The sequence below is a fragment of the Sphingobium naphthae genome, assembly GCF_043589935.1.
GTDB lineage: Bacteria > Pseudomonadota > Alphaproteobacteria > Sphingomonadales > Sphingomonadaceae > Sphingobium > Sphingobium naphthae_A.
The window spans coordinates 1,839,777-2,061,823 of the sequence record NZ_CP171454.1 but is presented as its reverse complement, the minus strand read 5'-3'; the positions used below and the strand labels follow the sequence as shown (position 1 = coordinate 2,061,823).

Here is a 222,047-nt window from a genome sequence, read left to right as displayed (position 1 = left end):
CGGCACCAGCGCCGCGAAGTCGTAGCTTTGCAGCCCCGATTCGATGACGATGTCGAGGAAGCCCGAGGCGAGCAGCCCGTAATTATAACAGTCCCCGCCATAGACCGGCCCCTGGCGCGGCGACCCGCCCGACACGGCGGCCACCAGCGCCATATAATGGGGCACATCGCCGTCGGCGAAGAGATGCGGGCTGGTGGTGGCTATCCCCGCGCCCTCCAGCGCCTTGCACGCGCGCGTGCGTACCGGCTTGCCGTTGAAGGTGGTCGGCTGCCCGCTCATCCCCGCCCAGCGTTCGCGCGCGATCGGCTGGTCGATGATGCCGATCGTCGGCCAGCCGCCTTGCGTCAGCGCGATCAGCGTGCCGAAGATCGGCCGTCCGGCGATGAAGCTGCGCGTGCCGTCGATCGGGTCGAGAATCCACACGCGCTCGGCGTCGGTGCGGACCGATCCATATTCCTCGCCGATGATGCCGTCGCCGGGCCGCTCCTGTTCCAGGATCGCGCGGATCGCAGCTTCGGCGGCGCGGTCGGCCTCCGTCACCGGCGACTTGTCCGCCTTGATCTCCAGATCGTAGCGCGCACGGAAAAAGGGGCGGATGGCCTCTCCGGCGGCATCGGCTAGGCGGTGGGCAAGGGCCAGGTCATCGCGGGTCGTCATGCCCGGACGCCTAGCGGCTGGTCAGGCTTTGCGCTACCCTTTGCGCGCTTCAGCCAAGGAGAGGATCATGCCCGGTTCCCCCGTCATTCCGTGCCTGCGCTATGCCGATGCGCCCGCCGCCATCGCTTTCCTGTGCGACGCCTTCGGTTTCGAACGTCACGCCGTCTACGCCGATGATCTCGACAGCAGCATCATCCACCATGCGCAACTGGTGCTGGGCACAGAGAAGGGACGCGGCATGGTGATGCTCGGCAGCGTCAAGGACATGGAGGGCGAATCGCTCTACACCTGGTCGACGGTGCGGGACCTGGGCGGCACCACCGCCTGCGTCTACATGGTCGTGCCGGATGTCGACGCCCACTGCCTGCACGCGCGCAACGAAGGGGCGGTGGTGGTCGACGAACCGCATGACAATCCGGGCTATCCCGGGCGCGGCTATACCGCGCTCGATCCGGAAGGAAATGTCTGGAGCTTCGGCAGCTATGATCCCTGGGCGCCGATCCCGGACGAAGCGGATTAAGTTTATCGCAACCCCGCCGTCCTAGCCTTGGACCATCCAAGGGGGAATGCATGGCGCTTGTCGGCTGGATATTGAGCTTCGTCTTCCTGTTCGCGGGCCTCGCCCTGCGTCAGGATATGCCGATCGGCGGATCGGACACCATTGCGAACCTTCTGATCGTCTTTGCCCTGCTCGCCTGCCCCATGGTCTGGCGGGAGCTGCCGATCGGCGTATCGCGCGGCCAGCGGATCGTCGCTGGCGTCGCGCTGGTCTTCGCCCTGCCGATCATCCTGTTCCCGGCGCACTGATCCCGCGCGCCGGGCAGGCCGTCAGTCGAACAGGCTGGATACCGAACTTTCGTCCGCGATGCGCTTGATCGCCTCGCCCAGCAGCGGGGCGATGGGCAAGTGGCGAACACGCTGGGCGTTGCATACCGCGTCCGTGCCCTGGATCGAATCGGTGATGACCAGTTCCAGCAGCTCCGACGCTTCGACACGCGCGACCGCGCCGCCCGACAGCACGCCATGGCTGACATAGGCGATCACGTCCTCGGCTCCTTCGGCCTTCAGCGCGGCGGCGGCGTTGCACAGCGTGCCGGCCGAATCGACGATGTCGTCGATCAGGATGCAGAATCGGCCCTTCACGTCGCCGATGATGTTCATGACTTCCGATTCGCCAGCGCGCTCGCGGCGCTTGTCGACAATGGCGAGCGGCGCATTGTCCAGCCGCTTGGCGAGCGCGCGGGCGCGCACCACGCCACCCACGTCGGGCGACACCACGGTGATGTTGCGATCCGCGAAACGGGCCTGGATGTCGGCCGACATGACCGGCGCGCCGAACAGATTGTCGGTCGGGATGTCGAAGAAGCCCTGGATCTGCCCGGCATGCAGATCGACCGATAGGACGCGGTTGGCGCCCGCCGTGGTGATGAGGTTGGCGACCAGCTTGGCGCTGATCGGCGTGCGGGGGCCGGGCTTGCGATCCTGGCGGGCATAGCCGAAATAGGGGATGACCGCGGTGATGCGTTTGGCCGATGCGCGTTTCAGCGCATCGATCATGATCAGCAATTCCATCAGATTGTCGTTGGTCGGATAGGCCGTCGACTGGATGACGAACACATCCTCGCCCCGCACATTTTCGTGAATTTCCACGAACACCTCTTCGTCGGCGAAACGCCGGACGCTGGCGTCGGTCAGCGGGATTTCGATATAGTCGGCGATGGCGGCCGCAAGTGGCTTGTTGGAATTGCCGGTCATGAGCTTCATGGCCAAAACCCCCAGACGATTAGGTGACGTGACGAATTGATGACGATGCGCGAGACGCGGCCCCTTTAGCGGCGGGAGCCCATGGTGGAAAGGGCGCTTTTGCGCGTGTCGGCAAAATGCACTAGGGCGCGCGCCATGACCGACAAACTCGTGATCGCGCTCGCGCAGATGACCCAGTCCGTGGGCGACCTCAAGGCCAATGCCGACGCGATGCTGGAATGGCGGGCGCGGGCCAGCGCGGCGGACCTGATCGTCTATCCCGAGCTGCAGCTGATCGGCTATCCGCCGGAGGATCTGGTGCTCAAGCCCGCTCTGGTGACTGAGGCCAATTACCAGCTCGACCGCCTGGCGCAGGAAACCGCCGATGGCGGCCCGGCGATGCTGGTCGGTACCGCGGTCGCCGCGCAGGGCGTGCTGTTCAACGTCGTCGCGCTGCTGGATCAGGGCGCGGTGACGGCGGTGCGCGCGAAGCGCGAGCTGCCCAATTATGGCACGTTCGACGAAAAGCGCCTGTTCGCGCCCGGTCCGCTGCCCGCGCCGATCGACTTTCGCGGCGTGAAGATCGGCGTACCCATTTGCGAGGATATCTGGTTCCCCTTCGTCACCGCGCATCTGCGCAGCGAAGGCGCGGACATCCTGATCAGCCCCAATGGCAGTCCGTTCGAAGTCGACAAGGACGATCGGCGCCAGAATGCCGTCGCTGGCACGCGGGTGCGCGAAACCGGCCTGCCGCTTGCCTATCTCAACCGTGTCGGCGGGCAGGACGAGCTGGTGTTCGATGGCGCTTCCTTCGTGATGAACGCGGACCTGTCGATCGCCCAGCAGCTGCCGGACTGGGAAGAGGCGCTGGTGCTGACGCAGTGGGAGAAATGGGACGGGCAGTGGGTCTGCCTGCCCGGCGATCCGCACCCGCTCGATGAACGCCCGGCCGACATCTACAATGCGATGGTGCTGGGCCTGCGCGACTATGTGGACCGCAACCGCTTTCCCGGCGTCGTGCTCGGCCTGTCGGGCGGGATCGATTCGGCGTTGTCGGCTGCCGTGGCGGTCGATGCGCTGGGCCCCGATCGCGTCTGGTGCGTGATGATGCCCTCGCGCTTCACCAGCCAGGACAGCCTGGACGACGCGGTCGAATGCGCGCGGCTGCTGGGCGTGCGCTACGACGTCATCCCGATCGAACCGGCGGTCGGCGCATTCGACATCATGCTGGCGCCGGCCTTCGGCGGACGCGCCCGCGACCTGACGGAGGAGAATATCCAGTCGCGCATCCGCGGTGTCACGCTGATGAGCCTTTCCAATAAATTCGGACATATGCTGCTCACCACCGGCAACAAGAGCGAGATGTCGGTGGGCTATGCCACCATCTATGGCGACATGGCGGGCGGCTATTCCGTGCTGAAGGACGCTTACAAGACCACGGTGTTCGACCTCAGCCGCTGGCGCAACGCGCACGTCCCCTCGCTGGGGTCGGGCCTTGGCCCGACCGGTCCGGTGATGCCCGAACGGATCATCACCAAGCCGCCCAGCGCGGAACTGCGCGCGGACCAGCGTGACGACGACAGCCTGCCGCCCTATGACGTGCTGGACCCGATCCTCTATGGCCTGGTGGAGGAGGAATTGTCGGTCGACGATCTTGTCGGCCGCGGGTTCGACAAGGATCTGGTCGCCCGGATCGAGCGGCTGCTTTACGTCGCCGAATATAAGCGGCGCCAGTCGCCGCCGGGCGTCAAGCTCGGCATCCGCAATTTTGGCCGGGATCGCCGCTATCCCATCACCAACGCCTTCCGAACGATATAAGCACTGGGAAAGGCCGTTCGCGCTGCGTAGGGGCTGAGCGTGCCAAAGGTCGATACGGCGTTTCGGCCTTGCTCAATGACTTCTCAGCACGAACGGGTTGCACATATGACCGTCATCACGCGCTTCGCCCCGTCGCCGACCGGCCATCTCCATGTCGGCAATATCCGCGCCGCGCTGCACAATTGGCTATGGGCGCGCAAGAGCGGCGGCCGCTTCCTGCTGCGGCTGGACGACACGGATGTGGAACGCTCGCGCGCTGAATATGCCGAGTCGATCCGCGCCGACCTGCACTGGCTTGGCCTGGGCTGGGACGCGGAGGCGAAGCAGTCCGATCGCTTCGCCCTGTATGAGGAGAAGTTCCAGGCGCTGAAGGCTTCGGGCCATGTCTATCCCGCCTATGAAACGCAGCAGGAGCTGGAGCTGCGGCGCAAGATCCTGCTGGGGCGCGGGCTGCCGCCGGTCTATGATCGCGCCGCGCTCGCGCTGACCGCGGACCAGATCGCCGCCTATGAGGCCGAAGGGCGCACGCCCCATTGGCGGTTCAAGCTGGATCATGACCAGCCGATCGCCTGGACCGACCTCATCCGCGGCGAGCAGCGTTTTGATCCCAAATTGCTGTCGGACCCGGTGATTCGCCGCGCCGACGGCAGCTGGCTCTACATGCTGCCGTCGGTCATCGACGATGTGAACATGGGCGTCACGCATGTGCTGCGCGGCGAGGACCATGTCTCCAACACGGCGACCCAGATTCAGATGTTCGTCGCGTTGGGCGCCCCGCTGCCCGCCTTCGCGCATGAAGCGCTGCTGACCGGCAGCGAGGGCAAGCTGTCGAAGCGGCTGGGGTCGCTGGGCGTCGCGCATTTTCGCGAAATCGGGCTGGAGCCGATGGCGATCGCCTCGCTGCTGGCGCGGCTCGGCTCCTCGCAGCCGATCGAGCCCTTCACCAGACTGGCGCCGCTGGTCGACAGTTTCGACTTCGCTCATTTCGGGCGCGCGCCCGCCCGGTTCGACGAGGCCGAACTGGCCGCGCTCAACCAGAAGATCGTGCATCGGCTCGGCTATGTGGAGGTCGCCGACCGCCTGCCCGATGGCATGGACGCCGCCGCCTGGGACGCAATCCGCCCCAATCTGGAGACCGTCGCGGGCGCGGCCGACTGGTGGCGCATCGTCACCGGCCCGGTCGTGGCGCCGGGTGCGGCGCAAGAGGATCGCGATGTCCTCGCCGCCGCGCATCGCATCCTGGCGGAGGCGCGATTCGACGCCGACATCTGGCGGACCCTGACCGGCGCGCTCAAGGACGAGACGGGCCGCAAGGGCAAGGCGCTGTTCCTGCCCCTGCGCCGCGCCCTGACGGGGCTGGACCATGGCCCGGACATGGGCCTGCTTCTACCGCTCATCGGCCGGGATCAAGCCTTGGCGCGGCTGACGTCCGTCGTCCAGGCGAGCGCTTAGCCCAAGCGGATCAGCGCGGCTGCGTCAGGCCCGCATAATTCCAGCGCGCGGCCGACTGCGGCGATGCCTTCCGGGGATGCGGCGAAGCCCATATGGGTGCAGTCGACCTCGATCGCCTGATCGCGCTCGCCGGCGCCACCGCGCGCGCATTCCGGCAGGATCACGCCATCGCGGCGTGACCACAGGGCAACCGTCGGCACCGGCGGCTTTTCCTCGCGCGTGCAGGGGAAGGGCGGACGATCGACAGGGAAGCCCGACACCAGCTGATAAATGCGCCAGGCATGGTTGGCGCGCGGATCGCCGGAAAAAGGCGTACCCATCGTCACCACGCCGCCAACCTTGTCGGTCGCGAACTTGGCATATTCGCGGGCGTAAAGGCCGCCCAGACTCCAGCCGACCAGCGTGACCTTGGCGCCGCATTGTTTGCGGATCGCGTCCACGCGGCGGTCGATCTGCTCCAGGCTGTCGGGACGGGGGCCGAAATTACGACCCATACCCCAGTCGTGCGCGCGATAGCCGCCCGCAGTCAGGATATGGCGCAGCCACCCCATGCGCCGTTCCGACGCCATCAGGCCGGGGATTAGCAATAAATGTCGCCCGTCGCCCTTGACCTGGTCTGCCAGCGCCACCGCCTGCGCCCGGGTGCGTGACAGGTCGAACGGCAACGACAAATTGCCGAGCAGATGGTTCAGCGACGGCAGCTCAGCGGGACGAGGGCCGTCCGCGAGGCGATCCTTCCAGAAATTGCTGACGGCATTGACGTAAGGCGGCACGACGATGAAAATCCCTAACCCCGACTGGGCGAAAGATGACATTATCGTGACAAACGCGTCGCACGTCCATGGGTTTCGCCGCATGCGACGAACGGTTGGACGCTCAGGGGGCGAGCAGCGAAATCTGCGTGACGGACGCGCCATCGCTGCTGCGCAATGTGCGTGGCTCCAGGATAGCCGCCGTCTCGATCAGATCCAGCGCCCGACGCGCTTCCATATAGCGACGCGCCATCTGTACCCATTTCTCGGCCACGGCCCGGCCTGGCAAATGTTCCACTTCGGCCAGCGCGGCGCTGACGCGACCGCCGTCGATATAGCGCATGGCGCGGTCATAGGCGGCTTCCGGCCGGGGGGAGGGCGTGCTGGCCTTGCGGATGGTGATGAGTTCGCGCGCCTCATGCTCCAGCGCGTCCCACCAGCTCGCGCCGGCCGGCGGGGTGATCACGACATCGCCGATCTCCGCCAGCCCCGCCCGCAGGTCGGCCAGCGTCACCGGCTCGCGCGCAGCGTTGATGATGGTCGCGACGGCGCGCGGCTGGGCCTGGCCGAAGCGCAGCCGCAGCTGCCCCTCGACATAGCCGAGCGGCCCGCCATTATCCAGCGCGCGCCGCGCGGCGAAGGCGACCAGCAGCCCTTCGGCGCGCGCCGCATTGGCCGACGCCGCCTGCGCCTCGACGGTGATGCGGGTCAGCCGCTCTTCCAGCTGCGCCACGCGTCCATCCAGCATCTGCGCCGTATCCGCGGTCAGCGGGCGCGGCGTGGCGGCCGGCAGGTCGCGGCGCGGCGCGGGCAGCGCCGTCTTCTGCCCCTGGGTTACGCCCCAGCGCCGCTCGATCTGCGGCCAGGCCCAGACGGTCAGCGCCACGCCCAGAACGAAGGCCAGCAGGACCAGAATGAGCAAGGGCAGGATGCTGCGCCGGCGTGCGGTCGCGATCGTCGGAGCGCCTGCATCCACTCCGCCGTCCTCATTCATGCTGACCCGTTTCTCTGTCATTGCGCCTGTCCTTCGCACAAAGCGCGGGCGAGGGCCAGCATCTCGTCATCCTGGGGGTGCGCCGGCGCGGATGCGCTCGCCCATCCCCCGCCGCAAGCGCTGAGCGCCGCCGGGCTGATCGCGATCAGGTGCAGCGTCGCGCGGCTGGACGATGGCATCTGCGCCGCCAACTGCTCGCCGGCGCGGGCGGAATGGACCAGCATCACCGAACCGGGCGTCGCCGCCGCCGGTAGCGCCGGATCAGCCGGCAAGGCAACCATGCGATAGACGGGGATGCGCGTGATCGTCAGCGTCCCGCTGTCGATCGGCGCGACCGTCGCGCCGGCCAGGTGCAGCGCGTGGCGGTGTCCGTCCTGCGCCATGCGCGCCGCGATCGCGCTGCCATCGCCGGCTCCGGCGATCACATCGCCAAAGCCTTCCGACGCGAGCGCCTGCGCGCTCGCCGCGCCCACGGCATAGGCCGGCAGCGCCCGGTAGCGCGCCAGCGCCGGCCCGGCGCAGCGCGCGCCATTGGCGCTGGTCAGCAGCAAGGCGTCGAAATCCTGGACCGGTGGCGGGCTCCACGCAATGGCCTCGGGCGCAAACAGCGGATGCACGCGCGCATCCAGGCCCATTGCCGCGGCCTTTGCCGCCGTGCGCGCCGCGGCCGGCTGGGGGCGCAGGACGAAGAGGCGGCTCATGCCTCGAACAGGGCGCGCAGGGCCGGGCTGGCGCCACGCAGCAGCCGCTCTCCCAGCGCCTCGCCAGCGGCCAGGTCGCCGCGCGCGAGCCGCGCTTCCTCGCGCACCGTCTCCTGCCCGTCGGGACTGATGATCTCGGCGCGCAGGAACAACTGGTCGCCCTCGACCAGCGCCAGCGCCGCGATCGGCGAATGGCAGGTGCCGCCCAGGCCGCGCAGCACCGCGCGCTCCATCAGTACAGCATCGCTCGTGTCGCCATGATTGACTGCGCGCAGCGCCGCGATCACCGGCTGATTGTCGGCCAGCGCCTCGATCCCGACGGCGCCCTGCGACGGAGCGGGCAGCATCGTGTCGACCGGGACCAGCGTGCCCACGTCGCTCTGTTCCAGCCGGTCGAGCCCGGCCGCCGCCAGCAGCGTCGCATGCACCTCGCCCGCCGCCAGCTTGGCGAGCCTGGTCGCGACATTGCCGCGGAACAGCGTGATGGTGGCGTCTGGACGCAGCCTTTTCACCTGCGCGCCACGCCGGGGCGAGCTGGTGCCGACCAGCGGATTGGCCGGCAGCGCGTCGAAATCCGCGGCGCCCACCAGCTTGTCGCGCACATCCGCGCGCGGCAGCATGGCGGCGATGTGGAAAATGTCCGGTCGCAGCGTTTCCACGTCCTTCATGCTGTGGACCGACAGGTCGGTTTCCCCCGCGACCAGCGCGCGATCCAGTTCCTTCGTCCACAGCGCCTTGCCGCCAATATCTGCCAGGGCGCGGTCCTGGATCCGGTCGCCGCTGGTCTGGACGGTGATGATCTCGATCGCGTCCGCGCTCCAGCCATGAGCGGCGATCAGCGCCTGCGCGGTCATGCGCGCCTGCGCCAGCGCAAGCGGCGAACCCCTGGTGCCCAGGCGCAACGGTCGATCGGTGAAAAGCATATCCGGCTTGCTCTAATGACCAGCGGCATTAGATGGAAGCGGCAATGACCATCATTCTCGGCCTGGAATCGAGCTGCGATGAAACCGCGGCGGCGCTGGTGACGGCCGACGGGCGGATCCTCGCGCACAGGCTGGCGACGCAGGAGGATGCGCATCGTCCCTATGGCGGCGTGGTGCCCGAAATTGCCGCGCGCGCCCATGTCGAGGCGCTCAGCCCGCTGGTCGAAGCGGCCCTCGCCGACGCGAAGATGACGCTGACGGATGTGGATGTCATCGCCGCCACCGCCGGGCCGGGCCTGATCGGCGGCGTCATGGTCGGCCTCGTCACCGGCAAGGCGCTGGCCCATGCCGCGGGCAAGCCGCTGGTGGCGGTCAATCATCTGGAGGGACATGCGCTCTCGCCGCGCCTTGCCGATCCGACGCTGCAATTCCCCTATCTGCTGCTGCTCGTGTCGGGCGGGCATTGCCAGCTGCTGCATGTGAAGGGGCCGGGCGACTATGCCCGGCTCGCCACCACCATTGACGATGCCGCGGGCGAGGCGTTCGACAAGACCGCCAAGCTGCTGGGCCTTGGCTATCCCGGCGGGCCGCAGGTGGAAAAGGCCGCGGCCGGGGGCGATCCCCGAGCAGTGCCGCTGCCGCGTCCGCTGGTCGGCACGGCCGAGCCGCATTTTTCTTTCGCTGGCCTTAAGAGCGCGGTGATGCGCGCGGTTCAGTCCGGCCAATATGCGACGCAGGATATCGCCGCGAGCTTCCAGCAAGCGGTGATCGACTGCCTGGTGGATCGCACCCGGCGCGCGCTGGGCGACAGCGCGGGCGTGACCGCGCTGGTCGTGGCGGGCGGCGTCGCGGCCAACCAGGCGATCCGGGCGGCGTTGGAAGAGCTGGCCGCCGCGCATGACCTGCCCTTCGTCGCGCCGCCGCTGTGGCTGTGCACCGACAATGCGGCGATGATCGCCTGGGCGGGCGCAGAGCGCTACAAGGCCGGGCTGATCGATGATCTGACCGTCCCCGCCCGTCCGCGCTGGCCGCTCGACCCGGCGGCGGAAAAGGCGCGCGGCGCAGGAGTGAAGGCATGAAGGCGGGAGTCATTGGCGCGGGCGCATGGGGCACGGCGCTGGCCCAGTTGCTGGCCAGCGATGGGCAGGATGTCGCGCTGTGGGCGCTTGAGCCGGACGTGGTCGACGCCATCAACGCCGGCCACGAAAATCCGCTCTATCTGGCCAATATCCCGCTCTCTCCTTCAATCCGCGCCACCGGCGCCATGGCCGACCTTGCGGGATGCGAGATGCTGCTGGTGGTCAGTCCGGCCCAGCATCTGCGCCGCGTCGTCGCGCAGGCGCCGGCCGGCGTGCCGCTCGTCCTCTGCTCCAAGGGGATTGAGGCGGGCACCAGCCTGCTGATGTCGGAAGTGGCGCAGCAGGCCCGGCCCGGTTCGCCCATTGCGGTCCTGTCCGGCCCGACCTTCGCGCATGAAGTCGCCCGGGGCCTGCCGACCGCGATCACATTGGCGTGCGAGGATCGCGACCTAGGCCAGCGCCTCGCCGCGCGCATCGCGCGGGCGTCCTTCCGCCCCTATCTCTCGGACGATGTGATCGGCGCGGAAATCGGCGGCGCGGTCAAGAATGTGCTCGCCATCGCCTGCGGCGTGGCGGAAGGAGCAGGGCTGGGGCTCAACGCCCGCGCCGCGCTCATCTCGCGCGGTTTTGCGGAAATGACGCGGTTCGGCCTTGCGCGCGGGGCACGCGCGGAGACGCTGGGCGGCCTGTCGGGCCTGGGCGACCTCGTCCTCACCTGCTCCTCGACCAATTCGCGCAACTTCTCGCTGGGCAAGGGACTGGGCGAAGGGGCGCGCGCGGCCGACCTTCTGTCCAATCGCCGCACCGTGGCGGAGGGCGCGCATACCGCGCCGGTGCTGCGCGATGCGGCGCGCGCCGCGGGCGTCGAAATGCCGGTGGTGGAGGCGGTCTGCGCTCTGCTCGCCGACGCAGCGCCGCTGGCCGACGTGATCGACGCGCTGCTCGCGCGCCCGCTGCGGCCCGAATGACGGCGCGCCGCCTTTCCCCGTGCCTATAACCGCCTCTTCTTCATGACGCAGGTCGAACCGCCACTGACCGCGACCGACATGTCGCTGCCCGAGGATCGGGACGATATCGCCGCTCTGGCGAAGGGCGGGCGCACCAATATCTTCGGCTTCCTGCTGCGGCTGGCCGCGCGCTTGCCCTTCCTCTTCATCGCCGGCCGCTGGTATGGCGCCGATGCGCTGGGCCGCTTCGCCTATGCGGTGCTGGTGGTGGAATTCATCGCCCAGATCGCGACGCTGGGCCTCAAGCGGGGCCTGGCCGGCGCGCTCGCCCAGACCGAACGGCCGCACAATCATGTCGTCGCCGACGCGATGCTGGTGACGTTCCTTGCATCCCTGCTGGGCGCCGCCATCCTGATCGCGGTGCCGCAGGCGATGTTCCCCAACAGCAGCATCAACGGGCTCGACCGGCTGCTGGCGCTGGTCGTGATCGGCGTCGCCGGGTCAGACGTTGCGCTCGCCGCCTGCGCCTACCGCTTCGACATCGGCGCGACGGTGCGCGCGCGCTCGATCATCGAACCCTGGACGATCAGCATTGGTGCTTTCGCCTTCGCTTTCTATTCGACGCGCGACGGCCTCATCCTCTCCTATGCCGTGTCGATGATCGCCGCGCTCGTCGCCTCGCTCATCCCGCTGGTCCGCCATTATGGCGTCCCGCGCGGCTGGCGGCCCGATGGCTGCCGGCTGTGGCGTCTGGCGCGGCGCAACCTGCCGCTGGCGGCGGCCGATGGCGTCGAATGGGGCTCGCGCCGGCTCGACATGGCGATCCTGGGCCTGTTCGTCAGCCCGGCGGTGATCGGCATCTATTATGTGGCGCAGCAGGTCGCGTCGCTGCCGCAGAAGCTCAAGACCAGCTTCGACCCGATCATGGGCCCGGTCATCACCCGCAACCTGGCTGAAAACAACCTGGCCGCCATCGCCAAGCAGGTGAGCCAGGTCGGTTTCTGGATCATCGCGGCGCAGGCGGGCATCGCCCTGGCGCTCGGCATTCCGGGCGAAGCGGTGATGGGCCTGGTGGGGCCGCATTTCGTCGGCGGCACCGGCGCGCTCGCCTTCCTGCTGCTGGCCGAAGTGGTGGCGGCGACGGCGGTGGTCAGCGAATCGGCGCTGGTCTATATCGCGCGGCACCGCAACCTGATGATCTCGCTGGTCATGATCGGGTGCCAGGCGGCGTTCAGCTTCGCGCTCATCCTGCTGGCGCGGCAGCTGAAGCTGCCCGGCCTCTGGGTCGCCGCCGCGCCCGCGCTGGCGCTCTGCCTTGCCCTGGCGCTGGGCGCGCTGGTGAAGGCGCGGTTGCTCTCGCGGCTGCTGGGCGCGCCGATCAACGCCTGGCGCTGGCCGCTGCTGAGCGCGGCGGGCGTCGCGTGCATCGTCGGCGCGGGCTTCGTCGCCCTGCCGCCGAGGCTGGAATGGGTGGAGCTGGCGGTCGGCGTCTGGGCGATCCTGGGCGCCTATGCGCTGGTCATCTGGCGCTGGGGCTTCGGCCCCGACGACCGCGCCCTGTTCCGCCGGCAGAAGGGCGACTGAGCCGCAGCCCGGCCGCGCCGTCCGCCGCGCAGGATCAGGCGAACAGCTGGTCGCGGATCACCACCAGATCGGCCTCGGGCCGTGCGCCCCAGTGCGAAATCACCTCGGCCGCCGCCGCCGCGCCCAGCTTCAGGCAGTCGGCGACGTCGCGCCCGTCGATATGGGCAGCCAGGAAGCCGGCGGCGAACAGGTCGCCGGCACCCGTCGTGTCGATGATCTGGCTGACCGGCGCGGCGGGCGCTTCGTGGCGCATGCCGTCGACCACGGCGACCGCGCCCTTTTCGCTGCGGGTCGACACCAGCACCGGAACCTTGGCCGCGAAGACGCCGAGCGCCTCGTCGAAATCATCCATCTGCGCCAGCGACTGGATCTCGCCTTCATTGGAAAAGAGGATGTCGATCAACCCCTGGTCGATCAAATCGACGAAGTCGGCGCGATGGCGCTCGATGACAAAATTGTCGGACAGGGTGAAGGCGACCTTGCGGCCCGCTTCGCGCGCCGCGTCGATCGCTGCCCGCATCGCCGCGCGCGGCTGCTCGGGATCCCACAAATAGCCTTCCAGATAGAGGATGCCGGCCGAACGGATCATGTCGAGGTCCAGGGCCGTCTCCGGCAGGAACTGCGACGCACCCAGGAAGGTGTTCATCGTGCGCTGGGCGTCGGGCGTCACCAGGATGAGGCAGCGGGCGGTCGGCACGTCGCCCTGCATCGCCGGCGTGTCGAACCGAATGCCGAGCGCATGGACGTCATGCGCGAAAACCTCGCCCAGCTGGTCGTCATTGACCTGGCCGATGAAGCCGCACTTCTTGCCCAACGCCGCCAGGCCCGCCAGCGTATTGGCCGCCGACCCGCCGCTGATCTCCTTGGCCTGGGGCATGTCGGCATAAAGGGTTTCGGCCATCTCCGCGTCGATCAGCTGCATGCCGCCCTTGGTCAGCGCATGCTGCGCTAGAAAGGCGTCGTCGCTGCGGGCGAGAACATCGACAATGGCGTTGCCGATGGCGACGACGTCGAGCGTGGGAGCGGATGCGGTCACGCAATATCCTTGTGCTGGTAAGAAAATTTCGTCGTCTCTACCGGCCCGGCGGGCCCCATGCAACGGCGCTGATTGACGACGCGGCCGGGCGGTAGGATAGCTGGGCCATGGTCCTTACCGCCGTCCTGCGCGCCGTGCCCTCCATCTTCCAGCGCGTGACGCTGCGCCTGATGGGCAAGACGCTGATCCTCAGCTTGCTGCTCTTCGGCGTGCTGGCGGCGGCGTTGTGGGCGGGGTTCCATGGGCTGCGGCTGTGGCTGGGCTGGGGTGGCGGCGGATATGCCGAAGCCACCGCGACGGCGCTGGCCTTGATCGCGGCGGGCTGGCTGCTGTTCCGCGCGACGGCGATGGCGGTGATGGGCCTTTTCGCCGACGACATCATCGAAGCGGTCGAGCGCGCCGATTATCCCCATGTCGTCGCCCGGCCGGTCGGATGGGGGCGCAGCCTGCGCTTGGCGCTCGCATCGCTGGTCCGCACGATCGGCTGGAACCTGCTGGCGCTGCCGGCCTATCTGGCGCTGCTGGTGACGGGGGTGGGCACGATCGGCCTGTTCCTGGCGCTCAACGCCTATCTGCTGGGCCGCGACATGGCCGACATGGTGCAGCCCCGCCATCCCGCGCTGCCGCCGCTCCCGCGCGGCGGCCGGTGGCTCATGGGGCTCGTGTCGGCGCTTCTCTTCCTGGTGCCGCTGGTCAACCTGCTTGCGCCGATCTTCAGCGCGGCTATGGCGGTTCATATGCTGCTCGGCCGGAAGACCAGATCATGACTGCCCCCCGTTTCCTGTCGTTTCTGCTGCTGGCGCCGCTCGCGGCCTGTGGCGGATCGGTCGTGCCCAGGGGCAGCTACGCCCCGCCGCCCGCCGGCCCACCGGCCAGCGCCTTCCAGAAACAGGGGCCGTTGATGGGATCGGACGCACGCCGCCTGACCCAGTTGTTCGGCGCGCCCCGGCTCGACATTCGCGAGACCACGGTGCGCAAGCTGCAATTCGCCAATGGCCGCTGCGTGCTCGACGCCTATCTCTACGCGCCCGCGCGCGGCAAGGAGCCGGTGGTGACGCATATCGACGCGCGCAATCCGGCCGGCGCGGACGTCGATCCCGGCGCCTGCGTGACCGCGCTGCAGACGAAATAGCCGTCGCTGTTCGGTCCGGCCGAAGTTCACAGTGTCGTCGGGCTTTTCGGGCCCGAAGCGCCCGCTTCGCGCCCGGTAGGCGACAGCGAAGCGACATGGACGCGACACGAACATGACGCGCGGCGACGAGCAGGAGCGGTGCTGATCCATCGCCAAGGCTAGACCAGAGCAAATCCTATTTTGGAAGCAAATAGGATGGCGAGGCTTGCCCATAGTCTTGCCTCCCGACGCCCGCGATCCCTGCCCGCTCGGGGATGACGAGGGGGAGGCGGAGCGCGACATCTTCGGACGACGGTGATGCGGATCGGCTAGGTCGACAGCTTTCCGATCGCCCAGGCCGCGGCTTCGGCGACCACCGGATCTTCGTCGCCGACCAGCGCCTGCAGGCGCGCCAGCAAGCGCGGGTCGCCGCTGTTGCCCGCGGCGATGGCGGCGTTGCGGACCAGGCGATTGCGGCCGATGCGCTTGATAGGCGAGCCGGAGAAAATCTCGCGAAAGGTCGCGTCATCGAGGTCGAGCAGATCGCCGATCGCTGGCGCGGCCAGTTCGGCGCGGCCGATGAACGCCTTGTTCGCGGCGGCATGGTCGGCGAACTTGTTCCAGGGGCAGACCGCCAGGCAATCGTCGCAGCCATAGACGCGGTTGCCGATCCCTTCGCGCAGCGCTTCCGGGATCGGGCCCTTATGCTCGATGGTGAGGTAGGAGATGCAGCGCCGCGCGTCGACGACATAGGGGGCGGGGAAGGCGTCGGTCGGGCAGGCGGCCTGGCAAGCGGTGCAGCTGCCGCAATGGTCGCGCTCCGGTCCGTCGGGCGTCAGTGCCCTTTCGGTATAGATGGCCCCCAGGAACAGCCAGCTGCCATGATCGCGGCTGACCAGATTGCTGTGCTTGCCCTGCCAGCCGAGCCCCGCACCCTGCGCCAGCGGCTTTTCCATCACCGGGGCTGTATCGACGAAAACCTTGAGGCCGCCGGCCTCGCCCTCGCGCGCCTGCTGCTCCACCAGCCAGCGGGCCAGCGCCTTCAGCGCCTTCTTGACGACGTCGTGATAATCCTTGCCCTGCGCATAGACCGAAAAGCGCGCCCGGTCCGGCGCGTCGGCCAGCGCCAGCGGATCGCGCCCGGGGGCATAGCTCATCCCCAGCATGATGACGCTGCGCACGTCGGGCCACAGGCCGCGCGGCGACCCGCGCTGGTGCGCGCGCTCCTCCATCCACAGCATGTCGCCATGATGGCCCGCATCCAGCCAGGCGCGCAGCCGCGCGGCGCTTTTGGGCGCGGCGTCGGCGTCGGCGATGCGGCAGGCGGCGAAGCCCAGCCGCTCCGCCTCCGCCTTCAGGCGCTGCTCCAAGGTTTCTATAGGCACGGGCACGGGTCCAGACTATCAGGACGGGATGATCGGCGACACTCCGGCCTTTTCTTCCGTCCAGGCGCCCGCCTATGCCGTCGAAGGCCATGGGCTTGTCAAGAGTTTCGGCAGCTTTCGCGCGGTCGACGGCGTCGACATCGCCGTGCCCGCCGGCGCCATCTACGGCATATTGGGGCCCAATGGCGCGGGCAAGACGACGCTGCTGCGCACCTTGCTGGGGATCATCGACCCCGATGCGGGCGAACGCAGCCTGCTGGGCGCGGCCCAGCCTTTGCGCATGGCGCGGCAGGTCGGCTATCTGCCGGAAGAGCGCGGCCTCTATCCGTCGATGAAGGCCTATGAGGCGATCGCCTTCATGGGCGCGCTGCGCGGGCTGCCGCTGGCGGAAGGCCGCCGGCGGGCCAAGGCGCTGCTGGAAGGCCATGGCATGAGCGCGGCCATCGCCAAGCCGATCCGCCAGCTGTCCAAGGGCATGGCGCAGACGGTGCAGCTGTTCGGCACCATCGTCCACGAACCGCGCCTGATCGTGCTGGACGAACCCTTTTCCGGGCTGGACGCGATCAACCAGGAAAAGCTGGAGGCGTTGATCCGCGAACAGGCGCGGCGCGGCGTCACCATCCTCTTTTCCACCCATGTCATCGCCCATGCCGAAAGGCTGTGCGAGCGCATCGCGATCATCGCGGGCGGACGCATCCGGTTCGAAGGCACGGTCAGCGACGCGCGCGACCGGCTGCGCCCGCAGGTGCGGCTGCGCACCCGGTCGGTCGATGGCGCCTGGCGCCGCGCGCTGCCGCCCGACACGATGGCGCAGGAGGGCGGCTGGCATTTCGCTTTGCCCCAGGAAGGGATCGAGCCGCTGCTGCGCGCGCTGATCGACGACCGGGCGGGCATCGAAAGCCTGTCGATCGAGCGGCCGGGCCTGCACGACGCCTTCGTCGCGATCGCGGGCGCGGCGGCGGCGCGGCAGATGCAGGACGATGCGGACGAAGAGGCGCAGCCATGATGCAGCTCTGGCGCGCCGCCTTCGTCATTGCGCGGCGGGACTTCACCGCCGTCGTGCTGTCGCGCACCTTCATCCTCTTCCTGCTGGGGCCGCTGCTGCCGATCGTCATCGGCTTCGCCTTTGGCGGGCTGGGCGAGCGGATTTCCAGCACCGACCTGCGCCCGGTTGTGGGCGTCGCGCTCGCGCCCGCGGACAGCGCGGCGCTGCTGCGCGCCCATGGCCGGCTGACCGCGCGCATGGGCGCGGAATCGCTGCCGCGCCTGCGGACGGCGCCGCTCGCCCCGGACCCGCGCGCCCAGCTGGCGCGGCCGGGATCGGAGGTGGTGGCGATCATCTCGGGCACGCTCGCCCGGCCGGTGCTGACCGGCAAGCCCGTCGATCTCGACCGGCTGCAGGGCGATGTCAGCCTGCTCTCGACCGCGGCGCTCGCCGAACGGACCTTGCGCTTCGTCGCGGTGGAACGGCAGGAAGTCGCCACCAGCCGCGGCGCGCAGGCGCAGGCGCGGCTGCTGATCGGCCGGGCGGCGCAGGTGGTGATCTTCTTCCTCACCATCCTGCTCGCCGGCATGATCCTGTCCAACCTGGTCGAGGAAAAGACGAACAAGATCATTGAGATACTGGCGGCCGCCGTGCCGATCGACGCGATCTTCCTGGGCAAGCTGATGGCGATGCTGGCGATGAGCCTGGTCGGCATCGCCTTCTGGGGCGGCACCGCCTTCGCCATTTTCCTGGCGGCGGGCGGCCAGCCATCGACCCTGCCAGTGCCGGCGGTGGGCTGGCCGATCTTCCTGGGGCTGGCGCTGCTCTATTTCACCATGGCCTATACGCTGCTGGGATCGCTGTTCCTGGGGATCGGCGCGCAGGCCGCGACGGTGCGCGAAGTGCAGACGCTCAACATGCCGATCACCATGGGGCAGATGCTGATCTTCTTCTTCGCCAGCTATGCCGTCGACCATATGGGATCGCCCGCGGAGATCGCCGCCTGCATCTTTCCCTTCAGCTCGCCCTTCGCAATGATCGCGCGCGCGGGGCAAGAAGGCGCGCTGTGGCCGCATCTGCTCGCCTTGCTGTGGCAGGCGGCGTTCGTGGCGCTCATCATCCGCGTGGGCGTGCTGCTGTTCCGCCGCCATGTGATGCAATCGGGCGGGCGCTGGTGGAAGGGGCTGTTCAGGCCGGCGACAGGCTGATCGCGCTACAAGGCGCGACATGGACCGACGGCATTTTCTGGGCGGCATCGCCAGCGGCGCGGGCGCGATCGCGCTGTGGCAATGGCTGCCGGGCAGCGCGCAGGCGGCCTATCCTTACAGGCTGACCGACGCGCAATGGCGAAGGAAGCTCAGCCCCTGGGCCTACAAGGTGCTGCGGCAGGAAGCGACCGAGCATCCCTATAGCAGCCCGCTCAACAAGGAGCATCGCGCGGGTGTATTTGCGTGCGCGGGATGCGGCCAGCAGCTTTTCAGTTCCAGGACGAAGTTCGACAGCGGCACCGGCTGGCCCAGCTTCTGGGCGCCGCTGCCCCGCGCGGTCGGGACCAACCGCGACGTCGCGCTCGGCTATCCGCGCACCGAAGTGCATTGCGCGCGCTGTGGCGGGCATCTGGGCCATGTGTTTGACGATGGCCCCAGACCCACGGGCAAGCGCTATTGCATAAACGGCGTCGCGCTCAGCTTCCAGCCCGCCTGATCCGCAAGATGCGCAGCCGGCCTTTGCCTGCAATCCCATGACAAAGGGCCGTCCCGGGTGATGCGGAACGGCCCCATGGTCCCCTTCGTGCGGGGAAGGCGAAAAAGCGGAAGCGTCAGCCCTGGCGCTGCGCCAGGGCGTTGAGGTCGCTGCGCGCGCCATCCAGCGCGGCGCCGTAGCAGTTGCGATAATCCTCGGTCACCGGGATGATCGATCCGTTGACGAAGCCGCACACCTGCTTGGACGCGCGAATCAGCCGGTAATCGGCGCGGCGGATGCCGCTGGCGCTGGCGAGGTTGAGGTCGGCGACAGACACGGCCACCGATCGCGTTTCCGCGCCGCTATTGCCGTCGACGATCACATCCATATTGTCGGTGCCGGCGCTCGCCGCGGCGGGCAGCGCAAGGGCCATCGTGGCGGCCAGGGCCGCCAGCGTCTTCATGCTCATCCTTGTCTCCTGTCGAACATGTTTTGGTCTTCCGCCCCACGTCTGACGTGGAAGTAGGGTCGCGCCTTAGATAGGCGTCGCCGGCGGGGTTGAAAAGAGGCCAGTTGAGAGAAAGTGGCGGATTTCCGCGATTTTGCGGCTGCGAAGATCATCCTTCGCAACCGCATCAGGGCGATCCCTCTGCCTGTTCCAGTCCGTTGACCGCGATATCGTCGATGCGACCGGCTCAGTGCCGGAAATGGCGCATGCCGGTGAAGACCATGGCAAGGCCGGCGTCGTCGGCGGCGGCGATCACTTCCTCGTCGCGGATCGATCCGCCCGGCTGGATCACCGCCGTGGCGCCCGCCTCCACCGCCGCCAGCAGCCCGTCGGCGAAGGGGAAGAAGGCGTCGGAGGCGACGGCCGATCCGATCGTCCGCGGCTGGGCCCAGCCTGCCTTCTCCGCTGCGTCCTTCGCCTTCCACGCGGCGATGCGCGCGGATTCGAGGCGGTTCATCTGGCCCGCGCCCACGCCCGCGGTGCTGCCGTCCTTGGCATAGACGATGGCGTTGGACTTGACATGCTTGGCGACGGTCCAGGCGAACAGACAGTCCTTGAGCTCCTGTTCGCTGGGCGCGCGCTTCGTCACGGTCTTGAGCATGTCCTGCGTCACGCGGCCATTGTCGCGGCCCTGGACCAGCATGCCCCCGGCGATGCTCTTGACCTGCAGCCCCGGACGCGCCGGGTCGGGCAGGTCGCCGGTCAGCAGCAGGCGCAGATTCTTCTTCTTCGCGAAGATCGCCTTGGCGTCGTCATCGGCGTCGGGCGCGGCCACGACTTCGGTGAAGATGCCGCTGATCGCTTCGGCGGTGGGGCCATCGAGCGGGCGGTTGACCGCGATGATGCCGCCAAAGGCCGACACGCTGTCGCAGGCGAGCGCGGCTTCATAGGCTTCGATCAGCGTGTCGCCGGTGGCGACGCCGCACGGATTGGCGTGCTTGACGATGACGACGGTCGGCGGGCCGTCGCGAAACTCGCTGACCAGCTCCAGCGCGGCGTCGGCATCATTGTAATTATTGTAGCTCAGTTCCTTGCCCTGGATCTGGCGCGCCTGGGCGATGCCGTTGGCGCTCGGCCCGACGGGCAAATAGAGGGCGGCGGACTGGTGCGGATTTTCGCCATAGCGCAGCGTCGCGCCCAGCTTGCTCGCCAGGCTGAGCGTTTCGGGGAGTGCGACGCCCTGATCTGCGAAGGCGAACCAGCTGGCGATCATCGAATCATAGGCGGCCGTCGCCGCATAGGCCTTGGCCGCCAGCATCCGGCGGAAATTATAGCTGGTCGCGCCGCCCTTTTCGCTCATTTCCGCGATCAGCCGGGCATAGTCGGCGGGATCGGTGACGATCGCCACGCTTTCGTGGTTCTTCGCGGCGGAACGGACCATCGACGGGCCGCCAATGTCGATATTTTCGATGATCTCCTCGCGCTCCGCGCCCTTGGCGACGGTGGCGGCGAAGGGGTAGAGATTGACGACGACCAGGTCGATCGCGCCGATGGCATGCGCGTCCATCGACGCGACATGCTCGGGGTTGCCCCGCACGGCCAGCAGGCCGCCATGCACCTTGGGGTGCAGCGTCTTGACGCGGCCGTCCATCATTTCGGGAAAGCCGGTGAGGTCGGAAATATCCTTCACTTGGCACCCTGCGTCGCGCAGCGCCTTGGCGGTGCCGCCGGTCGACACCAGTTCGACGCCATGGGCCTGCAGCGCCTGGCCCAATTCGATCAGTCCGGCCTTGTCGGACACGGACAGGAGGGCGCGCTTGATGGTGACGTCGGACATGGGAGAGGCTTTCCTGAGGCAAAAGGCGGATGCGTTCGGCGCCGCCCTTACGCGCATGCGCGTGGAAAATACACCCCTGCCGCAGCGATCACTCCGCAGCGATCACTCCGCAGCGATCACTCCGCCGCGATGGCGCGCGTCTCCGCCAGCACGACGCGATTGCGGCCCTCGCGCTTGGCGCGATAGAGGGCGGCGTCGGCGGCATGGATCAGCGCCGATCCCTCGCGCGACATGCTCTCGTCCCAGCTGGCGATGCCGAAGGACATGGTCATCGACCCCAGCGCCTTGCCATTCTGGCTGACCTTCAGCTCGGCAATGGCCTGCCGCACGATTTCGACGCGCTGCGCCAGTGTGACGGCGGTCGAACCCGGCGCGATGATGGTGAATTCCTCGCCGCCATAACGGCACACCACATCGCCGTCGCGGAAACGCTGGCGCATCTCTGCCGCCACCGCCTGCAGCACCGCGTCGCCCGCATCATGCCCGAATTCGTCGTTGAAGCGCTTGAAATGATCGACGTCGCACATCACCACGCTGAGCGTCGTGCGCGACCGCGAAGCCCGCGCGATCTCCAGCGCCAGCGCCTCTTCCATGTAACGGCGGTTGAACAGGCCGGTCAGCGGATCGCGGATCGTCTGTTCGCGCAAGCCCCGCTGCAGGCGATGATTCACCAGAGCGGACGCGATATTTTCGCCCAGCAGGGTCAGCCGGAACTGGCTTTCCGCGTCGATCAGCCGGTTGAGATAGAGGACGCCGATGACTTCGCCGCCCGCCAGCAACGGCTCGCAATGATAGGGCAGGCCTTCGGGCGCGACATGGCCGCACACAATGTCCCGGTCCGCATCGTCCACCGAATGGCTGCGCCCGCGCCGCAGGGCCCAGCATTGGTCGGGCGGGAAGCCGGTGGGGTCGATCTCCATCCCCTCCCACGCCGCGATCGGCACCAGCAGGTTGCGCGAATTATTATGCGCATAGAGCGCGCCGGGTATGCCGGGCAGGACGCGCGGCACGAAGGCGTGGATGATTGCCGCCAGTTCCTCGTCGGTGCGGGCCGCCTGCATCCGGTGCGCCATCCCGCCCAGCAGCTCGATCACTTCGCCGCGCGCCTGAAGGATGGTTGCGTTGCGGCTGAGTTCCAGATTGGCGATGCGCAGCTGTTCCTCACTGCGCACCTGGTCGGCGACGGCGGTCTCCAGCTCGCTCGCCATCGCGTTATAGCCTTCGGCCAGCCTCTCGAATTCGCGCGACTGCATCGCCGCCTCGATCCGCGCGCTGCGGTCGCCCGATCCCAGGTCGCCCATCACCTGCACCATCGCGCGCACCGGCCCCTTGATGCGGCGGACGAGCGCGATCGCCATGATCGCAATGAAGAGGAGCGCGATCGGCGTGCCGCCCAGCACTGCCAGCCGGATGAAGTTGAGCCGCCGGTCGACCGTTTCCATGCGCGACGTCGCGAGCGCGCGCTCCTCGGTCAGAAACATGTCGATGCGCGCGCCGATCAGCGCCATGATCGCCCGGCCGCGGCCGCTTGCCGTGGACGCGCGCGCGCCGTCGAAATCGCCCGTGCGCGCGAGCCGGGCGGTCGTGCGCAGATTGTCGATCCGCTCGCCGGTCAGCGTCTGGATGGCTCTGGCGTTGCTGTTCTGCACCGGATTGTCGGCGGTCAGCCTGACGAGCTGGGCGGCGCTGGCCTGGGCGCTGACGACATGCGCGTCAAAGCCGGCGGCGAATTCCGGATTGCGCGTCAGGGTGAAGCCCCGCTGCCCCGATTCCGCCGCTTGCAGTTCGGTCAGCGCCTGCGTCGCGGTCTGCAGCACCTGCGAGGAATGCGTCACCCAGCGCAGGCTGCGGTTCATCTGATAGGATGCGTCGAGCAGCAGCGCGGCCAGCGCCACCAGCAGGAGGCACAGGATCAGGCACAGGGTCCTGACTCGGCTGGAAAGGGACGCGACCATGTCGAAAGGTTAACGGGATAAGGTAAATGAATCCTGACCGGCCTGATGCCGATGGCAGGCGTTCATCCCATTCGCTTGAACAGCCAGCCGATGCTCGACCCGCCGGGCAGCGCTTCGCCGGTCACGACCAGCTGGCGCGTGGGGTGGGGATAGCCATGACCGTCCACCCACAGGCTGTCCTCGACGCTGAGCACGCCCGCGCCGGTCCGGAACTGCCAGAGCGCGCCATGGTCGATGCGCAGCACGGCGGCCTGGCTGTCGGCGGTCAGCGTGGGTTCGACGCCGGGCGCGAGGTGGAAGCGCAGCTGCACCGGCTGGCGCACCGGGCGGCGGCGGCGCTCGGCCGGGGTCAGCATGTCCTCGCCGCGCACTTCGCGACCGTCGCCGCTCACCATCAGCAGCCGGCGGTGGATATAGCCCATGCGCCGCACATAGCCGTCATGGCTCAGCTCCAGCCGGCTGCCATTGTCCATTTCCTGGCGGTTGAGCTCCACCTCGGTCACGCCCTTGCCCAGCGTCCCGTCGGGCAGCAGCGCGGTGGAATTGCTGTCGTTCAGCACCAGCGTGCTGTGCGCCGCCGTGGTGCGCAGCCCCTGCGCCAGGTCGGCGGGGATCCACGCGCCCTCCAGCGCCGCGCCGCCGCAATTGACGATCAGCCGCTGCGGCCCGTCGCTGATTTCGATCGCGCCGGTGGAGGCGCAGCCCGCATCGGCCAGCCGTGCGACCGGCGGCGGCGCCGCGTCGATCTGCACCACAGTCGCGCCGGCGGCAATCCGCTGATAGCCCCAGTCGCGCGCCTGGCGCAGCGGGCGGGTGCGCACGCGGCTCGCCTGCACCACCGCCTCGACGCTGTGCGGGTCGAACGCGCCGGCGCCCTGCCAGCTGCCAAGGCCGCCATCCCCATGGGTGAGGCCCAGCAGCGCCGGCACCGCCCGCGACAGCACATCGGCAAGGCACAGCGGCGGCTTTTCCCGGCGCACATCATAGACGGCGCGCAGCATGGACAGCGCCATGATCGCCTCCATCTGCGCCAGGGGCGATCGCGACACGATGCCGCCATCGGCATGGATGCCGCTGTCGATCGCGCGCTTCAATCCCGCTTCGCCGAACTGCCGCCGCGCCTCGCCACCCGGGATCAGCAGGCCCGCGGCGATGATCGCGCACCAGGCGACGATGCGTGGCAAGCCGATCGGCGCCTTGTCGGCGCCGCGGTCCAGATGGCGGGCTGTGCGCGCGATGCAGTTGAGCACCAGCGACCGATAGACGAGGTCGCTCGATGACAGGATCAGCGGCGCATGGGCGGTCCAGAACAGCAGCCGCCAGCCGGCATTGTCCGCTCGCCAGGCCGGCTCGCTGGGCGTTTCGGCATGGGCGTCCAGCCATTTGCGCATCACCGTCTCGGCGATCGGCGCGCCCTGTTCGCGCGATGCGCTGGCCGCCAGGTCCCGCAACCAGCGAAAGCCGTGCAGATAATCGGAAAAGGCCGGACCCACGCCCGGCCGCGCAAAGTCCAGCCGGTCGATCGGCAGCTTCTGCCCGCGAAACAGGAAATAGCCCGCCCGCATCGCCGCGCCGGCGCGCCCGTCGCCCGGCACGTCGTCATCGGGCACGGCCAGAAGCTTGAGCGGATATTTGCCCTTCAGCCGGCGGCCATGGATCGGCGTCTTCCAGCTGAGCAGATAGAAATGATGGGCGATCTTCTGCGTCAGCGACAGGCCCTTGTCATCCGCGACGCGGATGAGGCGCTTGCCCTGCTCGATGCCGTCCTCGCCCTCCTCGGGCGGCAGGTCCTGGCCGCGGCGGACCGACAGGCGGCGCGGCTCGCTCACCCGCCCCGCAGCTGGCGGATATTGTCGGCATAGGCGCTCGGGCCCCCGCGGAAGGTCGCGGTGCCGGCCACCAGCACGTCCGCGCCCGCCGCGATCGCCCCGGGCGCGGTGTTGAGATCGATGCCGCCATCGACCTGCAGGCGGATGTCGCGGCCCGACTTCTCGATCATCTTCGCGCACGCCTCGATCTTGCGCAGCTGGTTTTCGATGAAGCTCTGGCCGCCAAATCCGGGATTGACGCTCATCACCAGAATGAGGTCGATGTCGTCGATCAGATAGTCCAGCATCTTCGCCGGCGTGCCGGGATTGAGCACCACGCCCGCCTTCACGCCCAGCGACTTGATATGCTGCACGGTGCGGTGGATATGCGGCCCCGCCTCGGGATGGACGGTGATGATGTCCGCGCCCGCCTGTGCGAAGGCGTCAAGATACTGGTCCACCGGAGAGATCATCAGATGGACGTCGAAGGGCTTTTGGCTGTGCGGGCGCAGCGCCTTCACCACCGCCGGGCCGATCGTGATATTGGGCACGAAATGGCCATCCATCACGTCGATATGGATCCAGTCGCAGCCCGCTTCGTCGATGGCGCGCACCTCCTCGCCCAGGCGGGCGAAGTCGGCGGACAGGATGGAGGGCGAGATGAGGATGGGACGGGTCATTAACCGCTCGCCTTAGTGGTGCGCGCGGCGCGAGGCAACGGGGATTTTCCCCCGAGTCGGCACGGCCCGGCCGGGCTTCGCCAAGCCGTTCAAAGCATGACGAAAATGGTCGGATCCAGTTGCCGCGACGGGCGCGCGCCGCGGGGCAGCATCTGCTTGACGCCATGCAGCCCGACGACATGGCTCCCCGCGTCCAGCACGGGCGCCGCGATCAATCGCATCGCGCAGCGGCCAGCGCCGTCGGCCTGATCGATGTCCACGTCCAGCGTGAAGCCGCGCTTGTGGCGGATCGCATAGGCGCGCAGCCGCTCCATCGGCCCGCGCGACTCCGGCGCATAGAGCGACACCGCCAGCGACCGGGACACTTCCAGATCGCGCTCCAGGCCGAATATGTCGTAAACGCCCGCGGTCCAGCACAGCCGGTCGTCGCGCAGGTCGCAATGCCACAGCCCCAGACCGCGCTCGGCCAGCGCGGCGTCGTTGCGAGCGATCTCCGGGTCCAGCAGCACGGGGGCGAGATGCGCGCGCAGTTCGTAAAGCGGCCAGCTATGATGCAGCGGTAATGGCTCGATCGGACGCATGCGGCGCTCTTTCGTTACGGTCGGCGTATCGTCGGCCTAGCACCATATGGTTAACGCGCCCTGTTACTGCCTGGCAAGGCGCGCGATGAAGAAGCCGTCGGCGCCGCCCTGCTCGGCCAGCATGTCGGGCAGCGTGCGCAGCCATCCCGGCGCGGTCGCGGTCATGCCCTGGGGCAGCTCCCCGCTCTCGATCGGCAACAGCGCGAAGTCCGGTCGCGCGGCCAGGAAGCGCGCAATCTGTTCCTCGCCCTCGGCTTGCTCCAGCGAGCAGGTGGCATAGACCATGCGCCCGCCCGGCGCCAGCCAGTCGGCCGCCCGCGCCAGCAACTGCGCCTGCAATTCCGCCAGTTCCGCGATCTGGCGCGGGCCGATGCGGTGCAGCACGTCGGGGTGGCGGCGATAGATGCCGGTGGCCGAACAGGGCGCGTCGAGCAGGATGGCCCCGACCGGCGCTGGCGGCGACCATTGGCGCAGGTCGGCCGTGACCGTTTGGGCATTAAGGCCGGTGCGCGCCAGATTGTCCGACAGCCGCTCCAGCCTTTTCTTCGACTGGTCGACCGCCGTGACGCGCCAGCCGGCCGCCGCCAGCTGCATCGTCTTGCCGCCCGGCGCGGCGCACAGGTCGAGCGCGCTGCGGCCCGCGCCGTCCCCCAGCAGCCGCGCCGCGCAGGATGCGGCGATGTCCTGCACCCACCAGGCGCCCTCGGCAAAGCCGGGCAAATCGGGGATGGCCACGCCCCCTTCAGCGGGATTGGCGGGCAAGCGGACATGGCCCGGCGCGAAGGATGCGCCGCCCAGCGCATCTGTCCATTTCGCTGTCTCGTTCGCGTCGCGGAGGCTGACATCCACCGGCGGCCGCACGCCATAGGCGCGCGCCGCGGCCTGCGGCATCTCCGCGCCCCATTGTTCGGTCCAGCGCGTCACCACCGGCTGGGGAAGGGTGGGCGGTTCGGGAAGTGTCGGTTCGCTGCGCGTCACCGTGCCGAACACGCCATGGACCAGCTTGCGCGGGCCGCCATCGACCAGCGGCAGCGCGGTGGCGATCGCGGCATGGGGCGGCGTGTCCATTCGCAATGCCTGGGCCAGCGCGATGCGCAGCACCATGCGCGCCTTGGCATCGTCCGGCAGGGTCTGGCGCGTGGCGCCGTCGATCAGCGCGTCGAGATCGGGCAAGTGGCGCAGCACTTCGGCCGCGATGGCATGAGTCAGCGCGCGGTCCTCGCGCGGCAGGCCCTGGGCCGCGCCGTGCAGCGCCAACTCCAGCGGCTCGCCCCGCCGCAACACTGCGTCCAGTAGCCGGAGCGCGGCGCGGCGCGCGGGCAGGCCGGGGACATCGTCGGGGCGGGGACGGGACGGGCGCGATGGAGAACGAGGGGGCATCTGCGGCCCCTACGCCTTTTCGCCTTCAAAGAAAATAAGAGAGCCCGAGCCCGGCGGCGAGGAACAGGGCGATCCAGAAGAGGATGCCGGTCCAGAGCGCCAGCCAGTCCGATCGGCGCGGCCGCGCGCTCACCCCTTTCGGCACGGATTGGAGCGACGAGGGGATGCGCTTGCCGCCCAGGGTGACAACAGCAATGACCCGGCGTCCCACGCCGTGAAAGAAGCGAGCGCTGTGCCGGGAAAAAATCTGGTCTACGGTCAGATCGACGGCGAAGCCGCCCACCTGCCGCACGAGAAAGCCGGCGGCGTCGGCAGCGATGTCATCGATCATCCGCGGCCATGCGGGTCGAGCGCGCTGCGGCGGCGGGGCGCGCTGGCGGGCGGTGCGGCGATCGGCGACAGAGCGGACGCGCGGGAGCGGGCGGGCATCGCCGACGCGCCGGCGTCCGCCTTACCCTCCACAGCGCCTATTGCGCCCGCCATTTCCTGCAGCGCGGCGATGCGCTTCTCGGTCGCGGGATGGGTGGAGAACAGCTCGCTGACATGCGTGGGCACGATATAGAGCTGCGCCGCGGCGGGATTGCGCTGCGCCACCGGATTGGGAATGGCCTGCGCCCGGCCGGAAATTTTGGCGAGGGCGGAGGCGAGCGCATGGGGATTGCCGCTGATTTCCGCGCCCGCGCGGTCGGCGCCATATTCGCGCGTCCGGCTGATCGCCATCTGCACGATCATCGCGGCGAAGGGGGCGACGATCATCGCCAGCAGGCTGGCCAGCATATTGCCATGGCCATCGTCCCGCCCACCGCGAAAGAAGAGGCCGAACTGCGCCAGCATGGAAATGGCGCCGGCGATGGTCGCGACCATGGTCATGATGAGCGTGTCGCGATTCTTCACATGACCCAGCTCATGCGCCATCACGCCCGCCACTTCGTCGCGGCTGAGCATCGCCAGCAGCCCGGTCGTGGCGGCGACGGCGGCATGATCGGCGTCGCGCCCGGTGGCGAAGGCGTTGGGCGCATCCTGGTCGATCAGATAGACGCGCGGCATCGGCAGGCCCGCGCGCTGCGCCAGCTGCTGCACCAGCCGGTAGAAATCGGGGGCGCTGCGCTCGTCGACTTCCTGCGCATTGTGCATCGACAGGACGATCTTGTCGGCGTTCCAGAAGGTGAAGAGGTTCATGCCTGCCGCCACCAGCAGCGCGATCACCGCGCCGCCGCTGCCGCCCAGCGTATAGCCGAGCGCCATGAACAGCGCCGTCAGCGCCGCCAGCAACATGGTCGTCTTCATGCCGTTCACTTGCTTTATGCTCCTTGCCCGCCCAGATAGCAGGTCGGACATGAATATGGGGTGGATCGCCCCCGCCCGCAATCGAAAGGCCGCGACTTATGGGAACCTTCAACGGCAAGCGTCCCGCGCATGTGACCCCCCCTGCGCATCTGTCGAAAAGCCCGCCGGTGCCGCAGCCCGACCCGATCGACAATCCCACGCCCCATGACGAGGCCATGAGCCCCGTCCGCTATGGCGACTGGGAGCGCAAGGGCATCGCCATCGATTTCTGACGGCGGGACGCGCGGCGCGCCTTCACGCTTCGCCGCCCTTCCTGCACGGCTGCCGGTGATCCGTGCCCCAGCCGCGAGGAGCGCGCATGCGCGGCACTGGCCTAGCCCCCGTTCCCGGGTGCAGGACTCGACGCCATAGAGGAGACTTCGGGGCGTGGGTGTGCATCTGGTATCTGACGTTAATGTGAAACCTGTTTCGGAATATGCGCCGGAGGATGCGGCGCTGCTCTGTTCGGTCGGGCGGCTGATCTGCGCCTGGACCATGCTGGAACAGAGCCTGGAGGCGAAGGTCGGCCTGATGCGCGAGGGCATGGGCGACGTGCGCACCGTGGGCGCGCGCACTCGGCCCAGCATGACCAAGCTGATGACCGAATTGCGCACGATGGTCGCCATGCGCGACCGGCGCAACGCCAGCGCGCTGACGGAAATTTCGGCGATCGAGCGGGACATGCAGCGGATCGACCGGTTCCGCGCGCTCATCATCCAGGGGTTCCAGCAGCCCGAGCCCGGCGGCTTTGCCTGCCGCGACCCGCGCAACAACCAGGTCCATGTGTCGCTGGACCAGCTGGAAGGCGAAATTTCCGCCCTGGAGGAGGTAGCGCGGCGACTTCTGGCCGTGTGACGCGTTACGGCATGCGCAAACGCTTGACCTTTGCGGCTTTCGCCGTGATTTCAGGCACGTCTTTCCGCGTTGCAGCGAGAATGGAGCAGCATGTCCCACAAGCCTATTCGCAAAGTCATCTTCCCGGTTGCCGGTCTTGGCACCCGGTTCCTGCCCGCCACCAAGGCGGTGCCCAAGGAATTGCTGCCCGTCGTCGACCGGCCGCTCATCCAATATGCGGTGGACGAAGCCCGGGAAGCGGGCATCGAGCAGATGATCTTCGTCACCGGTCGCGGCAAGGGCGCGATCGAGGATTATTTCGACATCGCCTTTGAAACCGAGATCACCCAGCGCGAGCGCGGCAAGGATCTGGGCGCGCTGGAAGGGACGCGGCTGATGCCCGGCAATGCCGTCTTCATCCGCCAGCAGGAGCCGCTTGGCCTGGGCCATGCCATCTGGGTCGCGCGGGAAATCGTGGGCGACGAACCCTTCGCCATCCTGCTGCCCGACGAATTCATGAAGGGCGCGAAGGGCAATGGCTGCCTCAAGCAGATGGTCGACGCCTATGACAAGGTCGGCGGCAATCTGGTCTGCGCGCTGGAAATCCCGATGGACGAAACGCCCAGCTACGGCGTCATCGATCCGGGCGCGCGCGACGGCGTGCTGACGGAAGTGAAGGGGCTGGTCGAGAAGCCCAAGCTGGGCACCGCGCCGTCCAACCTGATCGTGCCGGGCCGCTATATCCTGCAGCCCGAAGTCATGAAGATTCTCGAAACGCAGGAAAAGGGCGCGGGCGGCGAGATCCAGCTGACCGACGCGATGGCGGCGATGATCGGCACCCAGGCCTTTCACGGCGTCACCTTTGAAGGGCGTCGCTTCGATTGCGGGTCGAAGGCCGGTTATATCGAGGCGAATTTGGCGCTGGCGCTGGAGCGCGACGACCTCAAGGACCATATCCGCGCCTTCGCGCAGGAGGAACTGGCGCGCTGAAGGGCGGCGCGTCAAAGGGTCGCCGGCTCCGTCCCGCAATAGCGTGACGGCATGAAAAAAGGCGGCGTCCCGATGGGAAGCCGCCTTTTTTCGTCGAACGATCCGCGCCGATCAGAACGGCACTTCGTCGTCCAGGTCGTTGTCGAAATTGGGGCTGCCCGCGCCGCCGCGGCTGCCGCCCTGCGACCGGCCGCCGCCAAAGCCGCCACCCTGGTTGCCACCGGACCCGCCGCCAAAATCATCATAGTCGCCGCCGCCAAAGCCGCTCGATCCGCTCTGCCAGTCGCTCACCCCCTGCGACCGGCCGCCACCGCCGCCATAGCCGCCGCCCTGACCGCCACCGCCGCCGGGCGCGCCGTCCAGCATGGTGAGGACCGAGCCCAGGCCCTGTAGCACGACTTCGGTCGTGTAGCGATCATTGCCCGACTGATCCTGCCATTTGCGGGTGCGCAGCTGGCCTTCGATATAGACTTTGGACCCTTTGCGCAGGAAGCGTTCGGCGACGCCGACCAGCCCTTCGGAAAAGATGGCGACGCTGTGCCATTCGGTGCGCTCCTTGCGCTCCCCGGTCATGCGGTCCTTCCAGCTTTCGGACGTGGCGATGCGCAGATTGCACACCTTGCCGCCATTCTGGAAGCTCTTGACCTCCGGGTCGGCGCCCAGATTGCCGACCAGAATGACCTTGTTGACCGAGCCTGCCATGATTCCTCCGATAGATTGATCGGCCGTTATAGAGCGCGGCTCCAGCCCTTCAAGCGCTAAGCCAAGCCTAAGGCCGTCGCCGTCCAGTAGGTGAGGCCCGCCGCGACATAGGCCAGGGCGAAGAGATAGACGGTCATGAAGATCGGCCATTTCCACCCGTTGGTTTCGCGCCGCGTCACCGCGATGGTGGAAATGCATTGCGGGGCGAAGATGAACCAGGCGAGGAAGGCGAGGGCCGTGGGCAGCGGCCATTGCCCCTTCAGCCGGTCGCCCAGGCTTTGCTCCAGCGCCGCTTCGTCATCGCCCGCGTCGATCGAATAGACGGTGGCGAGCGCCGACACCGCGACTTCGCGCGCCGCCATGGCGGGGATCAGTGCGAGCGAGATGTCGCGGTTGAAGCCGATCGGTTCCAGCACGACGTTGAGGCCGCTGGCGATCCGGCCGGCGATCGAATGATCGACCTGGCTCGCGGGATCGCCTTCGGGCACGCGCGGGAAGCTCAGCAGCACCCACAGGATGACGGTCGAGGTGAAGATGATCGTGCCGGCGCGCTTGAGGAAGATGACCGCGCGCTGCCACAGGCCCAGCAAGATGTCCTGGGGGTGGGGCCACTGATATTTGGGCATTTCCATGAGGAAGCTGCCGCTCGCGCCCCTGGTGACGGTCAGCCGCAGGACCAGCGCCACCAGCATCGCGCCGATGATCCCCGCCAGATAGAGGCAGAAGAGGACGAAGCCCTGCAGGCCGATGCCATATCCGATGTCACGGGCCGGGATGAAGGCGCCGATGATCACGGCATAGACCGGGAGCCGCGCCGAGCAGGTCATCAGCGGCGCGATCAGGATCGTCGTCAGCCGGTCCTTGGGATCAGAAATGGTGCGGGTCGCCATGATGCCGGGGATGGCGCAGGCGAAGGAGGAGAGGAGCGGGATGAAGGCGCGGCCCGACAGTCCCACCTTGGCCATGATGCCATCCATCAGGAAGGCGGCGCGGACCATGTAGCCGGTCGCTTCCAGCATCAGGATGAAGAAGAAAAGGATCAGGATCTGCGGCAGGAAGACGACCACCGAGCCGACGCCGTTGATGACGCCATCGACCAGGAAGGAGCGCAGGATGCCGTCGGGCAGGCTGTCGCGCGCCAGGCCGGCGGCCGCCTCGGCCACGCCCTCGATCATCGCGATCGGCGTTTCCGACCAGGCATAGACCGCCTGAAACATGACGAACAGCAGGGCCAGCAGCAAGGCGAGGCCGAAGACGGGATGCAGCGCCACCCGGTCGACCGCGGCGGTCAGCCGGCGGGACGGCGTTTCGCGTATGATCGCCGCGCGGGCGATCCGCCGCGCTTCCTGGCGCGTGGCGTCGAAGTCGCGCGCGGGCGCTGCGGCGGCGGGATAGGCGGACGGCGCGCCGTTCAGCAAGCCTTCCAGTTCGGCGCGCAGATGATCGAGGCCGCGCTTGCGCACCGCAACGGTCGCCACCACCGGCACGCCCAGTTCGCGCGACAGGGCGCCGGCGTCCAGCTCTAGCCCGTCGCGAGTGGCGAGATCGACCATGTTGAGCGCGACGATCGTCGGCAGGCCCAGCGCGATCAGTTCCAGGGCGAAGCGCAGATGATTGTCCAGATTGGCGGCGTCGACGACGATGACCAGCGCGTCGGGCCGCTTTTCGCCCGCCTGCCGGCCCATGACGACGTCGCGCGTCACTTGTTCGTCCGGGCTGGCGGGGTCCAGGCTGTAGGTGCCGGGCAGGTCGACCAGTTCGACCGGGCGGCCGTCGGCCCGCGCCAGGCGGCCCGCCTTGCGCTCCACGGTGACGCCCGGATAATTGCCCAGCTTCTGCCGCGCGCCGGTCAGCGCGTTGAACAGCGCGCTCTTGCCGGCATTGGGATTGCCGACCAGCGCCACCAGCGGCAGCGCGCTCATGCCTGCGGCTCCGGCCCGGTGTCCAGGCCCGTGCGCACGGTGACCGCGGCGGCATGAGCGCGCCGCATCGCGATGATCATGCGCCCGACGCGGCAGGCGATCGGCCCGCGCCCCAGCAGCCCGCCATGATGCAGCGCCTCCACGCTCGCGCCTTCGCACAACCCGAATTCCCGCAAGCGTTGCGCATCAATGGCGGACAGGCTGGTCCAGTCGATCAGGTCGACATAGGCGGGTTGCCGCAAGGGCAGGTCGGTCAGGCGCAAAGGAAAGTCACTCACAGGCTATATGCTGCGAGTGACTATCAATACCCCTGCGCCATGGCCAGCGGGAATCGCGCGGGGCCTTGGCTCAGATCGCGGGGTAGCGCAGCCGACCAATGAAGCGCGACAGGCTCAGATGCTCGCCCCCGCCGGCGTTGCGGAATTTCGCCTTGGCCTTTTCGAAGCGCATCACATCCTCGACCCGGCGGGCGAGGAAGGCGCGGCTGTCGGCATGGCCTTCGCTATCGTCATTGACGAAGACCAGCAGCGTCGACCCATAAATGGCCGACAGCGTCATGCGCTTGCTATAATGGTTGAAGTCGCTGGCCGTGTCGCCGGCCGCGCGCCACATGATGTCGGCCGCGCGCCAGCCCAGCTTCCCCGCGCGCACCACATGGCCGGGCTGCGCCAGCACCGCCAGCGCCCGGCGCAGCGCTTCCCGATCAGGGGCCAGCAGCGCCAGCCGCGCTTCCACCAGGGCGATGATCTTCTTGCGGATCGACAGGGCGCCGAGTTGGTCTGCCGGCAGCGCCTCCAACATGCGCGCGTCGATGCTGGCGAACCAGGCGTCGATCATGCCGATCGCTCCGTCGGTGAAGGCAAGCTGCGCCACATCGGCGTCGACGCCCTTTTCCTGCGCCGCCATCGCCACCGCCTGGGGGCGCCAGCCGTCGAACGCGGCATGGCGCGGCAGGATCGGCGCCAGCAGCGCGCGGATTTCGTCGAGGGTCAGGTCCTGGGTCTCGCTCATGGCGACAATCTAGGCCCGGCCGCCGCTTCGCACAACTATTTGCCGCCGCGTTCGTTGGGACGAATGTCCGCGCCAGGGTGGGAAGGGGGGTTGAACCCGGCGGGGTCGCTCCCTAGTTGCCAAGGCGCATCCCCGTTGCAATATGCAACGCATGATGGCGAAGGGAGATTATTGAGTGACGACCCTGTTCGATCCGATCCAGCTGGGCGCGATCGCAGCGCCCAACCGCATCCTGATGGCGCCGCTGACCCGCGCCCGCGCGACCCGCGACCATGTGCCCACCGCGCTGATGGTGGATTATTACCGCCAGCGCGCCTCTGCCGGCCTCATCATCAGCGAAGCGACCGGCATTTCGCGCCAGGGCCTGGGCTGGCCCTATGCGCCCGGCCTGTGGAGCGAGGAACAGGTGGAGGCGTGGAAGCCGATCACCGCCGCGGTCCATGATGCGGGCGGCCGCATCGTCGCCCAGCTCTGGCATATGGGGCGGCTGGTCCATCCTGCCGTGACGGGAGAGGACCCGGTGTCGTCGAGCGCGATCGCGGCGCCCGGCCATGCCCATACCTATGAAGGGAACAAGGATTATCCGACGCCCCGCCCGCTGGAAGTCTCGGAAATTCCCCAGCTGCTCGAAACCTACGCGCACGCCGCGCGCAACGCGCGGGCGGCGGGCTTCGACGGCGTGCAGATCCATGCCGCCAACGGCTATCTGATCGACGAATTCCTGCGCAACGGCGTCAACCAGCGCACCGACGACTATGGCGGCAGCCCGGAAAACCGCGTGCGCCTGTTGCGCGAAGTCACCGGCGCGGTGGTGGACGCGATCGGCGCGGATCGCACGTCCGTGCGCCTGTCGCCCAATGGCGTCACGCAGGGCACCGACGACAGCGATCCCGCCACCCTCTTCCCGGTGGCGGCGCAGGCGCTCGATGCGCTCGGCATCGCCTTTCTGGAACTGCGCGAGCTGACGCCGACCGGCACTTATGGCAGCAGCGACGTACCGCGCCAGTCGCCGCTCATCCGCCAGCATTTCAAGGGGCCGCTGATCCTCAACAGCGACTATACGAAGGAAAGCGCGCAGGCGGCGCTCGACAGCGGCGTGGCCGACGGCATCGCCTTTGGCCGGCCCTTCATCGCCAATCCTGACCTTGTCGAGCGGCTGCGCACCGACGCGCCGCTCAATGACTGGGATCCCAAGACCTTCTATACCCAGGGCGCCGAAGGCTATACCGACTATCCGGCGCTGGAAACCGTCGCCTAACCCGCTGCCCTATTGTCGAGAAGCGGCTGGCGACGCGCCGCCCGCTTCTCGACAGACTTCAGAGGCGCGGATGCCCCCGGATCAGGCGACGCCGAAACGCCCGCGCAGCGCCAGCATGGCGATGGCCGCCTTGGCCGCTTCGCCCCCCTTGTTCTTCTGGTCCGGGCGCGCGCGCACCAGCGCCTGTTCCTCATTCTCGACCGTCAATATGCCGTTGCCGATCGCGATGCCGTCCATGCTGAGCGCCATCAGGCCGCGCGCGCTTTCGTTCGACACGACTTCGAAATGATAGGTTTCGCCGCGGATCACCACGCCGATCGCGACGAAGCCGTCATAGCGGCCGGTTTCCGCCGCCATCGCCACCGCGCCGGGAATTTCCAGCGCGCCGGGCACCGTCACCACCTCATAGCGGTGGCCGTCCTCGTCCAGCGCGGCCTTCGCGCCTTCGATCAGCAGGTCGTTGAGATGGTCGTAGAAGCGCGCTTCGACGATCAGGAATTTGGCCATGTCGATGTTCCTTACAGCTCGATCGGGCGCTGCCCAACCACGGACAGGTCGTAACCGTCAAGCGCGATCAGGCTGTGATGGCTGTTGGTCAGCAGCACCATGTCATGCACGCCCAGCTCCGCCAGGATCTGCGCGCCCACGCCATAGTCGCGCAGCTCGTCCATGCCCGCGCCGGACTTGTCGACGGCCCGCAGCAAGCGGGTGAGCATGTCGGGCGCGTCGTAGCGCAGGGCGACGATGATGCCCGCGCCTTCCTGCGCGATGATCTCCATGCAGCGCTCCAGCGTGCCCGATCGCGGCCCTTCGCGGCCGAACATGTCGCTGAGCGGCGCGATCTGATGCATGCGCACCAGGGTCGGCCGATCGGGATCGACATGGCCCTTCTGCAGCACCAGCTGCTCGCTCTGTGTCGCCTTGTTGTAGAAGCTGATCGCCTTCCACTCGCCGCCCCACCGGCTGTGGAACAGCGTTTCGGCGCGGCGTTCGACCATATGGTCGTGGCGGCGGCGATAGGCGATCAAGTCGCGGATCGTGCCGATCTTCATCTTGTGCTTGCGCGCGAACGGGATGAGGTCGTCGAGCCGGGCCATCGTCCCGTCCTCCTTCATCACCTCGCAAATGACGCCCGAGGGATTGAGCCCGGCGAGCCGCGCGACGTCCACTGCCGCTTCGGTATGGCCGGTGCGCACCAGCACGCCGCCATCCTTGGCGATCAGCGGGAAGACATGGCCGGGGCTGACGATGTCGGCCGCGCCCTTGGACCCGTCGATCGCGACCGATATGGTGCGCGCGCGGTCGGCGGCGCTGATCCCGGTGGTGACGCCCTCGCGCGCCTCGATCGACACGGTGAAGGCGGTTTCATGCCGGGTGCCATTGTTGCGGCTCATCAGCTCCAGGCCCAGATGCTCGACCCGCTCGCGCGTCAGCGCCAGGCAGATGAGGCCGCGGCCATGTGTCGCCATGAAGTTGATCGCGTCGGGCGTCGCCATCTGCGCAGGGATGACCAGGTCGCCTTCATTTTCGCGATCCTCGTCATCGACCAGAATGAACATGCGCCCGTTGCGCGCTTCGTTGATGATCTCTTCGGGACTGGCGAGGGCGGTGCCGCCCTCGCGCTTCAACAGATAGGCCTCCAGCTTGCCCAGCGTTTCGGCGGTGGGGTTCCAGTCCGCCTCGCCCAGCTTGCGCAGCGAATTGGCGTGCAGACCCGCGGCGCGCGCCAGGCCGGAACGGGACATGCCGCCGTCGGTGACGAGGCTGCGGACGGTATCGAGAAGCGCGGACGACATGAAAACGACTCCTTTCCCGGTCGGGATCGGCTCATATCACATCGCAATGTGATTACTTCAAGAGTTAAATCACACCGAGCGGTTGCGCAGCGCCTGCATCCGATCGAGATAGCGCGCCAGCACGTCGATTTCCAGGTTGAAGGCGCGGCCTTCCTCCAGCCGGTCCAGGGTGGTGGCGGCGGCGGTGTGCGGGATGATGTTGAGTCCGAAATCGACGCTGCCGTCGGGCCGGTCCTCGACGCTGTTGACCGTCAGCGAAATACCGTCGACCGTGATCGACCCCTTGGCCGCCAGCGCAGCGGCAAGTTCCGCCGGCGCGCGGATCACCAGCCGTGTCGAATCGCCCTCGGCCTCCGCCGAAACCAACTGGCCGATGCCATCGACATGGCCGGTGACGATATGCCCGCCCAGTTCGTCGCCGACCTTGAGCGCGCGTTCCAGGTTGAGCCGGCCGCCCTGCGCCCACAGGCCGGGCGCGGTGCGCGCCACCGTTTCGGCAGACAGGTCGACGGCGAACCAGTCGTCGCCCTTTTCCACCACCGTCAGGCAAGCGCCCGAACAGGCGATGGACGCGCCGATCGCGACCCCGTCCATCGCGTAGGCGCAGCCGATAACGAGGCGCAGGTCGCCGCGCTGCTCGCGCGTGCGGATCGTGCCGATGTCGGTGATGATGCCGGTGAACATTGCCGTTTGCCCTGATTTGGCCCTGTATGGTTTGGCCCTGTCTGGACGACCGAAGGGAGGAATGGGGGGAGAGGCTTAGGCGCTCCGGATCGCCTCGTAAACCTCCAGCCGGTCGACGCCCAGCATGCGGCTGTCGCACAGGCGCCAGCGGCCATGGGCGTCGGCCAGATCCTCCAGGCCGATGTCGCCCACGCCAGCCAGGCCCGATCCCACCAGGATCGGCGCGCGGTAGAGCAGCAGCCGGTCGACAAGGTCGGCGCGCAGGAAGGCGGCCGCCGTTTCCGCGCCGCCCTCGACCAGCAGATGATCGACCCGCTCCAGCGCCGCGATCTCCTCGGGCGCGCCGATCCGTTCCCAATCCGCCGGCGCGTCCCCCCGCGTCAGCAGCAGCCGGCGCGGCGAACGATCGGCAAGGCCGGGCAGTCGCACGTCGAGGCGCGGCGCATCGGCGCGCAGCGTGCCGCCGCCCACCAGGATCGCGTCATGGCGGGCGCGCTCCACATGCGCATGGGCACGCGCTTCGGGACCGGTGATCCAGCGGCTCGATCCATTGGCGAGCGCGATCCGCCCGTCGAGCGAGAGGCCGAGCTTCAGCGTGACATGCGGTCGCCCGCGCGTCTGGCGCAGCACGAAACCCGCCATAGCCGCCGCCGCTTCCTGCGCCATCAGCCCCATGTCGACGGTGACGCCCCGGTCGCGCAGCCAGGCCGCGCCCTGTCCATCGGTGCGCGGATCGGGATCGCGCAGCGCGATGACCACGCGGCTGACACCGGCGCGCGCCATCAGATCGGCGCAGCGCGGCCCGCGCGGGCTGAGGTGGAAACAGGGTTCCAGCGTCACATAGGCTGTCGCGCCCCGGGCGCGATCCATCGCCTGGTCCAGCGCCTGCGCCTCGGCATGGGGACGGCCGCCCTTCTGGGTCCAGCCGCGCCCGACGACGCGGCCGTCCTGCACGATCAGGCAACCGACATTGGGATTGGGGGTGGACAGGCCGCGTCCGCGCGCCGACAGGGCGATGGCCGCGGCCATGTAGCGCCGATCATCAGCGGGCACGGGCGCGCTCAGGGTCTGGCGACCCCCGCCGCATCCGCGCCGGGCGCGGCCTTTTGCGCGGTCTCCGCCTTCACCAGCCGATCATCGAGCATCCGGTTGATCGCCTTCACCGCTTCCTTCCGCTCGGCGGTGTTGCGCTTTTCCTCATCGCGCCATTCGATCCCGAAGGCGTCGGCATAGCCCTGCATGCGCTTCTGCTGCTTCACCAGAGCGGCCTCCCGCTTGGCGAAATCGATCTTCTGCTGGAGGATGATCGCCGCGTCGGACCGGTTCGCGTCCCAGCTTTCGACGTAGATGATCTTGTTGCGGGTCGGCATCGTGTTCGTGTTCGCGTCGATGACGAAGGTCCACACGATCACCCAGGTGAGCGCGACCGACAGGCCGAGCAGCGGCCATTTATGCTGCCGCTGCTGGCGGAAATAGCCCCAGAAGTCGCCAAGCGCGCTTTTGGGGGAAACGGGACGGGGAAAGATCGCCATGCCGTTCCTATAAGCCAAGGCGAGCGCGGATGCAAAAGAGTCGATCCTGGCGAAGCCCTGCGCGGGTGGCGCAGGGCTTCCGACGCTCAGCGATCGCTGAGCGTGAAGCGCACCGTCAGCACCTTCGTCGATGCCACCGCCACGCCGTCGCGGGTCGCGGGACGGAAACGCCATTTGCGCAGCGCGTGGCGCTGGGCCGGCGGTGGGCGGCGGAGGTGGAACATGGAATGGCGCGGGCGTCAGCGTGTCACCCGGCCGGAAGTCTGCGGTCAGTGTCGACACGTTGCAATATTCCGGCTGCATCGGGACATATGGCGGCAAAGCCCCCGTGCGACGCCGTGGCGCGACACGCCCCATCGTCAGGAGCCTTCATGCGTTTGCCAGCCCTTCTTCTTGCCGCCAGCCTGCTCGCCCCATCCGTCGCGGCCGCGCAGCCGCAGCCGCAGCCGCAGGGGGAGGCGGGCGGCCCCTGGGCGGCGGATGCCGACCGGGACGGCCGCATCACGCGCGACGAGATGCGCGTTTATATGGAGCGCCGCTTCGGCCTGATGGACCCGGATGGCGACGGGTTGGTGCCGGTGCAGACGATGCAGCGCATGCTGGGCCATGAGCGCCGGGCAGCGGCTGCGGGCGGAATCGGCGATCACGGCTCCCGCGGTGAGGGCCGGGGTCGCGGCGGGCTAGGTGGGCGCGGGCCGGGCGGCGCGGGCGGCCCGCCCCTCGGCAGTCCGCCGCCCGGGGATCGCGCCGATGCCGGCGCGCCGCCGCCCCCGCCGCCCGGCCGGTCGATGCCCTGGCCGGAAGATGGCAATGACGATGGCCAGATCGGCCGCGACGAATTTCTCGCCCCCGCGCTCGTCATGTTCGATGATCAGGATCGCAATGACGACGGCGTGCTGAGCGCCAAAGAGCTGCCGCCGCCGCATGGCGATGCGCCTCGCCCGGAGGAGGCGCCGCCCGCCAGCTGACCGGTTCCATCAGGGGCTGCCGCCGACTCTCTCCTCTGCGCGGCCAGTCCCGCCGGGGCGCACCGATTGGCCCGGTGCGCCCCGGCTTCGCGTCACAGCAGCGTGTCGATGGCGTGGATGGCGAGACCGACCAGGCCGCCCACCAGCGTCCCGTTGACGCGGATATATTGCAGGTCGCGGCCTACCGCATGTTCCAGGCGGCTGGTGACCGTGCCCGCATCCCATCCGCGCACCGTGTCGCTGACCAAACGCACGATCGCGTCGCCATAGCTGGCGGTGGCGCCGACCGCGGCGCGGCGCACGAAGCGATTGATCACCAGCCGCAGCCGCGCTTCCTGCTGCAACGTCCCGCCCAGCGCGCGCAGCGCCTCGCCCAGCCGCCCCGCCATGGCGCGGCCGGGATCGCGCACCGCGCGCAGCAGCCCCGCGCGGGCCTGTTCCCACAGGCCGTCGATCCAGCGCTGCATCGCCGGATTGTCGAGTATCTCGTCGCGGATCCCTGCGACCTTTGCCTGCATCTCCAGGTCGAACTGCAGGTCGAAGGCGAGCTTGGCCATGCCTTCTTCCGCCTTCAGCCGCAGCGGGTGGCCAGGATCCTGCGCCATGTCGCCGAGCAGCTTGCGCAGACCCGACAATATCGCGTCGGCCAGATTTTCGTCGAGCCCCGTCCAGCGCAGCACCTTGCCCGCACGCTCATGCACCATCTGCCGGATCAGATGCTCGTTCGCCTCCAGCGTGCGGTCGGCCCAATGCACGATGCTGTCCATCACCGGCCCGTGCCGCCCGTCGCGCATCGCGGCTTCGATCGCTTGGCCGGCCAGCGGCGCGATGTTGATGGCGCGCAGCCGCTGGCCGATCGCCCCCTTCACCATGCCGCCCAGCCGTTCCTGGTCCAGCGCCTCCAATATGTCGGCGATCAGCCGCGACGCGCCTTCGCGCAGGCGTCCGTCGCCGCCAGACGGGCTCGCCAGGAAACGCCCCGCCGCAGCCGCCACATCCATGTGCCGCATGCGCCGCGCGACGACCGCGGGGGTCAGGAAATTGTCGCGCAGGAAGATGGCGAGCGTGTCGCCGATCCGATCCTTGTTGCGCGGAATGATCGCGGTGTGCGGGATGGGCAGGCCCAGCGGATGGCGGAACAGCGCGGTCACCGCGAACCAGTCGGCCAGGCCGCCGACCATCGCCGCTTCGGCAAAGGCCTGGACGAAGCCGATGGCGGGATGAATGTGGATGGTGGTGCGGGCGATGACGAACAGCAGCGCCATCGCCACCAGCATGCCCGTGGCCACAATCCGCATGCGCCGCGCGGGATGGGGCGACGGGGCAAGGGGCGACCGGGGCGCGGACAGCAGCTTCATGGGCAGGAAACGGTTACGCGCCCGTTTCGTTCAGGCAAGGCGTTCTTTTGGGCAAGCGCGCTCTCGATGGCGGGGCGGCCCGGCCGGACCGCCCGCGATCATTCGGCGGGCGCATGGCCCGGCACCGGGCGGCCATTGTCCCCCGGCTTGTAGGTCAGCAGGCCACGGCCCAGCCGCGGCCCGACCCAGCTTTCGAGGCCAATCGCCAGGCTGAACACGGCCGGCACGATCACCAGCGTCAGCAGAGTGGACAGGATGAGGCCGCCGATCACGGTGATGCCCATCGGCGCGCGCCACGCCGCGTCGCCCGACAGCGACAGGACCGTGGGCACCATGCCCGCCACCATGGCGACGGTGGTCATGACGATGGGCTGGGCGCGCTTGTGCCCGGCGTCGATGATCGCTTCCTTCTTGGGCACCCCCTTTTCCATCTCCTCCAGCGCGAAGTCGATGACGAGGATCGAATTTTTGGCGACGATGCCGAGCAGCATCAGCAACCCGATGAAGACCGGCATCGACAGAGGCTGGCCGGCGACATGCAGCGCCAGCGCGCCGCCAAGCGGCGCCAGAAGCAAGGAACCCAGATTGACGAAGGGCGGCATGATCCTCTTGTAGAGCAACACCAGCACCGCCAGCACCAGCAGCACGCCCGAGAAGACGGCGATGGCGAAATTCTGGAGCATTTCCTGCTGGAACTTGCTGTCGCCGACATTGAGCTTCTGCACGCCCTGAATGCGCCCCTCGTTGATCGCCTTCATCGTGGGCAGGGCGTTGAGCTTGCCCATCGCCTGACTGGTGACGAGGCCCGGCGCGAGGTCGGCGCCCACGACGATACGCCGGATCTGGTTGAAGCGGCGGATCTGCGTCGGCCCCGCGCCGAAATGAATGTCGGCCACGACCTTGAGCGGCACCGATCCGCCGCTCACCGTCGACACGGGCATATTGGCGATGGTGTCAAGGTCCTTGCGGCTTTCCTCCGCCAGCGACACGCGGATCGGGATCTGCCGGTCCGACAGCGAGAATTTGGCGCTGTTCTGGTCGATGTCGCCGATCGTGGCGATGCGGATCGCGTTGCTGAGCGCAGCGGTGGTGACGCCCATGCTGGCTGCAAGGTCCAGCCGCGGGGTGATGATGATCTCGGGGCGCTGCATGTCGCCCTGCACGCGCGGCGCGCGCAGTTCGGGCAGCGTCGCCATCTCCTTGACCAACTGGTTGGCGGTATTTTCCAGCAGTTCCGGGTCGTCGGAGCCGAACATCATGATGATGTCACGGCCAAAGCCGCCGCCTGACTGGGATTGGAAATTGACGCGCGCATCGGCGATCGACTGGAATTTGGGCGCGACCTTGCGCTCCCATTCGACCGAACTGATCGGCCGATCCTTTTTCAGCGTCAGGAAGATGTCGGCGCTGGTCGGCTCGATGTCGGCGAAGGCGGCCTCCACCACGTCGGTGTCGGCGGACAGCATATCGGCGACCTTGCGCGAGACTGCCGTCGTCTGCGCCAGGGTGCTGCCGGGCACGGTCTCGATCTTCACCTGGCTGAAATCGGTATTGATGGTCGGCTGGAACGTCATGGGCAGGGTGGCGAAGGCGACGATCGTCGCGACGAAAGCCAGGATGCCCGCACCCAGCGTCCAGACGCGATGATCGGTGAAGAAGCCGGCCATTCGGTTGCGCAGCCCCCCGCGCGCACGCCGCGCCTTGGCCTTGCGATCGTCCAGCGACCAGCGCAACACGCCCATATAGCGGTCCATCAGCCAGCCCTCGCCATGGCTTTCCTCGCCATGGGCCTTGAGGAAATAGGCCGCGACCATCGGCGTGATCAGGCGCGCCACGGCCAGGCTCATCAGCACCGATACGACGACGGTCATGCCAAACTGGATGAAGAACTGCCCGGCCAGCCCCGGCATCAGCGCCACCGGCAGGAACACGGCAACGATCGCCATCGTCGTCGCCAGGACTGCCAGGCCGATCTCGTCCGCGGCATCGATCGACGCCTGATAGGCGGATTTGCCCATGCGCATATGGCGCACGATATTCTCGATCTCCACGATCGCGTCATCGACCAGCACGCCCGCGACCAGGCTGAGCGCCAGCAGCGAAATGCCGTTCAGCGTGAAGCCCATCATGTCCATGAACCAGAAGGACGGGATGGCGGACAGGGGAATGGCGAGCGCGGAAATCATCGTCGCGCGCCAGTCGCGCAGGAACAGGAAGACGATGACGACCGCCAGCACCGCGCCCTCGATCATCGCCGACATGGCGCTGTGATACTGGCCACGGGTATATTCGACGCTGGTGTAGAGCTGCTTGAACTGGACCTTGGGATTTTCCTTCTTCAGCTTGTCGAGGACCTTCAGCGCCTCGTCATAGACGGTGACGTCCGACGATCCCTTGGCCTTCTCCATGCTGAAACTGGTCACCTGCCGCCCGTTCATCAGGGCGAGGCTGCGCTGTTCGGCATACATGTCGCGCACCGTCGCGAGATCGGCCAGTTTCACCGTCCGGCCGCCCGATATGGCGATCTGGGTCGCCCCCAGGTCGCGTGCGCTTTCGGCATTGCCCAGCACCCGGATCGACTGTTCGGCGCCGGCGATTTCCGTGCGGCCGCCCGCTGCGTTCAAATTGACCTGCTGCAACTGGGCGTTCACCTGCGCGGCGGTGACGCCATAGGCCTGCAGCTTGGCCGGATCCAGGATGACGCGGATTTCGCGGCTCACGCCGCCGCCGCGATTGACCGCCGCCATGCCGCTGATCGACAGCAACCGCTTGGCCACCGTGTTGTCGACATACCAGGACAGTTCCTCCAGCGTCATGTCGGTCGCTTCGGCGCTGAAATAGGCGATCGGCCCGCCATCCACGTCGATGCGCTGCACCTGCGGCTCCAATATGCCGTCTGGCAGGTCGCTGCGGATCTGGTCCACGGCATTTTTCACATCATTGACCGCGCGATCGACCGGCGTGCCGATTTCGAACTGGACGTTGGTGAGGGACTGCCCCTCCATCGCGATCGAGGTGATTTCGTCCACCCCGCGCACGCCGCGTACCGCCGCCTCGACACGCTGGGTGATCTGCGTCTCCAGCTCGCTGGGCGCTGCGCCCGGCTGCGAAATGGTGACGCTGACGAAGGGGAAGCTGACGTCGGGATTATTGTTGACGTCCATCCGCATGAAGCTGACGAGCCCCGCCAGCACCAGGGCGGCGAACAGCACCAGCGGCGTCACCGGGTTGCGGATCGACCATGCGGATATGTTGCGAAAATTCATCACGCGCTTCCTTCACCGGACGCCCACAGGCTGCCCGCTATCCTGTCCTGTTTCGCACCGGGCCTGCGCCCGCCTGCGTCAGCGTCCCTTGGCCGGTTCCGGCCTGACCTTCTGTCCCGGCGTCAGGAAGGCGCCGGCCGAAGTGACGATCTTCTCGGTGCCGGTGATGCCGCCGGTGATGGCGACGCCCGCTTCGGACACCTGGCCGACCGACACGTCGCGCCGCTCCACCTGGTTCTTGCCGTTCACGATATAGACGAAGCTGCCCTTGGGGTCGCTCTGCACCGCCGATTCCGGCAGCAGCGGGGCGCTGCCCGATCCGCTGGTGATCGTAGCCGAAGCAAAGCCGCCGGGGCGGATCGCCTTGTTATAGGGGACGGCGATGCGTGCGATGCCCTGGCGCGTCTGCGGATCGACCACGGGCGACACCTGCCAGACGCGGCCGGCGACCTGCATGTCGCTGCCGATCGGCGTCACCGTCGCGCTGTTGCCGGGGCGCAGGGTCGCAAGATCGCCTTCGGCCACCTGCGCCTGCATCTCCATTTCGCCATCCTTGGCCATGCGGAACAGCACGCCGCTGCCCGCCTGGACGATCTGGCCCGGTTCGACCGATCGGGTCAGCACCAGCCCGGCGGCCGGCGCCTTGATGTCGAGCCGTCCGGTGCGGGCGCGCTGTTCGGCCAGTTGCGCCTGGGCGACGCGCACCCGCGCTTCGGCCTGGTCCCGGGTGGCGGTGCGCTGGTCGATGTCCGCCGCGCTGATGAAGCCGCGGCCGACCAGCGCCTTGGCGCGATCGAGCTGCGCTTGGGCGAGCTTGGCCTCGGCGCGCGCGACCTCGACCTGGGCGGCGAGCGAGCGCACCTGCTCGCTCTGCACCGACCGCTCGATCGTCGCCAGCGTCTGCCCGGCGCGGACCCAGTCGCCCGGCTGCACCAGGACGCGCGTCACCATGCCGCCTTCGCCGACCACGCCCACTGGCATGTCGACCCGCGCCGCGAGCGAACCCGTCGCGCTCACCGTGCGCGCCACCGTCGATTGCCCGGGGCTGGTCACGGTCACCACCGGCGCGACCGCGCCCGGCGCTGGCGCCGCGGCGGTGTCGCCGCCGCCGCGCATCGAAATGGCGACGGCCGCCGCGACCAGCGCCACGGCGACGCCCGCGCCGATGATCAGCTTCTTCCTGCTCCGGCGCCGATCATCCCCATCCATGACGATCGTCGAGTCGCCCAGCACCTGGGTTTCGTAGTTCATGCCGATTCCATCTCTCCGGCGCTTCGCCCCTGTTAGCGACTGTATTATATGAATATAGCACCTGCCTCAAGCCCATTTATCATGCGGTGAGGGGACAGATCAAAGCGATAATGCGAGCAGGCGACGCGCGACGGTGCCGCCCATCATCGCGGCGAAGCAAAAGCACCGCACATGCCGTTTCGGGATCGAACCGACTTGCCAAAACCGCGGCGTTGTGGCGCTATGGCGGCGGTCGCATATCGAATAATGGAGAGTCCATCATGGACTTGCTAGGCTGGATTTTCGTCGGCCTGCTGGCGGGTGCGCTGGCGAAACTGGTGATGCCCGGGCGCGACCCGGGCGGATGCGTGGTGACGATCCTGCTGGGGATCGCCGGCGCGCTGCTCGCCGGGTTCGTCGGGCGTCTGGCGGGCTTCTACGCTCCGGAGGAGGGCGCGGGCTTCGTCGCGGCCGTGCTGGGGTCGGTGGCCGTGCTGGCGCTGTATCGCTGGTTCGCGGTGCGCCGGTAAGGACCAACGAAAAAAGGCCGCGCCTTTGCAGGCGCGGCCTTTTAGTGATGACGTGTCTGGCGCTTAACGTACGGACCCGCGACGCACCAGATTGACGATCGCCAGCAGGATGATCGCGCCGACCAGCGAAACCAGGAAGCTGTAGACGGTCAGGCCGTCGTTGATCGAACCGCCGCTGAAGATCAGCCCGCCGATGAAGGCGCCGACGATGCCGACCACAATATTGAGCAGGATGCCCTGCTGCGCATCGGTGCGCATGACCATGCTGGCAAGCCAGCCGATGATGCCGCCGACGATAAGCCACAAGATGATTCCCATGTTACTCTCCTTGACCAGGCCCCCATCGGGTTGGGTGCTTGTTCAACGGAGCAAGGGGCATCGCGTTCCATCGGATGAAAAATGATTCCGGGGTGGAAACCATCTTGGCTTTGCGCCCGTTCCAGCATGTTTTTTGCCGCCTGCCGGAACGGCAAGGGGCCGCCGGGCATATGCCGGCGGCCCCATGAGAACGCGCCCGGCGCAGGGCCGGACGGCGATCAGCCCGCAGTCAGTATTTCTGCTGCCGCTCGTAGAGCGACTTGTAATATTGGATGCGCGTGACGCGCAGGCCGTGCATGCCCGACCGATCGACCGCGCGCTGCCAGCCGGCAAATTCCTCCAGCGTCAGATTGTAGCGGGCACAGGCTTCGTCCACGCTCAGCAGCCCGCCATTGACGGCGGCGACGACTTCTGCCTTGCGCCGCACCACCCAGCGGGTGGTATCCCGGGGCGGCAGGCTGTCCAGCGTCAGGGGCTCCCCGAGGGGGCCCACGACCTGGGCGGGCCTGATTTTCTGGTTCTCGATCATTCTTACCTCAATTTGCGGCACTGGCCTTTGCCGAACTCGGCCGTGAAACCCTTTATCTGGATCAGCCCTGAACAGGGGCTAAAGCGCGAAGGTAAACACTGGCTTCATTCTCCCTGCCCCCTGACGACACGACTTGCGATCAGCGGGTTGAAGCTGCCCGCAAGTCGAACGGCCTCGATCGTGCCGTTGGAACGTGGCGCGAAAATATCCGCCAGTTCCTGAACCCAGTCATCGCCTCCGTCCTGCCCCCGCAGGCTGCCGGCAACAGCTCGCGCGGTGGGGCTGGCCGCCTGGGCCGCGGCAGTCGCGGCGCGCAGGAAGGGCCAGACCGGCACGCGCGGCCAGCCGGTCACTCTGGCGTTGGCGGGGGTCAGCCCGCCTGCCCGGAGGAAACTCAAGTCCATGGGTCTGCTTCTAGCGTCGAATGGATAACCGACGGTAAACCGGTCAAACGGCTCAACCCGGAATGCGAGTCATTTGGACGGCAAATCGGCTGGAGGCGGTCATAAATCGTTAACTTTTGCGCCCCCGGCCGCTTCGCACTATATGCGCGCCCATGCAGCCCGCCTTTCAGCCTCCCCAGTTCCAGCTTTCCGAGCCGCTCGCCCAGCGGCGCATCGTCGTCGCCATGTCGGGCGGCGTGGATTCGAGCGTCGTCGCCGCGCTGGCGGCGAAGACCGGCGCGGAAGTGATCGGCGTCACGCTCCAGCTCTATGATCATGGCGCGGCGGTGGGCCGCACCGGCAGCTGCTGCGCGGGCCAGGATATACGCGACGCGCGCGCGGTCGCCGATCGCATCGGCATCGCCCATTATGTGTTCGATTATGAAAGCGCCTTTCGCGACTCCGTGATCGCCGACTTCGCCGATGAATATATGGCCGGCCGCACCCCCATACCGTGCGTGAAGTGCAATATGGGCGTGAAGTTCACCGATCTGTTCCAGATCGCGCGCGATCTGGGCGCCGATTGCCTCGCCACCGGCCATTATGTGCAGCGGGTCGAAGGCGCGCAGGGCGCGGAGTTGCACCGCGCCGCCGATCCCGCTCGCGACCAGAGCTATTTTCTCTTCGCCACGACGCAGGCGCAGCTCGACTATCTGCGCTTTCCTCTGGGCGGCTTGCCCAAGCCGCAGGTGCGCGAGATCGCGGCCGAACTGGGCCTGTCGGTGGCGCTGAAGCCCGACAGTCAGGACATCTGCTTCGTGCCCGATGGCGATTATGCCAAGATCGTGCGCAAGCTGCGCCCCGACGCGGATGAAGGCGGCGACATCGTCCATGTCGATGGCCGGGTGATGGGCCGGCACCGGGGGCTGATCCATTATACGGTCGGCCAGCGCAAGGGGCTGGAGATTGGCGGGCAGCCCGACCCGCTCTATGTCGTGCGGCTGGATGCCGAGGGCCGCCGCGTGATCGTGGGGCCCAAGGCGGCGTTGGCGGTGTCGGGTGCGACCCTTTCCGACATCAACTGGCTGGGCGGCGACTTCACCGGCCCGCTGACCGCCAAGGTCCGTTCCATGGCCAAGCCCGTGCCCGCGCGGCTGGAGGGCGACCAACTGCTCTTCGACGCCCCCGAATATGGCGTCGCGCCGGGCCAGGCCGCAGTCCTCTACGCCGGCGAACGCGTGCTGGGCGGCGGCTGGATCGCCAGCACGCAGGCGGCGATGGCGGAGGCGGCGTAATTGATCCCGTCCTGTCATGCCGGGCTTGACCCAGCATCCCGCTTTTCGAGGGGTTAGGAAGAGGAAGCGGGATCCCGGCGCAGGGTCGAAATGACGGGCCGCTTATAGAATATGAGTGAGTCATACAGCGGAACAGTCTGCGCCCACCCCCAAACCTTGCCCTTTGCCGCCCCTGCGCCTAAGTGCCGCGCGTCATGACTCGTCCGCTCACTTTCGCCATTCCCAAGGGGCGCATCCTCGATGAGGCGCTGCCTCTGCTCGCCAAGGCCGGTATCGAGCCGGAGGCGGAGTTTCATGACAAGAAGAGCCGGGCGCTGCGCTTTGCCACCAATCGGCCGGACATCTCGATCATCCGCGTGCGCGCCTTTGACGTTGCGACCTTCGTTGCCCATGGCGCGGCGCAGATCGGCATCGTCGGCTCCGACGTGGTCGAGGAATTCGACTATTCCGAGCTGTACGCCCCGGTCGATCTCGACATCGGCCATTGCCGCCTGTCGGTGGCCGAGCCCCAGGATGCGGCGGACGAGGATGAGGCCGCGCTCAGCCATATCCGCGTCGCCACCAAATATCCGCAGCTGACTCGCAAATATTATGAGGCGCGCGGGCTGCAGGCCGAATGCGTGAAGCTCAATGGCGCGATGGAGCTTGCCCCCTCGCTGGGCCTGTCGCGCCGCATCGTCGATCTCGTCTCCTCGGGCGCGACGCTCAAGGCAAACGGCCTGGTCGAAACCAGCGTCATCATGCCCGTGTCCGCTCGGCTGATCGTCAACCGCGCCGCCTACAAGATGCGCTCGGCCGACCTGTCGCCGTTGATCGACGCCTTCCGCAACGCCGTGGAGGTGCGTGATGCGGCGTGAGTCCGGTAAAATCCGCCCCTGCGAGGGAAGGATGATCGAGTCATGACCCTTCGTCTCTCCACCAGCGATGCCGATTTCGCCGCCGCCTTCACCACCCTGGTCGACGCGCGCCGCGAAGCGGACGAGGATGTGTCGCGCGATGTCGCCGCCATTCTGAAAGCGGTCCGCGCCGGGGGCGATGCGGCGCTCGCCGACTATACCCGGCGGTTCGACCGCCATGACCTCGATGTCAGCGGCTGGGCGGTGACCCTGGCCGAAACCCGCGCGGCGCTCGACACCCTGTCGACCGACCTTCGCGATGCGCTGGAACTCGCCGCCGCGCGCATCACGGCCTATCATGAAAAGCAGAAGCCGCAGGACAGCGACGGCGTGGACAGCGCCGGCGTGCGCCTGGGCGCCCGGTGGAGCGCGGTCGACGCCGCCGGCCTCTATGTGCCGGGCGGACGCGCCGCCTATCCCAGCTCGCTGCTGATGAACGTCATCCCCGCCAAGGTGGCGGGGGTGCAGCGTATCGCGATGGTGACGCCGACCCCCAATGGCGAAATCAACCCGCTGGTCCTCGCTGCCGCGCAGATTGCGGGGATCGAGGAAATCTGGCGCGTCGGCGGCGCGCAGGCGGTCGCCGCGCTCGCCTATGGCACCGACCGGATCAGGCCGGTGGACGTCATCACCGGCCCCGGCAACGCCTGGGTCGCCGAAGCCAAGCGCCAGCTTTACGGAGTCGTCGGCATCGACATGGTCGCCGGTCCATCGGAGATCGTCGTCGTCGCCGATGGCCGCAATGATCCGGAATGGACCGCGGCGGATCTGCTCAGCCAATCGGAACATGATCCGACCAGCCAGTCGATCCTCTTTACCGACGACGCGGCCTTCGCCGATGCCGTCGCCGCCGCCGTCGAACGCCAGATCCCGGCGCTGTCCACCAGCGCGGTCGCCCGCTCCAGCTGGGACGCCAATGGCGCGATCATCCTGGTGCGCGATCTCGCCGAAGCCATGCCGCTGGTCGACCGCCTGGCGCCCGAGCATCTGGAACTCGCCGTCGAGGACCCGGAACCCTTGTTCGCGCAGGTGCGCCATGCCGGATCGGTGTTCCTGGGCCGGATGACCCCCGAAGCGGTCGGCGATTATGTCGCCGGTCCCAACCATGTGCTGCCCACCGGCCGCCGCGCGCGCTTTTCCTCGGGGCTTTCGGTGCTCGACTTCATGAAGCGCACCAGCTTTCTCAGCCTCGATGCCGCCGCGGTGCGCGCGGTCGGCCCCGCCGCCGTCGCGCTCGCGCAGGCCGAAGGGCTGCCCGCCCATGCCGCTTCGGTGGCCTTGAGATTAGGATAACGTCCGTTCGCCTGCAGCTTGTCGAAGAAGCCGACTTTCTTCATGAAAGAGGAGAGGGGCTTCGACAGGCTCAGCCCGAACGGTTTATACAGGACCGCTATGAACGATCGCTCCAAATCCCGCTCCGCCGCGCGCCTTGCCGCGGTGCAGGCGCTGTACCAGCTCGAGATGGAGGGCACGCCGCTCGCCAATCTCCTCCACGAATTCCACCAGCATCGCCTGGGCGCGACGATCGAGGACGTGACCTATGCGCAGGCGGAGGAAAGCTTCTTCGACGATATCGTGACCGGCGTGGACAAGCGCCGCGCCGAAATTGACGGCCTGATCGCCGCGCGCCTGTCGAGCGGCTGGACCATGGAGCGGCTGGACAAGCCGATGCGCCAGATATTGCGCGCGGGCGCCTATGAACTGCTCGCCCGCCAGGATGTGGGCACCGGCACCGTCATCAGCGAATATGTCGATGTCGCCCATGCCTTCTACGACAAGCGCGAAGCCGGCTTCGTCAACGGCTTGCTTGATGGCGTGGCCAAGGATGTCCGGTAACAGGGCTGCGGCGCACCTGTCGGGTTAAGCTTGCCGAAAACCCGGCCGTCCTTACAGGATGAATGGCCCTTGGGCAGGCTCGGGGCGCATGGATCTTTGCCTCATGTCCGCTGAATCCCGCTTCCTTACCCTGTTGCGCCTCCTGGCGCATGATCCCGCCGCGCAGGGCCTGATGGACGATGTCGCGCTGCTGCCGGTCGGCGACACGCGGCTCGTCCTCACCAGCGACACGATCGTCGAGGGCGTTCATTATCTCCCCGCCGACCCGCCGGCCGACATCGGCTGGAAGCTGGCGGCGGTCAACCTGTCGGACCTGGCGGCCAAGGGGGCAAGGCCGGTCGGCTGCCTGCTCAACTATGCGCTCGCCGGGGACGAGGCATGGGACGCGGCCTTTCTCGAAGGACTGGGCGAGGCGCTGGATCGCCATGCCATGCCCCTGCTGGGCGGCGATACGGTCAAGATGCCGGCCGGGTCGGCGCGCAGCTACAGCCTGACCGCCATCGGCGAGGCCACCGGTCCCGTGCCCAGCCGCGCCGGCGCGCGGCCGGGCGACCGGCTCTTCGCCACGGGCCCGGTCGGCGATGCGGGCATCGGCCTTGAACTCGCCCGCGCCGATCCCGCCGCGTCCGGCCCGCTGGTCGACGCCTATCGCCGCCCGCGCCCGCGCCTGGCGGAAGGGGCGCTGATCGCGCCTCTGGCCGGCGCGATGATGGACCTGTCGGACGGGCTGCTGATCGACGCCGCCCGCATGGCGCAGGCAAGCGGCGTCGCCATCACCATCGATCATATCCCGCTATCGCTCGCGCTCGAAAAGGCGCGCGGGGCAAGCACCGCCGTCCAGATCGCCGCGGCGCGGGCGGGCGACGATTATGAACTGCTCTTCACCCTGCCGCGCGGCATGACCCCGCCTGTCCGGGCGATCCCGATCGGCCATGTTTCGGCGGGTCGGGGGCTGACGCTGATGATCGATGGCGCCGTCGTGCCGCTGCCCGATCGGCTCGGCTGGGAACATTGACGGCAGGGGGAGTCGGGCGCTTTCAGTGAAGCGCTGATCCGCATACCGCTTGCCCTCCATCTTGACGCGCGCGGTCGGGCATGTAGCTTCGGCCCATCCACTTTCTCAGCCGGTTGGAGCGTGCAATGCGTGACGCCCAGATGCTGATCGACGCGGTGCCCGACGCCGGATCCATCCTGTCCGGCCGCCCGCGCTTGCGCCCTTCGTCCGCCCGTCATTCCCTGCGGAGCGGTCGATGACAGCAACAACAGGGGGAGAGGATCAAGCATGGAGATAGTCTATATCGCCATAGGGTGCGGGCTGCTGGCCCTGCTCTACGGCCTCGTCACAGCGCGGCAGGTGCTCGCCGCGTCACCGGGCAATGCCACGATGCAGGCGATCGCGGGGGCGATCCAGGAAGGGGCGAAGGCTTACCTCGTCCGCCAATATAGCACCATCGCACTTGTCGGGATCGTTGTCGCGGTTCTGGTCGGGCTGTTCCTCGGCCTCACCTCGGCGGTGGGCTTCCTGATCGGCGCGATCCTGTCGGGCGCGGCCGGCTTCATCGGCATGACCATTTCGGTGCGCGCCAATGTCCGCACCGCCGAAGCGGCGCGCGGATCGCTGCAAAGCGGCCTCACCGTCGCGTTCCGGGCAGGCGCCATCACCGGCATGCTGGTGGCGGGGCTGGCGCTGCTCGCGATCAGCGGCTTCTTCTGGTATCTGACGGGCCCCGCCGGCCATGCGCCCGACGACCGGCTGGTGATCGACAGCCTGGTCGCGCTGGCGTTCGGCGCATCGCTCATCTCCATTTTCGCGCGGCTGGGCGGCGGCATCTTCACCAAGGCGGCCGATGTCGGCGCCGACCTGGTGGGCAAGGTGGAGGCCGGCATACCGGAGGATGACCCGCGCAACCCCGCGGTCATCGCCGACAATGTGGGCGACAATGTCGGCGACTGCGCCGGCATGGCGGCCGACCTGTTCGAAACCTATGTGGTCACGGTGGGCGCGACCATGGTGCTGACCGCCCTGCTGGTCACCGGCGTCGACAACGCCTTCCTGCTCAAGCTCATGGGCCTGCCGCTGATCGTCGGCGGGCTGTGCATTATCACCTCGATCATCGGCACCTTCATGGTCCGCCTCGGTCGCTCCCAGTCGATCATGGGGGCGCTCTACAAGGGCTTCTGGACGACCGCGATCCTGTCGATCCCGGCCATCTACCTGGTCACCAACTGGGTGCTGGGGGACATGAACGCGGTTTTCGGCGCGGATCTTGACGGGGTCGGCGGCTATAGCGGCATGGCCCTTTTCTGGTCGATGATGGTGGGGCTGGGCGTCACCGCGCTCATCGTGTGGATCACCGAATATTATACGGGCACCAACTATCGCCCGGTCCGGTCCATCGCCAAGGCGTCGGAAACCGGCCATGGCACCAACGTCATCCAGGGGCTGGCCGTCAGTTTGGAGGCGACCGCGCTGCCGACGCTGGTGATCGTTGTCGGCATCATCCTTGCCTATCAGTGCGCCGGCCTGATCGGCATCGCCTTTGCTGCGACCGCTATGCTGGCGCTGGCGGGCATGGTGGTGGCGCTCGACGCCTATGACCCGGTCACCGACAATGCCGGTGGCATCGCGGAAATGAGCCATCTCGACGAAACAGTCCGGCTGAAGACCGATGCGCTCGACGCGGTGGGCAACACGACGAAGGCGGTGACGAAGGGCTATGCCATCGGCTCGGCCGGGCTGGCCGCGCTCGTCCTGTTCGGCGCCTATACCGAGGATCTCAAATTCTATAATGCCGCCCTCGGGCTCACCGCGCCGGTCGATTTCAGCCTGTCCAACCCCTATGTCATCGTCGGCCTGCTGCTGGGCGCGCTGCTGCCCTATCTGTTCGGCGCGATGGGGATGACGGCGGTCGGCCGCGCGGCGGGCCATGTGGTCAAGGATGTGCGCCACCAGTTCGCCACCGACCATGGCATATTGCGCGGCGAATCCCGACCCAACTATGCCCGTACGGTCGACCTGGTCACGCGCGCCGCCATTCGCGAGATGATCGTGCCCAGCCTGCTGCCCGTACTGGCGCCAATCATCGTCTATTTCGCGATCGCCGCGGTGGCGGGGATCGACAATGGCTTTGCCGCGCTGGGCGCCCTGCTGCTGGGCGTCATCGTGTCGGGCCTGTTCGTCGCCCTGTCGATGACGTCGGGCGGGGGCGCCTGGGACAATGCGAAGAAATATATCGAGGATGGCCATCATGGCGGCAAGGGCAGCTTCGCCCACCTCGCCGCCGTGACTGGCGACACCGTGGGCGATCCCTACAAGGACACCGCCGGTCCGGCGGTCAATCCGATGATCAAGATCACCAACATCGTCGCGCTGCTGCTGCTGGCGGCGCTGGCGCATGGCGGATGATCGAACAGCCTGATTAACGGCGAATTCCAGGTGACGCACGATCGGCTCCATCCTAGGAAGGGGTGGGGCCGATCAGTGTTTCGGGGGGGGGGGGGGGAATGAAGCGGATATGCGGGCTGCTGGCTGGGATTGCCGGCCTGGGGATGACGGTGGCGACGGCGCAGACGACGGGGCCGACTGCGCCAACGACACGTCAGTGGACGATCGAGGATTTCGCCGCTCTGCCGCTGATCGAGCGGCCGATGCTGTCGCCCGACGGGCTGCATATCGCCAGCCGCGCGGCGATTGGCGGCGAACAGAAGCTGGTGATCGCCGATGTCCATGACGGGCCCAATCGCGTGCGCACCATGGGCGACAATGATCTCAACTGGTGGCAATGGGTCAATGACGACTGGCTGATCGTCGGCGTCGGCAGCGAAACCCAGGTGCAAGGCATGCCCTGGTATCTCAGCCGCGTCGTCAGCATCAAGCGCGACGGCAGCAAGATCAACATGCTGGCCAAGAATGTCGCGGCGCAGAATGCCGACGATGTCATCTGGGTCGCTCGCGATGGCACTCCGCGCATCCTGCTGTCCTACCAGACGTCGATCTATTCCGACGATGCCGGCTTCTGGCCCAAGGTGGACGAAGTCGATGTCACGACCGGGCGGATGCGCAGCGCCGTCGCACCCAAGCAGTTCGTGCGCAACTGGTATGCCGACGCGTCCGGCACCGTGCGCATGGCGTGGGCTATAATGATTCGTCTCGCACGGCGAAGCTTCTCTACCGGCCGGACGCGCGCTCCAGCTTTCGCGTGGTGGACCGCGCGGATCGCCGGCGCGACGAATCGCTGGTCGTGCCAATGCTCTTCACCGCCGATCCGTCCCACGCCATCGCCAGCGACGATCATGAAGGGACGGACGCGCTCTACGATTATAATCTCGATACGCTGGAGCTTGGCGCGAAAATCTTCGATGCGCCCGGGTTCGACCTGGGCGGGATCGAGGAGGATGCCGCCGGCACCGCGATCGCCGGCGTCCATTATGTGGCCGACGCGCCGCAGGTGCACTGGTTCGACGCCAATCTGGCCAAGATCCAGGCCGATCTCGACAAGGCAGTGGCGACCGGCGCGCGCGCATCGTGTCCACCAGCCGCGATGGCCAGCGCATGATCGTCCATGTCGGCACCCCCGACCAGCCTGGCGCCTATTATTATTATGACACCGCCGCCGGAGCGATGAGCCTGCTGTCGCGCGTGAGCGATCAGTTCCCCACCAAGGTGCGGCTCTCGCCGGTCAAGACCATTCGCTACAAGGCGCGCGACGGGCTGGAAATTGCCGCCGTGCTGACCCTGCCGGCGGGCCGCGATCCCAGCAAGCTGCCGCTCATCCTGATGCCGCACGGCGGCCCCTTCGCGCGCGATGCCGAGGAATGGGACTGGTGGGTGCAGTTCCTGGCCTGGCGCGGCTATGCCGTGCTGCAGCCCAATTATCGCGGATCGGCCGGCTATGGCACCGCCTTTGCGGAAAAAGGGGAGGGGCAGTGGGGCCTCGCCATGCAGGACGACCTCAATGACGCGGTGGACTGGGCGGTGCAGCAGGGCATCGCCGACCCGGCGCGCGTCTGCATGGTCGGCGCATCCTATGGCGGCTATGCGGCGATGCGCGCGGCACAGCGCGACGGCGCCAAATATCGCTGCGCCATTTCCTATGCCGGCGTGTCGGATCTGGGCGCGATGATGCGCTATGACCGGCGTTTCCTCTATCATGGCACGCGCAAGGACTGGATGAAGGAGCAAGCGCCCGATTTCGCGTCCGTCTCGCCGATCAGCCATGCGGCGCAATTCTCGACCCCCATCCTGCTGGTCCATGGGCGCAAGGACCGGCGCGTCGAGGTCGGCCAGTCTCGCGAGATGGCGGAAAAGCTCAAGGCCGCAGGCAAGATCGAGGGCAAGGACTATATCTATGTCGAACAGCCGCTGGCAGACCATCATTTCACGCGTCAGGCGGATCGGCTGGATTTCCTCCAGCGGCTCGACAGCTTCTTGCGGGATCATAATCCGGCCTGACGCCTGAGGGGCGGGCGCAGGCCGGCGCGCATCATATTGCACCTGCGCACCGCCTCGCTTGCCCCCTTTTCCGGCCGCGCCTATAGCCCGCGCCATGACTGCCGAACCCTTCCGGTCTCAGCTTGCGGCGCTGGAGCAGCGCGGGCGGCTGCGCCGTCTTTCTCCGCGTGCCGGGCGCGATTTCGCCTCCAACGACTATCTGGGCCTCGCCGGCGATCCGATGATCGCGCAAGCGGTGGCAGACGCGGTCGCGCGGGGCGTGCCCCTGGGGTCGGGCGGGTCGCGCCTGCTGCGCGGCAATGCGCCCGAACATGAAGGGCTGGAAGCCAAGGCCGCCGATTTCTTCCGCACCCAGGCTGCCTTGTTCCTGGCCAATGGCTATGTCGCCAATCTCGCGCTTTTTTCCACCCTGCCGCAGCGCGGCGACCTGATCGTTGCGGACGAGCTGATCCACGCCAGCGTCCATGACGGCATCCGGATGAGCAAGGCCACGGCTGTCTTCGCCCGGCACAATGACGTGCAGAGCATTGCCGACCTGATCGCCGCCTTCCGCGCCGAGGGGGGCAAGGGCCGCGTGTGGATCGCGGTGGAAACCCTCTATTCGATGGACGGCGACATGGCGTCGCTGGCCGATCTTGCCAAGCTCGCGGCGCGGCACGATGCGATGCTGCTGCTGGACGAGGCGCATGGCACCGGCGTCTTCGGGCCGGGCGGCCGGGGCTTGTCGGCCGGGCTCGACGGGCTGCACAATGTCGTCACGCTCCATACCTGTGGCAAGGCGATGGGGGCTGAAGGCGCGCTGATCTGCGGTCCGCGCCTGATGATCGATTATCTCGTCAATCGCGCGCGTCCCTTCATCTATTCGACCGCGCCGTCGCCGCTGATGGCCGTCGCAGCCGCCGCCGCGCTGGACCGGATCGAGGCGGCGGACAATCGGCGCGATCGGCTCGCGACACTGCGCCAGGATGCGGCGGAGGCGATCTGCGCCCCGCTCGGCCTGCCGCGCCCGCGCAGCCAGATCATCCCCGTCATCCTGAACGAGGACGCCCGCACCATGGGAACGGCCGCCGCCTTGCAGGAGGCCGGCTTCGACGTGCGCGGCATCCGGCCGCCGACCGTGCCGGCCGGCACCAGCCGCCTGCGCGTTTCGCTCAGCCTCAATGTCGGGCGCAACGACGTGCTGGCGCTGGGCGACGCGCTGCGGAGCCTGGTGAAATGACGGTTCTGGTCGTCACCGGGACCGACACCGGCATCGGCAAGACCGTCTTTTCGGCGGGGCTCGCCGGCGCGCTGGACGCGCATTATTGGAAGCCGATCCAGGCCGGCGTCGATCCGGAGGGCGACAAGGAGAGCGTTGCCGCGCTTTCGAGCCTGCCGGCCAGCCGCATCCTGCCTGAAGCCTATCGCCTCGCCACGCCGGCGTCGCCGCACCTTGCCGCGCGGATCGACGGGGTCGACATCAGCCTGGACCGCCTTGCGCTGCCGCAGGTCGATGGTCCGCTGGTGGTCGAAGGGGCAGGCGGCCTGATGGTGCCGATCAGCGAGTCGCTGCTGATGATCGACCTATTCGCTCATTGGGGGCAGCCGGTGATCCTGTGCGCGCGGACCGCGCTGGGCACGATCAACCACAGCCTGCTCAGCATCGAAGCGCTGCGCGGGCGCGGCGTCCCGGTGGCCGGCATCGCCTTCATCGGTGATCCCCATGCGGAAAATGAACGGATCGTCCCGCTGCTGGGCGACGTGCCCATGCTCGGTCGACTGCCGTTGCTCGCGCCGTTGGAACCAGAAACGCTGGCGCGCGCCTTCGCGGCGCACATCAACCTGCCATAATTTTCGACCAACGACATGGACAAGCCTGTTGCACGGGCGTTCAAGTCCCGCTCATGCCGGCTGTGCCAAAAGCGCGCCCGGTCGATTGCAAGCAAGGGACGCTTTGATGAACAAACTCCTCTTGGGCGCCGCCGCCAGCGCGCTCGCCCTGGCCGCGACCGTGGCCCATGCCGATCAGGCGGCGACCCCCGCCGCCGCCACGACCGCCGCCAAGCCCACTTATGGCAGCTACGGCTTTGACGAAAGCGGCATGGACAAGTCGGTAAAGCCGGGCGACGACTTCTACGACTATGCCAATGGCACCTGGGCGAAGAACACGCCGATCCCCGCCGACAAATCCAACTATGGCGCGTTCAACATTCTGGACGACCTGTCGCGCGAGCGGACCAAGGGCATCCTCGAAGCCGCGCAAGGCGATCCTGCCAGCAAGATCGGCAACGCCTATGCCGCCTATATGGACAAGGCGACGGTCGAAGCGAAGGGCATAGCGCCGATCAAGCCCTGGATCGCCGAGATCGACGCGGTGAAGGACCATGCCGGCTACGCCAAGGTCGCGGCCAAGGCCGCCCGCGCCGGCATTCGCGGGCCCTTCCGCTTCTATGTCGGCCAGGATGACAAGGACCCCGAAACCTATATCCTCTCGATGATGCAGGGCGGCCTGGGCCTGCCCGATCGCGACTATTATCTCGACCAGAGCGAGAAGATGGCCGCGATCCGCACCGCCTATGTCGCTCATCTGGAAAAGATGCTCACCCTGGCGGGCGAAAGCAACGCCAAGGCGCGCGCCGCCGCGCTGATGGCGTTCGAAACGGAGATCGCCAAGGTTCACTGGACCCAGATCGACAGCCGTGACGCCGACAAGACCTATAACAAGATGACGCTGGCGCAGCTGGAGCAGGCGGCGCCCGGTTTCGACTTTGCCGGCTATTATGCCGCCAACAATCTGAAGCCGGCCAGCCTGCTGGTGGCGCAGCCGAGCGCTGTCACGGGCGAAGCGGCGCTGATCGCCAAGGCGCCGATCCAGGTGCTCAAGGACGGGCTGCTGCTGTCCAGCCTGCACGCTTATGCCGATTATCTGCCCGATACGGTCGCCGACGCCGATTTCGCCTTTTACGGCACCACCCTGTCGGGCACGCCCGAACGCGAGGAGCGCTGGAAGCGCGGCGTCACCTTCCTCAAGGAATCGCTGGGCGAGGAAGTCGGCAAGATTTACGTCGCCAAATATTTCCCGCCTGAAACCAAGGCGGCGATGGACGAACTGGTCAAGAATGTGCTCGCCGCCATGGGTCGGCGCATCGACGCGCTGCCCTGGATGAGCGACACGGCCAAGGCGCGCGCGCACAAGAAGCTGGCCGCCTTCACGCCCAAGATCGGCTACCCCGACAAATGGCGCGATTATGGAGGGCTGGAGATCAAGCGCGACGATCTACTCGGCAATGCGATGCGCTCCAATGCTTTTGAATTCGACTATAATGTCGGCAAGCTCGGCAAGCCCATCTATCGCTGGGAATGGGGCATGACGCCGATGGAGATCAACGCTTATGCCAATTTCGGCATGGTGGAGATCGTCTTCCCCGCAGCGATCCTGCAGCCGCCCTTCTTCGATCCACATGCCGACCCGGCGGTCAATTATGGCGGCATCGGCGCTGTGATCGGCCATGAACTCAGCCATCATTTCGACGATCAGGGCGCGAAATATGATGAGACCGGCAAGCTCAACCAGTGGTGGACCGATCAGGACGTCGCGAACTTCAAGGCGCTCACCGGCAAGCTGGGCGCGCAATATGATGCCTATGAGCCTTTCCCCGGCGTTCATGTGAAGGGCGCCTTCACCATGGGCGAAAATATCGGCGATCTTGGCGGCCTGGCGGTGGCGCTCGATGCCTATCATGCATCGCTCAAGGGTAAGAAGGCGCCTGTCATCGACGGCACGACCGGCGACCAGCGCTTCTTCCTGGGCTGGGCGCAGGTGTGGCGGCGTAACTATCGCGAAGCCAATCTGCGCCAGCGGCTGGTCACCGATCCGCACGCCCCGTCGCAATATCGCGCCGACATCGTGCGCAATTTCGATGCCTGGTATGATGCGTTCAAGCCGGCACCTGGCGGGAAAATCTACCTCGCGCCAGAGAATCGTGTGAAGATCTGGTAAGAAATAGGGGGCTGGCCAAGGCTATTGGCCAGCCCCTTGCCAGTGGCGCGGCCGGCAGGCCGTTAGACAAAAAAGACCAGCTGAATGGAACCCGGCAGTCGTCCCTGTAACGGCTCGATTCACCCAAAAGCCTCTTCTCCTGTGACTGCGGCTTATCCATCTTGATTGGGTAGCAGTACAGAGGAGACAAACATGACGGGTCTGATCAATTCCCATATCATGAAAGCGGGTCTGGTTTCGGCCGCGCTATTCGCCACCACGCCGCTCTATGCGCAGACCAGCCCGGCCGCACCTGTGGAGCCCGCGGCACCTGCCGCGGCTACGCCGGCCCCGGTTGCGGGCGCGAGCAACTTCAGCGATGCCGAGATCAAGCAGTTCGCCGCCGCCGCCGTGGAAGTCACGAAAATTCAGCAAGACAGCACGATCGCAGCCGCGGAAAAGCAGCCCAAGATGCTGGCCGCCGTCCAGTCCTCGGGGCTCCCGCCCGAAAAGTTCAATCAGATCGGTCAGGCGGCTGCCGCTGACCCGGCGCTTCAGCAGCGTATCCAGGCGTCCGCGCCGGCTGCGCCCGCCGCGCCCCAGTCTGCAGCGCCGGCGCAGCCCGCCGACCCGGCCCAGCCGCCGCAGTAAGAGCGCGCGTTACGAAGGACGGAGGCGGTTTCCGCAAGGAGGCCGCTTCTTCGCGTGTCTGAAGCCTGCGATGGTTCCCCGGCCCCTGCAAAATATCTTGGGTGACGTGGTCGCTCCAGTCTGATTATGCTCGGGGCCATGCATGACCAGGCCCTCTCCATTGCGCTGATCGGTATCTTCGGCATCGGCGCCCAGTGGATCGCCTGGCGCACGGGCTGGCCCGCCATCGCGCTCATGCTGGCGGCCGGCGTGATTAGCGGCCCGGTGCTGCATCTCATCAATCCAGAACATGTATTCGGCGACCTGCTGGAACCAATGGTGTCGGTCGCTGTGGCGCTGATCCTGTTCGAAGGCGGATTGAGCCTCAATTTCCGAGAATTGCGCAAGACCGACGGCGCCGTCGCTCGGCTGGTGCTGCTGGGCGCTCCGATCGGATGGGTATTGGGGGCGCTCGCCTGCTTCTATGTGGCGGGCCTGGTTTGGCCGGTCGCGATCCTTTTTGCAGGCATATTGGTCGTCACCGGGCCGACGGTGGTCTTGCCGCTGCTGCGCCAGTCCAATGTCGCGGCTCGCCCGCGCGCCATCCTGAAATGGGAAGCGATCGTCAATGATCCGGTCGGCGCCCTGCTCGGCGTCGTCACTTATGAATATCTGCGCCGCGCTGGCGAAGGCGGGACGCTGGCGTCGGTGATCTTCGCGCTGGTTGCCGCGGCGGTCGTCGCCGGGCTGATCGGCTGGCTCGCGGCGCGGGCGCTTGGCTGGGCCTTCCCGCGCGGCCATGTGCCGGAATTCCTCAAGGCGCCGGTCCTGCTGGTCGCCGTGATCGGCGTCTTCGTCCTTTCCAACGCGATCCAGCAGGAAACGGGACTGTTGGCGGTCACGGTGATGGGTGTGGCGCTCGCCAATATGCGCCTGGATTCGCTGCGCGACATTCAGCCGTTCAAGGAAAATGTCACCGTTCTCCTGATCTCGGGCGTGTTCGTCATCCTGTCGGCCTCGCTGGACTTCGACGTGCTGCGCCAGTTTGAATGGCGCTTCCTGGCCTTTCTGCTGGTGCTGCTGTTCCTGGTGCGGCCCGCCACGGTGCTGCTCAGCCTCGCCTTCACGCCAGTGCCCTGGAATGAGCGACTGCTGGTCGCATGGATCGCGCCGCGCGGTATCGTCGCCGTGGCGATCTCGGGCCTGTTCGCGCTGCGGCTCGATCGGCTCGGCTATAGCGACGGGTCGATCCTGGTGACGCTGTCCTTCGCTGTTGTGGTGGCGACGATCCTGTTCCACGGCTTTTCGATCCGCCCGGTCGCGCGGTTGCTCAAGGTCACGGGCGCTTCCGAGCGCGGGCTTCTGGTCGTCGGCGCCACGCCCTTCAGCCTGGAGCTGGCGACCCAGTTGCGCCAGCTGGAGGTGCCGGTGACGATCGCCGACAATAGCTGGCAGCGCCTGTCGCCGGCCCGCCATGCCGGCATTCCCACCTATCATGGCGAGATCTTGTCGGAGGCCACGGACGAAAGGCTGGACCTGACCCAGTTTCAGGTGCTGGCCGCCACGACCGACAATGAAGCCTATAATGCGCTGGTCTGCACCGAATTCGCGCCGGAGATCGGCCGCGACAATGTCTATCAGCTGGGCGACGCGAGCAATGACGAGGACCCGCGCGCCTTGCCTGAATCGCTGCGCGGGCGCGCGCTCTTTTCCGCCGGCCATGGCGTGGAGGACATCATCCAGCGCGAGGAGCAGGGCTGGACGTTCCGCAAGACCCGCATCAGCGAGCAGTTCGATTTTGAAGCGGCGAAGGCCTCGCTCGCCGAAGGGGGCGACATGCTGCTGCTGTTGCGCAAGAATGGTGCGCTGCGCTTCTTCACCCATGCGTCGCGGCCCACGCCGCAACCGGGCGACACCATCCTGTCCTATGTGCCGCCCACCAAGCCCAGGCCGAAAGGAGAGGAAGAATGACGAGACTGGCCCCGGCCATGCTGCTGCTGTGTGCGCTTTCGGCCTGTGAACCGCCCGAGGCCCGCAATGCCGCAGCCAATGCGACCATGGATGCCGACAATGCCGCCAATGCGAACATGGCCAAAGTCAGCGACAATGGCGCGGAGCCGGCCCGGTCGATCCTGCGCCCGGAAGTGGCCGAGCCCGAGGAACCGCCCCGGATCGAGCCCGCCGAGGCGGTAATCGGGTTCGTCGCGACGCCGATGAAGCTGGATGATGCGGCGCGCGAATCGCTCGACGCGCTGATCGCGACGCCGGCCATGGCGGCGGGCGGGCCGATCACCCTGCGCGGCCACAGCGATTCGCGCGGGGCCGACGGCGACAACAAGGTCGCGTCGCGCATCCGCGCAGAGCTGGTGCGCGACTATCTGATCGAAAAGGGCGTGGCCAAGGACCGGATCAGCCTGATCGCGATCGGCGAGGGCCGGCCGCTCGCGCCCAATGTGAAACCCGATGGCAGCGACGATCCCGAAGGCCAGGCCAAAAACCGCCGGGTCGAGGTGATCGTCGCCCTGCCGACCGTGGTCGTGCCCCCGCCGGTCACACCGCAGGCGGCGGAGCCCGAGGCCAAGACGCGATAGTCTTTCGCGCGGCGCTTCCCTAAGAAACGGGGCCATGACTTCTCCCGTCTGGCATCCCTTCACCCAGCATGGTCTCAACGAGCCGATCCCGCATGTCGTAAGCGCCGAAGGCGCGCTGCTCCATTTGGCGGATGGCTCGACGCTGATCGACGCCATTTCCAGCTGGTGGGTCACGACGCATGGCCATTGCCACCCGCGCATCGCCGCCGCGATCGCGCAGCAGGCCGCCACGCTCGACCAGCTTATTTTCGCCGGCTACACTCATGCCCCCGCCGAAGAGGTGGCGCGGGGACTGATCGCGCTGGCGCCGCGCGCAGCCGACCAGCCGGACCTGGCGCATGTCTTCTATTCCGACAGCGGGTCGACTGCGGTCGAGGTCGCGCTCAAGATGGCGCTGGGTTACTGGCATAATCTGGCGCTGGACGGACTGGCCGACGCACGCAGCCGCATCCTCGTGCTGGAACATAGCTATCATGGCGATACGATCGGCACGATGTCGGTCGGGGAACGGGGTGTCTATAACGCGGCCTGGACGCCTTTGCTGTTCGACGTCGGTACCATCCCCTTCCCGGCGACTGGTCGCGAACAGGAGTGCCTCAACGCGCTGGAGGCGGCTTGCGCCCAAGCCCCGGCCGCCTTCATCGTCGAGCCGCTGGTGCTGGGGGCCGGCGGCATGTTCGTCTATTCCGCCGACCTGCTTCGCGCCATGGCGGCGATCTGCCGTCGGCACGGCGTCCTTTTCATCGCTGATGAAGTGATGACCGGCTGGGGCAGGACCGGGACGCTGTTCGCCTGCGAGCAAGCGGGCGTCGTGCCCGACATCATGGCGGTGGCGAAGGGGATTACCGGCGGCTCCATCCCGCTGGCCGCGACGCTGGCGACCGCGCCGATCTTCGCAGCGCATCATTCGACGGACCGGGCGCGGCTTTTCTATCATTCGTCCAGCTACACCGCCAATCCGATCGCCTGCGCCGCCGCAGCCGCCAATCTGGCGATCTGGCGGAATGAGGATGTGCTGGGCCGGATCGCTCGGCTGGCCCAGGCGATGGCCGAACGCCTCGCCGATCTTGCGCGCAGCCCCGCCTTCGCCAACCCCCGGCAGGCGGGCACGATCGTCGCCATCGACCTGGTGGCAAGCGATGCCGGCTATCTGTCCGATCTCGCGCCGCGCCTGCGCGCTTTCTTTCTGGAAAAGGGCCTCTTGCTTCGGCCGCTGGGCAACACCATCTATCTCATGCCGCCATATTGTCTCGATGCTTCCCAGCTCGATAGGATCTTCGCGGCCCTGCATGCGGCCGGCGAAAAGTTCGGCCTGCACGCCTGACTTTCATTTTGCACCATTTAACGCTATGGCGGCGCGATTTTTCGCATATCCGGGATATTATGGCCAAAGAAGAACTGCTTGAAATGCGCGGACAGGTTGTGGAGCTTCTCCCCAACGCCATGTTCCGCGTGCGGCTGGAAAATGATCACGAAATTCTCGGCCACACGGCCGGCAAGATGCGCAAGAACCGCATCCGCGTGCTCGTGGGCGACGAAGTGCTCGTCGAACTCACACCCTACGACCTGACCAAGGGTCGGATCACCTACCGCTTCAAATAAGCCGCACGGATACGATGCGGCTCATCCTTGCTTCGGCTTCTCCCAGGCGGCGCGACCTTCTGGGGCAGATCGGCGTCGTCCCCGACGCCATCGATCCGGCCAATATCGACGAAACGCCGCACAAGGCGGAACTGCCCGCGGCTTATGCCGCGCGAGTCGCGGCGGAGAAAGGCGCGCTTGTCGCAGGTCGCCATGCCGGCGCGCTGATCCTGTCGGGCGACACGGTCGTCGCGGCTGGCCGCCGTATCCTGCCCAAGACGGAGGAGGAGGGGGAGGCGCGCGCCTGCCTCGCCCTGCTGTCGGGCCGGCGCCACCGGGTGTTCAGCGCCATCACGCTGATCGACGACAAGGGCGCGGCCCGGCATCGTCTTTCCACCAGCATCGTGACCTTCAAGCGACTGGAGCGCGGGGAAATCGACGCCTATATCGCCAGCGACGAATGGCGCGGCAAGGCGGGCGGTTATGCGATCCAGGGGCGCGCGGCTGGCCTGATCCGCGCAATCCAGGGCAGCCATAGCGCGATCATGGGTCTGCCGCTCTACGAAACCCGCGCGCTGCTCAAGGCGGCGGGCTATCCTCTCGATTAGGACAAGCAATGGCCGAATGGCTTTATGAAGAAGGTATCGGCGAGGCGCGGGCCGGGCTGATCGAACATGGCCGGCTGGTCGAGGCGCTGGTGGAGCGGGATACCGACGCCGCCCGCGCCGGCGCCGTCGTGCAGGGGCGGCTGATCGCCACCCTCATCCCCCGCAAGCGTGGCATCGTGCGCCTGCTCTCGGGCGAGGAAGCGCTGCTCGAGCCCATCCCGCCGCGCCTGGCCGAAGGCGCCAATGTGCTGGTCGAGATCCTGCGGGAGGCGATTGCGGAGGAAGGGCGGCCCAAGCGTGCCAAGGCGCGCGTCGCGCCGCCCGGCGTCAAGCCGCATCCCGGCCCCAGCCTGCTCCAGCGCATCCGCGCCACCGGCACGCCCGTCATCCCCTGCCCCGCGCATGAAGAGGACCGACTGGAGGCGCATGGGTGGAGCGAACTGATGGAGGAGGCGATCAGCGGCGAGGTTGGCACCGAAGCGGCCGCTTTGCGCCTCTATCTGACCCCGGCCATGCTGCTGATCGACGTCGACGGATCGCTCCCGCCCGCTCAGCTCGGTCCCAAGGGCGCCAAGCTGGCGGCGCAGACCATCCGCCGCATGGGGCTCAGCGGCTCGATCGGCATCGACCTGCCCACCATGAACAACAAGGATGAGCGCATGATCGCCGCCGCGCAGATCGACAAATATCTGCCGCTGCCGTTCGAGCGCACGGCAGTGAACGGCTTTGGCTTCCTGCAGATCATCCGTCGTCGCGAACGCGCGAACCTGATGGAGTTGCTGCGCGAAGACCCGGTGTTGACGGCCACCCTGGCGCTGCTGCGTCGGGCCGAGCGGCATGGCGCGGGCGGTGCGGCGATGCTGACGGCTGCGCCCGCGATCATCGACCTGCTCCATGGGCAGTCCGGCTGGATCGAACAGCTCTCCCGGCGCCGGGGCGGCGCGATCCGCTTGCAGGCGGACGCGGCGCTTACCATATGGGCCGGCCATGTCGCCTAGGCCCGCTTCCTGCCCCATCTGCGGCGCAGCCTCGCAGCCTGAAACCCGTCCTTTTTGCGGGCCTGCTTGCCGCGACCGCGACCTGCTGCAATGGCTGGGCGAAGGCTATCGCGTCGCTGGCCCGCCGGCCGATGATTTTGTGCAAAAAAACCGCGACGAGGGGCTGGACAGCCCCTCGGATTGACGCCTATAGGCACGCCTCCATCCGGCGGACGCCCCGCCGAAGACCCCGTGCCCGGGTAGCTCAGTTGGTAGAGCATGCGACTGAAAATCGCAGTGTCGGCGGTTCGACTCCGTCCCCGGGCACCATTTCTTGCTTCATCGTCTTGCGATGAAGCGACTCCTCCCCGTTTGGTTGATCGATATGTTGCGGGTCGATGATAGGCCGTGACTGCGACAGCCAAAGCTGTCGGGCACCTCTCCTCCATGATTGCCGGTAAGCTGTGCGACGTCGCTGGAGATCCTTTGGCCCACCTAGTGGCGATCCGGATCGAGCCAAAAATATCACGCCGCGCCCTTGGCGATTGCACGACATGATCCGTGCTCATGCGCGCGGAGGCGGCTCGCTCCTAGTTGCTCGAGCGAGCTAACAACAGGGTGAAAGCCGGAGGGATAGGACGGTTCCTGCGAACAGGAGGGCGTTCATTCCCACTCGATCGTGCCGGGGGGCTTGCTGGTATAGTCGTAGACGACGCGGTTGATGCCCTTGACCTCGTTGATGATGCGGGTCGCGACGCGGCTGAGGAAGGCGGCGTCGAAGGGGTAGATGTCGGCGGTCATCCCGTCGGTCGAGGTGACGGCGCGCACCGCGCAGACGCTGTCATAAGTGCGGTGGTCGCCCATGACGCCGACGGTGCGGACCGGCAGCAGCACGGCGAAGGCCTGCCAGATCGCGTCGTAGAGGCCGACGCTGCGGATTTCTTCCAGATAGATGGCGTCCGCCTTGCGCAAGATGTCGCAGCGTTCCTTGGTGACTTCGCCGGGGATGCGGATGGCGAGGCCCGGGCCGGGGAAGGGATGGCGGCCGACGAAAATGTCGGGCAGGCCCAGCTCCTTGCCCAGCACGCGCACTTCGTCCTTGAACAGTTCGCGCAAGGGCTCGACCAGCTTCATGTTCATGCGCTCGGGCAGGCCGCCGACATTATGGTGCGACTTGATCGTTACCGATGGGCCGCCGGTGAAGCTGACGCTTTCGATGACGTCGGGATAAAGCGTGCCTTGTGCCAGGAAATCGGCGCCGCCGATCTTCGCGGCTTCCTCCTCGAACACGGCGATGAATTCGCCGCCGATGAACTTGCGCTTCTTTTCCGGGTCGGTGAGGCCGGCGAGGCCGGCCAGGAACCGCTCCTCCGCATTCACATGCACTAGGCGGATGCCATAATGTTCGCGGAACAGGCTGACGACCTGCTCGGCCTCGCCCAGGCGCATCAGCCCATGGTCGACGAACACGCAGGTCAGCTGGTCGCCGATCGCTTCGTGGATGAGGACGGCCGCCACGGCAGAGTCCACGCCGCCGGACAGGCCGCAGATCACCCGGCCTTCACCCACCTGCTCGCGAATTTCGGCGATCTTGGTCGCGCGGAACTCGGCCATGGTCCAGTCGCCCGCCAGGCCGCAGACATGCCGCACGAAATTGGCGAGCAGCTTGGCGCCATCGGGCGTATGGACGACTTCGGGATGGAATTGCGTGGCGTAGAAGCGCTTGGCCTCATTCGCGGTGATTGCATAGGGCGCGCCTTCGCTGGTCGCGACGACTTCGAAGCCCGGCGCGAGGCTCGTGACCTTGTCGCCATGGCTCATCCACACCTGGTGGCGCTCGCCCTCCGCCCACAGCCCGTCGAACAGGGCGCATTCCTTCTTCACTTCGATGAAGGCGCGGCCGAACTCGCCGCTTTCACCGCCTTCGACATTGCCGCCCAGCTGCTGCATCATCGTTTGCTGGCCGTAGCAGATGCCCAGGATCGGGATGCCGGCGTCGTAAAAGGCCTGGGGCGCACGGGGGCTGTCTTCCCACATGACCGACGAGGGCCCGCCCGACAGGATGATGCCCTTGGGCTTCAGCCGGTCAAAGGCTTCGGCGGCATTGTTGAAGGGGGCGATTTCGGAATAGACGCCCGCTTCGCGCACGCGCCGGGCGATGAGCTGCGTCACCTGGCTGCCGAAATCCACGATGAGGATATTATCCTGAAGGGGCAGCGTCATCGAATCGCCTTTATGTCGAACGGTGGAAGGGATTCGCGCCCGGTTAGTCGTCCAGTGGACCATTGTCCAGTTGCGCGGGGGCGATCAGGGCGCATGCGCATCCTCTCGTCCGCGCCCCGCCGCCTCGCCGAGCAGCGCCGCCCCCGCCAGCACCAGCGCGGCGATCAGAAACGCGCTGCCGATGAAGGGCAGGGCGGGGCGGGGCCCCACCGACAGTGAATAGACGGCGCCGAAGAAGAGCGGCGAAACGATGCCGGCGATCGCGCCGACGCTGTTGTTCGCCCCCTGCAGCTGGCCCTGTTCGCTTTCGGAAACGCGGCGAGTCATCAGCGACTGGATGGTCGGCATGGCAAGGCCCCAGAGCGCGTTGGGGAACATGGCGGCGACGAAGAGCCAGCCGCTGGGCGCCAGTCCCATGGCTGCGACGCCCAGAGCGCCGAAGGACAGGCCGACGACCATTGTGCGCCGATCGCCGATCCGGTTGACCACCGGGCCGACGAGCAGGCCCTGGACGCCCATGTCCATCAGGCCGACCAGCGCCAGCAGCGTACCCACCTGCCACGCCCCCCAGCCATAGCGGTCGCCGGCATAGAGGACGAAGACGGCGGAGAAGAGGTGATGGGCGAAATAGAGCAGGAAATTGACGCCGGCGAGGCTGGAGAGTTCCGGGTGCGAGCGCAGCAGCCGCAGCGCCCCGAACGGATTGGCGCGCCGCCAGCTGAAGGCCATGCGCTTTTCCGGGGCCAGCGATTCGGGCAGCACCACCAGCCCATAGAGGAAAGCCAGGCCAGAGAGGCCCGCCGCCACCCAGAAGGGCGCGCGCAGCGAAATTTCGCCCAGCACGCCGCCCAGCAGCGGGCCGGCGACGAAGCCCGCGCTGAACGCCGCGCCAATGAGGCCATAGCCGCGCGCGCGTGCTTGGGGCGGCGTGATGTCGGCCATATAGGCGAAGGCGGAGGTGAAGCTGGAGGAGGTGACGCCCGCGAGGATGCGGCCCGCCGCCAGCCACCAGAGATTGGGCGCCAGCGCCATCAGCACATAATCGAGCGCGAGGCCCGCGACCGAGACGAGGATGACCGGCCGCCGCCCGAACCGGTCCGACAGGGAGCCGATGACCGGTGAACAGAGAAACTGCATCCCGGCCCAGAGAGCGACGAAGAGGCCGTTCCACATGCCCGCGCTGGCATTGGAGCCGGCCAGCCGCTCGATCAGCTGCGGCAGCACTGGAATAACGATGCCCATCGACATGACGTCGAGCAGGGCCGTCACCAGAATGAAGAGAATCGCGGCGGTGCGACGGAATGGGGCTGGCGCTGGCGCGGTCATGGCGCGGGGCTATCGCTGCAGCGCGTGAATGGAAAGGTCATGGCGGCGAAGTTCACAGCGTCGTCGCGTTTTTCTTTCCCTCTAAGCACCCGCTTTGCCTGGCAGGCGACCGCAACGCGTCACGGCCGAAAGCGGGAGGATGATTGCCCTCAAGACGGGTTGAGGAGGAACGCCGTTGGTCCATCGCCCCGGGGGAGCAGGGGGAAAACCTGTTCTGAAAGCGACCCACATGGTCTGCGGGGCACCGTTGCTTCCACCGCAACCTCCTGCAGCGGGGCAGCGGCAACCTTGATATGCCCGCTGGACGCGGAAGGTCTGCGGTTCATGGCTGTGATCTTCGCGCCTCGTCCATCGTCACAGCGGCAGCAGCGCGGCGACGATCCAGCGTTCCTCGGCGCGCAGCACGCCCCAAGCGCGGGCGGCGGCGCGGCTGTCCATCGCTTCGACGCCGATGCCCCGTTCCTCCAGCGCCCGCACCATCGCGCGGGGCGGCTGGCGCAGGGCAGCGCCGGTGCCCAGCAGCAGGAATTCGGGCGCCGGGTCGAACTCCAGCAAGTCGCCCAAGGCGGCTTGCGTCAGAGCATCGACCGCCGGCGCGTCGCTCCAGGCCATCGCCCGCACCGGGCTCAGCAACAGGCCGCCCGGGAAGACATCGTCGCGCACGCGAAAGCCGCGCCCTTGGAAGCCGGTGACGATCGGCCCCTGGCCGCTCTCGTCGCGGCGCAGCTTGATGCCCGAATCGGTCAGGGTCGCGCCCCGTCGTCGCGCGGCCCGACGCGCTCGGCCTGGGCGGCGAGGCCCGCCTTCGCCGCCTTCTTCTCCGACGCCTGCGGGGTGAGGCCCAGCGAAATCAACAGCGAAGACGACACGTAGATGGACGAATAGGTGCCCACGATCACGCCCAGCATCATCGCCGCGGTAAAGCCGCGCAACACATGGCCGCCGAACAGCAGCAGCGATCCCAGCGCCAGCAGGATGGTCAGCGACGTCATCACCGTGCGCGGCAGCGTTTCGTTGACCGACAGGTCGATGAGCGCCTTCATGTCCATCTTGCGGTACTTGCGCATATTTTCGCGGATGCGGTCGTCGATCACCATTTTGTCGTTGATCGAATAGCCCACGATCGTCAGCACGGCCGCAACGATGTTGAGATCGAATTCCAGCTGCGTGATGGCGAAGAAGCCCAGCGTCATCAGCACGTCGTGCATGATTGCCACGAAGGTCGAGACGCCGAACTGCCATTCGTAGCGCAGCCAGGAAAAGATCGCGATGCCGACCACCGCCAGCATCACCGCAAGGATGCCGTTCTGGATCAGCTCGCCCGACACCTTGCCGGACACCGTGTCGTAGCGGGAGAAGGTGACGCCCGGGAACTGGGCCGTCATCGCGTTGCGGGTCTTTTCGACCACGGCGTTGGCCGCCCCCGCGCCGCCCTGTTCGGGAAGCGGCAGGCGAATCTGCACCGTCTTGGGATCGCCGAACTGCTGGAGCGAGCTTTCGCCCACGCCCAGGCGTCCGATCGTCGCGCGCACCCTGTCGGTTTCCACCGCCTGCGGGAATTTGGCTTCGATCATCAGGCCGCCGACGAAATCGACGCCGAGGTTCAGGCCCTTATAGGCGGTCGCGCCGATCGCCAGCACCGTCAGCAGCGCGGTGAGCGCGAAGGCCCATTTCCGCATCGCGACGAAGCCGATATTGGTGTTGTCGGGGACAAGCTTGAGCAGTTTCATGGTTGGTCTCTCCCGCCCCGTCAGATCGTGATTTCGGTCGGGCGCTTGGCGCGGACCCAACGCGAGGCCAGCAGGCGCGTGAAGGTGACGGCCGTGAACACGCTGGTGGCGATGCCGATCAACAGCACGATGGCGAAGCCCTTGACCGGTCCGGAGCCGAGCGCGAGCATGATGCCGCCGGCGATGGCGTGCGTCACATTCGCTTCGAAAATGGTGCGGCTGGCTTCCTTGTACCCATGTTCGATCGCCTGCACCACGTTGCGCCCGCGCCGCCTTTCCTCGCGGATGCGTTCGTAGATCAGCACGTTGGCGTCGACCGCGGTGCCGATGGTCAGCACGAAGCCGGCGATGCCGGGCAGCGTCAGCGTGGCGCCCAAAATGCCCATGACGCCCAGGATCACCAGCACGTTGATGGCGACGGCGATATTGGCATAGACGCCGAAGCGGCCATAGCTCACGAACATGAAGGCGGCGACGGCGACCACGGCGATGATCGAGGCGATGAGGCCGGCGCGGATCGAGTCGGCGCCCAGGCCCGGCCCGACCGTGCGTTCCTCCACCACGGTGAGCGCGACCGGCAGCTTGCCCGAACGCAGCGCGATGGCGAGCTGGTTGGCGCTTTCGACGGTGAAGCTGCCGCTGATCTGCGCGCTGCCGCCCAGGATCGGTTCGTTGATGTTGGGCGCCGACAGGACCCGGCCGTCCAGGATGATGGCGAAGGGGCGGTTGACATTCTGCGACGTCACCTGGCCGAACTTGCGGCCGCCCGATCCGTTGAAGCGGATGTTGACGATCGCCTGGTTATTCTGGTCATAGCCTTGGGTGGCGTCGGTCAGGTCCTCGCCCGACACCATCACCTGCCGCTTGACCGCAATGACCGGCACGCCCGACGGGTTATCGGGATAGGGCAGCACTTCGCTGCCCACCGGCGCGCGGCCCTGCGCCACTTCCGACGGATTGGCGGTCGTGTCGACCAGCTTGAATTCCAGCTTGGCGGTCTGGCCCAGCAGGTCCTTGAGCGCCTTGGGATCCTGCAGGCCCGGCACCTGGACGACGATGCGATTGTCGCCCTGCTGCTGGATGGTGGGTTCGCGCGTGCCCATCTCGTCGATGCGCTTGCGGATCACTTCGGTGGCGACTTCCATCGCGCTCTTGACCGCATTGTCGATGCCGGCGTCGGTGGGCGTGATGACGACAGTGGAGCTGTTCACCACCTCGACATTGAAGTCGCGCTGGCCGGTCAGGCCCGCGCCCTGGGTGAGCGGGCGGATGCGCTCCACCGCGGCATCGACCTGGGCCGGATCGCGGACCATGAAGCTCAGCTTGCCGTCGCGGCTCGAAATATCGCCGATCGCGATGCGCGGATCGCCGCGGCGCAATTCGGTGCGGACCTGCTCCTCCATGTTGACGAGCCGCTGCTTGGCGACGTCCTGGGTCGAGGCTTCCAGCAGCAAATGGCTGCCGCCCGCCAAGTCGAGGCCCAGATTGACGCGCGTCTGCATGAAGCCGGGCAGCTTCGCGACGGTCGCATCGGGCAGGAAGCTCGGCACGGCGCACAGCACGCCGATGAGGAGCGGCAGGAGGATCGCGGCGATCGCCCAGCGCGAAAAGTTCAGCATGACGCCGCTCAGTCGTTCGCGGGCTTGGCGGTCATCGGGTCGATGACGTCGGTCAGCGTCGCCTTGACCGCCTTGACCTTCATGCCGGGCGCCAGCTCGACATCGGCATAGATGTCGTCCACGCGCACCACCTTGCCCACCAGGCCGCCGCCCGTGACGACCTGATCGCCCTTCTTCACCGCGTCGATCTTGGCCTTATGCTCCTTCATCTTCTTCTGCTGCGGGCGGATGAGCAGGAAATAGAAGACCACGAAGATCAGGACCAGCGGCGCCATCTGCACCAGGATACCGGCGCCGGAGGCTTGCCCGCCCGCGGTCTGGGCAAAGGCTGGGGTAATGAACATGGGTGGGACTGCCTTGTTATCTGTCGGTCGCGAGCGCCATCGGGCACCCACGGATCAAGGGCGGGCGGCTAACACAGACAAGGGGGCAGAGGCAATATGATTAGGCTTTGCGACGACATGCGCCGTCCGATGCGATTGAGCCCTTGCATCGGCGCGATCATGCCTCTATTGGGCGCCCTCCGGTCGGGACGTAGCGCAGCCTGGTAGCGCATCACACTGGGGGTGTGGGGGTCGGAGGTTCGAATCCTCTCGTCCCGACCAAGAAAATCGCCGCTTCCTGTCCCGTGCAGGAGGCGGCGTTTTTCATTTCGGCGCGTGCCTGGTGATGGGCACGATCGCTCCAGCCTCACCGACGGACCGTCAGCCAGCGAGCGATGCTGGATGCTGTATCTCCTGAGCTTCCAGCCGAGAGATGCGGTCTCGTGCGCCTGGACCACCGGTGTCGCCCGCCGCCGGCCCACAGCACTGCAGGCGCAAGGCCGCTGACCTTACCGTCCCTTGTCGGCGATGATGTCGACGCTGGTGCGGCCGCCCGGCGCGTCGGTGAAGAGGATGAAATAGGCCGCGCCGTCGGACGCGCGGGTGCCGCCCAGCACATGATCGCCGCCCATGATCTTATGCTCGCCATCATAGCCGGCGCGGCGGGCGAGCGTGTAATAATAATCCATCACTCCCTGGCGCGGCACCGGCGTCACGAAGCTGATGGCGCGCAGCGTGCAGCCGTTCGCCTGCGCGCCCGCGGCCTCCATCAGCTGCGCGCCGGGATAGACCGGGAACCCGTCGGGCAAGCGCTGCGCCCATTCCATGCCATAGTTGAGCGCCTTGGCGCAGTTCGCATTGCCGCCCCGCGCGGCCGCCTGCTCGCGCGCGACGGCGCCCAGCGTCACCGTCGACGCCATCGCCTCGCCGGTGCTGGGGGCCGGCGCGGACAGCAGCTTGCCGCCGGCCTGGCGCACCGCTTGGGCCTGGGCCTTGCCGGCATCGCCGCTCAGCACCGGCAACGCGCCATTGGCGGGCCGGTCGGCGGGGCGGACGGCATCGCGATTGGCCTGGCCGACCAGTTGCGGATCGATCAGGATCGGGTCGTTGAGCGCGCCCTTGAGCGCCGGATCGGCGGCATTGTTGGTCAGTTGCGCGTCGAGCGCGGCAAGCTCACCCTCCTTGTCCGACTTGCCGCAGGCGGCAAGCGCCAGCGCAAGGGACAGGATGCAGACGGATCGGGACAGGGCCATTCTTCACTCCTTCGTAAATGAGCGATGAAGAGGGAAGGTTAAACTTTCGTTAGGACTTTTGGTGAATCGCCGATTTTTCTGCGAAAGGCCAGTTTCGATCGACTGGCATCGGGCGCCTGTCTTGCTCTGGGACAGGTTCGGCGGCATGTGTGACCTATGCTCAACATCCTGTCAGGCTTCATCGGTCTTGTCACCCTCATCCTCATGATCCCGGCGGTGCTGCCGCTGCTGGGCGCGCTCAACTGGATCCTGGTGCCGATGGCCCTGTTCGGCGCGTTCATCGGCCTCATGTCGTCAAAGAAGAGCGGACAATATTTCTGCCTGCTCGTCGCCGCCTTCGGCGCGCTGCGCCTGGCTCTGGGCGGAGGCATTTTCTGACGCAGGCAGAGGCCGAAGCGCGCCGCGGGCTGCTCGCCGCGATCGGCGCCTATGGGCTGTGGGGGCTGCTGCCGCTCTTCTTTCGCCTGCTGCACCATGTCGACCCGACCGAGATCGTGACTCAGCGCGTCCTCTGGTCGCTGGTGCTGATCCTGGCGATATTGGCCGCGCGCGGCACGCTGCCCGCCTTCCGCGCCGCGCTGGGCAATCGCCGGCTGGTGCTGCCGCTGGCGGGATCGGCGGTGATGATCGCGATCAACTGGCTGACCTATGTCTGGGCGGTCAACGACAATCATGTCCTGGCGGCCAGCCTTGGCTATTTCCTCAATCCGCTCGTCAACGTGCTGCTGGGCGTGCTGGTGCTCAAGGAAAGGCTGCGCCGCGCCCAGTTGCTGGCGATCGCGGTCGCGGCGGCGGGCGTCGCCATCCTGGCCGCGTCGGCCCTCACCACCTTGTGGATCAGCCTGACGCTTGCCTTCAGCTTCGCTTTCTATGGCCTGCTGCGCAAATTGACACCGGTGGCGCCGATGACGGGCCTGGGCGTCGAAACGGCGCTGCTGACGCCGCTCGCCATCGCCTATCTGCTGTGGAAAGCGGGCCATGGCGGCATCGGCTTCGGCCAGGATATGTCCACCACCTCGTTGCTGATCCTGTCGGGCGGCGTCACTACCGTGCCGCTGGTGCTGTTCGCCATGGCGGCGCAGCGGCTGCCGATGTCGACGCTGGGGCTGATGCAATATATCGCGCCGACCCTGCAATTTCTGTGCGGCATCCTGTTGCTGGGCGAAAGGCTGAGCACCGGCCAGATGCTCAGCTTCGGCCTGATCTGGATCGGCCTCATTCTCTTCGCCAGCGACGGTATCGCCGCCGCCCGGCGCCGGCGGCCCGCCGCCGCCTAGCGCCAGGCCGTCCGCCCGGTCCGCATCGCGCGGCGGATCGCGATCAGTTGAACTGCGTCGCTTCGAACCGCACCGGCTCGCCGATGGCGGCATTGGCCAGCGCGTCTTCCCACATGACGCGGTGGCCGCGAATGATGGTGCCGATCGCCTTGCCGGTCAGCTGGTCGCCCTCGAACGGCGACCAGTCGCAGCGCGAGGCGAGCCAATCCTTGCCCACGGTCCATTGTTTCTTGAGGTCGACCACGGTGAAATCGGCATCATAGCCAACCGCGATCCGCCCCTTGCCTACCAGACCGAACACGCGCTGCGGCCCGGCGCTGGTCAGTTCGATGAAGCGGCGCAGCGACAGCCGCCCCTGCGCCACATGGTTGAGCAGCAGGGGAACGAGCGTCTGCACCCCCGGCATGCCACTGGGCGAAGCGGGATAGGGCTTGGCCTTTTCCTCGATCGTGTGCGGCGCATGGTCGCTGCCCAGCACGTCGGGCACGCCCTGGTTGAGCCAGAACCACAGCCCGTCGCGATGCGCGGCGCTGCGGATCGGCGGGTTCATCTGCGCATAGGTGCCAAGGCGCGGATAGACGTCCTCGGCCGCCATGGTCAGATGCTGCGGCGTAACCTCGCATGTCGCGATGTCCTTGTTCTGGCCGATATATTCCAGCTCCGCCGGGGTGGTGACGTGCAATATGTGGATGCGGCGGCGCGCCTTGCGGGCCAGCGCGATGATCCGCTTCGTCGCGATCATCGCGCTTTCGTCATCGCGCCAGACCGGATGGGACGACGGATCGCCCTCGATGCGCAGGTCCTTGCGCGCGTTCATCCGCGCTTCGTCCTCGGCGTGGATGGCGACGCGGCGGGTCCCGCTCGCCAGCACGCGGGACAGCGCGTCGTCGTCGTCCACCAGCAGGCTGCCGGTCGACGCGCCCATGAAGATCTTGACGCCCGACGTGCCGGGAATGCGCTCCAGCTCCTTCAGCTGCTCGGCATTGTCGGCGGTCGCGCCGACATAGAAGGCATGGTCGCACCACATGCGATGATGCGCGCGCTTCAGCTTGTCGTGCACCCGTTCGGCGGTGTCGGTATTGGGATTGGTGTTGGGCATTTCGAAGAGGGCGGTGATGCCGCCCATCACCGCAGCGCGGCTGCCCGATTCCAGATCCTCCTTATGCTCCAGCCCGGGCTCGCGGAAATGGACCTGGCTGTCGATGCAGCCGGGCAGCACGTCCAGCCCCGTGCAATCGATCACCTCGCCCGCATCGCCCAGGCTCGTGCCGATCGCCGCCACCTTGCCGCCGCGCACGCCCACATCGACCTGCTCCGCGCCGCCGGGCGTATGAACGGTGCCGTTCTTGAGGATCATGTCGAAAGTCTGGGTCATGGCACATTCCTGTCTGCTGTCGCCGCGCGAACGGCTTGGCTTCGTCCTGTCGCCGTCCTACCTAAAGCCGATGACCGGCACCACCCTCACCGACCGTGCGATCTTACGAATTTCCGGAGAGGAGGCGCGTCCCTTCCTCCAAGGGTTGCTGACGCGCGACGTGCTCACGCTGCGGGAGGATCATCCGCGCTGGTCGGGCCTGCTCTCGCCGCAGGGCAAGGCACTGTTCGATTTTGTGCTGTGGGCCGACGCGGATGACGTGCTGATGGATTGCGAAGGGGCGCAGGCCGACATGCTCGTTAAACGTCTCACCCTCTATCGCCTGCGCCGCAAGGTGACGATTGCGCGGGACGATACGCTGGCGGTCCATTGGTCGCTCGACGCGGCGGACAAGCCGCATGACCCGCGCTTGCCCGCGCTGGGGGCGCGCTGGCTCGGCCCGCCCGGCGAAGGCGACGCATCCGCCGCCTTCCGCGCCCATCGCCTTGCCCTGGGCGTGTTCGAAGGGGTGGAGGAACTGGGCCAGGACCAGATCCTCTGGCTGGAAGCCAATGCGCAGGAACTGGGCGGCGTCGATTATGACAAGGGCTGCTATGTCGGGCAGGAAAATACCGCGCGCATGCATTATCGCAACAAGGTGAGCCGCCGCCTGGTTGCGGTGCCGCTGGACCAGGCGGACGAGAAGCGCCAGCGCGCCGTCCTGGCCGACGCCGGCCTGTCGATCGAGCTGCGCCGCGTTGAGGGGCTGGACCCTGCGCTGCTGCCCGACTGGCTCGCCGCCGCGATCGCGGGCGAGGCGGCGGTATGAAGCGCGCGCTGCTGGCGCTGCTCGCCATCCTGACCGTCGCCGCGCCCGCCCGGGCCGATACGCCCTGGACGCTGGTCAACACCTATCCGCATGATCCGACCGCCTTCACCGAAGGCCTCTTCTATCTCGACGGCGCCCTCTATGAGAGCACGGGGCTGGAGGGCCAGTCTGACATTCGCAAGGTCGCGCTCAAGAGCGGCAAGGTGCTGCAGCGGCGCATCGTCGATCCGCCCTATTTCGGCGAGGGCATCGTCAACTGGAAGGACCGGCTGATCAGCCTGACCTGGCGGCACCGGCGCGGCTTCGTCTGGACCCTTGCCGACTTCGCGCCCAGGGGCGAGTTCCGCTATGAAGGCGAAGGCTGGGCGCTGACGCAGGATGGCCGCCACCTCATCATGAGCGACGGCACCGCGCAGCTGCGCTTTCTGGATCCCGACAGCCTGAGCGAGGATCGGCGCATCACCGTCACCTGGAACGGCCGCCCGGTCGAGCGGCTCAACGAGCTGGAATATGTGCGCGGTGAAATCTGGGCCAATATCTGGTATGAAACGAAGGTCGCGCGGATCGACCCGGCAAGCGGGGCGGTGATCGACTGGATCGACCTCGCGCCGCTGCGCGCCAAGGCGGGAGTCACCGACACCGAAGCCGTCGCGAACGGCATCGCCTATGACGCGGCGGGCGACCGAGTCTTCGTCACTGGGAAGAACTGGCCCAAACTGTTCGAAATCCGCATGGAACCGGGCCGCGCGGTTGACTCGCCCCCCTCGAATCGCTAATGGCGACCCTCCCCAACACGCTGGCGAGCGGCAGTGCTTTCTGCACTGGCCGTCTTTTTTGCGTCTAGGGGAATAGGAAATCGGCCATTTTTCCTCGCCAGGGAAGCATGGCCCGGACGCTTTGAGATAGGGCGGCGAAAGCGGCCCTGTGGAGCAGGAGAATAGATTACCATGGCACGTATTGCGGGTGTTAACATCCCGACCAACAAGCGCGTGATCATCGCGCTCACCTACATCCACGGCATCGGCCGCAAGACCGCCGTCGACATCGCCGACAAGCTGGGCATCGACCACAGCCGCCGCGTTCAGGACCTGTCGGACGCCGAAGTCCTGCAGATCCGCGAAGCCATCGACGCCGACCACACCGTCGAAGGCGATCTGCGTCGCGAAACCGCGATGAACATCAAGCGTCTGATGGATCTGGCCTGCTATCGCGGCCTGCGTCATCGCAAGGGCCTGCCGGTCCGCGGCCAGCGCACGCACACCAATGCGCGCACCCGCAAGGGCAAGGCAAAGCCGATCGCCGGCAAGAAGAAATAAGAAATAGTCCGGGGGACTATTTCCTTTTCTTCTCCGCCGGAGGCAGCTCTCCCCAGGGAAGACGCCTCTAGCATCAAAAGTTTCAGTAGGATTAGAGCAAAATGGCACGCGAACCCCAGCGCATCAAGCGCCGCGAACGCAAGAACATCTCGGCCGGCGTCGCGCACGTCAACGCCAGCTTCAACAACACGATGGTCACCATCACCGATGCCCAGGGCAATGCGATCAGCTGGTCCTCGGCCGGCATGATGGGCTTCAAGGGCAGCCGCAAGTCGACCCCGTACGCCGCGCAGGTCTGCGCCGAAGACGCTGGCCGCAAGGCCGCCGAACATGGCGTGCGCACCCTGGAAGTCGAAGTGAAGGGCCCGGGTTCGGGCCGTGAATCGGCCCTGCGCGCGCTGCAGGCCGTGGGCTTCCACATCACCTCGATCCGCGACGTCACGCCGATCCCGCACAATGGCGTGCGTCCGTCCAAGCGTCGCCGCGTCTAATCGCATCGCGCCGTGACTGGCGGGCGGCGGACGCGTCGCCCGTTTTGCCCGTTTGCATCGCCGGAACGTCCTGCCGGGTTCAGGATTTCACAGCGTTTCGGCCCATCCCCAGGGGAAATACATGACTGTCAACATGAAGAACTGGCAGGAATTGAAGAAGCCCAACAGCCTCGAGATCAAGGCGTCGGGCGACGGCAAGCGCAAGGCGACCTTCGTTGCCGAGCCGCTGGAGCGCGGTTTCGGCCTGACGCTCGGCAATGCGCTGCGCCGGGTTCTTCTGTCCTCGCTTCAGGGCGCGGCGGTCACCTCGATCAAGATCGAGAATGTCCTGCATGAATTCTCCTCGCTCGCCGGCGTGCGCGAGGACGTGACCGACATCGTCCTCAACATCAAGCAGGTCGCGCTGAAGATGGAGGGCGAAGGCCCCAAGCGGCTGCAGCTGTCCGCTACCGGCCCCGCCGTGGTGAAGGCCGGCGACATCAGCGTCGTGGGCGACATCGAAGTGATGAACCCGGACCTGGTGATCTGTCACCTGGACCAGGGCGCGACGCTCAACATGGAACTGACCGCCGACGTCGGCAAGGGCTATGTCCCGGCCGTCGCCAACCGTCCGGCCGATGCGCCGATCGGCCTCATTCCGGTCGATGCGCTCTACTCGCCGGTGCGCCAGGTCGCCTACAAGGTGGACAACACCCGCGTCGGCCAGGAACTGGACTATGACAAGCTATCGCTGACGCTGGAAACCGACGGCACCGTCACGCCGGAAGACGCGGTGGCCTATGCCGCCCGCATCCTGCAGGACCAGCTCCAGCTGTTCGTCCACTTCGAGGACGCGCTGCCCGCCGCTGCGCCCGCCACCGGCCATGCCGCTGGCGCCGCCGCTTCGGAAGGCGAAAGCGACGCCAACCAGATCAACCGCTATCTGCTCAAGAAGGTGGACGAACTGGAACTGTCGGTCCGCTCGGCCAACTGCCTCAAGAACGACAACATCATCTATATCGGCGACCTGGTCCAGAAGACCGAAGCCGAGATGCTGCGCACCCCCAATTTCGGCCGCAAGTCGCTGAACGAAATCAAGGAAGTGCTGTCGTCCATGGGCCTGCGCCTGGGCATGGACATTCCCGGCTGGCCGCCGGAAAATATCGAGGAAATGGCCAAGAAGCTCGAACAGGAGCTGCTGGGCTGATCCTCCCCGCCCGCGGGGAGGTGGCAGCCCGAAGGGCTGACGGAGGGGGTAGGCCGCATGACGCCAGATCGCGTCACGCGCTGAGCCCCCTCCACCACTCGCTTCGCGAGCGGTCCTCCTCCCCGTGCCGGGGAGGATATGGGCTATTGGGCGGTGGCCCTGAACATCGCCTGGTCTGGGGTACCTCGCACGGCCCCTTAACGAACGAAGGAAAGTTACATGCGTCACAAAATCGGTCATCGTAAGCTTCAGCGCAGCGCCGGTCATCGCACCGCCCTGCTGCGCAACCTGGCCGCTTCGCTCATCAAGCATGAGCAGATCCTGACCGGCACCGCCAAGGCCAAGGAACTGCGCCCCTATGTCGAAAAGCTGATCACCCTCGCCAAGAAGGGTGGCCTGTCCAATCGTCGTCTGGCCCAGTCGCGCCTGCAGGACGACGTCCAGCTCGCCAAGCTGTTCGACGTTCTGGCCGAACGCTACAAGGATCGCAACGGCGGCTACACCCGCGTGATCAAGGCCGGCTTCCGTGCGTCGGACGCCGCCCCGGTCGCGATCATCGAACTGGTCGACCGCGACGTCGACGCCAAGGGTCAGGATTCCGGTCCGGTCCAGGGCGCCGACGCGGACGAGTTCGAAGCCGCCTGATCATCGCCGGTCCTGCGTCGCGGGACCGGACGCTTTACCGGCAGGCCGCGTTTCCCTAGGGGACACGCGGCCTGTTCCATTTGCAACGAAAAGAGCATCGAAGAGAGGATGCGCCTCACCGCCCTGATCCTGCTGCCGCTCTGGCTGGCCGCCGCGCCGGCGTTCGCCCGCGCCCTGCCGGAGGAAGCGCCGATCACCGCGGGCAGCGACAGTCTGCGCTATCCCGCCGCGCGGCGGCTGAACCTGGTGGAGGATCATTTCGGCGTCCAGGTCGCCGACCCCTATCGCTGGCTGGAAAACGACCTGCGCGCAGATCCGGCGGTGCGCGACTGGGTGGCGCAGGAAAATGCGCTCACCCGTCGCTATCTCGACGCGCTGCCGGGGCGCGACGCGCTCAAGGCCCGGCTGCAGGCGCTCTTCGCCCATGGCCGCTACACCGTGCCGCGCAAGGCGGGCGGTCGTTATTTCTACGGCTATAACAAGGGACTGGAAAACCAGACCCCGCTCTATGTCCGCGAAGGCCTGGCGGGTCCGCAGCGGCTGCTGCTCGACCCCAATGGCTGGCCGGGCGACGGGGCGAGCGCGCTGGCTGAATGGACGCCCTCGCCCGATGGCAAATATCTCGCCTATGCCGTGCAGGATGCGGGCAGCGACTGGCGCACGCTGCGCCTGATCGACGTCGACAGCGGCCGGACGCTGGACGACGCGGTGCAATGGGTGAAATTTTCCCAGACCGCCTGGGACGGCCGCAGCGAAGGCTTTTTCTATTCGCGCTTTGCCGCGCCCCAGTCGGGCGAGGCCTTCCGCTCGACCAACCTTGGCCAAAGCCTCTATTATCACCGCATCGGCACGCCGCAGGCGCAGGACCAGCTGATCTACGCCACGCCCGATCGGCCGCGGCTCAGCCATCAGGCGCAGGTCACGGGCGACGGGCGCTGGCTTGTCATCAGCTCGTTCGAAGGAATCGATCCGCGCCGGGAAATCCATGTCGCCGAACTCACCGGCGGGCCGGTGACGCCCCGCCGCCTGATCCGCGGGCCGGCCAATGACTGGCGACTGATCGGCAGCCGCGGGTCCCTCCTCTATTTCCTCACCGACCAGCGCGCCGCGCATATGCGGGTGGTGACGCTCGACGCCGCCCGTCCCCGGCGCGGCGCGACCGAAATCGTGGCAGAGCGCGCCGAAACGCTGGCGGGGGGCGCGCTGGTCGGCGAGCGCATGATCCTGGCCTATATGAACGGCGCGCAGACTGTCGCTGAACTGGTGGAGCTGGACGGGCGCAAGGTGGGCGACGTGCCGCTGCCCGGCTTTGGCACGGCGGCGGGTTTCGGCGGCCGCGCCGGCGACCCCGAAACCTTTTTCAGCTTCTCGGGCTTCGTCACTCCGGCAAGCATCTACCGATTCGACACGGCGACCCGCCAATATCAGCTGTTCGCCCGGCCCGACCTGCCCTTCGACCCCGATGACTATGGCATAGAACAGCGCGTCTACCCGTCGAAGGACGGGACGATGATCCCGCTCACCATCCTGCGCAAGAAGGCGCTGGCGGACCACGCCATCGCCGCGCCGACCATTCTCTACGGCTATGGCGGCTTCAACATATCGCTGACGCCCGGCTATTCGGCAACGCGCATGGCCTGGCTGGAGCAGGGCGGCGTCTATGCCATCGCCAACCTGCGCGGCGGCGGAGAATTCGGGAGGGCCTGGCACGAGGCGGGACGCGGCGCCAACAAGCAGAATGTGTTCGACGACTTCATCGCCGCCGCAGAATATCTGAAGGCCAATGGCTTCACCCCGCCCGAGGGCCTCGCGATCGAAGGGCGCTCCAATGGCGGACTGCTGGTCGGCGCGGTGGTGAATCAGCGGCCCGATCTCTTCGCTGCGGCGCTGCCGGCGGTCGGGGTCATGGACATGCTGCGCTTCGACCGCTTCACCGCCGGCCGCTACTGGGTCGATGATTATGGGTCGCCCGGCGACGCGAAGGATTTCCCGCTGCTCTACGGCTATTCGCCCTATCACAATATATCCGTGGGGACGGACTATCCCGCCATTCTCGTCTCCACCGCCGACACTGATGATCGGGTGGTGCCCGCGCACAGTTTCAAATATGCCGCTGCGCTCCAGGCCGCCGACGTGGGGCCGCGCCCGCGCCTGCTGCGCGTCGAGCGCCGCGCCGGCCATGGCGCGGGCAAACCGGTCGACAAGCTGATCGACGAATATGCCGACAGCTACGCCTTTGCCGCGCATTTCACCGGTCTGACGATCAAGGCGAAGCCCGCTGCCCCTCGTTCGGCCGCCCCCCGTTCAGCCACTGGACAGCCGGCCGGCTTTATGGCTCCGTCTGTCGCAGGAGGCGAATGAGCATGATCGGAACCAAGGCACGCTGGATGACCGGAGCGCTGGTAGGCGTGGGGCTGATGCTGGGCAGCGTCAACGCGGCCGAGGCGCGGCCACGCTGGGACCGTGGATATGATCGGGGCTGGGACCGGCATCATCATCGCCATGGCGACAACGGCTTTGGCGTGGGCGACGCGATCGGCGTCGCCGCGCTGGTCGGCGCCGTGGCGATCGTCGCCAATTCCCTTTCGAAGGATCGCAAGGTCCGCGACCCCATCACCGGCGGCGAATATGATGCGCCCCCGCCCAGCGCCGGCACCGACTATGGCGCCGACGTGGCGGATGCGCCCGCGCCGGTCGATGAGGGTGACTTTTCCGACATCGCCGCGCAGGACGACGCCATGACCGACGCCTGCGCCCGCGCCGCCCGCGACGAGGCCCAGCAAGCCGGCGGCGGCTATGCCGAAATCCGCACTATGGCCAGCCCCGTTGCCGGCGCCGATGGCGGCTATAATATCGATGGCGAAGTCGAACAGCGCGCCGGCTATCGCGCCGCCGGCGGCGAAACGCGCCGCTTCACCTGCACGATCGGCCGCGACGGGGGGGGGCCCAGGTCTATTTGAGCCGCGACCTGGTTTCCCGCTGATAGATATCTGGCTCATGGTTTGCGGGCGCAGGCACTCGCGCATGGGATAAATCGATACAGGCCAGCAGGCCGATAAGTAAAAAAGGGCCGCTCCCGCTGGGGAACGGCCCTTCTTCCTGCCTTGCCGCTGATCAGAAGCGGAATTTCAGGCTCGCGCGATAGCTTTGATATTCGACATCGCTGCGCCAGGCGGTGGTGTCCGCCGACAGGCTGATGTCGACATTGCCGGTGGTGACCGTCAGGCCGCCGCCGATCTCCGCCCAATTCTTGTCCTGGCCGCCGAGTGCGAAGGGCGCCAGCGGGCCGGTGCCGCCGATCAGGTTCGCCTGGAGGAAGGCGGGCTGGTCGCGAAATTCATGGACATAATTGGCGGTCAGATAGGGGCGGAAGCCGCCCCGGTTTGCCTTGGCGGTGGCGCCCAGGCGGCCCTGCGCGCTCTGGATCGCGTGGCGATGGATGACCAGGGCCGCATCGCCGCCATATTCGGCAAGGTTGCCCTCGCTGATATAGGCGCCGCGCAGCGCCGCGCGCGGCACGATGCTGAAGCCATCGTCGCCCAGCGCCTTGCTGAGGCCGATCTCACCCGACAGCGCCAGTTGCTGGTCGCTGCCATAGAGGGTGTAGGGCGTGGCGCCGACCGCGAAGGCGCGGCGCGAGCGCGTCGCCATCGTGCCCGCGCTGCCGACCGCATCCAGCTTCAGCCCGCCCAGGTCGAAGGCGCCATAGACGGTGCCCTGATAGAGGCGCGCCCGGCCCCAGTCGCTGGCGGCGGTGTTGCCCTTGACCTCGCTGAAGGAGGCCGACAGGCCGACAACCCCGGTCTCGCCAAAGGCCTTTTCGACGCCCAGCGCGACATACCAGCCGTCGAACGTGTCGCGGCCCATCGGCATGATCGACCGCATCGGCTGCGCCTTGCCGTCGATATAGCCGCCCGCCAGGAACGCGCTCATATCGTCGGGCAGCACGCCTTCGCGCGTCACGCTGTCGCCGCCACCGCCCTGGTCCATTCCCAGGTCCATATTGTTCAGGCTGGCCGCCGCCAGCTGGATCGGCTGGCCGGTCATGGTGAGCGTGCCGCCCATTGCCCCGCCGTCCAGCTTCGTCAGCCGGTCGCGGTAGAAGCGCGCCATATTGTCGTTGAGCACTTCACTCATCGACGTCTTGAGCGTTTCGGTGCGCGGCGCCATCCCTTCCAGCGAGGCCTGGATGCCTTCGACGTTCAGCAGGTCCGCCTCGCCATAGAGAGTGGCGTAATTGGCGTAGAGCGACCGGTTCTGGTCGAGCAGCCGGGCGAAACCGGTCTGGGTGATCGACGCGCCGTTGACGACATCGGCATAGAGGCCAGCGTCGATGCGCATGGCGACGGCATTGTCGCTGTAGCTCAGCACCGGCTTCAGGATCGCCGACAGCTGCGCGGGCTGGGTGAAGCTGCCTTCGACGCCCCCCTGCGCGGTGACGAAAGTGTAGCTGTCGCCATAGCGCGGCCGCACGCCGCTCGCCGCGCCGAACACCACCCTGCCGCCGATTGAGGCGACGCCGTCGTCACCCGCTTCGCTGGTCGTAACCGCCAGGACGTCTGACGCGCCATTGGCGCCCAGGTCCACATGCAGCGTGCTGCCCGACGTCAGGATGGCGTTGCCCTCGACCGAGAGCGTGCCCACCGTGCCGACGCCGCCCGGCGCGATCGTGCCCATGACATTGGTGAGGTAGGGCGCGCGCACCGTGCCGCCGCCCGACAGAAGCCCCGACAACAGGAAATAGTCGCCCTGGCTCTCCAGCGTGCCGTCGACATTCACCATGCCGGCCAGATGCGCGACATCCATCTCGCTGGTCAACGATCCTCCGCTGGTGATGTCGAGCGCCGCCTGAGTGCCCGAAATGGTGAAGCGGTCGACCGTGGCGTCGGTGTCGAGCGTGGTGGTGCCGGCAGCGCTGAGCGTCACATCATAATAGCGGCCGACAATGTTCTGCGACGCCACCGGATCGATATTGTCGGGGACGAAGCTGCTGGCGCCGGGCAAGCCGTTGGCCAGCGTTGCGCCAGGCAACGCGGTCGCGGTCACGACGCCGTCGGCCTGCGGCTCGGCGCTCGCGTCCAGCGAGGCGCTTGCGGCCGTGGGGCTGCGCTCGGCGATCTCGACCTTGCCCTTGTTGTTGGTCACCGCCTTGCCGCCCGTCGCGCCGGTGTCGCCTTCAGCGTCGTCGGTCACTGGTTCGCCGTTCACGATCAACGTGTCGGTGCCGACATCATAGCAGACATTGTCCGATCCGTCGGTCGGCTGGTAGCAGAGCTGGCCGAATTTCTGAGCATCGTCCGCGCCGAACGCGCCAGCCCCTGGCGAGGTCGGAACGCCGTTCACCAGCGCGCCATTGCTGTCGATGATGCGATAATTGGGGTCCAGCGCCGTCACCCAATGATTGGGGTCGCTCCACTTGCCGTCGCCGGCCTTGGTCGTGGCATAGCGGTAGGGGTTGTTCTGCGCGATCCAGTCCCAGAACAGGTAGAGCGGCTGATAGAAGGACGTGCCGCCATAGGAGCTTTGCGGCTGGCCGAGGAAATAGCGGCTGCCGCCTGACAGCACGCCCAGGATCGTCTTTTCGTCGAACGTCTGGTCCAGGATCAGCGGTCCGCCAGAATCGCCGCCCGCGGTATTGCCTTCATTGGGCAGGGCATCGTCCTTGAACGCGTTGAAGTCGTAGGGGCTTTCGCGTTCCGGATCGTCGAAGTCGGTCTGGTAGAGATTTTGCGTATAGCCGCCTGGCGCCCCGAACAGGAAGCTGTCGATATCGTCGAGCGAGCCCAGCATGCCGAGGAAATTCTCGGCCGTCTTGCGGCGGAAATCGATGCCGTAGCTGTTGCCGGTGGTGCCGCTGCCGCTGCGGCCATAGCCGGTGACGGTGACATGATAGCCGGTGCCGCTCGTCTCGCTGATCGCGTCGGGCGCGGGCAGGGCGGAAAAGAGCATCGTCCAGGTCGGCACGTCCGCGGCCGGTGTGTCGAGCGTCGCCATGGCGACATCGCCATAAAGGAAGCTGAGCGCCGGCGGATCGAGCGAGTCGGGATGATAGGCGATATTGTTGACATTATAGACGCTGAGCGACGTGTTGGTGCGGTAGCCGTTTGAAATCCAGTTGATCAGGCCCGGCCGGGCATTGTTCTGAAACGCGAAGGCGACCGGGACACCGCCATTGACGGTGCTATAGTCGGCCGACGTCAGGTCGTTCACGCAATGGGCGGCGAAGATGACGGTGCGCGGATTGATCAGCGTACCAGTGCAGACGAAGCCGTCATCGCGATACATGATGCCGACGCCGTTCACGTCGCTGCCGTCGATGATGTCGGTTGGACTCTTGTCGTCGGTCGGGACGACCGCCTGGGCGGCTGGCGCGATGCTCAGTGCAGCGGCGGCGACGGAGGCAAGGAGGCTGGACCGACCGGCGTGCGCCAGCATCTCCGCCCCATTCTTACGAATGTGCATGATAAAACTCCCCATAGACCGAGGGGGAGGCTAACCAACTGGATTGGTGAAGACAATTATAGTTGGAAAGAAAGTTGCCAACTGCGGTAAATTAGTCACGGCGTCCGATTTCGACTTGGGTTCGCTGTCGCGCATCTGGTCGCGCTTGTTCTTCTAACGTCGTTTCTGCCTCGGCCCGACTAGCGGAAGGCATGGATTTGGCGGGTCGTTATCGTTGCGTTACAGTGTTTCGTCCCCGCCTTGCGTATCCCGCACTATCCGCTTAAGCATGAGGGTAAGTTCCGGTCCCGCCGCGGGATCGGCGATACAGAAGAAGCGAGTTACGGCATGGTGCAGCAGAGCCGCCCATCGCCGCAGAGTTCCGGCCCGGCCGGCGGTTATGCGGGCAAGCGCGCCCGTTCCGGCCCGGGCAATGGGAGCAAGGCTGCGGCCATTCCTCCCCCGGCGAAGCATCGGGGTCTTTCGTCCAGCGGGGCGCGTGATCGGCGATCCTATGCCGCCATCGACCTTGGCACCAATAATTGCCGCCTGCTGATCGCCAAGCCGTCGGCCGATGGCTTCATCGTCGTCGACGCCTTTTCGCGAATCGTCCGGCTGGGCGAAGGGCTTGCGTCATCGGGCCGCATCAGCGACGCCGCGATCGACCGCGCCATCGCCGCCTTGTCGGTTTGCGCCGACAAGCTGCGCCGCCGCCATGTGACGCTCGCCCGCTCGGTCGCGACCGAAGCCTGCCGCCGCGCGTCCAATGGCGCGGAATTCATCCAGCGCGTCTACCGGGAAACCGGCATCGCGCTCGACATCATCAGCGCGCAGGAAGAAGCGCGGCTGGCGGTGCTGGGCTGTCATGCGCTGCTGGAGCCCGGCGATGGGCCGGCGCTGATCTTCGACATCGGCGGCGGTTCGACCGAACTGGTGCTGGTCGACGCGCAGGGCGACGGCGCGCCGCGCATCGTCGATTGGGTGAGCGCGCCCTGGGGCGTCGTGTCGCTGACCGAAAGCGAAGCCTTTGATCATGACGATCCGGCCGAGCGGCTGGCGGCCTATGGCCGGATGCGCGCGCGCGTGTCCGAAGCCTTCTTGCCGCTCGCGCGCCGTCTGCCGCGCGATGCGCAGGGCATCCGCCTGCTCGGCACATCGGGCACGGTGACGACGCTCGCCAGCCTGCACCTCAACCTGCCGCGCTATGACCGGCAGGTGATCGACGGGCTGATCGTGCCGTGCGAATCGATGCGCGCCATTTCCGACCGGCTGTCGGGCATGGCGCTGGCCGAGCGGCAGAAGCTGCCCTGCATCGGCACCGAGCGCGCCGACCTGGTGGTGGCGGGCTGCGCCATATTGGAATCGATCCTGGACATCTGGCCGGCGCAGCGGCTGGGGGTTGCCGACCGTGGCATACGCGAAGGGATATTGCGCGGCCTGATGGACCGTGACGGAGGTGTGATGTGAGGGGCGCGGGCGCAGGCAAGGTCCGGGTCAAAAGCGCGAAGGGCCGCACCGCCCAGTCGGTGCGCTGGCTCGATCGGCATCTCAACGATCCCTATGTCAAGAAGGCGAAGGCGGAAGGCTGGCGCAGCCGCGCCGCGTTCAAGCTGATCGAACTCGACGAGAAATTCCATTTCGTGAAGGGATCGCGCGCGGTCGTCGATCTGGGCGTCGCGCCGGGCGGCTGGGCGCAGGTGGTGCGCAAGATGGCGCCCAAGGCGGCTGTGGTGGGGATCGACCTGCTGCCGACCGATCCGATTCCCGGCGTCACCCTGTTCGAAATGGACTTCATGGACGACAAGGCGCCCGACCTGCTGCGCGAAGCGCTGGGGCAGGAGCCGGACCTCGTCATTTCGGACATGGCGGCCAACACTGTCGGCCATGCGCAGACCGATCACCTGCGCACCATGGGGCTGGTGGAGGCGGCGGCCCAGTTCGCCGTCGAAAATCTACGCAAGGGCGGCACTTTCGTCGCCAAGGTCTTTGCCGGCGGCACGGACGCGGAGCTGCTGGCGGTGCTGAAAAAACATTTCACCACGATCAAGCATGCCAAGCCGCCGGCCAGCCGCAAGGGCAGCGTCGAATGGTATGTCGTGGCGCAGGGGTTCAAGGGGCGGACGGACGACACGGCCTGAACGGCCATAAGGGGGATCATTGGTCGCAACGGTTTCGACGGTGGCCTATCTGGGGCTGGAGGCGCGCGCCGTGGAGGTGCAGTGCCAGCTGGTGCCGGGCCTGCCCAATTTCATCCTCGTCGGCCTTCCCGACAAGGCGGTGGCCGAAAGCCGCGAGCGCGTGCGCAACGCCATCGCAGCGATCGGCCTGTCGCTGCCGCCCAAGCGCATCACCGTCAATCTCTCGCCAGCCGACCTGCCGAAGGAAGGCTCTCATTTCGATTTGCCGATCGCGCTGGCGCTGCTGGGCGCCATGGGCGTGATCGATGCCGAAACGCTGTCGGGCTATGTCGTCGTGGGCGAACTGGGGCTGGACGGGCGCACCGCGCCCTCGCCCGGCGTGCTGCTTGCCGCGCTGTATGCCGGCGGGCAGGACATGGGGCTGGTCTGCCCCGCGGCCCAGGGCGCCGAAGCCGCCTGGGCGGGGCAGGTGGAGGTGGTCGCCACGCCCGACCTGCTCAGCCTGCTCAATCATTTCAAGGGCGCGTCCGCCCTCTCGCCGCCGCAGCCCGGCACCGTCGAAACGCCGATGCGCAGCGCCGACCTCAAGCAGGTGAAAGGGCAGGAAGTTGCCAAGCGCGCGCTGGAGATCGCGGCGGCGGGGGGCCATAATCTGCTGATGGTCGGGCCGCCGGGCGCGGGCAAGTCGCTGATGGCGAGCTGCCTGCCCGGCATCCTGCCCGACATGACCCCGTCGGAGGCGCTGGAAAGCTCGATGGTGGCGAGCGTCGCCGGCACGCTGGAGGGCGGCCGCATCAGCCGCGCGCGCCCCTTCCGCGCTCCTCATCATAGCGCGTCGATGGCGGCGCTGGTGGGCGGCGGGCTCAAGGCCCGGCCGGGCGAGGTCAGCATGGCGCATCTTGGCGTGCTCTTCCTCGACGAACTGCCCGAATTTCAGCGCGCCGTGCTCGATTCGCTGCGCCAGCCGCTGGAAACCGGAGAAGTGACGGTGGCGCGCGCCAATGCGCATGTGACCTTTCCCGCGCGGGTGCAGCTGATCGCGGCGATGAACCCGTGCCGCTGTGGGCATCTGGGCGATCCGGCGCTGGCCTGCTCGCGCGCGCCGCGCTGCGCCGCCGACTATCAGGCCAAGGTGTCGGGTCCGCTGCTCGACCGCATCGACCTGCATGTCGAAGTGCAGGCGGTGACCGCCGCCGACCTGGTGCTGCCGCCCCCGGCGGAAGGGTCGGCCGAAGTCGCCGCGCGCGTCGCGGCCGCGCGAGCGGTCCAGACCGCCCGCTATGCCGACATGCCCACGCGCACCAATGCCGAAGTGGATGGGGAGGCGCTGGAGGCCGTCGCCGGCCCCGAGGAGGCTGGCCGGCAATTGCTGGCGCAGGCTGCGGCCGCGATGAAATTGTCCGCCCGCGGTTATACCCGCGTGCTGCGCGTCGCGCGGACGATCGCCGATCTCGCTGGCGCGGAGCGCGTCGGCCGCGTCCACATTGCCGAGGCCTTGAGCTACCGCCGCCGCGCGCCGGTCAACTGATGCTCGCTCTGACGACCGCTTCGACTGGGCGAGCGCGACCCTTCATTCCGCGGCTTCGTTCGCCAGCAGCCTGATTTCCGCCGGCGCCCGGCTGTCCTTCGGGCTGAAGCGCCCTTCGACACGGCTGCCCGGTTCGATCGTGATGCGTTCATAGCTGACGTCGCCGGTGATCCGCGCGCTGCTTTCGACCACCAGTTCGCCGGCGGTGATCGATCCATCGACCAGGCCGGCGAGGCGGGCGCTTTGCGCCGTCACATGGCCGGTGATGCGGCTGTCGGGGCCCTGCACCAGGGCGGCGCAGCAAATGTCGCCTTCGACATGGCCGTCGACATGCAGGTCGACGCTGGCCGAAAGATTGCCGGTGATCGTCACGTCCCCGCCGATCAGCGAGAAGGGGATGGACTTACCCCCGGTTGCCGACATCGGCGAAACGGGCCTTGGCGATTTGCTGGACTTGGAGAACATCTTTGCGGGCCTCCAGGAAGCGGCGGGGGTTGATGGCCTGACCGTTCAGCCGGACCTCGAAATGCAGATGCGGGCCGGTCGAGCGGCCGGTCGAGCCCATGCGGCCGATCATGGCGCCGCGCGCCACCGTGTCGCCGACATGGGCGGCAAAGCCCGACAGATGCGCGTAGCGCGTCATCAGGCCATTGCCATGGGTCACCTCCACGACATTGCCATAGCCGCTGCGCTGGCCCACGAAGCTGACCTTGCCATTGGCGGCGGCGTTGATCGGCTGGCCGCGATGGCCGGGAAAATCGAGACCCGCATGAAAAGCCGCATGGCCGTTGAACGGGTCGCGGCGATAGCCATAGGAACTGGACAGCATCGGCGTGCTGGTCGGCTGTCCCGAGGGGATCGAGAGCAGGCTGCGCTCCAGAAATTCCATCCGCGCCATGGCGTCGGCCAGATGCTCCAGCTCGCCGGTTAGCGCGCCTTCCGCGCCCTGCCACGGAACGAAGGGACCGCCCTGCGCCCGGGCGGCGGTGCGGGCCAGCGCATCGGGGTCCAGCCCGAAGCTGCGGATGGCGGCGGCGGCGCGATCGGCCCGGCGCTCGACTGCGCCGGTCAGCAGCAGGGCGAAGCGGCGCTGCCGTTCCTGCAAGCGCATCAGCGGCGCGGCTTCGGGCGCCATGCTGATCTTGGCGGTCAGGCTGCCGCCCTTGTCCTGGGCGTCGCCGACCAGATCCTGGCCAGCGGCATCGTCATCCTCGCTCCCGAAATGGGTGCGGTAGAGCTCGTCCATGAAGTCCTGGCGCGCTTCCAGATCCTGGGCCAGCGCATCGACCGACTTGCGATAGTCGGAAACCTTGCCGGCGGCCTTCGCCACCGACTGGCCCTTGGCGGCGAGGGCGGCGCGTTCCTGCGCCAGCGCCATGCCGTCAATCGCCATGGTGGCGGTGATGCCGCCCCAGCCGATCAGGACGGCGGCGACGCTGCCCAGCGTCAGAAGCTGGGCGCGGCGGCTGATGCGGATGAACTTGACCTGGCCGCCCGAGCGCAAGAAGATTTCGCGCTCCGGGCAGAGCGCATTCCACCATGCGCGGAGGGCGGCGACCCTCTGGCTGCTATGCTGTAACAATGACGACCCCGTGCTCTTTTCGAGTCGGGCCGGTAGCAAAGGGCGGCCATGCGCGCGAATCCACGACCACGGACTCGTGACGAGCCGAGGGCTGCGCGCGATGAAATGATGGGAGCGCTATTTTGTTCCGTGGCTTTGCGAAAAATTACGGGTCTCTGCTCCAGCCCGAGCGTCATGACTATTTATATGTCCGTTTAGGGGTCCTCATCCCCTCGCTTGACCATCAAGGGCCGCGGAGCTATAGCGCCCCCCCGCCCAGCGGCCTTGCCGTGCGAAGACTCGTCTCCTCGCGTCATATCGGCTGAGCGACATTAGAGCTGAACATTGCCGGGTGCTCTTGCGGCTCCAGGGGGCTTATGCCCGCCGGGGCCTTTGCTGTTTGGCGGAATCCTCCGCCTTTCGCACAGGACGCGGGAATGCCGGTAAAGTAACTGAAAAAGGTGAAGGGCTTCATGCCAACGATCAACCAGCTGGTCCGCAAGGGCCGCGAACTGCAGAAGGCCAAGAGCAAGGTCCCTGCCATGGAGGCGAACCCGCAGAAGCGCGGCGTTTGCACTCGCGTCTACACGACGACCCCGAAGAAGCCGAACTCGGCGCTTCGCAAGGTGGCGAAGGTGCGTCTGGTCAACCAGCGCGAAGTCATCACCTATATTCCGGGTGAAGGCCACAACCTTCAGGAGCACTCGGTCGTGCTGATCCGCGGCGGCCGCGTGCGCGACCTTCCCGGTGTGCGCTATCACGTGCTGCGCGGCGTTCTGGATACCCAGGGCGTCAAGGACCGCAAGCAGAGCCGTTCGAAGTACGGCGCGAAGCGTCCGAAGTAAGAAGGGGAGACCAAGAATATGTCACGTCGTCGTCGCCCCGAAAAGCGCGTCATCCTGCCGGATCCCAAGTTCGGCGATATCGTGCTGTCGAAGTTCATGAACAGCATCATGCAGGACGGCAAGAAGGCCGTCGCCGAATCGATCGTCTATGGCGCCCTCGAAACCGTCGAGACCCGCGCCAAGAAGGATCCGATCGGCATGTTCCACGATGCGCTGAACAATGTGAAGCCCGGCATCGAGGTCCGCAGCCGCCGCGTCGGCGGTGCGACCTACCAGGTCCCCGTCGAAGTGCGCCCCGAGCGCGCCCAGGCGCTGGCCATCCGCTGGCTGATCACCGCCGCGCGCAACCGCAGCGAAACCACCATGGCCGCGCGCCTGTCGGGTGAGCTGCTGGACGCCGCCAACAACCGCGGCAATGCCGTGAAGAAGCGCGAAGACACGCACCGCATGGCGGAAGCGAACCGCGCCTTCTCGCACTACCGTTGGTAATGAGGGACGCGGGCGCCTACATGCCCGCTATCTCTATCAGGTTCTGATGATCGGTCCGTTCGCCAAGGGTGCTACCCATGGCGGACGGATTGGTTTAGGGGCCTCGCGCAGAACAAACGAATCCCCTCACCGCCGGCGCGCCGGCAACGGAGAAGCATCATGGCCCGCAGCCATCCGCTCGAACATTATCGTAACTTCGGTATCATGGCGCATATCGACGCCGGCAAGACCACCACGACCGAGCGCATCCTTTACTACACCGGCAAGTCCTACAAGATCGGCGAAGTCCATGACGGCGCTGCGACCATGGATTGGATGGAGCAGGAGCAGGAGCGTGGGATCACCATCACGTCGGCTGCGACGACCTGCGTGTGGAAGGCGGCTGAGGGCAAGGGTCCCGAACATCGCCTGAACATCATCGACACCCCCGGCCACGTCGACTTCACCATCGAAGTCGAGCGGTCGCTGCGCGTGCTCGACGGCGCGGTCGCCGCGTTCGACGGCGTTGCCGGCGTCGAGCCGCAGTCGGAAACCGTGTGGCGCCAGGCGGACAAGTACAAGGTGCCGCGGATGTGCTTCATCAACAAGCTCGACCGCACCGGCGCCGACTTCTATTATTGCGTGCAGACGATCATCGATCGCCTGGGCGCGACCCCGGCCGTCCTCTATCTGCCCATCGGTGCGGAAAGCGACTTCAAGGGCCTGGTCGACCTGGTCGAAAACCGCGCGATCATCTGGAAGGATGAAAGCCTGGGCGCCGAATTCTATTATGAGGAAATTCCGGCCGACCTCGCCGACAAGGCTGCCGAATATCGCGAAAAGCTGATCGAGCTCGCCGTCGAACAGGATGACGAGGCAATGGAAGCCTATCTCGAAGGGAATCTGCCCGACACCGCGACGCTCAAGAAGCTGATCCGCAAGGGCACGCTGGGCCACGCCTTCGTGCCGGTGCTGTGCGGTTCGGCCTTCAAGAACAAGGGCGTCCAGCCGCTGCTCGACGCGGTCGTCGACTATCTGCCCTCGCCGCTCGACATCGAGGACGTCCAGGGCGTCAAGATGGACGGCGAGACGCCGGACAGCCGCCCGACTTCGGACGACGCGCCCTTCTCGGGCCTGGCGTTCAAGATCATGAACGATCCCTTCGTGGGCTCGCTCACCTTCCTGCGCATCTATTCGGGCACCCTGACCAAGGGCACCTACCTGAACTCGGTGAAGGACAAGAAGGAAAAGATCGGCCGCATGCTGCTGATGCATGCCAACAGCCGCGAAGATATCGACACGGCCTATGCCGGCGACATCGTCGCGCTCGCGGGCATGAAGGAAACCACCACGGGCGATACGCTGTGCGCCGAGCGCCAGCCGATCATCCTGGAGCGGATGGAATTCCCCGAGCCGGTCATCGAGCTGTCGGTTGAACCCAAGACCAAGGCCGACCAGGAAAAGATGGGCGTCGCGCTCAACCGCCTGGCCGCCGAGGATCCGTCCTTCCGCGTGTCGACCGATCATGAATCGGGCCAGACCATCATCAAGGGCATGGGCGAGCTTCACCTCGAAATCCTGGTCGACCGCATGAAGCGCGAGTTCAAGGTCGAGGCGAATGTCGGCGCGCCGCAGGTCGCCTATCGCGAATATCTCAAGAAGCCCGTCGACATCGACTATACCCACAAGAAGCAGTCGGGCGGCACCGGCCAGTTCGGCCGCATCAAGGTGAAGCTGACGCCGGGCGAGCGTGGCGCTGGCATCATCTTCAAGGACGAGATCAAGGGCGGTAACATTCCCAAGGAATATATCCCCGCGATCGAGAAGGGCATGCGCGAAACCGCGGCCACCGGCTCGCTGATCGGCTTCCCGATCATCGACTTCGAAATCCTGCTCTATGACGGCGCCTATCATGACGTCGACTCCTCGGCGCTGGCGTTCGAAATCACCGGTCGCGCCGCGATGCGCGAAGCGGCGCAGAAGGCGGGCATCACCCTGCTCGAACCCGTCATGAAGGTCGAAGTCGTCACCCCGGAGGAATATCTGGGCGACGTCATCGGCGACATGAACAGCCGTCGCGGCCAGATCCAGGGCACCGACACCCGCGGCAACGCGCAGGTGGTCGAAGCCATGGTGCCGCTGGCCAACATGTTCGGCTATGTGAACTCGCTGCGTTCCTTCACCCAGGGCCGTGCGAACTACTCGATGATCTTCTCGCATTATGACGAAGTGCCGCAGAATGTTGCGGACGAGGTCAAGGCGAAGATGGCCTGAGGGTAAACCCGGGCCGGCGCGTGCAAACGGGTCGGTTTGGGGCTGGTAATATGCAAATTTGCTGCTATGGACGCGCCTTCGCGAGGCGCGGCCGAGCGGTCTGACCAAGCTGATTTGATTAGAAGGTAGGAAAAAATGGCTAAGGCTAAGTTTGAGCGGAACAAGCCGCACTGCAACATCGGCACCATCGGTCACGTCGACCATGGCAAGACCTCGCTGACCGCGGCGATCACCAAGGTTCTGGCCGAAACCGGCGGCGCGACCTTCGTTGACTATGCCAACATCGACAAGGCGCCCGAAGAGCGCGAGCGCGGCATCACCATTTCGACCGCCCACGTCGAATATGAGACCGAAGCCCGTCACTACGCGCACGTCGACTGCCCGGGTCACGCTGACTACGTCAAGAACATGATCACCGGTGCGGCCCAGATGGACGGCGCGATCCTCGTCGTTTCGGCCACCGACGGCCCGATGCCGCAGACCCGCGAGCACATCCTGCTTGCCCGCCAGGTCGGCGTGCCGCAGCTGGTCGTGTTCATGAACAAGGTCGATCTGGTCGACGACGCCGAAATCCTCGAGCTGGTCGAGCTGGAAATCCGCGAGCTGCTGAGCAGCTATGATTTCGACGGCGACAACATCCCCGTCATCCCCGGTTCGGCCGTGAAGGCGCTGGACGGTTCGAACGACGAGATCGGCAAGAATGCCGTTCTGAAGCTGATGCAGGCTGTCGACGAATTCATCCCGCAGCCGGAGCGTCCGGTCGATAAGGCGTTCCTGATGCCGATCGAAGACGTGTTCTCGATCTCGGGTCGCGGCACCGTGGTCACCGGCCGTGTCGAAACCGGCATCATCAAGGTTGGTGAGGAAGTCGAGATCGTCGGCCTGAAGCCGACCGCCAAGACTACCGTCACCGGCGTGGAAATGTTCCGCAAGCTGCTCGACGAAGGTCGTGCGGGCGACAACATCGGCGCCCTGGTGCGCGGCACGAAGCGTGAAGAAGTCGAGCGCGGTCAGGTTCTGGCCAAGCCCGGCACCATCACCCCGCACACCGAATTCGACGCCGAAGTCTATGTGCTGTCGAAGGAAGAAGGCGGCCGTCACACCCCGTTCTTCGCCAACTATCGTCCGCAGTTCTACTTCCGCACCACCGACGTGACCGGCGAAGTGATCCTGCCCGAGGGCACCGAGATGGTCATGCCCGGCGACAATGTGAAGCTCGGCGTCAAGCTCATCGCGCCGATCGCGATGGACTCGGGCCTGCGCTTCGCGATCCGCGAAGGCGGCCGGACCGTCGGCGCTGGGGTTGTCGGCACGATCTCGAAGTAATATAGGACCGCAGCGGCGCGAATCGTCTGATTCGCGCCGCTCGGAATTTCTACCGCCCCGGATCGCCTTTCTCCGGCTCTCCTTGAGCTAGAAGGGCAGGCAAGGGGCGGATATTTTTTGTTGGCGCATTTCCGCAAGTCATCGGCTGCTCCGGCTGACTTTCGAAAATGCTCCGGGTTTTTGGCTCTTTCGCATCGGTACAGGAACAATGGACAGCAATATCCGCATTCGCCTCAAGGCGTTCGATCATCGCGTGCTCGATCAGGCGACCGGCGACATCGCCGACACCGCCCGCCGCACCGGCGCCCTCATCCGCGGTCCGATTCCTCTTCCGACGCGCATCGAAAAGTTCACGGTCAACCGTGGCCCGCACATCGACAAGAAGTCGCGCGAGCAGTTCGAAGTCCGCACCTACAAGCGTATGCTTGACATTGTGCAGCCGACGCCGCAGACGGTCGACGCGCTGATGAAGCTGGATCTGGCTGCCGGCGTGAACGTCGAGATCAAGCTGGCCTGACGCCGGCAAGTCCCTGCTCCCCGCCTTTTCGGCTGATGGGTGAGCAGGGTATCGGGTGCTCTGCCAAGGCAGGGGCTCAAACGACACAAGGGATACCGCACGACCCGCCGGTGAACCGGAATGGTCGTGGTCCTGGTCCCCCGTCGCCTTCCCCGAGAGGGGTCGGCATCCAACCCTGACGGGGTGATCGCTAATTTGGGTTGGGCCGCGAAGGAGAGATCCTGCGCGGTTTTTTCGTTGGATACGCCCGCTGCTAAGGCGGGCCTCTATGGGAGTAATCAGTGATGCGCACAGGCGTGATCGCTAAGAAAGTCGGGATGACCCGTCTGTTCCAGGAGGACGGACGGCACGTACCGGTTACGGTTCTGGCCCTTGAGGGCAACCAGGTCGTGGCGCGCAAGGAAACCGATCGGGACGGCTATGTCGCCGTTCAGCTCGGCGCCGGCGTCGCCAAGGTCAAGAATGTGGCCAAGCCGCAGCGCGGCCAGTTCGCCAAGGCCGAAGTCGAGCCCAAGGCCCGTCTGGTCGAATTCCGCGTCGCCGAGGATGCGCTCCTCGACGTCGGCGCCGAAATCGCAGCCGATCATTTCGTCGCCGGCCAGCTGGTCGATGTCGCCGGTCACACCCAGGGTAAGGGTTTTGCCGGTGCGATGAAGCGCTGGGGCTTCGGCGGTATGCGCGCCACCCACGGCGTGTCGATCAGCCACCGTGCCCATGGTTCGACCGGTAACCGCCAGGATCCGGGTCGCGTCTTCAAGAACAAGAAGATGGCCGGCCATATGGGTGACCGCGAGCGGACCCAGCAGAATCTGGAAATCGTGCGCACCGACGTCGAGCGCGGCCTGCTGTTCGTCAAGGGCAGCGTCCCGGGCGCCAAGGGCACCTGGCTGACCGTCAAGGACGCCGTCAAGGTTCCGCGTCACGCCGACGCTCCCTATCCGGCCAGCCTCAAGGCGGCTGCCAACAGCAACAATGCTCCGGCCGAGACGCCCGCTGATGAAGCGGCTGCTCCCGAAGCGACCGAAGGCCAGGAGGGCTAAACCATGAAGGTCAATGTACAGACCCTCGACGCGCAGGCGGCTGGCGAGCTGGAGCTGAACGATGCCGTGTTCGGCGTCGAGCCCCGCACCGACATCCTGCACCGCGTCGTCACCTGGCAGCTGGAAAAGCGCCGCGCGCCGGCTCGCGCCACCCGCGAGCGTTCGGACGTTGCCCGCACCGGCAAGAAGTTCGGCCGCCAGAAGGGCGGCGGCACCGCCCGTCACGGCGACCGCAAGGCGCCCGTGTTCATCGGCGGTGGTAAGGCGCACGGCGCCCGCGCCCGCGACTTCGGTCACGACCTCAACAAGAAGGTTCGTGCGCTGGGTCTCAAGATGGCGCTGTCGGCCAAGGCCAAGGACGGATCGCTGATCGTCCTGGACAGCTTCGACGTCGCCGAAGGCAAGACCAAGACGCTGGTCGCGCACCTCGCCAAGCTGAACCTCAACAAGGCGCTGTTCATCGACGGCGATGCCGTCAACGTCAGCTTCGCGAAGGCTTCGGCGAACATCGTCGGCGTGAACCTGCTGCCGGCCGTCGGCGCCAACGTCTACGACATCCTGAAGGCCGACTCGCTGGTGCTCACCCGCGCCGCGGTCGAAAAGCTGGAGGCCCGTTTCAATGGCTAAGAAAGAAGCCGCGACCGTGGACAACCGTCATTTCGACGTCGTTGTCGCGCCGGTCATCACCGAGAAGTCGACGCTTCTCTCCGAGAACAACGCCGTTGTGTTCAAGGTTGCTGGCGATGCCACCAAGCCGGAGATCAAGGCGGCGGTCGAGGCCCTGTTCGGCGTGACCGTGAAAGCGGTCAACACGCTGGTCCAGAAGGGCAAGGTCAAGCGCTGGAAGGGCAAGCCCTACAAGCGCAACGACGTGAAGAAGGCGATCGTGACGCTGGCCGAAGGTCAGTCCATCGACGTCACCACCGGAATCTGAGGCGGGATAGATGGCACTCAAGCACTATAATCCGACCAGTCCCGCGCAGCGCGGCCTGATCCTCGTCGACAAGTCGAGCCTGCACAAGGGCAAGCCCGTCAAGGCGCTGACCGAAGGCAAGCGCAAGACCGGTGGCCGCAACAACAAGGGCCATGTGACCTCGCGCGGCATCGCGGGCGGTCACAAGCAGCGCTACCGCATCATCGACTTCAAGCGTCGCCTGTGGGACGTGGAAGGCACGGTCGAGCGTCTGGAATATGACCCCAACCGCACCGCCTTCATCGCGCTGGTCAATTATGCCGACGGCACCCAGGCCTATGTCCTGGCGCCGCAGCGTCTTGCCCCCGGTGACAAGATCATCGCCGGCAAGAAGACCGACGTGAAGCCGGGCAACGCGATGGAACTGGGCCAGATGCCTGTCGGCACCATCATCCACAATATCGAGATGAAGCCGGGCAAGGGCGGTCAGCTCTGCCGTTCGGCGGGCACCTATGCCCAGCTCGTCGGCCGCGATCGCGGCATGGTGATGGTCCGCCTGTCCTCGGGCGAGCAGCGCTATATTCGTTCGGACTGCATGGGCACCGTGGGCGCCGTGTCGAACCCGGACAATGCCAACACCAACCTTGCCAAGGCCGGTCGTAACCGCTGGCTGGGCAAGCGTCCGCTGACGCGCGGTGTTGCGAAGAACCCGGTCGATCACCCGCATGGCGGTGGTGAAGGCCGGACCTCGGGCGGCCGTCATCCGGTCACGCCCTGGGGCAAGCCGACCAAGGGTGCGCGCACCCGCCACAACAAGGCGACGGACAAGTTCATCATCCGTAGCCGCCACGCGAAGAAGAAGAGGTAAGCGAGATGGCTCGTTCCGTCTGGAAAGGTCCGTTCGTGGACCTCAGCCTTCTGAAGAAGGCGGAAGCCGCGCAGGACGCCGGTGGCCGTGCTGGTCCGATCAAGACCTGGTCGCGCCGCTCCACCATCCTGCCGCAGTTCGTTGGCCTGACGTTCAACGTCTATAACGGCCGCAAGCATGTTCCGGTCTCCGTGAACGAGGAAATGGTGGGTCACAAGCTGGGCGAATTCGCCCCGACCCGCTACTTCCCCGGCCACGCCGCCGACAAGAAGGGCAAGCGCTGATGAGCAAGGAAAAGGCTCCCCGTCGCGTCGCCGACAATGAAGCGCTCGCCGTTGGCACGCAGATCCGCGGTTCGGCCCAGAAGCTGAACCTGGTCGCCACGTTGATCCGCGGCCGCAAGGTCGAGGACGCGCTCAACATCCTCGCCTTCTCGAAGAAGGCGATGGCGGTCGACGTGCGCAAGGTGCTGGCTTCGGCCATCGCCAATGCGGAAAACAACCACAATCTGGACGTCGACGCACTGGTCGTCGCGGAAGCATCGGTGGGCAAGAGCTTCACCATGAAGCGCTTCCACGCCCGCGGCCGCGGCAAGTCGACCCGGATCCTCAAGCCCTTCAGCCGCGTGCGCATTGTCGTGCGTGAAGCTGGCGAAGAAGCGGAGGCGTAAGCACATGGGTCACAAGAGCAACCCGATCGGTCTGCGCCTGCAGATCAACCGTACCTGGGACAGCCGCTGGTTCGCGGAAGGCCAGGATTATGGCCGCCTGCTGCTGGAGGATCTCAAGATCCGCCAGTATATCATGAAGAACCTGCCGCAGGCCGCGATCTCGAAGGTCGTGATCGAGCGTCCGGCCAAGCTGTGCCGCGTGTCGATCTACGCCGCCCGTCCCGGCGTCATCATCGGCAAGAAGGGCGCGGACATCGAAAAGCTGCGCAAGAAGCTGTCCAGCTTCACCTCGTCCGACGTGTCGCTGAACATCGTCGAAATCCGCAAGCCGGAAATCGACAGCAAACTCGTCGCACAGGGCATCGCGGACCAGCTGGAGCGCCGCGTCGCGTTCCGCCGCGCGATGAAGCGTGCGGTGCAGTCGGCCCTGCGTCTGGGCGCCGAAGGCATCAAGATCACCTGCGGCGGCCGTCTGGGCGGCGCGGAGATCGCGCGCGTCGAATGGTATCGCGAAGGCCGCGTTCCGCTGCACACGCTGCGCGCGAATGTCGACTATGCCGAAGCCGAAGCCCACACCGCCTATGGCGTGTGCGGCATCAAGGTCTGGATCTTCAAGGGCGAAATCCTTGGTCATGATCCGATGGCCACCGACCGGCTGATGCTGGAGGCTCAGACCTCCGGCGTGCGCCCGGCGCGCTGAAGATAAGAAGGTAATAGCGTCATGCTGCAACCGAAGAAAATGAAGTTCCGCAAGACCTTCAAGGGTCGGATCAAGGGCGACGCCAAGGGCGGTTCGGCTTTGAATTTCGGCGCCTATGGTCTGAAAGCCCTGGAACCCGAGCGCGTCACCGCCCGCCAGATCGAAGCGGCCCGCCGCGCGATCCAGCGTCACCTTCGCCGTCAGGGTCGTCTGTGGATCCGCGTGTTCCCCGACGTGCCGGTGTCGAAGAAGCCCGCCGAAGTCCGTCAGGGCAAGGGCAAGGGTTCGGTCGAATATTGGGCGGCGCGGGTGAAGCCCGGCCGCATCCTGTTCGAACTGGACGGCGTGCCCGGTCCGCTCGCAGCAGAGGCCTTCTCGCGCGCCGCGATGAAGCTGCCCATCAAGACGAAGGTCGTTGCCCGCCTCGGCGACACCTCGCACCTGGAGGGTTAAGCCGTGGCGAACGTCGCAGACCTCAAGACCAAGACGGACGACGAACTGTCGACCGAACTCAACAACCTGAAGCGCGAGCAGTTCAACCTGCGTTTCCAGGCCGCCACCAACCAGCTGGAAAAGCCCAGCCGGGTGCGTGAAGTGCGCCGGACCATCGCGCAGATCAAGACGCTGCAGGGCGAACGCGCCCGCGCGGCGAAGTAAGAAGGAAATCACACGATGCCCAAGCGCGTGCTGACGGGAACGGTGGTTTCCGACAAGACCGACAAGACGGTGGTGGTTCGGGTGGAGCGCAAGGTGAAGCATGCGCTCTACGGCAAGATCATCCGCCTGTCGAAGAAGTATCACGCCCATGACGAGGGCAATGTCTACAAGGAAGGCGAGACGGTCCGCATTGAGGAGACCGCCCCGATTTCCAAGCTCAAGACCTGGAGGGTCATCGAGCGCGTGGACACCCACAAGTCGCCCGAAACGGCGGCCTGAGGATCAGTCACCGGCCCATAAGGGCTAGAAAGTTCGAACGCGGGGCTGGCCTTTTCTTTTCGGAAGGGTTACAGGCCCGCGCTTCGTGCTTTCGAATCTGCCGGGTCGAACACGAAATTCGGAACCGCCGGGAATTGTCCCGGTAGGCCAAATAAGAAGGAACCGGATCCATGATCCAGATGCAATCCAATCTTGACGTCGCTGACAATAGCGGCGCCAAGCGCGTCCAGTGCATCAAGGTGCTGGGCGGGTCGAAGCGGCGCTTCGCGGGTGTGGGCGACATCATCGTCGTCTCGATCAAGGAAGCTCAGCCGCGCGGCAAGGTGAAGAAGGGTGACGTGCATCGCGCGGTCATCGTGCGCACCGCCAAGGACGTGCGTCGCGCCGACGGCAGCGTCATTCGCTTCGACGGCAACGCCGCTGTGCTCATCAACAAGAACGAGGAGCCGATCGGCACCCGTATCTTTGGCCCGGTCGTTCGCGAACTGCGCGCCAAGAAGCACATGAAGATCATCAGCCTTGCTCCCGAGGTGCTGTAATGAGCGCTGCAAAGATCAAGAAGGGCGACAAGGTCGTCGTCCTGGCTGGCAAGGACAAGGGCCGGACCGGCGCCGTCCTCCAGGTGATGCCGAAGGAGGACCGCGTCCTCGTCGAAGGCATCAACGTGCATGCGCGTCACCGCAAGCCCGATCAGGCGAACCCGCAGGGTGGCATCGATCGCAAGCCTGCGCCGCTGCACATTTCGAACGTCGCTGTCGCCGACAAGGATGGCAAGCCGACCCGCGTCCGCTTCGAGGACCGCGACGGCAAGAAGGTCCGCGTCGCCGTCAAGTCCGGTGAGGTGCTGTAATGGCCGACAAGTATATCCCGCGCTCCAAGGCGCTCTATGACGCCGAGATCGCCAAGGCGATGACCGAGAAGTTCGGTTACAAGAACGTCATGGAAGTCCCCAAGATCGAGAAGATCACGCTCAACATGGGCGTGGGCGAAGCGACCCAGGACAAGAAGAAGGTCACGTCGGCCGCCGAGGAAATGGAACTGATCGCCGGCCAGAAGCCGGTCATCACCAAGGCCCGCAAGTCGATCGCCCAGTTCAAGCTGCGCGAAGGCATGCCGATCGGCGCCAAGGTCACGCTGCGCCGCGAGCGCATGTACGAGTTCCTGGACCGTCTGATCAACGTCGCGCTTCCCCGCGTGCGCGACTTTCGTGGTCTCAACCCGAAGAGCTTCGATGGCCGTGGCAACTATGCCTTCGGCATCAAGGAGCAGATCATCTTCCCCGAGATCAGCTATGACCGTGTCGACAAGGTGCGCGGCATGGACATCATCGTGACCACCACGGCGAAGACGGACGATGAAGCGCGCGAACTGCTGCGCCTCTTCGGCTTCCCCTTCCCGCTCGAAGAGAAGCAGGCGGCCTGATCCAGGTCCCGCTTCTCTCCCAACGCTTAAGCTAAGGAAGAGAACTTAAGTCATGGCGAAACTGAGTTCGATCAACAAGAACGAGCGCCGCAAGAAGCTGGTGAAGAAATATGCCGGCCGCTATGCGAAGCTCAAGGCGATCGCGAATGATACCGCGGCCGACGACAGCGATCGTCTGATCGCGCGTCTGAAGATGGCGGAGATCCCCCGCAACGGCAATCCGACCCGTATCCGGAACCGCTGCGAGCTGACGGGTCGTCCCCGCGCTTACTACCGCAAATTCCGTCTCTGCCGCGTGCAGCTGCGTGATCTGGCCAACAAGGGTCTGATCCCCGGCGTCACCAAGTCGAGCTGGTAAGGATCATTTGAGATGGCATTGACCGATCCCCTGGGTGATATGCTCACCCGCATCCGCAACGGGCAGCAGGCGAAGAAGGACAGCGTGATGTCCCCCGCCAGCAAGCTGCGCGCCCGCGTGCTCGACGTGCTGCAGCGCGAAGGCTATATCCGCGGCTATTCCGAGGAAGCTCTCGGCAAGCATGCCGGCCTGCGCATCGAGCTGAAATATTTCGAGGGCCAGCCGGCGATCAAGCATGTCGCCCGCGTGTCCAAGCCTGGACGCCGCGTCTATTCGGGTTCCAAGGAACTGCCGATCGTGCGCAACGGCCTTGGCATCACCATTGTCTCGACGCCTCGCGGCGTTCTGTCCGACGCCGAAGCGCGCGAGCAGAATGTCGGCGGCGAAGTGCTGGCGGAGGTGTTCTGATGAGCCGCACTGGCAAGAAGCCGGTCACTGTCCCTTCGGGCGTGACCGCGTCCATCGCTGACGGTCAGCTGTCGGTGAAGGGGCCCAAGGGCACCCTCGCCATCCCGCTGGCCGACGAAGTCACCTACAGCGTCGAAGACGGTTCGATCGCGGTGAAGCCTGCCAATGACAGCAAGCGTGCTCGCGCTTTCTGGGGCATGCAGCGCACCCTGATCCAGAACCTGATCACCGGCGTGACCGAGGGCTACACCAAGAAGCTGCTCATCACCGGCGTCGGCTATCGCGCGAATGCCCAGGGCAAGACCCTGAAGCTGCAGCTCGGCTACAGCCACGATGTCGACTTCGCGGTGCCCGAGGGCATCGAGATCAAGACTCCGGACAACACCACGGTCGAGATCTCCGGCATCGACAAGCAGCAGGTTGGCCAGGTCGCCGCCGAAATCCGTCGCTGGCGCAAGCCCGAACCCTATAAGGGCAAGGGCATCAAGTATGACGGCGAGTTCATCTTCCGCAAGGAAGGGAAGAAGAAGTAAGATGGCAAAGCTTTCCCTCTTCGATCGGCGTCGTCGCCGTGTTCGCACCGCGCTCAAGGCGCGTTCGGGTGACAAGCCCCGTCTGAGCGTTCATCGCTCGGGCCGTCACATCTACGCCCAGGTCATCGATGACGCGGCCGGCAAGACCGTTGCCGCCGCCTCGACCCTGGACAAGGATGTGCGCGCCAAGACCGGCGCCACCGCCGAAGCCGCTGCCGATGTCGGCAAGCGCGTTGCCGCCGCGGCGACCGCCGCCGGCGTCACCAAGGTCGTGTTCGACCGTGGCGGCTTCCTCTTCCATGGCCGCGTCAAGGCGCTGGCCGATGCCGCCCGCGAAGGCGGGCTGGAGTTCTGATCATGGCTGACGAAAACGAAATCCAGGCCCAGCCGGGCGCACCTGCCGCCGTCGAAGGCGGCGAGCAGCAGCAGACCGAAAACCGCGGTCCCGGCCGTGGTCGCGGCAACCGTGGCGGCGGCGACCGCAACCGCGGTGAGCGTGGCGGCCGTGGCCGTCGCGACGACCGTCGCGGCAACCGCGACGAGGAGCAGGGCGAAGAGCTGATCGAGAAGCTGGTTCACATCAACCGCGTCTCGAAGACCGTCAAGGGCGGTAAGCGCTTCGGCTTCGCTGCTCTGGTCGTCGTCGGCGACGGCAAGGGCCGTGCGGGCTTTGGCCATGGCAAGGCGCGCGAAGTGCCCGAAGCCATCAGCAAGGCGACCGCTTCGGCCAAGAAGGCGATGGTTCGCGTGCCGCTGAAGGAAGGCCGCACCCTGCACCATGACGGCAAGGGTCATTTCGGCGCCGGCAAGGTGACCGTGCGTTCGGCCCCGGCCGGGACCGGCATCATCGCGGGTGGTCCGATGCGCGCCGTGTTCGAAAGCCTCGGCGTCGCGGACGTCGTGACCAAGTCGAACGGCACGTCCAACCCCTACAACATGATCCGTGCGACCTTCGAGGCGCTGGGGGAACAGACCAGCCCCAAGTCGGTGGCGCAGCGTCGTGGCAAGAAGGTCGCCGACCTTCTGCGTCGCGGTGGCGCCTCGGCGGACGTCGCGCAGGCTGACGCCGAAGCGATTGCGGAGTAAGACATCATGGCGAAGATCAAGATCAAGCAGATCGGCTCGCCGATCCGCCGTCCCGAAGCCCAGAAGAAGATTCTGATCGGCCTCGGCCTTGGCAAGATGCACCGCGTGGTGGAGCTGGAAGATACCGCGGAAGTCCGCGGCGCCATCGCCAAGCTGCCCCATATGGTGCAGGTCGTCGAAGGCTGAATGCCTTTTCGATCATCGAAATGAAGCGGGAGAGGGGGAAACCCCTCTTTCGTTTTTTATGAAGGGGCGCTAAAGGCGCGCCCTCCAACGGGCTCCCGATGGGGAGCAGCGCGACAAAAGCGAAAGCGAGTGCAAACATGACCAAGCTTAACGAACTCATTGACAATGCCGGCGCCCGCAAGGGCCGGATGCGCGTCGGCCGTGGTATCGGCTCGGGCAAGGGCAAGACCGCCGGTCGCGGCCAGAAGGGTGCGAAGGCGCGTTCGGGCGTCAGCATCAACGGCTTCGAAGGCGGCCAGATGCCGCTCCACATGCGTCTGCCGAAGCGCGGCTTCAACAACATCTTCGCCAAGGATTACGCGATCGTGAACCTGGGCGAAGTGCAGAAGGCGATCGACGCCGGCAAGCTGGATGCGGCCGCGACTGTCGATCATGCCGCGCTCAAGGCCGCCAGCCTGGCCCGTGGCGGCAAGGACGGCGTCCGTCTGCTCGGCAAGGGCGAACTGACCGCCAAGGTCAGCTTCCTGGTCGCCGGCGCGTCGAAGGGCGCGCTCGAAGCGGTCGAGAAGACCGGCGGCAAGGTCGAACTGATCGAAGTCGTTCCGGCGGCCGAGAAGGCCAAGGCCAAGAAGGGCACCGCGATCGCGGCCAAGAAGGCCGCGGCGAAGGCCTGATCCGACCGGACAAGTCTTGCAAGCAGGACCCCGCTGCCCGATATGGGTCGGCGGGGTCTTGTCTGTCGGGGGTTGCTTTATGTCGCGGGTGCGACAACTCCCGTTCGACAGGGCCGACCCGTCCCGCTAAGGGATGAGCGATTCCGCGCCGGGCCTTCGCGCTGCGGCAAGAGTGATTTGAAGGGCAGCCACCATGGCATCGAGAGCCGACCAGCTCGCATCCAATCTCAGCCTCGCGAAATTCAGCCAGGCGACCGACCTCAAGAAGCGCCTGTGGTTTACGCTCGGCGCGCTGATTGTGTTCCGCTTCCTCAGCTTCGTGCCGCTGCCGGGCGTCGACCCGACTGCGCTGTCGACGCTGTATGCGCAGACCAATGGCGGCATCCTCGACATCTTCAACACCTTCTCGGGCGGTTCGCTCTCGCGCATGAGCCTCATCGCGCTCGGCGTGATGCCCTATATCACCGCCTCGATCGTGGTGCAGCTCGCCGCCTCCCTCTCGCCGCAGCTCGCGGCGATCAAGAAGGAAGGCGAAAGCGGGCGCAAGAAGCTCAACCAATATACGCGCTACGGCACCGTCGGCCTGACCGCGGTGCAGGGCTATTTCATCGCTGCCGGGCTGGAAAGCTTCGGCGCCCAGTCGGGCGTGCAGGCGGTGGTCGATCCTGGCCTGCTGTTCCGCCTGACCGCGGTCGTCTCGCTGATCGGCGGCACCATGTTCCTGATGTGGCTGGGTGAGCAGATCACCTCGCGCGGCATCGGCAATGGCGTCTCGCTGATCATCATGGCGGGCATCGTCGCCCAGTTGCCGGTAACGCTCAGCAACCTGTTCAAGTCGGGTCGCGAAGGATCGATCTCGGGCCTGCTGATCCTGCTGGTGATCGTGCTGGCGCTCGGCCTCATCCTGCTGATCTGCTTCATGGAGCGCGCCCAGCGCCGCGTCCTCATCCAATATCCCAAGCGCCAGACGCGCCAGGGCCTGATGCAGGCGGATCGCAGCCACCTGCCCTTGAAGGTCAACACCGCCGGCGTGATCCCGCCGATCTTCGCCAGCTCGCTGCTGCTGATGCCGCTCACCATCTCGCAATTTGCGGGCCAGACCGTGGCGGGCGAGAGCGCGCTGGGCGACTTCGTGCTGACGCTGAACCAGTATCTCTCGCACGGCAGCCCGGTCTACATGCTGCTCTATGGCCTGGGCATCGTGTTCTTCTGCTTCTTCTACACCGCTGTGGTGTTCAATCCCGAAGAGACGGCCGACAATCTCAAGCGCAATGGCGGCTTCATTCCGGGCATTCGTCCGGGCAAGAACACCGAACATTATCTGGATTATGTGCTGACGCGCATTACCGTCATCGGTGCGGCCTATCTGGCCTTCATCTGCCTGGTGCCCGAATTCGCCATCGCCCGTGCGGGAATTCCGTTCTACCTGGGCGGCACTAGCCTGCTGATCGTGGTCAATGTTACGGTCGACACCGTGACCCAGATTCAGAGCCATCTGCTCGCCCATCAATATGGCGATCTGATCAAGAAGGCGAAGCTCAAGGGTCGGCTGCGCTGAGGGGCGCGCCGACATTGTGACGAAGCGCAACGAACAGGGGAGTATGCGCGCAATGAACATCATTCTGCTTGGCCCTCCGGGCGCGGGCAAGGGCACGCAGGCGTCGCGCCTGGTGGAAAGCCGCGGCATGGTGCAGCTGTCGACCGGCGACATGCTGCGCGCGGCGGTGAAGGCGGGCACGCCGATCGGCCTCAAGGCAAAGGCCGTGATGGAAGCGGGCGAGCTGGTGTCGGACGAGATCGTGTCGGGCATCATCGGCGAAGCGCTCGATGCGCTCGCCCCCGACACCGGCGTCATTTTCGACGGTTATCCGCGGACAGAGGCGCAGGCGCATGCGCTCGACACCATCCTGTCGGACCGCGACCGGACGCTTGACCATGTGATCGAGCTGGACGTGGACGAGGACGCGCTGGTCGAGCGCATCACCGGCCGCTTCACCTGCGCCACCTGCGGCGCGGGCTATCATGACAGCTTCAAGCAGCCCAAGGTGGACGGCGAGTGCGACAAGTGCCACGGGCATGAGTTCAAGCGCCGCCCCGACGACAATGAGGAAACGGTGCGCACGCGCATGGCCGAATATCGCGCCAAGACCGCGCCGATCCTGCCCATCTACGAAGCGCGCGGCATTGTATCGCGAGTCGATGGCATGGCCGATATGGATCATGTGACCAGCGCCATCGCCGCCATCCTGGACGGTCAGGCCGGCTGAACTGTCCTTCCTCCCCGGCTTGGCAGGGGAGGGGGCTAAGATGGACGACAATCCTGTTATGGGCCGGCGCGGCGATGGCTGCGCTGGCCCATGTTGTTGTTAGGCTCCCGCGTATGACGACCGATAATGCCCCTCCCTTCCAAGGGAGGGGTTGGGGTGGGTGCGAGCGCAGCGAGCCTCCTCCCTCCCGATCCACACGCCCAAAACGTAGATCATCCATTTTCCCGCCTCTCCGTCCCTCTCGAAGGCGCCAACCCCGACGCCCCACCCAATCTGTCTCAATCTGGCAAAGAAGCAGCAAGATAACCGCGCATTTCGGTTCATCATCAACTAAATTCATGGCGGATTTATTGCTGTGCTGTTGCTATAGGGGCGCATGGATCGCCCCGGGTTGAAGCATGGCCGTTTGACGGAGCTGGACGCATTGCGCGGCATCGGCGCGCTGTGCGTGCTGATCTTCCATTATTCGACTCGCTTCCACGAGCTGTTCCCGCAGGCCGCGCATGTGCCGTTCAGCTTCCCCGGTGGCAATTACCGCGTGCTGCTCTTCTTCACCATTTCCGGCTTCGCCATCTTCTTCACGCTCGATCGCATCCGCACGGTCGCCGACTTCGTGGTCAACCGCATCGCGCGCCTCTATCCCGCCTATCTGGTCGCGATGCTGCTGACGCTGGCGATCGAATATCTCGCCCATGCCACTCAGCTGCTGGTCGGCCCCATCGCCATATTGGCCAATATGACGATGCTGCAGGGCTTCGCCTTCCTGCCGGAAGTCGATGGCGCCTATTGGACGCTGACGGTGGAGATCGCCTTTTACTTCTGCATGATCAGCCTTTGGAAATTCGCGGGGACGCGGCGACTGGAGCCCTTGCTTGCAGGCTGGCTGCTGCTGCGTTGGCTCTACTGGTTCTGGCCCGACATGCCCGAACGGATCATCATGCTGCTGGTGCTGCGATACACGCCCTTCTTCGTCATCGGCATGCTGGCCTATCGCTGCTGGCGCGGCGAGCGGAGCCTGGCGCAACAGGCGCCCTATGCGGCGCTGGCTTTGCTGTCGATCGCGACCATGGAGACGTGGGACGTGACGCTGGTCGGCTGCGTCCTGCTGGGGACCTTCGTCGCGCTGATCAACGGCCGCCTGCGCTGCCTGCGCTTGAAGCCGTTGATCTGGCTGGGCGGGATCAGCTATTCCTTCTACCTCATCCACCAGCATGTCGGCTTCGTCATCATGCTGGAACTGGCGAAGGCGGGCTACAGCCCGTGGATCGGCTTCGCCACCGCCTTTGCCGTAGCGCTGCTGCTGGGCACCGCGATCAACCGCCTGGTCGAACGGCCGGCGGGCGAGGCCATATTGGCCTGGTGGAAGCGGCGCCGGCGCGCGCCCCTGTTGTCCTCCGAAGCGGCGCCCAGCCGGACCTGACGGGAGCGCTGGCCCTCGCCGGGCCGCTCCCGTCCGGCTCGCCGATCCTTATTGCGCCACTGGCGCGGCCGCGGCCGCATTGTCGGGCAGGCCACCCAGCTGCGTCACCAGCTTGGTATAGGCGTCGAGATAGGCGAGGATGATCACCTGGCCGATCTCGGTATTCTGGTAGCCGCTGCCGCCCGCTGCGGCAAAGCCGCCCCACCAGCCCGCGCCGCCGCCGCCGCCAAAGCCGATGTCGGTCTTGCGCGCATAGCCTTCGGTCAGCGCCTCCTCCTCAGTGGTGCGCGCATTGACGATCGACAGGGTGACATTGGCCTCCTTCTTCTTGATGTTGAGGCCGCCGGCGATCGCGCCGAACGTGCCGCCCATCAGGCCGCCCAGCGCCCCGCCCAGGCCGCCGCCGCCCGAATTGCGGTTGGACGATACGATGTCGGGCTCCAGATAATAATCCGCCGCCTTCACCTGACCGCGGCCCAGGTTCGATCCCTCCTGCAATTCGCCCGCATCCGCCAAGGCGCGCTCCATCGCGCGGCTCTGCATCGACCGGCCGCGATTGACCATGCGGAAACAGCCCGACTGCTGGACGAAGACCTTCAGGATCGCCTCGGGGCTGCCCAGGTTCAGCTCGCGCCACCACTGATTGTCGGGTTCGACGATCGCCACCGTGCCCAGCATGCGGGTGCAGCGCGGTATCTCGCGAGTCGCCCGCTCCTGCGAGCGCCGGCCCGATGACGCGCCCTTGGTCGTGCCATCCTTATAGGTCTGGCCGGAAGAGCTCATGTCGGTTTGCGCGGTCGACGCCAAAGGCGCCACCAGCGTCGCGGTCGCGACCAGCGCAGCGAGTATTTTCTGCATTGCCCCAATTCCTTTGATGCGGTGAAAATCAGCCGTTTTTGCTGTAGGGCGACCCGACAAAGGAGGCCTCGCCTTAGCATAGAGACGCCCCCTTGCCTACAGAGCGCGCCGGCCATGCGACGCCGTGCTGACAGCGCGCAGAATCGCTGCTATCGGGCGCCGATGACCGACCTGTCCCTCATCCGTAATTTCTCGATCATCGCGCATATCGACCATGGCAAATCGACCCTGGCCGATCGGCTGATCCAGCGCACCGGTGGCCTTTCCGACCGTGAAATGAGCGCGCAGGTTCTCGATAATATGGACATCGAGAAGGAGCGCGGCATCACCATCAAGGCGCAGACGGTGCGGCTCGACTATGTCGCCAAGGACGGGCGGACCTACAAGCTCAACCTGATGGACACGCCGGGCCATGTGGACTTCGCCTATGAAGTGTCGCGCAGCCTCGCCGCCTGCGAAGGCGCGCTGCTGGTGGTGGACGCCGCCCAGGGGGTGGAGGCGCAGACGCTCGCCAATGTCTACCAGTCGATCGAGCATGATCATGAAATCGTGCCGGTCATCAACAAGATCGACCTGCCGGCGGCCGAACCGGAAAAGGTGAAGGCGGAGATCGAGGAGGTGATCGGCCTCGACGCGTCCGAAGCGGTGCTCGCCAGCGCCAAGTCGGGCATCGGCATCGACGAAATATTGGAAGCGATCGTCGCGAAGATCCCCGCGCCCAAGGGGGATCGCGACGCGCCGCTGGAAGCGATGCTGGTCGACAGCTGGTACGACCCCTATCTGGGCGTCGTCATCCTGGTCCGCGTCATGAACGGCGTCGTCAAGAAGGGCCAGAACATCAAGTTCATGATCGGCGGCACCGAGCATCTGATCGACCGCGTCGGCTGCTTCCGCCCCAAGATCGAGCAGCTGGCCGAACTCGGCCCGGGCGACATCGGCTTCATCACCGCGCAGATCAAGGACATCAGCCAGACCCGGGTCGGCGACACCATCACCACGGTCAAGAACCCCGCGACGAAGCCGTTGCCGGGCTTCAAGGAAGTCCAGTCGGTGGTCTTCTGCGGCCTCTTCCCGGTCGACGCCAATGATTTCGAGAAGCTGCGCGATTCGATCGGCAAGCTGCGCCTCAACGACGCCAGCTTCTCCTTCGAAATGGAAACCTCGGCGGCGCTCGGCTTCGGCTTCCGCTGCGGCTTCCTGGGCCTGCTCCATCTGGAGATCATCCAGGAACGGCTGACCCGCGAATATGATCTCGACCTCATCACCACTGCCCCCTCGGTGGTCTATGAGATGCACATGAAGGACGGGACGGTGCGCCACCTGCACAATCCCGCCGACATGCCCGATCCCAACCATATCGAGATGATCGAGGAGCCCTGGATCGAGGCGGTGATCTACTGCCCCGACGAATATCTGGGCTCGATCCTCAAGCTGTGCCAGGACCGCCGCGGCATCCAGAAGAACCTCACCTATGTCGGCGGCCGCGCGCAGGTGACCTATGAACTGCCGCTCAACGAAGTGGTGTTCGACTTTTACGATCGCCTCAAATCGATCAGCCGCGGCTATGCCAGCTTCGACTATCACCAGATCGGCACGCGCGAGGGGGACCTCGTCAAGATGAGCATCCTCGTCAACAATGAGCCGGTCGACGCGCTCAGCATGATCGTCCACCGCTCCGCCGCCGAAGCGCGCGGACGGCATATGTGCGAGCGGCTGAAGGATCTCATCCCCCGGCACCTGTTCAAGATCCCGATCCAGGCGGCGATCGGCGGCAAGGTTATCGCGCGCGAAACGATCGCCGCGATGCGCAAGGACGTCACGGCCAAATGCTATGGCGGCGACATCACCCGCAAGAAGAAGCTTCTGGAAAAGCAGAAGGAAGGCAAGAAGCGGATGCGCGAATATGGCAGCGTGCAGATTCCGCAGGAAGCCTTCATCGCCGCGCTGCGAATGGGTGACGAAAGCTGATCCCGCCGGGCGATCCTTATTCGGCCTTGGCCGATCAGGTCGCCCGCATCGAACGCGCCGCCGCCTTCCTCGCCAACGGCCTGTCGCTGGGTTGCTGCCCCGATGCCGCCGCGCGCCGGCGCGACGCCATGCCCGCGCGGCTGATCGGCAACGGGCTGCGCGAACTGGATCTGTTCCTGACCGATCTTATCGTCGAGGCGGGCCGCCTCGACCGGCTGGGGGCGTCGGCGGGCGCCGACCCCGGCGTCCATCCGCAACGTCGCATCTTCAGCGCCGCCGAAGCCTGGCGACGCGGCGCGCGGCAGCTGGGGCTCCCGGCAGAGGGGCGCGCTCGCCTGCGCCAGATGCGCGCGGCGCAGAACCGCCATTGCTTTGGCGTCTGGCGCGATGCGGGGTGGCCATGCAACGCGCCTGCGCCGACTATGCCCGCCTCGCCAGCGATGTGCTGGCGGCGGTGCGCGGCCGGGCGGAGTAGGGGGATCAGCCTTCCGTCGGGCAAAGCCGACAGCGCCGCCGCCCCTGTCGGCTTCGCTGTCGCGCTTGCCCCCGGTCCCGGACCCTTTCGATGAGAATAGCGCGCACCTGTCGCTTTCGCTGTCTGTTTAACGGCTGCGATGATGCGCGCCCTCAGCCCGCTGCGGGGCAGTCCCCCACGCGCCGCGCGGTCAGGTCATGCGTCGTGCGCAGGACGGGCTTGCCCCCTTCGGTCTTGGTCATGGTGGTGCCCAGCGTCATGCTGTCGGCGGTGTAATTGCCCTCCACCACCAGCTCCGAAACGCCTGCGCCCGCCTTGCAGCTCAGCGTGGCGATCAGCCGGCCCTTGCGCACCAGCTTGTCCTTGTAGACGCAATCCTGCCCCTCTGGCCCCGCCAGCGCGTCGGCGTCCGGCGCATTGTCCTGATCGAAGGCGATGCACAGCTTTTCCTCGCCGATCTGCTTGAGCGCCTCCTGATATTGCGCCGGCGTCACTGTCGGCGTGTTGTAGCCGGTGGTCTTGCGCGTCAGCTCCCACGCGCCGGCCTGCATGATGATCGGCGGCTCTTCCGCTTCCGGAGGCGGCTCTGGATCGCTGCCGCAGCCGGCGAGCCCCAGCATGGAACCCAGCATCAGGACGGTCGTGGCGTCCCGCATCACAAATCGCATAGCCTCTCCCCAGCCTCTTTGTGGAGCCATGGCGGAAGGCTCTACTGCTCCGGCGCAAAGTGCAAGACCAAAGCGAAGCCGCGCCCCGCTCATCGCCGCCGCCGCCCGCCTTCGGTCCGGGTGGGCGCGTGGAAATCGGGCGGCTTGCCGTCGATCCAGCGCAGGAAGGTCGCGATCGCGGGCTGTGCGCGCAGCGCGGCGGCATCGGCAAAGCCGCGCGCCAGCTGCGCATTGCTCAAGGTCGCATGGATGGTGCGATGGCAGATCGGATGCACCGCCACCGTCATGCGTCCGCCCCGGCTTTTGGGCACGGGATGATGCCACTCCACCCGCGCACCCAGCGGCCGGCCGCAGAGCCAGCAGTGCGGCGGCGCGTCACCGGTCACAGGCGCGGCGTCACTCGCTCTGCGCGCAAGTCGCGCCGACCCACTTGCCCTCCGACCGCGCCGTCATCGCCATGGCATGGCCGTCGGGGCCGCCGTCCATTTTCATGTCCAGGTCCATCGCGTAGCTGTCAGGCGCATAGCTCCCTGACATGGCGGCATTCATCGTGCCGCCCTCCGCCGTGCAGGACACCCGGCCGCTCACCTTGCCGCCGACGGCGGAAAAGTCGGCATAGCGGCAATTCTTGTCCTCCTGCCCGGAAAACATGTCGGCGCCGGGATTGGCGGCCTGTTCGGGCGTGACGCAATATCGGAGCGACGTCTGGCTCATCATCCGCTTCATCTGCTCTTCCATCGCCGGGGGCGTGCCTGGCATGCCGGACAGGTCGATATCCTGGATGGTGAAGCGCCCCTCCCATTGGCCCGGCTTCAGCTGGACCTTGTCGACAGCCTGCTTCACCTGCGCCTTGCTCATGGCGTCGGTCGCCGCAATGTCCCCAGCCTGGTCCCCCGGCTGGTCGCCACAGGCCGCTAGGGCGCCTGTCAGACCCACAAGCATCAAGACTGTCCGGCGCATGATCGTCTCCCTGTTGCCCTTGCCCCGCCCCAGCATAGCGCACCCGCCCACCGGTTCAATGTTCTGCGGCAATGAAGAAGCCGTTCTTTATCTGTTCTGAACATCGGGCGATTGCGCTGCCGGACAGACTTCCCATATCCATGGCCATGGCTATCCAGATCCGCACCGACCTGTCCGAACCGGAAACCGGGCAAAGCTTCGTCCCCCATCGCCCGGCCCGTCCGGAAAAGAGCGAAGGGGGCCGGCCCTTCAAGCTGGTGAGCGACTATGAACCCTCGGGCGACCAGCCGACCGCCATCGCGGAGCTGGTGGCGGCGGCGCGGCAGGGCGAGCGCGACCAGGTGCTGCTGGGCGTCACCGGCTCGGGCAAGACCTTCACGATGGCCAAGACGATCGAGGCGCTGCAGCGCCCTGCATTGATCCTGGCGCCCAACAAGATCCTGGCGGCCCAGCTCTATGGCGAGTTCAAGAGCTTCTTTCCCGACAATGCGGTCGAATATTTCGTCAGCTACTACGACTATTATCAGCCCGAAGCCTATGTGCCGCGGTCCGACACCTATATCGAGAAAGAATCGAGCGTGAACGAGAGCATCGACCGGATGCGCCATTCGGCCACCCGCGCGTTGCTCGAACGGGACGACGTCATCATCGTCGCGTCGGTGTCCTGCCTCTATGGCATCGGCTCGGTCGAAACCTATTCGGCCATGACCTTCTCGATGAAGAAGGGGCAGGTAGAGGACCAGCGCGAGATCATCCGCAAGCTGGTCGCGCTCCAGTATAAGCGCAACGACGCCGGCTTCGCGCGCGGCAATTTCCGCGTGAAGGGCGACAATCTGGAAATTTTCCCGTCCCACTATGAGGACACGGCCTGGCGCGTCAGCTTCTTCGGCGACGAGATCGAGGACATAGTCGAGTTCGACCCGCTGACGGGCAAGAAGGTCGCGAGCCTCGATTATGTGAAGGTCTTTCCCAACAGCCACCATGTCACGCCTGGCCCCACGCTGAAACAGGCGATGGAGGCCATTCGCTTCGAACTGGCCGAGCGGCTGAAGGAGCTGGTGGCCGAAGGCAAGCTGCTGGAGGCGCAGCGGCTGGAGCAGCGCACCAATTTCGACCTGGAGATGATCGCGGCGACCGGCAGCTGCGCAGGGATCGAGAATTATTCCCGCTTCCTGACCGGCCGCCTGCCCGGCGAGCCGCCGCCGACCCTGTTCGAATATCTGCCCGAAAATGCCGTCCTGTTCGTGGACGAAAGCCACCAGACCGTGCCGCAGATCGGCGCGATGGCGCGCGGCGACCATCGCCGCAAGATCACGCTCGCCGAATATGGCTTCCGCCTGCCAAGCTGCATCGACAACCGCCCGCTGCGCTTCAACGAATGGGATGCGATGCGTCCGCAGACGGTCAGCGTCTCCGCCACGCCCGGCCCGTGGGAGATGGAGCAGACCGGCGGCGTGTTCAGCGAGCAGGTGATCCGTCCCACCGGCCTCATCGACCCGCCGGTCGAGATCAAGCCGGTCGAGGACCAGGTCGACGACCTCATCAACGAATGCCGCAAGGTCGCGGCGCAGGGCTATCGCACGCTCGTCACCACCCTGACCAAGCGGATGGCCGAGGACCTGACCGAGTTCATGCATGAGGCGGGAATCAAGGTCCGCTACATGCACAGCGACGTCGAGACGCTGGAGCGCATCGAGCTGATCCGCGACCTGCGGCTGGGCGTCTATGACGTGCTCATTGGCATCAACCTGCTGCGCGAGGGGCTGGACATCCCAGAATGCGGGCTGGTGGCGATCCTCGACGCGGACAAGGAAGGCTTCCTGCGCTCCGAAACCTCGCTCATCCAGACGATCGGCCGCGCCGCGCGCAATGTCGAGGGGCGCGTCATCCTCTATGCCGACCGCATCACCGGCTCCATGGAGCGTGCGCTCAACGAAACGTCGCGCCGGCGCGAGAAGCAGCAGGCCTATAATCTGGAACATGGCATCACGCCAACCACGATCAAGCGCAACATCGGCGACATCATCGCTCATGTGGCGAGCAAGGATCAGGTGACGGTGGACACGGGCCTGGACGAGCGCCCGCACATGGTCGGCCACAATCTGCGCGCCTATATCGAGGAACTGGAAAAGAAGATGCGCGCCGCCGCCGCCGACCTGGAGTTCGAGGAAGCCGGCCGCATCCGCGACGAAATCCGCAAGCTGGAAGCGGAGGAACTGGGCTTGCCCGCCGATGAGCAGGTGGCAGCGCCCAGGGGAAGGGCGACCGAAGGCAAGCCGGGCACGCGCAAACTGCGCTACGGCAAGACGCAGCGCAAGTTCGGGCGGTAGCCTGCTAGCTTCCTGGACCCCCCGCGACCTACGCGGCCTGACCTGCCTCAATCGGTCCTGCTGGTCACCTTCGCCGTGCCGTCGGGGGTGATTTCGATCAGGTGCGCGCTGCCATTGTCGCATTGAGCCTTCCAGCCCTTCACGCCCGGCCGGATCTCCGCACGCTCCGAACCGGTGACGGCGGGGCAGGCCGCGCCGGAATCGCGGATCGCCTTATCGAATACGCCGTTGCGTTGATCGGGCGCCAGCTTTGCGACTTGCGCGGCGGCGCCGGTTTCCGGCATCGCCTGGTTGGCGGGGGTGCGCGCCTGATCCGCGGCGGGGTCGCCGCAGGAGGCCAGCGCCAGCGCGACTGGCGCCATCATCCAGGCCAGGGTCTTGATCGTCACGGCAACGCTCCTGTTCGTTGATACTGAAGCCAAAGCGGCGACCGGCCTTGCGGTTCCGCCTCAGTTCCCGTTCCCGGCCCGCGGCGCAAGGCGGCTGCTTTCCAGCAGCGGCAGGCCGCTTTCGGTCGGCACATAGATGATGCTGGCGTCCTTGGCGTCGATCGCCTGGATCTGGAGATAGCGCAGATAGCCGTCCGGGCCGCCCAGGCTGTCCTGCAGGATGCGGTTGGCGCGGGCCGCGCCTTCGGCGCGCACCACTTCGGCATCGGCCAGCATCTTCGCGCTTTCCAGTCGCGCCCGCGCTTCCAGCACCGCGATCTGGCGGGAGGATTGCGCTTCGGCCAGGGCGGCTCGGCCGGACTGTTCCTTGCTGTAAACATTATAGGCCGGGCAGCCCCACAGCACGCCCGACAAGGTGACGACGAGGAGGATCGCGATCCCCAACATGCCCGTTCCGGTCAATCTCAGCATCGCGCACTGCCCCTTGTTCAGCCAGCAAATTCATCCGTCGCCCGGATCAGCGCGTCCAGGATGCCGGGTTCGTTATAGGCATGGCCCGCCCCTTCGATCAGCTCGAACCGCGCCTGCGGCCAGGCTTTGTGCAGCGCCCAGGCGGTTTCGGCGGGACAGGCCATGTCATAGCGGCCATGGATGATGACACCGGGGATGTCGGCCAGCCTGCCTGCGTCCCGGATCAACTGCCCCTCGTCCAGCCAGCCGCCATGGACGAAATAATGATTTTCGATCCGCGCGAAGGCGAGGGCGAAATCGTCCGCATCATGCGTGGCGGACAAAGCGGCATCGGGCAACAGCCGGATCGTTTCGCCTTCCCACACGCTCCAGGCCCGGGCTGCCGCGATCCGCGCGGCCCGGTCGTCACCGGTCAGGAGCCGGCGATAGGCGCCGACCATGTCGCCGCGCTCCGCTTCCGGGACAGGAGCCACGAACCGTTCCCACTTATCCGGATAGATGCGGCTGGCGCCCTGCTGATAATACCAGTCGATCTCCGCCTTGCGGATGGTGAAGATGCCGCGCAGCACCAGTTCGCTGACGCGCGCCGGATGGCTTTGCGCATAGGCGAGCGCCAGCGTCGATCCCCAACTGCCGCCGAATACCAGCCATTGGTCGACCCCCACCATCAGGCGCAGTCGCTCGATGTCGGCGACCAAATGCCAGGTGGTGTTGGCGGTCAGATCCGCATGCGGCGTGGATCGCCCGCAGCCCCGCTGGTCGAACAGCAGCAGGTCGTAGCGGGACGGATCGAACAGCCGCCGATGATCGGGCGCTATGCCGCCGCCCGGTCCGCCATGCAGGAACAGCGCAGGCTTGGCGCCCGGCGTGCCGCAGCGCTCCCAATAGATCGCATGGCCATCGCCGACATCGAGATGGCCCGAGGCATAGGGGGTGATCGGCGGATAGAGGCTGCGCATCCCGCCCTTGTAGCAGGCGACGCGATTTCAGCCAGAGGCTCCGGCGATGCGGCGCGCTCGAACCGGCCGGCGCGGAACGCTGCTACTTCTTCTTGCCGAAGTCCACGGTCACGACGTTGGAGCCATCCTCGTTCGTTACTTGCGGCGCGTCATTTTCCGCTTCGTCATGCGGTTCGGGGCTTTCATCGGCCTGAACCTGGAACTGCAGCGCGAAATTGACGGCGGGATCAACGAAGGCGGTGATCGCACTGAAGGGGATGACCAGATGCGCCGCGACCTGGTTGAAGGTCAGGCTGACCTCGAAATGCTGATCGCTGACCTTGAGGTCCCAGAATTTATTCTGAAGGACGATGGTCATTTCGTCCGGGAAGCGCTCCACCAGATGCTGGGGGATGTCGACGCCGGGCGCCTGGGTCTTGAAGGTGATGTAGAAATGATGCGCACCGGGCAGGCCGCCGGTCTGCTGCACTTCGCCCAGCACGCGGCCGACGACCGCGCGCAGCGCCTCCTGCACGATCTCGTCATAGGGAATCAGGCTGTCGGGCAGGTCGTCGCTCATGGCCCAATGTCCTAGCGGCACGAAACAGGGGGTCAAGCCCGCCTGCGCAATGCAGCCGCACATTGCATGCTGCGCGCCGTGCGCTATAGGGCGGCCATGCGCAGCGCCGAGATTCACCGCAACACTGCGGAAACGCAGATCGACGTGACCGTCAATCTGGACGGCACCGGTCTCTACACCGTCTCCACCGGCATCGGCTTTTTCGACCATATGATCGAACAGCTGTCGCGCCATTCGCTGATCGACATGAATGTGAAGACGGTGGGCGACCTGCATGTCGATCAGCATCATACGACCGAGGATACCGCGATCGCGATCGGCGAGGCGGTGGCGAAGGCGCTGGGCGACAAGCGCGGCATCAGCCGTTACGGCAGCGTCTATTCGCCGATGGACGAGACGCTGAGCCGCGTCGCGCTCGACATTTCCGGCCGGCCCTGGCTGGTGTGCAAGCTGCCTTTCACCGTCACCAAGGTGGGCGAATGGGACACGGAGATGGTGGAGCATTTCTTCCACAGCTTCGCCCAGGCGGCCGGCATCACCCTGCATATCGAACTGCTCTATGGCAGCAACAACCACCATATCGTGGAAAGCGCGTTCAAGGGCCTGGCCCGCGCGCTGCGCCAGGCGGTGGAGATCGACCCGCGCAAGGCCGACGCGATCCCGTCGACCAAGGGCATTTTGTAACCCGAGCCGAAGGCTTAATCCGCGATGTTCCTCATTTCCCTCACCTATACCGCGCCGCTGGATCAGCTGGACCGGGTGCGGGCGGACCATCGCGCCTGGCTGGACCAGGGCATTGCCGACGGCTGGCTGCTGCTCGCCGGCCCGCGTGAACCCCGGGATGGCGGCGTGCTGCTGGCGCGCGGCGCGCGCGCCGAGCTGGAGGCCAAGGCGGCGACCGATCCCTTCTTCGCGCAGGGCCTTTCGACCTTCGACCTGATAGAATTCGTGCCGGTCAAGGCGGCGACCGGCGTCACGATGGAAAGCCTGCTGGCATGACCATCGCCCTGATCGACTATGGCGCGGGCAATCTCCATTCGGTGCACAATGCCTTGCGCAAGGCGGGCGCGCAGGATGTGGCGATTACCGCCGATGCCGATCTGGTGGCGCGCGCCGACCGCATCGTTCTGCCTGGCGTCGGCGCCTTCCGCGCCTGCCGCGACGCCCTGGTGGCGATCCCGGGCATGGTGGAGGCGATGACCGAGGCTGTGAACCGGCGCGGCACGCCCTTCCTGGGCGTGTGCGTCGGCATGCAATTGCTCGCCGATGCGGGCGAGGAGTTCGGCCGGCATGACGGCCTGGGCTGGGTTCCCGGCACGGTGCGCCGAGTTGAACGGGCCGATCCGGCGATCAAGATCCCGCATATGGGCTGGAACGACGTGAGGCTGACGGGCGCTGCGGGCCTGCTCGAACCGGGCGAGGCCTATTTCCTCCACAGCTATCATTTCGAAGCGGCCGATCCCGCCCATGTCGCCGCCGTCACCGACCATGGCGGCCCGTTGGTCGCCGCGGTCGCCCGCGACACGATCATCGGTTGCCAGTTCCACCCGGAAAAAAGCCAGCGCTACGGCCTGTCCTTCCTCGCGCGGTTTCTGGACTGGCGGCCGTGATCGTGCCTCAGCCAATCGAACGGATGTTGTGATGTCCCTGATCGTCTTTCCCGCCATCGACCTCAAGGGAGGGCAGGTGGTCCGCCTCGCCGAAGGCGATATGGATCGCGCCACCGTCTATGGCGATGATCCCGCCGCCCAGGCGCTGCTCTTCGCCAATGCCGGGGCCCAGCATCTGCATGTCGTCGATCTCGACGGCAGCTTTGCGGGCCATGCGGTGAACGCACAAGCGGTAGAAGCGATCGTCGAGGCCTTTCCGGGCCACGTTCAGCTGGGCGGCGGCATCCGCAACCGGGAAGCGGTGGAGCGCTGGTTCGACCTTGGCGTCTCGCGCATTGTCATCGGCACGGCGGCGCTCAAGGATCCCGCCTTCGTCAAGGCGGCGGCGCGCGATTTCCCCGGCGGCATCGTCGTGGCGGTCGATGCGCGCGACGGGTTCGTCGCGACCGATGGCTGGGCGGAAAAGAGCGATATGGCCGTGATCGACCTCGCCCGCCGGTTCGAGGATGCGGGCGTCGCCAGCCTGCTCTTCACCGACGTGGGCCGCGATGGCCTGCTCAAAGGCTGCAATATCGACGCGACGGTGGACCTAGCCCGCGCGACCGACATTCCGGTGATCGCCAGCGGCGGCGTCGCCGGGATCGCCGATATTCGCGTGCTCAGCCTGCATGCCGACGAAGGCATCGAAGGCGTCATCACCGGCCGCGCGCTCTATGACGGGCGGCTGGATCTCAAGACCGCCCTGGCGGTGGCGCAGGCGGCGGCATGACCGTCCGCACCCGCGTCATTCCCTGCCTCGACGTCGCCGATGGGCGCGTGGTGAAAGGCGTCAACTTCGTTGATCTGAAGGACGCCGGCGATCCGGTGGAGCAGGCGCGGCTCTATGATGCGGCCGGCGCGGACGAACTCTGCTTCCTCGACATCACCGCCACGCATGAAGCGCGCGGCACGATATTGGATGTGGTGCGGCGCACGGCCGAGGTTTGCTTCATGCCCGTGACCGTGGGCGGGGGCGTGCGCAGCGCCGACGATGCGCGCGCGTTGCTGCTCGCCGGCGCGGACAAGGTCGCGGTCAACAGCGCGGCGGTGGTGCGGCCTGAACTGGTGGCCGACATCGCCGATCGCTTCGGCAGCCAGTGCATCGTCGGCTCGGTCGACGCGCGCAAGGTGGGCGAGGGTCGCTGGGAAATCTTCACTCATGGTGGACGCAAGCCGACCGGGATCGACGCGCTGACGCATGCGCTGCGCCTGGCGGAACTGGGCGCAGGCGAATTGCTGGTCACGTCGATGGATGGCGATGGCACCCGGCAGGGCTATGACCTGGCTCTCACGCGCATGATCGCCGATGCCGTGTCGGTGCCGGTGATCGCCAGCGGTGGCGTCGGCACGCTCGACCACCTGGTGGACGGCGTCATCCAGGGCCATGCCAGCGCGGTTCTGGCCGCCTCGATCTTCCATTTCGGCCAGCACAGCGTCGGCGACGCGCATCGCGCGCTGGCCGCAGCGGGCGTGCCTGTCCGCGCCGCCTGATCGAGGAATGGATCAAATTGGCACAGGCCGCCGAACGCGGCTTGGTTAATGCCATGGAAAGGTTCTTGCCGGTCCGGTATGCGGTTGGCTCCGATATTCCGTTTTTGGGTTAGCAGGGGTGTGACATGCAATACGGAAAGATGCTTCTGGTCGCCGGCGTCGCCGGCCTGATGGGCGCAGCCGTGCCCGCGCCGGCGCAGGCGACCTGGTGGTGCTGGTTCGGCAAATGCGGCGGCGGCAGCAGCTCGTCCTCGTCGGGCGGCCATTCGTCCAGCGGCGGATCGTCGGGCGGAACGCCCACGCCGGTGCCCGAGCCTGAGCAGATGGCGCTGTTCGCGATGGGCGCCGCCGTGCTCTGCGGCCGGGCCTTTGTCGTGCATCGCAAGAACCGCCGGCAATAAATTTCGTTTGACGGGTCGCGCGCGCGGCGCTTGATGCGTGGCATGCGCGCGACTCTTCATCAGCTCGAACAGACCATCCGCCAGCGGCGTAGCGCCGATCCGGCGGCCTCCTATGTCGCCCGGCTGACGGCGAAGGGCCGCGCCAAGATCGCGCAGAAAGTGGGCGAGGAGGCGGTGGAGACCGTCATCGCCGCCATGGCCGACGATCGCCCTGGCGCCGTGGGCGAAAGCGCGGACCTGCTCTTCCACCTGCTGGTGCTGCTCGCGGACCTCGACATTTCGCTCGACGCCGTGCTCGACGAGCTCGACCGGCGCGAAGGCGTGTCGGGCATCGCCGAAAAGGCGGCCCGTCCGCAGGACTGAAGGGAAAGATTCGGTCCATGTTGCGTTGAAGCAGCAGCTTCTTTCGCAACAGGGGGTCATCATGGTTCGTTCGGTCATCGGGGGGCTGCTCGGCGGTCTCGCCATGTATATCATCGGCTTCATCTTCTGGGGCACGCCGCTCAGCGCGCTCGCCCTCAGCCGCGCCGGCGACCAGGAAAGCGCCAATCTCCAGGCAGCGCTGGCGCAAGGGTTGAACGCCAGCGGCACCGGCGTCTACATCATCCCCGATCCGGCGACGGCGCAGGGCACCATCCTCTACGGCCGCGGCCCGATCGCGCAGGTCTTCTACAACTGCAGCGGCTTTCCCGTCACCGATGGCGCGGCGCTGATCGGCGGGCTGATCCTGGCCCTGGTCGTCGGCGTGCTGATCGCCCTGGCGCTCCGCTTCGCGCTCGCCGATTTCGGCAGCCGGATGCGCGTCACCATCCTGTTTTCGATTGCCGCGGTGCTGTGGCTCCATATCGGCCAGCCGGTATTCAACCACGCGCCCTGGGGCTATTTCCTCTATCTGGCATTCAGCGATTTTCTGGCGCTGGCGGCAGCGGGGCTGATCGCGGCGAAGCTGATGGAGCGCAAGGTCGGGCCCGACGCCACCACCATGCATTGAGGCGTCGGCGTCAGGCCGCCGCTTCCTGCGCCATGCGGATCATGCAAGCGGCATGGCGGCGCGCGATCAGCATCCGGTCCGCGCCATAGCCGCCGCCCATGGTGCTGGCGACCGCAATAGACCGTGACCGCGCCTGGCGCAGGACGAAGCGGTCGCGCGCGTCGAGCCCCGCGTCGGTCATGGCGAGGCGCCCCAGTCGGTCGTCGCCATGCGGATCAACGCCCGCCTGATAGAGGATGAGGTCGGGTGCGAAGCCATCGAGCGCGCGCGGCACGACATCCTGCAGCACCGCCAGATAGGCGTCGTCGCCCGTTCCGTCCTCCAGCGCGATGTCCAGCGTCGACCGCGCCTTGCGCGCTGGAAAGTTGCGCTCGGCATGGATGGAGAGGGTGAAGATGTCGGCGCGATCGGCCAGCAGCGCGGCGGTGCCGTCGCCCTGGTGCACGTCCAGGTCCAGGATGAGGATGCGCGTCGCTTCCCCTTCCGCGATCAATCGGTTGGCGGCGATGGCGAGGTCGTTGAACACGCAATAGCCCGCGCCGGTGTCGTACAGCGCATGATGGCTGCCGCCAGCCGCATTGGCGGCATAGCCATGCAGCCGGGCCAGCCGCGCCGCCGCCCATGTGCCGCCGGGCGACAGCATCGCGCGCCGCGCCACCCGCTCGGTGATCGGAAAGCCGATCCGTCGCGCCTTGTCCGCCGGCACCGTCAGGTTCAGCACGTCGGCGACATAGGCCGGGTCATGCACCGCTTCCACCCAGGCGCGCCCCATGGGCTCGGGCGCATGCACGGTCATCGCCGCCCCGCTTTCGCGCAGGGCATCCATCACCAGTCCATATTTGTCGAACCGATGCGTGCTGCCGGGTGTTGCAGGGGAGACATAGGCCGGATGGTGAACAACGTGCAGCATGATCTTTTCCGCTATCGCGATTTGAACCCAGGACGCTTTGCGCTATCTGGTCCAGCATGAACCGTCCCCGCATGATCCGTTTCCCTGCGCCCGCGCTGATTGGCCTTCTCGCTCAGTCGCTCGCCATCCTGCCGCTCGCCGCGCAGACCCCCCCGCCCGCCGTCGCGCCGACCCTGCCCGGGTCGGGCATGGTCCAGCCGATCCCGGCGCTGCGTCCTCCGGTGCCGATCCCGCCGCTGTCGGCCGCGCAGGAAGCCTGGGCCAATGACTGGCTGAAGACCGGCGCTGCTCAGGGGCTGATGGCGCGGCAGAAGCGCAGCGGCCCGCTGCATGGCGAAGCGCTGGTCAACGCCATGCTCGACCGGGCGCGCGCGCTCAGCACCGGGCGCGTCGACACCGCCGATTTTCTCGACATCTGGGCGCTGCGGCCGGAGCCTTTCGATCCGCGTCCGGGTCTCGCCAAGGCGGTGGCCGAGGATGGTCTGGAGCAATGGGCCAGCAGGCTGACGCCGCCCTGGGCCGGTTATGAGACGCTGCGCCAGGGCCTGGCTCGCTATGAAGCGATCCGCGACCGGGGCGGCTGGCAGCCGCTGTCGGCCGCTTCCTCTCCCGATGCCGTGCGCAAGCGCATCGCGATGGAGGATCCCGCCGTCACCCCGGGCGAAAGCCTGACTGACATCGTGCAGCGGGCGCAGCGCCGCTACGGCCTCAACCCCACCGGCAATCTGGATACGCGCACGCTCGCCGCGCTCAATGTCAGCGTCGACGATCGCATCGCCGCGATCATGGCCAATATGGAGCGGTGGCGCTGGATGCCGCGCAGCCTGCCGGTCAATCGGGTGCAGGTGAATATCGCCGCGGCCGTGCTCACCCTCTTCGAAGGGGACCAGCCGGTTATGTCGATGCGCGCCGTCACGGGCAGTCCGGACAATCAGACGCCGATGCTGGCCTCCAGCATTCATTCGATCGTCGTCAATCCGCCATGGAACGTGCCGATGTCGATCGCCAAGCGCGAACTGTTTCCCAAGGGGCGTGCGACCCTGATCCGGCAAGGCTACAAGATCGTCAAGACGCCCGAAGGCGGCGAGCGCATCGTCCAGCCGGCCGGACCCAACAGCGCGCTGGGCCGGCTGAAGTTCGACTTCAACAATCCCTTCGCGGTCTATCTGCACGACACGCCGGCGCGCGGCAAATTCTCCAGCTATGACCGGCTGGCCAGCCATGGCTGCATCCGCCTGGAAAAGCCGGTGGCGCTGGCGGAGCAGATGGTGTCGGCGGATCCCGACCTGAACGGGCAAATCCAGAATCTGATCGACGAGGGCAAGACGCAGCGCGTGTCGCTGCCGCAGAATGTCGCGGTCTACCTGCTCTACTGGACGGCCTTCGCCAATAATGACGGCGTGGTCAGTTTCCGCAACGACCCCTATGGCTGGGACAAGCTGCTGGCGCAGAAGATCGAGGCGTCGAGCAGCCGCGCCGATCCCACCGCCGCTCCCGCTCCCGCTTCCATCGCATCGAAGGACTGATCCCCATGCGCAAATTCGCCCTCATCGCCCTTTCCGGCGCGCTCATCCTGTCCGCCTGCGGCAAGAAGGAAGAGGAAGCCCCCGCACCGACCAATGATCTGGTCGAGCCGCCGGTCGAAAATGTCATCGTCGAGGAGCCGGACGCGCCCGCTCCCGAGCCGCAGAATGTCGCCGAGCCGGCACCCGTCGCGCCGCCGCCCTCCATTTCCGAAGAACAGCAGATTCTGGATGATGCGGAAGCCAGTGGCATGACATCGCGCCTGTCGCGCGACGGCGAAGCGGGCATGTCGGCAGACGAAGCGAGCAACGCGAGCAAGTGAAGTCTTGCGCCCCGGGGTTCAACCGGGGCGACAGCTTTGCTATATTGCGGGCATGGATCGCCGCAATTTCACGAAGTTCGCTTTGAGCGGACTCGCCTTCTCGTTTCTGTCCGACAGCATGGGACGCGCCGCGCCGCCAACCCTGCCTCAACCCGCCACGCCGGCTCCGGTTCCGCGCGTCCCAGCGGCGCCCGCCAGACCGCTGCCGCGCTACGCCGCCTTGCTGGATCGCGCCCGCGCGGCGCTCGATCAGCATGGCCGGGCTTTCACGCTGCGGGATCGGGTCGGCATCGTCGACTTCGACGCGCCGTCGAAGGATCTGCGGATGCACATCGTCGACCTGGTGAGCGGGCAGGCGAACAGCTATCTCGTGTCCCACGGTCGCGGTTCGGACCCGGGCCATTCGGGCTGGCTGCACAGTTTCTCCAACGAGTTCAACTCGCTCGCCAGTTGCCAGGGCGCATTCCGGACCGAGATGGAATATGTCGGCCAGCATGGCCGCTCCATGCGTCTCGCCGGGCTTGATCCGCAGAACAACAACGCCGAAGCGCGGGCCATCGTCGTTCATGGCGCCGATTATGTGACGGAGGATCATGTCGCCGCCTGGGGTAAATGCGGGCGCAGCGAAGGCTGTTTCGCGGTCGCGCCGCATATCGTGCCGCAGGTGCTGGGCTTGCTCGGACAGGGCCGGCTGCTCTATTCGGGCAAACTCGGCGCTGCCTGAACGGGGCGAGCCGGGCTCCCGCACAAGCTGTCTGGCGTCCGTCATACACCGCTGATATTCTGTCGCCATGACAGGGGGAATCGAAGCGGCGGGAGACGCCGTCACCGGAGCGATGCTGGCGCGGGCGGTGGAGCCGTCCCATGGCGAGACGCAGCAGGCCGGCCATGGCGCGTGCCTCAATTGCGGCGCCACGTTGGAGGGTCCTTATTGCGCCCAGTGTGGGCAGGCCGCGCATCTGCATCGCAGCTTCTCCGCGATCGGTCATGATCTGGCCCACGGCGTGCTGCATCTGGAAGGCAAGGTCTTCACCACCCTGCCGGAACTTGCGCTGCGCCCGGGCAAGCTGACGCGCCGCTATGTGCATGGCGAACGGGCCAAGTTCGTGTCGCCCTTCGCGTTGTTCCTGTTCAGCGCCTTCCTCATGTACGCCATTTTCTCGCTCACCAGTCATGATGGGCCGGAGGGGGAGGGCAAGGGCGTTCAGATGGACGCGGGCGCTCGCGCAGAACTGACGCGGGAGCAGGCGAAGGCCGACGCCCGCATCCGCAAGATCGAAGCCGATCTGGCCGAACCCGGCATTTCGCAGGGCAGGCGCGAATCGCTGGCGGAAAAGCTGGATGAGGCGCGGGCGGAGCGTAACGGGCTGACGCTGGCCGGCAATCTGACGGACTCGCTCACCGGGGACGGGGTCAATGGCGGCGTCGCCAAGACGGTCGGCAAGGCCGTGAGCGCGGCGGCGAAGAACCCGGATCTGGCCTATTACAAGCTCAAGGCCAATGCCTATAAATTTTCCTGGGCGCTGATCCTCATCTCGCTTCCTTTCCTGTGGCTGCTCTTTCCGTTCAGCCGCCGCTTCAAAATCTACGACCATGCGATCTATGTGACCTACTCGATCGCCTTCATGTCGCTGCTCTTCTCGCTGTCGATGCTGCTGACCGCGATGCATGTCAGCAGTGGCCTCGTCACGTTCGGGCTGATCCTGTTCGCGGTCTGGCACATGTACCGGCAGTTCAAGGACGCCTATCAGCTTTCGCGCACCGGCACGCTGTTGCGGCTGCCGCTGCTCTACGGCTTTGCGTGCGTGTCGCTGTCGCTCTTCTTCACATTCGTCGCCATGATGGGATGACGCACGGCGTGTCGCCGCTATAGGGCGGGGCATGATCACTTCCCCCATCTGGCTGCCCGCCACCCTGGTCGCGGGCGCGATGCAGGCCTGGCGCACAGCGGTGCAGCGGCGCGTCAGCGACAGCCTGTCGCTGAACGGCGCGGGGCTGGTCCGCTATCTTTACGGCATTCCCTTCGCGCTGGTGCTGCTCGCGGCCGATCGCCTGCTCTTTCCCGGCGCCCTGCCGGCGCTGCAAGCTGCCTTCCTGCTATTCTGCGCGGCCGGTGGACTGGCACAGATCATCGCTACCAATCTGCTCATCAGCGCCTTTCGCTATCGCAATTTCGTCGTCGGGACCGCTTATTCCAAGACCGAGGCGGTGCAGGGCGCGATCCTGTCCTTTTTCCTGCTGGGGGAAAATCTGTCGCCGCTCAGCTGGGGCGGGATCGGCTGCGGCGTGGCCGGAGTCATGCTGCTGTCGACCGGCGGGCGGAAAATGGGGCCCATGGATTTCCTGCGAGCATTGGGCCAGCCAGCCGCGGTGGCGGGCATCGCTTCGGGCTTTTTCTTCGCCCTCACCGCCATCGGCATCCGCCGCGCGACGCAGGCCGTCGACACGCCGGACCCCGTTCTCGCGGCCTTGATCGTGCTGGCGGTCACGATGCCGATGCAGACGGTGCTGCAGGGCGGCTGGCTGCTTGTACGCGAACCGGGCGAAATGCGCCGGGTCTTTACCAGTTGGCGTGTGTCGGGGCAGGTCGGCCTGCTCTCCGCTCTGGGGTCGGCATGCTGGTTCACCGGCTTTGCCACCGCACCTGTCGCTCTGGTCCGTATCGTGGGACAGGTCGAGGTCGCCTTTACCATGGCATTTGGCCATTTCTACCTGCGCGAACAGATGCAGCGCAGCGAAGCCGCCGGCCTGTTGCTGGTGGCGGCGGGTGTCGTGCTGGCGCTCGCCGGCGCGCTCTAGGTTCGCGAACGCCGCTAACGCTTAATTTACCACGCAGCGTTAGCGGTGCAGGGTGATGAGGGACACGCAATCTGACAATGTCGCGCGCGCGGTAATGAAGGTCGCCAAACTGTCTGGCGATCTGGGTATCCGCACGCTTGATCTCCAGGCTGACATCGGCGAACTCGCGACGCGCGTGACGCAGCAGGCGCGCACGATCGAGGCGATCAGCGGCGCGGCCGCGCAATTGTCGCAGGATGGTGAGCGCGTCTCGCTGGCGGGACAGGATGCGCGGGAGAAGGCGGTGGCCGCTCGCGCGATCATCGATGATTCGGGCCGCCAGCTATCGGCCGCCAACATGAACTTCGTCGACCTGATCGAGCAGGTGAGCCGCATTCATGCGCGGCTCGACGGCTTTGGCGAGGCGTTGAAGACGGTCGCTCATGTCACCAGCGTCATCAGCGGCATTGCCAGCCAGACCAATTTGCTGGCGCTCAACGCGACGATCGAGGCGGCGCGGGCGGGCGACGCCGGCCGCGGCTTTGCTGTGGTAGCGGCGGAGGTCAAGAAGCTGGCCCAGGAAACCGGCGCCGCGACGCAGACGATCGAACGCTCAATCGCCGCGCTGACGGGCGAGGCGGACGGCATGCTCGACAGCATCATGCGCGGCGCCCAGACGGCGCGCACAGCCCAGTCGGACACCCGCAACATCGAAACGCTGGTCGAGCGTCTCGCCGCGCTGATGCTGGACCTGTCCAACAATAGCGAAACGGTGGCGCAGCGCATCGGCTCTATGGTCGGATCGGCCGGGGAAATCCGCACAGGCCTCGCCGCCTTGGCGAGCACGTCGAACGATAATGCGGGCGGACTTCAACGCCTGTCCGGCCGCATTACGAGCGCGAGCGAGGATACCAACCTCCTGCTGCAATATCTGGCCGAAAGCGGCGTCGATATTCCCGACTCGCCCTATATCCGTTTCAGCCTGGAATCGGCGCAAGTCGTGTCTCAGGCGATCGAGCAGGCAATCGTCGAGGGCCGGATTTCAGAGGCGGAGCTGTTCAGCGAGCATTATGCGCCGATCCCCGGGACCGATCCCGAACAATTTACGCACCCGGTGCAGGCAGTCATGATTCCGGCCGCGCGCGTGCGCCAGGAAATGGCGCGGGGCTACACAGGGCTCTTCGGCATGACTTTCACCGATCGCAACGCCTTTGGCGCGGTCGCCATGCCCGAACGCGCGCATCCCCAGCGAAAAGGCGATAATGCGTGGAATGCAGAACATTCCCGCCAGGGGTTGATCTTCGACTTCCCCGACACGCGCGAACAGTGCCGCATCACCCAGCCCTTCTGCATCAAGGCCTATCGTCGTCCGACCGCCGATGGCGCGGTGGTGCTGCTGAAGCAAGTGATCGCGTCTATCCATGTGCGCGGCCGTCATTGGGGCGTCCTGCAGATGGCCTATCAGGATCAGGGCTGAACCCTTCGAACCGCCCGGGACGCATCGCCTGCGCCCCGAGCAGAGACGGCAGCTTTAGCCGGCCTTGGCGCCGGTCATCACTTCGATCGAGGGACGGTTGGTGGCGTCGATCGTGCCATCGGCCATCATCGCCTTCCCCATGTTGATCGCCTCGTCGCGCAAGCCTTCCTCCATCGACGTCTGGCTGGCTCCGATCAGGGCTGACAGCAGGATATTCTTGCTGACGGCGTCGGTCGGCTGCGCTGCGGTCGATGTGCGCGCCAGCTTCAGCGCCTCCTGATAATAGGGATCGGCCCCGTCCGTGTCCTGCGCCGCCAGCTTCTGATTGCCCAGCTGGATCAGGATGCCGGCCAGAATGTTGCGGCTGGCGGTGTCGCTCGGCTTGGCTTCGACGACCTTGCGCCAATAGGGCAGCGCGTCATTGTAGAGCGAGATCACCTTGTCCATCTGGCCCATGGCGCCATAGGCGGCGGCATCGGCATAGAGGGCGTTGGCAAGGAAGTTCACATTGTCGATCTTGCTGGGATCAGCCTCCACCGCGGTGCGGATCGCGGGAATGGCGGCATCATATTTGGCCACCGCGCCGGCATTGTCGCCGGCCTGCTGAGCGCTCTGGCCCGCCGTGAAGTCGGTGACGGCCTGATTGAAGGCGGCGATTTCCTCCGGCGTCATTTCGCGCGCGGCCGGCGCGGCGGCGTCAGTCGCCGGCGCTGCGGCATCCGCTGCTGAGGCGGGCGCTTCAGCGGGAGGCGTGGCCTGGGCGGGGGCGTTCGGCGCGGTGGGGGCCTGCTGGGCAAGGGCCGGCGCAGCCAGCGCCAGCGGCGCGGCGAACATCAAATAGGCAAGCTTGGCGGGTCGAGCCAATGTCAGGGTCTCCTTGAACTGGTTGCATCGAAACAATCGATCCGGCGCGGTTTTCGCGCGTCTCAACTCCTTCAATGAACGAAGCAATAGCCCGGTTCCGACTCTTTTACATTCGGCTCATCGCGCAAAAGGCTCCGGCCATGGAAAACTCCGCCGCTCGACGACTGTTCCGCGCCGCCGCTTCGACATCTTCGCCCCATTGCTCGCTCTGCCATGCCTCGTCGACCTCCGCCGCTTGCCAGACTGCAGCGGGATCTCGGCCGCCCTCGACTATGGCCAGGCCGCAGACCAGCGATCCGCTCAGCGTCACCAGCGTCGATAATGCTGCGAGCGTGAAAGGATCGAGCGCTGCCACCGCCGCTTCGAGCCGTGTGATGCTCTCGGGCGGCTGTGCCACCGGTATGACCCCACTCGTCAGCAGGAACGTCACGTCATAGCGCGCTTGCGCCCATTCCAGCAGCGGGTTCCAGACTTCTGCCTGCCGCTGCACCAGCGCGTCGGGACCCTCGGCGCGATAGCAAAGCAGGTCGCTCTGCGCATAGCGTGCGATGCCGGCGGCGAACGCTGCGGGATCGGGAGCGACATGATCGATCGCGGCATTGGCGAGGCCCGTGAAGGGCATGGCGGCAGGATCAATGGTGTCGCCCTGCGCGCGCCACTCCGCCGCCACGGCCTGCGCCAGGACCGGGGTCGGCAGCGCCAGCAGCGCGCGAGCGGGCGTGCGCACCGGTCGCCCGTCCAGTTCGATGGCGAAACCCTCGGCGCTCCCGACCATGGCGACATCCGTATAGAAACGCTTCATTGCGGCGGCCTTTTGCGGAACAGAGCCAGCAACAATCGCGGCACGACGACGAACTGGAACAGGCCCGTCACCACCATGATGGCGCCGAACGCCTTGGCCTTGTCGCCCTGCACCCAGGAAAAGCGCTGCATGATCGCCAGGAAGCCGAACATGACGATGAAGGCGCCGGACAGGCGGAACAGGCCGACCGCGAAATGACGCTGGCGCGCGACCTTTTCGGGGTCGATGGGCGGGGGCGGCGGGGAGGGTGGAACGTCGGTCATGGTGCGCCGATATGGCGGCGCAGCTCCATGCTGTCCATCGCCACGCCATGCGCGCCGGCCGCCGTCAGTTCCTGCGCCGGATGATAGCCCCATCCCACGCCGATCGCGCGCGCGCCAGCGGCCAGCCCCATGTCGATGTCGAAGCTGGTGTCGCCGATCATCACCGTCGTTTCGGGCGTCGCGCCCGCGTCGGCCATGGCGGTCAGCAGCATCGAGGGGTGCGGCTTGGACGGATGACGGTCGGCGGTCTGGAGCGTCACGAACCGATCGAGGATGCCATGGTGCGACAGGCAGAGGTTGAGGCCGCGATCGGATTTTCCCGTGGCAACGCCCAGCAGCCATCCCGCCGCATCCAGCTCCGTGACCAGCTCGGCGACGCCGGGATAGAGGGGTTCCGAGACGGCATTTTCCCGCCGCAACGCCTGAAACGCGTTCTTGTAATGATCGGCCAGATGATCGTGGAAATCGCTCTCCGCCTCGGGCAGCAGACGCGCCATGGCAACCGGCAGCGACAGGCCGACCACCGCCAGGATCGCCAGCCGCTCCGGCGGGGTCAGCTGCACCGCCTCGAACGCGCGCGCCATGGCGGCGCAGATATTATGCTGGCTGTCGACCAGCGTTCCGTCGCAATCGAATACGGCAAGGCGATTGGTCATGGCCGTGCGATCACGCGTTGCGCGCGCTGCCCCGCGCGCGTCGCTCGCCCTTGCGTCCCTTGCGATATTGCTTGGCATGCTGGCGCGCCGCCTTCTTCTCATCCTCGCGCGTGGGGGTGCGATCGATCTCGTCATCCAGCGGCATGTCGCCGAGCGCCAGGTCGAAACCCAGTTCGTTCAGGCTGTTGGCGAAATGAGTCGGCAGCTCCGCCGTCATGTCCACGCGCCCGCCATCGGGATGATCCACCCTGATGCGGCGCGCGTGAAGATGCATCTTGCGACTGATCGTCCCCGACAGGAACGCTTCCTTGCCGCCATATTTGCCATCGCCGACGATCGGATGGCCGATCGCCGCCATGTGGACGCGCAACTGGTGGGTGCGCCCGGTATAGGGCTGCAGCTCGACCCAGGCGGCGCGATTGCCCGCCCGTTCGATCACGCGATAGCGCGAGCGCGCCGGCAGGCCCTCTTCCTCGTCCACGTGCATCTTTTCGCCGCCGGTGCCCGGCTGCTTGGCGATTGGCAATTCGATCATGCCGTCCTCGATCGACGGGACGCCCATCACCAGCGCCCAATAGACCTTGCGCGCGGTGCGGCTGGAAAAGGCCTTGGCGAAATGCGCCGCGGCGCGGCTGGTGCGGGCGAGCAGCAAGGCGCCCGACGTATCCTTGTCCAGCCGGTGGACCAGCTTGGGCCGCGATTCCGCGTCGAACAAGAGCGCGTCGAGCAGCTTGTCGACATGAGCGTCGGTCTTGGTCCCGCCCTGGGTCGCCAGGCCCGGGGGCTTGTTGATGACGATCGCCTGCGCATCGCGATGGATCACCATGTCCTGCGCATAGGCGATCTCGTCCGGCGTCAGGTCGACGACGCGCGCCCGCTTGGGCCGATCGGCGGCCTCGGGCTTCTGTTCGGCGGGCGGCACCCGGATCATCTGGCCTTCACTGATGCGATCGCCCGGCGCGGCGCGCGCGCCATCGACGCGCAGCTGCCCCGTCCGCGACCATCGCGACACGAGGTTGAAGCCGACATCGGGCAGATGCCGCTGGAACCAGCGGTCGAGGCGGATGCCGTCGTCATCGGCGACCACCCGATATTGCCGCACGTCGAGCGATACGCCCTTGGCGGGATTGGGCTTGGCCGGACTGGTCTTTGCGGCGGCGGCGGCGGGCCGGGGCGTTGCGGAGCGTGCCGCCGCGGATTTGGCTGCCGCTGGCGCACGCGGCTTGAAACCGGGCTTGTCGCCATCGCGCTTGCGCAGGGCTGCTGGCTTGCCGCGTCCGGTCGGCTTGCGATCCGAAGGTCGGCCGCTTCCGGCGGTCTTGCCGCCGCGCGAACCCGCGCCACCCTTGGCTGGAGGACGCCCTTTCATGCCGCCACGTTCCGCATCAGCGTCAGGCCCAGCCCCAGCGCGCCGACGGCGCCGGCGACCGACGCCAGCGCATAGCCGAGCGCCGTCATGGTCTGGCCGCGATCGATCATCAGCATGGTTTCCAGGCTGAAGGCGGAAAAGGTGGTGAAGCCGCCAAGCAGGCCCACGCCCAGCAGCAGCCGCAGCGATTCGCCGCCGACGCGCGCTGCCGCGCCGCCCTCGCGCGCCAGCCATCCGGCGAGCAGGCCCATGGCGAAGCCGCCGATCAGATTGGCGGCGAACGTGCCCCAGGGCCAGGTCGCGCCCGGCGTCAGATGCCCGGCCAACCGGCCGAGCTGATAGCGCAGCGCCGCGCCGATCGCGCCGCCGCCCATCACGAGGAATAAATTGGTCATGCCGTTCGCCCTATAGCGAATCGGCCACAGGGGAAAGGACGCAATCAGGCGGCTGTCATCGCCTCCGCCGCGGGTCGCCGATGCGCGGCTATGCACGTGACGACGCTCAGCACCACCAGCAGGAAGGCCGCGCTTTCCAGCATCGTCGGCCAGCGCTGCTCCCACACGAAGCCGTAGAGCAACGCGAAGGCGGTTTCGAACAGGATCATCTGCCCCACCAGCGTCAGCGGCAGCAGCCGGCTCATCCGGTTCCACAGCCCATTGCCCAGGATCGACGCCAGCAGCGCGACGCCCACCGATACGCTGGCGAAGCGCGCCCAGGCGTCCGGCGCGTGGTCGCCCATGCCCATCCAGAGCGCCACCGGCAGCAGCAACAGCGCCTGGACGCCGGTCATCAGGCCGACCAGCAGGTTCCAGTCCTGCGCCTCCATCTGCGGCAGCCGGTCCAGCCAGTGGCGATTGCCGACAGCGAAGGCGGTCCAGGACAGCAGCGCGCCGATCGCGCAGCCAAGCCCCGCCAGTTGAAACAGGGCAGGTTCCGTCCGCACCCCGAACACCGCCTGCCAGCCGATGCACAGCGCGCCCGCCCCGCAGAGCAGAAGGGACGCGGCCAGCCGTCGCAGCGGCACCGCGCCCCGCGCGCGGCTGCCGATGATGGTAACCGCCACGGGCAGGAAGCCGATCACCAGCGACGTTATGGCAATGCCGCCCAACTGCACCGCGCTTGCCAGCAGGACATAATAGAGAAGATTGCCGGCAAGGGCGAGCCAGGCCAGCGCCCAGCCCGCCCCTGGCGGCAGTCCGGCAAGGAGCCGGCGCCAGCGGGGCGCCGCCAGGAGGGCGGCCATCAGGCCGAAAGCGAGATAGCGCCCAACCGCCAGGTCGATCGGTCGAAAATCGCGCACCAGCGCCGGCGCCAGGAATACCAGGCCCCACAATGCGCCGGCGCCCATGCCGCATGCTATGCCTGCCGCCGTGCCGCCGCTGCCGCCTCGCTCCATCTCGCCCTTCCCTTGATCGCTGCCTGTCGGGACTTATCATCATCGCAACGCGGATTGCGCTCTTGATTGCCTGCGCCCACGCAACAATTACGCGTGCCATGACGACGTCGCGCATTCTTGATTCCTTCGACCGCGCCATCCTGCGGATTCTCCAGCGCGACAACCGCACGCCCCAGCGCAGCATCGCCGAAGCGGTGAACCTGTCGACCGCCGCCGTGCAGCGACGGGTCGCCGCGCTGGAACGCGATGGCGTCATCGCGCGCAACAGCGCCATGGTCGCGCCGCACGCCCTGGGCTTGGCCATCACCGCGATCGTCGATGTGCGACTGACTGACGAGAAGGCGGCGACGGTCGACCGGGTCAAGGCGCAGTTCCGCGCCGATCCGGACGTGCAGCAATGCTATTATGTCACGGGCGGCCCCAGTTTCGTGCTGCTGATCCTGTCATCGGACATGCAAAGCTACGAAGCGACGACGCGTCGCCTCTTCGCGGAGAATGAGGCGGTCGCGAGCTATCACAGCTATCTGGCGCTGGACCGGGTGAAGGCGGGCATGGACCTGCCGATCGCTTAACCGCCCGCTCGCGCCCTGCCGAAATTGGGTGTGAACAGCTTGCGGAAGCTGATCGAGATCGTCCGGCCCAGCGGATCGAGATAATCCTGCTGGTAGCGCAGCGGCGTCATGCCGGTCGCGTCCCGCACCTCGCGCCGCTGGTTGAAGATATTGTCGACCTGCAGCGACACGCGCGCGCCGCGCAGGAAGGGTATATTCTTCACCAGACTGGGCATTTGCCCGAGATTCGCGAACAGGCGCAGGTTCGCCGTGGCGAGGCTGCCGAACTCCAGGCGCGAACTGCCGTCCAGCGCGCCGTCGACATGGGTGCCGCTTTCCCAGTCGATGCCCAGCCGCGCGCCAAGGCCGTTGTTGGAATAGCCGACCCGCGCCTTGATCTCATGCCGGGGCTGGCCGCCCGACGATCCGGTGGCGTCGCCGTTCAGCAGGTCCAGTTCCGGCACGCCCGGCGCGATCAGGATGCTCTCTTCCAGATGCCAGGTGTGGTAGAGGCTGAAGCTCAGCCGCCCGCCGCCCTGGCCATCGCCGCGCCCGCGGCCGCCGCCAAAACCGCCGCCGCTCGGCCCGCGCGGTCGTTCGCCGCCATCGCCCGGGCCGGCATTGTCGCGACCGCCTTCCGCGCGTTCGCCACCGTCGCCGGCGGGCGGGGCGCCATCCTGGCCGGCAGGGCGTTCGCCCGGTGAGCGGTTCCGGGCGAAGGCGGCGCGCATGTTGTCCAGTTCCTTCGGACGGTTTTCGGGCCGGGAGCCGCTCGCCCGCCACGCCTCAATCACCTTCTGGATATGCGACTTCAGCGCGATGGACAGGTCGAAGCCCCAGCGCAGTTGCTCGCTCTGCGACCGCAGGAAATTGATCGGCCGCGCGTCGACCTGGATCAGATTGCCATCGGCATCGCGCAGGAAGCGTTGCGGGAAGGCCGCTTCCAGGTCGGGAGTCGGGGTCGGGAAGGCGGCGATAGGATTAGTCGTGCGGCTGTTGAGATAGGTCGCCGTGAGCGTCAGATTGGGTTTTTCGAACGGCTTCACCCGGGCGCTGAGGCGAAACTGGTCGCGCACGCTCTCGCGCAATGCGGCATTGCCGCCGGACAGTTGCGTCACGAACACGCTCTGCCCAGTCGCATAGTCGAACACCGAAACGTTGGGGGTGGAAATCAGCGGATCGGTGATCTGCGCGCCCGTCGGGGCGGCGCGATCCTGATTGGCGGATGCGAGGATCTGGACCGCGCGGATCGGCTGCCAGCGCAGGCCGTAGCCCAGCGTTGAAAGCGTTCCGAAGTCCGACAATTGCTGCGCGGCGATGTTCAGATTGACGCCGATGTCGCCGATGCCGCCCAGAACGCCCTTGGACCGGCTGGTCAGTGGCACGTCCAGGCTGACCTGCCCGCTGCCGATCTCCCGGCTATAGTCGGTGCTGCGCTCCACGCCCGATCGCACCGACCGGCTTTCAAAGCCGTTGGCCGAGGCTCCCAGGCGAATCGATGTCATGACGTCGCCCGCCGGCATGCGGAACAGCGCGCCGCTCACGAGCAGGTCGGCGGTCACCGCCTGGCTCTTGGCGCGCGCGGTGTCGATGGTGCGGGTGGCAAGCAATCCGGGCGCAAAATCGCCATAGGGATTGACCGACGGATCGCCGGCATCCAGCGCAGCCTGGATGGCGTCGGTGTCGATGCCACGATCGGTGCGCGTGCGCGTAATCGACAGGTCGCCATTGCCCGTGAAGGACCATTGCCACTTGCGCCCGATCTGGCCGTTCAACGTGACGCCGACATGGCCCGTGGTGCCCCGGATCTGCTGCCCCAGCGCGCCGCCCTGCCCCAGATAGCGGAAAAGCGTCACATCCTGGGCGAAGGGCGAGAAAAGCGATCCGGCGGCCAGGCCAAGCGCAGCGGTGGACAGGCCCTGCAGCGAATCATTTTCCGACAGTTCCAGCCGGCCGTTGATCGTCGCCGACACGCCGCCCAGCGCGCGCGCCAGCGTCGCATTGGCGGAGAAATTCTCGGTGGCCGGGCTCAATGTGCGATAGGGGGTCAGGTCAGTGACCGCGGCGACATTGGCGCCGGCGACAAAGTCCGCCAGGCTGGGCGCGCCGCTCGCCGCGCTTCCCGGCACGGCGGCGACGGTGACCGTCTGGCCTGCCAGCGTCGACAGCGCCGGATCGACTTCCGCGCCGGACATGCCAGCGGCGATATTGCCGCCCAACGCATAAGGGCGGCTGGACGGGGTGGTGACGATGTCGCGCTCGCTTTCCAGCAGCCGCGCGGCGCGGCTATATTCGAGGTCCAGCGAGAAACGATCGTCGCCACGAATGCGCAGCAGGCCGGCCTCGACCTCGGCATTGTCCCGCCCGCCTTCGGTCGTGGTGCCCAGTTCCAGTTCCGCCTTTTCGGACCGGAAACGCTGGCGCAGGACGATGTTCACCACCTTCTGCGTGGGCGCATAGCCATAGGATAGGGCGACCTGCTCGGGCAGGATATCGACTCGCGCGACCGCTTCCGACGGAATGTCGCGAATTTCCGAGAAGCTGGAAATCCGCTTGCCATTGAGCAGGATGATCGGTGTGCCGTTGGTCTGCGGCTCCAGTTCGGTGATGATCTCGGCGATCGAGGTGACGCCCAGCGCGCGGACATCGGCAGGGGAGAGTTGCTGTTCGGGCTCGATCTCGCCGATCACCGCGCCGCGTTCCGGCTGGCCGGTGACGATGATCTCGTCGACCTCGTCGGCTGCCTCCTGCGGCGCCCCGCCCGACACAGGATCGTCCTGCGCCATCAGCGCGCCAGGTGCGACGCTCATCATCAGGGGCAGCAAAAAAATGGATGCGGATCGACGCACGAAAAACCCCCTATATGGAAATGACAAGCCTGATGCTGACCTAGGCGTTACTTGTCGCAAGATTCTGGCATTTGCCCGACAAATTTGTCGCAAAATGTAATGGTGAGGCTGAACCGCGGCTTGCCGGCCGGAAGAAAAGGGGAGGCCTCGCCCTTGCTTCGCTCGCTTGACGAACGGGGCGCGGCCATGGTGAAAGACGGGCGGAGCGCGCTGGAGGCGGCATGAGCGACACCTGGTTGTATGACGAGCATCCCGCGATGTTCCGGGCGCATCCCCTGCTGTTCATCCTGCTGCTCGTGTCGGTGGTCGGTATCGTGGCGATCGCGATATGGTGGGTGCTGCACAAGGGCGAGCGGCTGGCTCTGTCCGATCGCGAAGTGCTGATGGAAAAGGGACTGCTGTCCAAGCAACGGACGGAAATCGCGCTGTCGAGCATCCGCTCTGTGCGCATCACCCAGACGCTAGGCCAGCGTATTTTCGGCGTCGGCCATGTCGAATTGTTCAGCGCGGGGGATTATGCCGAAATCGCGATCAAGAACATGCCGCGGCCCGATCGCATCCGCGCCATTGCGGCGGCGCGTAACGTGGACCTGTTGCCGCAGCGATAGACTATTTCGTGCAGCCCCTTGACTTGGGCGCATATATTTCAACGATAGCAGGACCATGGGGGCCGCCAGAGCCCCGACCGTGAGGACGCCATGTCAGGATCACCTGTTCGCACCGGGCGGACGGGGCTGCAAAGGGGTGTCGCCATGGTGGGTTTGCGAGTGATGCCGTCCTTGCCGGATCTGACGGCGGAACAGCGCGCGGAAATTCGCCAGGCCTGCGGCTTCGCCTGCGTGCGCTGCGGCGTCACCATCTATCGCTATCTGGGATTGCCGGATGGCCCCGGCGCGACGATCCTGTGCCCGACCTGCCATGGGTTGGTGGAGGAAGGCCGGCTGACCGCGACTCAGGTGCACAGTTTCCACGCCAACCCCGTTGTGCGCCAACGCCATTTCGCGCGCGATCGCCTGCCCTTTTCGGCGGAACTGCCGCAGCTGATCGTCGGCGGATCGCGGATGCTGCGCGACACGCCGATCCCGATCACACTGGATGGCGAACCGATATTGATGTTCGCGCCGCCCCGCCGGACCAATGGCGCGACCCGGATCAGCGTGCGGCTGGGCGCGCCCGATGGCGAAGCGATGCAGGTGATCGACGGCAATGAATGGAAACCCACCGATGGCAGCTGGCATTTCCTGCTGCGCGGCGATCGCTATTCGATGATGGCGGCGCGGGGCGATGGCCTCTGCGTGCTGCGGATCGTCGCGCGCAATCGCATCGCGGTGGAGCATCTGCGCACGACCATTCGCGGGCGGCGGCTGGAGGTGACGCCCGACTGGCTGCAGATCGATGGCAAGCGCCATGTCGACCGCATCGGCAGCGGCACGCTGATCGGGCTGGAACTCTAAAAGGTCGGTTCAGCCAAGCGTGACGAAGATTTCCGCTTCGATCACCCAACTGCCGCCTGCAACCTCGCGCCATTTGGCGCAATAGCGGCCGGTGGCGAGGGGGCGGCCGCTATCGACCGCGACGCCCTGCCACGCGCCCTCCTCCATTGCGATCGGCTCGACCGGCGAGGGGGTGATGCGATCGGGCGTGCGGATGTAGATCAGGCGGTCGGCGGAAGCGAATTCCCGTTTCCAGGCGGCAAGCTGCGCGCGGCGACCGGCCAGCACGGGGCTGTCCGACCCGGTGACGAGGATCGCGTCGCGCGCCAGCACCGGCTCGATCGCCTTCAGGTCGGCGCCGGCGAGCGCACGGTTGAAGGCGGCGCGGGCCATGCGAATGGCGAGGTCGGCGGCGGCATTCATGCGGTCAGGCTCGACGATGATCGCGGGAAGCCCTTACCCGCAGCGCGCCGATGTGATCGTCATCGCCTCGTCATAGCTGACCGTCAGCCGATCCGGGCGGAAATCCATGGTCATCGCCATGCCTGGGCCGCCCCAGCGCAACGTCTTGGCGCCCGACGCGGCGAGCAGTTGCGCGCCGATATCGGCGCTCGCCTTCTGCCCGACGAACCGATCGAGGCCGTCATGCCGACACTGCCCCTCGGCGGCGGTCGGCGGGGTTTGGGGGCCCGGCCCGTTCGTCCCGGCGCAACCCGCCAGGGCCAGAGCCATCCATCCCGTCAGTGCCATGCGCATCGCCGTCTCTCCTACTCGGTCCGCGTCATCTTCAGCCGGCCGCCCTTGACCGCGAAGGCGAGCCGCCCTTCGACCAGATCAACCGCGTCGCGGCCAAATTGTTCATAGCGCCACCCTTCCAGGATCGACAGCCCGTCGCGCACCCCGGCCGCCAGCGCGTCAATATCATCGCTGCGCGCGATCAGACGCGCCGCCACATCGATGTCGCGTGAACGGATCTTGAGCAGCAGCTTCAGCAGGTCGGCGACCAGCGCGCCGTCCTTGCCCAGGCCCGGCCGCTTGGGGTCGCGTTCGGGCATTTCGTCCCGGTCGAGCGGCTGCGCCGACTTGATCGCGCTCATCAGCCGCGCACCGATGTCGTTGGTCTTCCAGGTGGCGGACAGGCCGCGCACCTTGCCCAGATCATCCTGCCCGCGCGGCGGATGGCTGGCGATGTCGGCCAGCGTCTCGTCCTTGACGATGCGGCCGCGCGGCAGATTCTTGTCCTGCGCCTCCATTTCGCGCCAGGCGGCCAGCGCCTTCAGCCGGCCCAGCACATCGGCCTTGCGGCTGGCGATGCGCACACGTTTCCATGCGTCGGCCGGATCATTCTCGTAATTGCTCGGATCGCTGATCCGCTCCATTTCCTGGTCCAGCCAGTCGCCGCGCCCGGTCTTCTTCAACTCCTCCAGCATCTTGGGGAAGATCTGGATCAGATATGTGACGTCGCCGATCGCATAGTCGATCTGGCGCTTGTCCAGCGGGCGGCGCGCCCAGTCGGTGAAGCGCGCGCCTTTGTCCAGCTGCACGCCAAGCCATGCGTCGACCAGATTGCCATAGCCGATCTGCTCGCCCAGCCCCAGCGCCATGGCCGCGATCTGCGTGTCGAACATCGGGTGCGGCGTCTTGCCGGTCAGATTATGGACGATCTCGATATCCTGGCCGCCCGCGTGGAAGACCTTCAGCACATCCTCATTATCGACCAGCAGGTCGAGCAGGGGGGTGAGGTCGATGCCGGGCGCCTTGGGATCGATCGCCGCCGCTTCGTGGGAATCGGCGACCTGCACCAGGCAGAGATCGGGCCAGTAGCTGTTTTCCCGCATGAATTCGGTGTCGACGGCGACATAGGGGGATTTCGCGATGCGGGCGCAGAAATCGGCGAGGGTCTTGCTGTCGGTAATCAGCGGATGAATTTGCATATGGTCTTCGATCTTATTATGGGCTGGCCCGCGTCCGGCGGGCTGGTCGAAAGGTCGACAGGGCAAGCCCATAGCCGGGCCGCAACAATTTGTCATTTCCGTAAAACGATTCTGAAAGATCAAAACGCCATGCATGCCTATCGCACCCACACCTGCGGCGCCCTGACCATCGCCGATGCCGGCAATGAGGTCCGCGTGTCGGGCTGGGTGCATCGCAAGCGCGATCACGGCGATCTGGTCTTCATCGATCTGCGGGACCATTATGGCATGGTGCAGATCGTGACCGAGGTAGACGGGCCGGTCTTTCAGGTGATCGAGGGGCTGCGCGCCGAAAGCGTCGTGACCATCACCGGCAAGGTCGTCGCCCGCGCCAAGGAAGCGGTGAACCCGAACCTGCCCACCGGCGAGATCGAGATCCGCGCGCTCGACGCCGTGGTCCTCTCCGCCGCCGCCGATCTGCCGCTGCCGGTCGCGGGCGAGCAGGACTATCCCGAAGACATCCGCCTGCGCTATCGCTTCCTCGACCTGCGGCGCGAGACGCTGCACGCCAATATCGTCAAGCGCACGCAGATCATCCGCGACATGCGCCGCCGGATGGAGGATGCGGGCTTCACCGAATATTCGACGCCGATCCTGACCGCGTCCAGCCCCGAAGGCGCGCGCGACTTCCTGGTGCCGAGCCGCATCCACGCCGGCAAATTCTATGCCCTGCCGCAGGCGCCGCAGCAATATAAGCAGCTGCTGATGGTGGCCGGCTTCGACCGCTATTTCCAGATCGCGCCCTGCTTCCGCGACGAAGATCCGCGCGCCGACCGCCTGCCCGGCGAATTCTACCAGCTCGATCTCGAAATGAGCTTCGTCACCCAGGAAGATGTCTGGAACACGATGGAGCCGGTGATCGCCCAGATCTTCGAAGCCTTCGCCGACGGCAAGCCTGTCACGCCTGCCGGCAGTTTTCCGCGCATCCCGCATGCCGAGGCGATGCTGAAATATGGCAGCGACAAGCCCGACCTGCGCAATCCCATCCTCATCCAGGACGTGACCGACCATTTCGTTGGCTCGGGCTTCGGCATCTTCGCCAGCCTGGTGGAAAGCGGCAGCGTCATTCGCGCCATCCCCGCCCCTGGCGCTGGCGCCGGCAGCCGCAAATTCTTCGACGACATGAATGTGTGGGCGCGGGGCGAGGGCTATTCGGGCCTTGGCTATATCAATATCAAGGATGGCGTGCCCGGCGGGCCGATTGCCAAGAATCATGGCGAAGAAGCGACGGCGAAGCTGATCGCGGCGCTGGGCCTGGGCCCCAATGACGGCGTATTCTTCGCCGCCGGCAAGGAAAGCCAGGCCGCCAAGCTCGCCGGCCTCGCCCGCATCCGCGTGGGCGAGCAGCTGAACCTGATCGACAAGGATCGCTTCGAACTGTGCTGGATCGTGGACTTCCCCTTCTACGAATATGACGAGGACGAGAAGAAGATCGATTTCGCGCACAATCCTTTCTCCATGCCGCAAGGCGGTCTGGATGCGCTCAACACGCAGGATCCGCTGACGCTCAAGGCCTATCAGTATGACATGGTCTGCAACGGCTATGAGATCGCATCGGGATCGATCCGCAACCAGTCGCCCGAAGCGATGGTGAAGGCGTTCGAGCTGGTCGGGCTCAGCCAGGCGGATGTGGAGGAACGTTTTGGCGGCCTTTATCGCGCCTTCCAATATGGCGCCCCGCCCCATGGCGGCATGGCGGCCGGCGTCGATCGCATCGTGATGTTGCTGTGCGGCGCGCAGAACCTGCGCGAAATCACGCTGTTCCCGATGAACCAGCGTGCCGAGGACCTGCTGATGGGCGCGCCAAGCCCCGCCGAGTTCAAGCAGCTGCGCGAACTGCATGTCCGCGTGGTGGAGCCTCAGGCAAAGGCATGAGTTATCCTCCTTTCCGCGGTTCCGGACGAGGTTCGTATCGCGGAGAGGAGGAGCGCCAATGACGATCGACCTGTCGGATTACGAAAAAGGGAAGAAATACCAGGGCGACTATAACGCCGATCTGGCTGCGCTGCAGGAACGGCTCGCCAAGATCCAGGTCGCCCACATCGTCCATGATCGCCGCAGCGTCATCCTGTTCGAAGGCTGGGACGCGGCGGGCAAGGGCGGCATCATCAAGCGGATGACCGCCGACTGGGACCCGCGCTATTATCAGGTCCACCCCATCTCTGCTCCGACGGACGAGGAGCGGGACCATCATTATCTCTGGCGCTTCTGGACCAAGCTGCCCGGCAGTCGCAACATCGCGATCTTTGATCGCAGCTGGTATGGACGGGTGCTGGTGGAGCGAGTCGAGGGCTTCTGCTCGAAAGGCGAATGGACGCGCGCCTATGACGAGATCAACGCCTTCGAACGGCAGCAGATCGACGCGGGCACCCATATCATCAAGCTGTTCATCCACATTACCCAGCACACGCAGGATGAGCAGCTGGCGCAGCGGCTCGATACGCCTTGGAAGCGGTGGAAGACTGGAGCCGATGATTATCGGAACCGCGCCCGACGGGCCGACTATCTCGATGCTATGCACGACATGTTCCGCGCGACGGACCGGAAAGAGGCGCCCTGGCACATCATCGACAATAACAATCGCAAGGCTGGGCGCATCGCGGCGCTGACCTATGTCGCCGACCGATTGGAGGCGCTGGTTCCGCTGGATTTCCCGGATGCTGACCCCGCTGTCATGAAGCTCGCGCAGGACGCCTTCGGCTATCGGCCGAGCGCTCTCAAAAAATGATGCAAAAACAAAGGCCTGTAACAAAATTGTAACCTGCGTCTAACTGGCTGTTTACCATTGCGGGCTATTTGGACGGGCATGACCGCCACTGTGCTGCCCTTCACTCCGCCCTCGTCGGCCTCCTATCCTGCGCCTGTCGATTTGCATCTTGCGGCCGACGCTCCGGCGATTCGGCTCGGCAGGCCGCTCAGTGAGGCCGTCGATTTCTTTCAGCGCGACGCGGCATTGCGCCTGCTTCCGGTTCTGGACGCGGAGGGACGCCCGGTCGGCGCAATCTACGAGCGCGACATGCGGCGCATCCTGTTCAATCCCTTCGGCCACGCGCTCCTGCGCAATCCCAGCTTTGGTGGGCGGCTGGACGATCATGTCTGCCCGTGCGCCAGCGCCGATCGCGCGACCGACATCGAGGCGCTGGTTGACCTCTTCGCGGCGCAGGGCGACGGGTGCGAAGGGTTGATCGTCACCAATGGCGGCACTTATGCGGGCGTGCTGAGCGGCGCGCTGCTGCTGCGCCTGACGGCAGAAAGGGATGCGCGCGTTGCGTTGGCGCGTGCGGAACGTGTCGAGAAAATCACGCAGGAAAGCGCCGATTTCCGTGGCGACGTCGAACGCTTGATCGCCGATCTGGTGGTGATGGCGGACCAGCTCGCCACGCTGGCGGGGGAGGCCACGGAGCGGGCCGCGCTTGATGATGCGGACGCAGCTGCCATGGCCGTAGCGGCGACGCAGACCGCCGATCGCCTGGCTGGCATCGCCGCCGACGGCGTGGAACTGGGCCAGCTGTTTGCTGCGATGGAGGCCGAAGTTCGCGATGCGGGCGAGGCCATTCGCGAAGCCGTGACACGCAGCCGGTCCGGCGCCGCGCGCAGCGAAGCGCTCGCGCAGGAGGCTGACGATATCGGCGCCGTCGTCGCCCTGATCGGCAGCATCGCACGTGCGACGAGCATGCTGGCGTTGAATGCCAGCATCGAAGCGGCGCGTGCGGGCGCGGCCGGCGAAGGCTTCGCCGTCGTCGCACGCGAGGTTCAGTCGCTGGCGGCGCAGACGCGCGATGCCGCGGCCGAAATTTCGGGGCGGATCGACCATTTTCGCGGCGCCATCGGCGAAGTGGCGGCGGGACATGCCCATATGGATGCGACGATGGCGCGCGCCGATCGGCTGTCCGCGGCGGTGTTCGACGCCGTCGCGCGCCAGGGGGCCTTCAGCCTCACCATCGCCGACAGCGTCGCCGAAGCCGGGCAGTCCAGCGACCATATCCGCAATGGCGCACGCCAGATCAGCGACAATGCATCCGGCCGCGCGCAGGCCGCGCGCCTGATGCGCGACGTTGCCGGGCGATTGTCTGAAGAGGCGCATCGACTGGACGAACGAGCAGGCGGCTTCATCGCGGCGATCCGCGCCGCCTGATCATCCTGTCTGGCGCGGATCGGGAAACGCGCTACTCTGCCGCTCCCATAAAAAGGAGAGGCAAGCCATGCTCGTCATGTTCGTCGGTAGCGATCGCACCCAGACGGCGGTCAATCCCGCGCAAGTCACCTTCGTCACGCAAGTCAGCGACGGCACGCGCATCCGCTTCGGCGAAGGGCGCAGCGTTACCGTGACCGAACCGATCGCTGCCGTGCTCGACAGCTTGAACCAGGCGCTGCGACCGCATGAATGACTAGGGAAGGGGGGCCGGTTATTCCGGCCCTTCCTAATAATCCTTCGAATAGCGCAGGTTGGCCGACGATCCGGCATTGGTGCCAGTCTTCGACAGCAGGCTCAGCGTCTTGGACAGGGCGATCTCCAGCTGGGTGGCGGTGAAGCCCTTGGAGTCGGTGATCACCTCCACATAGATATTGTTGGAGATGTGCTGACCGACCGCCAAGCTGGTGCCGCGACCCGTCGCCTCGTCGCCGCCGACGATGCCGATCCGGTCGAGCCCGGTCGCGCCCTGCAGCTTGCCCATCGGATTGAGCCCGCCGCTGCCGCCGCGCAGCCCATTGAGCGCCGCCGCCAGCTGCACGGCCTGCACCGCCGACAGGTTTGCCACATTGTCGCCGAACAGGATGCGCGACAGAATTTCATCCTGCGGCAGGGTGGGCGTGGAAATGAAGCTGATGTCGGGCTGCTGCGCGCTGCCGGTCACGCGGATGCCGGCGGACACCGTGTCGATCTTTGTCTCGGCCGTGATCTGCAGCGTCGGGTTGGTCATCGGCCCGTTGAAGCTGATCAGGCCCTGCTCCAGCTCGAACTGGTGGCCCGAGAAGCTGTAGCGGCCCCGGATCACTTCCACCTCGCCCACGACGCGGGGATTGGTCGCGGTGCCCGTGACGCGCATGTCCGTCTTCCATTCGGAATCGAGGCCCATGCCGGTCACGTAGATTTCGTTGTCTGCGCGCACGCGAATGTCGAGCTTCCACGGCTTGGGCGCGGCGGCCGCCTTGCGGCCGGCCAGGCGCTGGTCGAGCAGGTCGGTGCCTTCGCCCTTGCGCCGCACGCCGGTCAGCTGGCGGATCTCGGTGCCGCCCTGCCAGGCGACGCGGTAGCGCGTCTCTGGCAGGCGCAGGTCGCCCTTGATCAGGCCGCCATTGGCGGCGCTGTTGGTGATGTTGAGCGTGCCGCTTACGACGCTGGTGATCGCCTCGCTGCGCGCCAGCCGGGCGCGATCCAGCTTGATCGCTATGTTCATCGGGAAGCCGCTGTCCGCCGCCAGCCCGACATCGCCGGTCGCCTGCACCGTGCCGTCGCCGGCACGGCCGGAAAAGTCGCGGATTTCGAGATGGTCGTTGGTGAAGCGGCCGTCGAGCCGCATCTGCGTCACGCGGGTGCCGAAACTCTCATTCTCATAGGTCAGGCTGTTGGCGCGGACCACGCCGTTCAGCCGCGGCGCGCTGAGCCGCCCGCTGAAGTCGGCGGCGACGGCGAGGCCCCCGGTCAGTTGCTGGTCGGCAAGGCCGGCGAAGGAGAAGAGCACGTCCGCCGGGCCGGCATAGCGGATGCCGCCGCCCAGAGGCGCATTTTGCAGCTGCTCGCTCCAGCTTGCGCCGGCGCCAGGCGGGGCAAGGGTGGCGATGAAGCGGCCCAGGGTGCTGTTGCTCCGGCGGATGAGGCCGCGCATGTCGCCACCTGTCGAGGACAGCTTGCCCTCGATATTCATCGATACCGGGTCCGACACGGCGGTCAGGCTGGAGCGCCGGAAGTCGCTGATGGCCAGGCGCGTGGTCGCGGTCGGAAATGCGCTGCCCGCCTGGTTGTAATCCAGCGTGCCAGTCGCGCGACCGCTAACGCCCAGGCCCGGCGCGGCCATGTTGGCGATCGCCAGGTCGAAATCCTTGAACCGCGCCTGCATCGCCGTCACGTCCCCAAAGCGCCCGGCAAGGTCGACCTTGCCCTGCGGCAGGACCAGGGTGGCCGGCTCCAGGCGATAGCCGCCGGTTTCCGACCGGATGATCGCCGGCTCGGCAAGGCGGAAGTCGATATTGGCGGCCTTGCCCTGCAGCGCGACGGCATAGAGGTTGGGGCGCAGCGCCGCGTTGACCGCGACAGAGAAAGGCACGCCGCTGGAGCCGTCCGCGACCAGTTGCGCCTTGCCGCGTCCGCCCTGATAGTCGAGCTTCGCGCGGGCCTTGCGCACCACATAATCGCCATAGGCCGCATTGCCGATCTGCGCATCGGCGCGGATCTGCGGCTGATCGGTCAGCAGGATCGAAGCGTTGACGATGGCGCGGCCGATGATGATGTCCGCGTCACCGGGCAGCTTGGCGTTGGCCGCGGTGGCGTTGAAATCCACGCCCTGCACCTTGCCCACGGCCGCCAGGCGAACCGCGCCGGTGATGCCCGATCCGTTCATGTCGAGCCGCCCGGTGAAGGGCCCGGCCGCGCTTTGCTGGATGCGGCCCTTCATGTCTACGCCCGCGAACCGCGCTTTGGTGACGTCGATCGCCAGCGGACCCTGGGCGGTGCGGATGAGGACATTGGCGAAGAAGGGGCCGTAAGGCGATCCACCGGTCGCTTCGAGCCGATAGCCGGCGGCTTCGCCGTTCAGCTTCGCCACCACGTCGGTCAACTGCACGCCGACATTGGGGCGCGCCGCGCGCAGCACCGCCTGCGGCCGCTCCACCGTGCCGCGCACCGTTAGCGCCAGCGGACCATATTGCTTGGACGATGCGGTCGCGTCGAAGGCGATCTGTCCGTCCGTGTCATAGCTGCCGGACCCCGACTGGATGGTGAAGTTGGGCGCCGCGCCCTTGAGGCCGGCGAGCGTGAACTTGCCTTCGGGCGTCATGCCGATCCGGCCCGATATGACGGCATTGCCGCCCAGGAAGTCGCGCACGGACGCGTTCTCCCACCGCGCGGTGCGCACGCCGAAGCGACCCGCCAAGCCGAAGCCGCCCTTGGGGCCGGGCACCAGCTCGACATCGGTGTTGAGGTTGACGATGCCGACGCCATCGATCCGATAGTCGTTGACGCGACCCTTCAGCGCGCCGCGATAGATGGCGTTGTCCAGATCGGCGAGCACGATGGCGGTGGCGTCCACCTTGTCGCTGTCGATCTTGAGATTGTCGCTGATCAGCTTGCCGGCGGCATAGGCGAAATCGCCCTTTACCCGCAGATTCTGCAGCAGTCCGCCGGCAGCGGCATTGAGGCCGGTGACACGGCTCGCCGTTGCATTGACTGGAATGCGGATGCGGTCGGCGTCGACGACGGCGCGGCCGCTGGCCTTCAGATTCTCGATGCCCGTGGCGTCGAAGGCGATGCTCTTCGCGCTGATGTCGTAATCGATGAAGGGCGTCGCCATTGGCCCATCGAGGATGATGGAGGCGCGTACGTCGCGGCCCTTCACCTTCTCCATGATCGCGCCCGGGGTCAGCAGCGCGGCATTGATGCGCAGGCCGCTGAACTTGCTTTCGGCAAGATCAACCAGCCCCTGCACATCGGCAGTCATGGCAGGGGATCGGACCGACCCCTTGAGGTTGACGCGCCGTTCGTTGAGCCCGGCGAACAGGTCGACGTCCAGTTGCGGCGCGGTCAGGCGATCGATGGTGCCGGCAAAGACCAGGCCGGGGCGCAGCGGGCCCTTGGCCGTGAAATTGCCGTCGCGCGCCGCCAGCGCGATGTTTGCCAGCTCGCCCTTGGGCGACGTCGCGACGATGCGGCCGTTCCAGGCCTGCCAGGTGCCCTTGCCGTCCAGCGTCGCGGTCATGCCGTCGGTCAGGCCCGACATGGCGGCGATGACGCCACCCTTGGGCGCGGTCAGCGTGCCGCTCATCGCCAGGCGATTCTGTTCGGGCACCGCGTCGAGCTTGGCTTGCAGCCGATCGCCGCTGTCGACGAGAGCGCTCGCCTCCAATTGCGCGCGGCCATCGGCGATGTGCGTGACGCCATCGATCGCGATTTCCCGCTTCTGGCCGATCACCGGCCGCGCCAGCACGAACTTGCCGATCTTCAACCGATCAACGTCGATGTCGAGGTCGGGCAGGATCGGCGCGTTGGGATCGCTTTCGGTAACGTTGAACTGCGGGCTGCGCGCCAGCACGACCAACGGCGTTTCCAGCAGGCTGACCGAAATATGGTTGTTGAGATAACGGAAGGGCTTCCACACGACATGCACGCGCGGGCTGACGGCGAACACGCCCTTGGGATCGCGCAGGATCAGGTCATGGATGACCATGTCGCTGTAGATCGACCCGTCGATCCGGCCGACCTCGATCTGCATCCCCGATTCCATCTGGAGCGCAGCGATCTGCCGGATCAGGAATTTCTTGCCCGGCTGGGTGTTGAGGCCCAGCAGCAGCACGCCCACCAGCAGCAGGAGGCCGACCACCACGCCGGCAACGCCGATCGCGATCTTCTGCCACAAGGGCCGCTTTTCCCGCACCACGATGGTTTCGGTCGGCGCGTCGGGCGCCGGTTCGCCCGATTGGCGAGCGGGGGGAGGGGTGTCGTCCTGTGCCATCAGAAAGCCTGCCCGATGCCGATATAGACGGCAAATTTGGATTCACCCGGTTGCCGGTTGATCGGCATCGCGATGTCGGCGCGGAAGGGGCCGAAATTGGTGTAGAAGCGCCCGCCTATGCCGACGCCATAGCGCATGTCGGAAAATTTCGGGATGGAGCTTTCATAGACCTGGCCGGCATCGACAAAGGCGACAACGCCGTAATTGCCGAAGCGATAACGCCCCTCGACCGCGAACTCGTTGACGGAACGGCCGCCGATCGGATCATTGTTGACGTCCTTGGGCCCCAGTTCCTGATAGCCAAAGCCGCGCACCGATCCGCCGCCGCCGGCATAGATGCGCCGCGACGGCGCGATCTCGTCGCGATCGACGCCGCTGATCGTGCCCAGCCGCGTGCGGGCCGCAATCACCAGGCTGTCGGACACCGGATAATAGCCCGATAGGTCAAAGGTCGCACGAATATAGGGTGAAAAATTGCCTTGCAGCGAACCCTCCGGTTCGGCGCGCAGGTTGGCGCGAAAGCCCTTGGTGGGATTGAGTAGGTCGTTCGACAGGTCATAGCCGATCTGCAGTGGCAGTCCGCCGATGAAATAGGTGCGACGGGTCTTGGCCGCCGTCGTCGGATCGATCACGACCTGTTCGTTGGTCAACAGGATTTCCGCGCCATAGCTGTAGGTCCAGCGCTTCTGGAAGATCGGCGTGGATTGCCGTGCCCAGCCGATGTTGATGCCGGCGGTGAAGGCTTCATAGGCGTTATAATTCTGGTGGTTGAGCGTGATCCCGGTCTGGAATGTCTTGTCGCGCTTGCCCGCATTGGACCGGCGGAACGTGGCCGATGCGCCTTGTTCCTGCGTGCCGGCGACCGCGCCCAGGATCAGCGCGCCTTCGGGCGGGAACAGGTTGCGGTGGGTCCAGGTGCCTTCCGCGCGGAAACCCTGTCCCGTGCCATAGCCCGCCTCGCCAGCCAGCGTGCGCGGCGGCCCGGCATCCTGTTCGACATGCAGGTCGACATATTCGGTGCCATCCGGGCCCGCCTCGCCGGTGCGGACCGGATCGACCGCCACGCTCGAAAACAGCCCTGTCGCCACCAGCGCCTTGCGCAGATCGTCGACCTTGCGGCTGTCGTAGAGTTCGCCCGGCTTGTAGCGCTTGATGACCTCCATATGGTCAGCGCCGAATGCCTGATCCTCGCCGCTCGTGGTGATGGCGCGGAAGCTGGCGCGGGGGCCGGTGTCCACCGGCAGCGTATAGTCGCCGGTCACCGTCGCGGGATCGAGCAATATGTCGCGCTGGCCCACCTTGACGAAGGGATAGCCATTTTCGGGAAGCTTCAACGCGACATTCGCCTCCGCACCCTCGACATCGGCGGCGATGATATAGTCGCCGGTCTTGAGCGGCAGGCTGGCGCGGACCAGATCGGGCGGCACGGTCGGGCCGGCCGTCACGACGATGTCGCCGATCTTGTAGCGCTTGCCCGGCGTCACCGACACGACCGCAGTCAATGCGCCATCGCCCGACTGATCGAGGCTGGCCAGCGCCGTGCCGTCATAATAGCCCTGCGAGTAGAGAAGGCGGACGGCCAGTTCCTGGTCCGCCTCGGCGCGCTGCTGGACCATGGCGGCGGTGTCGGCCTTGCCGTCGCCATCGAACAGCGCCGATTCGTCGCGGAATTCATCCTCCAGCCCCGTCTCGCCGAAGCCTTCGACACGGGTGGCGTAACGCACCTCGGGCAGCTGGGCGTTGGGATCGTCCTGCGATGCTTCGTTGGCGGGCACGGTGATGCTCTCCAGCGGCGGCAGCGGCTGCGCGAGCTCCAACTCCTGCGCGGGTTCGGCCGCGGGCGGCAATTGTGCGGGGGCGGTGGATTGCGCCGGCATTTGCTGATCGATCCAGCTGTCGATCGACGGAAGCGGCGCGGCGGGATCGCTGCTCTCCACCTTGGGCAGGCGCGCTTCGAACTGGTCGTCGGGCAGGATCGGCTCTTCCGCGCTCGAGTCAGGCGTGCTCGATGCTGGGGGCGTGGCGGTCTGCGCCATCAGCGGCAGGGGGGATGTGGTCAGCAGGATCAGGCCCAACATGCGCCGAACATGATGTGCCTGCTGTTTCGTCATTGTCGTGCGTTGCCCCTTTTGCGCCGTGCCTTTGAGGACGTCCGGCAAATGTCCATACGCCCGACATGGTGCGACAGTTCCGCGAGCGACATGATTTCCGGGATTTCCCGCATGACTCTGGCGTCCCGAATCGGCGTCGGCTAGAGCTGTTGCATGACATTTGCGCTCAATATCTCCCGGTCGATTTCCGGTCAGCCGTGGCGCTGGCGCGGTGCCGGAGCGGACGCCCGCGATCCTGCCTATTTGCCCGATGATCTGGTGACGCAATTGCTGCTCGCGCGGGGGTGCGCGCGCGATGCGCTGGAGGCGCACCGCAACCCCACTATCCGCGGCTTCATGCCCGACCCCAGCCTGTTCCGCGATATGGACGCGGCGGCGGAGCGGCTGGCGGATGCGGTGCAGCGGCAGGAGGACGTGCGCATTTTCGGCGATTATGACGTTGATGGCGCGACCAGTGCCGCGCTGCTGATCCGGCTGCTGCGCGACCTGGGGCTTCAGGCCCGCCCCTATATCCCCGATCGGCTGATGGAAGGCTATGGCCCCTCGGGCGAAGCGCTGGTGCGCCTGGCGGGGGAGGGGGCGAGCCTTATCGTCACCGTCGATTGCGGTGCGCAGGCGTTCGAGGCCCTCGCCATGGCGAAGGCGACCGGCGTCGATGTGGTCGTGGTCGACCATCATAAATGCGCGACCCAGCTGCCCAAGGCGTTCGCGCTGGTGAACCCCAATCGTCTGGACGAGCATGAGGATGCGGCCTGTCATGGCCATCTCGCCGCGGTGGGCGTCGCCTTCCTGCTCGGCGCGGCGCTGGTGCGGACGTTGCGCGCGCGCGGCTATTTCGCGCAACGCGCCGAGCCGGCGCTCATGGAATTGCTCGACATTGTGGCGCTGGGCACGGTCGCGGATGTGGCGCAGCTGAAAGGGCTCAACCGGGCCTTCGTCGCCCAGGGGCTCAAGGTGATGGCCAAACGGCGCAATATCGGCCTGTCCGCGCTGATCGACGCCAGCCGGCTGACGCGCGCGCCGCTCTGCCATGATCTGGGCTTCGCGCTCGGTCCGCGCATCAATGCTGGCGGCCGCGTTGGGCAGGCCGATCTGGGCGTGCGGCTGCTGACGACGGAGGACCCGGCCGAAGCCGCCCGGATCGCGGCGCAGCTGGACCAGTATAATGAGGAACGGCGCGCCATCGAATCGACGGTGCAGGAACAGGCGGAAGCCCTGCTTGAGCGCCAGGGCAATCGCGCCGTAGCGGTGATCGCGGGCGCTGGCTGGCACCCAGGCGTCATCGGCATCGTCGCCGGACGCATCAAGGAAAAGGCCGGGCGGCCGGCGATCGTGATCGCGCTCGATGAAGCTGGCGTCGGCAAGGGGTCGGGCCGGTCTATTTCCGGCGTCGATCTGGGCGCGGCGGTGCTGGCGGCGAAGGATAGCGGCCTCTTGGTGGCGGGTGGCGGCCATGCGATGGCGGCGGGATTGACGGTCGCGGCGGATCGGGTGGACGCGCTGGCCGATTATCTTGACGATCGACTGTCGGCTGCGGTGGCCAAGGCCCGCGATGACCGGGCGCTGCTGATCGACGCGGTGCTCGCGCCGACCGGCGTCAATCCCGATTTCGTCGCCGCGCTCGACCAGGGGGGGCCCTATGGCGCGGGTTGGCCGGCGCCGCTGATCGCGGCGGGGCCGATGCGCGTCATCAAGGCGGACGTCGTGGGCAACGGCCATCTGCGCGCCATCATGGGCGGGGAGGATGGCCGCTCGATCAAGACCATCGCCTTCCGCCGCGCCGAAACCGAACTGGGGCAGGCGATCCTCGGCGCACCGCGCGACCGTCGCCTGTGGGTCGCGGGGCGGGCGAAGATCGACCATTGGGGCAGCCGCCCGGCGGCCGAACTGCATCTGGAGGATGCGGCCTGGGCGGATTGAGCGGCATTGCAATTTTCTTGGCGTTTAGGGGTTGACCCTTTTCCCGTCCCCGCCTAATTGCGCCCTCGCTTCGCAGCGCTGCCCCGGCGGCGCTGCCGGACGGCCCCTTCGTCTAGCGGTTAGGACGCGGCCCTTTCACGGCTGAAACACGGGTTCGATTCCCGTAGGGGTCACCATTTCCCATGATCCGGAAATGTGATGCGCGAGGATTAAGCCTTCGCGGACGTCGCCTCGTCCTTGGCATATCCTTCTACCCTTCGCTCGTCGCGCTTGTCGTCTTCATGCCCGGTTTGGACGGCACGCCGTCTTGTCAACGTCGCACATCCGCGACAGTCTTGTGCTGGCGGTGGCACAGATGATATTTCGGATGCATGGATCATGCTCCCGATACTCTCGTTCGCTCCACCTCGCCCGATGTCGTGCGGATCGCGCCCGATGACGCGGTAGCGGTCGCCCTGCGCGCGCTGGAGGCCGGGGAGAGGATCGAGGTCGCCGGCGCGGTGCTCACGATCGCGGAACCGATCGCGCGCGGGCACAAGGTGGCGGTGCGGTCGATCAGGGCCGGCGCACCCGTCCATCGCTATGGCTGGCCGATCGGCACGGCAACGCGCGACATTGGCGCGGGCGATCATGTCCACAGCCATAATCTCGTCACCAATTTGCGCGCCGAGGAACCCTATGACTATACGCCGGTCGCGCCGCGGCCGCAGCGCGCGCCCGGCGACTGGCGCTTCCGCGGGTATCGGCGTGGCGATGGATCGGTGGGCACGCGCAACGAGATCTGGGTCATCCCGACCGTCGGCTGCGTGGCCCGCACCGCCGAGCGCGTGGCGCAGCGGGCGGCCGCGCGCCATGGCGGGCAGGTGGATGATGTGGTCGCCTTCCCGCATCCGCTGGGCTGCTCGCAACTGGGCGATGATCTCGACGGCACGGCGCGGCTGCTGGCGGCGCTGGCGAGCAGCCCCAATGCGGGCGGCGTGCTGCTGATGGGCCTGGGCTGCGAGGAGAATCAGCTGGCGGCGCTGCTGGAGCGGGTGCCGCAGGCGCGGCGCGACCGCATCCGCACGGTGGGCGCGCAGATGAGCGCGGACGAATATGATGCGGCGGCGCAGGCGATCGACGAACTGGTCGCGATCGCCGCGCAGGACCAGCGCGAGGAGGTCGGGCTCGAAGCCCTGCGCGTCGGCCTCAAATGTGGCGGGTCAGACGGCCTGTCGGGCCTGACCGCCAATCCGCTGATCGGACGTATCGCCGACATGGTGACGGCCGCCGGCGGGCAGGCGATCCTGACCGAGATACCCGAAATCTTCGGCGCCGAACGGCTGTTGATGCAGCGCGCGGCAAACCGGCAGGTCTTCGATGATCTCGTGGCGCTGGTGAACCGCTTCAAACGCTATTTCATCGACCATGGCGAGCCGATTTCCGAAAATCCCAGCCCCGGCAATGTCGCGGGCGGCATCACCACGCTGGAGGAGAAGTCGCTGGGCGCGGTGCAGAAGGGCGGCCATGCCCCGCTCATGGACGTGCTCGGCTATGGCGAACGGCTGCGGCGCCCCGGCCTGTCGCTGCTCGAAGCGCCCGGCAATGATGCTGTATCCACCACGGCGCTGGCCGCGGCGGGGGCGGCCATCACGCTCTTCTCCACCGGCCGGGGCACGCCGCTCGGCAGCCCGGTGCCGACGCTCAAGCTCGCCACCAACCATGATCTTGCCGCGCGCAAGCCCGCCTGGATCGACTTCGATGCAGCGCAGGTGCTGAACGATGGGCTGGATGCCGCCGCCGATGCGCTGATGACGCGCATCTGCGCCATTGCCTCGGGCGAACCGGCGCAAAACGAACGCAATGGCGAGCGCGACATCGCCATCTGGAAGCGCGGCGTGACGCTCTGACCGCCTGCGGCGGCGCAGGCCGTTGCCGACGTCATCACGGCGATAAATGCGCGACGATGGCCTCGGCCGCGCGGGTGACATCGTCCCATGTCCGGTCGAACCCGGCGTCATCGCCATAATAAGGGTCAGCGACGCTGCTGCCCGCGCGGCCCGGCACCATGTCCATCAGCAGGCCGAGATGCGCGGCGCCATCGGCCGGACGCATGCGACGCAGCTGGCGCAGATTATCGCTGTCCAGCGCGAATATATGCGTGAAGCGGTGAAAATCCTCCGCCTGCACCTGGCGTCCGCGATAGCCGGCGATATCGATGCCGTGGCGCAGCGCCACCGCCTGCGCGCGCGGATCGGGCGCGCTGCCCACATGCCAGTCGCCGGTGCCGGCCGAATCAACAGCCATGTCGACGCCGGCCTGTTCGGCCGCCGCACGCAACGCCGCCTCCGCCAGCGGCGACCGGCAGATATTGCCGAGGCACACGAGCAGGACCGCCGGCATGCTCATCCTTCCGCCGCCGCCGTCGACAGGCCCAGCCCCGGCAGTCCGATCGAGCGCTTACCCGAAAAATCCGTGCGCGCGACGATGACGCCGAGCTTCTCCATATAGTCGATCAGCCGTCGCACGCGGCCGGGCGAGCTGGTGCCATAGGCGCGGGCGAGCGCGCCGTCGTCGGGGCAGGGCCGCCCATCGATCGCCGCCCGCGCGATCAGCAGGAAGGGCGCCAGCATGTCCTCGGGCACGGGCTCTGCCGCACGGATCGCATCCTGCCAGCGTGGGTCGTCGGCATCGGCCATCCCCGCCTGCGCCATGGCGAAGCGCTTGCGAAAGGCAGGCAGGTCGAGCGGCGATTTCTTCAGCCCCTTCATCCGGCAGCGGACGCCGAAATCCTGGTAGAGGCTCGCGACCCCCGGCGCCGCATCGCCCAGGTCGGCGACGATCTCCTCCAGCACGGCGATCACCACCGGCTCATTCTCGCCAAAGTCGAGTTCGGGCGCGGCGGGCTTGGCCTGCGGCGCATCGGCGAGCGCGCGCATGATCTCCTCGGCGGGGCGGGGCGGGGGCTCGGCGCGCGGCGGCGGCGCAGGCAGCGCCTCCTCCTCCACTCGCGCGAAGAGCAGTTCCTGGAAGTCCTCGGACGCGGCGACGGGCGGCGGCATCAGCTTGTGCGCGCCGCCGCGCGTGCCGGTCCTGACCGCACCGATCTTCACGTTGACGGGGCGGCGGGCGATGGCGGGGCCCAGGCCCAGGAAGCGGCCGCGCTCCAGGTCGCGAATCTGCTCGGCCTGCCGCCGCTCCATGCCCAGCAGGTCGGCCGCGCGCGCCATATCGATGTCCAGGAAGGTGCGCCCCATCAGGAAGTTGGAGGCTTCGGCCGCGACATTCTTGGCCAGCTTGGCGAGGCGCTGCGTCGCGATGACCCCGGCCAGGCCGCGCTTGCGCCCCCGGCACATGAGGTTGGTCATCGCCGCCAGCGAAAGGCGGCGCGCCTCGTCCGACACGTCGCCTGCAGCCACCGGCGCGAACATCTGCGCTTCGTCCACCACCACCAGCGCGGGATACCAGTGATCGCGCGGCGCATCGAACAGGGTCGACAGGAATGTGGCGGCGCATTTCATCTGCGCTTCCAGTTCCAGCGAATCGAGGCTCAGCACGACCGATGCGCGATGTTCGCGGATGCGCGTCGCCATGGTGACGATCTCGCGCTCATTATAGTCGCCCGCATCGATCACCACATGGCCATATTCGTCCGCCAGCGTGACGAAGTCGCCCTCCGGGTCGATCACCACCTGCTGCACCATCGCGGCGCTTTCCTCCAGCAGCCGGCGCAAAAGGTGCGACTTGCCCGACCCCGAATTGCCCTGGACGAGCAGCCGAGTGGCGAGCAATTCCTCCACGTCGACCAGCACGTCCTTGCCGTGATGATCGGTTCCTATGCTGATGCTGGCGGTCACGCGGCGCTTTTGGCGCGCGGGGGTCGGGAGCGCAAGGGGCTCGACCCGATGGAAGCGGATCATCGCAAGCGGACAATCCGTCCGCTGTCGCGCACGCGATCGGCGCGCTAATTGTGAAGGCGGAAGGAGAGCGCGCCATGCGACTGCAAGCACTGACGACCGCGCTGGCGATGATGATGGCGCTGGCGGGATGCAGCGATGACAGGCGGGAAGAGCGGCTGAAGGCTGCCGGTCCTAATCCTTCTCTCGGCGCCTTGCTCAGGGTTGCGGACGCGGATGCGGGCGCGCGAAAATTCGCCGCTTGCGCCGGCTGTCACAAGGCGACCAGGGGAGCGCCCGACATGGGCGGTCCCAATCTCTATGGCGTCTATGGCCGTCCGATGGCGCAGCAGAGCGCGCGCTACAGCTATACGGCTGCGCTTGCCAATGCGGGAGGGCGGTGGGATGCGCCCACGCTCGACGCGTGGATCGCGCGGCCGCAGCGAGTCGTGCCCGGAACCAAGATGTTCTATCCCGGCGTCAGCGACCCGCTCGACCGCGCCGACATCATCGCGTTTCTGCGCCGTCAGGCGGACTGACCGCCGCGCCTTCGAATAAGCGCGCATCCGCCTTGACGATCATCATGCCGCAGTGCAGCATCCCGCTTATGGAGAGCCAAGAACCGCAAGCCGCCCCTGCGATCACGCAGAACCCCGACATCCGCTATCTTGGGCGGCTGCTGGGGGATGTCATTCGCGCTTATGGCGGGGAGAAGCTCTACCAGCAGACCGAATATATCCGCTCGGCCTCGGTCGATCGGGCCCGGGGCGTGCAGGGCGCGGACCTGACCGACACGGGCCTTGATGCGCTTAGCCTCGACGACACACTCAACTTCACCCGCGGCTTCATGCTTTTTTCGATGCTCGCCAATCTGGCCGAGGACCGGCAGGGCGTCGCCGCCGAACCAGGCGCGGACGTCGCCTCCGCGGTGAAGCGACTCGAATCGCAAGGCGTCGATCGCGACGCCGTGCTGGAGCTGCTGGCCCATAGCCTGATCGTGCCGGTGCTCACCGCCCATCCCACGGAAGTGCGGCGCAAGAGCATGATCGATCACAAGAATCGCATCGCCGACCTCATGCATCTGAAGGATGCCGGCCGCACGGAGACGGCCGACGGCGAAAATCTCGACGAGGCGATCTTCCGCCAGATCGCCTTGCTGTGGCAGACGCGCCCGCTGCGTCGGGAAAAGCTGTTCGTCGCCGACGAGATCGAAAATGTCCTCGCTTATTTCCGCGACAGCTTCCTGCCCGTGCTGCCGGCCCTCTATGCCCGCTGGGAACGCGTGCTGGGCGCGCGGCCGCAAAGCTTCCTGCGCGTCGGCAGCTGGATCGGTGGCGATCGCGACGGCAATCCCTTCGTGCAGGCGCCGCAGCTGCAATATGCACTGAGGCGCGGCGCGGCGGCGGCGATCGCTTATTATCTCGATGGTGTTCATGCTCTGGGCGCCGAACTGTCGCTTTCCACCGAATTGGCGCATGTGCCCCAGGCGGTGCTGGACCTGGCCGACGCCAGCGGCGACGATGCGCCAAGCCGCAAGGACGAACCCTACCGCCGGGCGCTCAGCGGCATCTATGCGCGCCTGGCGGCGACCTGCGTCTCCCTGACCGGGGCGCAGCCGGCGCGGCCCTCCAGTCTCAAGGGCGAACCCTATGCCAGTCCCGCGGAGCTGCGCCACGATCTGGTCGTGGTCGCCCAGGGGCTGGCGAGCGAGGGCAATGGCGCGCTGGCGAGCGGCGGCGCGCTCGGCCGCCTGATCCGCGCGGTCGAAACATTCGGCTTTCATCTCGCCACGCTCGATATGCGGCAGAACAGCGCCGTGCATGAGCGGGTCGTGGCCGAACTGCTCAAGGTTGCGGGGGTGGAGGATGATTATCTCGCGCTGGACGAATATGCGCGCATCGCCCTGCTGCGCCGCGAACTCGCCAACAACCGTCCGCTCGGGTCGCGCTTTTCCGCCTATTCGGAAGAAACCGCCTCGGAACTGGCGATCGTCCACGCCGCGGCGGAGGCGCACCAGCGCTATGGGCCGCAATGCATCACGCATTATATCATTTCGATGGCGCAAAGCGTGTCGGACCTGCTGGAGGTCAACATCCTGCTCAAGGAAGCGGGGCTGTGGCGCGCAGGGGACAATGGCGATCCGCCCCATGCCGCGATCATGGCGATCCCGCTGTTCGAAACGATCGGCGATCTGGAGGCCGCGCCCAAGATCATGTCCGCTTATTTCGGGCTGCCCGAAATTGCCGGCGTGGTGAAGGCGCGCGGTCATCAGGAAGTGATGATCGGCTATTCCGACAGCAACAAGGATGGCGGCTACATCACCTCCACCTGGGGCCTGTACAAGGCGAGCCAGGCGCTGGAGCCGGTCTTTGCGGAGGCGGGCGCGGCGATGCAGCTGTTCCACGGCCGTGGCGGCGCGGTCGGGCGCGGCGGCGGCTCGGCCTTTGCCGCGATCCAGGCGCAACCGCGCGGCAGCGTGCAGGGCCGCATCCGCATCACCGAACAGGGCGAAGTCATCGCCGCCAAATTCGGCACGCGCGACGTCGCCATGACCAATTTGGAAGCGATGACCAGCGCGACGCTGCTCGCCAGCCTGGAGCCCGAATCCATTTCGGAACGCGACGCGGCGCGCTTCGCGGGCGCCATGGACGAACTGTCGAAGAACGCCTTCGCCGCCTATCGCGACCTTGTCTACGGCACCGAAGGCTTCCGCGATTTCTTCCGCCAGCTGACGCCGATTCAGGAAATTGCCGGCCTCAAGATCGGCTCGCGTCCCGCCAGCCGCAAGAAAAGCACGCGGATCGAGGATCTGCGCGCCATCCCCTGGGTGTTCAGCTGGGCCCAGGCCCGCGTGATGCTGCCCGGCTGGTATGGCGTGGGCCAGGCGCTCGCCGGCTTCGAGGACAAGGCGCTGCTCGCCGACATGGCGCAGCATTGGGCCTTCCTCAAATCCGCGCTCGCCAATATGGAGATGGTGCTCGCCAAGTCCGACCTCGGCATCGCCGCGCGCTATCTGCCGCTGGTCGAGGATCAGGACGGGGCCCAGGCGATCTTCGGTCGCATTCGCGAAGGCTGGCAGGCGGCGCATGACGGCCTGCTCCACTGCACCGGCCAGTCGCGGCTGCTGGAGAAGAACCCCGCGCTCGAAACCTCGATCCGCTTGCGCCTCCCCTATATCGAGCCGCTGAACCTGCTGCAGGTCGAACTCCTCAAGCGCCACCGCGCCGGCGAGGAGGACCCGCGCATCAAGGAAGGCATCGAACTCTCCATCAACGCCATCGCCACCGCCCTGCGCAACAGCGGCTGAAGGCGCTGAGCTGCACGGGGCAAGGTGCCCCGTGCGGCCTCCATGCCGGACGTTGCCAGGCGCGGTGCTCGCTACCGCGTCAGGCGGAATATTCGTTCTGTCGTTGAAAAACTGGAGCGGGCGAAGGGATTCGAACCCTCGACCCCAACCTTGGCAAAATCAAAATGCCCCTACGCCACGCTTGGAGATAGAACTATAATCATATAATAATCAATATCTTGAATAGATTATCACTACGCTAGCGGGGCCTTCGGTAGCCGTCAAAACGCCTTTTTTCTGCTTACGTATTGCTTACTTTTGGAGTATGCTCAATCCGCGTAAGCAAAGCAGGATGAACGATGACCAAGCTGACCAAGAGGGCGATTGACGCCCTGCCCATCCCAGCGAAGGGACAGACCTTCCATTGGGATAGTGAAACGCGGGGTTTTGGTGTTCGCGTCGGCGCATCCGGCACGAAAACTTTCGTCGTCCAATACCGCAACGTCGAGGATCGAACGCGGCGAATGAAGCTCGGCCGCTATGGCATACTGACTGTCGAGCAGGCTCGCGATCAGGCCAAGATCAAGCTCGGCGAAGTCGCGGCCGGTGTTGATCCCGCCGAGGAAGTGGCGCAGTCTCGCCAAGACCCCACAGTGACCGAGCTGTGCGACTGGTATCTAGAAGAAGCGCGAGCCGGGCGCATACTGGGAAGGCGCAATCGGCCGATCAAGGTATCAACGCTCGACATGGATGAGAGCCGCATCAACACGCACATCAAGCCCCTACTCGGGCACCGTGTCGCCCGCCGCTTGAAGATCGCGGATGTCGAGGCGATGCAGGCGGATGTTATCGCGGGAAAGACAGCGAAGCCGCGTGCAGGCGGACGCGGCGGTGTCGCCACTGGCGGAGCAGGCGTTGCGCCGCGTGTAGTGGGCACTCTGCAAAGCGTTCTATCTCATGCAAAGCATAAGGGGCTGTTAGCAGAGCATCCTACGAAGGGCGCTCGCAAACTCGCGAGCAAGAAGAAGAAGCGCCGGCTTAGTATCGCCGAAATCGAAGATCTTGGCGCGGCGATGGTGGTGGCCGAACGTAATGGCGAGAACCCGGTTGGGATCGCCATCGTCAAGCTGCTGCTGCTGACGGGCTTCCGCCGTCAGGAAGGGCAAGCGATGTGGCGCTCCTGGCTGCGTGCCGAGGGCGGCTATGTGGCCTTCCCCGATACCAAGGGCGATGAACAGGCGCGGGCTATCGGACCGGCGGTAGTTAAGCTGATCCAAGAGCAGCCGGTGATGGAAGGGAATCCGCACGTATTCCCTTCAGCGGAAACGACCGGTCCCATCACGACCGCGCCGACTTGTCTCGCCCGCTTGAGCGCCATCGCGAAGATCGAGGAAATTACGCCCCATACCCTGAGGCATACCTTCGGCAGCGTCGCGGGCGATCTCGGCTTTTCGGAGCTGACGATTGCCGCGATGCTTGGCCATGCCTCGCAGACAGTAACGCAAGGCTATGTGCATGTGGATGAGGCGTTGCGACTGGCTGTGAGCCGCACCTCCGCGGAAATCTCGAAAGTTTTGGAGCTTGGCGCCGAGCGCGCAGCATTGCGTCTCAGAGATGCTGCCTGACAAGCTTCATTGCCTATATGTTGCAGGCGCGGGCTGTTCGCCTTCCGAAAGTTGGGCACCTATCCATATCGACGAGGCGCTGAAGCTCGCCGTGCGGCGGACCTCGGACGAAATCGAGCGGCTGCTTGAAGAGGGAGTTGCAAGACTGGAAGCGATGCAGCTTGCCTCCTGACCGCCCAAGTAGGTTGAGCCAAAGGCTTTATGCACATTGATGCCCGCAAGGATCGCGCCGGGTTGCGCGCTGGGTAAATTGTGAGTGGCACCGAGCGCAGCAAACAAGTCCGCGTATCGCGGCCAGCGGCCCGTTCGGGCGGCAAGTTGATCAACGGGCTTGAGGCAAGTTGAGCCTATGCGAGCCAGAGTTACGCGTGACGCGAAGCAGGCGACCTTCCTGCTCGTCAGTCAGAAGGTAGAGTGCGCCGTCGGACCCGGCGCGGACATCGCGAATGCGCGCACCAAGTTCGGCGAACAATGTCTCTTCCTCGCCAGTGGGAACGCCGTCGCGCAACTTCCAGCAGGCGTTTACTGGCACTGGCGCAGATGGTGCCTGCGGCGCGACCTGGGCGTCCGCGCACTTGGTTACATCGAGATCTTTTCCAGAGCCGGGGGTGCTGACTGGCCTGCGATCCTCGACCTCCCCACATAAGGCGGCGCGCTGTCCCAAAAAAAATGGGAACAATCCCAAAATCGGTTGCAAATCACTGTCAAACGGCGTTCAAAAGGGACCCCCGATCGGCGTCGAAGAGGGACCCCCTTTTCAGATAATATGATGCTGGTTTGTTGAAGATGGCCTTGCGCTGCGTGCGGCGGAGGGCGGGCGTAGCCCGACCGGAGGCGCGCGCAGCGCAAGATAGATTTTTGAAGGCGCCGAAGGTGGCTGTCAGCTGCGGTTTTTGAAGCGCCAGCTGTCGTTGCCCGTCTCGACGATATCGCAGTGGTGGGTGACGCGGTCGAGCAGCGCCGTGGTCATCTTGGGATCGCCGAACACGGTCGGCCATTCGCCGAAGGCGAGGTTCGTGGTGATGATGACGCTGGTCCGCTCATAAAGCTTGCTGATGAGGTGGAACAGCAACTGCCCTCCCGAGCGGGCGAACGGCAGATAACCGAGCTCGTCGAGAACGATCAGGTCGAGCCGCGACAGCTGCGCCGCCAGGGTCCCGCCTTTGCCGATCCGGGTCTCCTCTTCGAGGCGTGTCACCACCGCAGGTAATGCGGCCCGCGCGGCACGCGGCGAGCCCCTGCCGTTGCTGCCTGGCTTGTTCGGTTGATCCAAGGCAATCAAGGCTCGGCCGATGTGACTGCGGAGTGTCCATGAGCAAATTTGTTCTGCCAATGCCCGAATATAACCGGGTCCATCAGATTATTCATGGCGTCATCAAAGATGAGGGGAATGTTGAACGTGGTTGCACGTTCTTCTCGATCGTCGGGTCGTATCTGTTGAATAAGCACTACGGAATTGCCGCCACGGCGGTTGCGGGCGGATTCGCGCTCTGTGTCGATGATGCTCCCAAGTGCATCTTCTATGGCAAGGATGAGGGCGGTAAGTTCAGTTGGGGCAACGATGGCTTCCATATGTGGGTGCAGACGAAAGATCATGTCATCGACTTTATGGCGCCGATCTACGCTGAGTCGTTCGCCATTGCCCAACCCGATGTCGTGCTCCCGCGCAAGATGTTCCAGAAACGCCTTGAGGACGACAAGCAGAGCCTGGACGATTTACAGGCTACGGGCGACTATATGGTCTTTCCTGATCCCGATCTGAGCGAGGAATTGATCGACCATTTCCTGAGCCGCCCGATCAATACCGACCTGTTGGGCATAGCCGAGGCGTGGTTCGGGAGCCGGCGCGGGAAGCAGCGGCCGACGATCAGCATGGGCAGCAACGACGGAATCGTGCGGCATCTCACATTACCCCCCACAATAGCGCGCGGAGCTTGGTAGGCATTCAACCCCGCCTATGAAACAGGAACGGCCGCGCCCGGTCAGGGCGCGGCCGCATTTTTCGGCCTCTCGTCAAAGGTAAGGCCGGGACCGCCATAGCAGCCCCGGCCCGTCACCTATTCAGCGGCTACCGCATAGTGCGACTGCTCGCCTTCCAACGGCTCCACCATATCCCCGCCGTCCTGCGCTTCGGTATTGGGGGCCTCCGCTTCGGACGGCTGCGCGTCCGTCTCGAAATCCTCCTCCTTCACCTCCACGGCCTCCGGCGCTTCGGCTTCCGGCTCGACGGTTTGCAACACAGTTGGCAACCATCCCGTTCCGGCGACAAGCCGCTCCGCCTCGTCGGCCATTGCTTCCTTCTTCAACGGCTGGATGCGCTCCGCTGCCTCCGGGGAGATGGCCTCGCTCACCGCCTGCGCGATATGAGCCTTGGTGACGCGCCCGAAATAGCTACGCGTGTTCGCGGTCCACGTCGCCGTCATGTCGAGCCCGATGGCCTGCGCCAGCCCGTCCGCCGCCTCGATGCGGGTGACGGGACGTTCCCACGGCACCTTCACCGCATTGACGGTGAGCGACACGCAATGCGCCAGCAATGCGGTGCGGCTTTCGGCGTCCAGCCCGGCGAGAAACGACCACAGGTCCGCCGTCTCACCCGGAAGCTGCTCGCCCCACTGGTCATGCCGCGCCGCCAGCGCCTCGCCCGCCTCGGTGTTCGCGATGCCCTCGGCGTGGGTGGTGAGGTCTTCGCTCTTGGCGGTGACGGTGAGACAGGACTTGCCGAACCCATGATAGAACAGGTCCAGCACCAGCGCGTGGGTCAACGCGACCATCGCCATGTCGGGCTGCTCGCCAAGGGCCAGACGAAGGCCGAGCGTCCGATGCGCCGTGAGGTCACGAATGAGGCTGTCGGAAATGGGCTTGCCCGCGTCGGCCTCCCCCAATTCCACTTCTTCGTCCGCATCCTCGTCGTGTTCGTTGGCTCCGCCGTCCTCCACACGGATGCCGTCGCTGTCGTCCTCCGGGTCCGCTTCCGGCTGCGGCTCGTCCTCGGCACGGACATAACCGCGCTCGATCTTCACCTCGCCGGTGGAGCCGAGCGAAACGAAAACGCCGCCACGCTCGATCACCGCAGGATCATAGGCAGAACGCTTGGCGCAGAGCGCATCGATCTCGTCGCTCAACGCCTGCGCCTTCGCCGCCACGGCCTCGGGCATGTCCTCATAAGAGTCATAGCCTTCGATCAGCGCATCATGGGCTTCCGCTGCCTCCGACAGCCGCACCTCGTCCTTATCGGACAGGGCGATATGCTGCGGATAATAACGCCGCATCCCATGACCGTGGGGGAAGTCGATGCTGACCTCGCCCCATTTCCAGCCCTCGGCCAGAACCTCCCCGGCGATCTCGCGCAACCGCTCCACCACAAGCGTATCGAGCAAGCCTGCATCCTCGAAGAAACCACCGTCATCCTCGGTGAACAGGTCACGGATGATCGTGCCGCCCGCCTCGACATAGGCGTCCGCCCCGATAAACACCGCCCGCCGGTCAGTCGCCGGGATATTGCTTGCGGTAAGATCGCGCCGGATGATCCACGGCTCCTTGTTCCATGACAGGTTCTCGAAGACCTGCTCCTGCCGGGCATGGTCGTCGGTGATGGTGAACGCGGCCAGTTGGTCGAGCGTAAGGCCGTCTTGCCGATACACATCCATCAGCTTCGGGCTGATCGCACCGAGACGCAGCCGCCGCTTCACCACATCAGGGGACACGCCGAACCGCGCACCGATTTCCTCCGCACCCCATCCCTTGTCGCGGGACAGTTCATGGAACCGCTCGAACTGGTCGGCGGGGTGCATCGGCGTCCGGGTGACATTCTCGTCAAGGCTGATCTCCGCCGCGTCGTTCTCGGTGTCGAGATAGCAGCGGATGGGCTGCGTCCGTTTTATCTGCTTGCGCTTGGCGCGCAGCAACTGCGCCAGCCTCCGGCCCTCGCCAGCGGTGACGAAATAGCAGCCGGTCGGCACGCCGTCCTTCGTCTCCGGTTCCACGACAAGGTTCTGGATCATCCCCTTGTGCTGGATGGACGCCGCCAGCGCCTCGATCGCTGCCTCGCCGTGCGGCACCTTTCGCGCATTCTTCGGCGACTTCTTGAGCTTGTTGAGGGGCACGAAAATCTCGATGCCCGACACCGGCTCGGCGGCACTGGTTTCGATCTGAACAATCTTGGTCATCTTCCTACTCCTTGGGTTTCCGCGCAGCGGGAAGCGCCGCGCTGAAACCCTGCCCGTCGGCGAGACCGGGGGTGCAAACGGAGGGACGGCTTCGCGGGGAACCGGCTGCACGGAGCGAAGCGCAGGAAGCTGGGCGGAAGACGTTCCGAAGTGCGCCAGGGGCAGCGCCCCAAGGACCGGGCCGCTTGCGGCGCCACAAAGAGACGCACCCTTGCGGCGGACAGCCGGCGCGGCGGCGTGCGCGCGGACACTGGGGGCCAGCCGTTGCCGCGCCCCCGACCAGAGCAAGAGTGCCACGCGGGCCGAGAAATACGCGCGAACCCTGGGCGGCCTTAGCCGCCAGAGTGCGCTCACCAGATCCCCGCGTTCTGCTCAGGGGCGTTGCGGGGTGTCCCCGCTCGAAGGGGTCTGGCGAGACCCGCTGGGGCTCGGCAGCAGGGGAAGGCCTTCCCCCGCAAGCCATTCAACCTGCCCGGAAAACAAAAGGCACCGGCGGTATGTCGGCAAGCTCTGCTGAATCCGTGCATTCGTCGGCACGGGACGGCTCCGCTTTTCGCGTTATCCTTCGATTTCGACGCCGATCAGTGTCGGGATGGCCGTTTCGATCGGAGTATAGAGATCGACTTCCGCTTCCGGCGTCTCAAGGCTGACGATCAAGGCGTAACGTGCTCTGTCGTTGAAGCGCTTGAGCCCGGTTCGCTCCCGCCACCAGCCGGTGATCGGGTGGATATAAAGCATGTTCCGGGCGGCAAGCTCGACGGCCGGGCCTTCCCAGATGTCGACATGCAGCGATCCGGCCGAGATGGCGCGCTCACCGAACAGCCAGCCATCATTATTCTCATTCACCGGCCGCGGGTCATTCTCCTCGCGCCCTTCTGCGTTGTTCCTGCGCAGGAAGTTCGCGGTGGTCTCCCGCGACCGTTTCAAGTCAAAGCGAAGGCCGAAGGATTGGTAGCGCGCCGGGTCGATTGCCGTGGCGAAACTGGGATTGGGCTCGATGAAATAGGAGAGCGTCACCTTCAGCCGCACACGCAGATTGTCGAGGTCTTCGAGAATCTGGCGTGGCCAGGGCAGCGGATAGACATGGGCCTCGTTGAAGCGGACGCCTGACGCCTCCTTGCGGAAGGGCTGAATCTCCCTTTGGGCGACAAGCGCGAGATCGTTGATCGCGGATGCGCGAGCGCGGGCAAGGCCGGGAAGGCCGTAACCATAGCGGCGGAGACAATCCGCCTTGTCGCGCTTGGCCGCGCAGGCAGCGATGGCCTCGGTCATGGGCGGGGTCCAGCGCGCACTATGGACCATCAGCGCCCGGATGGTTTCCGGCCAATAGTCGGGATCGTCTGCCGCGATCTGCGCGGCTAAGCGGGCCGCCTGCGCGGTCGCCGCGCTGGTCGCCCAGAAGCTGTCGAGCGGGCGCTGACCGACATCGCGCGCGGTGGTCAGAAGCGAAAGAGAGTCGAGGCCGGCAATCGCTTCAGTTTTCGCGGGGCTGATCGCCCGGTTGCCTGCCTCGAACACGAGGTCGGGCTTGAACGGCGATTGGCCCGAGCGCCAGAGGTAGGAGGTGCGGCTGTAGGGGCTTCCGGCGCCGACGGTCGCCATCGGCGTCCAGCCCTCGTAGCCGGCTTCCGCGATCTGGCTCTTTTCGGTGTAGCCGCCGATCGCAAGCGCATTCCAAGCCTGACAGGGATCTTCGGCCGGAAAGGCATCGGTGTCCGCGATCTCAGCCGGATCGGCGTGGTCGGGGACATTGCCGGCGGCGAGGACGATGAGCCTCTTGGGCGCCGGGTTCTCCTGATCCTCGGATTCGGCGCCGGCCGCGGCCTGGTCGATGGCGGCGCTCCATGCAGTCGCGTCGGCACCGCTACGTCCACCATTGGTAACGGCCATGCAGAACATACGCGCTCGGTCAGGGTTCTGGATTTCGGCGCGTGCGATGGCGCCTTGGGTGATGGGACCGTAAGCGTGCGGGTCGTTTGGGGGAAAACCTGCGGGCGGCAGGATTTTGACCGACTCCAGTCGGTGGGTAAGGCGTCGCTGTTCCTGATCGGCCAAGGGCGCCACGAGGTCGCCGTGCAGCGCCAATCCCGCCATGCCGGTGCCGTGGCCGGAGCCTGGCGCATGATCGTCACCGCCCCAGGCGGGATCGACGCTCAAGAGGTCTTCGACCGCCAGGGCGGGCTCGATGAGCGGATGGGCACGATTGACGCCGGTATCGAGGAGGCAGATGGCCGGCGCCTCGCGGCCGGGCCAGATCGTCCGTTCGGCAAGGTCTTCGATGAACGCGCGCGCCTCGTCGCGCAGGTCATGGGTGAAAACATGAGGATTGTCGCTGGCGCGCCGCAGCTCGGCAATGCCGCCAGTGGCGAACAGCAACAACTCGATCGCGGCACGGCGACCATAGACTGGAACGACGATGGTTTCGGGAAAGCGCAGGAAGGTGTCGCCCTCGCCGACATGGAGCCCAAGCTGGGCGGCGGCTTCGAGAACGCGGTCAACCCTGTCGCGGAAGCACCACAGCGACCACCACATTTCCGCTTGAGGGTCTTCAGGCAATGCGGCGGGATCGTCCCGCCAGAAGGTGCGGATGCGCGCTTCGCGGATATGCTCGATCGTCTCGACGCGGGTTTTCCCTTTGGGCGAGCCGGTGCGCTCGTTGAGCGGCCCGAAAGTGTAATCCTGGAACACCGCTTCGAGCGTGTCGCGCATGTCGTCGGGCACGAACAAGGCGATGCGACGCGCGCCTTGTTCGGTGAAGGTCACAGCGCCTTGCCGGGTTTTCTCCCGCGTGCGTTCGAGCGTGGTCGGGCCGGCTTGCGGCGACAGCTCCACTTCAAGGAAAGTGCCGTCCGGCGGAGGAAGGAGCGCAACGCCGTCCGGCCTCTGTCGGGCCTGTTCGGCCTGTTGAAAGGCCGAAGCGAGTTCGGCGATCAAGCGCTGGCCGTGGTCCTCGCGGATGCGGATGAGCGGGCGCTGCCGGGCATTGCTGCCCGGAGATTTGAACGCAACGCTGTGAGCCAGTCCCGAAATGTCGAGATGCGGTCGGTCGTGTTGCGCCACAGGTCAGTGTTTCGCAGAGAACGCGGTGCGCATCGCTTGGCGCTCGGCGAGGCGAGCGATGATGTCGGGCGTGGCGATCTGGTCGCGCTGGTCGAGGATCGCGGCCTTGACGGCTTCGTCGGCTGCGCGCGCAATCTCGGCCTGGCTGAGGCCGCGCGCCGCCTTCTCGATGGTGGACCAAGCCAGGCGGGGATATTTCAGCGGCTTGAGGTTGGCCTTGACCACGGCCCGCACCTGTTCGGCCGAGGGCAGCTCGAACTCGATCACGTCGTCGAAGCGGCGCAGCAAGGCCCTATCGAGCAATTCGGGATGGTTGGTTGCCGCCACGAGCGGACTATCGGTGGCGCTCTTTTCCTCCATGAACTGAAGGAAGCTGTTGAGGACGCGGCGCATCTCGGCAACGTCGTTCGAGGCCGTGCGATGCCCGCCTACGGCATCGAACTCATCGAACAGATAGACGGCGCGGCGGCGCAGGGTCTCGTCGAACACAAGCCTGAGCTTGGCGGCGGTCTCACCCATGAAGCGGGTAATGAGCGTCTCCAGCCTTATGATGAAGAGCGGCAGCTTCAGCTCGCCAGCCAAGGCTTCGGCGGTCATGGTCTTGCCCGATCCGGGCGGACCGACGAACAGGAGCCGCCGGTTAGGGGCCTTGCCATGCTCGCGCAGCCAGTCCCGTCGACGTTGCTGGAGAAGAGCATTGCCGAGCCGTTCCGAGACTGCGGCCGGGAGGATCACGTCGGCGAGCGTCACCGTAGGTTCGCGAAGATCGAGGAGACCTTCAAGATCACCGCGCGGGCGGGCGAAAACGATAGGAATTGATGGGCTGACACCGCGCGCGGCGCGCGCCGTATCGACAGCCGTGCGCAAGTCGTTTGCGGTGTCTCTGCGACCCTGCCGGGCCTCAGCAGCGGCAACCTGCAAAGCGATCGAATAGAACTGCTCGTCGTCGCCTTCCGCTCGACTGCGCAGCATGGCCAATATCTGTTTGGCATTAGACACTGAATTTACTCGATTTCTTTCTCACACACATTTCCCCCATCGTTCCTGATTCAATAACGCAAACGCTCCAAGAATTGAAGAACAAGCTGGGGCGGGCGCGCGATATTCGCAAAACCTTCGTGGCGGTCGGCTCCAAAGCCGCCGGACCAGAGACGCTCGCCGCGCCTCATTCCCCGGCTGGCAACAAGCGAGCGGCTAAGATTGACGTCGGGCCTTTCATCGTTCGCGTAAGCAAAAACAGCTCCGCGTAAGCAGGAGCGGAAAGGCGCGTAAGCAACTTTTCGCGTCAGGATGAGAGCACGCGGAAGAACGCCGAATGAGCAACCTTGAGGGGCGTGAAATATGGAGGATAGGCCTATTTCCGCCGGGAGCACGCCAGAACCACGCATTTCCTGGGCATTTCCTGCTTACGTATTGCTTACTTTTTGTTCCTGACGGAGCGCGTAAGCAAAAAAGGCGGCTGTGAAAGCCGCCTAACTGCATGATCTTGCTATGGAAAACTGGAGCGGGCGAAGGGATTCGAACCCTCGACCCCAACCTTGGCAAGGTTGTGCTCTACCCCTGAGCTACGCCCGCTCTGGCGGCCGGAGGCTGTGTTCCTCTCGGCGGGTGGCGGCGAACTAGCAGCGGTCCGTGATGGGAGCAAGGGGAGAATTGCAGAAAAATGAAATTTCCTTTCGCCGGCGCACAATTGCATTTGAAAACAATAAGATAGCTGCTGCCACAGTTACCGTCCACCGGTCGCTTCGGGATCCGCTGCCCGAATCGGCATTGCCACCCGGGCTCTTCCCCCTGGCGGCCGGAAGCGATAGCCTGTGCCTTATCCGTCGAACTTTCCTGCCGGGCGGATCAATTGTCCTTGCGCTTCGTAATCATCTGCAGATTTGAAAAGGATGGACCAGCCATGACAGCCGACCATGTCACGCGCCGAGGGCTCATGCAGGGCGGCGGCGCGCTTCTTGCCGCCGCGCCGCTCGCATTGCAGGCGCAGGCCGCCACGACCGCGTCCGTCAGCAAAGGAGCCCCGATGACGCCTGTCGAACTCACCGTGAACGGCCGCGAGGTCCATCTGCAGCTGGACCCGCGCACCAGCCTGCTCGATGCGCTGCGCGAACATTTGAAGCTCACCGGCACCAAGAAGGGGTGCGATCATGGCCAGTGCGGCGCCTGTACCGTCATCGTCGAAGGCCGGCGCATCAATAGCTGCCTGACGCTTGCGGTGATGCATGACGGCGAGGATGTGACGACGATCGAGGGGCTGGGTACGCCCGAGGCGCTGCACCCGATGCAGAAGGCATTCATCGTCCATGATGGGTATCAGTGCGGCTATTGCACGCCGGGGCAGATCTGTTCCGCCGTGTCCGTGCTGGAGGAGATCAAGGCCGGCATCCCCAGTCACGTCACCGAGGACCTCGACAAGGTGACGTTCAGCGCGGCAGAAGTGCGCGAGCGCATGAGCGGCAATATCTGCCGCTGCGCCGCCTATTCCAACATCGTCGCCGCGATCAGCGACGTCGCCGGGGAGGCAGAAGCATGAAGCCCTTCACCTATGAGCGCGCTGCCAGTGTGGAAGCGGCAGCAAAGGCGGCAGCGTCGGTTCAGGGCGCCCGCTTCATCGCCGGCGGCACCAATTTGCTCGACCTCATGAAATTGCAGATCGAAACGCCCACCCATCTGATCGACGTCAATCGCTTGGGCCTTGATCGCATCGAAAAGACGGAGGAGGGGGGACTGCGCATCGGCGCGCTGGTCCGCAACACCGATCTGGCGGCCGACGCGACCGTTCGCCGCGACTATGCGGTGCTCAGCCGTGCGCTGGTGGCGGGCGCTTCGGGCCAGTTGCGCAACAAGGCGACGACGGCGGGCAATCTGCTGCAACGCACGCGCTGCCCCTATTTCTACGATACGCGCATGCCCTGCAACAAGCGCAAGCCCGGCAGCGGCTGCGGCGCGATGAAGGGCGTCAGCCGCAGCCTCGCCATATTGGGCGTCAGCGACGCCTGCATCGCCCAGCATCCCAGCGACATGGCGGTGGCGATGCGCCTGCTCGACGCGCAGGTCGACACGGTCGATGCTGCCGGGGCCGGTCGCTCCATCCCGATCGCCGACTTTCACGTGCTGCCCGGCGATACGCCGCACAAGGAAACGGTGCTGAAGGCCGGCGAGATCATCACGTCGGTCACGCTGCCCCGGCCCGTCGGCGGAACCCATGTCTATCGCAAGGTGCGCGACCGCGCTTCCTACGCCTTTGCGCTGGTGTCGGTCGCGGCCATCTTCGGGAAGGACGGGACGGCGCGCTTCGCCTTTGGCGGCATCGGCGCCAAGCCCTGGCGCACGGCGGAGGGCGACGCCGCCGCCGCCCAAGGCGCGCGGGCGGTGGCCGAAGCGACGCTGGCGGGCGCGCGCACGACGCACGACAATGATTTCAAGCGGTCGCTGGTCGAAAAGACCCTGGCGTCGCTCTACCGGCAGCAGGAGGCACGGGCATGAAGTTCGACACCCCCGCAGGACGGAATCCGATCGACCAGGGGCGGGTGATCGGCATCCCGCACGACCGCATCGACGGCGCGGCCAAGGTGACGGGCACGGCGGCTTATGCCTATGAGCGCCACGACGCCGCGCCCAACGCTGCTTATGGCTGGATCGTGGGCTCCGCCATCGCCAAGGGGCGGATCGCCGCGATGGACCTGCGCGCGGCCGAGGCATCGCCGGGCGTGCTGGGCATCGTCACGCACGCCAATGCGGGCAAGCTGACCAAAGGCAGCATGAACACCGCGCATCTGCTGGGCGGTCCGCAGATCGAACATTATGAGCAGGCGCTGGCGCTGGTCGTCGCCGATACGTTCGAAAATGCGCGCGCCGCCGCCGCGCTGGTGCGGATCGACTATGCGCCCGAGGACGGCAAGTTCGACCTTGCCGCCGAACGGCTGAACGGCGTGATCCCGCCGCAGGGCTTTGGCGGCCCGGCCGATACCAAGGCGGGCGATTTCGACGGCGCCTTCGCCAGCGCGGCGGTCAAGCTCGAGCAGACCTATACGACGCCGGATCAGAGCCATGCGATGATGGAGCCACATGCCAGCATCGCCGCCTGGAATGGCGACAAGCTGACGCTGTGGACATCCAACCAGATGATCGCCTGGGGCGTGGGCGACATGGCCAAGACGCTGGGCATCCCCAAGGAGAATGTCCGGCTCGTCTCCCCCTATATCGGCGGCGGCTTCGGATCGAAGCTGTTCCTGCGCGCCGATGCGCTGCTGGCGGCGCTGGGCGCGCGCCAGGTGGGGCGGCCGGTCAAGGTCGCCATTGCGCGTCCGCAAATCCCCAACAACACGACGCATCGGCCCGCGACCATTCAGCGCATCCGCATCGGCGCGGACAAGGATGGCGTGATCGACGCGATCGCGCATGAAGTCTGGTCGGGCGACCTGCCCGGCGGCGGTCCCGAAACCGCGGCGCAGCAGACGCGGCTGCTATATCGCGGCGACAATCGCCTGACCGCGCACCGGCTGGTGACGCTGAACCTGCCCGAAGGCAATGCCATGCGCGCGCCGGGCGAGGCGGTCGGCCTGCTGGCGCTGGAAGTCGCGATGGACGAACTGGCCGAAGCCTGCGGCGTCGATCCGGTCGAGCTGCGCATCCGCAACGATGTCCAATATGATCCCGAGGCCGGGCCGCAGCGGCCTTTCTCCAGCCGCAAGCTGGTGGAATGCCTGCGCGCGGGCGCGGATCGCTTCGGCTGGAGCAAGCGCAACCCCCGGCCCGGCCAGGTGCGCGATGGCCGCTGGCTGGTCGGCATGGGCATGGCGTCGGCCTTCCGCAACAATCTCACCGAAAAATCGGGCGCCCGCATCGGGGTGGACGGTCAGGGCAGGGTCATCGTCGAAACCGACATGACCGACATCGGCACCGGCAGCTACACCATCATCGCGCAGACCGCGGCCGAAATGCTGGGCGTCGATCTGGATCAGGTGACGGTGCGGCTGGGCGACAGCCGCTTTCCCGTCTCGTCGGGATCGGGCGGCCAGTGGGGCGCGAACAGCTCGACCGCCGGCGTCTATGCCGCGGCCATGGCGCTGCGCGCGAAGATCGCGGAAAAGGCGGGCTATCCCGCCGATCAGGCGCAGTTCGACGACGGGCTGGTGCGGCTGGGCAACCAGTCGCAGCCGCTGGCGGCGCTCGCCGGCGCGCAGGGCCTGTGGGCGGAGGACAGCATGGAATATGGCGACCTCGACAAACGCTATGCTCAGGCGACCTTCGGCGCGCATTTCTGCGAAGTGGGCGTGGACATGGACACGGCCGAAGTGCGCGTGCGCCGCATGGGCGGCGCCTTTGCCGCCGGGCGCATCCTCAACCCCAAATCGGCGCGCAGCCAGGTGATCGGCGCAATGACCATGGGGGTGGGCGCGGCGTTGATGGAGGCGCTGGACGTCGACACGCGCTTCGGCTTCTTCGTCAACCACGACATGGCCGAATATCAGGTGCCGGTCCATGCCGACATTCCCGATCAGGATGTGCTGTTCATCGAAGAGCTGGACGACAAAAGCTCGCCGATGAAGGCCAAGGGCGTGGGCGAACTGGGCATTTGCGGCGCAGGCGCGGCAGTGGCGAACGCGATCTACAATGCGACCGGCATCCGCCTGCGCGATTATCCGCTGACGCTCGACAAGCTGCTCAAGGCGCAGGCGGCCTGAATTTTCTTCCGCAGGTGGCGGCGTTCACACGAAGTTCGCCGCCACTTCCGCCGGCACGCGCAGGATGCGGCCCGACGCCTTGTCGATGATCGCCCATGTGGACTTGGCCGCCACCTTCACCTTGCCGTCCGGTCCGGTAAACTCGATCATCCGGTCGAAGCGGGCGCCGCGCGGTCCTTCGGGAATCCAGGTGCGCGCCGTCACCGTCTCGCCCTCGGTAACATTGCCGCGATAGTCGATCTCGTGCCGCGTCACGACCCAGATATAGGCCTCGACATGCGCCGGATCGGCGTCATGCATCCAGTGGTCGACCGACACCTGCTCCATCCATTGGACCCAGACGGCATTGTTCACATGCCCCAGCACGTCGATATGCTCGGGCCGGGCGGTGATCTGTGTGGTGAAGCTCGATGCCATCAGCCCTCGATCCCCAGCTGCCACAGGATGAAGGCGAATTCCTCCGCCGTCTCGTGCAGGCTCTCGAACCGTCCGGACTTGCCGCCATGGCCCGCGCCCATATTGGTCTTGAGCAGCAGGATATTGTCGTCTGTCTTGGTCGCGCGCAACCGCGCCACCCATTTCGCCGGTTCCCAATAGGTGACGCGCGGATCGTTGAGGCCCGCCGTCACCAGCAGCGGCGGATAGGCCTGGGGTTTCACATTGCCATAGGGATCGTAGGACTGGATCGTGCGGAACGCCGCCTCGTCCTCGATCGGGTTGCCCCATTCGGGCCATTCTCCCGGCGTCAGCGGCAGGCTGGCGTCCAGCATGGTGTTGAGCACGTCGACGAAGGGCACATGGGCGACGACCGCGCCCCACAGGTCGGGATCGGAATTGATCACTGCGCCCATCAGCTCGCCGCCGGCCGATCCGCCCGAAATGCTGATCCGGCCCTTCGCCGCATAGCCGCGGTCGATCAGCCCCCTGGCGACATCGACGAAGTCGGTGAAGGTATTGCTCCGCTTGTCGAGCTTGCCGTCCAGATACCATTGCTGGCCCAGATCGTCGCCCCCGCGGATATGCGCGATCGCGAAGGCGAAGCCGCGGTCGAGCAGCGACAGGCGGCTGGTCGAAAAGCCAGGCTCCATCGCCAGCCCATAGGCGCCATAGCCGTACAGATGCAGCGGCGCGCTGCCGTCCTTGGGGAAACCGGCGGGATAGACGATCGACACCGGGATTTCGGTGCCGTCGCGCGCCGGGATCATCAGCCGCTCGGTCGCATAGCGGTCGGCGTCATAGCCCGACGGGATCTCCTGGACCTTCAGCACCTCCAGCGCGCCCGTATCCAGATGATAATCATAGATGGTGTCGGGCGTGACCATCGATTCATAGCCGATGCGCAGCTTCGTCACGTCATATTCCGGATTGTCGTCTAGGCTCGCCGAATAGCTCGCCTCGGGGAAGGGGATGCGCTTGGCCTGATGCGACGCATAATCGCGCAGCTCGATCTGGTCGAGCCCGTCCTGCCGCCCTTCGGTGACGTAGAAATGCTTGAACAGCGTGAAGTCGGTCAGATAGAAATGCGCGTCCGGCCCGATCACTTCGTCCCACGCGCCCGGCGCGTCCAGTCGCGCCTTCACCAGCCGGAAATTGGGGTGCGTGTCGTTGGTGCGGATATAGAGCGTGCCGTCATGCTCATCGACATCATATTCGCGGCCCGGCAACCTTGCGGACACCAGCAGCGGCTCTGCGGTGGGATCATCGGCAGGCACCAGCCAGGCTTCGCTGGTGACATGGTCGCCCGTCGCGATGACGATATATTTCTCTGACGATGTGAGCCCGATCGAGACGCGAAAGCCCTCGTCCGCCTCATGGAACAGCTGGGCGTCGCTGGCGACATCCTGGCCCAGCCAGTGCAGCCGCGCATTGTCCGTCCGCCAGTTTTCATTGGCGAGGCCATAGAGCAGCCCCTTGCTGTCCGACGTCCACACCAGCGACGACAGGGTGCCGGGAATGACTTCGGGCAGGATCTCGCCGCTGAACAGATCCTTGATCCGCGCTTCGAAGCGTTCCGACCCGTTGGTGTCGATCGCATAGGCAAGGTAGCGGCCATTCGGGCTGACCGACAGCGCACCCAGGCGAAAATAATCATGCCCCTGCGCCAGCGCCGGTTCGTCCAGGATCAGCTGGTCGGCCGACCCGTCCGCCGGCGCGGCCACGGGGCGGCGATACCATTTGCGATATTGCGCGCCGGTTTCGAAGGCGCGCCAATAGACATAGTCGCCATCTTTCTGCGGCACCGACGCGTCATCTTCCTTGATGCGCCCCTTCATTTCCCGGAACAGCCGGTCGATCAGCGGCTTGTGCGGCGCCATCGCGCCTTCGAACCAGCGATTTTCCGCCTCCAGATACGCCAGCACATCCTTGTCCTTAACCTCCGGATACCCCGGGTCGCGCAGCCAGGCATAGGGGTCCTCCACCTCGATGCCATGGTGGGAAAATTGGTGAGGGCGGCGTTCGGCAACGGGTGGGAAGGCGGCGGGCGGGCTTTGATCGGTCATTAACTATCCATGGTTCAGACGGGGGCTGCGCTGGAATAAGCGCGCGTGCCCCTCTATGTTGTCGGCATTGCCGCCGGCGCAAGGGGCCGGAATGATCCAAGGAAGTGTTGATGTCCAGTTATGAAGATCGCCTGAAGGCCCTGCGCGCGCAACTGGTGCGCCAGAAGCTCGACGGTTTCGTGGTGCCGCTGACAGACGAGCATATGAGCGAATATGTCGGCGCCTATGCGCAGCGGCTCGCCTGGCTCACCGGCTTCCAGGGATCGGCCGGCAGCGCCGTGGTGTTGCCGCAGGAAGCGGCGATCTTCGTCGATGGCCGTTACACGCTGCAGGTGCGCGAGCAGGTGGACGCAGCCCATTGGCAATATGAAAGCGTGCCGCAGACCTCGATCGCCGCCTGGCTCAAGGATCATGCGGGGCAGGGCGCGCGCATCGGCTATGATCCCTGGCTCCACACCCGCGCCTGGGTGCGCCAGGCGACCGCCGCGCTGGCGGAAAAGGGCGCGGAGCTGGTCGCGGTCGACACCAATCCCGTCGATGCCGTCTGGCCCGACCGGCCCGCGCCCAGCGACGCGCGCCTGGTCGTGCATGACGATCGCTTCGCTGGCCGCAGCGCCGCCGAAAAGCGGGCCGCCATGGCCGACTGGCTGACGGCCAACAAGGCGGACGCCGCCATCCTGTCCGCGCTCGATTCGATCGCCTGGACCTTCAACATCCGCGGCAAGGATGTCGATCGCACGCCGGTCGCGCTCGCCTATGCCATCGTTCACGCCGACGCGACCGCCGACCTGTATGTTGCGCCGGAAAAGATGGACGACGCCGTGGCCCAGCATCTGGGCAATGCCGTGCGCGTCCATGACCGCGCCGCTTTCGCCGACGCCTTGGCCGACCTCAAGGGCAAGAGCGTCGTCGCCGATCCCGAACGCGCCGTCGCCGCCATATTCGAGGCGCTGGAGCAGGGGGGCGCCACCGTGCTGCCGCTGCGCGATCCGGCCGTGCTCCCGAAGGCGATCAAGAATGAGGCCGAGATTGCCGGGCACAAGGCGGCGCAGGCGCGCGACGGCGCGGCGCTCAGCCGCTTCCTGCACTGGCTCTCGGTCGAAGCGCCCAAGGGCGGTCTCACCGAAATGTCCGCCGCCGATCGGCTGGAGGCCTTCCGCAAGGAAACAGGCGTGCTGGAGGACCTGTCCTTCGACACGATCAGCGGCGCTGGTCCCAATGGCGCGGTCGTCCATTATCGCGTCGAGGAAAAGACCAATCGCCCGATTGAGACCGGCACGCTCTATCTCGTCGATTCGGGCGGGCAATATCGCGACGGCACCACCGACGTCACGCGCACCATCGCGGTGGGCGAGCCCACGCAGGAGATGAAGCACCGCTTCACCCTCGTCCTCAAGGGCCATGTCGCGCTCGCCCGCGCCGTCTTCCCGAAGGGGACGCGCGGCGGTCAGCTCGACGTGCTCGCGCGGCAATATCTGTGGGCCGAAGGGCTGGATTACGCCCATGGCACCGGCCATGGCGTCGGCAGCTTCCTGTCGGTGCATGAAGGGCCGCAGCGTATCGCCACCTTCGGTGGTGGCGACGAGCCGCTGGTGGCGGGCATGATCCTCTCCAACGAGCCGGGCTATTACAAGACCGGCGAATATGGGATCCGCATCGAAAATCTGGTGCTGGTCGAGGAGCGCGCCATTCCCGGCGCGGAAAAGGCGATGCTCGGCTTCGAAACGCTGACCTTCGCGCCGATCGACCGCGCGCTTGTCGCTCTCGACCTGCTCAGCCGCGAGGAGCGCGCCTGGGTCGACGCCTATCACGCCGCCGTGTTCGACCTGGTCGGACCGCAGCTGGATGGCGACGCGCGCGCTTGGCTCAAGGCCGCCTGCGCGCCGCTCTGATCCTCAAGTCTTGGGCGTGTCGGGCGGGGGCGGCGGCGCCGCTTCCTGCCGCACCGCCTCGCGGCTTTGCGCCTTGCGCCGGCGCAGATTATCGCGCAGCGCCTGCGCCAGCCGTGCCTTCTTTTCGTCCTGCGTGTCAGCCATGGGACGCGCATAAGCAAAATGCGTGATCCGCCGCAACCCGCCTTGACATGGGCGGCGCGGGCGGCCATAGGCCCGGCCTCCGAAGCGCAGATGGCGCCACGGAGATGAAATAGAGTGCTGCCGTAGCTCAGTGGTAGAGCGCATCCTTGGTAAGGCTGAGGTCGTGAGTTCAATCCTCACCGGCAGCACCATTTTTCTCTTTTCCGGTATTTAGCGGGCTTCGGCTCCTAGTCGCCGGACTATTGGCTATGCCAGCCAGCCAGCCACGTTCACGTCCACGGGCCGCGATGACATCCTACACCAGCCCCAGTCGCGTCAGTTCGCCCAGCAGCGCAGGCGGCATCGCGTCCAGGTCGTCGGCCTCGCCGCTGCCCAGGTCCGGTGGCGCATCCTTGTCCTCCAGATAGCGCCAGCCCTGATGCGCGCGCTTGGGACTGGCGCGCACGGGGATGAGCATCGGCGCCAGCCGCACCCAGTAGCGTCCCTGGCCCGTCTCCTCGAAACCCAGCAGCGGGCTGCGGCCCACCAGCGTGTGCGCATGGATCCAGTAGAGCGATCCGCCCGCCATCTCCTCGACGCGCTTGGGCAGGTAGCGGGTGGTGATCCGCGCTTCGTCGGCATGGCTTTCCAGCCAGGCGCGCAAGGAAGCGGGGCCTTCGCTCTGGAAGGCGATCTTGGTCATGTTGAGCGGCATGGGCGTCTTAGATGGGCGCTCGGCTCAGCCGGTCAATCCCGCCAATGTCGCGAGCCCCAGGAAAGCGAAGAAACCCATCGAGTCGGTGATCATCGTCACGAAGATGGACGAAGCCACCGCAGGGTCCAGGTTCACGCGATCGAAAGCCAGCGGCACCGCCGCTCCAGCCAGGCCAGCTGTCACGATATTGGTCACCATCGCCGCGGCGATCACCCCGCCCAGCGCCATATTCTGGAACACCAGCGATACGCCGATGCCCAGGACGATGGCGACCGTCGCGCCGTTCAGCACCGCCACCCGTATTTCGCGCAGGATGGTGCGCCGCGCATTGGAGCCGGTGATCTGGTTGGTGGCAAGCGCGCGCACCGTCACCGCCATGGTCTGGCTGCCGGCATTGCCGCCCACGCCCGCGACGATCGGCATCAGCGTCGCCAGCGCGACCATCCGCTCGATCGTGTCTTCGAAAATGCCGATGATGGTGGAGGCGATCAGCGCCGTCAGCAAATTGGTCAGCAGCCAGCGCACGCGGGCGCGATAGCTGTCCAGCACCGGCTCGTTGATGTCGCCTTCGCCCGCGCCCGACAGGCGCAATATGTCCTCGCCCGCTTCCTGGCTGATGATGTGGACCACATCGTCCACCGTGATCATGCCGACCAGTCGGCCAGCCGCATCCACCACCGCGGCGGAAATCAGCGCATATTTCTGGAAGCGCAGCGCCACTTCCTCCTGGTCCATGTCGACCGGGATCAGCGTCTGCTCGCGCTTCATCAGGTCGCTCATGGCGATCCCGCGGGGGCAGGTCAGGATCCAGCTGAGCTGGCAGGTGCCGATCGGCCGATGCGCGGCGTCGACGACGAAGATTTCCCAGAAGTCGCGAGTCAGGTCGCCGCTGTCGCGCAGATAGTCGATCACCTGGCCCACGGTCATATGTTCGGGCACCGCGACCAGGTCGCGCTGCATCAGACGGCCGGCGGACTCCTCGGGGTGCGCCAGCGCGCTTTCGATCGCCGCGCGATCCTCCGGCTCCATCGCCTCCAGCACCGCCTGCTGGTCGGCTTCCTCCAGATCCTCGATGATGGCGACCGCGTCGTCCGTGTCCAGTTCGGACGCGAACTCCGCGACTTGCTCGGGCGCCAATGCCCCGATCAGGTCGTCGCGGACATAATCGTTGAGTTCGGACAGAACCTCCGCGCCGACCAGGTCGCCCAGCGCTGCGGCGACGTCAGCGCGCCGGTCCGACGGCGCCAGTTCCAGCAAGTCCGCAATGTCGGCGGGATGCAGCGGCGACACCAGTTCGCGCGCCTTTTCATCGTCGCCATCCTCGACCGCGTCGAGCACGGCCGTCAGATATTCGGGCTTCAGCCGGTCGTCCTCGTCATGGCTGGCTTCCGCCGCCTCGATCACCGGCTCTTCGAAATCATCCCCATGCACTAGGGGTTCGGCCATATCGCCGCGCTCGCCCATGGCGCCCCCTACTGTCCGGTTCCTGTAACATATCGTCGCTTTCGCCCAAGCCCATCGGAAATGCAATAAGGAGACAGCGCTTCCATCCCCTTCATTAGCCTTTATATGGGCTCCATCCCCCCATCCCCGGCAAGAGAGGATTTTTCATGGCCGACGACACGCTTACCCTTACCCTCGACAGCGGCGGCGACGTCGTGATCAAGCTGCGCCCCGACCTCGCGCCCGGCCATGTCGCCCGGATCGTCGAAAATGCCAAGGAAGGCTTTTACGACGGCGTGGTTTTCCACCGCGTCATCCCCGGCTTCATGGCGCAGGGCGGCGACCCGACGGGCACCGGCATGGGCGGCCACCCGGACAAGCCCGACCTCAAGGCCGAATTCAGCCGCGAACCGCATGTCCGCGGCGTCTGCTCGATGGCGCGCGCGTCCAATCCGAACAGCGCCAACAGCCAGTTCTTCATCTGTTTCGACGATGCCACGTTCCTCGACGGCCAATATACCGTCTGGGGCGAAGTGACGTCGGGCATGGAGCATGTCGACGCCCTGCCCAAGGGCGAGCCGCCGCGCACTCCCGGCAAGATCGTCAAGGCCACCGTCGCCTGATCCGGCCGCGCGGGGCAGGGGCAGCCATGGCTCGCCTCCGCCTCGCGTCGCGCGACCTTATTGCGCCGCCGCCTTGCGCGCCATGCCGTCGGTCATCGAAATCGGCTCCATGGCATTCGCCGCCACTTCGGCCTCCGGGGGCACGTAGGCGCCGATCGCCTGGATATGCCAGCGGCGCTGTTCCTCGGTTGATCCCGGCACATCATTGACGCGCCGCAGCGTCACCTGGCGCAGCGCGTGCCAGGGTTTGCCGTTGGCGGCGATGCGGCCATAGACTTGCACCGGCACCGTCACATAGAGCGAGCCTGCCGCGCCCTCGGGCTCGGACGGCGCGCCGATATTGGCATGGATTTCGCTGAAGCCGCGGAAGCGCGCGGCGAAATGCGCATCATCCTGCGCGCCGATCGCGGTCGCCGGGTTCCACAGATCCTGCGCGTCCTCGAACCGCTTCTCCTCCAGCAGCCCATAATAGCCCTGCACCACCTGCGCCGCGCCCTGGGCGCTGTCGGGGTCGATTGATCCCTCGGCGACCGGCACGGGATCGACGGGCAGGCCGCCCGGCGTTCCCGGCGCGGGCGGGCTCAGCGGCTCCATCAGCGCCATCGCTTCGGCGCGCACATTATTCTCGACCTGCGCTGCATTGGCGCCATTGGCGAGATTGTCGATCGCGCTTTCCTCCCGCCCGTCGCATGCCGCGACAAGCAGGAGGGGCAGAAGCGCGCTGGTCCTGATCGCGACCCGCATCAGTCCGGACGCACCCGTGCTGCCGGGTCCCGGCCACCACCGGATCGCACTGGACGCGATGCCCGCGATCCCGGCGAGGGACGGGCGCTCACGCTGGGTTGCGGCCGCGGCTGGCTCGCCTGCGGACGAGGGCGTTGCGTGGGACGAACGGCGTCATTGCCGCCGCGCCCGCGCCCGCCATTCCACCGGCCGCGATCATTGTCGCTCCCGGTGCCCGGACGGACAGAATTGCCCGGTCTCCCGTCCCGGTCCGGGCGCTGCCAATTGCCCGGCCGCCCATCGCGATCGGGGCGACCGTCATTGTCGCGCCATCCGGGTCGCCCGTCGCGGTCCCGGTCGCGCCAGCGATCGTCACGCCGGTCGTTGCGCCGCGCTTCCCAATAGCGCCGCTGGCTGTCGCTCCAGCGGTGGCGCCGGCCGCCGCGGTCATAGACATAATAGCCAGTGCCCGGATAATAATAGTCGTTATACCAGCCATAGCCGCCGCCATAATAGCCGGGGCTGTAATAGGGGTCATAATATCCCCCGCCATAATAGCCTGTGCCGACACTCACCCCGCCATAGCCATAGCCATCGTCATAGGCGCAACCGCCCAGGGCCAGTGCGCCGGCAAGGCCCATGGCGGCGAGAAACCTTTTCGCGGTTCCTGTCATCGCCTGTCTCCTTATCGTCTTTCTGATGCAGGGATAACGTCCTGAGTTTGAATTGGTTGTGAATGGCGAAGGCGCGCCTGCGCAAGCATTTATTCGCCGTTCAGAAAGCGGCCGCTTTGTTCATCTGGCTGACAGAAACCGTGTTTTCTCCGTCACATATCCGTCATTCGTCGGGATTTCGACGATCGTTCAGGAAACCTTCCTGATGCCTTGGTCATTTTTCCTCCTGCCGCTCCGGTCGCTTGCAGCGCCAGACAGCCGGCCCGGCGGGTCCACACCGCCGCAAACATCCACAACAGATCAAAGGGTCCACCCCATGAAGACACTGCTTTTTTCGGCAGCCGCTGCCGCGTCCCTGATTCCCGCCGCCGCGATGGCCCAGAGCGGCGCGGCGGACGACGCCGGCGCCACCCGTCGCCTCGAACCCTATGTCGGCGTCATGGGCGGCGTGCATAATTTCGACAGCGAAACCGGCGAGGAAGGCATTCCGCCCGCAGGCTATAAGGGCCGCATGGTCGAAGGCGTCGCTGGCGTGAACTATAATGTCGCTGGTCCCGTCGTCGTCGGCGTGGAAGGCACCGCGTCCAAGGGCGTGTCGGGCGACATCGACTGGGAATATGGCGTCGCGGGCCGCGCCGGGATCAAGGCGGGCAAGGACAGCCTGATCTTCGGCAAGGTCGGCTATAAGTGGGTCAATTTCGACGCGCTCGGCCCGGACAGCCCGGATTTCCACGGCACCACCTATGGCGCGGGCGTCGAACTCTCGCCCGCCGACATGGGCGGCTCGGCCCAGAGCAGCAACATCCGCCTGCGCGTTCAGGCCGACACGCTGGGCAATTTCCGCTCGATCCGTCCGATGGCCGGCGTCGTCGCGAAATTCTGATGCACGGGGCGGAACGGGCCCAGGCCGCTCGTTCCGTCCCGCACCGGTCACCTCTCGCCCGCCCGGGATGAGAGTTGGGGTGCGGAACGGCATCCAAGGACTGCAGCCGTTCCGCATTCCCCTACCTCGGGCCCGAAGGGGCGCCCTCTCTTGCCATCGCCAGTCCGCCCGGCCATCAGGTCGCGCATGACCTGGCATTTCTGGATCGATCGCGGCGGCACCTTCACCGATGTGGTCGCGCGCGACCCCGATGGGCGGCTTCACACCGCAAAGCTGCTGTCCAGCGATCCCGAACGCTATGCCGACGCCGCCGTCGAAGCGGTGCGCCGCCTGACCGGGGCCGGCTCCGGTCCCATCCCGCCCTGTTCGCTCCGCATCGGCACCACCATCGCCACCAATGCCTTGCTGGAACGCAAGGGCGAGCCGGTGCTGCTGGCGGTGACGCGCGGCTTCCGCGACGCCATCCGCATCGGCACGCAGGAGCGCCCCGACCTGTTCGCGCGGCAGATCCGCCTGCCCGATCCGCTCCATGCCGATGTCATCGAGATCGACGAGCGGGTGAGCGCGGACGGCGCGGTGCGCGTCGCCCTGGACGAACCGGCGGCGCGCGCGGCGCTGCAATCCGCCTTCGACCGGGGGCTGCGTGCGGTCGCGATCCTGTTGATGCACGGCTATCGGCATCCCGCGCATGAACAGGCGCTGGCGCGGATCGCCGCCGAGGTGGGCTTCACCCAGATCAGCGTCAGCCATGATGTCGCCCCGCTCATCAAGCTTGTCGGGCGCGGCGATACGGCGCTGGCCGACGCCTATCTCTCGCCGGTCCTGCGCGCCTATGTCGATGGCTTGCGCGCCGCGCTGGGCGCGGATGCGGACATGCTGTTCATGCAGTCCAATGGCGGGCTGACTCCCGGCGCGCTGTTCCGCGGCAAGGATGCGGTGCTGTCCGGGCCGGCGGGCGGCATCGTCGGTCTCGCGCGCACGGCCGAACAGGCGGGCTTTGGCGAAGTGATCGGCTTCGACATGGGCGGCACCTCCACCGACGTGTCCCATTATGCCGGCAGCTATGAGCGCGACAATGAAGCGCGGGTGGCCGGCGTCCGGCTGCGCGCGCCGATGATGCGGATCGACACGATCGCGGCGGGCGGCGGCTCCATCTGCACCTTCGTCGACGGGCGTCTCCGCGTCGGCCCGGAAAGCGCCGGCGCGGTGCCGGGACCCGCCTGCTACCGGCGCGGCGGCCCGCTCACCATCACCGATTGCAATGTGATGCTGGGCAAGATTCAGCCCGATTTCTTCCCCAGCCTGTTCGGCCCCAATGGCGATCAGCCGCTCGATCGGGACGCAGTGGCGCAGCGTTTCGCGGCGATCTGCGCGCAGGTGGAGGCGCAGACCGGCCGCGCCATGACCCCGCGGCAGGCGGCCGAGGGCTTCATCGCCGTCGCGGTCGCCAACATGGCCAATGCGATCAAGCGCATCTCGGTCGCGCGCGGCCATGACGTGTCGCGCTACACCCTCGCCAGCTTCGGCGGGGCCGGGGGGCAGCATGCCTGCCTGGTCGCCGACGCGCTGGGCATGGACCGGGTGATGATCCATCCGCTGGGCGGCGTCCTGTCCGCTTATGGCATGGGCCTCGCCGATCGGCGGGCGGTGCGGGAGCGGACATTGGCGCTGCGCCTTGGCGACGACAGCATGACGCAGCTCGACCAGGCGCTCGAAGCGCTCGCGGCCGATGCTCGCGCCGACCTGCCGCAGGCGGACCGCACCGAAACGCTGCTGCGGCTGCGCTATGACCGCACCGACAGCCTGTTCGACGTGCCGCTCGCCGACCTGCCGACGATGCGCGCCGATTTTCTCGCCCAGCATCGCGCCCGCTTCGGTTTTGAAGGGCAGGGCGCGATCCTCATCGACATGGCCCGGGTGGAGGCGATCGCCGCCACGCAGGAGGCGATGGACAGCCTCGCCGCATTCCCCGACCAGGCTGCGGAGCCTTTGGCGCAGGTCGATTGCGGCGGCCAGGCCGCGCCGGTGCATGACCGCGCCGGCCTCAATCGCGACAGCGAAATAGACGGGCCCGCGCTCATCATCGATCCCGTCTCGACAACGGTCGTGGAGCCCGGCTGGCGCGCGCGGGTCGATGCCATCGGCAATCTCATCCTCACGCGCCACCAGCCGCGCCCCGCGCCCCGGGCGACGGACGCGGACGGAGTCGATCCCGTGCGGCTCGAGGTGATGGGCGGGCTGTTCATGGCGATCGCGGAGGAAATGGGCGCCGCGCTCCAGCACAGCGCTTCCTCGGTCAATATTCGCGAGCGGCTCGATTTCTCCTGCGCCCTGTTCGACGCGGCGGGCAATCTGGTCGCCAATGCGCCGCATATGCCGGTGCATCTGGGCAGCATGGGCGACAGCATCCGCGCCATCCTGCGCCGGCGCGGCCCGGGTCCTGACGGCGTGGCCATGGACGGGCGGGGCATGCAGCCGGGCGACGTCTATGCGCTCAACGCCCCCTATGATGGCGGCACTCATTTGCCCGACGTCACCGTCATCATGCCGGTCTTCGTCGACGGCCGGGATGCGCCCGACTTCCATGTCGCGGCGCGGGGCCATCATGCCGACATTGGCGGCATCACGCCCGGCTCCATGCCGCCGGGCAGCCGATCGGTGGAGGAGGAAGGCGTCATCCTCGACAATCTGCTGGTGGTCGATCGGGGCGAATTTCGCGAAGCGGCGATTCGCGAGCTGCTTGGCTCGGGGCCTTATCCCGCCCGCAACATCGACCAGAATATCGCCGATCTTTCCGCCCAGATCGCCGCCTGCGCCAAGGGTGCGGCGGAATTGTTACGGATAAGCAACGACTATGGCGTGGACAGCGTTTCCGCCTATATGGCCCATGTCCAGGATCAGGCCGAAGCCGCCGTCCGCCGCCTGATCGGCCGCCTTGCCGACGGTCGCTTCACCTACCCGATGGATAATGGCGCATCTGTCCAGGTCGCTGTCGCCATCGATGCGGACGCGCGCAGCGCCACCATCGACTTCACCGGATCGTCGGACCAACTGCCCGGCAATTTCAACGCGCCGCTCTCCGTCCTGCGCGCCGCCGTCCTTTACGTCGTGCGCACGCTGATCGACGAGGCGGTGCCGATGAATGACGGGTGCCTCAAACCCATCACCATCATCGTGCCGGATGGATCGATGCTGCGGCCCCGCCATCCCGCCGCCGTGGTCGCGGGCAATGTGGAAACCAGCCAGGTCGTGACCGATGCGCTGTTCGGCGCGCTCGGGGTCATGGCCGGCGCGCAGGGAACGATGAACAATTTCACCTTCGGCAATGACCGCCACCAATATTATGAGACGATCGCCGGCGGATCGGGTGCGGGACCGGATTTTGACGGCGCGCCGGTGGTGCAGACGCACATGACCAACAGCCGCCTCACCGATCCCGAAATCCTCGAAACCCGCTTCCCGGTGCTGCTGGAGGAATTTTCCGTCCGCTCCGGTTCGGGCGGGGCCGGGCGGCATCGCGGCGGCGACGGAGCCATCCGCCGCATCCGCTTCCTGGAAGACATGACCGCCGGCATCCTGGCCAATCGCCGCATCGTGCCGCCCTTCGGCCTCGCCGGCGGGACGGCGGGGGCGGTGGGTCGCAACTGGGTGGAGCGCGCCGACGGCACGGTCGATCCGCTGGACAGCACCGCCACGGCCGACCTGCGCGCCGGGGACGCCTTCGTCATCGAAACGCCGGGCGGCGGCGGGTTCGGGGAGGCGTAGCGCCGCCCCGCCCGCCTAGCGCTGCCAGCTCGGATCGATCCGGTCGATCACGCGCACCATCGCCTGGAAATCGGGCACGCCCGGCCCCACCGGCAATTGCACGCCCGCCAGGTCGCGCTGATGCACGGCGATCACCTCGGGCGGGATGTCGACCGGCGTTCCCGCCGCGCCCGCCGCCACCTGGATCTCGCACGCGCGCTGCAGCGACCAGTGGCGCAGGAACGCCTCGGGCAGGGTGGACGCCATCACCAGCGTGCCATGGTTGCGCAGCATCATGACGCGCTTGGTCCCCAGATTGGCTATCAGCCTTTCGCCCTCTTCCGGACGGATCGTCACGCCTTCGAAATCATGATAGGCGATCTGCCCGGCGAAGGCGGCGGCGTAGAAGCTGATCGGCCGCAATCCTTCGGCGCAGGCGCTGACCGCCATGCCCGCGGTAGTATGGGTGTGGATGATGCAATGAGCGTCGGGCAGATGGCGGTGAAAGACGCTATGCTGGGTGAAGCCGGCGCGGTTGACCGGATAAGGGCTGCCGTCCAGCACCTGGCCATCGATGTCGATCTTGACCAGGTTGGACGCGGTGACTTCGCGGTAGGACAGGCCGAACGGGTTGATGAGGAAGGCGCTTTCCTCCCCTGGCACCCGCAGCGTGATATGGTTGTAGATCAGTTCCGACCATCCCATATGGTCGAAGATGCGGTAGCAGGCGGCGAGCTGCTGGCGCGCCTCCCATTCCTGCGGGCTCATGTCGGCATGCTGGTGAACGGCGCTGGCCATCGGCGATCCTCCTGTCTATTATGCCGCCACTATCCGCCCGCGCGCGGCAAATGTCGAGATCAGGGCCTTTTGGCTTGAATCCGCGCGACTCTGCTGGTAGGGCGCCGCCCACATGGCGCAGGGCGACCTGCGACGACTCACTGGCTTTGCTATTCGGTCGAGCCGTCGGGAAGGACAGAAACGTCCCGGCGATCCGCCCGTTTTTGATTGGAGATTGACGGACTTATGCAAATCATCGTTCGCGACAATAATGTCGACCAGGCTCTTCGCGCGCTCAAGAAGAAGCTGCAGCGTGAGGGCGTGTATCGCGAGATGAAGCTGCGCCGTCATTACGAAAAGCCGTCGGAAAAGCGCGCCCGCGAAAAGGCCGCCGCGGTCCGCCGCGCGCGCAAGATGGAGCGCAAGCGCGCCGAGCGCGACGGCGTCCGTTAAGACGCTGTGCTGACGCGGGCGGCTCGCCGCCGCCCCGTTCGCTGACGACTTTCCTGCCCTGATTCTAGCGAGCATACGCCCATGTCCACGACGGCTGTCCCCCTTCGCCCTATCGCCAAGGGGTCGCTGACGCGGCTCTGGATCGGCGTCGCCATCGTCGCGCTGGCGGCGGGCGGGCTCGCCTGGGCGGGGCAGCAGGGCGTGGCGCCGTCGCCGGCCGCCTTCCTGGCGCACAACGCGCATGAGGCGGGCGTGATCACGACCGAATCGGGCCTGCAGTACAAGGTGCTGGAAGAAGGCACGGGGCCCAGCCCGACGAGCAGCGATGTCGCGCTGGTCGGCTACAAGGGCGCGCTGCTCGACGGCACCGTGTTCGACGAGAATCCGCAGGCGCCGATGCCGATCGACGGCGTGGTCCCAGGTTTTTCCGAAGGCCTGCAGAAGATGAAGAAGGGCGGCAAGTACAAGCTCTGGATCCCGTCGGAACTGGGTTATGGCGCCGAGGATAACGGCCCGATCCCGGGCGGTTCGGTGCTGGTGTTCGACGTCACCCTGCATGACTTCAAGTCGAAGGCGGAACTGATGCAGCTGCAGCAGCAGATGATGCAGCAGCAGGGCGCGATGCCGCAGCCGGGCCAATAAGGCCCTTCAGCCAGATGCGCAGGGAAGGGGCCGCCAGTCGGCCCCTTTTCTTTTGCCTATCGCGCGTCGGGGCAAATGGTGTCCGGCGTTGCGCCAAAAGCCAGTTGGTTGGCGTCGCCAACCTTGGCTTGCCCTGAAAACAGACTGTCGAGGCGGTTCCGCACGTCGCGTCGATATTCAGGGCAGGCGACCGATCGGGGGGCGGAGACTTCGATGTCGCAGGCGATCGCGTCCTTGATCCGGTCGACGGCGGCGTCGTCCAGCACGCCCGCGCCGCGCAGTTCCAGGCATAGCTGTAGCAGCCCGGCCGCCGTCGCCTGCGCGCGCAGGCCGACATTGGTCAGGTCGAAATGCAGCTTCTTCTGCTTGTCCAGGCCCATGGTCATGATCCGCTCTCCTTATTTCCGGGTCTTGCATCTTATCCCTAATGCAAGCGACGGAAAGCCCGGATGTTCCACGGTTAGGCGGGGCGGGCTGCTCAGCTGTCGGCGGGGCGCATCAAGCGCGCATCGTTCTTCGCCTTGAGCGCCTTGGACCGTTCCTCCAGATACACCTTGATCATCGCTACTATGGGATCGGCCAGGAACAGGCCGATAATGCCGAACAGCGCGCCGAACAGGATCTGCGCCGCCAGGACCAGCGCGGGGGCCAGGTCGACCGCGCGCTTGGCGACCATCGGCACGATCAGGTAGCCGTCGATGATCTGCACCGCCAGATAGACGCCCACGGCATAGAGGCCGGTGTCGGTGCCGCCGGAAAAGCCCACCAGGACGATCAGCACGCCCGACACGATCGCGCCGATATTGGGCAGGAAGGCGAGCAGGCCCGTGAGGATGCCCAGCAATCCCGCCATCGGCACGCCGCCGACCCAGAGCAGCAACCAGGTGCCCACGCCCTCCACCGACATGCCGATGATGCGCCCGAACATCAGCCGGCGCAGGGTCCAGCCCATCTTCTGCGCAACCCGATAAAACTGGCTGCGCTTTTCCATCGGCAGCATCCAGGCAACGCCGCGTTCATAAAGCTGGGGCTCGGTGGCGATGAAGATCGCCAGCACCAGCATCATGACCGCGCTGGTGATGGCGCCGACTGCGGTGCCGACGGCGGCGGTGACTCGCCCCATCGAACTCATCGCCTGCTGCGCCAGGTCCTTGAGGTCATCGGGCGTCGCGCTGATGCCCATCTGCTGCGCCCAGCCGCCCAGGCGCATCACCTGCGCCTCGACGATGGAGCGCATCGCCTGCGCCTGTTCGGCCAGGCTGGAACCGGTGAGGTAGAAGGTCCAGACCAGGAAAGCGACGGCGCTCAGCAGCACGATCGTCAATCGCCATCCGCGGCTGATCGGCAGCACCCGGCCCAGAAGGCGCGTGCCGCCATCCATCATCGTCGCCAGCACCAATGCGCCGATGATCAGCATCAGCGGCTGCGCCAGCACCACCACCAGCGCGATGGCGACGGCCAGCGCCAGCCAGACGCCGGCGCGCTTCAGTTCCTGCTGGATGAGGGGGCTGCGGACTTCGCTGGGGCCGGGTTCCTCGACATGCTGCTGCGTCTCGCTCAAAAGCCCGTGCCCCTTCCTTCTTCAATCCGCGGCAGCAACGCTCCGTGGACGCAGGCTGTTCCCCGCTCGCCCGCTGCGGAAGGCGTGAAGCCAGGTTACAGGGTTCCAGCCGGCGTCGCCATCCAGGCTGAAAGTGATGAACTCCGCGCGCCCGCCGATCGCTTCCCAAGGAACCGGGCCGCCCAGGCCGTTCTCCGCCAGCGGGGCGCGGCTGTCGGCGCTATTGTCCCGATTGTCGCCCATCAGGAAGACATGATCGGCCGGCACGCGCACCGGACCATACCAGTCGAGCGCGCTTGGCCCCATGTCGATGGTGACGTAGGTCTTGCCATTGGGCAGGATTTCCTGTCGCACCGGCAGTTCGCAATAGTCGCGCCCATCCTTGCCCTGCACGCGCGCGCCGGGGAACTGGCCGGGGTCGCAGGGGGCATTGCCATCGACGGGAATGCGCAGCGGCTTCATCGCCTTCTGCCTGACCGCCACGCCGTTCAGCACCACCTGGCCGCCGCGCACCTCGACAATGTCGCCGGGCAGGCCGATCACGCGCTTGATATAATCCTCGCGCCGATTGTGCGGGCTGACGATCACGATGTCGCCGCGCTGGGGCAGGCGGCCCAGGATGCGCCCCTTCAGAAAGGGCAGGGGGTGGAAGCTGGGCGAGACATAGGACCAGCCATAGGGGAATTTGCTCACCACCAGCCGGTCGCCAGTCAGCAGCACCGGCATCATCGATTCGGACGGGATGTAGAAGGGCTTGGCGACGAAGCTGTGGAACGCCAGCACCGCCAGGATCAGCAGCGCGATGCTGCGCAGCTCATGCCACCAGTTGACGCCGTCCTTTTCCTGCTCCGGGGCCGGCGCGGCGCTGTCCTGAGGCGTGTCGATGGCCGGCATGGGCGAAGTCTCTTGGCGATCATCATGGTGGACCATCACAAAGGCAGCGCCTCGATGATGACGAAGGCCTGCGCCCATGGGTGGTCGTCCGTGAGCGTCAGATGAATGACGGGCCTATAGCCCAGCGGCACCAGCGATTCCAGCCGCGTCAGCGCGCCGCCGGTCAGGCTGAGCGTCGGCGCGCCCGACGGCGCGTTGACGACGCCGATATCCTTCATGAACACGCCCGCCTTGAACCCGGTCCCGACCGCCTTGGAAAAGGCTTCCTTGGCGGCGAAGCGCTTGGCGAGCGTGCCCGCGCGGGTGAAGGGGCGGCGGTCGGCCTTGGCTTGCTCCACCGGAGTGAAAACTCGCTGGACGAAGCGATCCCCGAACCGGTCGAGCGAATTCTGTATCCGCTCGATATTGCAGAGGTCCGAGCCGAGGCCGATGATCATATATCCTCCCCGGCAAGGGGAGGGGGACCGCCAGAGAGGCTGGTGGTGGAGGCGGCGGGCGGCGCCATGCGACGGAGCGCGCCAAGAGGCTCACCCCCTCCACCACGACGCTGCGCGTCGCGTCGAAGCGAGGCGCGTGACTCGCTTCGACCCTCCCCGCGCCGGGGAGGAATCACCGCGCCAGGTCCATCTGCCGCCGCATCTCGCGGATGCTGCCCTCCAGCCCGCCGAAGATCGCCTCGCCGATCAGGAAATGGCCGATATTGAGTTCGGCGATCTGCGGGATGGCGGCGATGGGCGCGACATTGTCGAAGGTCAGGCCATGGCCGGCATGCGGTTCGATGCCGTTCTTGGCCGCCAGCGCGGCCGCATCGGCGATGCGGCGCAGTTCCGCCGCGCGCGCGCCGCCGTCCAGATGGGCATAGGCGCCGGTGTGAAACTCGACCACGGGCGCGCCCAGCTGGATCGCGGCGTCGATCTGCGCGGCGTCGGCCTCGATGAACAGGCTGACGCGGATGCCCGCGTCGCCCAGCCGCGCGACGATGGGCCTCAACGTTTCCAGCTGCCCCGCCGCGTCCAGCCCGCCCTCGGTCGTGCGCTCCTCGCGCTTTTCCGGCACGATGCAGGCGGCATGCGGCCGGTGGCGCAGCGCGATGTCCAGCATTTCCTGCGTCGCCGCCATTTCCAGATTGAGCGGCACGTCCAGCGCCGCCATCAGCATGGCGACATCCTCGTCGCGAATGTGGCGGCGATCCTCGCGCAGATGCGCGGTAATGCCGTCCGCGCCCGCCTTCACGGCCAGCAGCGCCGCCTTGACCGGATCGGGATGGCCGCCGCCCCGCGCGTTGCGGATGGTCGCCACATGGTCGATATTGACCCCCAGGCGCAGCGGCGCGGGCATGGGCCTATTGCTTCCGGCTGCCGGGCTTGACCGCTGGCACCGCTTCCAGCTCGGGCGGCAGCGCGTCGGCGTCGTAGACCGGGAAGTTGATCGACACGAGCGGGTAGAAGGGCACGCCCAGCTCGACTTCGCCAGCCGACCGGTCGACCAGCGCGACTTCCGCCACGACGCTGCCGCCTTCCGCCTCGACCGCCTCGATCGCCTGGCGCGACGACAGGCCCGTGGTCACGACGTCCTCGACCATCAGCACCTTCTGCCCCGGTGCGATGGCGAAGCCGCGGCGCAGCTCGAACGTGCCTTCGGGCCGTTCCAGGAATACCGCATCCTTGTCCAGCGCGCGGCCGACTTCATGCCCGATGATGAGGCCGCCCATCGCCGGCGAAACCACCAGGTCGATCTCCTGCCGCACTTCGCGGGGCAGCTTCTGCACCATGGCCCGCGCCAGCCGCCCGGCGCGCTCGGCGTTCATCAGCACGCGGGCGCACTGCAGATAATTGGCGCTGCGGCGACCCGACGAGAGAATGAAATGCCCCTCGAGCAGCGCGCCCGCCGCCCGGAATTCCGCCAATACGTCCTCGTCAGTCATGCCGTCTTCAAATCCTGTCGCGCGGCCGGCGCCGATGCCGGTGCCCGGGCCGCCTTCACCCCATGGTCGCGCGCGAGCGCGCCGCCATGCCGCGCCCCTGTGCGCGGAAGTGCGAGATAGGCGGGTGGGGGATGCGTTGCAACAGCGAAGAAAATCTGCTCCATCTCTGCTTGAGGCAGGGGGAAAGCATCCCTATAAGCCGCCTCAGACCGAACGGGCGAGGGCAGCATCATATATGCGTTTTCGTTGCAGCGGCGCCAAGGGGTTAGGGGTACGAAGACGCTATGATGAAGGTGAAATCGTTCATTCTCGCCGGTCTGCTGGCCTTTGCGCCGGCGATGGCGATGAATGGCCAGGCGCTTGCGCAGAATGAAGCCGCCGCATCCGCCGCCGCCACGCCGGTCGATGCCGATCCCCGCTCTTCCGATCCAGGCGCGCCCGCTGATTCGGCCGACGCCAACGTCGCCAATGTGAGCGCCGCCGCCCCCGCGCCCAAGGTCGCAGCGCCGCCGCGCATGAAGCCTACCGAAGGCATCGGCATGCCCCGTCCGGGCGAAATCACGCTGCAGCAGCAGTTCACCGACACCGGCCGCACCGCGCGCTGGCTGCACGACGTGATGCTGCTGCCGATCATCACCATCATCTCGCTCCTCGTGCTGGCGCTGATGCTCTATGTGATGGTCCGCTATCGCCGCGCCGCCAATCCGATCCCGTCCAAGACGTCGCACAACACCGTGATCGAGGTCGTGTGGACCGTGGTGCCGGTGCTGATCCTGCTGGCGATCGCGGTGCCGTCCATCGGCCTGCTCGCCGACCAGTATCGCCCCGCGCCCAAGGATGCGCTGACCGTCAAGGTGACCGGCTATCAATGGTATTGGGGCTATGAATATCCCGATGCCGGCATCCCCGAATTCGTGTCGAACATGCTGCCGGAGGACAAGGCGAAGGCCAATGGCGAGCCCTATCTGCTCGCGCCCGACAATCGCCTCGTGCTGCCGGTCGGCCGTCCGATCAAGCTGATCATCACCGGCGCGGACGTGATCCACAGCTTCGCGGTGCCCTCGCTCTGGGTGAAGATGGACGCCGTGCCCGGCCGCCTCAATGAAAAGAGCTTCACCATCGACAAGCCGGGCGTCTATTACGGGCAATGTTCGGAACTGTGCGGCGCGCGCCACGGCTTCATGCCGATCGCGATCGAAGCGCTGCCGCCGGCCCAGTTCGACCAGTGGGTCCTTTCGCAGGGCGGCACGCTGACGGGCGGCACCGCCGCTCCGGCCGGCCAGATGGGACCGCAACAGGGCAGCACACTGCCCGGACCGCCGGCCAGCGAAGCCGGCACGACGACGCTTTGAGAGGGGCAAGGCCATGACCACCATCACCGCCGATCATCATGGCGATCACGCCCATGGGCATGATCATGACGCCGATCACAAGCCGGCCTTCTTCCAGCGCTGGTTCATGTCCACCAACCACAAGGACATCGGCACTCTCTATCTGATCTTCGCGATTGTCGCCGGCATCATCGGCGGCGCGATTTCGGGCCTGATGCGCGCCGAACTGGCGGAGCCCGGCATCCAGTATCTCCAGACCTGGGCCAACATGCAGCACAGCCTGCTGGGCGTGGAGCCAGCCACGCTGGACCAGGCCTATCATCTCTGGAACGCGCTCATCACCGCCCATGGCCTCATCATGGTCTTCTTCATGGTGATGCCCGCGATGATCGGCGGCTTTGGCAACTGGTTCGTGCCGATCATGATCGGCGCGCCCGACATGGCCTTCCCGCGGATGAACAATATCAGCTTCTGGCTGCTCATCCCCGCCTTCACCCTGCTGCTCGGCTCCGCCTTCGTGCCCGGCGGCACCGGCTATGGCGCGGGCACCGGCTGGACCGTCTATGCGCCGCTCTCGACCAGCGGTTCGGCGGGCCCGGCGGTCGACATGGCGATCCTGTCGCTGCACATTGCGGGCGCTTCCTCCATCCTGGGCGCGATCAACTTCATCACCACCATCCTCAACATGCGCGCGCCGGGCATGACCCTGCACAAGATGCCGCTGTTCGTCTGGTCGGTGCTGGTCACCGCCTTCCTGCTGCTGCTGGCTCTACCGGTCCTGGCCGCGGCGATCACCATGCTGCTGACCGACCGCAATTTCGGCACCACCTTCTATGATGCGGCGGGCGGCGGCGATCCCGAACTCTACCAGCATCTCTTCTGGTTCTTCGGCCATCCCGAAGTCTATATCATGATCCTGCCGGGCTTCGGCATCATCAGCCAGATCGTCTCGACCTTCAGCCGCAAGCCGGTGTTCGGCTATCTCGGCATGGCCTATGCCATGGTCGCGATCGGCGTGGTCGGCTTCGTCGTGTGGGCGCACCATATGTTCACCACCGGCATGTCGGTGAATGTGAAGATGTATTTCACCGCCGCGACCATGGTCATCGCTGTGCCGACGGGCATCAAGATCTTCTCCTGGATCGCGACCATCTGGGGCGGATCGATCAGCTTCAAGACGCCGATGGTCTGGGCGCTCGGCTTCATCTTCCTCTTCACCGTCGGCGGCGTCACCGGCGTGGTGCTGGCCAATGGCGGCGTGGACGATGTGCTGCACGACACCTATTATGTCGTCGCGCATTTCCACTATGTGCTGTCGCTGGGCGCGGTGTTCGGCCTGTTCGCCGGCTTCTACTACTGGTTCCCGAAGATGTCGGGGCGCATGTACAACGAGTTTCTCGGCCAGCTCCATTTCTGGGTCTTCTTCGCTGGCGTGAATCTGCTCTTCTTCCCGATGCATTTTCTGGGCCTCAGCGGCATGCCGCGCCGCTACCCCGATTATCCCGAAGCCTTCGCTTATTGGAACGGCATCGCCAGCCATGGCTATGAAGTGATGGCAGCGGGCATGCTGATCTTCTTCGTCAATCTGATCTGGTCGCTCGCCGCCGGCAGGAAGGCGGAAGGCAATCCCTGGGGTGAGGGCGCGACGACGCTGGAATGGACGCTGACCAGCCCGCCGCCCTTCCACCAGTTCGAAACCCTGCCGGTGATCGACTGATCGCACCGGCGCCGCGACTGGGCGGAACGGCTAGGACCTTCCGTCCATTTGCGCAGAATCAGCGCGCGGGTGTAAGGGGCGCGCGCTGATGATTTGAGGAGTTTATGGCCAGTTCGCCCATATTGCCCGGAATTTCCGCGCCCGCCTTGCCGGCCCATTGGCGGGACTTCGTCGCGCTGACCAAGCCGCGCGTGATGACGCTGGTCGTGTTCACGGGGCTGTGCGGTCTGCTCGCGGCCCCCGGCCACATCCACCCGGTCCTCGCCTTTACCGCGATCCTGTGCATCGCGATGGGCGCCGGCGCGGCCGCTGCGCTCAATCAGTGGTGGGAAGCGGACATTGACGCCAAGATGAAGCGCACCGCCGCGCGGCCGCTCCCTGCCGGCCGCATGGACCGGCAGTCGGCGCTGCATTTCGGCGTCGGCCTGTCCTTCTTCTCGGTCATCCTGATGGGCATGGCGACCAACTGGCTCGCGGCCGGGGTGCTGACCGTCTCCATCCTCTTCTACGTGCTGGTCTACACCATCTGGCTCAAGCCCCGCACGGCGCAGAATATCGTCATCGGCGGCGCGGCCGGCGCCTTTCCGCCGGTGATCGGCTGGGCGGCGGTGACGGGCGATGTCACGGCGCTCCCGATCGCGCTGTTCATGCTGATCTTCTTCTGGACCCCGCCGCATTTCTGGGCGCTCGCGCTGTTCGTGAAGACCGATTATGCCGCCGCCGGCATCCCGATGCTGCCCGTCGTCTCGGGCGAAGTGGCGACCCGCCGCCAGATCTGGTTCTACACCGCGATCATGGCGATCGCCGCGCTCGCGCCGGTGCTGCTGCAGCTGACCGGCGTCATCTACGGCACCGCCGCGCTGCTGGGCACGGGCATCTTCGCGCTGCTCGCCTTCCAGGTCTATCGCCGGCGCGAAAATGATCCCGCGCGCATGGCGCCCGAAAAGCGGCTGTTCAAATATTCGATCCTCTATCTCTTCCTGCTGTTCGGGGCGGTGGTCGTCGACCGCTGGCTGCTGGCGTGACGCCCGAGGAGCAGGATCTGGTCCGCGCCCGGCAGAAGTCGCGCGCCATCGTCACCGGCCTGCTGCTGGGCTTCCTCGCCATCCTCTTCTTCGCCATCACCCTGGCGAAGATCGGCGCGAGCAACGCCATCTGATGGCCACGCTCCCGCCCTCGCCCTTCGACCGCGCGCGCCGCAACCGGCACACCTTCGTCGCCATGCTGGGGGTGGGGCTCGCGATGCTGGCCCTCGGCTTCGCCTCGGTTCCGCTCTACCGCATTTTCTGCCAGCAGACCGGGTTCAACGGCACCACCCAGCGCGCCGATGCCGGCGTGACGGTGCAGCAGGCGACGGGGCACCGGCTCTCGATCCGCTTCGATTCCAACGTTCAGCCCGGCATGCCCTGGCAGTTCAAGCCCGAACATCCGACGCAGACGGTGACGGTGGGCGCCAAGTCGATGGCGATCTTCGTCGCGAAGAACATGTCCGACCGGCCGGTGACCGGCACCGCCAGCTTCAACGTCACCCCGACCCAGGCCGGCGCCTATTTCACCAAGATCCAGTGCTTCTGCTTCACCCAGCAGACGCTGCAGCCGGGGCAGGAAGTGCGGATGCCCGTCCTCTATTATGTCGATCCCAAGATCCTGGCCGATCCCGACAATAAGGACACGCAAGAGATAACGCTGAGCTACACTTTCTACCCTGTTGAGCAGGGCGGGAAGGCGAGTTAAGGTCCGGCAGAGAACAGGGAATGGGGAAGAGAAGCATGGCAGGCGCCAAGAATCACGATTATCACATTCTTCCGCCCAGCATCTGGCCCTTCTTCGGCTCGATGTCGGCGCTGGTCATGGCCATGGGCGCGATCATGTGGATGCACCCCGACGCCATGGGCCCGGGTGGCGGATGGGTATTCCTGATCGGCCTTGCCGGCGTCCTCTTCACCATGTTCAGCTGGTGGGGCAATGTCATCAGCGAAGCCCATGCCGGCGACCATACGCCGGTGGTGCAACTGCACCTGCGCTATGGCATGATCCTGTTCATCGCGTCCGAAGTCATGTTCTTCGTCGGCTGGTTCTGGGCCTTTTTCGACTTCGCCCTCTTCCCCAGCCTGCTGCCGCCGATCGATGGTCTTTTCCCCTCGAAGGATATCGAGGTGATGAACGCGTTCGAGCTGCCGCTGCTCAACACGCTCATCCTGCTCTGTTCGGGAACCACCGTCACCTGGGCGCATCACAGCCTGATTCATGGCGACCGCGACGGCCTCATCAAGGGGCTGTGGTGCACCATCATCCTGGGCGCGCTGTTCAGCAGCATCCAGGCCTATGAATATATGCACGCCCCCTTCGGCTTCGGCGGCAATCCCTACAGCTCGGCCTTCTACATGGCGACCGGTTTCCACGGCTTCCATGTTCTGGTCGGCACCATCTTCCTGATCGTCAATCTCGTCCGCGCCTATCAGGGGCATTTCACCCCGCGCCAGCATTTCGGTTTCGAAGCCGCCGCCTGGTACTGGCATTTTGTCGATGTGGTCTGGCTGTTCCTCTTCGTCGCCATCTATGTCTGGGGCGGCTGGGGCGCGCCGATCCACGGCGGCTGAGCCCGCCCAATGGTGGCGGCCGGCCAAGGCGCTGGCCGCTTCGCGATTCGGGCGCAATCGGCTAGGCAGGGTTCATGACGACGCCCCTTGATCCGCCCGCGCGCATTCCCATCCTTCCGACGCTGGTGGTCGGGCTGGGGGTATTGGCGATGATCGCGCTGGGCGTGTGGCAATTGCAGCGGCGCACCGAAAAGCTCCAGGCGCTCGCCTTGGCCGAGGCCAACCCGCAGCGCCCGCCCGTCGCCTTCCCCAAGCTGCCGCCGGTCGATCCCGACCTGCTGTTCCGGCGGTCCTCGGTGCATTGCCTGCATGTCGTCGACTGGCAGGTGGAGGCGGGCCGCGCCGCCGATGGCAGCACCGGCTATCGCCACATCGCCCAATGCGCGACCGGCGCGGAAGGCCCCGGCGTCATGGTGGCGCTCGGCGTCGGGCAAAAGCCCGATCAGGCGCCGGCCTGGGACGGGGGACAGGTGGAAGGCTGGATCAGCCAGGAGCCCGACCATCGCCCGCTGCTGGCGCGGATCGGCGGCGACGCCCCGCCGCTGCGCCCGATGCTGATCGCCAGGACGGCCCCGCCGGGCCTCAAGCCGGTCGCGCCGCCCCGCGCCGCCGACTTGCCCAACAACCATCTCGCCTATGCGGTGCAATGGTTCTTCTTCGCGGCGGTGGCCGTCATCATCTACATCGTCGCGCTGCGGCGGCGTAGTGGCGGCAAGACCGCCTAAACGCTTGCTCCGCGCGCCCGCTGGCGCTACCGCGCTTTCCCATCATGCAATATCAGAGCACCAGGGGGAGCGCGCCGTCGCTCGGGTTCGAGGATGTGACGCTGGCCGGGCTGGCGTCCGATGGCGGCCTTTATCTGCCGACCAGCTGGCCCGCCTTCTCCGCGGAGCAGATCCGCGCCCTGGCCGGTCTTTCCTACGTCGAAACCGCCGTGCGCGTCATGGCGCCCTTCGTCGCCGGATCTCTGAGCGAAGAGGAGCTGCGGGAGCTTTGCACGGCCGCCTATGGCCGTTTCAGCCATCAGGCGGTGACCCCGCTGGTTCAGCTCGACCATCAGCATTGGATGCTGGAGCTGTTCCATGGCCCCACGCTCGCCTTCAAGGATGTGGCGCTTCAGTTGCTCGGCCAGCTGTTCGAACGCTTTCTCTCGCGCCGGGACGACCATCTGACGATCGTCGGCGCGACGTCGGGCGACACCGGATCGGCGGCGATCGACGCGGTGGCGGGCCGCGCCAAGATCGACATCTTCATGCTCCACCCCGATGGCCGCGTGTCCGACGTCCAGCGTCGGCAAATGACCACGGTGCGCGCGCCCAACGTCCATAATATCGCCATCGACGGCAGCTTCGATGACGCGCAGGCGCTGGTGAAGGCGATGTTCAACGATGCGGATTTCAAGGGCCGCTTCAACCTGTCCGCCGTCAACAGCATCAACTGGGCGCGGCTGATGGCCCAGATCGTCTATTATTTCTACGCCGCCGTGCGCCTGGGCGCGCCGGAACGCGCCATCGCCTTTTCCGTGCCGACCGGCAATTTCGGCGACGTGTTCGCCGGCTATGTCGCCGCCCAGATGGGCCTGCCGGTCGCCAGGCTGATCGTCGCCACCAATGTGAACGACATCCTCCATCGCGCCCTGGCCGATGGCGACTATAGCCAGGGCCAGGTCGTATCGACCGCGACGCCCAGCATGGACATCCAGGTCAGCTCCAATTTCGAACGGCTGCTGTTCGACGCGGGCGGCCGCGACGGCGTGGCGCTGGCGCAGCAGATGCGCGGCTTCGAAACCAGCCGGGCGATGCGCCTCACCAATGCGCAGCGGGATGGCGCGGCGCGCCTGCTCGCGTCGGCGCGAATCGATGCCGACGGCATGACGATGGCGATGCGCTGGGCCTATGACGCGGCGGGGCAGGTGATCGATCCGCACAGCGCCATCGGCCTCGCCGCCGCGCGCAGCGCCCAGCTCGACCCGTCCACCCCCGTGGTCACGCTGGCGACTGCCCATGCCGCGAAATTCCCGGACGCTGTGGAACGCGCGACGGGCACGCGCCCGCCGCTGCCGCTGCGCGTGGGCGACCTGTTCGCGCGTGAGGAGCGCTATGACCGCCTGCCCGCGACGTTTGAGGCGATCACCGCCTATGTCGCCGACCGGGCGACGCCGCGGCGATAAGGATAGCCGCTCGGTTCGCCTGAACAGCGAACCCTATTGTCGGTCCTGGCCGTGCCCCGACATCATGCGGCGCGAACGGAGGTTGCGTGGAACTCAAGACCCTCATCGGCGAGTCCTGGCCCGATTATGGCCTGATCGATTCGGGTGCCGGCCGCAAGCTGGAGCGCTATGGCCGCTTCCGCTTCATTCGTCCCGAACCCCAGGCGATGTGGCAGCCGGCGACGAGCGACTGGCGCGCCGACGGCGAATTTATCCCCGGTTCGGACGAGGACGGCGGCGGCCGCTGGTATTATGAGCAGCCCGTGCCCGCCGAAGGCTGGCCGCTGCGCTGGAAGGAGGTCTCCTTCCAATCGAGCTGCACGCCCTTCCGCCATCTCGGCTTCTTTCCCGACATGGCGCCGGTGTGGGACGACCTGCGCGGCGCGATCGCCGACAAGCCCGATGCGGAAGTCATGAACCTGTTCGGCTATACCGGCGTCGGCACCTTGGCCCTGTCGGCCGGCGGCGCGCGCATGGTCCATGTCGACGCGTCCAAGAAGTCGGTGGCGCAGGCGCGGGCCAACGCCGCCCTGTCGGGCATGGAGGATCGGCCGGTCCGCTGGATCGTGGAGGATGCGGCCAAGTTCGTCGCGCGCGAGGTGCGCCGCGGTCGCCGCTATGACGGCATCCTGCTCGACCCGCCCAAATATGGTCGCGGCCCCGATGGCGAAGTGTGGCGGCTGGAGGAGGACCTGCCCGGCCTCATCGCCAATTGCCGCGCGCTGCTCGACGCCGACAGCCGCTTCCTGTTCCTGACCGTCTACGCCGTGCGCATGTCGGCGCTCGCGATCGGCGAATTGCTGCGTCAGGCCTTCGCCGATCTGCCGGGCACGGTCGAAGCGGGCGAACTGGCGGTGCGCGAGGAAAAGCGCGGGCTGCTGCTCCCCACGGCAATCTGGGCGCGCTGGCGGCGCTGATCGCTCCACTGGCCCTTTTCGGGTTGAGCCGTCCGGCGCGGTCCGGCATGACGGGGGCCATGCGCTTCCCCTTTGCCCTCGCGACCACTTCGTCCCTCATCATGCTGCTGGCTTCCTGCGTCGGGCCTCCCAATAATGCTCCCGCGTCCACGCGTCCCGCGCGCGCCCGCCCGGCGCCCGCACCGCGGCCTGTTCCCACACCTGCGCCAACGCCCACACCCGCGCCGCCTCCGGCAACGCCGGTCGCGGCGGAAGCCGCCTGGGCCGATCGCCCGTTGACGCCCGGCAACTGGGCCTACCGGCCCGAACCGAGTGGCAGCGTCGCCCTGTTCGGTTCACCCGCCCGGCCGCTGCTGACGCTGCGCTGCGACCGCGCCAGCCGGCGCGTCATCCTGACGCGCGCCGGGGCGGGGCAGGGGGCGATGGTGATCCGCACCAGCTATGGTGCGGTCAGCTGGCCGGCAGCGGCGCAGGGCGGCGCGCGGCCGGCCCTGGTCGCCGCGCGCGCCGCCAGCGACGCCGTGCTGGACCAGATGGCCTATAGCCGCGGCAAGATCGGCGTTGAAGCGCAGGGCGCCGCGCCGCTGGTGCTGCCGGCCTGGGCCGAAATTGCGCGGGTGGTGGAGGATTGTCGCGCCTGACAAAGGGGCGGGCCGGCCCGGCACGGACGCACAAGTATGATTCCAAAAAAGAATAATACAAGGCTTGAAGATCGCGTTCGTCTGATTCACATTTCGGTTCGTGGCCGGATGACGGACTGATCCATCACTGGCCACGCGGGCTCAACATAGCGAAAGGAGGTGATCCGATGTCTCATGGTTCAGCAATGGGGTCGGTCAAGTCCATTCGGGGAATGCGCCGCTGAGCGACGCTCAAGCGTCGATTTCGGGGTGATTGTGGAGCCTTGAAGGCGGCCGACATACAGGCCCGCTTCCCTTCTCCCGATATAGCGCGATTCACCATTTCCCACTGGGCGGCGCTTCTGGCCGCTGACCATGTCAATGATGGGCCGTCGGGGGTGTTCACCGCCCGGCGGCCCCTCTCATTTTCCGCATGTGGCGCAGGACCGCTCTATCGCTCTGCGCCCTTCGCCTTGCCCCAGGCGCGCGCAGCGGTGTAGCCGATATAGCCGGTGCCAAAAAGCGCGTAGAGCGGCTCGGGCAGAGCTTCGAAATAGGCGCGCATGCCGGCGATGATCGCCGCCGCCAGCGCCGGATCGATGCCCGCAACCAGCCCCATCGGCACGGACCAAAGCAACAGCGCGTACATGACATAGAGAAACGCCGGCCGCGCCCGCTGCGTCCAGGGATCGGCTTTCGCCTCCTCTGCTTGGCTCATCCTCGCCTCCTAACCGATCCGGTTCGCAAGCCAACCGTAGAGGAAGGCTTCGTTGGCCGGGCGGCTCTCGGCGAGCGCGATATAGCGTTCGCCCTGCAGCGCCTCGATCGCCTTCAGCAGGACCTGGTCCCCGCTCGGCCCGCGCAGCGCGCGAAAGGCGGTCAGCGCCGCCAGCGTGCGCGCGCCAAGCAGGCGGTCGAGCTTCAGATCAGGATAGTCCTGCTGATTGCGGTTGAGCGCATTGAGCGCCCGTTGCAGAAAGCCGGTGGCGACGCCCGGGCCCATGTTGACGGCCGTATCGAACAGCTCTGCTGCGATCGGCCAGCTGCACTCGGCGACAAAGCCAAAGCCCGGCTGGTCCCAATAGAGGCGGCGATAGATTTTCTCCGCCACGGCGCGCGGCAGGGCCTGCATCGCGCCCGCATAGCCATGGGCGCGCGCCACGGCCTGGGTGATACCCATATTGGTCGGCCCGCCCCGGTCTGCCGGATGATCGCTATACCCACCTTCTCGCGCGATGACCTCGTCGATCAGCCTGTCGATATCCATGTTTCGCCTCCTGTTCATCCAAGGGCGACTCATTTATCCCATCTGGTTATCTGTAGGACAGCGAAATTGCGGGGCGAACACTGCGCACGTCGGGGCGGACGCGCGGCAGCCCCATTGCGATAGCGGAACGGAAAACGCGGGCAGGGTGTTCTTCCGCCACGACAGGACAAGGCTGCTGAACCAGTGATCGCACGACGCAAACCGGACAACAGGACCTATATGGAAAGCGGGCAGCCTTATGGTCGTTGATCCAGCAGCGCTCGCCGCCTCTGTCCCGGACAAGGACTTTCCCGATGGCATTGCCCGGCGCAACATCGCCGGGGTCAAGGGTTTCAATCCCCTGCTGCCGCTGCTGCTGCTCGCCGCGCTGATGATCGCCGGGCTCGTCGGTCTTCTGGGCGGCAAGCCGGACATGGTGCGGCGCGTGAACGCGGATGCGGCCGCGCTGACCGTCAGGGCGCCCAGCATCATCCGCAACGGCATGTTCTTCGAAACCATTGTCGAGGTCCAGGCGCATCGGCCGGTCGACGACCTCGTCATCGCCATTTCCGCGCCGCTCTGGCGGCAGATGACGATCAACACCATGATCCCGGCCGCGAGCGAGGAAAGCTACAGCCAGGGCGCGCAGCGCTTTTCCTTCGGCAAGCTGGAAGCGGGCGACAGCTTCCGGTTCAAGATCGACGGGCAGATCAACCCGTCGCTCTTCGCCGGCACCCGCGGCGAGATCGCCGTGCTCGACGGGGATCGCCGCATCGTCGGAACGCCCGTCGCCATGAAGGTCCTGCCCTGATGGACATCATCCTGCGCGCCACGGTAATGTTCTTCATCATGTATGCGCTGCTGCGCCTTCTGGGCAAGCGCGAGCTGAGCCAGGTCACGCCGTTCGAACTGGTGCTGCTGATCGTAATGGGCGACCTGGTGCAGCAGGGGGTGACGCATAATGACTTCAGCGTCACCGGCGCCACGCTGGCGATCGGCACCATCGCCTTCTGGGCGCTGGCGCTCAGCTGGATCACCTATGTGTCGCCCCGCGCCGAACGGCTGCTGGAGGGCGTGCCGCGCGTGCTGATCCGCAACGGCGCCCTCATCGAAGCGAACATGCGCCGCGACCGGATCACGCGCGCCGAACTGGAGATCGAGATGCGGCTCGCCGGCATCTCACACATGCGCGACGTCGCCTGGGGCATATTGGAACCCAATGGCAAGATCAGCTTCATCCGCCACGACAACAAGGATTCCGTGCAGGAGGATGACGACAAGCCGATCTGATCGGTCGCGCTCGCTTCAGGCGCGAATGCGCACTGGCACCGATTTATAGGCCGGTGTCTTCGACAGCTGGTCATGGTGCGACAGCGGCACCAGCGGATTGACCTCTGGATAATAGGCGCCGACGCAGCCCGGCGGCAGGTCGAAGGGCGTCACCGTCAGGCGGTCGACTTCCCGCTCCACGCCATCCTGCGCATCGGTCTGGAGCGCCACCACCTGTCCTTCGCGCAGCCCCGCCTTCGCCATTTCGTCGCGGTTGATCAGCAGCACGTCGCGCGTGCCTTCGATCCCGCGCATCCGGTCCGAAAAGCCGTAGATGGTCGTGTTGAACTGATCGTTGGACCGCAGCGTGATCAGCCGATAGCGGCCGGGCGCATCGGCAAAGCCGCAGGCGTTCAGGCCGTCCGGCTGCGTGATCTCGACCTTGCCGCTCTCCGTCTTCCAGATGCGCTCGCGCGCCGCATTGCCCTTGTAGAAGCCGCCGGGCGTGAACATGCGCGCGTTGAACCGCTCGAACTTGTCGGGATAGGTCGCCTCGATCAAATCCCGCACCATGGCATAATCGCCCACCCATTCGTCCCATTTCAGCTTGGGGTGGGGCGTAAGGGTCGCCTTCGCCATTCCCGCCACGATCGCCATTTCGGACCGGAGATGCGCGCTCGCCGGCTTGCGCTTGCCGACCGATCCGTGGATCATGCTGAGGCTGTCCTCCATCGTCACCGTCTGCGGGCCCGATGCCTGCACGTCCTCTTCCGACCGGCCGAGGCAGGGGAGGAGGTAGGCGACCTTCCCGTTGATCAGGTGGCTGCGGTTGAGCTTGGTCGCGATCTGGACGGTCAGGCGCATCCCCTGCCACGCCTCTTCCATCTTCGTCTGTTCCGGGATGGCGCGGACGAAATTGCCGCCCAGCCCGATGAACGCCTTGACGCTGCCGTCGATGATGCCCTCGCACGCCTCCACCGTCGCCATGCCCTTGTCCGGCGGCGGATCGAAGTCGAACAGGACGCGCAGCTTGTCATAGGGCACCAGCTCGGGCTTTTCCGATATGCCCACGGTCCGCTGCCCCTGCACATTGCTGTGCCCGCGCACCGGCGAAATGCCCGCGCCCTCCCGGCCCAGATTGCCGCGCATCGCCAGCAGGTTGACCAGCATCCCGATCGTCTGCGACCCATGGACATGCTGGGTGACGCCCATGCCATAGATGCCGATGACATTGTGGGCGTCGCAATAAATGTCGCCGGCCGCTTCCAGCTCCTTGCGCGCGATCCCCGATTCCCGCTCGATCTCGTCCCAGCCGGTCGCTTCCACCTGCGCGACGAACGCGTCGAAGCCATGGGTGTGCTGCGCGATGAAATCCATGTCGAGCAGGTGGCGGTTGGTTTCGGCCAGCTGCCGCGCCTCGCGCGCAAGCACATGTTTGCACAGGCCCATGATGGCGGCGATGTCGCCGCTCGGCCGGACCTGCAGATACAGCTCGGAGATGCGGGTGTCCTTGCCGGTCAGCATCTCGCGCGGGCTCTGCGGATTCCTGAAGGCGATCAGCCCGCGCTCGCGGATCGGGTTGAAGGTGACGATCCGGCACCCGCGCTTCACCGCTTCCTGCAGCGGATGCAGGAAGCGCGGACTGTTCTGCCCGGTATTCTGGCCGAAGAAGAAGATGGCGTCGCATTTGGAGAAATCGTCCAGCACGCATGTGCCGACCGGCGATCCGGTCACTTTCTTGAGGCCCACCGACGTCGTTTCATGGCACATGTTGGAACTGTCGGGCAGGTTGTTGTGGCCATAGAGGCGCGCGAACAGCGCATAGAGATAGCTGGTTTCCAGGCTCGCCCGGCCCGACGCGTAGAAGATGGTCGATTTGGGATCGAGCGCCTTCAGCTCGGCCGCAATGCCCTGGAACGCCTCGTCCCATTCGACCGGCACATAGGTGTCGGTTTCGCTGTCATATTTCATCGGGTGGGTCAGCCGCCCGGTCTGCTCCAGATCATAATCCTTCCAGCCGCGCAGCTCGGACACCGTATGTTTGGCGAAGAAGTCGGGCGTGCAACGTCGGCTGGTCAGCTCCCACAATGTCGCCTTCGCGCCATTTTCGCAAAATTCGAAGGGCAGGGGATTGGCCGGCTTGGTCCAGGCGCACGACACGCACATGAAGCCGCCGGGCTTGTTCTGCCGCGCCAGCGTCTCCAGCGCCGCGGGCGTCGCCCATTCCTTGCCGTAGATGCTGGCCATGCCCCGGACGGAGCCCCATCCGCCTGCGGGGCCATCATAATGGACGCTATCCTCGTCCTGCTGGGTGGGATCGCTCATCCTGGCCTTCCTTTTCCACGGCTGGTTGTTCGGGAACGGGGCCATTGCCGATGCGTTCCGCAACGCCCTGAAAATAACGGGGCAAATATGTGCTGGCACGCGGTCGCGGAGACGTTCGCGCATCTGCGCGGGGCGCCAGTTCGGCTCTGTCGCGCGTGCGCGCCGCCAGTTGATCCAGCCGACGGCTATCCCTTTCCCGAGCCGCTCAGGCCGGTTCCGACCGGTCGATGAGGCCGCTGTCCAGCAACGGCGCGGCGTCGATATTCTGCGCGTCCATCAGCAGGGCGAGGCGCTCGACCGACGCCAGGATCATCGCCTGCTCCCACGCCTGCAACCGCCCGAACCGGTCAGTGAAGGTCATCTGCAGCGGGTCCGGCGCGTCGTCCAGCGCCTTCACGCCATCGGGCAGGATGGACAGGTGGAATTGGCGCTTGTCCCGTTCGCTGCGCTGGCGCTGGACATAGTTGAGCGCCACCAGCCGGTCGACGATCGTCGTGATCGTCGCCTGGCTGAAATGCAGCGCCTGCGCAACCGCGCCGGGCGTTGCCGCGTCGCGCGCATCGATCTCGCGCAGCACCAGCAGCTGGGACGGGGTGAGGCCAGTCGCGGCAGCGAGTTGGCGGCTGCCGATCTCGGTCGCGCGCATGATCCGGCGAAGCGCGCGCAATGTCAGTGTGGCGGTGTCAGCTTGCATGATCGGCTCCATAGCGGAACCAAAGCGCGCTCACCAACATTGTCTCCGCTCCTTTTTTGCGGGGCGGAGATACTTCGCACCGCAAAATAAAATTTCAAGCGCGGGGTTGAAAAATTCGTCAAAATCGGCATATTCCGCGCCATAACGGAAGGGCGTTGAGTCCCTTGTTCAGAAAATAATTCGGGAGATGAACAATCTTCGATACCCAAGCTACAGCGGCTGTGCCGCCACGGGCTTCTGCGCGCTCCGAAGGGGGTGAGGGGCAGGACATTGCGTTTCGCAAGCCCGTCGGAACGGACGGGCCGGCCATCACGGCGTTGATCGCGGCTTGTCCGCCGCTCGACCCCAATTCGGCCTATTGCAATTTGCTGCAATGCACCGATTTCGCCGACAGCTGCATCGTCGCGACATGCGACGGCACGGTGGCGGGATGGGTGTCGGGCTATCGCCCGCCCGCAGCGCCCGAGAATTTCTTCGTCTGGCAAGTGGCGGTCTCATCCGCCGCGCGCGGCCAGCGGCTCGCCAGCCGCATGATCGAGGCGTTGCTGGCGCGGCCCGAGCAGGCCGGCGTCACGCACCTGACGACGACCATCACCGACGATAATCGCGCTTCGTGGGCGCTGTTTCAGGGGCTGGCCCGCAGTTGGGGCGCGCCGCTGGAAAAGACCGCTCGTTTCGAGCGCGATGCCCATTTCGCCGGCGCCCATGCCACCGAATGGCAGGCGCGCATCGGCCCGCTGACCCCGAAGGGGCGGCACCAACAGGAGGACTTCTGAGCCATGACCACGACCCTTCTTCCCAAACCCACCGCCTCCATTCCCGACCGGGCCATCTATGAACGCCGCGAATCGGGCGTGCGCAGCTATGCCCGGTCGATGCCGCGCCAGTTCAACAAGGCGCAGGACGTGTGGATGCACGACAATCAGGCCGGCCGCTATCTCGACTTCCTGTCGGGCTGCTCGACGCTGAACTACGGCCATAACCACCCGGTGCTCAAGACCGCGCTGATGGACTATATCGCCAGTGACGGCGTCACCCATGGCCTCGACCTCCATACCGATGCGAAGCAGGATTTCCTCGCCGCGCTGGAGGATGTGATCCTCAAGCCCCGCGGCCTCGACTATCGCGCCATGTTCACCGGCCCGACCGGCACCAACGCCGTGGAAGCGGCGATCAAGCTGGCGCGCAAGATCACCGGGCGCGAACTGGTGATCGCCTTCACCAACGGCTTCCACGGCATGACCCTGGGCGCGCTGGCCTGCACCGGCAACGCCGCCAAGCGCGGGGGCGCGGGCGTGCCGCTCAACCATGTCAGTCACGAACCCTATGACGGCTATCATGGTCCCGATGTCGATACGGCCGAACTGCTGGAGCGCCGCCTGTCCGACCCGTCGAGCGGCCTGGACGCGCCGGCCGCCATCCTGGTCGAAACCGTTCAGGGCGAAGGCGGGCTCAACGCCGCGTCGCCCGCATGGCTGCGCAAGATCGCCGACATCGCCAAGCGCCATGGCGCGCTGATGATCGTCGATGACATTCAGGCGGGCGTAGGCCGGACCGGCAATTTCTTCAGCTTCGAAGGCATGGGCTTCACGCCCGACATCGTCACCATGGCGAAGTCGCTGTCGGGCATGGGCCTGCCTTTCGCGCTGACCCTGTTCCGTCCGGAACTCGACCAATGGGCGCCGGGCGAACATAACGGCACCTTCCGCGGCAATAATCACGCCTTCGTGACCGCCACGGCCGCGCTGCGCCATTTCTGGAGCAACGACGCCTTTCAGCAGGACATCGCCCGTCGCGGCGCGCTGCTGGAGCGGCGGCTGGACGCGATGGCCGCCGAACATGGCCTTTCGACCCGCGGCCGCGGCATGATGCGCGGCATCGACGTCGGATCGGGCGATGTCGCCGAAACCATCACCGCCGCCTGCTTCGCGCAGGGGCTCATCATCGAAACCAGCGGCGCGCATGACGAAATCGTCAAGGTGCTGGCGCCCCTCGTGATTGACGACGCAGTGCTGTCCGCCGGCCTCGACATTCTCGAAGCGGCCGTCCGCTCCGCCCTGACCGTCACCTATGGCGTCGCCGCAGAATAAGAGGAGACACATTATGTTCCTTCGCAAGCTTCAGGACATCCGCAAGTCCGACCGCAACGTGAAATCCAAGGGGTGGGAAAGCGCTCGCCTGCTGCTCAAGGATGACGCCATGGGCTTCTCCTTCCACGTCACCACCATGTATGCCGGCGAAGAGCTGCACATGCATTATCAGAACCATCTCGAAGCGGTCCTGGTGCTCAAGGGCACTGGCACGATCGAGGATCTGGGCGATGGCGTGACCCACCAGCTGGCACCGGGCATCATGTATGCGCTCAATGCGCATGACAAGCATATCGTCCGTCCCGAAACCGACATATTGTGCGCCTGCGTCTTCAATCCGCCGGTGACCGGCAAGGAAGTGCATGACGAAAGCGGCGCCTATCCCGCCGATCCGGAACGCGAGGCCGCGCTCGCCGACTGACGGCGAGCCCGATCAGGCGTTCGTCCGTCGCAAGAACGGGCGGGCGCCGGCTCCATCTACTGACACATAACTAAGAGGGGGAAGTCCCATGCAAGACATCTACCCGTCCCGCCATGCCGACGTGGCGGAATTTCTGCCGCGCCTCGACCCTGTCGTCCACAGCGACTGGAGCGAGGATGCGCCGATCAGCCGCGCCCAGGCCGAACAGTTCGACCGCGACGGCTATCTGGTGCTGAAGGATATTTTCTCGGACGCCGAAGTCGCCTTCCTGCAGCGCGAGGCCGGCAAGCTGCTGGCCGATCCGCAGGTGCTGGAAGATGAAACCGTCATCACCGAGCCGGGCGGCCAGGAAGTCCGCTCGATCTTCAAGATCCACGCCCAGAGCGACGTGATCGGCCGCCTGGCCGCCGACAGCCGCCTGGCCGGCGTCGCGCAATTCCTGCTGGGCGATCGCGTCTACATCCACCAGTCGCGCCTCAACTATAAGCCCGGCTTCACCGGCAAGGAATTCTACTGGCACAGCGACTTTGAAACCTGGCATGTGGAAGACGGCATGCCGCGCATGCGCGCGCTGTCCATGTCGGTGCTGCTGGCGGAAAACACGCCGAACAACGGCCCGCTGATGCTGATCCCCGGCAGCCACAAGGCTTATCTGACCTGCATCGGCGAAACGCCGGAGGATCATTATCGCCAGTCGCTCAAGCGTCAGGAATATGGCGTCCCGGACGAGGACAGCCTGGCTGAACTGGCGCACAAGCATGGCATCGTCGCGCCGACCGGAAAGCCCGGCTCAGTGGTGATCTTCGATTGCAACACCATGCACGGGTCGAACGGCAACATCACGCCTTTCCCGCGCGCCAATGCCTTCATGGTCTATAATGCTCTCAGCAATCGCCTGGCCGCGCCGTTCGGCGTCGACAAGCCCCGCCCCGAATTCATCGCTGCGCGGGGCGAGCCGCAACCGATCGCGCCGGTCACCGGCCCCCTGATGGAGGAGGCGCTGGCATGAGCGGCAAGCATAGCGTGGAAAAGATCGGCGGCACCTCCATGGCCGCCACTGCGACCCTGTTCGACAATGTCCTGATCGCGGGACGCAAGGACACGGACCTCTATAATCGCATCTTCGTCGTGTCGGCCTATGCCGGCATGACCGACCTGCTGCTGGAACATAAGAAATCGGGCGAGCCCGGCGTCTATGCGCGCTTCGTCGCCGATGACGGCGCCGATGGCTGGCGTCATGCCATCGAAACCGTGCGCACGGCGATGCACGGCCGCAATTCCGACATGTTCGCGCGCGCCGAAAGCCTGGCCGAAGCCAATGCCTTTGTAGATGCGCGGATCGACGCGGTCGCCGCCTGCCTCGACGATCTCGCCCGGCTGCGCAGCCATGGCCGCTTCTGCGTCAAGGAACAACTGGTGACGGTGCGCGAACTGCTCGCCGGGCTCGGGGAAGCGCACAGCGCCCATTCGACCGCGCTGCTGCTGCGGGATCGCGGCGTCAACGCCTGCTTCGTGGACCTCACCCTCTGGGATCAGGAGGATATGCGCGGCCTGGATGAACGCATCGAACAAGCCTTCGCCGCCATCGATCTCGCTACGACCCTGCCGATCGTGACGGGCTATGCCGGGTGCAGCGAAGGCATGGTGCGCCGCTATGCGCGCGGCTATTCCGAAATGACCTTCTCGCGCATCGCCGTGCTGACGCAGGCGCGCGAGGCGATCATCCACAAGGAATTCCATCTGTCGAGCGCCGATCCAAGGTTGGTCGGCACCGACAAGGCGCGCAAGATCGGCCGCACCAACTATGATGTCGCCGACCAGCTCGCCAATCTGGGCATGGAGGCGATCCATCCCGGCGCCGGACGCGGGCTGCGCCAGACCGACATTCCGCTGCGGGTGCGCAACACCTTCGACCGGGAAGATGGCGGCACGCTCATCTGCGGCAAATATGTGTCGGACACGCCGCGGGTCGAAATCGTCACCGGCATCCGCACGGCGCAGGCGCTGCAATTTTTCGAGCAGGACATGGTGGGCGTGAAAGGCTATGACGCCGCCATATTGGAGGCGCTGACCCGGCATGGTGCGTGGATCGTCAGCAAGGCGTCCAACGCCAACACCATCACGCATTATCTGTCCGCCGACGCGGCCAAGGTGAAGCGGGTGATCGCCGACTTGCAGGATCGCTATCCCGACGCCTCCATTTCGGCGCACCCGGTGGCGATCGTATCGGTGATCGGCAGCGACATTTCGCGTCCCGGACTGATGCCCGATGCGCTGAAGGCTCTGGCGCAGGCGGACATCGACGTCATCGCGATGCAGCATCAGATCCGCAACGTGGACGTCCAGTTTGTGGTCGACACGCGCCATTATGACGCTGCCGTCGCCGCGCTCCACCGCGCGCTGGTGGAGGAGCATGACGAGCCGGTCGCGGAGGGTCGGCGCGCGGCCTGAGCGCCGCGCGCCCCGATGCGCCTCCGATGATCGCTGCGATCCGCCCCGTTCAGAGCCTGCTGCTCGCCATCTTCATGCTGATGGCGGGCAGCGGCTTTCTGGCGACGCTCATCAGCCTGCGGCTGGAGCGGGCGGGCGCGGGCACGATGGCCATCGGCGCGGTCGCCACTGCCTATTTCGGCGGCCTCGTGATCGGCGCGTTGCGCGCCGGCGGCATCGTGCGGCAGGTCGGCCATATCCGCGCCTTCGCCGCCTTCGTCGCGCTGCTCTCGGCCAGCACCCTTTCCTATGTGCTGCTCGATCATCCGCTGCTGTGGGCGGGGCTTCGGCTGATCGACGGCGTCTGCGTCGCGGGCGTGTTCATCTGCCTTGAAAGCTGGCTCAACGACCGGGCCGAAGCGCAGACGCGCGGCAGCATTCTCGCCGCCTATATGGTCGCCCTCTATTCCGGCCAGGCGGTCGGGCAATTGCTGCTGGGCGCAAGCGGCGCCTTGCCGGCCATTCCCTTCCAGATCGCGTCCATTCTCATTTCGCTCGCCATCATTCCGCTCTGCCTCACCCGATCCAGCGCGCCCGCGCCGCAGGATGCGACCGCCTTTTCGATCCGCTCCCTCTTCGCCGCGTCGCCGCTCGGCGTTGTGGGCGCGGTGGCTACCGGACTGATGCTGGGCGCCTTCTACGGGCTTGCCGCCGTCCATG

The 222,047-nt window shown here is 66.4% G+C and carries 223 protein-coding genes, 5 tRNA genes and 3 pseudogenes (2 of these 231 cut by a window edge); 139 read left to right on the top strand and 92 right to left on the bottom strand.

What is annotated here, in order from left to right; translation table 11 throughout:
• Positions 1–657, bottom strand: partial view of a histidinol-phosphatase gene (gene hisN / locus ACGGKE_RS10215; RefSeq protein WP_317517780.1) — the 5' portion only. The gene continues 159 nt to the left of window position 1, outside the view; 657 of the gene's 816 nt are visible here — the first part of the coding sequence; it begins with the start codon at positions 655–657; its stop codon lies off the left edge, out of view.
• A 67-nt stretch (positions 658–724) separates the two neighbouring features.
• On the opposite strand from hisN, the gene ACGGKE_RS10210 reads away from it, so the two are divergent.
• Both ACGGKE_RS10210 and ACGGKE_RS10205 read left to right on the top strand, forming a co-directional pair.
• On the top strand, positions 725–1,177 hold the full coding sequence (locus ACGGKE_RS10210; RefSeq protein ID WP_394437536.1) for a VOC family protein: 453 nt from the start codon (positions 725–727) through the stop codon (positions 1,175–1,177).
• A 50-nt stretch (positions 1,178–1,227) separates the two neighbouring features.
• Positions 1,228–1,464, top strand: coding sequence for a hypothetical protein (locus ACGGKE_RS10205; protein WP_394437534.1), 237 nt, complete (start codon positions 1,228–1,230; stop codon positions 1,462–1,464).
• 21 nt (positions 1,465–1,485) lie between these two features.
• On the opposite strand, the gene ACGGKE_RS10200 is transcribed toward ACGGKE_RS10205, so the two are convergent.
• Entirely contained in the window at positions 1,486–2,421 is a 936-nt protein-coding gene (locus ACGGKE_RS10200) for a ribose-phosphate pyrophosphokinase (protein ID WP_228164967.1), read from the bottom strand.
• A 135-nt stretch (positions 2,422–2,556) separates the two neighbouring features.
• Here ACGGKE_RS10200 and ACGGKE_RS10195 point away from each other — a divergent pair, with 135 nt between their 5' ends.
• Positions 2,557–4,218, top strand: coding sequence for an NAD+ synthase (locus tag ACGGKE_RS10195; RefSeq protein ID WP_394437531.1), 1,662 nt, complete (start codon positions 2,557–2,559; stop codon positions 4,216–4,218).
• A 105-nt stretch (positions 4,219–4,323) separates the two neighbouring features.
• The gene (gltX, locus tag ACGGKE_RS10190; protein WP_394437529.1) at positions 4,324–5,670 is read left to right on the top strand and encodes a glutamate--tRNA ligase; all 1,347 of its coding nucleotides are present in this window, start codon (positions 4,324–4,326) and stop codon (positions 5,668–5,670) included.
• On the opposite strand, the gene ACGGKE_RS10185 is transcribed toward gltX, so the two are convergent.
• The 4 genes from ACGGKE_RS10185 to hemC all read right to left on the bottom strand — a co-directional run bounded on the left by ACGGKE_RS10185 (position 5,667) and on the right by hemC (position 9,040).
• On the bottom strand, positions 5,667–6,443 hold the full coding sequence (locus ACGGKE_RS10185; RefSeq protein WP_394437527.1) for an esterase/lipase family protein: 777 nt from the start codon (positions 6,441–6,443) through the stop codon (positions 5,667–5,669). The two genes, gltX and ACGGKE_RS10185, sit on opposite strands and share 4 nt — an antisense overlap.
• 103 nt (positions 6,444–6,546) lie before the next feature.
• Positions 6,547–7,437: a hypothetical protein gene (locus ACGGKE_RS10180; protein ID WP_394437525.1), complete on the bottom strand. Its 891-nt coding sequence runs from the start codon at positions 7,435–7,437 to the stop codon at positions 6,547–6,549.
• The gene (locus ACGGKE_RS10175; protein WP_394437523.1) at positions 7,434–8,117 is read right to left on the bottom strand and encodes a uroporphyrinogen-III synthase; all 684 of its coding nucleotides are present in this window, start codon (positions 8,115–8,117) and stop codon (positions 7,434–7,436) included. Before ACGGKE_RS10175 ends, ACGGKE_RS10180 begins: the two co-directional genes overlap by 4 nt.
• Positions 8,114–9,040: a hydroxymethylbilane synthase gene (gene hemC, locus ACGGKE_RS10170; protein ID WP_394437521.1), complete on the bottom strand. Its 927-nt coding sequence runs from the start codon at positions 9,038–9,040 to the stop codon at positions 8,114–8,116. Before hemC ends, ACGGKE_RS10175 begins: the two co-directional genes overlap by 4 nt.
• Positions 9,041–9,084: 44 nt before the next feature.
• On the opposite strand from hemC, the gene tsaD reads away from it, so the two are divergent.
• The 3 genes from tsaD to ACGGKE_RS10155 are packed head-to-tail and all read left to right on the top strand — an operon-like array spanning position 9,085 to position 12,650.
• Complete coding sequence (tsaD, locus tag ACGGKE_RS10165) at positions 9,085–10,119, top strand: tRNA (adenosine(37)-N6)-threonylcarbamoyltransferase complex transferase subunit TsaD (RefSeq protein ID WP_394437518.1); 1,035 nt, start codon at positions 9,085–9,087, stop codon at positions 10,117–10,119.
• Positions 10,116–11,087: an NAD(P)H-dependent glycerol-3-phosphate dehydrogenase gene (locus tag ACGGKE_RS10160; protein WP_394437516.1), complete on the top strand. Its 972-nt coding sequence runs from the start codon at positions 10,116–10,118 to the stop codon at positions 11,085–11,087. The genes tsaD and ACGGKE_RS10160 overlap by 4 nt, the downstream gene beginning before the upstream one ends.
• A gap of 42 nt (positions 11,088–11,129) precedes the next feature.
• Complete coding sequence (locus ACGGKE_RS10155; protein ID WP_394437514.1) at positions 11,130–12,650, top strand: lipopolysaccharide biosynthesis protein; 1,521 nt, start codon at positions 11,130–11,132, stop codon at positions 12,648–12,650.
• 34 nt (positions 12,651–12,684) lie between these two features.
• On the opposite strand, the gene ACGGKE_RS10150 is transcribed toward ACGGKE_RS10155, so the two are convergent.
• Entirely contained in the window at positions 12,685–13,686 is a 1,002-nt protein-coding gene (locus ACGGKE_RS10150; RefSeq protein WP_394437512.1) for an adenosine kinase, read from the bottom strand.
• A gap of 107 nt (positions 13,687–13,793) precedes the next feature.
• On the opposite strand from ACGGKE_RS10150, the gene ACGGKE_RS10145 reads away from it, so the two are divergent.
• Entirely contained in the window at positions 13,794–14,453 is a 660-nt protein-coding gene (locus tag ACGGKE_RS10145; protein ID WP_394437510.1) for an EI24 domain-containing protein, read from the top strand.
• Entirely contained in the window at positions 14,450–14,818 is a 369-nt protein-coding gene (locus ACGGKE_RS10140; RefSeq protein ID WP_394437508.1) for a hypothetical protein, read from the top strand. The genes ACGGKE_RS10145 and ACGGKE_RS10140 overlap by 4 nt, the downstream gene beginning before the upstream one ends.
• Before the next feature lie 308 nt (positions 14,819–15,126).
• On the opposite strand, the gene queG is transcribed toward ACGGKE_RS10140, so the two are convergent.
• Positions 15,127–16,167 (bottom strand): tRNA epoxyqueuosine(34) reductase QueG, encoded by a 1,041-nt coding sequence (gene queG / locus ACGGKE_RS10135; RefSeq protein WP_394441889.1) that lies wholly within the window; start codon positions 16,165–16,167, stop codon positions 15,127–15,129.
• 43 nt (positions 16,168–16,210) lie between these two features.
• On the opposite strand from queG, the gene ACGGKE_RS10130 reads away from it, so the two are divergent.
• From ACGGKE_RS10130 to msrB, 3 genes are read left to right on the top strand one after another with little or no spacing between them, the layout of a single operon-like run.
• Complete coding sequence (locus ACGGKE_RS10130) at positions 16,211–17,188, top strand: ABC transporter ATP-binding protein (RefSeq protein WP_394437506.1); 978 nt, start codon at positions 16,211–16,213, stop codon at positions 17,186–17,188.
• Positions 17,185–18,375, top strand: coding sequence for an ABC transporter permease (locus ACGGKE_RS10125; RefSeq protein WP_394437504.1), 1,191 nt, complete (start codon positions 17,185–17,187; stop codon positions 18,373–18,375). The genes ACGGKE_RS10130 and ACGGKE_RS10125 overlap by 4 nt, the downstream gene beginning before the upstream one ends.
• 19 nt (positions 18,376–18,394) lie before the next feature.
• On the top strand, positions 18,395–18,871 hold the full coding sequence (gene msrB / locus ACGGKE_RS10120) for a peptide-methionine (R)-S-oxide reductase MsrB (protein WP_394437502.1): 477 nt from the start codon (positions 18,395–18,397) through the stop codon (positions 18,869–18,871).
• A 115-nt stretch (positions 18,872–18,986) separates the two neighbouring features.
• On the opposite strand, the gene ACGGKE_RS10115 is transcribed toward msrB, so the two are convergent.
• The 9 genes from ACGGKE_RS10115 to htpX all read right to left on the bottom strand — a co-directional run bounded on the left by ACGGKE_RS10115 (position 18,987) and on the right by htpX (position 28,835).
• Complete coding sequence (locus ACGGKE_RS10115; RefSeq protein ID WP_394437500.1) at positions 18,987–19,319, bottom strand: UrcA family protein; 333 nt, start codon at positions 19,317–19,319, stop codon at positions 18,987–18,989.
• 226 nt (positions 19,320–19,545) lie between these two features.
• Positions 19,546–21,135, bottom strand: a complete 1,590-nt coding sequence (gene purH, locus ACGGKE_RS10110; protein WP_394437498.1) for a bifunctional phosphoribosylaminoimidazolecarboxamide formyltransferase/IMP cyclohydrolase — start codon at positions 21,133–21,135, stop codon at positions 19,546–19,548.
• 116 nt (positions 21,136–21,251) lie between these two features.
• Entirely contained in the window at positions 21,252–23,090 is a 1,839-nt protein-coding gene (locus ACGGKE_RS10105) for a diguanylate cyclase (protein WP_394437496.1), read from the bottom strand.
• A gap of 62 nt (positions 23,091–23,152) precedes the next feature.
• Positions 23,153–24,919, bottom strand: a complete 1,767-nt coding sequence (locus tag ACGGKE_RS10100) for a heparinase II/III family protein (protein WP_394437494.1) — start codon at positions 24,917–24,919, stop codon at positions 23,153–23,155.
• Positions 24,916–25,578: a ribulose-phosphate 3-epimerase gene (gene rpe, locus ACGGKE_RS10095; protein WP_394437492.1), complete on the bottom strand. Its 663-nt coding sequence runs from the start codon at positions 25,576–25,578 to the stop codon at positions 24,916–24,918. The genes ACGGKE_RS10100 and rpe overlap by 4 nt, the downstream gene beginning before the upstream one ends.
• Before the next feature lie 89 nt (positions 25,579–25,667).
• On the bottom strand, positions 25,668–26,159 hold the full coding sequence (locus tag ACGGKE_RS10090; RefSeq protein ID WP_394437490.1) for a diguanylate cyclase: 492 nt from the start codon (positions 26,157–26,159) through the stop codon (positions 25,668–25,670).
• Positions 26,160–26,222: 63 nt separating this feature from the next.
• Positions 26,223–27,539 (bottom strand): RsmB/NOP family class I SAM-dependent RNA methyltransferase, encoded by a 1,317-nt coding sequence (locus ACGGKE_RS10085; protein WP_394437488.1) that lies wholly within the window; start codon positions 27,537–27,539, stop codon positions 26,223–26,225.
• Between the two features lie 25 nt (positions 27,540–27,564).
• Positions 27,565–27,870, bottom strand: coding sequence for a hypothetical protein (locus tag ACGGKE_RS10080; protein ID WP_394437486.1), 306 nt, complete (start codon positions 27,868–27,870; stop codon positions 27,565–27,567).
• Positions 27,867–28,835 carry a zinc metalloprotease HtpX gene (gene htpX, locus ACGGKE_RS10075; protein WP_394437484.1) on the bottom strand — a complete coding sequence of 323 codons (969 nt, stop codon included), beginning with the start codon at positions 28,833–28,835 and terminating at the stop codon, positions 27,867–27,869. The genes ACGGKE_RS10080 and htpX overlap by 4 nt, the downstream gene beginning before the upstream one ends.
• Before the next feature lie 89 nt (positions 28,836–28,924).
• Here htpX and ACGGKE_RS10070 point away from each other — a divergent pair, with 89 nt between their 5' ends.
• The 3 genes from ACGGKE_RS10070 (at position 28,925) to ACGGKE_RS10060 (ending at position 30,689) form a co-directional block, all read left to right on the top strand.
• The gene (locus ACGGKE_RS10070) at positions 28,925–29,098 is read left to right on the top strand and encodes a DUF1674 domain-containing protein (protein WP_228164941.1); all 174 of its coding nucleotides are present in this window, start codon (positions 28,925–28,927) and stop codon (positions 29,096–29,098) included.
• A 184-nt stretch (positions 29,099–29,282) separates the two neighbouring features.
• Positions 29,283–29,720 (top strand): hypothetical protein, encoded by a 438-nt coding sequence (locus tag ACGGKE_RS10065; protein ID WP_394437481.1) that lies wholly within the window; start codon positions 29,283–29,285, stop codon positions 29,718–29,720.
• A 90-nt stretch (positions 29,721–29,810) separates the two neighbouring features.
• The gene (locus ACGGKE_RS10060; protein ID WP_394437479.1) at positions 29,811–30,689 is read left to right on the top strand and encodes a UTP--glucose-1-phosphate uridylyltransferase; all 879 of its coding nucleotides are present in this window, start codon (positions 29,811–29,813) and stop codon (positions 30,687–30,689) included.
• A 111-nt stretch (positions 30,690–30,800) separates the two neighbouring features.
• Here ACGGKE_RS10060 and ssb read toward each other — a convergent pair whose 3' ends face one another.
• The 4 genes from ssb to ACGGKE_RS10040 form a co-directional block, all read right to left on the bottom strand.
• A complete protein-coding gene (ssb, locus tag ACGGKE_RS10055; RefSeq protein ID WP_394437477.1) occupies positions 30,801–31,391 on the bottom strand; it encodes a single-stranded DNA-binding protein in 591 nt (196 codons plus the stop codon).
• Positions 31,392–31,447: 56 nt separating this feature from the next.
• Positions 31,448–33,313: a ferrous iron transporter B gene (locus ACGGKE_RS10050; protein WP_394437475.1), complete on the bottom strand. Its 1,866-nt coding sequence runs from the start codon at positions 33,311–33,313 to the stop codon at positions 31,448–31,450.
• Positions 33,310–33,576 carry a ferrous iron transport protein A gene (locus ACGGKE_RS10045; RefSeq protein WP_394441886.1) on the bottom strand — a complete coding sequence of 89 codons (267 nt, stop codon included), beginning with the start codon at positions 33,574–33,576 and terminating at the stop codon, positions 33,310–33,312. The genes ACGGKE_RS10050 and ACGGKE_RS10045 overlap by 4 nt, the downstream gene beginning before the upstream one ends.
• 85 nt (positions 33,577–33,661) lie before the next feature.
• A complete protein-coding gene (locus tag ACGGKE_RS10040) occupies positions 33,662–34,324 on the bottom strand; it encodes a COQ9 family protein (protein ID WP_394437473.1) in 663 nt (220 codons plus the stop codon).
• A 175-nt stretch (positions 34,325–34,499) separates the two neighbouring features.
• Here ACGGKE_RS10040 and ACGGKE_RS10035 point away from each other — a divergent pair, with 175 nt between their 5' ends.
• Positions 34,500–35,582 (top strand): alkene reductase, encoded by a 1,083-nt coding sequence (locus tag ACGGKE_RS10035; RefSeq protein ID WP_394437471.1) that lies wholly within the window; start codon positions 34,500–34,502, stop codon positions 35,580–35,582.
• A gap of 81 nt (positions 35,583–35,663) precedes the next feature.
• Here ACGGKE_RS10035 and ribH read toward each other — a convergent pair whose 3' ends face one another.
• The 6 genes and pseudogenes from ribH to ACGGKE_RS10005 form a co-directional block, all read right to left on the bottom strand.
• A complete protein-coding gene (gene ribH, locus ACGGKE_RS10030) occupies positions 35,664–36,089 on the bottom strand; it encodes a 6,7-dimethyl-8-ribityllumazine synthase (RefSeq protein WP_394437469.1) in 426 nt (141 codons plus the stop codon).
• An 11-nt stretch (positions 36,090–36,100) separates the two neighbouring features.
• Positions 36,101–37,378, bottom strand: a complete 1,278-nt coding sequence (gene ribB / locus ACGGKE_RS10025; RefSeq protein WP_228164934.1) for a 3,4-dihydroxy-2-butanone-4-phosphate synthase — start codon at positions 37,376–37,378, stop codon at positions 36,101–36,103.
• A 69-nt stretch (positions 37,379–37,447) separates the two neighbouring features.
• Positions 37,448–38,062 (bottom strand): riboflavin synthase, encoded by a 615-nt coding sequence (locus ACGGKE_RS10020; protein WP_394437466.1) that lies wholly within the window; start codon positions 38,060–38,062, stop codon positions 37,448–37,450.
• Positions 38,063–38,137: 75 nt separating this feature from the next.
• Positions 38,138–39,115 carry a bifunctional diaminohydroxyphosphoribosylaminopyrimidine deaminase/5-amino-6-(5-phosphoribosylamino)uracil reductase RibD gene (gene ribD / locus ACGGKE_RS10015; RefSeq protein WP_394437464.1) on the bottom strand — a complete coding sequence of 326 codons (978 nt, stop codon included), beginning with the start codon at positions 39,113–39,115 and terminating at the stop codon, positions 38,138–38,140.
• A gap of 8 nt (positions 39,116–39,123) precedes the next feature.
• Positions 39,124–39,594, bottom strand: a complete 471-nt coding sequence (locus tag ACGGKE_RS10010; protein WP_394437462.1) for a hypothetical protein — start codon at positions 39,592–39,594, stop codon at positions 39,124–39,126.
• Between the two features lie 86 nt (positions 39,595–39,680).
• A pseudogene (locus ACGGKE_RS10005) lies at positions 39,681–39,788 on the bottom strand (energy transducer TonB); the annotation flags it as partial.
• 177 nt (positions 39,789–39,965) lie between these two features.
• Here ACGGKE_RS10005 and ACGGKE_RS10000 point away from each other — a divergent pair.
• Positions 39,966–40,562, top strand: a complete 597-nt coding sequence (locus ACGGKE_RS10000; RefSeq protein WP_394437460.1) for a hypothetical protein — start codon at positions 39,966–39,968, stop codon at positions 40,560–40,562.
• Positions 40,563–40,654: 92 nt separating this feature from the next.
• Here the strand turns inward: ACGGKE_RS10000 and ACGGKE_RS09995 are convergent, their stop codons facing one another.
• From ACGGKE_RS09995 to ACGGKE_RS09985, 3 genes are all read right to left on the bottom strand, one after another.
• The gene (locus ACGGKE_RS09995) at positions 40,655–41,920 is read right to left on the bottom strand and encodes a DUF445 domain-containing protein (RefSeq protein WP_394437458.1); all 1,266 of its coding nucleotides are present in this window, start codon (positions 41,918–41,920) and stop codon (positions 40,655–40,657) included.
• Between the two features lie 98 nt (positions 41,921–42,018).
• Positions 42,019–45,186: an efflux RND transporter permease subunit gene (locus tag ACGGKE_RS09990; protein ID WP_394437455.1), complete on the bottom strand. Its 3,168-nt coding sequence runs from the start codon at positions 45,184–45,186 to the stop codon at positions 42,019–42,021.
• 78 nt (positions 45,187–45,264) lie between these two features.
• Complete coding sequence (locus tag ACGGKE_RS09985) at positions 45,265–46,437, bottom strand: efflux RND transporter periplasmic adaptor subunit (protein WP_394437453.1); 1,173 nt, start codon at positions 46,435–46,437, stop codon at positions 45,265–45,267.
• 260 nt (positions 46,438–46,697) lie between these two features.
• On the opposite strand from ACGGKE_RS09985, the gene ACGGKE_RS09980 reads away from it, so the two are divergent.
• A complete protein-coding gene (locus ACGGKE_RS09980) occupies positions 46,698–46,946 on the top strand; it encodes a GlsB/YeaQ/YmgE family stress response membrane protein (protein WP_394437451.1) in 249 nt (82 codons plus the stop codon).
• A gap of 63 nt (positions 46,947–47,009) precedes the next feature.
• Here ACGGKE_RS09980 and ACGGKE_RS09975 read toward each other — a convergent pair whose 3' ends face one another.
• The 3 genes from ACGGKE_RS09975 to ACGGKE_RS09965 all read right to left on the bottom strand — a co-directional run bounded on the left by ACGGKE_RS09975 (position 47,010) and on the right by ACGGKE_RS09965 (position 48,197).
• On the bottom strand, positions 47,010–47,264 hold the full coding sequence (locus tag ACGGKE_RS09975) for a GlsB/YeaQ/YmgE family stress response membrane protein (RefSeq protein ID WP_394437449.1): 255 nt from the start codon (positions 47,262–47,264) through the stop codon (positions 47,010–47,012).
• A 229-nt stretch (positions 47,265–47,493) separates the two neighbouring features.
• Complete coding sequence (locus ACGGKE_RS09970; RefSeq protein WP_009820412.1) at positions 47,494–47,793, bottom strand: DUF1153 domain-containing protein; 300 nt, start codon at positions 47,791–47,793, stop codon at positions 47,494–47,496.
• Between the two features lie 104 nt (positions 47,794–47,897).
• Complete coding sequence (locus ACGGKE_RS09965; protein ID WP_228164925.1) at positions 47,898–48,197, bottom strand: hypothetical protein; 300 nt, start codon at positions 48,195–48,197, stop codon at positions 47,898–47,900.
• A 152-nt stretch (positions 48,198–48,349) separates the two neighbouring features.
• Here ACGGKE_RS09965 and mnmA point away from each other — a divergent pair, with 152 nt between their 5' ends.
• The 19 genes and pseudogenes from mnmA (at position 48,350) to ACGGKE_RS09870 (ending at position 68,330) form a co-directional block, all read left to right on the top strand.
• A complete protein-coding gene (gene mnmA, locus ACGGKE_RS09960; RefSeq protein ID WP_394437446.1) occupies positions 48,350–49,471 on the top strand; it encodes a tRNA 2-thiouridine(34) synthase MnmA in 1,122 nt (373 codons plus the stop codon).
• 194 nt (positions 49,472–49,665) lie between these two features.
• Entirely contained in the window at positions 49,666–50,328 is a 663-nt protein-coding gene (gene hisG / locus ACGGKE_RS09955) for an ATP phosphoribosyltransferase (protein ID WP_394437444.1), read from the top strand.
• A 42-nt stretch (positions 50,329–50,370) separates the two neighbouring features.
• Positions 50,371–51,660: a histidinol dehydrogenase gene (hisD, locus tag ACGGKE_RS09950; RefSeq protein ID WP_394437442.1), complete on the top strand. Its 1,290-nt coding sequence runs from the start codon at positions 50,371–50,373 to the stop codon at positions 51,658–51,660.
• Positions 51,661–51,759: 99 nt separating this feature from the next.
• Positions 51,760–52,203, top strand: coding sequence for a transcription antitermination factor NusB (gene nusB / locus ACGGKE_RS09945; protein WP_394437440.1), 444 nt, complete (start codon positions 51,760–51,762; stop codon positions 52,201–52,203).
• 103 nt (positions 52,204–52,306) lie between these two features.
• Complete coding sequence (gene thiL, locus ACGGKE_RS09940; protein WP_394437438.1) at positions 52,307–53,218, top strand: thiamine-phosphate kinase; 912 nt, start codon at positions 52,307–52,309, stop codon at positions 53,216–53,218.
• Positions 53,219–53,485: 267 nt separating this feature from the next.
• Positions 53,486–55,609: a sodium-translocating pyrophosphatase gene (locus ACGGKE_RS09935; RefSeq protein WP_394437436.1), complete on the top strand. Its 2,124-nt coding sequence runs from the start codon at positions 53,486–53,488 to the stop codon at positions 55,607–55,609.
• 143 nt (positions 55,610–55,752) lie between these two features.
• Positions 55,753–57,655 (top strand): annotated as a pseudogene (locus ACGGKE_RS09930) (alpha/beta hydrolase family protein).
• Positions 57,656–57,749: 94 nt separating this feature from the next.
• Positions 57,750–58,874, top strand: a complete 1,125-nt coding sequence (locus ACGGKE_RS09925) for an 8-amino-7-oxononanoate synthase (protein WP_394437434.1) — start codon at positions 57,750–57,752, stop codon at positions 58,872–58,874.
• Complete coding sequence (bioD, locus tag ACGGKE_RS09920) at positions 58,871–59,485, top strand: dethiobiotin synthase (RefSeq protein ID WP_394437432.1); 615 nt, start codon at positions 58,871–58,873, stop codon at positions 59,483–59,485. The genes ACGGKE_RS09925 and bioD overlap by 4 nt, the downstream gene beginning before the upstream one ends.
• Positions 59,486–59,591: 106 nt before the next feature.
• Entirely contained in the window at positions 59,592–61,634 is a 2,043-nt protein-coding gene (locus ACGGKE_RS09915) for a M13 family metallopeptidase (RefSeq protein ID WP_394437430.1), read from the top strand.
• Between the two features lie 192 nt (positions 61,635–61,826).
• Positions 61,827–62,264 (top strand): DUF4168 domain-containing protein, encoded by a 438-nt coding sequence (locus ACGGKE_RS09910; protein ID WP_394437428.1) that lies wholly within the window; start codon positions 61,827–61,829, stop codon positions 62,262–62,264.
• A gap of 126 nt (positions 62,265–62,390) precedes the next feature.
• Positions 62,391–64,214: a cation:proton antiporter gene (locus ACGGKE_RS09905; RefSeq protein WP_394437426.1), complete on the top strand. Its 1,824-nt coding sequence runs from the start codon at positions 62,391–62,393 to the stop codon at positions 64,212–64,214.
• A complete protein-coding gene (locus tag ACGGKE_RS09900) occupies positions 64,211–64,834 on the top strand; it encodes an OmpA family protein (protein WP_394437423.1) in 624 nt (207 codons plus the stop codon). The genes ACGGKE_RS09905 and ACGGKE_RS09900 overlap by 4 nt, the downstream gene beginning before the upstream one ends.
• Before the next feature lie 34 nt (positions 64,835–64,868).
• Positions 64,869–66,158 carry an adenosylmethionine--8-amino-7-oxononanoate transaminase gene (locus ACGGKE_RS09895; protein WP_394437421.1) on the top strand — a complete coding sequence of 430 codons (1,290 nt, stop codon included), beginning with the start codon at positions 64,869–64,871 and terminating at the stop codon, positions 66,156–66,158.
• Between the two features lie 59 nt (positions 66,159–66,217).
• Positions 66,218–66,436, top strand: coding sequence for a translation initiation factor IF-1 (infA, locus tag ACGGKE_RS09890; RefSeq protein ID WP_003049127.1), 219 nt, complete (start codon positions 66,218–66,220; stop codon positions 66,434–66,436).
• Positions 66,437–66,450: 14 nt separating this feature from the next.
• A complete protein-coding gene (locus ACGGKE_RS09885; RefSeq protein ID WP_394437418.1) occupies positions 66,451–67,023 on the top strand; it encodes a Maf family protein in 573 nt (190 codons plus the stop codon).
• An 8-nt stretch (positions 67,024–67,031) separates the two neighbouring features.
• Positions 67,032–68,021, top strand: a complete 990-nt coding sequence (locus ACGGKE_RS09880; RefSeq protein WP_394437416.1) for a ribonuclease — start codon at positions 67,032–67,034, stop codon at positions 68,019–68,021.
• The gene (locus ACGGKE_RS09875; protein ID WP_394437414.1) at positions 68,011–68,205 is read left to right on the top strand and encodes a DNA gyrase inhibitor YacG; all 195 of its coding nucleotides are present in this window, start codon (positions 68,011–68,013) and stop codon (positions 68,203–68,205) included. The genes ACGGKE_RS09880 and ACGGKE_RS09875 overlap by 11 nt, the downstream gene beginning before the upstream one ends.
• A gap of 49 nt (positions 68,206–68,254) precedes the next feature.
• Positions 68,255–68,330: transfer RNA gene (locus ACGGKE_RS09870), tRNA-Phe, on the top strand.
• Between the two features lie 333 nt (positions 68,331–68,663).
• Here the strand turns inward: ACGGKE_RS09870 and guaA are convergent.
• The 6 genes from guaA to yajC form a co-directional block, all read right to left on the bottom strand.
• Entirely contained in the window at positions 68,664–70,223 is a 1,560-nt protein-coding gene (gene guaA, locus ACGGKE_RS09865; protein WP_394437412.1) for a glutamine-hydrolyzing GMP synthase, read from the bottom strand.
• Positions 70,224–70,307: 84 nt separating this feature from the next.
• Positions 70,308–71,549, bottom strand: a complete 1,242-nt coding sequence (locus tag ACGGKE_RS09860; RefSeq protein ID WP_394437410.1) for a TCR/Tet family MFS transporter — start codon at positions 71,547–71,549, stop codon at positions 70,308–70,310.
• Between the two features lie 354 nt (positions 71,550–71,903).
• Entirely contained in the window at positions 71,904–72,245 is a 342-nt protein-coding gene (locus ACGGKE_RS09855) for an Mth938-like domain-containing protein (RefSeq protein ID WP_394441883.1), read from the bottom strand.
• 47 nt (positions 72,246–72,292) lie between these two features.
• Complete coding sequence (gene secF, locus ACGGKE_RS09850; RefSeq protein WP_394437408.1) at positions 72,293–73,279, bottom strand: protein translocase subunit SecF; 987 nt, start codon at positions 73,277–73,279, stop codon at positions 72,293–72,295.
• A gap of 20 nt (positions 73,280–73,299) precedes the next feature.
• Positions 73,300–74,898 (bottom strand): protein translocase subunit SecD, encoded by a 1,599-nt coding sequence (gene secD / locus ACGGKE_RS09845; protein WP_394437406.1) that lies wholly within the window; start codon positions 74,896–74,898, stop codon positions 73,300–73,302.
• Positions 74,899–74,906: 8 nt separating this feature from the next.
• Positions 74,907–75,242 carry a preprotein translocase subunit YajC gene (gene yajC / locus ACGGKE_RS09840; RefSeq protein ID WP_228164896.1) on the bottom strand — a complete coding sequence of 112 codons (336 nt, stop codon included), beginning with the start codon at positions 75,240–75,242 and terminating at the stop codon, positions 74,907–74,909.
• A 184-nt stretch (positions 75,243–75,426) separates the two neighbouring features.
• Here yajC and ACGGKE_RS09835 point away from each other — a divergent pair.
• Positions 75,427–75,503: transfer RNA gene (locus ACGGKE_RS09835), tRNA-Pro, on the top strand.
• 227 nt (positions 75,504–75,730) lie between these two features.
• Here the strand turns inward: ACGGKE_RS09835 and ACGGKE_RS09830 are convergent.
• Positions 75,731–76,474: a hypothetical protein gene (locus ACGGKE_RS09830; protein ID WP_394437403.1), complete on the bottom strand. Its 744-nt coding sequence runs from the start codon at positions 76,472–76,474 to the stop codon at positions 75,731–75,733.
• 156 nt (positions 76,475–76,630) lie between these two features.
• Between ACGGKE_RS09830 and ACGGKE_RS09825 the strand changes: the two genes are divergently transcribed.
• Together ACGGKE_RS09825 and rarD are read left to right on the top strand one after the other, a co-directional pair.
• The gene (locus tag ACGGKE_RS09825; protein ID WP_228165053.1) at positions 76,631–76,852 is read left to right on the top strand and encodes a hypothetical protein; all 222 of its coding nucleotides are present in this window, start codon (positions 76,631–76,633) and stop codon (positions 76,850–76,852) included.
• The gene (gene rarD / locus ACGGKE_RS09820; protein WP_394441880.1) at positions 76,849–77,751 is read left to right on the top strand and encodes an EamA family transporter RarD; all 903 of its coding nucleotides are present in this window, start codon (positions 76,849–76,851) and stop codon (positions 77,749–77,751) included. Before ACGGKE_RS09825 ends, rarD begins: the two co-directional genes overlap by 4 nt.
• 43 nt (positions 77,752–77,794) lie before the next feature.
• Here the strand turns inward: rarD and ACGGKE_RS09815 are convergent, their stop codons facing one another.
• Entirely contained in the window at positions 77,795–79,126 is a 1,332-nt protein-coding gene (locus ACGGKE_RS09815; RefSeq protein ID WP_394437401.1) for a dihydroorotase, read from the bottom strand.
• Between the two features lie 70 nt (positions 79,127–79,196).
• Here ACGGKE_RS09815 and ACGGKE_RS09810 point away from each other — a divergent pair, with 70 nt between their 5' ends.
• The 8 genes from ACGGKE_RS09810 (at position 79,197) to ACGGKE_RS09775 (ending at position 86,532) form a co-directional block, all read left to right on the top strand.
• Complete coding sequence (locus tag ACGGKE_RS09810) at positions 79,197–79,934, top strand: YgfZ/GcvT domain-containing protein (RefSeq protein ID WP_394441877.1); 738 nt, start codon at positions 79,197–79,199, stop codon at positions 79,932–79,934.
• Complete coding sequence (locus ACGGKE_RS09805; protein ID WP_394437399.1) at positions 79,931–80,710, top strand: glutaminyl-peptide cyclotransferase; 780 nt, start codon at positions 79,931–79,933, stop codon at positions 80,708–80,710. The genes ACGGKE_RS09810 and ACGGKE_RS09805 overlap by 4 nt, the downstream gene beginning before the upstream one ends.
• Positions 80,711–80,881: 171 nt before the next feature.
• Positions 80,882–81,250 (top strand): 30S ribosomal protein S13, encoded by a 369-nt coding sequence (gene rpsM, locus ACGGKE_RS09800; RefSeq protein WP_025552414.1) that lies wholly within the window; start codon positions 80,882–80,884, stop codon positions 81,248–81,250.
• Between the two features lie 101 nt (positions 81,251–81,351).
• Positions 81,352–81,741 carry a 30S ribosomal protein S11 gene (rpsK, locus tag ACGGKE_RS09795; RefSeq protein ID WP_004208752.1) on the top strand — a complete coding sequence of 130 codons (390 nt, stop codon included), beginning with the start codon at positions 81,352–81,354 and terminating at the stop codon, positions 81,739–81,741.
• Between the two features lie 121 nt (positions 81,742–81,862).
• Positions 81,863–82,927, top strand: a complete 1,065-nt coding sequence (locus ACGGKE_RS09790; protein WP_317516993.1) for a DNA-directed RNA polymerase subunit alpha — start codon at positions 81,863–81,865, stop codon at positions 82,925–82,927.
• 219 nt (positions 82,928–83,146) lie between these two features.
• Positions 83,147–83,572, top strand: coding sequence for a 50S ribosomal protein L17 (rplQ, locus tag ACGGKE_RS09785; RefSeq protein ID WP_228164901.1), 426 nt, complete (start codon positions 83,147–83,149; stop codon positions 83,570–83,572).
• Between the two features lie 108 nt (positions 83,573–83,680).
• Positions 83,681–85,933 (top strand): prolyl oligopeptidase family protein, encoded by a 2,253-nt coding sequence (locus tag ACGGKE_RS09780; protein ID WP_394437394.1) that lies wholly within the window; start codon positions 83,681–83,683, stop codon positions 85,931–85,933.
• 2 nt (positions 85,934–85,935) lie between these two features.
• Entirely contained in the window at positions 85,936–86,532 is a 597-nt protein-coding gene (locus tag ACGGKE_RS09775; protein ID WP_394437392.1) for a hypothetical protein, read from the top strand.
• A 154-nt stretch (positions 86,533–86,686) separates the two neighbouring features.
• Here ACGGKE_RS09775 and ACGGKE_RS09770 read toward each other — a convergent pair whose 3' ends face one another.
• Complete coding sequence (locus tag ACGGKE_RS09770; protein ID WP_394437390.1) at positions 86,687–90,034, bottom strand: autotransporter domain-containing protein; 3,348 nt, start codon at positions 90,032–90,034, stop codon at positions 86,687–86,689.
• Positions 90,035–90,361: 327 nt separating this feature from the next.
• On the opposite strand from ACGGKE_RS09770, the gene ACGGKE_RS09765 reads away from it, so the two are divergent.
• From ACGGKE_RS09765 to ACGGKE_RS09755, 3 genes are read left to right on the top strand one after another with little or no spacing between them, the layout of a single operon-like run.
• The gene (locus ACGGKE_RS09765) at positions 90,362–91,480 is read left to right on the top strand and encodes a Ppx/GppA phosphatase family protein (RefSeq protein WP_394437388.1); all 1,119 of its coding nucleotides are present in this window, start codon (positions 90,362–90,364) and stop codon (positions 91,478–91,480) included.
• Positions 91,477–92,151, top strand: a complete 675-nt coding sequence (locus ACGGKE_RS09760) for an RlmE family RNA methyltransferase (protein WP_394437386.1) — start codon at positions 91,477–91,479, stop codon at positions 92,149–92,151. Before ACGGKE_RS09765 ends, ACGGKE_RS09760 begins: the two co-directional genes overlap by 4 nt.
• Positions 92,152–92,170: 19 nt before the next feature.
• Positions 92,171–93,679 carry a YifB family Mg chelatase-like AAA ATPase gene (locus ACGGKE_RS09755; RefSeq protein ID WP_394437384.1) on the top strand — a complete coding sequence of 503 codons (1,509 nt, stop codon included), beginning with the start codon at positions 92,171–92,173 and terminating at the stop codon, positions 93,677–93,679.
• Positions 93,680–93,721: 42 nt separating this feature from the next.
• On the opposite strand, the gene ACGGKE_RS09750 is transcribed toward ACGGKE_RS09755, so the two are convergent.
• Together ACGGKE_RS09750 and ACGGKE_RS09745 are read right to left on the bottom strand one after the other, a co-directional pair.
• The gene (locus ACGGKE_RS09750; protein WP_394437382.1) at positions 93,722–94,102 is read right to left on the bottom strand and encodes a polymer-forming cytoskeletal protein; all 381 of its coding nucleotides are present in this window, start codon (positions 94,100–94,102) and stop codon (positions 93,722–93,724) included.
• Positions 94,083–95,261, bottom strand: coding sequence for a peptidoglycan DD-metalloendopeptidase family protein (locus ACGGKE_RS09745; RefSeq protein ID WP_394437380.1), 1,179 nt, complete (start codon positions 95,259–95,261; stop codon positions 94,083–94,085). Before ACGGKE_RS09745 ends, ACGGKE_RS09750 begins: the two co-directional genes overlap by 20 nt.
• 452 nt (positions 95,262–95,713) lie before the next feature.
• Between ACGGKE_RS09745 and rpsL the strand changes: the two genes are divergently transcribed.
• From rpsL to ACGGKE_RS09605, 28 genes are all read left to right on the top strand, one after another.
• Positions 95,714–96,085, top strand: coding sequence for a 30S ribosomal protein S12 (gene rpsL / locus ACGGKE_RS09740; RefSeq protein ID WP_009820628.1), 372 nt, complete (start codon positions 95,714–95,716; stop codon positions 96,083–96,085).
• A gap of 18 nt (positions 96,086–96,103) precedes the next feature.
• Positions 96,104–96,574 carry a 30S ribosomal protein S7 gene (gene rpsG, locus ACGGKE_RS09735; protein WP_021227559.1) on the top strand — a complete coding sequence of 157 codons (471 nt, stop codon included), beginning with the start codon at positions 96,104–96,106 and terminating at the stop codon, positions 96,572–96,574.
• 159 nt (positions 96,575–96,733) lie between these two features.
• Positions 96,734–98,827 (top strand): elongation factor G, encoded by a 2,094-nt coding sequence (gene fusA / locus ACGGKE_RS09730; RefSeq protein ID WP_394437377.1) that lies wholly within the window; start codon positions 96,734–96,736, stop codon positions 98,825–98,827.
• A 135-nt stretch (positions 98,828–98,962) separates the two neighbouring features.
• The gene (gene tuf, locus ACGGKE_RS09725) at positions 98,963–100,153 is read left to right on the top strand and encodes an elongation factor Tu (RefSeq protein ID WP_394437375.1); all 1,191 of its coding nucleotides are present in this window, start codon (positions 98,963–98,965) and stop codon (positions 100,151–100,153) included.
• 208 nt (positions 100,154–100,361) lie between these two features.
• Positions 100,362–100,670, top strand: coding sequence for a 30S ribosomal protein S10 (gene rpsJ, locus ACGGKE_RS09720; RefSeq protein ID WP_007686587.1), 309 nt, complete (start codon positions 100,362–100,364; stop codon positions 100,668–100,670).
• Between the two features lie 284 nt (positions 100,671–100,954).
• Entirely contained in the window at positions 100,955–101,710 is a 756-nt protein-coding gene (gene rplC / locus ACGGKE_RS09715; RefSeq protein WP_021227556.1) for a 50S ribosomal protein L3, read from the top strand.
• A 3-nt stretch (positions 101,711–101,713) separates the two neighbouring features.
• Positions 101,714–102,337 (top strand): 50S ribosomal protein L4, encoded by a 624-nt coding sequence (rplD, locus tag ACGGKE_RS09710; protein WP_394437372.1) that lies wholly within the window; start codon positions 101,714–101,716, stop codon positions 102,335–102,337.
• Positions 102,330–102,644 (top strand): 50S ribosomal protein L23, encoded by a 315-nt coding sequence (locus ACGGKE_RS09705; protein ID WP_228164884.1) that lies wholly within the window; start codon positions 102,330–102,332, stop codon positions 102,642–102,644. The genes rplD and ACGGKE_RS09705 overlap by 8 nt, the downstream gene beginning before the upstream one ends.
• Positions 102,645–102,654: 10 nt before the next feature.
• Positions 102,655–103,491, top strand: a complete 837-nt coding sequence (gene rplB / locus ACGGKE_RS09700) for a 50S ribosomal protein L2 (protein ID WP_394437369.1) — start codon at positions 102,655–102,657, stop codon at positions 103,489–103,491.
• Positions 103,492–103,496: 5 nt separating this feature from the next.
• Positions 103,497–103,775, top strand: a complete 279-nt coding sequence (gene rpsS / locus ACGGKE_RS09695) for a 30S ribosomal protein S19 (protein WP_242125634.1) — start codon at positions 103,497–103,499, stop codon at positions 103,773–103,775.
• Positions 103,775–104,161, top strand: coding sequence for a 50S ribosomal protein L22 (gene rplV, locus ACGGKE_RS09690; protein ID WP_009820636.1), 387 nt, complete (start codon positions 103,775–103,777; stop codon positions 104,159–104,161). The genes rpsS and rplV overlap by 1 nt, the downstream gene beginning before the upstream one ends.
• A gap of 4 nt (positions 104,162–104,165) precedes the next feature.
• Positions 104,166–104,861 carry a 30S ribosomal protein S3 gene (gene rpsC / locus ACGGKE_RS09685; protein WP_228164883.1) on the top strand — a complete coding sequence of 232 codons (696 nt, stop codon included), beginning with the start codon at positions 104,166–104,168 and terminating at the stop codon, positions 104,859–104,861.
• A 21-nt stretch (positions 104,862–104,882) separates the two neighbouring features.
• Positions 104,883–105,314 (top strand): 50S ribosomal protein L16, encoded by a 432-nt coding sequence (gene rplP / locus ACGGKE_RS09680; protein WP_007686573.1) that lies wholly within the window; start codon positions 104,883–104,885, stop codon positions 105,312–105,314.
• A 3-nt stretch (positions 105,315–105,317) separates the two neighbouring features.
• The gene (gene rpmC, locus ACGGKE_RS09675; protein WP_228164882.1) at positions 105,318–105,518 is read left to right on the top strand and encodes a 50S ribosomal protein L29; all 201 of its coding nucleotides are present in this window, start codon (positions 105,318–105,320) and stop codon (positions 105,516–105,518) included.
• Between the two features lie 15 nt (positions 105,519–105,533).
• Entirely contained in the window at positions 105,534–105,797 is a 264-nt protein-coding gene (gene rpsQ / locus ACGGKE_RS09670; RefSeq protein WP_394437363.1) for a 30S ribosomal protein S17, read from the top strand.
• A gap of 170 nt (positions 105,798–105,967) precedes the next feature.
• A complete protein-coding gene (gene rplN, locus ACGGKE_RS09665) occupies positions 105,968–106,336 on the top strand; it encodes a 50S ribosomal protein L14 (RefSeq protein ID WP_009820640.1) in 369 nt (122 codons plus the stop codon).
• Positions 106,336–106,647 carry a 50S ribosomal protein L24 gene (gene rplX / locus ACGGKE_RS09660; protein WP_009820641.1) on the top strand — a complete coding sequence of 104 codons (312 nt, stop codon included), beginning with the start codon at positions 106,336–106,338 and terminating at the stop codon, positions 106,645–106,647. Before rplN ends, rplX begins: the two co-directional genes overlap by 1 nt.
• Complete coding sequence (gene rplE, locus ACGGKE_RS09655; RefSeq protein WP_228164880.1) at positions 106,647–107,219, top strand: 50S ribosomal protein L5; 573 nt, start codon at positions 106,647–106,649, stop codon at positions 107,217–107,219. Before rplX ends, rplE begins: the two co-directional genes overlap by 1 nt.
• Before the next feature lie 52 nt (positions 107,220–107,271).
• On the top strand, positions 107,272–107,577 hold the full coding sequence (rpsN, locus tag ACGGKE_RS09650; protein ID WP_009820643.1) for a 30S ribosomal protein S14: 306 nt from the start codon (positions 107,272–107,274) through the stop codon (positions 107,575–107,577).
• A gap of 12 nt (positions 107,578–107,589) precedes the next feature.
• Entirely contained in the window at positions 107,590–107,985 is a 396-nt protein-coding gene (rpsH, locus tag ACGGKE_RS09645) for a 30S ribosomal protein S8 (RefSeq protein ID WP_009820644.1), read from the top strand.
• Positions 107,985–108,518, top strand: a complete 534-nt coding sequence (rplF, locus tag ACGGKE_RS09640; RefSeq protein WP_394437358.1) for a 50S ribosomal protein L6 — start codon at positions 107,985–107,987, stop codon at positions 108,516–108,518. The genes rpsH and rplF overlap by 1 nt, the downstream gene beginning before the upstream one ends.
• 1 nt (position 108,519) lies before the next feature.
• Positions 108,520–108,873 carry a 50S ribosomal protein L18 gene (rplR, locus tag ACGGKE_RS09635; RefSeq protein WP_021227547.1) on the top strand — a complete coding sequence of 118 codons (354 nt, stop codon included), beginning with the start codon at positions 108,520–108,522 and terminating at the stop codon, positions 108,871–108,873.
• Between the two features lie 2 nt (positions 108,874–108,875).
• The gene (gene rpsE, locus ACGGKE_RS09630) at positions 108,876–109,604 is read left to right on the top strand and encodes a 30S ribosomal protein S5 (protein ID WP_228164878.1); all 729 of its coding nucleotides are present in this window, start codon (positions 108,876–108,878) and stop codon (positions 109,602–109,604) included.
• Positions 109,605–109,610: 6 nt separating this feature from the next.
• Positions 109,611–109,790 (top strand): 50S ribosomal protein L30, encoded by a 180-nt coding sequence (gene rpmD, locus ACGGKE_RS09625; RefSeq protein ID WP_228164877.1) that lies wholly within the window; start codon positions 109,611–109,613, stop codon positions 109,788–109,790.
• Between the two features lie 137 nt (positions 109,791–109,927).
• Positions 109,928–110,464 (top strand): 50S ribosomal protein L15, encoded by a 537-nt coding sequence (gene rplO / locus ACGGKE_RS09620; RefSeq protein WP_394437354.1) that lies wholly within the window; start codon positions 109,928–109,930, stop codon positions 110,462–110,464.
• 193 nt (positions 110,465–110,657) lie between these two features.
• Positions 110,658–112,022 (top strand): preprotein translocase subunit SecY, encoded by a 1,365-nt coding sequence (gene secY / locus ACGGKE_RS09615; RefSeq protein ID WP_228164875.1) that lies wholly within the window; start codon positions 110,658–110,660, stop codon positions 112,020–112,022.
• Positions 112,023–112,074: 52 nt separating this feature from the next.
• Complete coding sequence (locus ACGGKE_RS09610) at positions 112,075–112,731, top strand: adenylate kinase (RefSeq protein ID WP_394437351.1); 657 nt, start codon at positions 112,075–112,077, stop codon at positions 112,729–112,731.
• A gap of 376 nt (positions 112,732–113,107) precedes the next feature.
• On the top strand, positions 113,108–114,151 hold the full coding sequence (locus ACGGKE_RS09605) for an acyltransferase family protein (RefSeq protein WP_394437349.1): 1,044 nt from the start codon (positions 113,108–113,110) through the stop codon (positions 114,149–114,151).
• 48 nt (positions 114,152–114,199) lie between these two features.
• On the opposite strand, the gene ACGGKE_RS09600 is transcribed toward ACGGKE_RS09605, so the two are convergent.
• Positions 114,200–115,009 carry a CsgG/HfaB family protein gene (locus ACGGKE_RS09600; RefSeq protein WP_394437347.1) on the bottom strand — a complete coding sequence of 270 codons (810 nt, stop codon included), beginning with the start codon at positions 115,007–115,009 and terminating at the stop codon, positions 114,200–114,202.
• A 162-nt stretch (positions 115,010–115,171) separates the two neighbouring features.
• On the opposite strand from ACGGKE_RS09600, the gene lepA reads away from it, so the two are divergent.
• Both lepA and ACGGKE_RS09590 read left to right on the top strand, forming a co-directional pair.
• Positions 115,172–116,977, top strand: coding sequence for a translation elongation factor 4 (gene lepA / locus ACGGKE_RS09595; RefSeq protein ID WP_394437345.1), 1,806 nt, complete (start codon positions 115,172–115,174; stop codon positions 116,975–116,977).
• Between the two features lie 26 nt (positions 116,978–117,003).
• Complete coding sequence (locus ACGGKE_RS09590) at positions 117,004–117,546, top strand: hypothetical protein (protein WP_394437343.1); 543 nt, start codon at positions 117,004–117,006, stop codon at positions 117,544–117,546.
• A gap of 58 nt (positions 117,547–117,604) precedes the next feature.
• On the opposite strand, the gene ACGGKE_RS09585 is transcribed toward ACGGKE_RS09590, so the two are convergent.
• From ACGGKE_RS09585 to ACGGKE_RS09575, 3 genes are all read right to left on the bottom strand, one after another.
• A complete protein-coding gene (locus ACGGKE_RS09585) occupies positions 117,605–118,108 on the bottom strand; it encodes a DUF3617 domain-containing protein (RefSeq protein ID WP_394437341.1) in 504 nt (167 codons plus the stop codon).
• Between the two features lie 101 nt (positions 118,109–118,209).
• Entirely contained in the window at positions 118,210–118,506 is a 297-nt protein-coding gene (locus ACGGKE_RS09580) for an HNH endonuclease (RefSeq protein WP_394437339.1), read from the bottom strand.
• Between the two features lie 10 nt (positions 118,507–118,516).
• Positions 118,517–119,080 (bottom strand): DUF3617 domain-containing protein, encoded by a 564-nt coding sequence (locus tag ACGGKE_RS09575; protein WP_394437337.1) that lies wholly within the window; start codon positions 119,078–119,080, stop codon positions 118,517–118,519.
• Between the two features lie 146 nt (positions 119,081–119,226).
• Here ACGGKE_RS09575 and uvrB point away from each other — a divergent pair, with 146 nt between their 5' ends.
• The gene (gene uvrB / locus ACGGKE_RS09570) at positions 119,227–121,410 is read left to right on the top strand and encodes an excinuclease ABC subunit UvrB (RefSeq protein ID WP_394437335.1); all 2,184 of its coding nucleotides are present in this window, start codon (positions 119,227–119,229) and stop codon (positions 121,408–121,410) included.
• A gap of 47 nt (positions 121,411–121,457) precedes the next feature.
• On the opposite strand, the gene ACGGKE_RS09565 is transcribed toward uvrB, so the two are convergent.
• The 4 genes from ACGGKE_RS09565 to ACGGKE_RS09550 form a co-directional block, all read right to left on the bottom strand.
• Complete coding sequence (locus ACGGKE_RS09565; RefSeq protein ID WP_394441873.1) at positions 121,458–121,775, bottom strand: hypothetical protein; 318 nt, start codon at positions 121,773–121,775, stop codon at positions 121,458–121,460.
• Between the two features lie 84 nt (positions 121,776–121,859).
• Positions 121,860–122,270, bottom strand: coding sequence for a membrane protease subunit (locus tag ACGGKE_RS09560; protein WP_394437333.1), 411 nt, complete (start codon positions 122,268–122,270; stop codon positions 121,860–121,862).
• A gap of 17 nt (positions 122,271–122,287) precedes the next feature.
• A complete protein-coding gene (pip, locus tag ACGGKE_RS09555; RefSeq protein WP_394437331.1) occupies positions 122,288–123,229 on the bottom strand; it encodes a prolyl aminopeptidase in 942 nt (313 codons plus the stop codon).
• An 82-nt stretch (positions 123,230–123,311) separates the two neighbouring features.
• Positions 123,312–123,788, bottom strand: coding sequence for an SspB family protein (locus ACGGKE_RS09550; protein ID WP_228164864.1), 477 nt, complete (start codon positions 123,786–123,788; stop codon positions 123,312–123,314).
• A 96-nt stretch (positions 123,789–123,884) separates the two neighbouring features.
• Here ACGGKE_RS09550 and hisB point away from each other — a divergent pair, with 96 nt between their 5' ends.
• The 8 genes from hisB (at position 123,885) to ACGGKE_RS09510 (ending at position 128,320) form a co-directional block, all read left to right on the top strand.
• Positions 123,885–124,472: an imidazoleglycerol-phosphate dehydratase HisB gene (hisB, locus tag ACGGKE_RS09545; RefSeq protein WP_394437329.1), complete on the top strand. Its 588-nt coding sequence runs from the start codon at positions 123,885–123,887 to the stop codon at positions 124,470–124,472.
• 24 nt (positions 124,473–124,496) lie between these two features.
• Positions 124,497–124,787, top strand: a complete 291-nt coding sequence (locus ACGGKE_RS09540) for a YciI family protein (RefSeq protein ID WP_228164862.1) — start codon at positions 124,497–124,499, stop codon at positions 124,785–124,787.
• Complete coding sequence (hisH, locus tag ACGGKE_RS09535; RefSeq protein ID WP_394437326.1) at positions 124,784–125,398, top strand: imidazole glycerol phosphate synthase subunit HisH; 615 nt, start codon at positions 124,784–124,786, stop codon at positions 125,396–125,398. Before ACGGKE_RS09540 ends, hisH begins: the two co-directional genes overlap by 4 nt.
• Before the next feature lie 31 nt (positions 125,399–125,429).
• The gene (gene hisA / locus ACGGKE_RS09530; protein ID WP_394437324.1) at positions 125,430–126,167 is read left to right on the top strand and encodes a 1-(5-phosphoribosyl)-5-[(5-phosphoribosylamino)methylideneamino]imidazole-4-carboxamide isomerase; all 738 of its coding nucleotides are present in this window, start codon (positions 125,430–125,432) and stop codon (positions 126,165–126,167) included.
• Complete coding sequence (hisF, locus tag ACGGKE_RS09525) at positions 126,164–126,928, top strand: imidazole glycerol phosphate synthase subunit HisF (protein ID WP_394437322.1); 765 nt, start codon at positions 126,164–126,166, stop codon at positions 126,926–126,928. Before hisA ends, hisF begins: the two co-directional genes overlap by 4 nt.
• A 125-nt stretch (positions 126,929–127,053) precedes the next feature.
• Entirely contained in the window at positions 127,054–127,329 is a 276-nt protein-coding gene (locus tag ACGGKE_RS09520) for a PEP-CTERM sorting domain-containing protein (RefSeq protein WP_394437319.1), read from the top strand.
• A gap of 42 nt (positions 127,330–127,371) precedes the next feature.
• Positions 127,372–127,692, top strand: coding sequence for a phosphoribosyl-ATP diphosphatase (locus ACGGKE_RS09515; RefSeq protein WP_394437317.1), 321 nt, complete (start codon positions 127,372–127,374; stop codon positions 127,690–127,692).
• A 61-nt stretch (positions 127,693–127,753) separates the two neighbouring features.
• Positions 127,754–128,320 (top strand): hypothetical protein, encoded by a 567-nt coding sequence (locus ACGGKE_RS09510; RefSeq protein WP_394437315.1) that lies wholly within the window; start codon positions 127,754–127,756, stop codon positions 128,318–128,320.
• 10 nt (positions 128,321–128,330) lie between these two features.
• Here the strand turns inward: ACGGKE_RS09510 and ACGGKE_RS09505 are convergent, their stop codons facing one another.
• Complete coding sequence (locus ACGGKE_RS09505) at positions 128,331–129,230, bottom strand: histone deacetylase (RefSeq protein ID WP_394437313.1); 900 nt, start codon at positions 129,228–129,230, stop codon at positions 128,331–128,333.
• A 56-nt stretch (positions 129,231–129,286) separates the two neighbouring features.
• Between ACGGKE_RS09505 and ACGGKE_RS09500 the strand changes: the two genes are divergently transcribed.
• The 6 genes from ACGGKE_RS09500 (at position 129,287) to ACGGKE_RS09475 (ending at position 135,331) form a co-directional block, all read left to right on the top strand.
• Positions 129,287–130,756, top strand: coding sequence for a L,D-transpeptidase family protein (locus ACGGKE_RS09500; RefSeq protein WP_394437311.1), 1,470 nt, complete (start codon positions 129,287–129,289; stop codon positions 130,754–130,756).
• 5 nt (positions 130,757–130,761) lie between these two features.
• A complete protein-coding gene (locus ACGGKE_RS09495; RefSeq protein ID WP_394437309.1) occupies positions 130,762–131,076 on the top strand; it encodes a hypothetical protein in 315 nt (104 codons plus the stop codon).
• Positions 131,077–131,128: 52 nt separating this feature from the next.
• The gene (locus ACGGKE_RS09490; RefSeq protein WP_394437306.1) at positions 131,129–131,800 is read left to right on the top strand and encodes a murein L,D-transpeptidase catalytic domain-containing protein; all 672 of its coding nucleotides are present in this window, start codon (positions 131,129–131,131) and stop codon (positions 131,798–131,800) included.
• 67 nt (positions 131,801–131,867) lie between these two features.
• Positions 131,868–132,926 (top strand): DUF3667 domain-containing protein, encoded by a 1,059-nt coding sequence (locus ACGGKE_RS09485; RefSeq protein ID WP_394437304.1) that lies wholly within the window; start codon positions 131,868–131,870, stop codon positions 132,924–132,926.
• Between the two features lie 31 nt (positions 132,927–132,957).
• Positions 132,958–133,875, top strand: coding sequence for a DMT family transporter (locus ACGGKE_RS09480; RefSeq protein ID WP_394437302.1), 918 nt, complete (start codon positions 132,958–132,960; stop codon positions 133,873–133,875).
• Positions 133,876–133,969: 94 nt separating this feature from the next.
• On the top strand, positions 133,970–135,331 hold the full coding sequence (locus tag ACGGKE_RS09475) for a methyl-accepting chemotaxis protein (RefSeq protein WP_394437300.1): 1,362 nt from the start codon (positions 133,970–133,972) through the stop codon (positions 135,329–135,331).
• Between the two features lie 54 nt (positions 135,332–135,385).
• Here ACGGKE_RS09475 and ACGGKE_RS09470 read toward each other — a convergent pair whose 3' ends face one another.
• The 7 genes from ACGGKE_RS09470 to ACGGKE_RS09440 all read right to left on the bottom strand — a co-directional run bounded on the left by ACGGKE_RS09470 (position 135,386) and on the right by ACGGKE_RS09440 (position 140,681).
• Positions 135,386–136,195, bottom strand: a complete 810-nt coding sequence (locus ACGGKE_RS09470; protein ID WP_394437298.1) for a hypothetical protein — start codon at positions 136,193–136,195, stop codon at positions 135,386–135,388.
• Positions 136,196–136,301: 106 nt separating this feature from the next.
• A complete protein-coding gene (locus ACGGKE_RS09465; protein ID WP_394437296.1) occupies positions 136,302–136,997 on the bottom strand; it encodes an ATP12 family chaperone protein in 696 nt (231 codons plus the stop codon).
• Positions 136,994–137,260, bottom strand: a complete 267-nt coding sequence (locus ACGGKE_RS09460; RefSeq protein ID WP_394437294.1) for a hypothetical protein — start codon at positions 137,258–137,260, stop codon at positions 136,994–136,996. The genes ACGGKE_RS09465 and ACGGKE_RS09460 overlap by 4 nt, the downstream gene beginning before the upstream one ends.
• A complete protein-coding gene (locus tag ACGGKE_RS09455) occupies positions 137,257–137,916 on the bottom strand; it encodes an HAD-IA family hydrolase (protein WP_394437292.1) in 660 nt (219 codons plus the stop codon). Before ACGGKE_RS09455 ends, ACGGKE_RS09460 begins: the two co-directional genes overlap by 4 nt.
• 10 nt (positions 137,917–137,926) lie before the next feature.
• Positions 137,927–139,285 carry an RluA family pseudouridine synthase gene (locus tag ACGGKE_RS09450; protein ID WP_394437290.1) on the bottom strand — a complete coding sequence of 453 codons (1,359 nt, stop codon included), beginning with the start codon at positions 139,283–139,285 and terminating at the stop codon, positions 137,927–137,929.
• Positions 139,282–139,680: a fluoride efflux transporter CrcB gene (gene crcB, locus ACGGKE_RS09445; RefSeq protein ID WP_394437288.1), complete on the bottom strand. Its 399-nt coding sequence runs from the start codon at positions 139,678–139,680 to the stop codon at positions 139,282–139,284. The genes ACGGKE_RS09450 and crcB overlap by 4 nt, the downstream gene beginning before the upstream one ends.
• 44 nt (positions 139,681–139,724) lie before the next feature.
• On the bottom strand, positions 139,725–140,681 hold the full coding sequence (locus ACGGKE_RS09440; RefSeq protein WP_394437286.1) for a DMT family transporter: 957 nt from the start codon (positions 140,679–140,681) through the stop codon (positions 139,725–139,727).
• Between the two features lie 98 nt (positions 140,682–140,779).
• Here ACGGKE_RS09440 and ACGGKE_RS09435 point away from each other — a divergent pair, with 98 nt between their 5' ends.
• Entirely contained in the window at positions 140,780–141,253 is a 474-nt protein-coding gene (locus tag ACGGKE_RS09435) for an Lrp/AsnC family transcriptional regulator (protein WP_394437284.1), read from the top strand.
• Here ACGGKE_RS09435 and ACGGKE_RS09430 read toward each other — a convergent pair.
• Positions 141,250–144,042, bottom strand: coding sequence for a TonB-dependent receptor (locus ACGGKE_RS09430; RefSeq protein ID WP_394441870.1), 2,793 nt, complete (start codon positions 144,040–144,042; stop codon positions 141,250–141,252). The two genes, ACGGKE_RS09435 and ACGGKE_RS09430, sit on opposite strands and share 4 nt — an antisense overlap.
• Before the next feature lie 260 nt (positions 144,043–144,302).
• On the opposite strand from ACGGKE_RS09430, the gene ACGGKE_RS09425 reads away from it, so the two are divergent.
• The gene (locus tag ACGGKE_RS09425) at positions 144,303–144,689 is read left to right on the top strand and encodes a PH domain-containing protein (RefSeq protein WP_228164841.1); all 387 of its coding nucleotides are present in this window, start codon (positions 144,303–144,305) and stop codon (positions 144,687–144,689) included.
• A 144-nt stretch (positions 144,690–144,833) separates the two neighbouring features.
• Positions 144,834–145,535, top strand: a complete 702-nt coding sequence (locus tag ACGGKE_RS09420; RefSeq protein WP_228164840.1) for a hypothetical protein — start codon at positions 144,834–144,836, stop codon at positions 145,533–145,535.
• Positions 145,536–145,544: 9 nt separating this feature from the next.
• Here ACGGKE_RS09420 and ACGGKE_RS09415 read toward each other — a convergent pair whose 3' ends face one another.
• Genes ACGGKE_RS09415 through rnd form a run of 3 tightly spaced genes read right to left on the bottom strand, consistent with a single transcriptional unit; the run spans position 145,545 to position 147,448 of the window.
• Positions 145,545–145,937 (bottom strand): YybH family protein, encoded by a 393-nt coding sequence (locus ACGGKE_RS09415; protein WP_394437281.1) that lies wholly within the window; start codon positions 145,935–145,937, stop codon positions 145,545–145,547.
• Positions 145,938–145,970: 33 nt separating this feature from the next.
• On the bottom strand, positions 145,971–146,270 hold the full coding sequence (locus ACGGKE_RS09410; protein ID WP_394437279.1) for an I78 family peptidase inhibitor: 300 nt from the start codon (positions 146,268–146,270) through the stop codon (positions 145,971–145,973).
• 11 nt (positions 146,271–146,281) lie between these two features.
• On the bottom strand, positions 146,282–147,448 hold the full coding sequence (rnd, locus tag ACGGKE_RS09405; RefSeq protein WP_228164837.1) for a ribonuclease D: 1,167 nt from the start codon (positions 147,446–147,448) through the stop codon (positions 146,282–146,284).
• 129 nt (positions 147,449–147,577) lie between these two features.
• Here rnd and aspS point away from each other — a divergent pair, with 129 nt between their 5' ends.
• The 4 genes from aspS to ACGGKE_RS09385 all read left to right on the top strand — a co-directional run bounded on the left by aspS (position 147,578) and on the right by ACGGKE_RS09385 (position 151,875).
• Positions 147,578–149,362: an aspartate--tRNA ligase gene (gene aspS / locus ACGGKE_RS09400; RefSeq protein ID WP_394437276.1), complete on the top strand. Its 1,785-nt coding sequence runs from the start codon at positions 147,578–147,580 to the stop codon at positions 149,360–149,362.
• Positions 149,363–149,420: 58 nt separating this feature from the next.
• Positions 149,421–150,215, top strand: coding sequence for a polyphosphate kinase 2 family protein (locus ACGGKE_RS09395; protein ID WP_394437274.1), 795 nt, complete (start codon positions 149,421–149,423; stop codon positions 150,213–150,215).
• Between the two features lie 78 nt (positions 150,216–150,293).
• Positions 150,294–151,622 (top strand): methyl-accepting chemotaxis protein, encoded by a 1,329-nt coding sequence (locus tag ACGGKE_RS09390; protein WP_394437272.1) that lies wholly within the window; start codon positions 150,294–150,296, stop codon positions 151,620–151,622.
• Positions 151,623–151,689: 67 nt separating this feature from the next.
• A complete protein-coding gene (locus tag ACGGKE_RS09385) occupies positions 151,690–151,875 on the top strand; it encodes a hypothetical protein (protein WP_228164832.1) in 186 nt (61 codons plus the stop codon).
• A gap of 33 nt (positions 151,876–151,908) precedes the next feature.
• On the opposite strand, the gene ACGGKE_RS09380 is transcribed toward ACGGKE_RS09385, so the two are convergent.
• Complete coding sequence (locus ACGGKE_RS09380; protein ID WP_394437269.1) at positions 151,909–156,153, bottom strand: translocation/assembly module TamB domain-containing protein; 4,245 nt, start codon at positions 156,151–156,153, stop codon at positions 151,909–151,911.
• Positions 156,153–158,231 (bottom strand): BamA/TamA family outer membrane protein, encoded by a 2,079-nt coding sequence (locus ACGGKE_RS09375; protein WP_394437267.1) that lies wholly within the window; start codon positions 158,229–158,231, stop codon positions 156,153–156,155. The genes ACGGKE_RS09380 and ACGGKE_RS09375 overlap by 1 nt, the downstream gene beginning before the upstream one ends.
• A gap of 186 nt (positions 158,232–158,417) precedes the next feature.
• Here ACGGKE_RS09375 and recJ point away from each other — a divergent pair, with 186 nt between their 5' ends.
• The 3 genes from recJ to ACGGKE_RS09360 all read left to right on the top strand — a co-directional run bounded on the left by recJ (position 158,418) and on the right by ACGGKE_RS09360 (position 162,073).
• Positions 158,418–160,184, top strand: a complete 1,767-nt coding sequence (recJ, locus tag ACGGKE_RS09370; protein WP_394437265.1) for a single-stranded-DNA-specific exonuclease RecJ — start codon at positions 158,418–158,420, stop codon at positions 160,182–160,184.
• A gap of 101 nt (positions 160,185–160,285) precedes the next feature.
• Positions 160,286–160,360, top strand: a tRNA-Glu gene (locus ACGGKE_RS09365).
• Positions 160,361–160,555: 195 nt separating this feature from the next.
• Positions 160,556–162,073, top strand: a complete 1,518-nt coding sequence (locus ACGGKE_RS09360) for a UxaA family hydrolase (RefSeq protein ID WP_394437263.1) — start codon at positions 160,556–160,558, stop codon at positions 162,071–162,073.
• A 34-nt stretch (positions 162,074–162,107) separates the two neighbouring features.
• Here the strand turns inward: ACGGKE_RS09360 and ACGGKE_RS09355 are convergent, their stop codons facing one another.
• Together ACGGKE_RS09355 and ACGGKE_RS09350 are read right to left on the bottom strand one after the other, a co-directional pair.
• Positions 162,108–162,566, bottom strand: coding sequence for a low molecular weight protein-tyrosine-phosphatase (locus tag ACGGKE_RS09355; RefSeq protein WP_394437261.1), 459 nt, complete (start codon positions 162,564–162,566; stop codon positions 162,108–162,110).
• 2 nt (positions 162,567–162,568) lie between these two features.
• Positions 162,569–164,020, bottom strand: a complete 1,452-nt coding sequence (locus ACGGKE_RS09350) for a helicase HerA domain-containing protein (protein ID WP_394437259.1) — start codon at positions 164,018–164,020, stop codon at positions 162,569–162,571.
• 137 nt (positions 164,021–164,157) lie between these two features.
• Here ACGGKE_RS09350 and ACGGKE_RS09345 point away from each other — a divergent pair, with 137 nt between their 5' ends.
• The 4 genes from ACGGKE_RS09345 (at position 164,158) to ACGGKE_RS09330 (ending at position 169,142) form a co-directional block, all read left to right on the top strand.
• Positions 164,158–164,598, top strand: coding sequence for a c-type cytochrome (locus ACGGKE_RS09345; RefSeq protein WP_394437257.1), 441 nt, complete (start codon positions 164,158–164,160; stop codon positions 164,596–164,598).
• A gap of 68 nt (positions 164,599–164,666) precedes the next feature.
• Complete coding sequence (gene ppc, locus ACGGKE_RS09340; RefSeq protein WP_394437255.1) at positions 164,667–167,366, top strand: phosphoenolpyruvate carboxylase; 2,700 nt, start codon at positions 164,667–164,669, stop codon at positions 167,364–167,366.
• A gap of 338 nt (positions 167,367–167,704) precedes the next feature.
• Positions 167,705–168,970, top strand: a complete 1,266-nt coding sequence (locus ACGGKE_RS09335) for an integrase family protein (protein WP_037487098.1) — start codon at positions 167,705–167,707, stop codon at positions 168,968–168,970.
• Positions 168,960–169,142, top strand: a complete 183-nt coding sequence (locus ACGGKE_RS09330; protein WP_037487100.1) for a hypothetical protein — start codon at positions 168,960–168,962, stop codon at positions 169,140–169,142. Before ACGGKE_RS09335 ends, ACGGKE_RS09330 begins: the two co-directional genes overlap by 11 nt.
• A 150-nt stretch (positions 169,143–169,292) precedes the next feature.
• On the opposite strand, the gene ACGGKE_RS09325 is transcribed toward ACGGKE_RS09330, so the two are convergent.
• Positions 169,293–169,502 carry a PQQ-dependent sugar dehydrogenase gene (locus ACGGKE_RS09325; protein ID WP_370638089.1) on the bottom strand — a complete coding sequence of 70 codons (210 nt, stop codon included), beginning with the start codon at positions 169,500–169,502 and terminating at the stop codon, positions 169,293–169,295.
• A gap of 348 nt (positions 169,503–169,850) precedes the next feature.
• Positions 169,851–170,171 (bottom strand): annotated as a pseudogene (locus ACGGKE_RS09320) (ATP-binding protein); the annotation flags it as partial.
• Positions 170,172–170,281: 110 nt separating this feature from the next.
• Between ACGGKE_RS09320 and ACGGKE_RS09315 the strand changes: the two are divergent.
• Positions 170,282–170,911, top strand: coding sequence for a DUF2026 family protein (locus tag ACGGKE_RS09315; protein ID WP_324261628.1), 630 nt, complete (start codon positions 170,282–170,284; stop codon positions 170,909–170,911).
• 116 nt (positions 170,912–171,027) lie between these two features.
• Here ACGGKE_RS09315 and ACGGKE_RS09310 read toward each other — a convergent pair whose 3' ends face one another.
• The 4 genes from ACGGKE_RS09310 to ACGGKE_RS09295 all read right to left on the bottom strand — a co-directional run bounded on the left by ACGGKE_RS09310 (position 171,028) and on the right by ACGGKE_RS09295 (position 177,771).
• Positions 171,028–173,136 carry a ParB/Srx family N-terminal domain-containing protein gene (locus ACGGKE_RS09310; RefSeq protein ID WP_066859801.1) on the bottom strand — a complete coding sequence of 703 codons (2,109 nt, stop codon included), beginning with the start codon at positions 173,134–173,136 and terminating at the stop codon, positions 171,028–171,030.
• Between the two features lie 558 nt (positions 173,137–173,694).
• On the bottom strand, positions 173,695–176,196 hold the full coding sequence (locus ACGGKE_RS09305) for a S8 family peptidase (protein WP_066859799.1): 2,502 nt from the start codon (positions 176,194–176,196) through the stop codon (positions 173,695–173,697).
• Between the two features lie 3 nt (positions 176,197–176,199).
• Positions 176,200–177,195 (bottom strand): AAA family ATPase, encoded by a 996-nt coding sequence (locus ACGGKE_RS09300; RefSeq protein WP_066859796.1) that lies wholly within the window; start codon positions 177,193–177,195, stop codon positions 176,200–176,202.
• 501 nt (positions 177,196–177,696) lie between these two features.
• A tRNA-Gly gene (locus ACGGKE_RS09295) sits at positions 177,697–177,771 on the bottom strand.
• A gap of 328 nt (positions 177,772–178,099) precedes the next feature.
• Here ACGGKE_RS09295 and paoA point away from each other — a divergent pair.
• Genes paoA through paoC form a run of 3 tightly spaced genes read left to right on the top strand, consistent with a single transcriptional unit; the run spans position 178,100 to position 181,886 of the window.
• Entirely contained in the window at positions 178,100–178,732 is a 633-nt protein-coding gene (paoA, locus tag ACGGKE_RS09290) for an aldehyde dehydrogenase iron-sulfur subunit PaoA (RefSeq protein ID WP_394437251.1), read from the top strand.
• Positions 178,729–179,685: an FAD binding domain-containing protein gene (locus ACGGKE_RS09285; RefSeq protein WP_394437249.1), complete on the top strand. Its 957-nt coding sequence runs from the start codon at positions 178,729–178,731 to the stop codon at positions 179,683–179,685. The genes paoA and ACGGKE_RS09285 overlap by 4 nt, the downstream gene beginning before the upstream one ends.
• Positions 179,682–181,886, top strand: coding sequence for an aldehyde oxidoreductase molybdenum-binding subunit PaoC (paoC, locus tag ACGGKE_RS09280; RefSeq protein WP_394437247.1), 2,205 nt, complete (start codon positions 179,682–179,684; stop codon positions 181,884–181,886). Before ACGGKE_RS09285 ends, paoC begins: the two co-directional genes overlap by 4 nt.
• A 24-nt stretch (positions 181,887–181,910) precedes the next feature.
• Here paoC and ACGGKE_RS09275 read toward each other — a convergent pair whose 3' ends face one another.
• Together ACGGKE_RS09275 and ACGGKE_RS09270 are read right to left on the bottom strand one after the other, a co-directional pair.
• Entirely contained in the window at positions 181,911–182,303 is a 393-nt protein-coding gene (locus tag ACGGKE_RS09275) for a thioesterase family protein (RefSeq protein ID WP_228164820.1), read from the bottom strand.
• Positions 182,303–184,387, bottom strand: a complete 2,085-nt coding sequence (locus ACGGKE_RS09270; protein WP_394437244.1) for a S9 family peptidase — start codon at positions 184,385–184,387, stop codon at positions 182,303–182,305. The genes ACGGKE_RS09275 and ACGGKE_RS09270 overlap by 1 nt, the downstream gene beginning before the upstream one ends.
• A 110-nt stretch (positions 184,388–184,497) precedes the next feature.
• Between ACGGKE_RS09270 and ACGGKE_RS09265 the strand changes: the two genes are divergently transcribed.
• Positions 184,498–186,279, top strand: coding sequence for an aminopeptidase P family protein (locus ACGGKE_RS09265; protein WP_394437242.1), 1,782 nt, complete (start codon positions 184,498–184,500; stop codon positions 186,277–186,279).
• Positions 186,280–186,282: 3 nt separating this feature from the next.
• Here ACGGKE_RS09265 and ACGGKE_RS09260 read toward each other — a convergent pair whose 3' ends face one another.
• Positions 186,283–186,423 (bottom strand): hypothetical protein, encoded by a 141-nt coding sequence (locus ACGGKE_RS09260; RefSeq protein WP_394437240.1) that lies wholly within the window; start codon positions 186,421–186,423, stop codon positions 186,283–186,285.
• 116 nt (positions 186,424–186,539) lie between these two features.
• On the opposite strand from ACGGKE_RS09260, the gene ACGGKE_RS09255 reads away from it, so the two are divergent.
• Positions 186,540–186,614 (top strand) — tRNA-Thr (locus tag ACGGKE_RS09255).
• 104 nt (positions 186,615–186,718) lie between these two features.
• Here ACGGKE_RS09255 and ACGGKE_RS09250 read toward each other — a convergent pair.
• Positions 186,719–187,117, bottom strand: a complete 399-nt coding sequence (locus ACGGKE_RS09250) for a DUF1489 domain-containing protein (RefSeq protein WP_317517110.1) — start codon at positions 187,115–187,117, stop codon at positions 186,719–186,721.
• A gap of 24 nt (positions 187,118–187,141) precedes the next feature.
• On the bottom strand, positions 187,142–188,581 hold the full coding sequence (gene mgtE / locus ACGGKE_RS09245; RefSeq protein WP_394437238.1) for a magnesium transporter: 1,440 nt from the start codon (positions 188,579–188,581) through the stop codon (positions 187,142–187,144).
• Positions 188,582–188,727: 146 nt separating this feature from the next.
• Here mgtE and ACGGKE_RS09240 point away from each other — a divergent pair, with 146 nt between their 5' ends.
• Complete coding sequence (locus ACGGKE_RS09240; RefSeq protein ID WP_066770797.1) at positions 188,728–189,183, top strand: peptidylprolyl isomerase; 456 nt, start codon at positions 188,728–188,730, stop codon at positions 189,181–189,183.
• Between the two features lie 57 nt (positions 189,184–189,240).
• Here the strand turns inward: ACGGKE_RS09240 and ACGGKE_RS09235 are convergent, their stop codons facing one another.
• Both ACGGKE_RS09235 and ACGGKE_RS09230 read right to left on the bottom strand, forming a co-directional pair.
• The gene (locus ACGGKE_RS09235) at positions 189,241–189,927 is read right to left on the bottom strand and encodes a hypothetical protein (RefSeq protein WP_394437236.1); all 687 of its coding nucleotides are present in this window, start codon (positions 189,925–189,927) and stop codon (positions 189,241–189,243) included.
• The gene (locus ACGGKE_RS09230) at positions 189,927–190,580 is read right to left on the bottom strand and encodes a peptidase (RefSeq protein ID WP_394437234.1); all 654 of its coding nucleotides are present in this window, start codon (positions 190,578–190,580) and stop codon (positions 189,927–189,929) included. The genes ACGGKE_RS09235 and ACGGKE_RS09230 overlap by 1 nt, the downstream gene beginning before the upstream one ends.
• Before the next feature lie 316 nt (positions 190,581–190,896).
• Between ACGGKE_RS09230 and ACGGKE_RS09225 the strand changes: the two genes are divergently transcribed.
• Both ACGGKE_RS09225 and ACGGKE_RS09220 read left to right on the top strand, forming a co-directional pair.
• The gene (locus tag ACGGKE_RS09225) at positions 190,897–191,463 is read left to right on the top strand and encodes an outer membrane protein (protein WP_228164812.1); all 567 of its coding nucleotides are present in this window, start codon (positions 190,897–190,899) and stop codon (positions 191,461–191,463) included.
• A 186-nt stretch (positions 191,464–191,649) separates the two neighbouring features.
• The gene (locus ACGGKE_RS09220; protein ID WP_394437232.1) at positions 191,650–195,228 is read left to right on the top strand and encodes a hydantoinase B/oxoprolinase family protein; all 3,579 of its coding nucleotides are present in this window, start codon (positions 191,650–191,652) and stop codon (positions 195,226–195,228) included.
• A gap of 15 nt (positions 195,229–195,243) precedes the next feature.
• Here ACGGKE_RS09220 and ACGGKE_RS09215 read toward each other — a convergent pair whose 3' ends face one another.
• Positions 195,244–196,005 (bottom strand): class II aldolase/adducin family protein, encoded by a 762-nt coding sequence (locus ACGGKE_RS09215; protein WP_394437230.1) that lies wholly within the window; start codon positions 196,003–196,005, stop codon positions 195,244–195,246.
• A gap of 225 nt (positions 196,006–196,230) precedes the next feature.
• On the opposite strand from ACGGKE_RS09215, the gene rpsU reads away from it, so the two are divergent.
• Both rpsU and ACGGKE_RS09205 read left to right on the top strand, forming a co-directional pair.
• A complete protein-coding gene (rpsU, locus tag ACGGKE_RS09210; RefSeq protein WP_021226581.1) occupies positions 196,231–196,437 on the top strand; it encodes a 30S ribosomal protein S21 in 207 nt (68 codons plus the stop codon).
• A gap of 81 nt (positions 196,438–196,518) precedes the next feature.
• On the top strand, positions 196,519–197,079 hold the full coding sequence (locus tag ACGGKE_RS09205) for an FKBP-type peptidyl-prolyl cis-trans isomerase (RefSeq protein WP_228164809.1): 561 nt from the start codon (positions 196,519–196,521) through the stop codon (positions 197,077–197,079).
• Positions 197,080–197,135: 56 nt separating this feature from the next.
• Here the strand turns inward: ACGGKE_RS09205 and ACGGKE_RS09200 are convergent, their stop codons facing one another.
• From ACGGKE_RS09200 to pyrE, 6 genes are all read right to left on the bottom strand, one after another.
• Positions 197,136–197,465 (bottom strand): hypothetical protein, encoded by a 330-nt coding sequence (locus tag ACGGKE_RS09200; protein WP_394437227.1) that lies wholly within the window; start codon positions 197,463–197,465, stop codon positions 197,136–197,138.
• Positions 197,466–197,557: 92 nt separating this feature from the next.
• A complete protein-coding gene (locus tag ACGGKE_RS09195; RefSeq protein WP_394437225.1) occupies positions 197,558–198,640 on the bottom strand; it encodes an AI-2E family transporter in 1,083 nt (360 codons plus the stop codon).
• A gap of 21 nt (positions 198,641–198,661) precedes the next feature.
• Complete coding sequence (gene lepB / locus ACGGKE_RS09190) at positions 198,662–199,534, bottom strand: signal peptidase I (RefSeq protein ID WP_394437223.1); 873 nt, start codon at positions 199,532–199,534, stop codon at positions 198,662–198,664.
• Positions 199,535–199,569: 35 nt separating this feature from the next.
• On the bottom strand, positions 199,570–199,971 hold the full coding sequence (gene acpS, locus ACGGKE_RS09185; RefSeq protein ID WP_317517118.1) for a holo-ACP synthase: 402 nt from the start codon (positions 199,969–199,971) through the stop codon (positions 199,570–199,572).
• 172 nt (positions 199,972–200,143) lie between these two features.
• Complete coding sequence (locus ACGGKE_RS09180) at positions 200,144–200,872, bottom strand: pyridoxine 5'-phosphate synthase (protein ID WP_394437220.1); 729 nt, start codon at positions 200,870–200,872, stop codon at positions 200,144–200,146.
• Positions 200,873–200,876: 4 nt separating this feature from the next.
• A complete protein-coding gene (pyrE, locus tag ACGGKE_RS09175) occupies positions 200,877–201,458 on the bottom strand; it encodes an orotate phosphoribosyltransferase (protein WP_228164803.1) in 582 nt (193 codons plus the stop codon).
• Between the two features lie 284 nt (positions 201,459–201,742).
• On the opposite strand from pyrE, the gene coxB reads away from it, so the two are divergent.
• From coxB to ACGGKE_RS09125, 10 genes are all read left to right on the top strand, one after another.
• Entirely contained in the window at positions 201,743–202,810 is a 1,068-nt protein-coding gene (gene coxB / locus ACGGKE_RS09170; protein ID WP_228164802.1) for a cytochrome c oxidase subunit II, read from the top strand.
• A 13-nt stretch (positions 202,811–202,823) separates the two neighbouring features.
• Positions 202,824–204,506 carry a cytochrome c oxidase subunit I gene (gene ctaD / locus ACGGKE_RS09165; protein WP_394437217.1) on the top strand — a complete coding sequence of 561 codons (1,683 nt, stop codon included), beginning with the start codon at positions 202,824–202,826 and terminating at the stop codon, positions 204,504–204,506.
• 104 nt (positions 204,507–204,610) lie between these two features.
• Positions 204,611–205,531, top strand: a complete 921-nt coding sequence (locus ACGGKE_RS09160; protein ID WP_394437215.1) for a heme o synthase — start codon at positions 204,611–204,613, stop codon at positions 205,529–205,531.
• Positions 205,528–205,665 carry a hypothetical protein gene (locus ACGGKE_RS09155; RefSeq protein ID WP_394437213.1) on the top strand — a complete coding sequence of 46 codons (138 nt, stop codon included), beginning with the start codon at positions 205,528–205,530 and terminating at the stop codon, positions 205,663–205,665. The genes ACGGKE_RS09160 and ACGGKE_RS09155 overlap by 4 nt, the downstream gene beginning before the upstream one ends.
• Positions 205,665–206,240 (top strand): cytochrome c oxidase assembly protein, encoded by a 576-nt coding sequence (locus ACGGKE_RS09150; RefSeq protein WP_394437211.1) that lies wholly within the window; start codon positions 205,665–205,667, stop codon positions 206,238–206,240. Before ACGGKE_RS09155 ends, ACGGKE_RS09150 begins: the two co-directional genes overlap by 1 nt.
• A gap of 35 nt (positions 206,241–206,275) precedes the next feature.
• Positions 206,276–207,106, top strand: coding sequence for a cytochrome c oxidase subunit 3 (locus ACGGKE_RS09145; protein ID WP_394437209.1), 831 nt, complete (start codon positions 206,276–206,278; stop codon positions 207,104–207,106).
• Between the two features lie 74 nt (positions 207,107–207,180).
• Entirely contained in the window at positions 207,181–207,831 is a 651-nt protein-coding gene (locus ACGGKE_RS09140) for an SURF1 family protein (RefSeq protein WP_394437207.1), read from the top strand.
• A 44-nt stretch (positions 207,832–207,875) separates the two neighbouring features.
• Complete coding sequence (gene thrC / locus ACGGKE_RS09135; protein ID WP_394437205.1) at positions 207,876–209,276, top strand: threonine synthase; 1,401 nt, start codon at positions 207,876–207,878, stop codon at positions 209,274–209,276.
• An 86-nt stretch (positions 209,277–209,362) separates the two neighbouring features.
• The gene (locus ACGGKE_RS09130; RefSeq protein ID WP_394437203.1) at positions 209,363–210,232 is read left to right on the top strand and encodes a class I SAM-dependent methyltransferase; all 870 of its coding nucleotides are present in this window, start codon (positions 209,363–209,365) and stop codon (positions 210,230–210,232) included.
• Positions 210,233–210,279: 47 nt separating this feature from the next.
• Positions 210,280–210,873 (top strand): hypothetical protein, encoded by a 594-nt coding sequence (locus ACGGKE_RS09125; RefSeq protein ID WP_394437201.1) that lies wholly within the window; start codon positions 210,280–210,282, stop codon positions 210,871–210,873.
• A 430-nt stretch (positions 210,874–211,303) separates the two neighbouring features.
• Here ACGGKE_RS09125 and ACGGKE_RS09120 read toward each other — a convergent pair whose 3' ends face one another.
• Entirely contained in the window at positions 211,304–211,570 is a 267-nt protein-coding gene (locus ACGGKE_RS09120; RefSeq protein ID WP_394437199.1) for a 3TM-type holin, read from the bottom strand.
• 9 nt (positions 211,571–211,579) lie between these two features.
• A complete protein-coding gene (locus ACGGKE_RS09115) occupies positions 211,580–212,119 on the bottom strand; it encodes a glycoside hydrolase family 108 protein (RefSeq protein WP_394437197.1) in 540 nt (179 codons plus the stop codon).
• Between the two features lie 238 nt (positions 212,120–212,357).
• On the opposite strand from ACGGKE_RS09115, the gene ACGGKE_RS09110 reads away from it, so the two are divergent.
• Together ACGGKE_RS09110 and ACGGKE_RS09105 are read left to right on the top strand one after the other, a co-directional pair.
• On the top strand, positions 212,358–212,909 hold the full coding sequence (locus tag ACGGKE_RS09110) for a hypothetical protein (RefSeq protein ID WP_394437195.1): 552 nt from the start codon (positions 212,358–212,360) through the stop codon (positions 212,907–212,909).
• A complete protein-coding gene (locus tag ACGGKE_RS09105) occupies positions 212,909–213,388 on the top strand; it encodes a DUF421 domain-containing protein (protein WP_228164789.1) in 480 nt (159 codons plus the stop codon). Before ACGGKE_RS09110 ends, ACGGKE_RS09105 begins: the two co-directional genes overlap by 1 nt.
• Positions 213,389–213,403: 15 nt before the next feature.
• Here the strand turns inward: ACGGKE_RS09105 and ACGGKE_RS09100 are convergent, their stop codons facing one another.
• Entirely contained in the window at positions 213,404–215,692 is a 2,289-nt protein-coding gene (locus ACGGKE_RS09100) for an FdhF/YdeP family oxidoreductase (RefSeq protein WP_394437192.1), read from the bottom strand.
• Positions 215,693–215,897: 205 nt separating this feature from the next.
• Positions 215,898–216,386 (bottom strand): MarR family transcriptional regulator, encoded by a 489-nt coding sequence (locus ACGGKE_RS09095; RefSeq protein ID WP_228164775.1) that lies wholly within the window; start codon positions 216,384–216,386, stop codon positions 215,898–215,900.
• Positions 216,387–216,655: 269 nt separating this feature from the next.
• On the opposite strand from ACGGKE_RS09095, the gene ectA reads away from it, so the two are divergent.
• The 6 genes from ectA to ACGGKE_RS09065 all read left to right on the top strand — a co-directional run.
• Complete coding sequence (ectA, locus tag ACGGKE_RS09090; protein ID WP_394441866.1) at positions 216,656–217,162, top strand: diaminobutyrate acetyltransferase; 507 nt, start codon at positions 216,656–216,658, stop codon at positions 217,160–217,162.
• 3 nt (positions 217,163–217,165) lie between these two features.
• Positions 217,166–218,476 carry a diaminobutyrate--2-oxoglutarate transaminase gene (ectB, locus tag ACGGKE_RS09085; RefSeq protein WP_394437189.1) on the top strand — a complete coding sequence of 437 codons (1,311 nt, stop codon included), beginning with the start codon at positions 217,166–217,168 and terminating at the stop codon, positions 218,474–218,476.
• Between the two features lie 13 nt (positions 218,477–218,489).
• Positions 218,490–218,897: an ectoine synthase gene (locus ACGGKE_RS09080; protein WP_394437187.1), complete on the top strand. Its 408-nt coding sequence runs from the start codon at positions 218,490–218,492 to the stop codon at positions 218,895–218,897.
• A gap of 88 nt (positions 218,898–218,985) precedes the next feature.
• Positions 218,986–219,906 (top strand): ectoine hydroxylase, encoded by a 921-nt coding sequence (gene thpD / locus ACGGKE_RS09075; protein ID WP_394437185.1) that lies wholly within the window; start codon positions 218,986–218,988, stop codon positions 219,904–219,906.
• Positions 219,903–221,348 (top strand): aspartate kinase, encoded by a 1,446-nt coding sequence (locus ACGGKE_RS09070; RefSeq protein WP_394437183.1) that lies wholly within the window; start codon positions 219,903–219,905, stop codon positions 221,346–221,348. Before thpD ends, ACGGKE_RS09070 begins: the two co-directional genes overlap by 4 nt.
• Before the next feature lie 26 nt (positions 221,349–221,374).
• Positions 221,375–222,047, top strand: the 5' portion of a protein-coding gene (locus tag ACGGKE_RS09065) for an MFS transporter (protein WP_394437181.1). It continues 575 nt past the right edge of the window; 673 of the gene's 1,248 nt are visible here — the first part of the coding sequence; its start codon is at positions 221,375–221,377; the stop codon falls past the right edge of the window.

Excerpts from the sequence above, each read along its gene's own strand:
- ACGGKE_RS10210 (WP_394437536.1), top strand. The coding sequence starts at position 725 with ATGCCCGGTTCCCCCGTCATTCCGTGCCTGCGCTATGCCGATGCGCCC.
- ACGGKE_RS10205 (WP_394437534.1), top strand. The coding sequence starts at position 1,228 with ATGGCGCTTGTCGGCTGGATATTGAGCTTCGTCTTCCTGTTCGCGGGC.
- ACGGKE_RS10200 (WP_228164967.1), bottom strand. The coding sequence starts at position 2,421 with ATGAAGCTCATGACCGGCAATTCCAACAAGCCACTTGCGGCCGCCATC.
- ACGGKE_RS10195 (WP_394437531.1), top strand. The coding sequence starts at position 2,557 with ATGACCGACAAACTCGTGATCGCGCTCGCGCAGATGACCCAGTCCGTG.
- gltX (WP_394437529.1), top strand. The coding sequence starts at position 4,324 with ATGACCGTCATCACGCGCTTCGCCCCGTCGCCGACCGGCCATCTCCAT.
- ACGGKE_RS10180 (WP_394437525.1), bottom strand. The coding sequence starts at position 7,437 with ATGACAGAGAAACGGGTCAGCATGAATGAGGACGGCGGAGTGGATGCA.
- ACGGKE_RS10175 (WP_394437523.1), bottom strand. The coding sequence starts at position 8,117 with ATGAGCCGCCTCTTCGTCCTGCGCCCCCAGCCGGCCGCGGCGCGCACG.
- hemC (WP_394437521.1), bottom strand. The coding sequence starts at position 9,040 with ATGCTTTTCACCGATCGACCGTTGCGCCTGGGCACCAGGGGTTCGCCG.
- tsaD (WP_394437518.1), top strand. The coding sequence starts at position 9,085 with ATGACCATCATTCTCGGCCTGGAATCGAGCTGCGATGAAACCGCGGCG.
- ACGGKE_RS10160 (WP_394437516.1), top strand. The coding sequence starts at position 10,116 with ATGAAGGCGGGAGTCATTGGCGCGGGCGCATGGGGCACGGCGCTGGCC.
- ACGGKE_RS10155 (WP_394437514.1), top strand. The coding sequence starts at position 11,130 with ATGACGCAGGTCGAACCGCCACTGACCGCGACCGACATGTCGCTGCCC.
- ACGGKE_RS10145 (WP_394437510.1), top strand. The coding sequence starts at position 13,794 with ATGGTCCTTACCGCCGTCCTGCGCGCCGTGCCCTCCATCTTCCAGCGC.
- ACGGKE_RS10140 (WP_394437508.1), top strand. The coding sequence starts at position 14,450 with ATGACTGCCCCCCGTTTCCTGTCGTTTCTGCTGCTGGCGCCGCTCGCG.
- ACGGKE_RS10130 (WP_394437506.1), top strand. The coding sequence starts at position 16,211 with ATGATCGGCGACACTCCGGCCTTTTCTTCCGTCCAGGCGCCCGCCTAT.
- ACGGKE_RS10125 (WP_394437504.1), top strand. The coding sequence starts at position 17,185 with ATGATGCAGCTCTGGCGCGCCGCCTTCGTCATTGCGCGGCGGGACTTC.
- msrB (WP_394437502.1), top strand. The coding sequence starts at position 18,395 with ATGGACCGACGGCATTTTCTGGGCGGCATCGCCAGCGGCGCGGGCGCG.
- ACGGKE_RS10115 (WP_394437500.1), bottom strand. The coding sequence starts at position 19,319 with ATGAGCATGAAGACGCTGGCGGCCCTGGCCGCCACGATGGCCCTTGCG.
- purH (WP_394437498.1), bottom strand. The coding sequence starts at position 21,135 with ATGTCCGACGTCACCATCAAGCGCGCCCTCCTGTCCGTGTCCGACAAG.
- ACGGKE_RS10105 (WP_394437496.1), bottom strand. The coding sequence starts at position 23,090 with ATGGTCGCGTCCCTTTCCAGCCGAGTCAGGACCCTGTGCCTGATCCTG.
- rpe (WP_394437492.1), bottom strand. The coding sequence starts at position 25,578 with ATGACCCGTCCCATCCTCATCTCGCCCTCCATCCTGTCCGCCGACTTC.
- ACGGKE_RS10090 (WP_394437490.1), bottom strand. The coding sequence starts at position 26,159 with ATGCGTCCGATCGAGCCATTACCGCTGCATCATAGCTGGCCGCTTTAC.
- ACGGKE_RS10085 (WP_394437488.1), bottom strand. The coding sequence starts at position 27,539 with ATGCCCCCTCGTTCTCCATCGCGCCCGTCCCGTCCCCGCCCCGACGAT.
- ACGGKE_RS10080 (WP_394437486.1), bottom strand. The coding sequence starts at position 27,870 with ATGATCGATGACATCGCTGCCGACGCCGCCGGCTTTCTCGTGCGGCAG.
- ACGGKE_RS10070 (WP_228164941.1), top strand. The coding sequence starts at position 28,925 with ATGGGAACCTTCAACGGCAAGCGTCCCGCGCATGTGACCCCCCCTGCG.
- ACGGKE_RS10060 (WP_394437479.1), top strand. The coding sequence starts at position 29,811 with ATGTCCCACAAGCCTATTCGCAAAGTCATCTTCCCGGTTGCCGGTCTT.
- ssb (WP_394437477.1), bottom strand. The coding sequence starts at position 31,391 with ATGGCAGGCTCGGTCAACAAGGTCATTCTGGTCGGCAATCTGGGCGCC.
- ACGGKE_RS10050 (WP_394437475.1), bottom strand. The coding sequence starts at position 33,313 with ATGAGCGCGCTGCCGCTGGTGGCGCTGGTCGGCAATCCCAATGCCGGC.
- ACGGKE_RS10040 (WP_394437473.1), bottom strand. The coding sequence starts at position 34,324 with ATGAGCGAGACCCAGGACCTGACCCTCGACGAAATCCGCGCGCTGCTG.
- ribH (WP_394437469.1), bottom strand. The coding sequence starts at position 36,089 with ATGGCCAAATTCCTGATCGTCGAAGCGCGCTTCTACGACCATCTCAAC.
- ribB (WP_228164934.1), bottom strand. The coding sequence starts at position 37,378 with ATGTCGTCCGCGCTTCTCGATACCGTCCGCAGCCTCGTCACCGACGGC.
- ACGGKE_RS10020 (WP_394437466.1), bottom strand. The coding sequence starts at position 38,062 with ATGTTCACCGGCATCATCACCGACATCGGCACGATCCGCACGCGCGAG.
- ACGGKE_RS10010 (WP_394437462.1), bottom strand. The coding sequence starts at position 39,594 with ATGGCGATCTTTCCCCGTCCCGTTTCCCCCAAAAGCGCGCTTGGCGAC.
- ACGGKE_RS10000 (WP_394437460.1), top strand. The coding sequence starts at position 39,966 with ATGCGTTTGCCAGCCCTTCTTCTTGCCGCCAGCCTGCTCGCCCCATCC.
- ACGGKE_RS09995 (WP_394437458.1), bottom strand. The coding sequence starts at position 41,920 with ATGAAGCTGCTGTCCGCGCCCCGGTCGCCCCTTGCCCCGTCGCCCCAT.
- ACGGKE_RS09990 (WP_394437455.1), bottom strand. The coding sequence starts at position 45,186 with ATGAATTTTCGCAACATATCCGCATGGTCGATCCGCAACCCGGTGACG.
- ACGGKE_RS09985 (WP_394437453.1), bottom strand. The coding sequence starts at position 46,437 with ATGAACTACGAAACCCAGGTGCTGGGCGACTCGACGATCGTCATGGAT.
- ACGGKE_RS09980 (WP_394437451.1), top strand. The coding sequence starts at position 46,698 with ATGGACTTGCTAGGCTGGATTTTCGTCGGCCTGCTGGCGGGTGCGCTG.
- ACGGKE_RS09975 (WP_394437449.1), bottom strand. The coding sequence starts at position 47,264 with ATGGGAATCATCTTGTGGCTTATCGTCGGCGGCATCATCGGCTGGCTT.
- ACGGKE_RS09970 (WP_009820412.1), bottom strand. The coding sequence starts at position 47,793 with ATGATCGAGAACCAGAAAATCAGGCCCGCCCAGGTCGTGGGCCCCCTC.
- ACGGKE_RS09965 (WP_228164925.1), bottom strand. The coding sequence starts at position 48,197 with ATGGACTTGAGTTTCCTCCGGGCAGGCGGGCTGACCCCCGCCAACGCC.
- mnmA (WP_394437446.1), top strand. The coding sequence starts at position 48,350 with ATGCAGCCCGCCTTTCAGCCTCCCCAGTTCCAGCTTTCCGAGCCGCTC.
- hisG (WP_394437444.1), top strand. The coding sequence starts at position 49,666 with ATGACTCGTCCGCTCACTTTCGCCATTCCCAAGGGGCGCATCCTCGAT.
- hisD (WP_394437442.1), top strand. The coding sequence starts at position 50,371 with ATGACCCTTCGTCTCTCCACCAGCGATGCCGATTTCGCCGCCGCCTTC.
- nusB (WP_394437440.1), top strand. The coding sequence starts at position 51,760 with ATGAACGATCGCTCCAAATCCCGCTCCGCCGCGCGCCTTGCCGCGGTG.
- thiL (WP_394437438.1), top strand. The coding sequence starts at position 52,307 with ATGTCCGCTGAATCCCGCTTCCTTACCCTGTTGCGCCTCCTGGCGCAT.
- ACGGKE_RS09935 (WP_394437436.1), top strand. The coding sequence starts at position 53,486 with ATGGAGATAGTCTATATCGCCATAGGGTGCGGGCTGCTGGCCCTGCTC.
- ACGGKE_RS09925 (WP_394437434.1), top strand. The coding sequence starts at position 57,750 with ATGACTGCCGAACCCTTCCGGTCTCAGCTTGCGGCGCTGGAGCAGCGC.
- bioD (WP_394437432.1), top strand. The coding sequence starts at position 58,871 with ATGACGGTTCTGGTCGTCACCGGGACCGACACCGGCATCGGCAAGACC.
- ACGGKE_RS09915 (WP_394437430.1), top strand. The coding sequence starts at position 59,592 with ATGAACAAACTCCTCTTGGGCGCCGCCGCCAGCGCGCTCGCCCTGGCC.
- ACGGKE_RS09910 (WP_394437428.1), top strand. The coding sequence starts at position 61,827 with ATGACGGGTCTGATCAATTCCCATATCATGAAAGCGGGTCTGGTTTCG.
- ACGGKE_RS09905 (WP_394437426.1), top strand. The coding sequence starts at position 62,391 with ATGCTCGGGGCCATGCATGACCAGGCCCTCTCCATTGCGCTGATCGGT.
- ACGGKE_RS09900 (WP_394437423.1), top strand. The coding sequence starts at position 64,211 with ATGACGAGACTGGCCCCGGCCATGCTGCTGCTGTGTGCGCTTTCGGCC.
- ACGGKE_RS09895 (WP_394437421.1), top strand. The coding sequence starts at position 64,869 with ATGACTTCTCCCGTCTGGCATCCCTTCACCCAGCATGGTCTCAACGAG.
- infA (WP_003049127.1), top strand. The coding sequence starts at position 66,218 with ATGGCCAAAGAAGAACTGCTTGAAATGCGCGGACAGGTTGTGGAGCTT.
- ACGGKE_RS09885 (WP_394437418.1), top strand. The coding sequence starts at position 66,451 with ATGCGGCTCATCCTTGCTTCGGCTTCTCCCAGGCGGCGCGACCTTCTG.
- ACGGKE_RS09880 (WP_394437416.1), top strand. The coding sequence starts at position 67,032 with ATGGCCGAATGGCTTTATGAAGAAGGTATCGGCGAGGCGCGGGCCGGG.
- ACGGKE_RS09875 (WP_394437414.1), top strand. The coding sequence starts at position 68,011 with ATGTCGCCTAGGCCCGCTTCCTGCCCCATCTGCGGCGCAGCCTCGCAG.
- guaA (WP_394437412.1), bottom strand. The coding sequence starts at position 70,223 with ATGACGCTGCCCCTTCAGGATAATATCCTCATCGTGGATTTCGGCAGC.
- ACGGKE_RS09860 (WP_394437410.1), bottom strand. The coding sequence starts at position 71,549 with ATGACCGCGCCAGCGCCAGCCCCATTCCGTCGCACCGCCGCGATTCTC.
- secF (WP_394437408.1), bottom strand. The coding sequence starts at position 73,279 with ATGAAACTGCTCAAGCTTGTCCCCGACAACACCAATATCGGCTTCGTC.
- secD (WP_394437406.1), bottom strand. The coding sequence starts at position 74,898 with ATGCTGAACTTTTCGCGCTGGGCGATCGCCGCGATCCTCCTGCCGCTC.
- yajC (WP_228164896.1), bottom strand. The coding sequence starts at position 75,242 with ATGTTCATTACCCCAGCCTTTGCCCAGACCGCGGGCGGGCAAGCCTCC.
- ACGGKE_RS09830 (WP_394437403.1), bottom strand. The coding sequence starts at position 76,474 with ATGGCCCTGTCCCGATCCGTCTGCATCCTGTCCCTTGCGCTGGCGCTT.
- ACGGKE_RS09825 (WP_228165053.1), top strand. The coding sequence starts at position 76,631 with ATGCTCAACATCCTGTCAGGCTTCATCGGTCTTGTCACCCTCATCCTC.
- ACGGKE_RS09815 (WP_394437401.1), bottom strand. The coding sequence starts at position 79,126 with ATGACCCAGACTTTCGACATGATCCTCAAGAACGGCACCGTTCATACG.
- ACGGKE_RS09810 (WP_394441877.1), top strand. The coding sequence starts at position 79,197 with ATGACCGGCACCACCCTCACCGACCGTGCGATCTTACGAATTTCCGGA.
- ACGGKE_RS09805 (WP_394437399.1), top strand. The coding sequence starts at position 79,931 with ATGAAGCGCGCGCTGCTGGCGCTGCTCGCCATCCTGACCGTCGCCGCG.
- rpsM (WP_025552414.1), top strand. The coding sequence starts at position 80,882 with ATGGCACGTATTGCGGGTGTTAACATCCCGACCAACAAGCGCGTGATC.
- rpsK (WP_004208752.1), top strand. The coding sequence starts at position 81,352 with ATGGCACGCGAACCCCAGCGCATCAAGCGCCGCGAACGCAAGAACATC.
- ACGGKE_RS09790 (WP_317516993.1), top strand. The coding sequence starts at position 81,863 with ATGACTGTCAACATGAAGAACTGGCAGGAATTGAAGAAGCCCAACAGC.
- rplQ (WP_228164901.1), top strand. The coding sequence starts at position 83,147 with ATGCGTCACAAAATCGGTCATCGTAAGCTTCAGCGCAGCGCCGGTCAT.
- ACGGKE_RS09780 (WP_394437394.1), top strand. The coding sequence starts at position 83,681 with ATGCGCCTCACCGCCCTGATCCTGCTGCCGCTCTGGCTGGCCGCCGCG.
- ACGGKE_RS09775 (WP_394437392.1), top strand. The coding sequence starts at position 85,936 with ATGATCGGAACCAAGGCACGCTGGATGACCGGAGCGCTGGTAGGCGTG.
- ACGGKE_RS09770 (WP_394437390.1), bottom strand. The coding sequence starts at position 90,034 with ATGCACATTCGTAAGAATGGGGCGGAGATGCTGGCGCACGCCGGTCGG.
- ACGGKE_RS09765 (WP_394437388.1), top strand. The coding sequence starts at position 90,362 with ATGGTGCAGCAGAGCCGCCCATCGCCGCAGAGTTCCGGCCCGGCCGGC.
- ACGGKE_RS09750 (WP_394437382.1), bottom strand. The coding sequence starts at position 94,102 with ATGTCGGCAACCGGGGGTAAGTCCATCCCCTTCTCGCTGATCGGCGGG.
- rpsL (WP_009820628.1), top strand. The coding sequence starts at position 95,714 with ATGCCAACGATCAACCAGCTGGTCCGCAAGGGCCGCGAACTGCAGAAG.
- rpsG (WP_021227559.1), top strand. The coding sequence starts at position 96,104 with ATGTCACGTCGTCGTCGCCCCGAAAAGCGCGTCATCCTGCCGGATCCC.
- fusA (WP_394437377.1), top strand. The coding sequence starts at position 96,734 with ATGGCCCGCAGCCATCCGCTCGAACATTATCGTAACTTCGGTATCATG.
- tuf (WP_394437375.1), top strand. The coding sequence starts at position 98,963 with ATGGCTAAGGCTAAGTTTGAGCGGAACAAGCCGCACTGCAACATCGGC.
- rpsJ (WP_007686587.1), top strand. The coding sequence starts at position 100,362 with ATGGACAGCAATATCCGCATTCGCCTCAAGGCGTTCGATCATCGCGTG.
- rplC (WP_021227556.1), top strand. The coding sequence starts at position 100,955 with ATGCGCACAGGCGTGATCGCTAAGAAAGTCGGGATGACCCGTCTGTTC.
- rplD (WP_394437372.1), top strand. The coding sequence starts at position 101,714 with ATGAAGGTCAATGTACAGACCCTCGACGCGCAGGCGGCTGGCGAGCTG.
- ACGGKE_RS09705 (WP_228164884.1), top strand. The coding sequence starts at position 102,330 with ATGGCTAAGAAAGAAGCCGCGACCGTGGACAACCGTCATTTCGACGTC.
- rplB (WP_394437369.1), top strand. The coding sequence starts at position 102,655 with ATGGCACTCAAGCACTATAATCCGACCAGTCCCGCGCAGCGCGGCCTG.
- rpsS (WP_242125634.1), top strand. The coding sequence starts at position 103,497 with ATGGCTCGTTCCGTCTGGAAAGGTCCGTTCGTGGACCTCAGCCTTCTG.
- rplV (WP_009820636.1), top strand. The coding sequence starts at position 103,775 with ATGAGCAAGGAAAAGGCTCCCCGTCGCGTCGCCGACAATGAAGCGCTC.
- rpsC (WP_228164883.1), top strand. The coding sequence starts at position 104,166 with ATGGGTCACAAGAGCAACCCGATCGGTCTGCGCCTGCAGATCAACCGT.
- rplP (WP_007686573.1), top strand. The coding sequence starts at position 104,883 with ATGCTGCAACCGAAGAAAATGAAGTTCCGCAAGACCTTCAAGGGTCGG.
- rpsQ (WP_394437363.1), top strand. The coding sequence starts at position 105,534 with ATGCCCAAGCGCGTGCTGACGGGAACGGTGGTTTCCGACAAGACCGAC.
- rplN (WP_009820640.1), top strand. The coding sequence starts at position 105,968 with ATGATCCAGATGCAATCCAATCTTGACGTCGCTGACAATAGCGGCGCC.
- rplX (WP_009820641.1), top strand. The coding sequence starts at position 106,336 with ATGAGCGCTGCAAAGATCAAGAAGGGCGACAAGGTCGTCGTCCTGGCT.
- rplE (WP_228164880.1), top strand. The coding sequence starts at position 106,647 with ATGGCCGACAAGTATATCCCGCGCTCCAAGGCGCTCTATGACGCCGAG.
- rpsN (WP_009820643.1), top strand. The coding sequence starts at position 107,272 with ATGGCGAAACTGAGTTCGATCAACAAGAACGAGCGCCGCAAGAAGCTG.
- rpsH (WP_009820644.1), top strand. The coding sequence starts at position 107,590 with ATGGCATTGACCGATCCCCTGGGTGATATGCTCACCCGCATCCGCAAC.
- rplF (WP_394437358.1), top strand. The coding sequence starts at position 107,985 with ATGAGCCGCACTGGCAAGAAGCCGGTCACTGTCCCTTCGGGCGTGACC.
- rplR (WP_021227547.1), top strand. The coding sequence starts at position 108,520 with ATGGCAAAGCTTTCCCTCTTCGATCGGCGTCGTCGCCGTGTTCGCACC.
- rpsE (WP_228164878.1), top strand. The coding sequence starts at position 108,876 with ATGGCTGACGAAAACGAAATCCAGGCCCAGCCGGGCGCACCTGCCGCC.
- rpmD (WP_228164877.1), top strand. The coding sequence starts at position 109,611 with ATGGCGAAGATCAAGATCAAGCAGATCGGCTCGCCGATCCGCCGTCCC.
- rplO (WP_394437354.1), top strand. The coding sequence starts at position 109,928 with ATGACCAAGCTTAACGAACTCATTGACAATGCCGGCGCCCGCAAGGGC.
- secY (WP_228164875.1), top strand. The coding sequence starts at position 110,658 with ATGGCATCGAGAGCCGACCAGCTCGCATCCAATCTCAGCCTCGCGAAA.
- ACGGKE_RS09610 (WP_394437351.1), top strand. The coding sequence starts at position 112,075 with ATGAACATCATTCTGCTTGGCCCTCCGGGCGCGGGCAAGGGCACGCAG.
- ACGGKE_RS09605 (WP_394437349.1), top strand. The coding sequence starts at position 113,108 with ATGGATCGCCCCGGGTTGAAGCATGGCCGTTTGACGGAGCTGGACGCA.
- ACGGKE_RS09600 (WP_394437347.1), bottom strand. The coding sequence starts at position 115,009 with ATGCAGAAAATACTCGCTGCGCTGGTCGCGACCGCGACGCTGGTGGCG.
- lepA (WP_394437345.1), top strand. The coding sequence starts at position 115,172 with ATGACCGACCTGTCCCTCATCCGTAATTTCTCGATCATCGCGCATATC.
- ACGGKE_RS09585 (WP_394437341.1), bottom strand. The coding sequence starts at position 118,108 with ATGCGGGACGCCACGACCGTCCTGATGCTGGGTTCCATGCTGGGGCTC.
- ACGGKE_RS09575 (WP_394437337.1), bottom strand. The coding sequence starts at position 119,080 with ATGCGCCGGACAGTCTTGATGCTTGTGGGTCTGACAGGCGCCCTAGCG.
- uvrB (WP_394437335.1), top strand. The coding sequence starts at position 119,227 with ATGGCTATCCAGATCCGCACCGACCTGTCCGAACCGGAAACCGGGCAA.
- ACGGKE_RS09565 (WP_394441873.1), bottom strand. The coding sequence starts at position 121,775 with ATGATGGCGCCAGTCGCGCTGGCGCTGGCCTCCTGCGGCGACCCCGCC.
- ACGGKE_RS09560 (WP_394437333.1), bottom strand. The coding sequence starts at position 122,270 with ATGCTGAGATTGACCGGAACGGGCATGTTGGGGATCGCGATCCTCCTC.
- pip (WP_394437331.1), bottom strand. The coding sequence starts at position 123,229 with ATGCGCAGCCTCTATCCGCCGATCACCCCCTATGCCTCGGGCCATCTC.
- ACGGKE_RS09550 (WP_228164864.1), bottom strand. The coding sequence starts at position 123,788 with ATGAGCGACGACCTGCCCGACAGCCTGATTCCCTATGACGAGATCGTG.
- hisB (WP_394437329.1), top strand. The coding sequence starts at position 123,885 with ATGCGCAGCGCCGAGATTCACCGCAACACTGCGGAAACGCAGATCGAC.
- ACGGKE_RS09540 (WP_228164862.1), top strand. The coding sequence starts at position 124,497 with ATGTTCCTCATTTCCCTCACCTATACCGCGCCGCTGGATCAGCTGGAC.
- hisH (WP_394437326.1), top strand. The coding sequence starts at position 124,784 with ATGACCATCGCCCTGATCGACTATGGCGCGGGCAATCTCCATTCGGTG.
- hisA (WP_394437324.1), top strand. The coding sequence starts at position 125,430 with ATGTCCCTGATCGTCTTTCCCGCCATCGACCTCAAGGGAGGGCAGGTG.
- hisF (WP_394437322.1), top strand. The coding sequence starts at position 126,164 with ATGACCGTCCGCACCCGCGTCATTCCCTGCCTCGACGTCGCCGATGGG.
- ACGGKE_RS09520 (WP_394437319.1), top strand. The coding sequence starts at position 127,054 with ATGCAATACGGAAAGATGCTTCTGGTCGCCGGCGTCGCCGGCCTGATG.
- ACGGKE_RS09515 (WP_394437317.1), top strand. The coding sequence starts at position 127,372 with ATGCGCGCGACTCTTCATCAGCTCGAACAGACCATCCGCCAGCGGCGT.
- ACGGKE_RS09510 (WP_394437315.1), top strand. The coding sequence starts at position 127,754 with ATGGTTCGTTCGGTCATCGGGGGGCTGCTCGGCGGTCTCGCCATGTAT.
- ACGGKE_RS09505 (WP_394437313.1), bottom strand. The coding sequence starts at position 129,230 with ATGCTGCACGTTGTTCACCATCCGGCCTATGTCTCCCCTGCAACACCC.
- ACGGKE_RS09500 (WP_394437311.1), top strand. The coding sequence starts at position 129,287 with ATGAACCGTCCCCGCATGATCCGTTTCCCTGCGCCCGCGCTGATTGGC.
- ACGGKE_RS09495 (WP_394437309.1), top strand. The coding sequence starts at position 130,762 with ATGCGCAAATTCGCCCTCATCGCCCTTTCCGGCGCGCTCATCCTGTCC.
- ACGGKE_RS09490 (WP_394437306.1), top strand. The coding sequence starts at position 131,129 with ATGGATCGCCGCAATTTCACGAAGTTCGCTTTGAGCGGACTCGCCTTC.
- ACGGKE_RS09485 (WP_394437304.1), top strand. The coding sequence starts at position 131,868 with ATGACAGGGGGAATCGAAGCGGCGGGAGACGCCGTCACCGGAGCGATG.
- ACGGKE_RS09480 (WP_394437302.1), top strand. The coding sequence starts at position 132,958 with ATGATCACTTCCCCCATCTGGCTGCCCGCCACCCTGGTCGCGGGCGCG.
- ACGGKE_RS09475 (WP_394437300.1), top strand. The coding sequence starts at position 133,970 with ATGAAGGTCGCCAAACTGTCTGGCGATCTGGGTATCCGCACGCTTGAT.
- ACGGKE_RS09465 (WP_394437296.1), bottom strand. The coding sequence starts at position 136,997 with ATGAAGCGTTTCTATACGGATGTCGCCATGGTCGGGAGCGCCGAGGGT.
- ACGGKE_RS09460 (WP_394437294.1), bottom strand. The coding sequence starts at position 137,260 with ATGACCGACGTTCCACCCTCCCCGCCGCCCCCGCCCATCGACCCCGAA.
- ACGGKE_RS09455 (WP_394437292.1), bottom strand. The coding sequence starts at position 137,916 with ATGACCAATCGCCTTGCCGTATTCGATTGCGACGGAACGCTGGTCGAC.
- ACGGKE_RS09450 (WP_394437290.1), bottom strand. The coding sequence starts at position 139,285 with ATGAAAGGGCGTCCTCCAGCCAAGGGTGGCGCGGGTTCGCGCGGCGGC.
- crcB (WP_394437288.1), bottom strand. The coding sequence starts at position 139,680 with ATGACCAATTTATTCCTCGTGATGGGCGGCGGCGCGATCGGCGCGGCG.
- ACGGKE_RS09440 (WP_394437286.1), bottom strand. The coding sequence starts at position 140,681 with ATGGAGCGAGGCGGCAGCGGCGGCACGGCGGCAGGCATAGCATGCGGC.
- ACGGKE_RS09435 (WP_394437284.1), top strand. The coding sequence starts at position 140,780 with ATGACGACGTCGCGCATTCTTGATTCCTTCGACCGCGCCATCCTGCGG.
- ACGGKE_RS09430 (WP_394441870.1), bottom strand. The coding sequence starts at position 144,042 with ATGAGCGTCGCACCTGGCGCGCTGATGGCGCAGGACGATCCTGTGTCG.
- ACGGKE_RS09425 (WP_228164841.1), top strand. The coding sequence starts at position 144,303 with ATGAGCGACACCTGGTTGTATGACGAGCATCCCGCGATGTTCCGGGCG.
- ACGGKE_RS09420 (WP_228164840.1), top strand. The coding sequence starts at position 144,834 with ATGGTGGGTTTGCGAGTGATGCCGTCCTTGCCGGATCTGACGGCGGAA.
- ACGGKE_RS09415 (WP_394437281.1), bottom strand. The coding sequence starts at position 145,937 with ATGAATGCCGCCGCCGACCTCGCCATTCGCATGGCCCGCGCCGCCTTC.
- ACGGKE_RS09410 (WP_394437279.1), bottom strand. The coding sequence starts at position 146,270 with ATGCGCATGGCACTGACGGGATGGATGGCTCTGGCCCTGGCGGGTTGC.
- rnd (WP_228164837.1), bottom strand. The coding sequence starts at position 147,448 with ATGCAAATTCATCCGCTGATTACCGACAGCAAGACCCTCGCCGATTTC.
- aspS (WP_394437276.1), top strand. The coding sequence starts at position 147,578 with ATGCATGCCTATCGCACCCACACCTGCGGCGCCCTGACCATCGCCGAT.
- ACGGKE_RS09395 (WP_394437274.1), top strand. The coding sequence starts at position 149,421 with ATGACGATCGACCTGTCGGATTACGAAAAAGGGAAGAAATACCAGGGC.
- ACGGKE_RS09390 (WP_394437272.1), top strand. The coding sequence starts at position 150,294 with ATGACCGCCACTGTGCTGCCCTTCACTCCGCCCTCGTCGGCCTCCTAT.
- ACGGKE_RS09385 (WP_228164832.1), top strand. The coding sequence starts at position 151,690 with ATGCTCGTCATGTTCGTCGGTAGCGATCGCACCCAGACGGCGGTCAAT.
- ACGGKE_RS09380 (WP_394437269.1), bottom strand. The coding sequence starts at position 156,153 with ATGGCACAGGACGACACCCCTCCCCCCGCTCGCCAATCGGGCGAACCG.
- ACGGKE_RS09375 (WP_394437267.1), bottom strand. The coding sequence starts at position 158,231 with ATGTTGGGCCTGATCCTGCTGACCACATCCCCCCTGCCGCTGATGGCG.
- recJ (WP_394437265.1), top strand. The coding sequence starts at position 158,418 with ATGACATTTGCGCTCAATATCTCCCGGTCGATTTCCGGTCAGCCGTGG.
- ACGGKE_RS09360 (WP_394437263.1), top strand. The coding sequence starts at position 160,556 with ATGGATCATGCTCCCGATACTCTCGTTCGCTCCACCTCGCCCGATGTC.
- ACGGKE_RS09355 (WP_394437261.1), bottom strand. The coding sequence starts at position 162,566 with ATGCCGGCGGTCCTGCTCGTGTGCCTCGGCAATATCTGCCGGTCGCCG.
- ACGGKE_RS09345 (WP_394437257.1), top strand. The coding sequence starts at position 164,158 with ATGCGACTGCAAGCACTGACGACCGCGCTGGCGATGATGATGGCGCTG.
- ppc (WP_394437255.1), top strand. The coding sequence starts at position 164,667 with ATGGAGAGCCAAGAACCGCAAGCCGCCCCTGCGATCACGCAGAACCCC.
- ACGGKE_RS09335 (WP_037487098.1), top strand. The coding sequence starts at position 167,705 with ATGACCAAGCTGACCAAGAGGGCGATTGACGCCCTGCCCATCCCAGCG.
- ACGGKE_RS09330 (WP_037487100.1), top strand. The coding sequence starts at position 168,960 with ATGCTGCCTGACAAGCTTCATTGCCTATATGTTGCAGGCGCGGGCTGT.
- ACGGKE_RS09315 (WP_324261628.1), top strand. The coding sequence starts at position 170,282 with ATGAGCAAATTTGTTCTGCCAATGCCCGAATATAACCGGGTCCATCAG.
- ACGGKE_RS09310 (WP_066859801.1), bottom strand. The coding sequence starts at position 173,136 with ATGACCAAGATTGTTCAGATCGAAACCAGTGCCGCCGAGCCGGTGTCG.
- paoA (WP_394437251.1), top strand. The coding sequence starts at position 178,100 with ATGACAGCCGACCATGTCACGCGCCGAGGGCTCATGCAGGGCGGCGGC.
- ACGGKE_RS09285 (WP_394437249.1), top strand. The coding sequence starts at position 178,729 with ATGAAGCCCTTCACCTATGAGCGCGCTGCCAGTGTGGAAGCGGCAGCA.
- paoC (WP_394437247.1), top strand. The coding sequence starts at position 179,682 with ATGAAGTTCGACACCCCCGCAGGACGGAATCCGATCGACCAGGGGCGG.
- ACGGKE_RS09275 (WP_228164820.1), bottom strand. The coding sequence starts at position 182,303 with ATGGCATCGAGCTTCACCACACAGATCACCGCCCGGCCCGAGCATATC.
- ACGGKE_RS09270 (WP_394437244.1), bottom strand. The coding sequence starts at position 184,387 with ATGACCGATCAAAGCCCGCCCGCCGCCTTCCCACCCGTTGCCGAACGC.
- ACGGKE_RS09265 (WP_394437242.1), top strand. The coding sequence starts at position 184,498 with ATGTCCAGTTATGAAGATCGCCTGAAGGCCCTGCGCGCGCAACTGGTG.
- ACGGKE_RS09260 (WP_394437240.1), bottom strand. The coding sequence starts at position 186,423 with ATGGCTGACACGCAGGACGAAAAGAAGGCACGGCTGGCGCAGGCGCTG.
- ACGGKE_RS09250 (WP_317517110.1), bottom strand. The coding sequence starts at position 187,117 with ATGCCGCTCAACATGACCAAGATCGCCTTCCAGAGCGAAGGCCCCGCT.
- mgtE (WP_394437238.1), bottom strand. The coding sequence starts at position 188,581 with ATGGGCGAGCGCGGCGATATGGCCGAACCCCTAGTGCATGGGGATGAT.
- ACGGKE_RS09240 (WP_066770797.1), top strand. The coding sequence starts at position 188,728 with ATGGCCGACGACACGCTTACCCTTACCCTCGACAGCGGCGGCGACGTC.
- ACGGKE_RS09235 (WP_394437236.1), bottom strand. The coding sequence starts at position 189,927 with ATGCGGGTCGCGATCAGGACCAGCGCGCTTCTGCCCCTCCTGCTTGTC.
- ACGGKE_RS09230 (WP_394437234.1), bottom strand. The coding sequence starts at position 190,580 with ATGACAGGAACCGCGAAAAGGTTTCTCGCCGCCATGGGCCTTGCCGGC.
- ACGGKE_RS09225 (WP_228164812.1), top strand. The coding sequence starts at position 190,897 with ATGAAGACACTGCTTTTTTCGGCAGCCGCTGCCGCGTCCCTGATTCCC.
- ACGGKE_RS09220 (WP_394437232.1), top strand. The coding sequence starts at position 191,650 with ATGACCTGGCATTTCTGGATCGATCGCGGCGGCACCTTCACCGATGTG.
- ACGGKE_RS09215 (WP_394437230.1), bottom strand. The coding sequence starts at position 196,005 with ATGGCCAGCGCCGTTCACCAGCATGCCGACATGAGCCCGCAGGAATGG.
- rpsU (WP_021226581.1), top strand. The coding sequence starts at position 196,231 with ATGCAAATCATCGTTCGCGACAATAATGTCGACCAGGCTCTTCGCGCG.
- ACGGKE_RS09205 (WP_228164809.1), top strand. The coding sequence starts at position 196,519 with ATGTCCACGACGGCTGTCCCCCTTCGCCCTATCGCCAAGGGGTCGCTG.
- ACGGKE_RS09200 (WP_394437227.1), bottom strand. The coding sequence starts at position 197,465 with ATGACCATGGGCCTGGACAAGCAGAAGAAGCTGCATTTCGACCTGACC.
- lepB (WP_394437223.1), bottom strand. The coding sequence starts at position 199,534 with ATGCCGGCCATCGACACGCCTCAGGACAGCGCCGCGCCGGCCCCGGAG.
- acpS (WP_317517118.1), bottom strand. The coding sequence starts at position 199,971 with ATGATCATCGGCCTCGGCTCGGACCTCTGCAATATCGAGCGGATACAG.
- ACGGKE_RS09180 (WP_394437220.1), bottom strand. The coding sequence starts at position 200,872 with ATGCCCGCGCCGCTGCGCCTGGGGGTCAATATCGACCATGTGGCGACC.
- pyrE (WP_228164803.1), bottom strand. The coding sequence starts at position 201,458 with ATGACTGACGAGGACGTATTGGCGGAATTCCGGGCGGCGGGCGCGCTG.
- coxB (WP_228164802.1), top strand. The coding sequence starts at position 201,743 with ATGATGAAGGTGAAATCGTTCATTCTCGCCGGTCTGCTGGCCTTTGCG.
- ctaD (WP_394437217.1), top strand. The coding sequence starts at position 202,824 with ATGACCACCATCACCGCCGATCATCATGGCGATCACGCCCATGGGCAT.
- ACGGKE_RS09160 (WP_394437215.1), top strand. The coding sequence starts at position 204,611 with ATGGCCAGTTCGCCCATATTGCCCGGAATTTCCGCGCCCGCCTTGCCG.
- ACGGKE_RS09150 (WP_394437211.1), top strand. The coding sequence starts at position 205,665 with ATGGCCACGCTCCCGCCCTCGCCCTTCGACCGCGCGCGCCGCAACCGG.
- ACGGKE_RS09145 (WP_394437209.1), top strand. The coding sequence starts at position 206,276 with ATGGCAGGCGCCAAGAATCACGATTATCACATTCTTCCGCCCAGCATC.
- ACGGKE_RS09140 (WP_394437207.1), top strand. The coding sequence starts at position 207,181 with ATGACGACGCCCCTTGATCCGCCCGCGCGCATTCCCATCCTTCCGACG.
- thrC (WP_394437205.1), top strand. The coding sequence starts at position 207,876 with ATGCAATATCAGAGCACCAGGGGGAGCGCGCCGTCGCTCGGGTTCGAG.
- ACGGKE_RS09125 (WP_394437201.1), top strand. The coding sequence starts at position 210,280 with ATGACGGGGGCCATGCGCTTCCCCTTTGCCCTCGCGACCACTTCGTCC.
- ACGGKE_RS09120 (WP_394437199.1), bottom strand. The coding sequence starts at position 211,570 with ATGAGCCAAGCAGAGGAGGCGAAAGCCGATCCCTGGACGCAGCGGGCG.
- ACGGKE_RS09115 (WP_394437197.1), bottom strand. The coding sequence starts at position 212,119 with ATGGATATCGACAGGCTGATCGACGAGGTCATCGCGCGAGAAGGTGGG.
- ACGGKE_RS09110 (WP_394437195.1), top strand. The coding sequence starts at position 212,358 with ATGGTCGTTGATCCAGCAGCGCTCGCCGCCTCTGTCCCGGACAAGGAC.
- ACGGKE_RS09105 (WP_228164789.1), top strand. The coding sequence starts at position 212,909 with ATGGACATCATCCTGCGCGCCACGGTAATGTTCTTCATCATGTATGCG.
- ACGGKE_RS09100 (WP_394437192.1), bottom strand. The coding sequence starts at position 215,692 with ATGAGCGATCCCACCCAGCAGGACGAGGATAGCGTCCATTATGATGGC.
- ACGGKE_RS09095 (WP_228164775.1), bottom strand. The coding sequence starts at position 216,386 with ATGCAAGCTGACACCGCCACACTGACATTGCGCGCGCTTCGCCGGATC.
- ectB (WP_394437189.1), top strand. The coding sequence starts at position 217,166 with ATGACCACGACCCTTCTTCCCAAACCCACCGCCTCCATTCCCGACCGG.
- ACGGKE_RS09080 (WP_394437187.1), top strand. The coding sequence starts at position 218,490 with ATGTTCCTTCGCAAGCTTCAGGACATCCGCAAGTCCGACCGCAACGTG.
- thpD (WP_394437185.1), top strand. The coding sequence starts at position 218,986 with ATGCAAGACATCTACCCGTCCCGCCATGCCGACGTGGCGGAATTTCTG.
- ACGGKE_RS09070 (WP_394437183.1), top strand. The coding sequence starts at position 219,903 with ATGAGCGGCAAGCATAGCGTGGAAAAGATCGGCGGCACCTCCATGGCC.